Raw genomic sequence first — 230,686 nt, forward strand, 5'->3', positions numbered from 1 at the left:
CCGTGCTCCGAAGAACACGGCGACGCTCCCACGGCTTGTAGGCACACGGTTTCAGGTACTATTTCACTCCGCTCCCGCGGTACTTTTCACCATTCCCTCACGGTACTATCCGCTATCGGTCACCAGGGAATATTTAGGCTTAGCGGGTGGTCCCGCCAGATTCACACGGGATTTCTCGGGCCCCGTGCTACTTGGGAAATACACAAGAGAGCCGTACAGATTTCAGCTACGGGGGTCTTACCCTCTACGCCGGGCCTTTCGCATGCCCTTCGCCTAACCATACGGTTTCTGACTCTCCGACCGGCCGGCAGACCGATCCAGCACACTCCCACAACCCCGCATGCGCAACCCCTGCCGGGTATCACACACATACGGTTTAGCCTCATCCAGTTTCGCTCGCCACTACTCCCGGAATCACGGTTGTTTTCTCTTCCTGCGGGTACTGAGATGTTTCACTTCCCCGCGTTCCCTCCACATACCCTATGTGTTCAGGTATGGGTGACAGCCCATGACGACTGCCGGGTTTCCCCATTCGGACACCCCCGGATCAAAGCTCGGTTGACAGCTCCCCGGGGCCTATCGCGGCCTCCCACGTCCTTCATCGGTTCCTGGTGCCAAGGCATCCACCGTGCGCCCTTAAAAACTTGGCCACAGATGCTCGCGTCCACTGTGCAGTTCTCAAACAACGACCCGTACCCCGTCACCCACACCCATAGCGTGGTACACCGGGACCGGTCGAAGGGACAGGCTCAAGCCCGTGCCTTCAGACACCCAACAGCGTGCCCGACACCATCCGCCTGCTTGCTCTGTGTTCCACGCCGAAGCAGTACTAACAGAGGAAGCATCCGAAACAATGCCGAGTAGTCAACGTTCCACCCATGAGCAACCGTGCAAGACACTTGCTTGCAGTCGGCTATGTGCTCCTTAGAAAGGAGGTGATCCAGCCGCACCTTCCGGTACGGCTACCTTGTTACGACTTCGTCCCAATCGCCAGTCCCACCTTCGACGGCTCCCTCCACAAGGGTTGGGCCACCGGCTTCGGGTGTTACCGACTTTCGTGACGTGACGGGCGGTGTGTACAAGGCCCGGGAACGTATTCACCGCAGCAATGCTGATCTGCGATTACTAGCGACTCCGACTTCATGGGGTCGAGTTGCAGACCCCAATCCGAACTGAGACCGGCTTTTTGAGATTCGCTCCACCTCACGGCTTCGCAGCTCATTGTACCGGCCATTGTAGCACGTGTGCAGCCCAAGACATAAGGGGCATGATGACTTGACGTCGTCCCCACCTTCCTCCGAGTTGACCCCGGCAGTCTCCTGTGAGTCCCCATCACCCCGAAAGGCATGCTGGCAACACAGAACAAGGGTTGCGCTCGTTGCGGGACTTAACCCAACATCTCACGACACGAGCTGACGACAGCCATGCACCACCTGTACACCGACCACAAGGGGGACCCTGTCTCCAGGGTTTTCCGGTGTATGTCAAGCCTTGGTAAGGTTCTTCGCGTTGCGTCGAATTAAGCCACATGCTCCGCCGCTTGTGCGGGCCCCCGTCAATTCCTTTGAGTTTTAGCCTTGCGGCCGTACTCCCCAGGCGGGGAACTTAATGCGTTAGCTGCGGCACGGACAACGTGGAATGTCGCCCACACCTAGTTCCCAACGTTTACGGCGTGGACTACCAGGGTATCTAATCCTGTTCGCTCCCCACGCTTTCGCTCCTCAGCGTCAGTATCGGCCCAGAGATCCGCCTTCGCCACCGGTGTTCCTCCTGATATCTGCGCATTTCACCGCTACACCAGGAATTCCGATCTCCCCTACCGAACTCTAGCCTGCCCGTATCGAATGCAGACCCGGGGTTAAGCCCCGGGCTTTCACATCCGACGCGACAAGCCGCCTACGAGCTCTTTACGCCCAATAATTCCGGACAACGCTTGCGCCCTACGTATTACCGCGGCTGCTGGCACGTAGTTAGCCGGCGCTTCTTCTGCAGGTACCGTCACTTTCGCTTCTTCCCTGCTGAAAGAGGTTTACAACCCGAAGGCCGTCATCCCTCACGCGGCGTCGCTGCATCAGGCTTTCGCCCATTGTGCAATATTCCCCACTGCTGCCTCCCGTAGGAGTCTGGGCCGTGTCTCAGTCCCAGTGTGGCCGGTCGCCCTCTCAGGCCGGCTACCCGTCGTCGCCTTGGTAGGCCATCACCCCACCAACAAGCTGATAGGCCGCGGGCTCATCCTGCACCGCCGGAGCTTTCCACGCGTATCCCATGCAGGAACGCGTCGTATCCGGTATTAGACCCCGTTTCCAGGGCTTGTCCCAGAGTGCAGGGCAGATTGCCCACGTGTTACTCACCCGTTCGCCACTAATCCCCGGCCGAAACCGGTTCATCGTTCGACTTGCATGTGTTAAGCACGCCGCCAGCGTTCGTCCTGAGCCAGGATCAAACTCTCCGTGAATGCTTCCGGGCTATCCCGGCAAACACTGCACGAGAGCGGAACCACCAGAGGAATAATCCAGTGGTTCACAGCGTCCTCGCTGTGTTTTTTCTTCAAAGGAACCTCGTCCACGAGTGGACGGGGTATCAACATATCTGGCGTTGACTTTTGGCACGCTGTTGAGTTCTCAAGGAACGGACGCTTCCTTCGAAACCGTTTCACCGGTTTCTCCGGGCGCTTCCCTTCGGTGTTTCCAACCTTACCAGATCCGATTTCCGGTCGTTTCCGATCCGAATTCCGTTTCCGGTGGCCGCTTGGAGGGCCTTGCCTTTCGGCTTCGTCGACTTTATCAGAATTTCTCCGAGTCGATTTCCACCCCCGCCGGTGGGCCTCTCCGAAGACCGTTGAGTGCTCCGGGTTCCCCTCTGGCGGAGCCGTAAACGTACTGGAGCGGGGCTCCTCGATGCAAATCGAGGAGCCCCGCCGGGTGTTCAGCGCCGGTGTGGTGCTGAGGGAGTGTCAGAGGTGACGTCAGACCTCGACGACCACGGGAAGGATCATCGGCCGGCGGCGGTAGCTGTCGGAGACCCACTTACCGACCGCTCGGCGCGCCAGCTGCTGGAGCTGGTGCGGATCCACGACCCCGTCGGAGGCCGACTTGACCAGGGCATCCTCGATCTTCGGGATGACCGCGGAGAAGGCGGAGTCCTCGATACCGGAGCCCCTCGCCTGGATATGCGGACCACCCACGATCTTGCCGGTCGTGCTGTCGACGACCACGAAGATCGAGATGATGCCCTCGTCGCCGAGGATGCGGCGGTCCTTGAGCGAGGTCTCCGTGACATCGCCGACCGAGAGGCCGTCCACGTACACGTATCCCGCCTGTACCTTGCCGACGATCTTGGCGATGCCGTCGACCAGGTCCACCACGACACCGTCCTCGGCGATGACGCAACGGTTCTTCGGAACCCCGGTCAACGCTCCCAACTCGGCGTTGGCGCGCAGATGGCGCCATTCGCCGTGCACCGGCATCAGGTTCTTGGGCTTGCAGATGTTGTAGAAGTACAGCAGCTCACCGGCCGAGGCATGGCCGGAGACATGGACCTTGGCGTTGCCCTTGTGGACGACCGTGGCGCCCCATCGCGTCAGTCCGTTGATGACCCGGTAGACCGCGTTCTCATTGCCGGGGATCAGCGAGGAGGCCAGGATCACGGTGTCGCCCTCGACGATCCGGATCTGGTGGTCGCGGTTGGCCATCCGGGACAGCGCGGCCATCGGCTCGCCCTGGGAGCCCGTGCAGACCAGCACCACCTCGTCGTCCCGAAGGTCGTCGAGGGTCTTCACATCCACCACGAGACCGGTCGGCACCCGCAGATAGCCGAGGTCACGGGCGATGCCCATGTTGCGGACCATCGAGCGGCCGACGAAGGCGACCTTGCGTCCGTACTCATGCGCCGCGTCGAGGATCTGCTGGATGCGGTGCACATGGCTGGCGAAGCTGGCGACGATGATGCGCTTCTGCGCATTGCCGAAGACCTGGCGCAGCACACCGGAGATGTCGCGCTCGGGCGGTACGAACCCGGGGACCTCGGCGTTGGTGGAGTCCACCAGCAGCAGATCGATGCCCTCCTCGCCGAGCTTGGCGAACGCGGGCAGATCCGTGAGCCGGCCGTCGAGCGGCAGCTGGTCCATCTTGAAGTCGCCGGTGTGCACGGCCATGCCGGCCGGGGTGCGGATGGCGACCGCCAGGGCGTCCGGGATGGAGTGGTTGACCGCGATGAACTCGCACTCGAAGGGGCCGATCCGCTCGCGGTGCCCCTCTTCGACCTCGAGGGTGTACGGACGGATCCGGTGCTCCTGGAGCTTCGCCTCGATCAGGGCGAGGGTCAGCTTGGAGCCGATCAGCGGGATGTCGGGCTTCTCGCGGAGCAGGAAGGGGACGCCGCCGATGTGGTCCTCATGGCCGTGGGTGAGGACGATGCCGTCGATGTCGTCGAGACGGTCCCGGATGGATGTGAAGTCCGGCAGGATCAGGTCGACTCCGGGCTGCTCCTCCTCGGGGAAGAGCACCCCGCAGTCGACGATCAGCAGCCGGCCGCCGTACTCGAAGACCGTCATGTTCCGGCCGATCTCACCGAGGCCGCCGAGCGGAGTGACGCGCAGACCGCCCTCGGGGAGCTTCGGCGGAGGGCCGAGCTCAGGATGCGGATGACTCAAAAGACTCTCCTCACCACGCGCGCCACATGCCCCCTGGGCACATGGCGCGCGTGACATTCGTGCACTTGCTGATGTGTCTGTATGCAGTTGTGAAGTATGAAGGTGCGAGAAATCGCCTCTTTGCTTAGAGCTGTACCCCGCCGGCGGCGAGATCGCGCTTGAGCTGTTCGGTTTCCTCGGCGGTCAGCTCGACCAACGGCAGGCGCAGCGGCCCCGCGGGCTGGCCCTGGAGGGCGAGCGCGGCCTTGGTCGTGATCACACCCTGGGTGCGGAACATGCCGGTGAAGACCGGCAGCAGCTTCTGGTGGATCTCCGTTGCCTTCGCGACGTCACCCGCGAGATGCGCCTCGAGCATGGCCCGCAGCTCGGGGCTGACCAGGTGGCCGACCACGGAGACGAAGCCGACCGCGCCGACCGACAGCAGCGGCAGGTTCAGCATGTCGTCGCCGGAGTACCAGGCGAGGCGGGAGCGGGCGATGGCCCAGCTGGCGCGTCCGAGGTCGCCCTTGGCGTCCTTGTTGGCGACGATGCGCGGGTGCTCGGCGAGCCGGACCATGGTCTCGGTGCCGATCGGGACACCGCTGCGGCCCGGGATGTCGTAGAGCATGACCGGCAGGCCGGTGGCGTCGGCGATGGCGGTGAAGTGCCGGAGGAGGCCCTCCTGCGGCGGCTTGCTGTAGTACGGCGTGACGGCCAGCAGCCCGTGGGCACCGGCCTGCTCGGCGGCGCGGGCGAGCTCCACACTGTGCCGGGTGTCATTGGTGCCCGCTCCGGCCACGACGTGGGCGCGGTCGCCGACCGCCTCCACCACGGCGCGTACGAGCTGGGCTTTCTCCGCATCGCTGGTGGTGGGGGACTCGCCGGTGGTGCCGTTGACGATCAGTCCGTCATTGCCGGCTTCCACCAGATGAACAGCGAGTCGCTGGGCGCCGTCGAGGTCGAGCGCGCCGTCAGTGGTGAATGGCGTGACCATGGCGGTCAGCACCCGCCCGAAAGGGGTCTGCGATGTGGATGTCGGTGCCATGGGCTCCACGCTACTCGTAGCGCGCCCCACGGCGCTCGCTCGGGGCTGCGGACGGAGCGAAGAGATGGGACCCGGCACTGCCTGCTCGGGGGTTCAAGCAGTGCCGGGCCCGTTTGTTCAGCCTAGATGAACTTCTCGAAACGTCGCAATACGGACACTTCGCCCGGTGATCCGTACGGGGCCCGGGCCCCCGGCCACGGGGCCGGCTACGGAGCCACTCGGCCGTTGGCGTTGAAGGCGGCGTGGGTGAGCGGCATCAGCCCCGCCCAGTGCGCCTCCATCCGCTCCCCCACCATCTCGATCTCCCGCTGCGGGAACGACGGCACGGCGGCCTGCTCGTGCTGGGTGCGCAGCCCCAGAAAGTGCATCAGCGAGCGGGCGTTGCAGGTGGCGTACATCGAGGAGAACAGGCCGACCGGGAGCACGGCCCTGGCCACCTCCCGGGCCACTCCGGCGGCCAGCATCTCCTGGTACGCCTCGTAGGCGTGGCGGTACGCGTCCTCCATGACCCGGCCGGTCAGCTCGTGCTGCGCCGGGGTGCCCTCGACGAACTCGTACTTCCCCGGGCGGCCCTCCTGGACCAGCTTGCGGGCCTCCCCCGGGACGTAGAACACCGGCTCCAGACGGCGGTAGCGACCGGACTCCTCGTTGTACGACCAGCCCACGCGGTGCCGCATGAACTCGCGGAAGACGAAGATCGGGGCGCTGATGAAGAAGGTCATCGAGTTGTGCTCGAACGGGCTGCCGTGGCGGTCCCGCATCAGGAAGTTGATCAGCCCCTTGGAGCGCTCCGGGTCCTTGGTGATCTCCTCGAGGGACTGCTCGCCCGCGGTGGACACCCGCGCGGCCCACAACACATCGGAGTCGGCAGCGCTGTGCTTGACCAGCTCGACGGTCACATCGCTGCGGAAACTGGCCTTCTCGATCTCGGCGGGGGTCTCGGTCACCGGGCGGGTCCTTCCATGGTGCGTCGCTCAGGGCGGCGCCCAGCTTACGGGCCACCACCGACAGTCCCGCTCCGCAGAAATTTTTGACTGAAGTCGTCGGATCCGGGCACCCAATCACCCATTCACACGTCCTACACATTGAAGTACTCACGTTCGAGGTTCCAAGGAGAGCCCGCAGATGTTCCGCCGGCGAGAGCCCGTGCCGTTCGCCTTCGTCGCCGAAGCCGACCGTTTCCGCAGCAATGTCACCCCACCACCCCGCCCCCGCGCCACACCGTCCCAGATCGCCGGCCGGACCCTGATCGGGCTCACGATCGTCGCGGGGTTCATCGGCTCGTTGATGTTCGGGATGCCCGCCCTCGACAGCCAGTCGCACCCCACCCACCAGATCCAGCAGTCAGAGGCGTCCGACGGACGCTGACCGGCCCTGGGATAGCCTCACCCAGCACAGGCCCATCCGGACATGTGTGTGAGTGAGGAACTCCCGTGCCCCTGCCCTTCCTGACCGCCGACCGCGCCCGAGACGACGACGCGGCGGCCGGAGCGGATCCGCTCGGCTACGAGGACCCGGACCGCTGGCGCCGTCCCTACCGGCCGGGGCCCTGGAGGGTCGGGGGCGCCGCTCTTCTGCTGCTGCTCGCCTCGTACGTCCTGTTCTCCGCCATGATCATCGCGATGGCGGGATCGCTGCCCGCGGCAGGCGTCTGCGCCGGCGTCGCGGCGCTGATGATCGTGACAGCCGTAAGGCTGGTGCGCAGCGGTGTCGTGGTCAGCGCCCAGGGGCTGCGCCGGATCGGCCTCCTGCGCAGCATCACCGTGCGCTGGCAGGACATCGCCGCGATACGCACGGCCCAGCAGCCGGTCCGCTGGCTGGGCCTGCCGCGCACCGTCCAGGGGCAGGCGCTGCTGCTCCAGTCCGTGCGCGGCGGAGCGCCTGACACCCTGATCACCAGCCATGACGCCGACTTCCTGGGCCAGGCGGAGAGCTTCGAGAAGGCCGCCGACGCGATCGAGGGCTGGTCCGCCGCCCACCGCTGAGCCGTACGGCAGCACCGCTCAGTCTTACGGCAGCGGAGGGGCGCCGCCGAGCCCCCTTACCGATATCCGTACCACCGCGGGCGGCGCGCCGGGTCAGCCCCCGGCCGCCCGCACCGGCTTGCCGTCGTGCAGGGCGATGGCGCGCTGCATCGCCTTACGGGCACGCGCGGTGTCCCGGGCGTCGTGGTACGCCACGGCGAGCCGGAACCAGGACCGCCAGTCGTCCGGCGACTGCTCGGTCTCGGCCCTGCGCTTGGCGAAGACGGCGTCCGCCGAGTCCCGGTCGATCCGCCCGCCGGGCGTCCGCACCAGCTCGTCGACCGGGAGCCCGCCCTCCGCCTCCAGCTCCCGGGCCAGCCGGTCCGCGCTCCGCGCGAACTGCGTGGTCTGCCACAGGAACCAGCCGCCGATGAGGGGCATCACCAGCACCGCCACACCGAAGACGACGGTGACCGGGGTGCCCTCCCGGATCAGCAGCACCCCGCGGTCGCCGACCAGCACGAAGTAGACGACCAGGACGGCCGCGAGAACGAAATACGTGATCTTTGCGCGCACCGCTGTGCCCTCAGTCCAGATCGAGGAAGTGTTCCAGGCCGAAGGTCAGGCCGGGGGTGGCCACCACGCGGCGGACGCCGAGCAGGATGCCGGGCATGAAGCTGCTGTGGTGGGTGGAGTCATGGCGGATGGTGAGCGTCTCGCCCTCGCCGCCCAGCAGGACCTCCTGATGGGCCAGGAGCCCGCGCAGTCGCACCGAGTGCACCGGCACCCCGTCCACGTCCGCGCCCCGCGCCCCGTCGAGCGCCGTGGCGGTGGCGTCCGGCTGCGGGGCGCAGCCGGCCTCCCGCCGGGCCTCGGCGATCAGCTGTGCGGTGCGCGCGGCCGTGCCGGAAGGGGCGTCCACCTTGTTGGGGTGGTGCAGCTCGATGACCTCGACCGACTCGAAGAACCGGGCGGCCTGGCGGGCGAACCGCATGGTCAGCACGGCGCCGATGGAGAAGTTCGGGGCGATGAGCACGCCGGTGGTCGGCGAGGCGTCGAGCCAGCCGCGCAGCCGTGCCAGGCGCTCCTCCGTCCAGCCGGTGGTGCCGACGACGCCGTGGATGCCATGGCGGACGCAGAACTCGAGGTTGTCCATCACCGAGGCCGGTTCGGTCAGCTCGACCACCACTTCGGCGCCCGCCTCGACCAGGGCCTGGAGCTGGTCGCCCCGCCCCAGCGCGGCGACCAGCTCCAGGTCCTCGGCGGCCTCCACCGCTCGTACGGCCTCGGAGCCGATCCGTCCCCTGGCGCCGAGGACGGCCACACGCAGCTTGCTCATCGATCCTGTTTCCTTCGATCCGGGAGGCTCTGGCACGGACTAAACCGACGTACGGACTAAGCCCACTGACGGACTGAACCGACTGACGGACTAGGCGACCGCCTCGTCGAGACGCGCCGCCTGCTTGTCCTTCAGCGGGCCGATGACGGACAGCGAAGGACGCTGTCCCAGTACATCGCGCGCCACCTCGCGCACCTCGTCCGGGGTGACCTCCGCGATCCGCTCGAGCATGTCGTCCACCGACATCTGCTCGCCCCAGCACAGCTCGCTCTTGCCGATCCGGTTCATCAGCGCACCGGTGTCCTCCAGGCCCAGCACGGTGGAGCCGGAGAGCTGGCCGACGGCGCGGCGCAGTTCCTCGTCGCTCAGGCCGTTCTCCGCGACCTGGACGAGCTCGTCGCGGCAGATCTTGAGGACGTCGTGCACCTGGTTCGGGCGGCAGCCGGCGTAGACGCCGAAGAGCCCGCAGTCGGCGAAGCTGGAGGTGTAGGAGTAGACGCTGTAGGCGAGCCCGCGCTTCTCCCGGACCTCCTGGAAGAGCCGGGAGCTCATCCCGCCGCCGAGCGCCGTGTTGAGCACCCCGAGCGCCCAGCGGCGGTCGTCGGTGCGCGGGATACCGGGCATGCCGAGGACGACATGGGCCTGCTCGGTCTTGCGGTTCAGCAGCTCGACCTTGCCCGCCGTACGGATCGCACGGGTGCCGGCGCGCGGGGCGACCGGGGCCGCGTCGGTGCGGGACAGGGCGCCCGCCCTGTCGAACGCGGCGTGCACCTGGCGTACGACGTCGTCGTGGTCCACATTGCCCGCGGCGGCGACGACCAGGTGCGTGGGGTCGTAGTGCTTCCGGTAGAAGCGGGCGATCTGGTCGCGGCCCAGGGCGTTGACGGTGTCGACGGTGCCCAGGACCGGGCGGCCGAGCGGGGTGTCGCCGAGCATGGTGTGGGCGAACAGGTCGTGCACACAGTCGCCCGGGTCGTCCTCGGTCATCGCGATCTCTTCGAGGACGACACCGCGCTCCGCGTCCACGTCCGCCGCGTTGATCACCGAGCCGGTCAGCATGTCGCAGACGACGTCGATGGCCAGCGGCAGATCGGTGTCGAGCACCCGCGCGTAGTAGCAGGTGTACTCCTTGGCGGTGAACGCGTTCATCTCGCCGCCGACCGCGTCGATGGCCGCGGAGATGTCCAGCGCGGAGCGCCGCCGGGTGCCTTTGAAGAGCAGATGCTCCAGATAGTGGGTGGCTCCGCCGAGCGTACGGGTCTCGTCGCGCGAGCCGACGTGCGCCCAGATGCCGAAGGTGGCCGAGCGCACGGAGGGGAGGGTCTCGGTGACGACGCGCAGGCCCCCGGGGAGGGTCGTCCTGCGGACCGTGCCGATGCCGTTCTCGCCCTCGAGAAGCGTTTGGGTACGGGCGACGGCCCGCGCCTCCGAGGAGGTGCGGGCCGTCGTGCCGTCGTCGCGGGACGTCACTTGGCGGCTTCGTCCTTCGTCTGGGGCTTGGCCTCGGCCTGGGACTCGTCCGCGTCCGCGCCCTCCTCGTCCTCGACGACCGGGATGAGGGAGAGCTTGCCGCGCTGGTCGATCTCGGCGATCTCGACCTGGACCTTGGCGCCGACCTTCAGCACGTCCTCGACGTTCTCCACGCGCTTGCCACCGGCGAGCTTGCGGATCTGCGAGATGTGCAGCAGGCCGTCCTTGCCCGGGAGCAGGGAGACGAACGCACCGAAGGTGGTGGTCTTCACGACCGTGCCCAGGTAGCGCTCGCCGACCTCCGGCATGGTCGGGTTGGCGATGCCGTTGATGGTCGCGCGGGCGGCCTCGGCGGCCGGGCCGTCGGCGGCACCGATGTAGATGGTGCCGTCGTCCTCGATGGTGATGTCGGCGCCGGTGTCCTCCTGGATCTGGTTGATCATCTTGCCCTTGGGGCCGATGACCTCACCGATCTTGTCGACCGGGATCTTCACGGTGATGATCCGCGGCGCGTTGGGGGACATCTCGTCCGGGACGTCGATGGCCTCGTTCATCACATCGAGGATGTGCAGCCGGGCGTCACGGGCCTGCTTGAGGGCCGCGGCCAGCACGGACGCCGGAATGCCGTCCAGCTTGGTGTCCAGCTGGAGCGCGGTGACGAACTGCTTGGTGCCGGCGACCTTGAAGTCCATGTCGCCGAACGCGTCCTCCGCACCGAGGATGTCGGTGAGGGTGACGTAGTGGGTCTCGCCGTCGATCTCCTGGGAGATCAGGCCCATGGCGATGCCCGCGACCGGGGCCTTCAGCGGCACACCGGCGTTGAGCAGCGACATCGTGGAGGCGCAGACCGACCCCATGGAGGTCGAGCCGTTGGAGCCGAGCGCCTCGGAGACCTGGCGGATGGCGTACGGGAACTCCTCGCGCGTCGGCAGCACCGGCAGCAGCGCCCGCTCGGCCAGGGCGCCGTGGCCGATCTCGCGGCGCTTGGGGGAGCCGACACGGCCGGTCTCACCGGTGGAGTACGGCGGGAAGTTGTAGTTGTGCATGTAGCGCTTGCGGGTCTCGGGCGCGAGCGTGTCCAGCTGCTGCTCCATGCGGAGCATGTTCAGCGTGGTGACGCCCAGGATCTGGGTCTCGCCGCGCTCGAACAGCGCCGAGCCGTGGACCCGCGGAATCGCCTCGACCTCGGCGGCGAGCGTACGGATGTCCGTGACGCCGCGGCCGTCGATGCGCTTCTTCTCCTTGATGACGCGCTCGCGCACCAAGGCCTTGGTCAGCGCGCGGTACGCCGCGGAGATCTCCTTCTCGCGCCCCTCGAACTGCGGCAGCAGCTTCTCGGCGGCCACGCCCTTGACGCGGTCCAGCTCCGTCTCGCGCTCCTGCTTGCCCGCGATGGTCAGCGCCTGGGCCAGCTCGTCGCGGACGGCGGCGGTGAGCGCCTCCAGGACGTCGTCCTGGTAGTCGAGGAAGATCGGGAACTCGGCGGTCGGCTTGGCGGCCTTGGCGGCGAGGTCGGCCTGCGCCTTGCACAGGACCTTGATGAAGGGCTTCGACGCCTCCAGGCCGGCGGCGACGATCTCCTCGGTGGGAGCCTCGGCGCCGTCCTTGACCAGCTGGATGGTCTTGTCGGTGGCCTCCGCCTCGACCATCATGATCGCGACATCGCCGTCCTCGAGCACCCGGCCGGCGACGACCATGTCGAAGACGGCCTCCTCCAGCTCGGAGTGGGTCGGGAAGGCCACCCACTGGCCCTTGATCAGGGCGACGCGGGTGCCACCGATGGGCCCGGAGAAGGGCAGCCCGGCGAGCTGGGTGGAGCAGGAGGCGGCGTTGATCGCGACCACGTCGTAGAGGTGGTCGGGGTTGAGCGCCATGATCGTCTCGACAACCTGGATCTCGTTGCGCAGGCCCTTCTTGAAGGACGGGCGCAGCGGGCGGTCGATCAGACGGCAGGTGAGGATCGCGTCCTCGGAGGGGCGGCCCTCACGGCGGAAGAACGAGCCGGGGATGCGCCCCGCCGCGTACATCCGCTCCTCGACATCGACCGTGAGCGGGAAGAAGTCGAGCTGGTCCTTGGGGTTCTTGGAAACGGTGGTGGCCGACAGCACCATGGTGTCGTCGTCCAGGTAGGCCACGGCCGAACCGGCGGCCTGACGGGCCAGGCGGCCCGTCTCAAAACGGATGGTGCGGGTGCCGAAGGTGCCGTTGTCGATAACCGCTTCGGCGTAGTGGGTCTCGTTCTCCACCAGGAAAATCTCCTCTTCTGCGTCCCTCGTCCGTGTGACGGTGGACGGTGGTGGAGCAGCGCCCCGGGCCTTACTGGCCGGCAGCCGGGCCGGTCTTCGATCGAAGCCACCGGAATTGCCAGTTCCGGGAGCCACTACCGAGGACCGGCTCCTGTGGCGCCGGTGCGGCGGGAATGAGGCGCTCCTCCTCGTTCGTTATGGCGTTGTTGGGACCAGACTACAAAGCTTCGGCCGTCATCACGACGGCTGTGCTGTCCGGCCCCTACGGTACGTAGCGATGGCGCTACGCACCGGCGCGAAGACCGTACGGGCCGCCATTGGCTCACCTTTGGCTGAAACCGTACGGCGCCGCGTATGGCAAAGGGAGCGGCCCCCGTCGCGGGAACCGCTCCCTCCTTGGCGTCTTACTTGGCGCCCGCCGCACCCCGGCGGATACCCAGGCGCTCGACCAGCGCACGGAAGCGCGTGATGTCCTTCTTCGCCAGGTACTGGAGCAGGCGGCGGCGCTGGCCGACCAGGAGCAGCAGACCCCGGCGGGAGTGGTGGTCGTGCTTGTGGGTCTTGAGGTGCTCGGTCAGGTCGGAGATGCGGCGCGTGAGCAGCGCGACCTGGACCTCGGGAGAGCCGGTGTCGCCCTCCTTGGTGGCGAACTCGGTCATGATCTGCTTCTTGGTAGCGGCGTCGAGCGACACTCGGTACTCCTTGCTTTCGTCATCAGCCGCCGAGTGCCCCTGGTCGTTGTCTCAGGGGATCTTCCGTGACTCGGGAGGCGGGGTCCGCTGGGCGCTGTCTCCCGAGACTCAGGGCCTCCGGGGACGCGTACGCAAACGGCCAGGACACAGGGTACCAGCGTCTTGGTGGGGGGAGTGTGGGGGTGGGCCGCGGCGGGGTGTCCGGGGTTAGAGGACGGGGTCCGGGGCTAGAGGACGGGCATGGCGGTGAGGGTGCCGGACTGCAGGGCGAACACGCGGTTCCCGGCCGCCGCGAGCCGCCAGTCTCCCTCGGTCCCCGGAGCGTACGGCCACGCGACGCTTCCGCTGCGGACATCGACCGCCACCACGCCTTGGTCCCCGCGCCCATCGAGGGCCGCCCACACACTGCCACCCTCGGCGACGGGAGCGGCAAGGGGGTGGTCGTCGGACGCGAACGGCAGCGTCCACATCCCCGCTCCGTCCTCCGCCCGCCATGCCGAGAGGTCGGTGTCGTCCACGGCGTACACCACGCCCTTACGCACGGCCGGCGCGGTCCAGCCGGTCCCGCCCTGACCGGCATGGGCCCACTTCTCCTCACCGCTCGCCAGGGCCAGCGCCCTCAGACTCTTCCCCCCGAGGTAGACGACGCCGTCCGCGACGGCGGGGGCGAGGGCGGCGGAGGACCCCTGCTCACGCGGGCCCCAGGCGGTCCTGCCCGTTCGGGCGTCGAGGGCGGCCACGCCGCCGTCCGATCCGTGGATCACCAGGCGGCCGTCGGCGACCGCCGCCTGGGCCGGTGCCTTGGCGGATGTGGCCACGGGCGCCGAGACGGTCCACAGCGTGCGGTGCGAGGTGAGGTCCACGGCGCGTATCCGACCGCCGCGTGTGGCGAGGTAGGCCGCGCTCTCATCGGCGCCGAGCAGCACCGCCGCGTCGGCTCCCGGCGCCGACCACCGCTTCCTGCCGTCCTTGGTGCCCAGCCCGAGCAGTGCCCCCTTGGCGTCGGCGGTAAGGATGACGTCGTCGGATGCGGCGAGCACGCGGGCGGTGGCGGCGGCCGTGCGCTCGGAGGTCCACCTCCGCTTCCCGTTCCGCACGTCGTACGCGCGCAGCGCACCGCTGGGGGTCGCGACGACCACGAGGTCGTGGACGGGCAGCGGAGCGGGCAGATCGGCGCCGGAGCTCTCGGCGACGCGGATCGGACCCCACAGCGGCTGTGGCGCTGTTCCTTCGTCATAGCGCGACAGCGGCTCGGCCTCCCAGGGCCGCCCGCCGGCCTCCGCCTCGTCGCCGCGCAGCAGCCACCACGCGACGCCTCCGCCACCCGCCGCGAGCACGGCGCCGCCCGCGGCGAGCGTCCCGATGAGCCGCCGCCGGGAGGGGCCCGTCCGGTCGCCGGGCAGGGCGGCCATGCGCCGGGCGTCCGCCTCGCGCCGCGCGATGTCCTGCGCGAGCGGTCCGCTCCTCCAGATCCGGTCCGCGCCCCGGGGCGGCGCCAGCGCCCGGCCGATCCACTCGAGACCGGGCCGGGCCCCGGGGTCCTTGGCCAGACAGGGCTCGACCAGCGGCCGCAGCGCCCCGGGCACCGCGCCCAACTCCGGCTCACCGTGCACCACCTGGTACTGCACGGCGGCCACATGGCCGCCCTCGTAGACCGGCCGTCCGCCCGCCGCGTAGGCGAGGACCACTCCGAGGGAGAACACATCGCCCGCGGGGCCGGTCCGCTGCCCCAGGACCTGCTCGGGCGGGGCGTAGCCGGGGGTGGCGACGGTCTGTCCCGTGGTGGTCAGCGTCAGCCCGTGCTCGGGCCGGGCGATCCCGAAGTCGATGATCCTGGGGCCGCGGGAAGTGAGCACGATGTTGGACGGTTTGAGGTCGCGGTGGACCAGCCCGGCTGCGTGGATGTCGTGGAGCGTACGGACGAGCGCGGCTCCCAACGCCCTTACGGCGGGCTCCTCCAGGGCCCCGTACCGCTCCACGGCCTGGTCGAGCGTGGGCCCGGCGAGGAACTCCGTGGCGATCCACGGCCGCCCGCCCTCGGTCTGCGCCGCGAGCACCCGTGCCACCCCGTCGCCCCGCACGGCCTGGGCCGCGTGCGCCTCGCGCACGAAACGCTGGGCCATATGGGGGTCGTGGGCCACTTCGGGCCGCAGCACCTTGATCGCCGCGATCCGGCCCCCGGAATCCCGCCCCAGGTAGACCTGGCCCATGCCGCCCGCGCCGAGCACGCCGGTGAGGCGGTACGGGCCGAGGCGCAGCGGATCGCCGGTGCCGAGGGGTTTCATGGGAGAGGTCTCCTGGTCGATGAGGGGTTGATCGGATCAACTGGGCGGCCGGGCGGGCCATGTGCCGGGTCATTCCAGCGGGATGGCGCAGACGGTCTTGCCATTGGAGATGACGACCAGGCCCGCGCGGCGGTGCGCCCGCATCACGGAGGCGGACATGCCGTCCTTGTCACCGGAGGGCCCCTGGAAGGTCCATGCCGTGCGATGGGTGCGGAGGTCGACGGCCCTGGCCCAGCGGTCCTTCTCCGGCGAGGCGTAGAAGTACCTCTCGCCGACGACCGGAGTGGATTCATAGGCTTCGGAGGAGGCCGCCTGGTCGGCTGCCCCCTTCTCCTGCCACAGCAGCCGCCCGCTCTTCGCGTCCAGGGCGACGAGGCCGTTCCTCCGCTCGACGCTGTAGACCACACCGTCCTTGACGACCGGCGGACCGTAAGTCTCCATCCGCGGGTCGTAGCTCTCCCCGGATTCGCGGTCCGCGCCGAACCGCCATGCGGTCGCGCCGTCGGTGGTGCGCAGCGCGAGGAGCTCCCGGCCACCGGTGAACACATGATCGTCGGTGACGGCGAAGGCCCTGTCCAGGGAGATCACCGCGTCGGATCCGAGCGGAATCCGCTTCGACCAGCGCTGGGCCCCGCTGTGGGGGTCGATGGCGATGGCCTCCTCCCCCGAGAAGCGCAGGAGCCTGGCACCGGCGGATGCCGCGGCGATGGGGTCGCTGGTACCCGGGGCGATGGCACGGGCCCAGAGCCGCTTCCCCGTACGCAGGTTGATGGCCAGACGCTTCTCTCCGCCCTTCGCATATCCCTCGGCGAACAAGGTGCCGTCCATCACGGCGAGGAGCTTCGGTTCGAGGCCCAAGGAGCCGGTGCGAGCGATCGGGGTCTTGAGATTGCCCGTCTCGAGGTCGACGGGAGCGATCGCGGTGGCGCCGCTCTGGTCGTCCGCCTCACAGGCGAGGAGGCGGTCCCCGTCGACGACCACGGGGACGGTCCGGTCGCTCTCCCCGCGCTTCTCGCCGGTCTTCGCGTCCACGCACAGGAGCCCGTTGTCGTGGACGATGACGACATGGTCGCCGACGATCAGGGCCTCGAGGTCCGTGGTTGCCTCGGGGACGGACACCTTCCACGCCAGACGCGGGCCCGCACCGGCGGGGCGGCGGGTGGAGCGGGGCGCCGCGGCCGTACCGCCGTGGGATTCCTCCGGGCCGAGCCAGGCCCACGCCCCGGCCGCCCCACCGGCGACGAGCGCGCCCCCGCCCACTGCCGCGATCAGCTTCCGCCGGGAGAGCGCGGCTCCCACCCGCCGCGCCCCAGCGGTTTCGGTGCGGTGCTCCGCCTCCCGGGGGGCCGGGAGTCTGCTGGGCTGGGCCTCCCAAACGGCCGTGCAGCGCCGGGCGATCTCGGCGAGGACCAGGTCCGGCAACTGGTCCGCGAACCGCCGGAGGTCACCCGCGTGATGGGCGCCCCTACGGAGCCGCTCTCCCAGCTCCACGGTGCCGGGCCGCTGCCGGGGATCCTTGGCGAAGCACGGTTCCAGTACGGTGCGCAATCCCCCGGGCAGACCGGACAGGTCGGGGTCGGTGTACCGCACCCGGTAGAGCAGATCGGCGGGCTGTCCGCCGCCGAAGGGCGGGCGGCCGGTGGCCGCGAAGACGAGCACTCCGGCGAGGGCGAACACATCGCCCGCGGCGGTGTGTTCACCACCGGAGACCTGTTCCGGCGACATGTAGGCGGGCGTTCCGGCCGCCGCGCCCGTACGGGTCAGCCGGTCGTCGCCCACCGCGCGGGCGATGCCGAAGTCGATGACCTTGGGGCCGAGTGCGGTCAGCAGGATGTTGGAGGGCTTGAGGTCGCGGTGGACCACATCGGACCGGTGCAGCTGGGCGAGCGCGTCGCACAGGGCGGCCCCGAGCGCCCGTACGGCCTTCTCGGGCAGCGGCCCGGCGAGGGCGACCGCGTCGTCGAGCGGTGGGCCGAGGACGTATTCGGTGGCCAGCCAGGGTGTTGGGGCCAGCGGATCGGCGTCGATGACCTGCGCGCCGTGCTGTCCGCCGATGACGCGTGCCGCGTCGGTCTCCAGCTGGAACCGGGTGCGGAATTCGGCCTGCTCGGCGTAGTGCGGGTGCACGGTCTTCAAGGCGACCATCCGCCCCTTGGGCGAGCGGCCCAGATAGACCGTGCCCATTCCGCCGCCGCCGAGCCGGGCGAGAAGGGTGTACGAACCGAGGGCTTGCGGATCGTCGTGGGTGAGGGGAGAGACCATCGGTATCCGTATCAGTCCACTGGCAGGACGTAGAGGATGGTGCCGTTCAGGACGAGGACGATTCCGGGTGCGACGCCCACGACCTGGCCCGGCACGGCGGCTTGTTGGCCCTTCCCGGCGAGTGCCGACCGCCACCGCAGCGAGCCGTCCGCCGCGTCCAGGGCCTCGATCTCCGCGTCGGTCACCTGGAAGACCGTGGCGCCCGAGTGGCTGACCGCGGTCTCGCCCCTCGTCCACGAGGATTCCAAGGGGGCGGCGCTGTGGCGCCGCCAACGCGTGCTGCCGCTGCGCACGTCGACGGCATAGGTGGTGGCGCGGGAGTCGGTGGCGTACACCGTCTGCCCATGAGCGGCCGGAGTGCCGGACACCCTTCCCTTGGTCGCGACCCGCCAGCGCTCCTCACCGCCGGCGACGTGGTACCCCCTCAGCATGTGCTCGTCGCAGGAGACCAGGAGATCTCCCGGAGCCACCAGACGCTGCTTGGCGCTCTCGTCCTTCATCCCGGCGAATTTTCGCGTCCACAGCTTCCGGCCGCCGCGGCGGTCGAGGGCCAGATACGAGGAGGTGTCCTCGCCGTCGTCCCCTTGGCTCGGCAGCAGGAGCATGGTGCTGAGCAGGAGCGCGGTGGTGTCGCCGTCTCCCTGGTACGGAGCGGGGAGCGGCGCACGCCATATCTCCTTGCGCCGCACGGAGTCGTAGCAGACCACCGCGTGGTCCTCGGTCCCCGTGCCCCCACTCGCGTACTTCCTGGTCAGGAACCAGCAGATGTCCTTGCCGGCCCCGAGGAACTGGTAGATCGCCGGGCCCTCCACTCCGTCGTACCGCCGCTCCACCCCCTTGATCCGGCCCGTGGCGAGCGAGACCACGGAGAAGGCCGAGGTGTCCGGGGAGACGAAGGTGCCGTTGCCGAGCAGCGTGAGGGCGGACATGGGATAGAGCTTGTCGCGCGACCAGATCGTCTTGCCGGTCCGGAGATTGAGCGCGGACACGGAGTCGGTGGTCCAGACGAGGGCGGTTTTGCCACGCCAGAGCAGCGGTGTCTGCTGTGGCTCGCTCCCGAGGTCGTGGCGCCACAGCGGAGCGGGCGCGATCCCGCGCCGCGCCGAGGTCTCTCGCCGTCCCGTCCCCTCGCCGGCCGCCCGCCAGCCGGCCACTCCGCCCGCTCCGAGTGCGAGGCCGACCGCTCCGGAGAGGCCACCGACGACCACGGCACGCCGGGAGCGGCCCGGCGCTGGGGTGGCGGCCGCCTCCTCAGGGTGCGCCTGGGCGGCCATGGGAGCCTGCGCCGGATACGCCGCGGCCTGCCGGGCGAGGGCCATCGCCACAGCCTCGGGCAGACGGCCGACGGCTTCTGGGGCCGACGCCGCCCGGAGCTCCCGGGCCACCGTGCCCGGCCGGGGCCGCTGCCCGGGATCCTGCGCGAGACAGAGCGCGAGCAGCTCTCTCAGCCCTTCCGGCAGTGCCGCGCGTGCCCCCTCGGCCACGTCTCGCCGGCCCGTCGCGGCGTAGCAGAGCATGGCGCCCAGCGCGTAGACATCTCCCGCCGGGCTGGGGCGTTCACCCGCTCGCTGCTCCGGCGGCAGGGTGAAGGCATCGACCCCGAGCGACGCGCCACGGCCCAGGCCGTTCAGCGCCGCCGCTCGCGCCAGTCCGTACCCGGTCAGCCGGGGCCCGCCCGCCATGAGCAGCGTGGCCCGCGGCGAGATCCCGGCGTGGACGAGACCGCCGGCATGCCAGTTGGCGAGGGCGTGAGCGAGGACCGCGCCGAGCGCGCGCACCGTGGGTTCGGGCAGCGGGCCGTCGTACGCGGCCAGCGCTGCGGGAAGCGGCAGGGCGGGGAAGCAGGCGTAGGCGACCCAGGGCAGATCCGCGTCCGGCCCGGCGACATCGATCACAGGAGCCGCCCAACCCCCGGTCAGACGACGGGAGTTCTCGCCCTCCGACCGGAACCGCACCCGGTATCCGGGATCGTCGGCGAGGGTTTCGTGCGGCAGCATCAGCACGGCGGCGCGGCCGGTGCGGTCGTCCCTGGCGATACGGCGGCGCGCGTCGTCGGCCTGCCCACCGGCGTCCAGCGTGCCGATGATGCGGTACGGGCCCAGCCGTGTCGGTTCGGCCGGTCGCTGCGGTTCCATTCGCTCCTCCGGACAGCCGTGGCTCAGCTCAACGGCAAGGCGTAGACGCTTCTCCCGCTGGTGACGACGGCCAGGCCGTCCGTCACGGCCACCCGGCGCCGCGCCGCGACGGATCCCCTGTCCGCCGCGGTGCCGAGGTCCGTGAAGCGCCACCGCAGGGCGCCGTCCTCGGCGTCGAAAGCGTCGACTTCCACGTCGTTCGCCGTGAGGACCGTGCGCCCGGACGGATCCACGGCCGTGTCGGGCGTACGTGCTCCGGACAGCGTCTTCATCGCGAAGGCATAGGTGCGCTGCCATCGCACCTCTCCCGTGGCCGTCGACAGCGCGTGGACCGCATAACCTCCGTCGGTGGCGTACACGACGTCGCCGTGCACGACCGGAGCGCCGAAGTCGGCGGTGTGCCCGGATCCGGCCTCTCCCTTCGCCTGCACGCTCCACGCGGAGCCGCCGCCGTCCGCCAGGCCGTACCCGCGCAAGGTGTTGGTGACAGCGGCGATGAGGGTGTCGCGGCCGTCGGTGGTCACCGCCCGTCCGGCGGTCACACCCTCATAGGAGCGCCGCCACCGCCGTGTCCCCCGTTCCCGGTCGAAGGCCAGGAACATCTCGCCCCGCACGACGAGGGTGTCCTTCGTCAGATACCCCTCGTCGAAGCCGCCGGGCAGCGGGCCGCGCCAGCGCTCTTCCCGCCCGGCGAGGTCATAGGCGATCACGAGACCATCGTCGGCCGCGCCGCTCCCCCGGCGGCCCGCCGCGAGCCAGAGGGTCCCGCCCTCCGCCGCCAGCAGGGCGGCGTACGGAGTGCGTCCACCCGGCCGGAAGCTCTTCGGCCACCACTGGATGTCGCCGGTCTCGGCGGACAGCGCGGCGAGCCCGTCACCCGGGACCAGGATCGAATCCTTACCGATGGGCAGAAGCCGTCCCCTGGGGCGAACGTCGTCCTGCGTCCAGAGTCGCTTGCCCGTACGGAGGTCGATTCCGGTGACGGCCGCGTCGTTCGCGACGACGGCGACCTTGTCCGACCAGATGAGCGGGGGGTGTGTCGGTGGCCCACCGGCGATGTCATGGCACCACAGCGGTGTGGGCGGGGCGCCGGCGAGCCGGCGACGGGAGTGGTTGGCGGCCGCCAGGCGCTCGGCCGGGGTCGGCGGAGCGTCGTCCTCGGCGGTCGCCATCCACATCGCACCGCCGCCGAGCACGAGACCGGCCGAACCAGAGGCCGCCCCGACGAGCAGGGCACGCCTGGAGGGCCGTGCCGCGCCCTGCCGAGTCGGCCTCCCGGCGACGCCCGCGCCGCCCGGCAGATGGGTCGGCGCATGCGGGGCGCCGGGCGGGTCACCCCGGCCCGCGGCGTCTGGGTCGGGTGCGCCCGGTGCCTCTCCCGGGATCGACGCGCCCTCTTTGAGCGGCGCGCCCACCGCCGACTCCGCTTCCGTCGGCTCGACCTCCGGTTCGACCTCCGCCGCCAGCGTCGCCGCGGACTGCTCGGCCAGCGCGACGACCACCGGTGCCGGCAGCCAGCCGGGGCTCAGCAGCGCCGCCGCCCCGCCGACGCCCCCGTCCACCGTGGTCGAACCCGGCCCACCGACCGGCATCGCCGAAGGCGGGCCCGCGGACCCGCTGTCGAGGACCGTCGGCGTGGGTCCCGAGGGCGCCGCCGTCAGGCTCGCCGACAGCGGGAACCGCACGCCCCGGGTCAGCCCGTCCACCAGCGCCGCCGCCGTCGGCCGCTCCGCCGGGTCCGAAGCGAGACACGGGAGCACGACGCTCCTCAGCTCCTCCGGCAGACCGCCCGCCCCGGGCAGCCGCCGCCCGGTCGACGCATACGCCAGCACCGCGCCCAGCGCGTAGATGTCCCCCAGCGGCCGCGGGCGCCCGCCCGCGGCCTGCTCCGGGGGCAGGGCATCGGCGGCCAGTCCGGAAAGCCCCACTCGGCTCTGCCCGTCGGGCCCCGCCGCCCGTACCGCGCCGAAACCTCCCAGCCAGGGCCCGTCACTCGCCACGAACACGTTCTCCGGCGCGATTCCCGCATGGGTGAGGCCCGCCCGGTGGATCTCCGCCAGCGTCTCGGCCAGAGCCGCTCCCACCGCACGCAAGGTCCGGACCGGAAGCGGCCCTCCGCACATCTGCAACACACCCGGCAGCGGCAGCATCGGGCGGTACGGAAACGCGGTCCACGGGGGTTCGGGCGCACGGTCGGAGATCTCGACGGGGGCGAGCCGGGCAAGCGGCGAAGCGCCGCCGAGCCGTCGGGCGCTCTCCGCCTCCGCCAGAAAGCGGCCGCGGTACGCCGGGTCGTCGGCGAACTCGGCAGACGGCGTGCTGATGAGCACCGTACGGACCCCACCGGCACTGCGAGCGAGAAAGAGACGGGCGGCCGCCGTCGGGTCTTCCTCACCAGGAGCCAGCCTGGCGATGATGTGATACGGCCCGAGCCGCCGCGGGTCGTCCTCGCTCAGCGGTTCCACCCGCGCCTCCCGAACTCCCCGGGCAGCCGTACGGTGGACGTCCCTCCCGGAGGAAGGGACGTGCCCTCAGCCACTGGTCAGGCTCCGTGCCGAGCTGTAGACGTCCAGCACGGCGAGGCACAGGGGCACCAGGGCGAGCAGGAAGGCGCTCTCGGCCAGGTCGGACAGACGCCCCCAGAAGGGCGACAGGCCGTTCTTCGGAATGATCAGCGCGACGGCGATGATCAAGCCGGCGCCCACGGTCACGGCCGCGGCGAGCCAGATCGTACGGATGTCCAGCGGGCCACGGTCGTTCTCGGTCAGGAGCTTGATGACCGCGTCGGCCGGCGGATTCAGCGACAGCCCCAGGACGAGCAGGGCGAGGGCGAGCAGACCCGCGCCGAAGACGGCGGCGACCTGGGCGGTGTAGCGGAAGAGACGGGCGCGCAGCAGCATCGCCAGACCGGCCGCGAGCGCGAGGAGCTGCGCCCACGCGCCATCGGAGAAGCCCAGGACCGCGGCGGCACCGACGACGACGGCCGAGCAGCCGCCGACCATGCCCAGCAGCATCTCGTGGCCGCGACGGGTCTGGGCGGCGATGCGGTGGATGTCGAGGGGCTCGGCATCCGGACCGGCGTCGAGCTCATCGGCCGAGGAGTGGGGCGCGGCGTAACCGATGGGCAGACGGGCGACTCGGGCCGACAGACCCGGCAGGAAGGCGATCGCTCCGATCGCGACGACGGCGCACACCGCGGCCGTCTCGGTGGCCCCGGTATCGGTGACGATCTCGCAGAAGGTGGCGAGAGTCCCGACGCTCGCCGCGAACACGGCGGCGACGAACGGAGCGTCGCCGCTGGGCATGACGACGACCAGGACGGCCGAGCCGATGAGCACGGTGACGCAGCCGAGCAGGAACTGGAGCCGTCCGACGCCCTCGCCCGCGTCCAGGGCCAGGATCCCCGATCCAGCGATCATGAGGTGGGGAAGGGCGGACATGCCGAGGGCTATGGCGGAGGCTCGGTCCTCGTACACCCGTGCCCGCACCCCGGCGAGGGAAGTCAGCAACACGCCGACGGCGGCGGCGATGACACCCGGGAGGCCGTGCATGTCGTGCTTGACCGGGTCGGCGAACCAGAGCACGAAGCCCATGAGGATGAGCAGCAGCGCCCCTCCGAGCAGCCCGGCGGCCCGCAGGAACCGGTCGTTCCACAGCGTGCGGTCGCGGGTGACCGCGGAGGCGATCGCATCGGACACATCGTCATAGACGGCGGGGGGCAGCGACTCGGCGAAGGGGCGCAGAGCCAGCAGTTCCCCGTCCAGAACCTGCTGGGCCAGGAGGGAGCGGCCGCTGTCCAGGACGGTGCCGTCGCGTCGGACCAGGTGATAGCCGGTGGGAGCCCCGGCCGGCTGCGTCTGCCCCGTCAGACGCAGGATTTCCGGGTAAACGTCGGCGACAGGGATGTCCTCCGGGAGGGCGACATCGATCCGGCTGTCGGGCGCGACGACGGTCACCCTGCAGAAACCGGTTGTTGCGGACGTACTCACGTGTAAGGCCCCCTGGTTCGGTCTGCGACATCGCCGGTGTCATGCGCGCGGCGGCCACCCTACCGGGGCTCAGGAGCTGATACGTCGATAGGATCGCTGACTCGCGGAGGGAGGCCGTCGCCACGGGGGTGCCGGACGAGAACTGTCCCTCCGTACGGAGGGATGAGGGATCCGGTGAGCCAGGTCGTCGTCAAGCGCCAGCCACGGGCTCTGCCGCCCGAGGTGCCGACCGAGGAACTCCGCCTCGAGCCACCCCCGGAACTGCCGCGCGGGCAGCAAGAGGGCATGCTGATGCAGCTGCTGCCGACGCTTGGCATGGGCTCGTCGATGGTCTACTTCTTCATGCCGGGTGCCGCCCCGATGATGAAGATCATGGGCGTGATGATGATGTTCTCCACGCTCGCCATGACCATCGCCATGATCATGCGGCATCGGCAGGGCTCTCAGGGCCAGCGGGCGGACATGCGCCGCGACTACCTCAAGTACCTCGCGCAGACGCGCCGAACCGTACGGCGCACGGCCCGGCGGCAGCGCGACGCCCAGTTCTATCTGCACCCCGCCCCGGAGCAGCTGTGGGCGATCGTCGCCGAAGGCAGCCGGGTGTGGGAACGGCGGCTGACCGACGACGACTTCGCGCAGGTGCGGCTCGGGCTGGGCACACAGCAGCTCTCCACTCCCCTGATCGCCCCCGAGACCGCCACCGTGGACGAGCTGGAGCCGCTGACGGCAGGCGCGATGCAGCGCTTCCTCGCCACCCAGGGGTCGCTGGACAACCTGCCCATGGCGGTGTCGCTGCGCGCCTTCTACCACATGACAGTGTCCGGAGCTCCGGAGCAGGTGCACGGGATCGCCAGGGCGCTGATCGCCCAACTGGCCACCCTGCACTCGCCGGAGGACCTCGTCATCGCGACGGTCACCTCGCGCGGCGCGGCGGAGCAGTGGGAGTGGACGAAGTGGCTCCCCCACGCCCAGGTGCCGGGGTCCTTCGACGGCGCCGGCTCGCGGCGGCTGTTCGGCGACTCCCTCGCCGAGGTGGAGGAGCTGCTGCGGGGGCGGCTGGAAGGCCGTACCCGCTTCAGCAGGGAAGGGCAGCCGCTGCTCGACCAGCCGCATCTGGTGCTCGTGCTGGACGGAGCGATAGTGCCACCGGACTCGGCGTTCGCGGCGCCCGAGGGTCTCCAGGGCGTCACCGTCATCGAGGTCCTGGCGGGCGAACTCGACGAGCCGCGCGGCGGTCTGTCGATCGTCGTACGGCCCGGCAAGCTACAGCTGGAGTCGCAGGTCGCGGGGTACGACGGCATCCCCGACTCGCTGTCCGTCGAAGCGGCGGAGGCGCTCGCGCGGCAGCTCGCGCCGCTGCGCATGGGCGGGGACGACGACGATGAGCCACTGCTCGCCAACCTCGACTTCACCGAGCTGCTGGGGCTGGGCGACGCCGGTTCGGTGGACGTCTCCCGCACTTGGCGGCCCCGCTCGCTGGCCGAGCGGCTGCGGGTGCCGATCGGCGTCTCGGAGGACGGCTCCCCGGTCATGCTGGACCTCAAGGAGGCGGCGCAGGAGGGTATGGGCCCGCACGGTCTGTGCGTCGGCGCGACGGGCTCGGGCAAGTCGGAACTCCTGCGGACGCTGGTGCTGGGGCTGGCGGTCACGCATTCGTCCGAAACCCTCAACTTCGTCCTGGCGGACTTCAAGGGCGGCGCCACCTTCGCGGGCATGTCGGAGCTGCCTCATGTGGCCGCGGTCATCACCAACCTCGCCGATGACCTCACGCTGGTCGACCGCATGCGCGACTCGATCACCGGTGAGCTGCAGCGCCGTCAGGAGCTGCTGCGTTCGGCGGGCAATTACGCGAACATGCACGACTACGAGAAGGCGCGGGCGGCCGGGGCGCCACTGGAGCCCCTGGCATCACTCGTTCTGGTGATCGACGAGTTCAGCGAGCTGTTGACGGCGAAGCCGGACTTCATCGAGATGTTCATCCAGATCGGCCGCATCGGCCGATCGCTGGGTGTGCATCTGCTGCTCGCCTCGCAGCGACTGGAGGAAGGCCGCCTGCGCGGCCTTGAGACGTACCTCTCCTATCGCATCGGTCTGCGCACCTTCTCCGCCGCCGAGTCCCGTACGGCCCTGGGCGTGCCGGACGCGTACCACCTTCCCTCCGTGCCCGGCTCCGGCTATCTGAAGTTCGGTACGGACGAGATGACCCGCTTCAAGGCGGCTTACGTCTCCGGCACGTACCGCACGGGCCCCGCGCAATTCGACAGCGCGTCCCTGCCCGTCGAGCGCCGGCCGGTCCTGTTCACGGCCGTTCCGGTCCCGGTGACGTACGCCCCCCTGGACCCGGAGCGGCTGACCGCCCCGGCCCGGCCCGAGGACGACGCGCTGGCGGAGACGGTCCTGGACGTCATCGTGAGCCGTCTGGAGGGCCAGGGCCAGCCCGCCCACCAGGTCTGGCTGCCTCCCCTGGACGAGGCACCTTCCATGGACGAGCTACTGCCGCCGCTGGCCCCCACGCGGGAGCGGGGGCTCCAGTCGGCGGACTACGCCAGGCCGGGCGGACTCGTCGTGCCCCTGGGCCTCATCGACAAGCCGTTCGAGCAGCGGCGCGACATCCTCTACCGCGACTTCTCCGGCGCCGCGGGCCACATGCTGGTGGTGGGCGGCCCGCAGTCCGGCAAGTCCACCTTGATGCGCTCGCTGATCACGGCCTTCGCCCTCACCCACACCCCCGCCGAGGTGCAGTTCTACGGACTCGACTTCGGTGGCGGAGGAATGAGCGCCATCGCGGACCTTCCGCATGTGGGCGGGGTCGCGTCCCGTCTGGACCCCGAGAAGGTGCGGCGGACCATCGCCGAGGTCTCCGGGGTTCTGGCCCGGCGCGAGGAGTACTTCCGCGCCAAGAACATCGACTCCATCGGCACCTACCGACGCCAGCGAGCGGCCGGACAACACGCCGACCAGGGCTGGGGCGATGTCTTTCTCGTCATCGACGGCTGGGGCAACTTCAAGGCCGAGTACGACATGCTGGAAGGCGTCGTCACCGATATCGCCGGCCGAGGGCTCGGCTACGGCGTGCATGTCGTCATCACCGCCTCCCGCAACATGGAGGTCCGCGCATCGCTGAAGGACCAGCTGCTCAACCGGCTGGAGCTGCGCCTCGGTGACACGATGGACTCGGAGTTCGACCGCAAGGTCGCCGCGAACGTCCCGGTCGGCGTCCCCGGCCGCGGTCAACTCCCGGAAAAGCTCCACTTCATGGGCGCTCAGCCGCGTATCGACAAGGGCCACGACCCCGACACCATGACGGACGCGACGACCGAACTGGTCCGCGCGGTCAGCGCGGCCTGGTCCGGCCCGCCCGCCCCGCGCGTGCGGCTGCTCCCGCGCAAGCTCCGCGCGGACGAGCTTCCCAAGGGCTTCGAATACCCGCAGCACGGCATTGCGATCGGCATCGACGAGACAAATCTGGAACCGGTGTTCGTCGATTTCGAGACCGACCCGTTCTTCGTCATCTTCGGTGAAAGCGAGTCGGGCAAGACGTCGCTCATCCGCCTGATCGCCAAGCAGATCATCGAGCGATACGGCCCGGACGAAGCGAAGATCGTGGTCGGCGATTACCGCCGTTCCCTGCTCGGTGTCATCCCGGACAGCCATCTCCTCGAGTACGCCCCGATCGCGTCCGCCCTGGAACTCCACGCCAATGCGCTGAACGGGCTGATGGAACGGCGCGCCCCCAAGCCGGACATCACCCCGCAGCAGCTCCGCGACCGCAGTTGGTGGACCGGCCCCCAGTTCTTCGTCATCATCGACGACTACGAACTGGTTTCCACCAGCAGCGGAAACCCGCTGTCAGTCCTCACCGAGAACTTGCCTTTCGCCCGCGACGTGGGCATGCGTTTCATCATCGCCCGCAATTCCGCGGGCGCCTCCCGTTCGATGTTCGAAACCTTCATGCAGCGCGTGAAGGAACTCGGCGCCCAGGGGATGGTGCTCTCCGGCGACCCAGGCGAAGGCGATGTCTTCGGCGGAGTCCGCCCCCGCCCCATGCCGCCCGGCCGCGGTTTCTTCGTCTCCCGTAAGCGCGGGGTACCGCTGACCCAGGTGGGGTGGCTGCCGGAGCAATAGAACCGCATCTGCGGGGGCTGCGGTCCGCGCGGCCCCCTGCTAGCTTGACGTCTTAAGTCAAGCCAGCAGGCCCGCTTTGCGGCCTGAGCCACAGGGGGAAGCATGTCGTTCGAGGATGAATGGGCTGAGATCAGGGCCGAAGCCGCAAAGCAGCAGGAATCCCATATGCGGCTCAATCAGCTCGACGACGGCAATGGCGGCCGGGGTATTCCGCAGAAGAAGCTGAAGGTCACCGCCTCGGTACTGCGAAGCAAAGCGGGCAGAGTCGACCACGTGAGCACCGGCTTCGCCAAAGCGGACAATGAGACCATGACCGAGACCGGTCAGGTGAAGGCGAGCCTCAAGGGCTTCGACTCCGCGGCGGCTTTCGCCACATTCCAGGAGCGGTGGCGGGACCAGATGCGTTACGCCCAGGGCCTCCTGTCACAGGGGCTGGCGGGTCCGCTGAGGGACGCGGCCACGCACTTCGAGGTGACCGACAAGGGCGTCGGCGAGCAGATCGACCGAGGGAAGAAGAAGCAGGACGGCGGCCAGGACAAGGTCGCCAGGTAGCGCCTGCCCCTCCCCCGGAACGACGATCTCAGCTCAAGGCGGAAGTACTTATGGTCACCTATCACTCGCTCATCACCGTCGACCTCACCCCACTCTCCGAAGCGGTTGGCAAATGGCGCACCCTGCCGGGGAAGTTCCGGCAGGTCGGCACGAATCTGCGCACTGAGGTGCAGACACCCCTGACCAACTCGGATTGGGAGGGCGAAGCGGCGGATTCGGCTTTCAAGAGGATGCAGAAGGCGGCGAAAGAGATCGAATTGGCCGCCTGTGAAGCCGAGGACGTGCATGGCCTGCTGCACGACGCGTACACGGCGTTCAAGAACGCCAAGAAGAAGCTCCAGGAGTACAAGAAGGACATCGAGGAGGCGAAGCACCTCGCCATCGATGACACCGGGCACGTCTCCTACAAGCCGACGAACCTCGATGACCTCACACCGGTGCAACAGGGGCTACAGGCGAAGAACTTCAGCGAAGTGGTGGCGGACTACAACCGTTACATCAGCGAGGTCGTCGGCAACGCCACCACCACCGACGAGATCCTGGCCTGGGCCCTGACACAGGACGGGAACGGCCGGAAGGAAGGTTTCTCCGCCGACGGGTACAGCAGCACCAAGGACGCGAAGGCGGGGCGCGAGCAGGCACGCAAGGACCTCGATGAGGTCGAGAAGCTGGTCAGGTCCAAGAAGAACCTCAGCGCAACCGAGATCGCCCGGGCGAACACGCTCCTCTCCCGGCACGAGGGCGACCCCTACTTCTCCGAGAAGTTCGCCACCGACCTCGGCCCGAAAGAGACTCTGGAATTCTGGCAGCACGTCACAACCGGCCAGCAATTCGGCGACGAACGCACCAAGAACCTGGAGAAGCTCCAGAAATCGCTCGGCTACACCCTCGCCACCGCCTCTCACTCCAACAGCGATGAGATGAAGCAGTGGAAGAAGGAGATCATCAAGCTGGGACCCCGGCGCGTCATGGACACCGACTGGGAGGCCGGGACGAGCACTCCAGGGTCGTATGGCTTCCAGGTGATGAGCAGCCTGCTGCGGTGCGGCGAGTACGACAAGGACTTCCTCGTCGACTACGGCAAGGGCTATCCCGATCCGCACAGCAAGGACGGCCGCACCGGCGGCCTGATCGAGTTCGACCGCAAGCACAAGGACGACCTGAAGGACCTCTACTGGCCCGACGGGTACGAGACGTACGTCAACTTCGGTGAGGACAATGACCACGGAGTCGACCCCATGGCGGGCTACATGGAGTCGCTGGGGCATAATCCCGAAGCGGCCCAGACAATTTTCCACCGCGACCGCTTTGAACAGGATGAGAGCGTCCCGCCGAACGACGATCTCATGTATCTCCTCAAAGAGCGCAAGTGGCTGAACGGGAACTTCTACGCCGACGACGGCAAGGGATACGGGTACGACGAACTGGGGCACGCCTTCGAGGCTGCCGCGCTGGGCCATCCGTATGACCAGCCCGAGTTGGGCCTCCACCGCAACCCCGCCAGTGTCAATGTGGCGACACAGCTGATCAGCGTGGTCGGCGACAACTCCGGCATCCTCGCGGACAAGCAGGGCCTCAGTGACAGCTTGGCCCGCGTGGGCGCCGGCTACATAGACAATCTGGATTGGGCCACGGCCAACCACGGCGACGCCGAATCGGGCGCGAAGACGCGCGACGCGGCCTTCGGCGCTCTCGGCCCGTCCGACATCTCCGTCGCCAATGAGACAGCCAAGAACTTCCTGTCGGCGGTCGGCAGGGGTGACGGCGGCTACCAAATTCTCTCCGCGGCCCAGCACGACTTCACGACAAACGTTCTCAAGGCCCACCCGAATGCGGACGACTCTCTCACTCTGGCTCTGGGCACCGGCGCGGAGACCCAGGGCATCCTGGACGAGGCCCGCTCGGACGCCATCATGAGCGACGCGAATGACAGCAAAGAGGAGAAGGCGAGGAAGCTGTCGGAGGCGGGAGAGTGGCAGAAGTACCGGACCAGTACCGGAATCAGCACCGTCACCAGCCTCGTCACCGTTCCGTTCGAGGCTGCCAAGGCCACGCCTTTCGTCACACCCTTCGTCGACGCCGCCACCGGTGCCATCGACACCCAGGCCGGCATCAACATCGACCGGGAAATCGAGAAGCAGCAGAAGGAGTTCGACGCGAAGGTCGACGCGGACGCTCACAACATGCAGAAGAAGTTCGTCGAAGCGAGTCAGCGTCGTTCGGTCAACCCGCTCGATGCCTATATCGCCGCCCACCCCGAACTCGATGACAGCGCTTGGTACAACCAGGCCAGCGAGCGCGTAAAGGCTGGCTACATCCGTGGCGTGGGGGACGCACAGCTGACCGGGAGCGGCAGTTGATGGAGCCGACAGGAGAGATCGTGCTACGCAATTTTCGTCTGACTCTTGGGCGACTGGCGGCCCTCGCCTGCACGTCCGTCATCGCCGTCACGGGCTGTGGCGGTGGCGACGACGCATCCGGGTCGCCGAAGCCGACCGCGGCAAAGCCGACCGCCGGCGCCGGGCTCGTTCCGGTCGCCCAAGCCTGCGGTGGCCTGTTCGACGAGGCCATCGCGAAGGAGGCCCGGGAGCCGAACGGACCCAGCAAGGTCTATCCGGCCAAGACCAAGAGCACCGACGAAGTCGCGAAGGCGCTGGACCAGGAGTCGGCCAGGAGAAGCACGCCCGAGGACCTCTGTACCTTGACGGACAAGGCCGATGGTAAGGAGCTGCTCGCCATCACCGTGGCGTGGACTCCTCATTCACCTCCGTCGGGCCGGTCGGTGCATTACACGACCACTGTCGGCCCGGAGGACGCAGGCAGGCTTCTCGTTGCGTGTGATGTCGGCAGCGGCGGCGCAGAGGGATCGGGAGAAGACCGTTCCCTGGAGTTCGCCATGCGCGACTACTTCACCGTCAGCGACCACTCGCACGCCAAGCTGCTCATCGCCTCGGCGAAACAGATAACGTCGAAGCTGGACTGCCGGGAAGCTCCCGAATACCCGGATCCGAAGGTTGTGGCACCGCCGCCGAAACGGGGACTGCGGTAGAACGTGAACATGGGGGTGGGCAACCGCTGAAGCGGTTGCCCACCCCCATGTTCTTGCGACCGCACCTTCAGAAGGTGATGTCCTGGAACAGCTGGGCCGACTTCTTGTCGGTCGCCTGGTAGTCCATGCTGCCGGTCCTGACCTTGGTCGCCACCTCTTTGAGCGTGGTCTCGATGTGGTTGGCGCGCGTCTTGAACTGCCGTTCGGCGGCGAGCATCATCTGGTGAGCCTCGCCCTCCCAACCGTCGGTGACGGCCTTGACCGCGGCGATGATGGTCTCGATCTGCTGGCTCACCACCCTGGCGCCGCGCTCGAGGTCACCGGCGGTGTCCTCGAGCGAGTTGTATGTGACCTTGATGTCCATCCCGTCACCGGACACTTATGCTCCACCCCTCGTGGTGTCTTGATGGTTGTCGATCATTTCTGTCGCAAGGGCCGCCGTGATGGCGCCCGCAACCGACTAGAACTGGTCGACCTTGCTGTGGGCCAGGCCATCCGCACCACTGCCGAGGTGCCCGCCCGCCGCGCTGCCATTGACGTCAATGCTGCGGAGCTGCGATGCGATCTCGGTGTCGTTGGCACCGCCGGAACGGTGCGTGAGCTGCACCGCCTCGTGGATGTTGACGATCAGCTGACGCAGGGCCTCATGGTCCTCATTGAGGCTCATCTGCGCCCGCCGGAACGCGCTTCCGCCCTGACCGGTCCACGCCGCCTCCACCGTGTCGATGGCGTTGATCAGCGTGCGCAGGTTCTGCGAGAGGTCCTCGCTGACGCGACCGAGATCGCCCTCGAACTTCTTGAAATGTGCGTCGCTAATCCGCTGCGAGCCCGACATCTTTCCACCTTCCCCCATGATGTGTTGGTGAGCCGAGCTGGGGATTCTTTCGTCAGCTCACCACTCTGTGGAGTTTCCTACCCGACATGGCAGGAAGCGTATAGCTGTTGTTGGTACTGGTGCCGGTTACGGTGCCGGTTACGGCCTGGCCGTCGTTCCACCACGACGCCGTACGACAGTGAAGGCGACCGCGGCCCCGACGATCACGACAACACCCGCACCCAAGGCGACCCAGAGCGTCGTGTTACCGCCGTCGTCGTCGCTCGCTTTGGCCTCCACTGCGGGTTTCTTAGCGGCTTGCTCATCCGATGCGGGGGGCTGTGAGGCATCCCCTGCCGACTTAGACGCCGACTCGGAAGGCTTTGGTTTCGTCGCTCCCTCACGAGCAAGCAACGGATTGGTGTTGGCCGGCCCCGGGTCCCCTTCGCCATCGAGGAGCACCTTGCGAGGCCGGACCGAGCCGTACCCGAGGTAACTGCTCGGGATGTCACCGGTCTTGGGCTTCGCGGCCGTCTGCATCATGACGCGGAGGACCTGGTTGTTGGTCCACTTGGGGTGCTTGGACCAGATGAGGGCGGCGGAGGCGGAGGTGATGGCGGTGGCTTGGCTGGTGCCACGAGACGTGCAGACACTGTTCCCGCAGCGTATGGGGATTTCATCCCCGATTGCCACCATCCCTACCTGATCGCCCGAGTTCGACCACTTCGTTGCCTTGCCTTCACGGTCGATCGCGCCGATACCCACGACACCTGGAAATCCAGCAGGATAGGCCACTTCATTGGCCTTGTCACCGACATTTCCTACAGAAGCAAAAATCAGGCTGCCTTTTTTGATGGCATATTTGACTGCCGAGAGCGTCCGAGGGAGCTGACTGCTCACGGCGTCTGACCCTTGCGAGACGTTGATGACTTGTGCCCCATGGTCCGCCGCGTACCGAATGGCCCTGCCCACGTTGCCGTCCGCAGAGTCGACCCTCGCGTCCAGCACATCCTTCACAGGGAGGATCTTGGCCTCAGGAGCCAGTCCTTGAATGCCACCGCCAGCTCCCGTGCCAGCGATCAGAGCAGCGATGTTTGTTCCGTGACCGTCCGTGTCTTTATGCGCACCCGTCGGGTTATGCGACATATCTGCGCCTTCGAGCACTTGCCCTCGTAGCTCGGGCAACGATGCCTTAACGCCCGTGTCGACAACGGCTACGGTAATCCCCTTGCCCTTACTCACCTTCCACATGTCGTCGGCCTGCATGTCCTTCAGGTACCACTGCTGAGAGCTGATGTCCTGTGCGGCCGCTGCGGGCGCGATACCGCCCACTGCCATGAGCCCGGCTCCGAGTGTTGCCAGAGCCGACAAGGAGCGCCGCCGCGCTCCGTACTTCTGGAATGGCATAGGTGAGTGCTCTCCTCGGCATTGCACAGGGATCTGTCGATCTACTCGATGACCGGCGGAACCGTGTCACGCCGTCCACCCGACCAGCTCTCTTCGTCTTCCTGAAGGTAATCGGGCCTGGAGCCGGAGGGTTCCGAGCCGTTCGGGGCTGCCCTGCCAGACCGCGACGTCGGCTCAGGCTCCTCCTGGTTACCGCGCACAAGCCCGGATCCCCCTGGGGTGAAGTCGGACTGTGCTCCGCGCCCAGAACGCGAACCGCTGACGGGGCCTCCCGACTCCGATGCGAGCCGCCGGCCCTGGCCACCACTGCTCCCGGGCGCGTGCGGACCTCCATCAGCGGGCACACCGCCCATGCCCAGGGGACCACGCCTGGGAGGGATGCCGTGTTCGTCTCCGACGACCGTGCCCTTCGGCAGACGCTGCCCATTCGCGTTGTTCGGCCCTCGTGGACTGTCCACGGTCCCGCCCGGCTCCGAGGCGAGCCGTCGGCCCGGCCCGCCATTCGCAGGCGAAGGCGTGCCTTTGAAGCCATGCGTAGCGGGTCCCATCGGCCCACGCCTCATGGGCCCTTGCTCTTCTCCGACAACCCTGCCCCGGGGGATTCGCGGAGGGTTGGTTTGCCCCGGTGGGCGAGCCTGTTGCCCGCCGTGAATACCGTCAGGCAAGCCGGTCCGAGGAAGGCTCGTCGGCCGAGGCTGTTTTGCCGCGCCTTGGTAGGGAGGGAGGGGCTCTCGTACAGGATTGCCCCTACCCCGCATAGGCGGCGGGGCGCTTGGCAGGAGTGGCCTGGGTCCGTTTGGCACCACAGGGTTCACGTGCTGCTCGGGCGCATTCTGCGGTGGCGCAGTAGGAAGCCTGCTTGGGTCGATGATGTCATGCGAGGGTAGCGTGTTCGTGGAGTCAATACTGGTCCTCGCATCTGACACAGCATCCGGCAGCCCCTCCACCCCCACGTTGCCGTGTCCTGTAGAGGCTACTCCTGGGTGCTGGACAAGGCCCGTCCCATCAGCGGCATCAGAACGAGCTGCGAACGGCGCAGCGGAAGCTGTGCTTTGCCCACCTGCGTTTCTGTTCCCAGACGGCGATGCATCCGAGGGACCGGGATCGCCTTGGAAGTAGTTCCCGAACTCAGGCGGCAATGGCGGGAAGTTCGGCTCCTCAAGATCCTTGATCTCCGTATAAGCCGTCTCGTAGTACGAGTCCAGCTTGTCCATCTGCTGGAGCGCTTCCAGGTGGTGCTTGTCCGCGACCGTCTTTTCCGCATCGCTCTTGTGCGTCTTGTCATCGGCCGCCGTCGGGGCTGGCATCGCTGCCTTGACCTCGGTCAGGCCCTGGCCCGCAGCAGTCATGTGTACGCCGACGAGCAGGGTGTAGTCGGCCATCTTGTGGGTCTGCTTGGCAACCTCACGACCCCACTCGCGGAAGGCGTCGGCGCCCTCGCCCTCCCAGTGCACCCGCTCGGCGTGTGCCTTGAGTTCCTCCGCGATGGCACTGATGTCGTCGAAGGCAGCCGACAGAGCGGCCCCGACGTCGGTCAGCGCGCCCGGCTTCGCGGTCGCGATCATGTTGTAGAGCTCGTCGTGCGACCGATCCTCGAACTTCCCTCCGGCCATCTACCTTCTCCCCCTCACAGCGCGTCGCCCCCGACCTCTTTGCCGCCGTGATTCCCACTCTGACCCGCATGCTTCTCGGGCTCGCGATAGTACTTCCGCGTACGTGTCTGGATCTCCCGCATTCGACGGGCCTGTTCGGCGTCCATGCCGTCATAGCCGCGCTCGGCGAGGATCGCCATGAGGCCCATGGCCTCGATCTGGTCGCCGAAGGACTTGGACAGGGTCTCCAGTCGCGCGTGGACCTTCTCGTAGAGGTTGGCCAGGTCGTCGGCGGAGGTGAACCCGGTGCCCGAGCCGTACGCGTCCCGGGTGATGGACTGTTGCGAGATCGTCTTGCGCGATGCCGGGGACTTATCAAGGTCGGTCAGGACCTTGTCCAGGCGCTTCTTGAACTTGGCAAGCGTCTCGGCTTCCTTGACCAGCCTCTTGCCGAACGGCGTCTGTGGCTCAGACCCCGGCTCTATGGGCCTCACGCTGTCCCTCCCCGTATGACACCAACGATGTCCTAAGCCACTCTATCCATCAGAGTTGGACACCCCAACTGCCCCGTAGCTGTGGGACGTCGACGGTTCAGTAACGGTCCCCTCCCCCAAACGATGCATACGAGGCACACGTCACATCTGATGACACTAACGACTTCACCACAGGCGCACATGAGTACGCATACCTATTTCGCAGGGCGACAGCACCAGTGTGCGGCCTGAGGCCCAAGGTCAGGCGGCGGGGCTGGCATGCGGGGCGGCGGGTGAAACCTTGCCCCACAGTTCGAAGAGGTCCAGGATCTTGCTGGACTGCCGGCTGGCCAGGCCCTTCGCGTCTTCCACAGCCATGCGCTGTGGCGTGTAGTCCAGAGGCGTCGCCGTCTAAAGATCAGCGCCCTTGGGAGCACGATAACAGCGGGAGTCGACGTCCACGCTGATCAACTCATCAAGATTCCCTGACCGTTCCCTGGCCCATTCAATCTGCACCCAGTGATGCGTCCGGCGGTTGACTGCCACGAGCTCCGGGTTCCGTGCCTGCGACTTGGTTTCACCATCTTTCGTGATGTCCCAGCCATGCTTCGGCAGCCGCTCACGGAGATTCTGCATCGCCGTCTCGAAGGTTCCGTCGCTCAGCTTGTAGACCGACCACGGGTGATGAATTGTGTAATACTTCGTCAAGTCCGGATCGATCGCCTCACAGACACTGACCGCCGCTCCCGACTCAGTGACTTTGCCCTTGACTCCCATCCAGTCCAGAAGACTGCTGGAGATGGCATTGACCTCTTGTTTTGTTTCCTGAACAGCGCGGACTTCTGGCTTGTAACCGAGCTTGGCCTCTGCCCCGCCATCGGCTTCAGAGTTACCGTCCATAGATGAACATCCCACCAGAATCAACGGTGCCGCCATCACGACACAAATCGCCCATGAGAACTTTCGGGACCCTCGCAGCGGTCCACGGCTCGGCTCACTCAAGTGTTACACCCTTATAGTCGCCCACAATGACTCGTGCCTGATTTTTGAGACTGACCGATGGCTTTTGGTGTTCATCTACGTTCCAGTATCCACCGTGGTCGCTCGAATCCGATTCCATGACATGTCCACCGAACTCCCTGTCGGTGGGAATGACCCTATTACCACCAAGGCCGACGTTCCGCCCACCCTCTCGAACGAACCAGTCGTCGCTTCCCGTGCCCCCGGCTTTCATGGCCCACATATGGTCAGGGTCTATGCCGAGATCAGCGGCATGTTCAGCCTGCATGCCAGGGCTCCCCGCTGCGATCACGTCGTCGGCCGGCAACGGGTCGCTCCAGGTGTCCGCGTATTCGCTACGGTATTTAGCTGCATCCCCTATGACCGTGCTGCCGTAGCTGTGACCGATGACGGTGGTGTGGGCAGCGCCACCAGTGGTTGCCTCGTGAGCCGCCTTGTTGCCGTCAAGGAACTCACGGAGATTGGGAGCAGCCTTTTCTGCGTACTTATCACTGGTGGCGTTAGGTACCTGATCCGGAGCATCGTAGTCGAACCATGTAATAGTAGAGATCTTGTCGCCAGGCGAGAGCGCCTGACTCTCCCTCCACAGCGTCGCACCACGGTTCAGATCACCGTCAATACTACCTAGATGCGTCTTTGTGCCCGGCACATACAGCGCTGTGTGGTCTGCGGTATCCGGATTTCCATTGGCCAGGACAACCCGTCCGTCACCCTTTGGATCGAACCCAAGGAGATACGCCTCAGGTAGACCGTCTTCGCCTGTTCTGTCGAAACGCTTCTGGATGGCTTTCATACCGTCCAAAGCGGACTTCAGATGCGCCCTCTTCCCTTCATATTTTTGGTGCCATTCAAGCCACTCGTCGCTGTATCTCATGGTCCTGCCACTAGGGACGTATTTGGGCTTGGGCTCCTCGGGTATGTCCTTGTACTGGGCTTGGTACTCCGCCCGCTTTTCCTCGAATACTGCACGGTTCGCCTCGTCGCGGACGTCCGCCGGAAGACCATTCAGCTTACCCACGCTGTCGGGGTACATCGAAATGTAGTCGGCCTTCTCCTGCCCAGAGAGCCCCTTCCACCAGTCCGCGTTCGATTTCGGATCGCCGTCCTTGGGTGGAGGCTTGATCTCGTCCAAGTACTCCTTCGCACCGCTACGGACACCCCCCGTGTCTCCCTTGGCGTCGGCCCAGTCTTCTGCAGCGACGGTCAGATCGTCGTCGGCCTTCAGCGTGCGTAACTTGGGGGCCCACTTCTCGTCAGCCTGTGTCGCGTCGTAAATGGCTTGGGCGATGCGGTTGGCGATGGCCACCGCGCGGCCGTAGTTCGGATTGGGGTGGATGTTCGCCGCCTGGCGTTCCAGGGCATCGGCCGTATCATTCGCGTCGGCCGTCGGGTCGATCGGCTGGTTCGTCGGCTTGCCCTTCGCGCTGCCCGTGACCGTGCCGCCCTCCGGTACTTTGCCGTCGACCTTGTCGCCGGCCGCCGGGTAGCTCACCGAGCCATCAGAGCCCACCGTGAATTTCTCTGCCTCGGCATCCTCCACAGCGGCGTCGAGCTTGTCCTTGGCTGCCCGTAGTTCGTAGGCCAGAGAGTTGAGCGCGGTGGTGATGAGAGCGCATTCGACCTGGGTGTAGTGGAAGTTCGTCGCCAGCTTCCGGAGCTGCACCACGGCGGCCTCAGCGGCCTCACCTTCGAGAACGGCTTGGCCATCGACCGTTTTCCGCATGCCTGCGATGATCTGGCTCTCGACGTCATCCTTGGCTTCACTGGCCATGGCACCGACGGTCCTGTAGCCGCCTGCGGCGTCCTCGAACTCCGACGGCTTGAGGGACGTGAGCGTCGCGTAATCCACCGCCGCGTCACCGACCCCGGCTGTCGCCGCCGACAGGCTTCGTGTCCTCGTACAGGACGTTCAGCCCGTCGAACGCACACTTGGTGGCCTCGTCGTTCTTGTACTGGTGGTCCCCAGCCCTCTCAAGCCGGTCCTGAATCGCCCCGCACTTCCCGCTCACGTCCTTCAGGTAGCGCTTCCAGGAGTTGTAGAGCTCCCGCTGAGCCGCCGCGCTCTGGATGCCGCCGCCGGAGTCACTGCCCGCGCCCAGGCCGGTCTGCTCCTCCTCCAGCTTCGTCAGCGCGGTCTTGATGTCCCCCCGGAGCTTGCCGACGCTCCGGCCTGCCGTGGTCCAGGCGTTCTTGCTGGACTTCACCCCGCCTGATCCGCCTTGCGCCCATCCCGGCTTGTCGTCGGCGCTCGCGAGACGCATCCCGGTGTCACCGGACGCCTCGCGCTTCATTTGCGCCCATTCCGTCTCGAACGTAGACATACGCTCCCCGACCCCCTGGCTCACACGACTCACAGTTACGCCAAATAGCTCAGTGTAGGTGACACTTCACGGGCGTCTATGAGTACTCCTACTCAGCTATTCAGCCATGCCGGAGCGCCGCCGCCTCCGTTCGTTGAGAACTGCCGCCAGGCCCGCGATGCCCGCCACCGCGATGGCGGCGGCGCCCACGGAGTACGTCGCGAGACGTTCCTTGCGCTCCTGAGGGGTCTCGCCCAGGGACATGGGGGCGGGGTCGGGCGCGGCGACGTCGTGGGCTGCGCCCTTGTCCAGAGTGACGTGGTCGATGCGGGTTTCGTCGTCCGTGAGGGCGCGGACGGGGTCGACGACGCCCCAGCCGATGAAGCGGTCATGGTGGTTGACGGCGCGCTCGGCGGTCTGCTCGATCTGGGCGACCACCTCGTCCTGGTGCCACTCCGGGTGCTTGGCGCGAATCAGGGCGGCCACGCCGGCGACGTAGGGCGCGGAGAAGCTCGTGCCGTTGTCCACGCATTGGCCGCCCTTGGGGACGGTGGAGACCATCTCGACGCCAGGAGCGGCGACATCGACGAAGTCGCCGGACTGGGAGAAGGGAGCGCGTTCGTTGTTGCGGTCCGAGGCACCGACGGCGAGGACGCCGTCGTAAGCGGCCGGGTAGGTCTTCTTGACCTTGCCGTCGAGACCGTCGTTCCCGGCGGAGGCGATCACGACGACATCCGCTTGCAGCGCTTTCTCAACGGCTTGCTCAAGCGTGCTGTTCGTCTGGAGCGGCTTGACGGTGTCCTGGGAGATATTGATGACCTGGGCTCCCGCGTCCACCGCCCAGTCGATGGACGTGGCCATGGTGTCGGTGGTGCCGGAGCCCTTTTCATCGTTCTGCCGGATCGGGATGATCTTGGCCTTCGGTGCGATGCCGACGAATCCCGTGCCCGAGTGCGAGCGGGCGGCGATGATGCCGGCGACCTTGGTGCCGTGGCCGACGGAGTCATCCGTCCCGTCGCCCTTCTTCCCCTTGGACAGACTCTTCTTGCCGCCCTTACGGACCTCCTTGCCCTTGCTGGTGTCGACGGCGTCCTTGAGCTGAGGATTGCTGTTGTCGACGCCGGTGTCGATGACGGCGACCTTGACCGGACGCCCCTTCGAATCCAGCCCCTTGGTGTCCTGCCACAGCTGGTCGAGCATGACCCGCTGGAGGGACCAGGGGGTGCCCTTTATCTGTTTGGCGGGGTAGGTGCATTCGCCACTGCCCGCGAGGGAGAGGTCCGGCGCCGTGGAGGCCGATGTCGGTCCGGCCGCCGCCGTCAGTGCCGTGAGGGCGGTCGCCGCCGACAGGGCGAGGGGTTTGATGGTGCGCCGCATGTGTTCGGGCTTCCTCATGTCCTATGAACCCTGGGGCTGCTTGGCGCTGTTGGCGTCGAGGCGTGGACCGGTAGGCAGGAATTCGGACCAGTCCGCGGGCACCGGAGTCGGGTTGACGTCCTGGTATCCGAGGCTGCGCTGGGCCCTGTTGACGTCCTGCTGGGTCTCAGTGGCCTTTTCCTTGTCGGAGTCTTCGCCGCCGATTTTCGACTTGCCGGAATCGCTGTCGTTGTTGGACTGGACCGAGTAGCGAAGGCCGGTGTCGGTCACCAGGAAGACGGGACCGTTCTTGATCTGTCGGCCGCTCACCTGGCGGTAGAGCACTCCCGACCCCGGGGTCACATAGGCGCTGGTGGCGCCGTCCGGGATGGTGGCCGGGAAGTCCTTGCCAGCCCAAGTAGTCACCTTGGCACCGCCCTTGGCGGTCACCCCGTCCAAGATGCTGCAACTGGTGTCACGCGCTCCGCTGCCCAGCGCGGGATCGACGGAGTTGGCCTGGCTCGGGATTTCGCTGGGCCAGTGGTACTGGCCGTAGAAATCGTTCTCCGTGTCCGGGTTGAACGACTGGGCCGCCACTCGCTTGGCCATACTCGCCCCATTGATGGAGGTCTTGCTCCTGAGCAGGAGCTTGGCCACAAACTCCGAGACGCGCTGGACCTTTCCCCGCAGCACCACATACTTCTGGGTGCCGGCTCCGGTGGGCGCTTCGAGCACCATGCCGACCCGGTTCGCATCGCCGAGGCTCGAGATCCCGGCGTCATCGCCGACCCGGCCCGGGACCTGCGGAAAGTCGATCGGTGCCCCGTCCCTGAAGGTCGCCAGCCAGTCCCTGGTGACTCGCTGCGGCTTCGCGCCGTCGTGAAAGATCGAGCGCAGCAGAAGGTTGGTGTCCTCGGCGGACTTGGCCTTCCAGTCCGGACCGCCGATCACATACTTGACGCCCCGCGGATCGACGAGATAGCGGGCGCCGTCCTGATCCTGCACATAGAGGGCCTGGCCACCGTGGAGCGCCTGGGATCCGTGCAGCTTCTTGAGCTTCGGGTCCCGGTCGGAAAAGAGGAAGACGGCCTTCTGTGTGGTGTTCCCATTGCCGCCCGGCTGTTCACAGACCGCCCACGTCATGCGCTTCTTCGCCTCGTCCGCACTGGGGATGCGGTCCGGTGCGTACGGAATGCCGATCGTTGGGCCACGCGGGATGTGGCCGTCGTCCAGCTCCGACTCCTTCACCTTGATGATGCTGGACTTCTCGGGGTCGAGGAGGAGCTTGGCGGAGGCCAGGTTCAGCACGGGGTGGAGTTGGGGCTTGCCGCCGGTCTTCAGGATGACGTACCGAGTGGTGGAGTCACTGCCGACGATCACATGCGATTCCGGTGTGTCCCACCCCTTGGGGGCGACGGGCTTGAACATGCCCCAGGCCCCGAAACCGGCGAGGATCAGGGCCCCGACGACGACTCCGGGAAGGACCGCGCGCAGCGGACGCGGCGCACCCTCCTCCGTGCCGCTCGGCGTGGGTTGCAAAAAGGCGGCGACTGTCCGCTTCTTCGCATAGATATAGGCGTTGAGTTCATCCCGCCGTGATGCCATTTTTAGCCGCTTCTCCCCGCTTTTCGGCCTCGGTAGTCAGGTGGCCTGCCCTCGGTCCTGGCGTCGTACCGACCCTCTACTATGCCGGTAGTGAACTGGCTCATGCCGCCCGGGGACACTCACCGGGGCAACGGCGACCGGGCCGTTCGGGCCGGTTTCGGACATGAGGGGGCTGACGGGGATGGCTGCCGCAACGCGCGCACGTGCCACGAGGAGCGCGTCCGGCCGAGGAGCACCGAGCGGACCCCGTCCGCCCGCACCCGCTGACGCTCCCCCGACAGCGGCTCCCATCACCTCCGCCACCCCGCGCACGATGTCCCGGCCCGGCAGCTTCGGCCCCCTGCGGCTCCAGCAATTCGTGCTGATCGAGGTGGCCGCGGCGATCGTGCTGGCCGCCGGGGTGGTCGACAAACTCCTGCTGGTGCCCGCCGGAGTCGTGGGCGTCGTCCTGGTCCTGCTGGCCGTGGTCACGCGTCATCAGCAGCCGATACCGGAATGGCTCAGCACCGCGCTCGCGCTCCGCAGGCGCCAGCGGCAGGCGGCGAAGCCGCTCGACGCGGGCACGGACCCCGGTTTCACACCGGCTCTGGAGTGCGAACCGGCCCTGCGCACCTATACGTTCACCGATCGCGAGCGGCGCATGGTCGGCTTGGTGGGCGACGGCACCTTTCTCACCGCGATCTTGCAGGTGGACGCCACGGACTCACCGCTGCGCCCGCACCGTACGCAGCGTCCGCTGCCGCTTTCGCTGCTGCGCGATGCCATGGATGTCGATGGAATCCTGCTGGAGTCCGTGCAGGTGGTGCAGCATGCGTTGCCGGCGCCCGCCCCCCACCTGTCGGCGCAGACGGTGCCCGTGCGCAACTACGGTCCGCTTCAGGAGCAGACGGGCGCGCCCGCGGTCCGTCTGACGTGGGTGGCCTTGAAGTTCGACCCGGAGCTCTGCCCGGAGGCCGTCGCGGCCCGGGGCGGGGGCCTCGAGGGCGCGCAGCGGTGTGTGCTGCGGGCGGCGGACCAGCTGTCGAGCAGGCTACAGGGGGCAGGCTTCGGCGTGACGCTTCTGCCGGAGGAAGGCGTGACGGCGGCGATCGCCACCGCCGCGAGCGTCAATCCGAGGGCGACGGCGCAGGCCCGGCAGACCAACACGCTCAGTCGACGCACGGTCGAGAGCACACGGGCCTGGCGCTGCGACGACCGGTGGCACACCACCTACTGGATCAGCAGGTGGCCACAGTTGGGACCGGGAGCCACGCCCCTTCCCCAACTGGCCGCGCTGCTGACCTCACTGCCCGCGCTCGCGACCACGCTCAGCCTCACCCTGCGCCGGGGCGGGACGCAGAGCGGCCGGCCCGCGCCCACGGTGAGCGGGCATGTGCGGATCACGGGTCATAGCGCGGACGACCTGGTCGCGATGAGGCGAGAGCTCCAGCGCACCGCCCGTGGGGTGCGGGTGGGTCTCGCACGGCTGGACCGCGAGCAGGTACCCGGCGTACTCGCCACTCTGCCCCTGGGAGGGACCCGCTGATGGCCATGCCGACGACCGTCTCAGGCGGCCCTTCCTACGCCCCGGCCTCCACACCTGGCCATCTGCCCGGTCAGCCGGACGAGCCCGTGGCTCCCGCCCCGCGCAGGACGCGACGGGGATTCGGGCTGATCGGACCCCGGCGTCAACGGCATGAGCTCCCCCCGGAGCAGTTCGACGCACTGGCGCTGCCGGTCGGCGACGACGGGGTGGCGATCGGTGTCGGTGCGCGGGACCAACCCGCCGTGCTGGGCCTGCACCGTCCCACGCCCTTCAACGTGGTTCTGGTCGGCGGGCTGTGGACGGCGCAGGTGATCGGATTGCGAGCGGTGGCCACGGGCGCCCGGGTCACCGTGGAGACCGGCCGTCAGCAGATGTGGGCGTCATTGGCGCAGGCCGCGAACGGCGGTTACCAGAGCATGACCCTCCACGACGTGGGACGTGTGCCGCCGCAGGGGCCGTCGATCGGCAGCCCCGTTTTGGTGATCCGTGACGCGGGCATGCGACCGCCGCGCGGGCGGGTGACTTCGGCGCCGTGGCAGTCCGTGCTGACGCTTCTGCCCTACCTGAGCCCGGTCGCCCCCCGGCTCATGGAAAACGCGGACCTGGTGGGCGTCCAGCGGGTGTCGCCCGAGGAGGCCGCCCAGGTCGGACGGATCATGGGGCTGCCGTCCACGGATGTCGAATCACTGTCCACGCTTCCGGACGGGGTCACTCTTTGGTGTGATCGTCAGTCGCGGCTCTACGTGGCGACGCATCCGACTGACATCGAATCCGGCCTGCTGGGCGGGGCTCGCCGCATGGACTGACAGTGTTCGATTGCCGCCGCGCACACGGTGGATGAGACTGTCAGCCAAGCATCAGGCGGGCTTGTTTCCGCGGTACCCGAAGGGATTCTCCACCAATGGCCGATGCCAAAGAGAAGGAAGAGCTGTACGCCCTCGACATCTCCGGTGTCGAGTGGCTCAGCGCACCTGGCAGCAGCTCCGAGGACCGGGTGGAGATCGCCTACCTGCCGAACGGGGCAGTGGCCATGCGGAATTCCACCGACCCCGAGACCGTGCTGCGCTACACGGAGGCCGAATGGCGTGCCTTCGTCCTGGGCGCGAGGGACGGCGAATTCGATCTGAGCTGAGGAGCGCGGGTGCGGGGGCGGACGCCGGTCGGTGTCCGCCCCCGCGGTCGTGTCCCCACCGCTCGGCCGCCACTCAGCGGCCGAAAGCCATCAGGAGGTTTTCGGCGGTGGTGTCGGTGCCGGTGATGCGGTTGGTGGCGATGTAGAAGTTGCCGTTGCGGTAGGTGTGGGTGGCCGAGTAGAAGTCGCGCTCGGCTTTTTGGGTGGCCTGGGGGAGGCGCAGGAGGGTTTTGGGCTTGCCGCCGTTGGGGCCGATGCGGACTATTCGACCGGGGGCGGCGTATGTGGGCTTTTCGTAGGCGATGAGGTTCTTGCCGTCCATGTTCAGCGGGAGCAGGAGCCGTTCGGCCACCTTGACCGCCCATTTCCGTTTGCCGGTGGTGAGGTCGAAGGCGTGGATCTCGCTCGTGGAGCCCAGACCGTGGTCCTGGGTCATCTCGGTCGGCAGGTAGAAGGTGTCGGCGGAGACGGCGACGCCCTCGCAGTTGCCCATGTTGGTGCCGAAGATGTCCGTGCCGCACTCCGGCTGGTAGGACTGCTTGCCCAGCGCGAGGGTCGAGCGTTCCCTGCCCTTGTCGGAGAGGGCCAGGATGCCGCCGGAGCGTCGGTCCTGGTCGATGAGGGCCACCACAGCGGGGCTGCTGGAGAAGATGTTGCTGACCTTGAAGCCCTTACGGACGGTGTAGGTCCACTTGATCGAGCCGGTGGGGGCGAGCTGCTGGACCTTGGCGGTGCCATTGGTGCAGGAGTAGGCGCGCAGCAGGACCTTCCCGCCCGCGTATCCGTCAATGGAACAGCCCGCGCTCGGCTTTTCGGGTGAGACTTCCTTGCCGTCACTGACCTTGATGACGGCGGAGCCGCCGAACCAGGCCATGCCGACGAGATTGCCGCTCTGCGCCATGCCCACATTCGTGTAGCCGCCGCCCATGGCGTCGCTCTCGGGGGCGGGATGGTCCCAGAGCTTGACGCCCTTGTTGAGGTCGATCAGGGCGAGTTGGCTACAGGAGTCCTTTCCATGGCCCGCATAGGTGACCACGACCTTGCCGTCGGTCGTGGAGGTGGGAGCCGCGCAGACCGCCTTGGGGAGCGAGAGGGTCCACTTGCTGCCCCCTTCGTCCTTGTACGCGACGATCTTGTTCTCGACCGCCTTGACCACATAGCCCTTCATCGCCCAGAAGCCGGGCACTTCGAGGTTGCTCGTGCTGACCTCGGGCGCGGGCTTCTGGTAGAGGACCTTGGCCTCGCCCGCCCGGCGCTGGTCGTTGGGATCGCTTTCGCCGTTGCCGCGGCCGCCGGTTTTATCGCCGTCACCGGTCGTCGGCTCGGGCGTCGGGTCCTGTGTCCTGGGGTGGCGCGGGGTGGTCGTCGTGGGACTCGCGGTGGGGTTCTTACCGCCGTCATCACCGCCCACCGCCGCGTACACCCCGCCGCCGGCCGCGAGCAGTACCGCCACCGCCGCACCGACGATGACGGCCTTCCGCTTCGGGGCCCGGCCGCCGTTGGTGGGCGGAGGCGTGCCGTACGGCCCGCCGGGCAGTGGGGTGTACGGACCGCCGTACTCCGGCTGGCGTGTGTACGGGTTCTGGGCGTACGGGTTCTGGGCGTACGGGTTCAACGGGCCCGCGCCCGGGGGCGCGCCGGGCGGTGGTGGAGGCGGGCTCGGTGGGAGGGCGCCATCCCATATCTGCGGCGGAGTGTGGCCCCTCGACGGAGCTGACGGGGGCCTCTGGGGCGCGGTGGGCGGCGTGGGTGGTATCGGAGGTCTCCGCGGCGAGCCGAAGCCGCCCTGGCCGGGTTCCCGGGGCTCCTGGGGCTGGTCGGGCTCCTGAGGCTCTGGGGGCGGTGGGCCGAAGCCGCCGGAGGGCGGCTGGTTGGGTGGCTGGGGCGGCTGCGGCATCTGCGCCTACCTCTCACACGAGTCCACCGACCGGTCGGCCTCCTCCCCGCGATCCGGTCGGCGGCGCCGGCCGGAAAGGGGCGACATGGTCGCAGATCCCACTGTGCAACGGCATTCGAGCGGGGATTCTTTGTACCACCGGATGCTTGGACTTCTCCCCGCGGTTGCCGGGTACGTACCGCCGTAAGGCACGGTGAGGTCTCGGACGGCCTCGAGTGCGCGGACGGGCCTGCCCCCGCGGCGCTCATGGTGATTAGTCTTGGGGTACCCGGTGGAGCGCCCGTTCAGGGGTCGCCGGCGTCACAAAAGGGGAAAGCCGAACGGTCGGACGACAGTAGCGATCGGCAACAGATCGGCCTCGCCAAGAATTTCAAGGGTGTTCGACCACACCAGGAGGCATTGTGAGCAGCGATCGGGACGAGATCCGCACGGGCGGAAACACACCCGGCGATGATCGGTCCGACGCGGAGACCGAGCACACGGGCGAGTTCACCATCGACTACACCCCACCCGCCTGGTACACGCAGAACGCTTCGTCGTCGTCCTCGCCGTCCTCCACGGCCCCCTCGTCGACCGGCGGTTCCGGAGGAACCGGGACGGGCGCCGGTGCGGGGATGCCGGGGCCGCCGCCTCCGCCGCCCACCGGCAATCCGGTGCCGGTGCCGGGGGTGCCGGAGCCGAGCGGTTTTCCGGGTGCCTGGCCGCCGCCTGCCCCGGCGCCCTCCTCCGATGTCGCGTCGGACGCCTCCGAGGTGGAGGAGGTCCCCGGGCAGCGGGAGGACGAGGCACGGTCGGAACCGGAGAGCAGAGAGTCCGACTCGGGCATTCGTATGTCGTCTTTGTCTGACTCCGGGTCGGGTTCGATTGGTGCCGCGCCCCCGGATGACAGCGTCACGAGTGACGGCGTTACGGGTGGCGGGGTTTTGGACAGCGCTGAGTCCGAGCCCTCCTACGAGGCTTCCGCCCCGGCTTCCGATGTCGAGACGGAGGATTCGGCCGCGGCTTCCTCTTCCGCTTCCCCTTCCGCTCCCGTCGATGACGACTTCACATTGGCGCCCGCCACTGCTCCGCGGGACGACGACGCCTTCCGGCCGGACCCGGAGTACGCCTCCGCGACGGGCTCCGACGAGGGCGAGAACGGCGATCTGGGCAGCCCCTCCACCGTACGGTTCTCCACCTCCGCGCTGCGGCGCGAGATCGCCGAGAGGCGGAGTGAGGACTCCGGCGCCGGGGCTGCTGATTCCGGTCCCGGTTCCGGTTCCGACTCCCGTTCCGACCACGGTTCCGACTCTGGCGCTCCTTCCGGCTTCGATTCCGGTTCCGATTCTGGGTCTGGGTCTGGGTCTGGGTTTGCGTCCGGTCCCGGTCCGGACGACGACTCCGGCTCCTCGGGCTCGGGCTCGGGCTCGGGCTCGGGCGACCGTACCGACGACGACGTGCGCAGTGAGGGCACGCTGCGCTTCTCCACGGCCGCGCTGCGGCGGGAGATGGAGGAGTTGAGGCAGGCGAGCGCCGAGCCTCAGGACGCGGTCCCCGAGGACGCGGTTCCCGAGGACGCCGTGCCGCCGAGCGCGCCGTCGCCCGAGCAGTCCGCCACCACCTGGGCCCCGCCGCCCGTTCCGCAGTCGGGGCTGCCGCCCCTGCCGCCGGACTTCCAGCCCGCGGCGCCCGAGGACGCCCCGCCCGCTCCGGGTCCCGCCCCGGTTCCGGAGCAGCGGACGGATGGGCCCGCCACCCCGGGTGCCGGTGTGCCGCTCCCGCCGCAGGACACCTCCTGGGCGCCTCCCCCGCCCCAGACGCAGGGGCAGCCCGGGCAGCCCGCCGCCGGACCGGGGCCGCAGGGCGGGTACGGCTATCCGCGTCCCGGTGAGGGCGCTCCCGGTGCGATCCCCGGCCAGCCCGGTCCGGCCCCGCTGCCGGATCAGGCCCAGGGGGCGCAGCCCCCGACGGGCAACGTGCCCGGCCCGCAGGGCGGTTACCAGCAGCCCGGCCCGGGCGTTCCGGGTCCCGGTCCGCAGGGTGCCCCCGGTCCGCAGGGGCCCCACTACGGCTATCCGCACCCGGGGGGCCAGCCCGCGCCCGGTCCGGGCGCTCCGGGTCCAGTACAGGGCCAGGGGCCGACGCCCGTCCCGGGCGGTTACGGCTTCCCGCAGCCGCCCGCCCCGGACCAGCAGGGCCAGGGCCAGAGCCCGTACCAGCAGCCCCCCGCACAGCCCTACCCCACGCCCCAGCAGGGGCCGGGGCAGGCCGAACACCCCGGACACCCCGGGCACCCCGGCCAGCCGATGTACCCGGGCCAGCCCGGACAGCCTGCCCAGCCCGGACAGCCCGGACCGTACGCGCCGAACGGCCCCGTCCAGGGCCAGCCGCCGCATGACCCCCAGGGGCCGCAGTTCCCCGGGCAGCAGGGTCCGGGCGCGCAGGGTGGCTACGGCTTCCCGCGGCCCGGCGACGGCGTCCCCGGACCCGGCCCCGGGGGCGTTCCCGGACCCGGACCGCAGGCGCAGCCCCAGCCACAGCCGCATGACGGCTACGGCTATCCGCGTCCGGACGCCCAGGCCGCCCCGGCGGCACCTGCGGCCCCGGCCGACCCCCGTACCGGCGGCTGGCCGACCGTGACGCCCGACCAGCGGCGCCAGGCCGGGGGCGCGGGCGCGCCGCTCGGGTACACCGCCGCGGTCGAGCTCTCCTCGGACCGGCTGATCAAGGGCAAGCAGAAGCCGAAGAAGAACACCCCCGGCCCCTCCCGCTTCAAGCTCGGCGGCAAGAAGGAGGAGGCCGAGCGGCAGCGAAAGCTGGAGCTGATCCGTACGCCGGTGCTCTCCTGCTACCGCATCGCGGTGATCAGCCTCAAGGGCGGTGTCGGCAAGACCACGACGACCACCGCCCTCGGCGCGACCCTGGCCATCGAGCGCCAGGACAAGGTCATCGCGATCGACGCCAACCCGGACGCGGGCACTCTCGGCCGACGGGTCCGCCGGGAGACCGGTGCGACCATTCGTGACCTGGTCACCGCGATCCCGTACCTCAACAGCTACATGGACATCCGGCGGTTCACCTCACAGGCGCCGTCGGGGCTGGAGATCCTCGCCAACGACGTGGACCCGGCGGTCTCGACGACGTTCAACGACGACGACTACCGCCGCGTCATCGACGTCCTGGGCAAGCAGTACCCGATCATCCTCACCGACTCGGGCACGGGCCTGCTCTACAGCGCCATGCGCGGCGTCCTCGACCTCGCCGACCAGCTGATCATCATCTCCACACCCTCGGTGGACGGCGCGAGCAGCGCCAGCACCACCCTGGACTGGCTGTCCGCGCACGGCTACGCGGATCTGGTCTCGCGGAGCATCACGGTGATCTCCGGGGTCCGGGAGACCGGCAAGATGATCAAGGTCGAGGACATCGTGTCCCACTTCGAGACCCGCTGCCGCGGGGTGATCGTCGTGCCGTTCGACGAGCATCTGTCGGCGGGCGCCGAGGTGGACCTGGACATGATGCGGCCCAAGACCCGTGAGGCGTACTTCAACCTCTCGGCCATGGTCGCGGAGGACTTCACCCGCGCCCAGCAGGAGCAGGGTCTGTGGACGGGCGACGGTGCGGCCCAGCCGCCGCAGGTGGCCCCGCCGATGCCCGGACAGGCCCAGCAGCAGCCCTACCCGGGCGCCTACGCGCCTCAGCAGGGCCAGCAGCCGCAGTACCCCGGGTACCCGCAGCAAGGCGGCCAGCAGGGCTGGCAGCAGTCCTACGGGCAGGGGCAGCAGCCGCAGCCCGGGCAGCCGTGGCAGCAGGCCCAACCGGGGCAGCCCGGCCAGCCCGGGCAACCGGGGCAGCCCTGGCAGCAGCAGCCCCCGCAGCAGTAGCGAGCGAAGAACACGAACGCGCCCCGCGGGCCGGTGATCCGGCCCGCGGGGCGCGTTCGCATTCTCCCGTTCACCACGCGGCGCACTGCGCCCCCACGCGGCGCACTGCGCCCAGCACGCGCCCTCAGTGGCTCCGTACGCCTCAGTCAGCCGCCGCCGTACGCGTCAGCGGCTCCCGTGCTCCTCCACAAGCTCCCGCGCCCGCTTCACATCGACCGCCATGCGCTCCAGCAGCGCCTCGATCGAGTCGAACTTCTCCTGGCCCCGCAGATAGGCGAGGAAGTCGACCTCGACGTGGAGTCCGTACAGATCCAGTCCGACCCGGTCGATCGCATACGCCTCGACCGTCCGCTCGGTCCCGTCGAACTGCGGATTGGTGCCGACCGAGATCGCGGCGGGCATCGCCTCGCCCTGCGCCGTCAGCCAGCCGGCGTAGACGCCGTCGGCCGGGATCGCGGTGTGCGGCGGGGTCTCCAGGTTGGCCGTCGGGAAGCCCAGCTCACGGCCGCGCTGCGCACCGCGCACCACCACGCCCTCGACCCGGTGCGGCCGCCCCAGGACCTCCATCGCGCCCGTGACATCGCCCTCCGCGACCAGGCGGCGCACCAGCGTGGAGGAGAACGGCTCGCCGCCGCCCGCCTCGCCGCGCTCGTACAAGTCGATGACCTCGACCTCGTAGTCGTACGTGGTGCCGAGCTCACGCAGGAAGGCCACGTTCCCGGCGGCCTTGTGGCCGAAGCGGAAGTTCGGGCCCTCCACCACGACCCGGGCGTGCAACTTGTCCACCAGCACCTTCACCACGAAGTCGGCGGGGGTGAGCCGCGAGAACTCCGCCGTGAACGGCAGGATCAGCACCGCGTCCACGCCCAGCCCGGCCATCAGCTCCGCGCGCCGCTGGTGGGTGGCGAGCAGCGGTGGATGGCTGCCGGGCCGGACGACCTCGCTCGGGTGCGGGTCGAAGGTGACCACGACCGCCGGTACGCCCAGCTCACGCGCCCGTGCCACGGCACGGCCGATGATCAGCTGGTGTCCTCGGTGCACCCCGTCGTAGGAACCGATGGTGACGACGCTGCGCCCCCAGTCCTCGGGGATGTCCTCCAAGCCACGCCAGCGCTGCACTTTGCCCGCTCCTCGCCCGAACCTTTGTCTGTCGACTTCGCAGGTCTAAGACTGCCATGTCCCGGGCGCCCGCCTCGCATCGGTGGCCGCCTCGAGCGCCTGGACCGACCGGAAGGCCACGGTAGGCGGCCGGTCCCGGCGCGTGCAACGCGGCCCGGAGTCGGCAATGACACATCGGCGCCGCGCCGGCCGTCCCGATACAGATCGACCGTCCCGGTACAGGGGGCTCCGACGGCGGCAACGCCGTCAATCGCGTCATACGAAGACGGCCAGGCTCTTCGCCTTGCCCTTCGACTCCTCCACCAGGGCCAGAAAGCGCCCCTCCGGCCCGAAGACCGCGACCGGCCCCGGACCCGGCGCCCCCGGCGCCCCCGACGGCATGTCGATCCGTACCCCGTTGCCCAGCAGCCGGGCCTGGCGCTCGTCCACGTCCCAGCGCGGGAACGCGGCGGCCGCCGCCTCCGCGATGGGCAGGATCTCCAGCGACTCCTCCAGCCGCTCCAGCGTCCTGGCGGACTCCAGCCCGTACGGACCGACCCGGGTCCGGCGCAGGGCCGTGAGATGGCCGCCCACGCCGAGCCCGGCGCCCAGGTCGCGCGCCAGGGCCCGGATGTAGGTGCCGGAGGAGCACACCACCGTGACGTCCAGGTCGAGGACGGTGGTGCCGTCCTCCGCCTTGGCCTCGCGACGGTCGTGGAGGACGAAGGAGGAGACGGTCACCGGACGTGCCGGAATCGCGAACTCCTCGCCCTCCCGCGCCCGTGCGTAGGAGCGCTTGCCGTCGATCTTGATGGCGCTGACCTTCGAGGGGACCTGCTGGATGTCCCCGGTCAGCTCCTCGATCCCGGCCTGGACGGCGCCCGGGTCGACCCCGTCGGCGCCCTCCGAGGCGGTGATCTCGCCCTCCGCGTCATCGGTGACCGTGGTCTGCCCGAGCCGGATGGTGCCCCGGTACTCCTTCTCGGTCAGCGCCAGATGGCCCAGCAGCCGGGTGGCCTTCTCCACGCCGACCACGAGCACGCCCGTGGCCATCGGGTCCAGCGTCCCGGCGTGGCCGACCCGCCTGGTGCCGGCGAAGCGGCGCATCTTGGCGACGACGTCGTGCGAGGTGAAACCGGCCGGTTTGTCGACGATCACCAGGCCGTCCGGTGCCCCGGAACCGGCCCTGCTCTTACGCGTCATGCGTCCGCTGAACCCTTGCCCTCGGCGCCGGGCTCCTCGTCGTCCTCCTGGCCGGGCTTGCGGTACGGGTCGGCTTCGCCCGCGTAAGCGGCGCCCGAGGACGCCTCGCGCACCTGGGCGTCCGCCTCCCTGGCCTTGGCGAGGAGATCGTCGATGGTGCGGGCGTTCTCCGGCAGCGCGTCCGGGACGAACGTCAGGGTCGGGGTGAAGCGCACCCCCGTCTGGCGCCCGACCTCCGACCGCAGCACGCCCTTGGCGCTCTCCAGGGCCGCGGCGGAGGCCGCCCGCTCCTCGTCATCGCCGAAGACCGTGTAGAAGACGGTCGCCTCCCGCAGATCACCGGTGATCCGGGTGTCGGTGATGGTCACATAGCCGAGCCGCGGGTCCTTGATCCGCCGCTGAAGGGTCTCCGCGACCACGACCCGGATGCGGTCCGCCAGCTTGCGTGCCCGCGCGGTGTCGCTCATGCGTCTTCTTCTCTCTTCTTCGCGTCAGTCATCGATGGCCGGGGGCGCGGTCTGCGACCACCGGTCCGGCCCTCATTCATCATCGCCACCGTGGAACCGCCGTCGCACGGCCAGCAGCTCCACTTCCGGCCGCGCCGCCACCAGCCGCTCGCAGCGGTCGAGTACCTCGGTGAGGTGGCCCGCGTCCCCGGAGACCATCGCCAGGCCGACCTGGGCCCTGCGGTAGAGGTCCTGGTCACCGACCTCCGCCACGCTCACCGCGAATTTGCGGTGCAGCTCGGCGACGATCGGGCGGACGACGGAGCGCTTCTCCTTCAACGACCGTACGTCGCCGAGAAGCAGGTCAAAGGACAACGTCCCTACATACATGCGGTCCGGGTCAAGCCACCCGTGGGGCCTTTGTGATTGCGGGCTTCTCGCACCGTACACGCAAGGGCCGGGGCCGATCGACGGAAATTCCTCCGCCGATCGGCCCCGGCCGCCGCCGCTTGTCAGCCGCGCGGCTTCTCGCGCATCTCGTACGTCGCGATGACGTCGTCGACCTTGATGTCGTTGTAGCTGCCGAGGTTGATACCGCCCTCGAAGCCTTCCCGAATCTCGGTGACGTCGTCCTTGAACCGGCGCAGGCCCTCGATGTTGAGGTTCTCCGCGATGACCTTGCCGTCGCGGACGAGGCGGGCCTTGGTGTTCCGCTTGACCTCGCCGGAGCGGATGAGCACACCCGCGATGTTGCCCAGCTTGGACGAGCGGAAGACCTCGCGGATCTCCGCCGTACCGAGCTCGACCTCTTCGTACTCCGGCTTGAGCATGCCCTTCAGGGCCGCCTCGATCTCCTCGATCACCTGGTAGATGACCGAGTAGTAGCGGACGTCCACGCCCTCGCGCTCGGCCATCTGCGTGGCACGCCCGTCGGCGCGCACGTTGAAGCCGATGACGATGGCGTCCGAGCCCGTCGCCAGGTCGATGTCGGTCTCGGTGACCGCACCCACACCGCGGTGCAGCACCCGCAGGTCCACCTCTTCGCCGACGTCGAGCTGGAGCAGCGAGGACTCGAGAGCCTCCACCGAACCGGACGCGTCGCCCTTGATGATGAGGTTGAGCTGCTGGACCTGACCGGCCTTGAGCACCTTGTCCAGGTCCTCCAGGGAGACCCGGCGGGTGCGCTTGGCGAACGCCGCGTTCCGCTCGCGGGCGGCGCGCTTCTCGGCGATCTGGCGGGCGGTGCGGTCCTCGTCCACGACGAGGAAGTTGTCACCCGCACCGGGCACGTTGGTCAGACCGAGCACCAGGACCGGGGTCGCCGGGCCGGCCTCCGCCACGTTGTTCCCGTTGTCGTCGAGCATCGCCCGGACGCGGCCGTACGCGTCGCCGACGACCATCGTGTCGCCGACCCGCAGGGTGCCGCGCTGGACCAGCACGGTGGCCACGGCGCCGCGGCCGCGGTCGAGGTGGGCCTCGATCGCGATGCCCTGTGCGTCCTGCTCCGAGTTGGCCCGCAGGTCGAGCGAGGCGTCGGCGGTGAGGACGACGGCCTCCAGCAGGCTGTCGATGTGCAGACCCTGCTTGGCGGAGATGTCGACGAACATGGTGTCGCCGCCGTACTCCTCGGCCACCAGGCCGTACTCGGTCAGCTGACCGCGCACCTTGGTCGGGTCCGCGCCCTCGACGTCGATCTTGTTGACCGCGACCACGATCGGCACATCGGCCGCCTTGGCGTGGTTCAGCGCCTCGATCGTCTGGGGCATCACACCGTCGTTGGCCGCCACCACGAGGATCGCGATGTCGGTCGACTTGGCACCACGGGCACGCATGGCGGTGAACGCCTCGTGACCCGGGGTGTCGATGAAGGTGATCCTGCGCTCTTCGTCGTTGACCTCGGTCGAGACCTGGTAGGCACCGATGTGCTGGGTGATGCCGCCGGCCTCGCCCGCGACCACGTTGGTCTTGCGGATCGCGTCCAGCAGTCGGGTCTTACCGTGGTCGACGTGACCCATGACGGTCACCACCGGCGGACGCGCGGAGAGCATCTCCTCGCCGCCCTCGTCCTCGCCGAACTCGATGTCGAAGGACTCGAGAAGCTCGCGGTCCTCCTCCTCCGGGCTGACGATCTCGACGTTGTAGTTCATCTCGTCGGCGAGAAGCTGAAGCGTCTCGTCGGAGACGGACTGCGTCGCGGTGACCATCTCGCCGAGGTTGAGCATGACGGCGACCAGCGACGCCGGGTTGGCGTTGATCTTCTCCGCGAAGTCGGTGAGCGAGGCACCCCGCGACAGCCGGACCGTCTGGCCGTTGCCGCGCGGCAGCATCACACCGCCGACCGACGGGGCCTGCATGGCCTCGTACTCCTGGCGCCTCTGCCGCTTCGACTTACGGCCACGACGCGCCGGACCGCCGGGACGGCCGAAGGCGCCCTGCGTGCCACCGCGGCCACCGGGACCGCCGGGACGGCCACCGAAGCCGGGACGGCCACCGCCGCCACCGAAGCCGCCACCGCCGCCGGGACCCCCCGGACGGCCGGCGAAACCGCCGCCGCCACCGGGACGACCGCCGCCGCCACCGCCGGGACGACCGGCGAAGCCGCCGCCGCCACCGGGACGACCGCCGCCGCCCGGACGACCGCCGCCGCCGGGACCGCGACCGCCACCGCCGCCACCGGGGCCCGGACGCGGGCCCGCGGCCGGACGCTGCGGCATCATGCCCGGGTTCGGACGCGCGCCACCGGGACCCGGACGCGGGCCGCCGCCCTGGGCACCCTGCGGACGGGGCATCTGGCCCGGAGTGGGCCGGGGACCGCCGGGACCGCCCTGGCCGCGGCCCGGACCGCCCTGGCCGCCGCCCTGCGGACGCGGACCGCCGCCGGGCTGGCCGCCGGGACGCGGGGCGCCACCGGGACGGGGCGCCTGCGGGCGCGCCATACCGGTGGAGCCACCGGAGGTGAAGGGGTTGTTACCGGGACGGGGACCGGCCGGACGGGGACCACCCGGACGCGGACGCTCCTGGCCCGGACGCGGGCCGCCACGGCCGCCCTGGCCGCCTTCGCGCTGACCACCCTCGCGCTGGCCGCCCTGGCCCTGGCCCTGGCCCGGTGCGCCCGGACGGGCGCCGGGGCGCGGACCGGGAGTGGCACCCGGCTTGGCGGGCGCGCCCGGCTTGGCCGCGGCGGGCTTGGGCGCGGGGGTGGGCGGCGCGGTGAACTCGGGCTGCGCCGGAGCCGCCGGCGCGGGACCCGGCTTGGGGCCGGCGGCCGGACGGGCAGCCGGCGTGGGACGCGGGCCCGGAGTGGGCGCCGCGGAGGGGGTGCCGCGCTGGCCCTCGGGGGCACCGGCCGGCTTGGGGCCGGGCGCCGGGGGCTTGGGGGCGGCCGGACGGGCCGCCGCCGGACCCGGCGTCGGCGGCTTGGGCGTCGCCTTGCGCGGCGCCGAGGGCTTACCGGCGGCGCGGCCGGAGCCGTTGCCACCCTGGAAAGCGTCAGTCAACTTGCGCACAACCGGCGCCTCGATCGTCGAGGACGCCGAACGTACAAATTCACCGAGTTCCTGGAGCTTGGCCATGACGACCTTGCTCTCGACTCCGAACTCCTTGGCGAGTTCGTATACCCGGACCTTAGCCACTTCGCTCCTTTTAGGTCCGGGTTGTCGCCGGACCGTCGCTACTTCATGGGCGTACTCATCGCGTACTCATCGAGTGCTCATCGCAATCTCGACCTACTTCCGACTCGCGAGGTACCTGACCGCACGGTGTCCCGTGCCGTTCTTTCAACTACTCAGGGTGTCGCCTGTTCACCCTGCTCGACAAACCGGCGGAGCGCCGTGGTGTCGAGCGCTCCCGGCCCCCTGAAGGCCCGGGAAAAGGCCCGGCGGCGAACCGCCAGGTCAAGGCAGACCCGTGTGGGGTGAACATAAGCACCCCGACCGGGGAGCGTACCGCGCCGGTCGGGGACACAAACACCCTCGATCAACACGATGCGCAGCAGATCGTTCTTGGCCGCCCGATCCCGGCATCCCACACAGGTTCTCTCAGGGCAGGCACCAGCTCGCGTGCGGCCAGACACTGGTTAAGTCTACCTCCCCGTAGCGACCTCACCCCCTGGGGGGAGTGATCGAACCGCCACTCGATTTGGCCCGGATCCCGCGGGATCCGACCTGAATCAGCCTTGATCACCCGACTGCTCGGTGTCCGGCCGGATGTCGATCCGCCAGCCGGTCAGCCGCGCCGCCAGCCGGGCGTTCTGCCCCTCCTTGCCGATGGCGAGCGACAGCTGGTAGTCCGGCACGGTGACCCGGGCCGAGCGGGCCGCCAGGTCGACCACCTCGACCTTGCTCACCCGCGCGGGTGACAGCGCGTTCGCCACCAGCTCAGCGGGGTCGTCCGACCAGTCGACGATGTCGATCTTCTCGCCGTGCAGCTCGGCCATCACGCTGCGCACCCGCCCGCCCATCGGGCCGATGCACGCGCCCTTGGCGTTCAGCCCCGTACGGGTGGACCGGACCGCGATCTTGGTGCGGTGGCCCGCCTCGCGGGCGATCGCCGCGATCTCCACCGAGCCGTCCGCGATCTCCGGCACCTCGAGCGCGAAGAGCTTCTTGACCAGATTGGGATGCGTACGCGAAAGGGTCACCGACGGTCCGCGCACGCCCTTGACGACTCGTACGACGTACGTACGCAGCCGGGTGCCGTGGGCGTAGTCCTCGCCCGGGACCTGCTCCTGCACCGGCAGGATCGCCTCGAGACGGCCGATGTCCACCAGCACGTTCTTGGGGTCCTTGCCCTGCTGGACGACGCCCGCGACGACATCGCCCTCCCGCCCCGCGTACTCGCCGAAGGTGATCTCCTCCTCGGCGTCCCGCAGCCGCTGGAGGATGACCTGCTTCGCGGTCATCGCGGCGATCCGGCCGAAGCCGGAGGGGGTGTCGTCGAACTCCTGGGGCTCCTGCCCCTCCGTCAGGTCCTCGTCGTCCTCGCGGGCCCAGACGGTCACATGGCCGGTGTCGCGGTTGAGCTCCACGCGGGCCCGGCGACGGCTTCCCTCGGTGCGGTGATAGGCGATGAGGAGGGCCGATTCGATCGCCTCGACCAGCAGGTCGAAGGAGATCTCCTTCTCTCGCACCAGACCCCGCAGGGCACTCATGTCGATGTCCACGGCTACGCCTCCTCCTTGCTCTCGTCGTCCTCGCCCGCGGCCTTGTCCGCGGGCTTGCGGTTGAACTCGATCTCCACCCGGGCCTTGGAGATCTCCTCGAAGGCCAGCCGCCTGGCGGTGGGCTTGCGCCCCTTCACACCGGGAACTTCCAGATCGAGGCCCTCGTCGTCCACCGAGACGATCCGGGCCACCAGCTCGTCGCCTCCGGCGAGGCGCGCTCTCATGAGGCGGCCGGTGGCGCGGCGGTAGTGGCGCGGCTCGGTCAGAGGGCGCTCGGCGCCGGGAGAGGTGACCTCGAGGACGTACGCGGTCTGGCCCATGGCCTCCGTGTCGTCGAGGGTCTTGGAGATGTCCCGGCTCAGCTCCGCACACGTGTCCAGCTGGACGCCGTCGTCGGAGTCCACGACCACTCTCAGCACGCGCCGCCGCCCGGCCGGTGTCACCTCGACCTCTTCCAGATCCAGGTCTCGCGCGCTGACGAGCGGTTCCAGCAGTCCGCGCAGCCTCTCGCTCTGGGTGGTGCTCATCCGGGTGACTCCTCGGCCGCGTGTGCTGTTGTGGGAAGGTCGCGTGTCAGGTCAAAGCCTATCTGTTCCGGCGGCGGGCTGACGATTCGGTGGCCGCTGCCGGGCAGACGGCCTCGGCGCGGGTACGCTCGCCTGCTGTGATCACTACCGGCGGCCAGGAGCGGCCGCAGCCCGGAAAGAGGAACGTGTCGATCACCACTCCCCCACCCCGTGCCACAGCCGCGCCCGACGCGGTGTCCGCCGTCTCCCCGTCGCTCGAATCCGCTGTGTCTTCAGCGTCCGCCGCCTCCTCGACCTGCGCCGCACCGGTGGCCCGGCGGCGGAGTCTGCTGCTGGGCGGCGGGGCGCTGGGGGCCGTCGCGCTGCTGAGCGGCTGCTCCGACGACCGCGAGTCCCGGCGCGAGGCGGACGGCGGAGCGGACGTCGCGCTGCTGCGGGCGCGGGGCGCGCGGGACTCCACGGCACTCCTCGCGCGCTACGACGCTACCGTGGACGCGCATCCCGCCCTCGCGGAACGGCTGGCCCCGCTGCGGGAGGAGACGGCCCGGCATGTCGCGGTCTTCACCGCCGAGGGCAGGTCCCCCTCCCCCTCCGCGACCGTGTCGCGCTCGCCCTCGGCGGGCGGACGGCGGATGCCGAAGGTCCCCAAGGACGAGAAGCAGGCCCTCTCCGCCCTCGTCCAGGCCGAGCGCCAGACCGCCGACACCCGCACCGCCGCGCTCGCCACCGCGCCGCCCGAGCTGGCCCGGCTGCTGGCCTCCGTCGCGGCCTGCGGCGCCGCCCACGTGTATCTCCTCACGCAGCGCGACGCGGACTCGTGATCACGCTCGGGACCACCGGAAGGGGTACTGACATGGCCGCTCGAGCAGACCACTCGGCCGTCGGCGAACGCGCCGCGGCACTCAGGGCCGCGCAGGCGGCGCTCGCCGCCGAGCACGCCGCGGTGTACGGCTACGGCGTCGTCGGCGGCCGGATCGGCGACGACCGGCTCGCGGAGGCGCGCGAGGGCTACGCCGCGCACCGCGCGCGCCGGGACGACCTCGCCCGCACCGTGCGCGACTTAGACGGCCGCCCCACCAGCGCGGCGCCCGCCTACGCCCTGCCCTTCGCGGTGCCGGACGCGCCCGCCGCGGTGCGGCTCGCGGCCGAGCTGGAGAACCGGGTCGCCGCCGTCTACGCCGACCTCGTACGGGCCTCGACCGGATCCCTGCGCCGCCAGGCGGCAGGCGCGCTGCGGGAGGCGGCGGTCCGGGCGGTGCGCTGGCGGGGCGGCGGCGTAGCCTTCCCTGGGCTCACCGAACACGCCACACCGGCCACTCCGTCGGCGTCGCCGAGCGGTGGGTCGGACGGGGTGTGACGACATTGATGGTGGAGGGGACAGCTCAGGCATGGCATCGGCACCACGGCCCGACGGCCGCGATACGGACCGCGTCCCCGTGCCGAAGCGGCTTCTGGACGCGCTGAGCGACGACCCCGCGAGCGCCGTGCGGAGCTGGCTTGACGCCCTCCCCGGGACGGCCGGGCGGCAGCTGGCGGCCTGGGAGCTGACCCTGGAGCGGGTCGCGATGCCCGGGGGGCGTCATGGGCTCGTCGCGCTCGTACGGCAGGCGGACGGCGCCCCGGCGGCGCTGAAGTTCCCGGTCCCCGGCCCGGACGCGGACCGTGAGCGGGCCGCCCTCGCGCACTGGAACGGCTGGGGCGCGGCCCGGCTGCTGCGCGCCGACCCGGACACCGGTGCGCTGCTGCTCGAGCGGCTGCACGGCGCGGTGTCGCTGCGTTCGCTGCCCGAGCCGAAGGCGCTGCTGGAGGCGGCGGGCACGGTGCGGCGGCTGTGGGTGCCGCCGCCCGAGGGGCATCCGTTCGCGTCGGTCTCCGGACGTACCGAGGAGGAGCGGGAGATCCTGCGGGTGCTCGGCACCGGGGGCTGGGCGGCGGAGGCCCGTCCGCTCACCGACGAGGCGCTGGAGCTGCGGGCGGCGCTGCCCTCCGAGCCGCCCGAGGAGGTGCTGCTGCACGGCGCCTTCCGGCAGGGGAAGGTGCTGGCCGGGGAGCGCGCGCCCTGGCTCGCGGTGGGTCCGGCGCCGGTCGTGGGCGAGCGCGCGTACGACCTGGCGCGGCTGGTGCTCGACCGCTGCGAGGACCTGGCCGCCGGCCCCGGCCCCGCCGCGGCCGCGCGCCGCCGGGTCGCCAAGCTGGCGGACTCCCTGGACGTCGACCGCGACCGGCTGCGCGGCTGGTCCCTCTACCGCGCCGTCGAGACGGGCCTGCGCCACGCGGCGGCGGGCGACCACCGGCGCGCGGAGCTGCTGCTGGAGTTCGCGGGCTGGCTCTGACCGGGCCGCTCGGCCCGGCCGGGGGTACGGCCTTCGTCCCGCGCCTCCGGCGCGCTTGGGCGGCGGGCGCGGGCTTCGCCGCCCGGCGCCGCGCCCCCGGCGCCGCCGTGGTCGTCAGCCGGTGGTGGCCGTGAGGCGGGCGATGGCCTCGTCGATGGGGAGGTCCTCGCGCTCGCCCGTGCGGCGGTCCTTCAGCTCGACGACGCCGTCCTTCGCGCCACGGCCCACCACCAGGATGGTCGGGACGCCGATCAGCTCGGAGTCGGTGAACTTCACGCCCGGGGAGACACCGGCGCGGTCGTCGACCATGACGCGCAGGCCCGCCGTGCCCAGCTTCTCCGCGAGGTCCAGGGCCATCTCGGTCTGGAGGGCCTTGCCCGCCGCGACGATGTGGACGTCGGCCGGGGCGACCTCGCGGGGCCAGCAGAGTCCGGACTCGTCGTGGGTCTGCTCGGCGAGGGCGGCGACGGCGCGGGAGACGCCGATGCCGTACGAGCCCATCGTGACCCGCGCCGGCTTGCCGTTCTGGCCGAGCACATCGAGCTGGAAGGCGTCGGCGTACTTGCGGCCGAGCTGGAAGATGTGGCCGATCTCGATCGCCCGGTCCAGCTCGATGCCCGCACCGCAGCGGGGGCAGGGGTCGCCCGGCTCGACCACGACGACGTCCAGGTACTCGTCGACCTCGAAGTCACGGCCGCAGACCACGTTGCGCGCATGGGTGTCGGGCTTGTTGGCGCCGGTCACCCAGGCGGTGCCGGGGGCGATACGCGGGTCGGCGATGTAGCGGAAGGACTTGCCCGCCAGGCCCTGCGGACCGACGTAGCCACGCACCAGCTCGGGGCGGCCCTCGAAGTCCTCGGCCGTGACGAGCTCGACGACGGCCGGGGCCAGGTGCTCGCCCAGCTTGCCCAGGTCCACCTCGCGGTCGCCGGGGACGCCCACCGCGGTGATCTCGCCGTCGACCTTGACCAGGAGGTTCTTCAGGGTGGCGGAGGCCGGGACGCCGAGGTACTCGGCGAGGGACTCGATGGTCGGGGTGTCCGGGGTGTCCAGCTCCTCGAGGGGACCGTGCCCGGCGCCCTCGACCGGCGGCACGGTCACCGTGACCGCCTCGGTGTTCGCGGCGTAGTCGCAGTTCGGGCAGTCGACGAAGGTGTCCTCGCCGGCCGCCGCCGGGGCCAGGAACTCCTCGGAGGCCGAGCCGCCCATCGCGCCGGAGACCGCGGAGACGATGCGGTAGTCCAGGCCGAGGCGCTGGAAGATCCGCTGGTACGCCTGGCGGTGCAGCCGGTAGGACTCGGCGAGGCCCTCGTCGGTGGTGTCGAAGGAGTACGAGTCCTTCATCAGGAACTCGCGCCCGCGCAGCACACCGGAGCGGGGGCGGGCCTCGTCCCGGTACTTGGTCTGGATCTGGTAGAGCATGACCGGCAGGTCCTTGTAGGACGTGCACTGGTCCTTGACCGTCAGGGTGAAGATCTCCTCGTGGGTCGGGCCGAGGAGGTAGTCCGCGCCCTTACGGTCCTTGATCCGGAAGAGCAGATCGCCGTACTCGTCCCAGCGGCCGCTCGTCTCGTACGGCTCGCGCGGCAGCAGCGCGGGCAGGAGGACCTCCTGGGCGCCGATGGCGTCCATCTCCTCGCGGACGATCCGCGAGACGTTCTCCAGGACCTTCTTGCCGATCGGCAGCCAGGTCCAGACGCCCGCGGCGGCGCGGCGGACGTACCCGGCGCGGACGAGCAGCTTGTGGCTGGCGGTCTCGGCGTCCGCCGGGTCTTCGCGCAGCGTCTTCAGCATCATCGTGGACATGCGCTGGACGTTGACGGCGTGGGCCATGGGGTCTCTCCTGCGTGCGATGGGATGCTCAGGAGGTTAGCCGCACGGGCTGGTTTCCCGGAAATGCGCACGGCTCCGCGACGGGTCGGGCGAAGTCCGCTACGGCTCGGCAGCGCCCCGGAGGGGCGCGGGGCTGTGTCGATATGCGGCTCCGCCACGTGGGCGACCAGCCACGACGGCGCCGCAGACGGCCAACGACGCATCGCGGCACTTCCAGCGGAGCGCTCAGTGGCGGCGCAGCGGTAGGGGGGCTCCCATCACGGCGTACGGGCTCGGGGCGCTCGGGAAGAGCACGGGGCGGGCGAGGTCGCGGTAGCCCAGTGAGCGGTAGAGCGCGCGGGCCGGGCTCTCGGTGTCGATCGCGGACAGGATCGAGCGCGGCTCGTCGGCACCGTCCGTGATGGTCGTGATCAGCTGCCGGCCGATGCCGCGGCCCTGGTACTCGGGGTGGACGTGCAGCTCGGTGATGACGAACGAGTCGTCCAGCCAGTCCTCGTACCCGGCCGCGCGCAGATACGGCTGGACGACCGTGGACCACCAGTGGGTGCGGTTGTTGGGCATGCCGTAGACGAAGCCGACGAGCCGTCCGGAGGGCGTGGTCGCGCCGAGCGCGCGGGCGCCGGGGCTCTTGAGGTGGCGCAGCACGATGTGGCGTCGTACGCCGACCTCCTCGGCCGTCAGCCCGAAGGCGACGGCCTGGACGTCGAGCGCTTCGTCCACGCGCGCGGCGAGGTCGAGCGACCCGACGACGACGTCTTCGGGTTCCGGGGTCCGCCCCCCGGGGAGATGCAGCATGGGCGGCACCCTACTGGCCCGTCGATCAGAACAGCACACTCATGAACGCGCCGACTTCCCGGAAGCCGACCCGGCGGTACGCGGCGCGGGCCGCGGTGTTGAAATCGTTGACGTACAGGCTCACCACCGGGGCGACCTCGCTCAGCGCATAGCGCAGCACGGCCGCCATCCCGGTCTCGGACAGGCCGCGGCCGCGGTACTCGGGGGCCACCCATACGCCCTGGATCTGGCAGGCGTGCGGGGTGGCCGCGCCGATCTCGGCCTTGAACACCACCCGGCCGTTCTCGACCCGGGCGAAGGAGCGCCCGGCGGTGACGAGCTCGGCGACCCGCGCCTGGTAGAGCAGCCCGCCGTCCCCCGCGAGCGGCGAGACGCCCACCTCCTCGGTGAACATCGCCACGCACGCCGGCATGATCACGTCCATCTCGTCCTTGCGGACGCGGCGCACCATCGGATCGGGCGGGACGTCGGCGGACATCGAGCTGGTGACCATCAGCGGCTGCCGGGCGCGGACCTCACGGGCCGGGCCCCAGCTGGGCTCCAGCAGGGACCACAGCCCGGCGGTGGTCTCCGCGGGGCCGACGATCGAGGAGCAGCGGCGGCCCGCCCGGCGGGCGCGCTCGGCGAAGCCGCGTACGGCCTCGGGGGTGGCGCAGATGGGCACGAGGTTGGCCCCGGCGTAGCAGAGCGACTCCAGCCGCCCGCCGGAGTACCAGCCCCACATCTCGCCGCCGAGCCGCCACGGGTCCAGGCCGGCGGCCTGGACGCGGGCGGCCACGAAGGCGTTCGAGACGGGGTCGCGGTCGAGCACCGCAAGGGCCGCGTCGAGCTCATGGGGCTCGAGGACCCTGGTGGTGGACGTGGTCAGCACGTGTCGGTCTGCCTCACGTGGTGCGGGCCCGCGGGCCGGGGACGTCGATCCTCAGACTCTACCGCGCAGCCCAAGAGGGCCCCTCACCGCCTTTTCCCGGCCCGGGTTCGCCTCCGGGGAGGCTTTTCAGCCGCTGACGGAAACCGAGGGTTCGCCGGAGGCGATGCCGTCCTTCTCCATCTGCTCGGCGATCTTCATGGCCTCGTCGATCAGGGTCTCCACGATCTTCGACTCCGGCACGGTCTTGATGACCTCGCCCTTGACGAAGATCTGCCCCTTGCCGTTGCCGGAGGCGACGCCCAGGTCCGCCTCGCGGGCCTCGCCGGGACCGTTGACGACACAGCCCATGACCGCGACCCGCAGCGGGACCTCCATGCCCTCCAGACCGGCCGTCACCTCATCCGCGAGCTTGTACACATCCACCTGCGCCCGACCGCACGACGGACACGAGACGATCTCCAACCGCCGCTGCCGCAGATTCAACGACTCCAGAATCTGGATCCCGACCTTCACCTCCTCCGCCGGAGGCGCCGACAGCGACACCCGGATCGTGTCCCCGATCCCCTCACTCAACAGCGCACCGAACGCCACCGCCGACTTGATCGTCCCCTGAAACGCCGGACCCGCCTCCGTCACACCCAGATGCAGCGGATAGTCACACTGAGCCGCCAGCTGACGATAAGCATTGACCATCACCACCGGATCGTTGTGCTTCACCGAGATCTTGATATCCCGGAACCCGTGCTCCTCGAACAGCGAGCACTCCCACAACGCCGACTCCACCAACGCCTCCGGCGTGGCCTTGCCGTACTTCTCCAGCAACCGCTTGTCCAGCGACCCCGCGTTCACCCCGATACGAATCGGCACACCCGCGTCCGACGCCGCCTTCGCGATCTCCCTGACCTTGTCGTCGAACTGCCGGATGTTCCCCGGATTCACCCGCACCGCCGCACACCCGGCATCAATCGCCGCGAACACATACTTCGGCTGGAAGTGAATATCGGCGATCACCGGAATCTGCGACTTCTTCGCGATCACCGGCAACGCGTCCGCGTCATCCTGCGACGGACACGCCACCCGCACGATCTGGCACCCCGACGCCGTCAACTCCGCGATCTGCTGCAACGTCGCACCGATGTCCGCCGTCACCGTCGTCGTCATCGACTGCACCGAGATCGGCGCGTCGCCGCCCACGGCCACCGATCCGACCTGGATCTTCCGGCTGACCCTGCGCTCGGCGAGCTTGGCCGGTACGGACGGCATTCCTAGCGAAATCGCAGTCATCTGGTTCGTAACCCCAAGGTGTGTGCGTGGCTGGAGATCAGCGGACTCCGATCTCCGAGATTACGGCACCGGCCATGGCCTCAGCACACCGCGCTCCTGAAGTCCACCCAAAGGTGAACTTCAGGACATCTCGCGTCATCAGGAGATTTTCACGGGGTTCACGACGTCCGCCACCAGGACGAGCAGCGTGAAGCAGATGAAGACTCCGGCGATCACATAGGCCGCCGGCATCATCTTCGCCACATCGAACGGTCCGGGGTCGGGCCGCCGGACCAGCCGGGCGGTGTGGCGCCGGATGGACTCCCACACCGCACCCGCGATGTGGCCGCCGTCCAGCGGCAGCAGCGGCAGCATGTTGAACAGGAACAGCGAGAGGTTGAACCCGGCGACCAGGAAGAGCATGGTCGCGATCCGCTGGGAGGGCGGGATGTCGAGGTTGGCGACCTCGCCGCCGACCCGGGCCGCGCCCACGACGCCCATCGGGGAGTCCGCCTTGCGCTCGCCGTCCCCGAAGGCCGCGTTCCACAGGTCCGGGATCTTGGAGGGCAGGGCGATCATCGAGTCGATGCCGTCCTCGACCATGTTGCCCATACGGTCCACGGACTGCCCGAAGGACTGCTGGACCACTCCGGTGGCGGGGGTGAAGCCGAGGAAGCCGGCGGTGACGAACTCGCCCTCGACATAGCCGCCGTTCCCGTCGGACTTGGCGACCTGGTTCTTTATGAGGTTGGCGTTCAGGGTCTTGCGGACGCCGTCCCGCTCGACGGTGATCGTGGCGGGGCCGGTGGTCTCGCGGATGTCCTGCTGGAGGGTGCCCCAGTCCGGGGTGGGGTGCCCGTTGAAGGCGACGATCTTGTCCCTGGGCTGTAGACCGGCGGCCTTGGCCGGGGAGTCCTTGGCGCCCTTGGGGCACTTGTCGGTGGAGGCCGAGGCCGCGACCACGCACTGGGAGACCGTGCCCACATTGGTGGTCTGGGTGTTGACGCCGAAGCTCATCATCACCCCGAGGAAGATCGCCACCGCGAGGACCAGGTTCATAAAGGGCCCGGCGAACATGACGATCACGCGCTTCCACGGCTTGCGCGTGTAGAACAGGCGCTTGTCGTCGCCGGGCTGGAGCTCCTCGAAGGCGGCCGACCGGGCGTCCTCGATCATGCCGCGCCACGGTGAGGTGGAGCGCGCGGTGATCTTTCCGTCGTCGCCCGGCGGGAACATCCCGATCATGCGGATGTAGCCGCCGAGCGGAACCGCCTTGATGCCGTACTCGGTCTCGCCCTTCTTCCGGGAGAAGATGGTCGGCCCGAAGCCGACCATGTACTGGGGCACCCGGATGCCGAAGAGCTTGGCCGTGGAGAGGTGGCCGAGCTCATGCCAGGCAATGGAGATCAGCAGGCCGACGGCGAACACCACTATGCCGAGGACCGTCATCAGTGTCGTCATGCGCGAGCCTCCGGGGTCGCCTTCGCCGCTCTGGCGGCCAGTTCCGTTGCGCGGGCGCGGGCCCATGTCTCGGCCTCGAGGACGTCCGCGACGGTGAGCCGGGTTCCCGCGGCCGGGGTGCCGTGCTCGGCCACCACCTCGGCGACCGTATCGACGATTCCGTTGAAGGGCAGCTTTCCGTCAAGGAAGGCGTCCACGCACTCCTCGTTCGCCGCGTTGAAGACGGCCGGGGCGGTGCCGCCGAGGTCGCCGACGTGGCGGGCGAGGCCGACGGAGGGGAACGCCTCGGTGTCCAGGGGGAAGAACTCCCAGGTGTGGGCCTTGGTCCAGTCGCAGCCGGGCGCGGCGTCCGGCACCCGCTCGGGCCAGCCGAGGCCGAGCGCGATGGGCATCCGCATATCGGGCGGGCTCGCCTGGGCGAGCGTCGAGCCATCGGTGAATTCAACCATCGAGTGGATATACGACTGAGGGTGGACCACCACCTCAATCCGCTCGAAGGGAATGTCGTAGAGCAGGTGGGCCTCGATGACCTCCAGGCCCTTGTTGACGAGGGTCGCGGAGTTGATCGTGACCACCGGACCCATGTCCCAGGTGGGGTGGGCCAGCGCCTGCTCCGGGGTGACCGAGGCCAGCTCGCGCTTGGTCCGGCCGCGGAACGGGCCGCCGGAGGCGGTGACGACCAGCTTGCGGACCTCCTCGCGGGCGCCGCCGAGCAGCGCCTGGAAGAGCGCGGAGTGCTCGGAGTCGACGGGGACGATCTGCCCGGGCTTGGCCACGGCCTTGACCAGGGGGCCGCCGACGATGAGCGATTCCTTGTTGGCCAGCGCCAGCACCCGGCCCGCCTCCAGGGCGGCCAGGGTGGGCGCCAGGCCGATGGAGCCGGTGATGCCGTTGAGCACGGTGTGGCACTGGGAGCGGGCGAGCTCGGTGGCCGCGTCGGGCCCCGCCAGGATCTCGGGGAGCGGCTCACCGGCGCCGTAGCGCGCGCTCAGCGCCTGGCGCACCTCCGCCACCGCCTCGGGCCGGGCGACCGCGACCCTGTCCACCCGCAGCCGGTGGGCCTGCTCGGCGAGGAGCCCGGCCCGGCCCCCGGCGGCGGACAGGCCGGTCACGCGGAAGCGGTCGGGGTTGCGCAGCACCACGTCGATGGCCTGGGTGCCGATCGAACCGGTGGAGCCCAGGATCACGATGTCGCGCACGCTCGCCGCGGCGGTGGCCGCCGGAACGCGCAGATGCGGGTCAGCCAGGGAATCCGTCATCCCCCCATTGTGGGGGCAAGGGGTGACGGCTCGGTGACAAGCCCCGGGATCCGGTGATCGCGGATCCCGGGAGCCTGTCGGCGCGTGCTCCGGCGGCTTCCCGGCGGCTTCCTCAGGGGCTGGGGCGGCTCCTCAGGGGATGCGGCGGTGGACATTCCGCTTGGCGGTCGGGCCGGGGGTGGCGTCGGCGATCCAGGGGCCGTCGCCGCTGGGGTCGATCACACCGTGCTCGAGCCACTCGTACGTCCCGGAGAGCACGCCGGAGACCACCTTGCGGTCGAGCTCGTCGGTGTTGGTCCACAGCCGCCCGAAGAGCTCGTCGGCGCGGATCCTGGCCTGCCGGCAGAACGCGTCGGCCAACTGGTAGGCCGCGACGCCGTGGTCGCCGCGGGAGCGCAGCATCTCGGCCCGCACGCAGGCCGCGCTCATCGCGAACAGCTCCGCGCCGATGTCGACGATCCGGCTGAGGAAGCCCTGTTTGGTCTCCATCCGGCCCTGCCAGCGCGACATGGCGTAGAACGTGGAGCGGGCCAGCTTGCGCGCCGAGCGCTCCACATAGCGCAGATGCGGGGAGAGGTCGGGGTGGCCGGCCGGGTTGAACTCCGGGTAGGCGCGGGGCAGTTGACCGGGGCCGGCGAGCAGGCCGGGCAGCCAGCGGGCGTAGAAGCCACCGGCCTTGGCGGCCGCCTTGCCCTTGTCCTGGAGGGACTTTTCGGGGTCGATGAGATCGCCCGCCACCGACAGATGGGCGTCCACGGCCTCCCGGGCGATGAGGAGGTGCATGATCTCGGTCGAGCCCTCGAAGATCCGGTTGATGCGCAGATCGCGCAGCATCTGCTCGGCGGGGACGGCCCGCTCGCCGCGGGCGGCCAGCGAGGCCGCGGTCTCATAGCCCCGGCCGCCGCGGATCTGGACCAGTTCGTCGGCCATCAGCCAGGCCATCTCGCTGCCGTAGAGCTTGGCGAGCGCCGCCTCGATGCGGATGTCGTTGCGATCCTCGTCGGCCATCTGGGAGGCGAGGTCGATGACGGCCTCCAGGGCGAAGGTGGTCGCCGCGATGAAGGAGATCTTGGCGCCGACGGCCTCGTGCTTGGCGATGGGCTTGCCCCACTGCTCACGGGCGGCGGACCATTCGCGGGCGATCTTCAGACACCACTTCCCGGCGCCCGCGCACATCGCGGGCAGCGACAGCCGTCCGGTGTTGAGCGTGGTCAGCGCGATCTTGAGGCCGGCGCCCTCGGGGCCGATCCGGTTGGCGGCCGGGACGCGGACCCGGTGGAAGCGGGTGACGCCGTTCTCCAGGCCGCGCAGCCCCATGAAGGCGTTGCGGTTCTCGACGGTGACGCCCTCGGAGGCGGTCTCGACGACGAAGGCGGTGATGCCGCCCTTGTGGCCCTCGGAGCGCGGCACCCGGGCCATCACCACCAGCAGGTCGGCGACCACCCCGTTGGTGGTCCACAGCTTGACGCCGTCCAGCAGGTAGTCGTCGCCGTCGGGCACGGCGGTGGTGGCGAGGCGGGCCGGGTCGGAGCCCACGTCCGGCTCGGTGAGCAGGAAGGCCGAGATGTCGGTGCGGGCGCAGCGCGGCAGGAAGAGGTCCTTCTGCTCCTGGGTGCCGAAGAGCTTCAGCGGCTGCGGTACGCCGATCGACTGGTGGGCGGAGAGCAGGGCGCCGATCGCCGGGCTGACGGAGCCGGCCAGGGCGAGGGCCTTGTTGTAGTAGACCTGGGTGAGGCCGAGCCCCCCGTACTTGGTGTCGATCTTCATGCCGAGCGCGCCGAGTTCCTTGAGCCCCTTGAGGGTCTCGTCGGGGATCTGCGCCTCGCGCTCGATACGGGCGGCGTCGACCCGCGTTTCGCAGAACTCCTGGAGCTTGTCGAGGAAGGTCTCGCCGCGGCGGACGTCGTCCGGGGCGGGGGCGGGGTGGGGATGGATCAGATCGAGTCGGAAGCGGCCGAGGAAGAGCTCCTTGGCGAAGCTGGGCTTGTGCCATACCTGTTCGCGTGCGGCCTCGGCGACCTGGCGCGCTTCACGCTCGGACACCGGCCTGACGGAGGATGCGGTCATCGGTGCTCCCTTTGCCGCGACGATCTCGTGACATTACCGGCACGTACCGCTGCCAGTGTGCATCCGGTCCGACCGGACGGCAAAGCGGGAGGCCGCCCGGATCGGGAGGTTCGGGAAGGACCGCCGCGGCGGCGGACCCGGCAGGAGTACCGAGGGGCAGAGGCGTGACGTCGAAGCGCTTCGATACCCTCTGGACAGTCCTTGCGCTGCGGGTTTAGTGTCAACCCGCATGGTCAGACGAAGAGGCTCGGCCATGCGTCGAAGCGCTTCACTGACGATCCCCCGGATGGAGTCCCCCGCATGGTCACCCTCGCCGAGGTCGCCCGCCACGCCGGAGTCTCCGCCAGCACGGTGAGCTACGTCCTCAGCGGCAAGCGGTCGATCTCCACTCCCACCCGCGAGCGCGTCGAGCACAGCATCAAGGAGCTCGGCTACCACCCCAACGCCGGGGCCCGCGCCCTGGCCAGCAGCCGCTCCAACATCCTCGCGCTCATGGTGCCACTGCGGACGGACATATATGTGCCGGTGATGATGGAGATCGCCATCGCGGTCGCCACCACCGCCCGCTCCCACGGCTATGACGTCCTCCTGCTCACCGGGGAGGAGGGCCCGGCGGCGGTGCGCCGGGTGACCGGCAGCGGGCTCGCCGACGCCATGATCGTGATGGATGTGGAGCTCGAGGACGAACGGCTGCCGCTGCTGCACGCGGCCCGCCAGCCCACCGTGCTGATCGGGCTCCCCGCCGACACCGTCGGCCTGACCTGCGTCGATCTGGACTTCACCGCCACCGGTGCGCTGTGCGCCGAGCATCTGGCGGACCTCGGCCACCGGGAGATCGCGGTCGTGGGCGAGGCCCCGGCCGTCTATGAGCGCCACACCGGCTTCGCCGAGCGGACCCTGGAGGGGCTGCGCCGCCGCGCCGCCGAGCTGGGGGTGCGGCTGCTGCACCGCCCGTGCGAGGGCAGCTACGAGTCCATGGACGGCACCCTCTCCCGGATCTTCGACGAGCGGCCCGGCACCACCGGCTTCGTGGTGCAGAACGAGGCGGCCATCGAACCGCTGCTCAGCCTGTTGCGCCGGCAGGGCCGCGCGGTGCCCGAGGACATCTCGGTGGTCGCCATATGCCCCGAGCAGGTGGCCACCCAGGCGTCGGTGCGGCTCACCTCGGTGGCCATCCCCGCACAGGAGATGGGGCGGCGGGCCGTGGAGCTGACGGTGGCGAAGCTGGCGGGCGACGCCCCCGAGGAGCAGGTGACCCTGCTCGCCCCGGAGCTGACCGTACGGGCCAGCTCGGGCCCGGCGCCCGGCACGTCCTGACCCGGCCGCGCCGGGCCGGTGGCGTACCGCCGCCGCCTGGCTGGGCGGCGGCGGTCCGCGGATATCAGCTCGCGCTCACTCCGAAGCTGTTGGTGCGGAAGTCCAGACCACCGGCCGAGGAGGTGATCTCGTAGCCGAACTGGACATCGCCGATGGTCACATCCCCGAACCAGCCCTTGGTGTTCTTGATCCAGTTCACGATGGACTTGATGTCCACCGAGCCGGAGCTGGAGTTGGAGCCGCGGATGAAGGAGAAGACCTGGTTGGAGCCGTTGCTGCCCTTGTAGACGGTCCAGGTATGACCGCCCAGGGTGACGGTGCCCTGGGAGGTGCCGAGGGGACCGACCGGACCGGTCTTGTTGACCCAGAGCATGATCTCGTACGCGTAGTTGCTGTCCCAGATGTCGTACGAGGTGTTGTAGGCACCCGAGGACGGGACCGTCACGCTGTAGTTGCTGGTGAGGGTGTTGATGGCGCTGATCTTCTTCCCGACGACCTTCTTGGCGTTGGGGTAGGACTTGATGCCGCCGGTGTTCGGGTGGTTGGCCCACACTCCCCAGTCGCTGGAGGAGTTGGCCCAGATGGTCTGGGATCCGGCGCCGGAGCCCCAGATGTTGTTGTAGAGGGTGTAGCCCCCGTTGGACCAGGTGCCCCACTGGTCCGAGGAGGACCAGGTGGCGGCCTGGGCGGGGGCGGCGGCGCAGCCGATCAGCGCGAGTAACGCGATCAGCGGGGTGAGGAAGAGCGTTCGAGCGGCTCGTTGCACGGGACCTTCCCTTTCAGATGAGGGATTCGGGCGGAGCCAGGACCATGACCGCGAAGCGGTCCAGCCGGACGCCGGTGTGGTGCGCGCGCCCGGTGAGCAGATCCGTCCGCGCGGACGGGAGGGGGACGACCGCCGGGGTGCGGCCGTGGTTGAGCAGGAAGAGATACGGGCCCCGCCACACCGCCTCGACCCCCGCGGGGAGGCCGGGCAGCGCGGGGGCCAGCCCCGCCTCCTCGGCCGCGCGGCCGAGCAGCGCGCGCAGGGCGGCGGGTTCGGGGAGGGTGGAGACGTACCAGGCGGTGCCGGTGCCGTAGGCGTTACGGGTGACGACGGGGCGGCCGTCGAGCTCACCGCCCCTGATCCGGGCGACCGGTTCGGCGGTGGACGGCTCCAGGTCCTCGGACCAGAGGGTGCCGTGGAACGCGCCCAGCCAGGCGCCCTCGGCGGTGAGCGCCTCGCCCTCGTCCAGCGGCCACCACTCGTGGACCGTACGGATGCCGAGGAGCCCGCGGAGGCGGCGGTCCACCCCGCCGGGGCGCACCCGGTCGTCCTCGTCGGCGACGCCGGTGAAGAAGCCGCAGACGAGAGTGCCGCCGCCGCGTACGTACGCCGCGAGGTTGTCCAGCGCCTCGTCGGTGAGCAGATACAGCTGGGGGACGGCGACGAGGGCGTAGTCGGTGAGGTCGGCGTGCGGATGGGCGAAGTCGGTGGTGAGGTTCCGCTCCCACAGGGCCTGGTGCCAGGCGCGCAGCAGCCGTTCGCAGGAGACCAGGGAGGAGGGGCGGCCGTCCTGGACAGAGGCCCACCAGGAGTGCCAGTCGTGCAGGATCGCGGCCCTCGCGGGGACGTCCGTGCCCGCGACCGGGGCCAGTTCGCGCAGTTCGGCGCCGAGTTCGCACACCCGCGCGAAGGTGCGGCTGTGCTCACCGGCGTGCGGGACCATCCCGGAGTGGAACTTCTCGCTGCCCTGCCGGGACTGCCGCCACTGGAAGAAGCAGACCGCGTCGGCGCCGCGCGCGACGGCCTGGAGGGACCACAGCCGCATCAGCCCGTGCGGCTTGGGGTGGTTGACGCCGCGCCAGTTGACGGGGCCTGCGGCCTGCTCCATGAGGACCCAGGGGCCGCCCGCCTGGGAGCGGGTCAGGTCCTGGACCATCGCTCCGTAGGCGGCCGCGTGCGGGTCCTCGGGGTCGGGGTAGAGGTCGACGGAGACCACGTCCTCCTCCGCCGCCCAGGCCCAGCCGTCCTGGCCGATGAACAGCGGCATGAAGTTGGTGGTCACGGGGATGTGCGGGGTGCGGGCGGCCAGCGCGTCGCGTTCGGCGGTGAAGCACTCCAGCAGGGCGTCGCTGGTGAAGCGGCGGAAGTCCAGCGCCTGACCGGGGTTGATCAGGTATTGGGCGCGGCGCGGCGGGATGATCTCCTCCCAGGAGTCGTAGCGCTGGCTCCAGAAGGCCGTCCCCCACGCCTGGTTGAGGGCGTCCAGGCCGCCGTACCGGGCGCGCAGCCAGCGGCGGAAGTGCCGGGCGGTCCCGTCGCACCAGCAGTGGGTGGAGTACTCGTTGCCGACGTGCCACATCCGCAGGGCCGGATGGCCGCCGTAGCGGTCCGCCAGGTCCTCGGTGATGCGCAGGGCGTGCTCGCGGTAGACGGGTGATGAGGCGCAGAACTGGTTCCGTGATCCGTACCAGACAACCGCGCCGCTCTCGTCGCGCGGCAGGGTCTCGGGGTGCCGGGAGCCCATCCAGGGCGGCGGGGAGGCGGTCGGAGTGGCCAGGCACACCTCGATCCCGCCCTCGTGGAGCAGGTCCAGGACCCGGTCCAGCCAGTCGAAGTCCCGTGCGTCGGGGCGGGGTTCGAGCCGGGCCCAGGAGAAGACGCCGACGGTGACGGTGGTGACGCCCGCCCGGCGCATCAGCCGGATGTCGTCGTGCCAGACGCTCTCGGGCCACTGCTCGGGGTTGTAGTCGCCGCCGTAGAGGACGCGGCCGCGGGTGGCGTCGTTCAGGTCGGGCATACCGGCTCCCGTCTCGGGTCGGCTGGGTACGGGGGCAACCGGCGTCAGCCCTTGACGGCGCCGGTGAGCATGCCCTTGGTGAAGTGCTTCTGGACGAAGGGGTAGAGCACCGCGACCGGGATCAGCGCGAGCACCATGACGGCCATCTGCACGGCCAGTCCGGGGATCTGCTGGGTGGAGATCATCTGGGACATGCCCTGCGGCGCCTGCTGCTTGATCACCAGCTGGCGCAGGATCATCTGGAGCGGCCACATGTCCTGGTCGTTGAGGTAGAGCATGGCGTTGAACCACTGGCTCCAGTAGCCGACCGCGTAGAAGAGCGAGACCACCGCGATCACGGCCTTCGACAGCGGCAGCACGATGCGGAACAGGATGCGCCAGTCCCCCGCGCCGTCGATCCGGGCGCTGTCGATCAGCTCGGGCGCGATGTTCTGGAAGAACGCCCGCAGCACCAGGACGTTGAAGACCGAGACGGCCCCGGGCAGGATCATCGACCAGTAGCTGCCCTCCAGGCCGACGCCGGTGACCAGCAGATACGTGGGGATGAGACCGGCGTTGAAGAACATGGTGACCAGCAGCACCATCAGGATCGGCCGGTGCAGGAAGGACCCCGGACGGGACAGGCCGTAGGCGCACAGGACCGAGACGACGGTGCTGATCACGGTGCCCACGGCGGTGAGCGCGAGGCTGACGAGCGTCGCCCGGGTCACCGTGCCGCCGCTCAGCAGCTCGGTGTAGGCCCGGAAGGTGATCGTCTCGGGGACGATCACCAGTCCCCCGGCATCGGTGATGGTCCTCTGATCGGAGAGGCTGGTGACGACCACCACCCACAGCGGGCCGAGGATCGCCAGACACACCCCGACCAGGGTGGCCCCCTTGAGCCCCTGGCCGACCCTGCCGGGCTCCTCCTCCCACACCGGGCGCCGCTCGTCGCGCCGCCGCCGCGGGGGCGGGGCGGCGGGTCCGGCCTCGGCCGCGGTCCGCTCGGTCACGGTCATTTCCGGTAAACCCCCTGCTCGCCGAGCATATGGGCGACTTTGTTGGCGATCAGCACCAGCACCAGGCTGAAGGCGCCCTTGATCAGACCGCCGGCGGCGGCGATCCCGTAGTCGGTGTTGGCGATGCCGACCCACCACACATAGGTGTCGAAGACCTCCGAGGCGCCGGGCCCCACCGCGTCGCGCTGGAGCAGGATCTGCTCGAAGCCGACGGTCAGCGAGTCACCGACGCGCAACACCAGCAGCAGGGCGACCACGGGGCGCAGCGCGGGCAGCGTGACGTGCCACATCCGGCGCCGGCGGTTCGCGCCGTCCACCGCCGCGGCCTCGTAGAGGTCCTGGTTGACGGCGGAGAGCGCGGCCAGGAAGACGATCACGCCCCAGCCCGCGTCCTTCCACACCAGCTGGGCGGTGATCAGGAACTTGAAGACGCCCGGGTCGGTCATCAGGTCGAAGCCCTCGTGGCCGTGGGCGCGCAGCTGCTGGGCGAGCAGCCCGGCGCCGCCGAGCATCTGCTGGAAGATCGTGATCACCAGCACCCACGAGAAGAAGTGCGGCAAGTACAGGATCGACTGCACCAGGCCGCGGACCTTGTCGCTGAGCACGCTGTTGAGCAGCAGCGCCAGCGCGATGGGCACCGGGAAGAACAGCACCAGCTGGATGAAGGTGATGGAGAGGGTGTTGGCGAAGGCGTCCCAGAAGCGGCTGTCCTCGAAGAGGAGGCTGAAGTTGTCCAGGCCCACCCAGGGGCTGGTCCACAGCCCCTGGGTGAACGGGTCGTAATCCAGATAGGCAACCGTGGTCCAGAGCAGCGGCACATAGGTGAAGAGCAGGAGCAGACCGACGGCCGGGGCGACCATCAGGAGGAGGGTGCGGTCGCGGCGCAGCCGGTGCCACCATCCGGCGCGGGCGGTCGGGGTGCCGGGGCCCGCCGCGGTGCCATGCCTTGGCTCGGTGCCACGGGCCGCCAGGGCGCCACGGGCCGGCTTGGCCATCAGGCGCCGCTGCCGTTCTCGTCGAGGAGCCCCGCGTACCAGTCGCGGAGCCGGTCGCCGCCGCCGCTGCGCCAGTCGCTGATGGCCCGCTGGGCGTCCTTGATCGACTTACGGCCGCGGGTCACGTCCTTGGCGAGGTCCTCGAACGGTGTGTAGAGCGACGCGTACCGATTGGGCTCCTGGATCTGCATTCCGTAGAAGAGCGGCTTCCTGGCGAACTTGCCCATCCGCTGCATCCAGCCGCAGTAGTCCTCGACCATCTGGGGGAAGTCCGGATAGGCGACGCTCGCCTGCGGGGAGACGATGAAGCGATAGGTGTCCTGGACGTCCCGGACGCCTGTCGCGTTCTTGACCGGTACGCCCTTCTTCATGTCGTGGTGCACGCCTTCGACGCCGTAGTCGATGAGGCGCTGCTCCTTGGTGCCGAAGGGCGCGGCGATGAAGTTCGCGAGGGCGAGGATTTCCTCGATCTGATCCTTGGAGAGGTTCTTGTTGAGGAACGACCAGATCTGGGCGGGCGGGTCGAGATAGATGACCGGGTCGCCGCCGTCGGGGCCGAACCAGTCCATTCCCTGAATCTTGAAGTCGGGGTGGGGACCGGCCTGTTCGAAGGTGGCGCCGTACCACTTGGCGTCGCCGTCGTTGTAGAGGAGGGTCTGTCCGGAGGTGAAGCGGGTCAGCGCGTCATTGAGCTTGCCCGCGACCGCGTCCGGGTGGACATAGCCCCCGGCGAAGAGCTTGCGGCACCATTCCAGGGCCTCGAGGTAGTTCTCGGTCTCGACCTTGTGGACCAGCTTGCCGTTCTTCTCGATCCAGTAGTACGGCTTCTCCCCCGGGCAGCCGAAGAACCGCTGCGCCGACCACCACATGTCGTCACAGGCCCATACCTTGCTCTTGGGCCGGGTGATCTCCTTGGCCAGGGCGAGGAATTCCGCCGGGCTCTTGGGGACGTGATAGCCCTCCTTGGTGAAGATGTCCTCGCGGTAGTACGGAATGACGCCGGCAAGCGGACGGGAGGGCATCGGCAGCCCGCGGAGCTTGCCGCCGAAGACGGACATCTGCCAGGCGGCGGTGGGAATGGCGGCGAGGTTCGGATATTTCTTGACCTTGTCGCCGGAGAGATACGGGCCCAGATCGGCGAATTTGGCGCCGACCGCGCCATGGATCCGCCCGCCCATCTCCCAGAGCGGAATCATCACGATATCGGCGATGTCGCCGGAGGCGAGGACGGCGCCGAGCTTCTCGCCGTAGGTGTTGCCGTCCTGCGGCTGAAGCTTGACCGTGGCGCCGAGCGCGTCGTTGACCGCCTTGTAGTAGGCGTTGTTCTTGGGCGGCGGGGTGCCCCAGAGCGGTTCGAACATCGTGTAGCTGCCGCCGTGGCCGGGCTTGCCCCGTACGGAGGCGACCAGTTCGGCGGCGGGCGGGGCCTTGGTGTAGCCGGGGCTGGAGCCGTTGACGCTCGGGATGTCGGGGTCCGCCACCTTCGAGGCCACATAGGCCGGCAGCAGGTTCTTCAGCTCCTTGCCTGAGGTGGTGCCGCCCTTGCCGGAGCCCTCCTCGGTGGAGCAGCCGGTGAGCAGCGGAACCCCTCCCGCGGCGGCCGCCGCGGCAACCGCCGTGGAGGCCAGGAAGGTTCTCCGGCTGGGAGGGGAAGTGGAGGCCGAAGCCTGGGAGTTCGGCATTGCGTCAACCCTTCGTGGCGTGCCCGCCGTACGACCGATGGTCGAGTTGGCCGAGATTGGTCGAAGATTGGTCGAAGCGCTTCGATATTGCGCCGAGATTAAGGCGGGGGGTGGGGTCGCGCAAGAGTGGTGGCGCACGGTGCTGATGGGTTGGGCTTCCGTGGAGCCTTGACAGGGTGGGCATGGTGCGCCCAGCATCGAAGCGCTTCGAATCGACGTCGATTCGACATCGATGCGACATCGATGCGACGTCAGGGGCTGGGGAAGTCGGCGCACAAGCTGAGGAAGAGGGGCCGTATCCGTGAGCGATGACGGTGATCTGATCACGCGTCCGCCCTTCCGCGATCCGCCCTTCCGCGATCCACGGCTGCCGGTGCGTACGCGCGTCGAGGACCTGCTGGCCCGGCTCACGCTGGATGAGCGGATCGCGATGCTCCATCAGTACGCGCCCGGAGTGGAGCGGCTCGGCCTCGCGCCCTTCCGCACCGGGCAGGAGGCGCTGCACGGCGTCGCCTGGATGGGTCCGGCCACCGTCTTCCCCCAGGCCGTGGGGCTCGGCGCGACCTGGAACCCGGAGCTGGTGCGGCGCGTCGGCGAGGCGGTCGGCCGCGAGGCACGGGCGATGCGCGCACGCGATCCGCGGGTGGGCCTCAATGTGTGGTCGCCGACGGTGAACCTGCTGCGCGATCCGCGCTGGGGCCGCAACGAGGAGGGGTACGCCGAGGATCCGTACCTCACCTCGGCCCTGGCCACGGCCTACACCCGCGGGCTGCGCGGCGACCACCCGGAGCGCTGGCGCACCGCGCCCGTCCTGAAGCACTGGCTGGCGCACAACAACGAGACCGACCGGGACACCACCTCCTCCTCGATGCGGCCGCGGGTGCTGCACGAATACGATCTGGCCGCCTTCCGCGGGGCGGTGCGGGCGGGCGCGGTGGCGGGGGTGATGCCCGCGTACAACCTGGTCAACGGGCGGCCCAACCACGTCTCCCCGTATCTGCGCGAGCACTTGCGCACCTGGACCGACCAGGAGCTGGTGGTCTGCTCCGACGCGGGCGCGCCATCCAATCTGGTCGACTCCGAGCACTACTTCGACACCCATGAGGAGGCCGTCGCGGCGGCCCTGCGGGCGGGGGTGGACAGCTTCACCGACCACGACCAGGACGCGTCGAAGACGATCGCGCGGGTGCGGGGCGCGCTGGCGCGCGGGCTGATCGACGTGTCCACGGTGGACACGGCGGTGCGGCGGCTGCTGGGGATGCGGTACGCGCTGGGCGAGTTCGACGGGCAGCCGGAGGAATGTGATGGCGCCTTCGACACGCCCGCCCATCGCGCGCTCGCCCTGGAGGCCGCCGAACAGGCCGTCGTCCTGCTCACCAACGACGGTCTGCTGCCACTCTCCGAAGGCGCCGTCCGCACTCTGGCCGTCGTCGGTCCGCTCGCCGACGAATGCAAGCTGGACTGGTACAGCGGCACCCTGATCCGCCGAAGTTCGCCGCGCGAGGCGCTGGCCGAGCGGCTCGGCGCGGACCGGGTGGTCTTCGCGGACGGCCTGGACACCGTACGGCTGCGCGCGGCGGCCGGTTGGGTGCGGGTGCCGGACGCGGCGGCGGAGGACGAGGGTCCGGCGGAGGCGTCGGGCTCGCTCAACCCCGCGCATACGGCGGGCCGTACCGATCTGCCGCCGCTGACCGTCGGCGACACCCCCACCGATCTGTCCCTGGCCGACTGGGGCGGCGGTGTGCTCACCCTGCGCGCGCCCTCCGGCCGCTACCTGACCGTGGCCGGGGACGGCTTCGTCCGCGCGGCGGCCGAGCAGCCCGGGGGCTGGGTGGTCCAGGAGACGTTCACACTCGAAGCGCACCCCGACGGACACCTCCTCAGACACCTGGGGACGGGTGGTTACGTCTGTGTCGCCGCGGGCGCGCTGAAGGTTGCCGAACGTGACGGCGGCGATGAGGGGACCGGGACCGTCTTCCGGCTGGAGGTCGTCGAGCGCGGCGAGGACGCGGTGGCCCGCGCCGCCGCGCGGGCGGACGCCGTGGTGGTCGTGGCGGGCAACGACCCGCACATCGGCGGCCGGGAGACCGAGGACCGCACCACCCTCGCCCTGCCCGCCCAGCAGGAGCGGCTGTGGCGCGCGGCCCACGCCGCCAATCCGCGGACCGCGCTGGTGCTGACCTCGAGCTATCCGTACGCGGTCGCGGAGGCGACCGATGCGCTGCCCGCGCTGCTGTGGACGGCGCACGGCGGCCAGGCGGCGGGCACGGCGCTGGCCCGGGTGCTGTTCGGGGACGTCTCACCGGCGGGGCGGCTGCCGCAGACCTGGTACGCCTCCGACCACGATCTGCCCGATCCGCTCGACTACGACATCATCGCCTCGCGCGCCACCTATCTGTACTTCGACGGCGCCCCGCTCTTCCCCTTCGGGCACGGCCTGTCGTACACCGCCTTCACCTACGGCGAGCTGTCGGCGCGGCGGGAGACGGGGCTGACCGTGGAGTGCGAGGTCACCAACTCCGGTCCGTGCGACGGCGCGGAGGTGGTGCAGATCTACGCGAGCGCGCCGGGGTCGCGGGTCCCGCTGCCGCACCACCGGCTCATCGCCCACCGCAGGGTGTGGCTGCGCCGGGGCGAGCGGGTGCGGCTGTTCTTCACCGTGCCGGTCGAGGACGCGCTGGGCTTCTGGGACGTGGCGCACGGGCGCTGGACCGTCGACCCTGGGACGTACGAGATCCACGCGGGCGCGTCCAGCGCGGATCCGCGCGCCACCGCCACCGTGACCGTCGACGGCCCGCCGCCCGCACCGCGCCCGGTGCTGCGACACGGTCTGGAGGCCGCGGACTACGACGCGGCGGACGGGATCGTGCTGGTGGACCGCGCCAAGGTCCGCGGGGACGCGGTGGCCTGCCGTGCCGATGCGGTCGGCCGACTGCTCTTCCGCGCCTGTGACTTCGGCGCGGGGGCGATGTCGATGACGGTCGAGGCCGCGTACGACGCCGCTGAGGCGGGGGACGGCGCGACGGTTGCGGGGGCCGGCGCAATGGTTGGTGGGGACGGCGCGATGATCGCGCGGGACGACGCGATGGTCGCGGGGGACGGCGCGACGGTCGCGGCGCACCTCGCCGACGGCACCACCCTGGCCACCGCCGCCGTCCCGCCCACCGGCGGCCGCTATGTCTACACCACGGTCCGCGCCGCCCTGCCCACGCCGCCGACCGGCGTCCAGGACCTGCACATCACGCTGCGCGGCGGCGGCCTGAGACTGGCCCGTCTCGGCTTCTCCGGTTGAGGGTCCGGAGTGGCCGGGACGGGTCAACCCCATGCCTTCCTCGTACGCCGGGCCCCGACGCGAAGCGGGGCCCGGCGGTGGGTGGGTCAGAGGTCGAGGCCGGTGAGGACCATGACCCGCTCGTAGGTGTAGTCCTCCATCGCGTACCGCACGCCCTCGCGGCCGACGCCGGACCTCTTGGCACCGCCGTACGGCATCTGGTCGGCGCGGTACGACGGCACATCGCCGATGATCACGCCGCCGACCTCCAGCGCGCGGTGGGCGCGGAAGGCGGTCCGCACCTCGCGGGTGAAGACGCCGGCCTGGAGGCCGTACTTGGAGTCGTTGACGGCCGCGAACGCCTCGTCCTCGTCCGCCACCTTGTGCAGGGTGAGCACCGGTCCGAAGATCTCCTCGCAGGAGAGGGTGACATCGGCGGGGACGTCCGCGAGCACGGTGGGGGCGTAGCTCGAGCCCTCGCGCTTGCCGCCGGTCAGCAGCTTCGCACCGGCCCGGACGGCCTCGTCCACCCAGGACTCGACGCGCTTGGCGGCGTCCTCGCTGATCAGCGGGCCGACATCGGTGGCGTCCTCGGTCGGGTCACCGGTGGCCTGCGCCTCGACGGCCGCGACGATCTTCGGCACGAGCTCCTCGTAGACGGACGCGTCCGCGATCACCCGCTGTACGGAGATGCAGGACTGTCCGCCCTGGTAGTTGGAGAAGGTGCCGATGCGGGTGGCCGCCCAGTCGAGGTCGGCGTCGGCGGCGTAGTCCGACAGGACGACCGCGGCGCCGTTGCCACCGAGCTCCAGGGTGCAGTGCTTGAGCGGCACCGACTCCTTGATCGCGTAGCCGACCTTCTCCGAACCGGTGAAGGAGATGACCGGCAGCCGCTCGTCCTGGACCAACGCGGGCATCCGGTCGTTGGGCACCGTGAGGACGCTCCAGGAGCCCGCCGGGAGCTCGGTCTCGGCCAGCAGCTCGCCGAGGATCAGCGCGGACAGCGGGGTCGCGGGCGCCGGCTTGAGGATGATCGGCGTGCCGACGGCGAGCGCGGGGGCGACCTTGTGGGCGCTGAGGTTGAGCGGGAAGTTGAACGGCGCGATGCCGAGGACGGTGCCGCGCGGGAAGCGGCGGGTCAGCGCGAGCCGCCCGGTGCCACCGGCGTCGGTGTCCAGCCGCTGGGCGTCCCCGCTGTTGAAGCGGCGGGCCTCCTCGGCCGCGAACCGGAATACGGACACGGCGCGGCCCACCTCGCCGCGCGCCCACTTGATCGGCTTGCCGTTCTCGTCCGAGATCAGCCGGGCGATCTCCTCGCCGCGCTCGGCCAGGCGGCGCGACACATGGTCCAGCGCGGCGGCCCGGACGTGCGCGGGGGTCGCGGCGAACTCCTCACGCACCGCGTCGGCCGCGGCGACGGCCTCCTCGATCTGCGCATCGGTGGGAACGCTCACCACGCCGACGCGGCGGCCGTCCCAGGGCGAGGTGACCTCGAGCGTGCTCTCGCCCGACGCCTTGCGGCCGGCGAGCCAGAACGCGTGGGTGACAGCTTCGTGTGTGTCTGGCACAGCGGATCCCGACCCTTCTGAAGTGGTGTCTCACCTCCCACCGTAGGCGCGTCCCGGCCGCTCGGCGTTTGTCCGGGGCGTAGCAGTCGCGGGCGCGGGCACTACGCAATGGCGTGCCGGATGGGGGAGGGACCGGGAAGAGCGCGCCGCGGTGACTGGGGGAGGCGGTCGCCACAGGACGATCGGGACGAGGCCGCGGCCCGGGGCGGAGGTGGATGCTTCAGGTCGAGGTGCCGGGGGCCGTGGCCTTGAGGGCCAGCCACAGCTCCATGCGGACGTCCGGGTCGTCCAGGGAGCGGCCCAGGATCTCCTCGACGCGGCGCATCCGGTAGCGCAGGGTGTGCCGGTGGACGCCGAGGTCGGCGGCGGCCGCGTCCCACTGACCGTGCCGGGAGAGCCAGGCGCGCACCGAGGCCACCAGATCGCCCCGGCCGGTGGCGTCGTGCTCGTGCAGGGCGCGCAGCATGCCGTCGGCGAACGCCCTGACGGCGTCGTCGGCGAGCAGGGGCAGTACGGAACCCGCCGCCACCTGCTCGTGCTCGACCAGCATCCGGCCGCGGCGGCGCGCCACCGACAGCGCCTGCTCCGCCTGGCGGTAGGCGGCCGCGGCGGCGATGGGGCCCGCGGGGGCGGACAGCCCGATGACGAGCTCGTCGCCGCCGCGCGCGGCGGCCGCGGCGCGGTCGCGGGGGCGGGCCTTCGTACCCCGGCGGGCCTCGACGGCCTGGGCGTGCTCGGCGCATGCCGCGACCGCCGCCCCGCCGTCGGAGGCCAGCACGATGAGCCGCTCGCCGTCGGGCACGACCAGCACCGACTCGCCGATGCGGGCCGCGGCCGCCTCCATGGTGTCGATGAGCGTGCCAAGGGGGTCGGCCGCCTCGGCTTCACCCGTGGCCGTGGTGGTGGCCTCTGTGGGGAGTTCCGCGGTGGCCTCGTCCGCGGCGGCGGGCGCCGCATGGGTCTGCTGGGCCGTACCGCCGGACGGCACCTCGGCGACCAGCATCCGGAACGGCGCGTCGAGCAGCCCGCCGTACAGCCGCCCGGCGACCGCCCGCGCATGGTCGGGCTCGCCCGCGAGCAGCATCCGCAGCACGGCGGCGCCGAGCCGCTGCTCGGCCTCCTGGAGGGCGCGGGAACGCTCGGTGGTCAGAGTCAGCAGCGCGACCGCGGAGTGCACCGCGTAGCGCTCGGCGGTGCCCAGCGGGGCGCCCGTGCCGACCGCGAGGACCCCGCGCGTACGGCGCCCGGTGCCCAGCGACTGGAGTTCGACCCGGTCGGCGACGGCCGTGTCCTCGGCCGGTTCCGCGCCCGTGGCCCCGGCCGGCCCGCAGCCGCCGCCGACCACGATGCTCCCGGGGCCGGGGCGGGAGCGCAGCCGCTCGACGTCGGGGGTGAGCCGGGCGGCGCGGCGGGCGGCCCAGTCGGGGGCGGCGGCGACCACGGCGCCGGAGACGTCGTAGAGCGCGGCCCAGCCGTCGACGTGGGCGGCGAGCCGGGCGAGCAGCGCGGCGGGCCCCTCGGCGCCGATGGCGGCACGGGTCAGCTCGCGCTGCGCCTCGAACCCGGCCGTCACGGCCCGGTACTGGTCAGCGGCTATCGCCGCGGAGACGGCCTTGCTGATCGCGATGAAGGGGGTGCGGCGGGGCACGCCGAGCAGCGGCAGCCCCTCCTCCTTGGCCGCCGTGGCGAGCGCGGGCGGCACCTCGGCGTAGTTGACGCCGAGCGCGAAGCCGAGCCCGACCACGCCCGCACCCACCAGCCGCCGCACATAGCGGCTCATCTCCTCCGGGTCATCGGCCTCGATCTGCATCGCGGTGATCAGGAGCAGCTCGCCGCCCTCCATGTACGGCACGGGGTCGGCCAGCTCGCTGACATGTGCCCAGCGCACGGGCGTCTCCAGCCGGTCCTCGCCCGCGAGGACGGACAGCTTGAGACCGGGGTGGCGGACGAGTGAGGCGAGCGTGGGAGGCATGGCACCTTCGAAGCGAATGCGACGACTTGCGCTGACTTCACCGCCCCGTATGAACGGCTACTGCCGATTCTGCCTCAATGGAGGAAAACGCGGAATTGACGGCCTGATTTCGCCATGGGTATGTCCGTGACGCAGCGGTTCCGGTTGCCCCGGTCACCCTGAACGAGGCAACCGGGGCAGATGACCCAATGGCCGCGATGACCGCAATGACCGCGATGGCCGATGGCCGCAATGACGGCGATGAGGACCGCCCGGGACGGCGGCCGATCACCCGCGCAGATCCACCAGCACCGGCGGCCCGCCCTCGCCCCTTACGGAGGTCACCGACAGCACCGCATGCCCCGGGGGAACCGCATGGGCCAGCTCCGAGGCGGACCAGCGCTCGCGCTCCACCGTCCGTACGGTCACCGACTGGGTGGTCACCGCCTTGCCGGTGGCGACCTTACGGATGAAGTGCAGCACCTTGGTGAGCGGTTCCTCGGCGATGATCTGCCGGTCGGTGACGTCCCGGGTCTCGACCCACTCCGTCCCCCACACCTCCGCGAACCGCGCCCCGTCCCAGGTCGTCACGCCCGCACAGGCCATCCGGCAGCCGACCGCGCCCAGCAGCGCGCTGCGCAGCGACTCGGGGACGTCGTCGAGGGTGCGGAGGGTGAGCACGGCGCCCGCGTGCGCGGAGCGGAGCCGCTGGATACCGCGCAGGGCCTCGGGGGTGATGGTGTGCGAGGCGTCGTCGAGGACCAGGCAGGCGAACAGCGAACGGTCGGCGCGGCCCACGGCGCACTCGGTGAACTGCGCCAGGACCAGCCGCGCGAGCATCCGCGACGCCTCCGCGTGGCCCCGCTCGGGCAGGTCGATACGGACCCGGAGGGGGTGTTCGAGTGCGCGGAGGGAGAACGGGCGGCGGTCGCCTGTGGTGTCGAAGAAGTCGGCGAACGCGGGCCGGTCCAGCAGCGCGATCCGGTCCGCGAGCAGCGCGCCGACGTCCCCGGGCGCGCCCGACTGCCGGACCCGCGCCTCCAGCTCGCGGGCCTGCGCCCGCTCCCCGGCCTCGTCCAGCGCCTCGCGCAGCGCGTTGACGGCCGCCTTGGAACCGTCCAGCAGCTCCCGCAGATCGGGGACGGACGGGAAGCGGCCGTGGGCGGCGCGGTAGGGGCCGAGCAGCTGGGCCAGCGCGGTGGCGGCGCGCCGGCTGTCCCCGCCCGGGAGCGAGGCCGCCATGTCGCCGATCAGTGCCTCGGCGAGGATGCCCGCGGCCTCGTCGGGGTCGGTGGTGCCGCCGTAGAGGTCGAGGTCGTAGCCGGAGTCGGGCCGGCCGATCTTCACGACCACGTCGAACGCCTCATCCGCCCCGAGCCCGGCCCCCGCCGCCCCGACCGCCACGACGGCGACCTGCCCGGCGAGCGCCTGGAGACACAGCGACTCCACGACGGGCCGCACCACCCGCCCCGTCTTCCCCGAACCGGGCGGCCCGACGGCCAGCAGCGAGGTGCCGAGCACCTCGGGGTCGAGGGCGAGCCCGACGCCGCGGTGCTGGTAAGGATTGCGGGAATCCTCGGCCGCGGTGCCGAGCCGGACCTGTTGGGCGAGAAGATCATGCCGCGCCGTCCGTACGGGCAGATCCCGCGCCCCGGACGGATGGCCGTAGGAGGCGGCGCCGTGGCGCAGAACGGTGTCGGTGAACGAGGCGAGCGAATTGCTCCCCGCTCGCACGGACTGCCAGGCGCGCTCGATCCGGGCGTGGTCGACGTCACTCATCGCCCCCGCCCGCGCGTCCGCCGCCAGCCGATCAGCCGCACTGTGCGCCCCCGCGGCCCGCAATTGCGGCCACTCCACCGGATCCCCCTCCGGCCGCCCCGCGGCAGCCGCCTCAGGCGCGGGCTCATCCCAGGCCCGCCGGAAGAGGGGCGCGACGTAGCGGCGCCAGACTTCGGGCCAGTGGCCTACGCGGCTGAAGATGGTAGCGATGATCAGGAACCACAGGGTTTCATAGCCGTTGGCGATCCACTTGAGCATGTCCTTGTCGCCGTCGCGGTTGAACCAGTCCTCCGCATTGAGCAGCCGGAGCGGCCACAGCCAGTACGGGCCCAGGTATCCCTTCGTGATCAGCGACCACAACAGCCAAGTGCACAGGATCGCGATCAACGCCCCGCTGAGCAGCCGCCGCCCTGGAATCCGATCCGGCTCCTCCGGCGCCTTCGGCTTGTGCTCGTACGTCCACACCCCCGGCGCCGCCTCGGACCGCGGAGCGCGCAGCCAGGCGACGAAGGACGGGCGGGCCGCGGGTGCGGGGACCGGAGGCGCGCCGGGGGCCGCCAGGGGCGCGGTCGGTGGCATCGGCGGCGGGCCCGCGGGAAAGGAAGGCGGGGATTGCGGGGGCGGGGGTGGGGGCGGGTTGTGGCGTGTGCTGCGTGGGTCGAACGTGCCCTCGGTGTCCATGTGCTGCCCCTTGCCCCCTGACCGGCTGTTCCTCGGCTTTCGCGCCATCGCTCAATCTAGTGTTCCCGCGCGGGGAGTTCAGCGACCCGGGCGGGCCATCTCACTCTCGGGAGCCGTAAGGCCGTCGTCGGGCTATGGCCGCCGCGGACAAGGAAACACGCGCAGTGCTCCCGAACGGAACATGCCTCATCCCTCGCCACGCCCATAGCCTGCGACTAAAACCCCCTGTTCTTTCCCCTGGAGCCCGTCATGACCGAACTGTCCGGAGGCCCGGCCCTCCCCCAGGAGCGCCGCGTCGTCACCGCCATTCCCGGCCCGAAGTCGCAGGAGCTGCTCGCTCGTAAGAACGCGGCGGTCGCCGGTGGGGTGGGGAGTGTGCTGCCGGTCTTCACCGTGCGCGCGGGCGGCGGTGTGATCGAGGACGTGGACGGCAACTCGCTGATCGACTTCGGTTCCGGTATCGCCGTGACCTCCGTCGGCTCCTCCGCGGAGGCCGTCGTGCGCCGGGCGTCCGCGCAGCTGGCGGACTTCACGCACACCTGTTTCATGGTCACGCCGTACGAGGGCTATGTGGAGGTCTGCGAGGAGCTGGCCCGGCTCACGCCCGGCGACCACGCCAAGAAGTCGGCGCTGTTCAACTCGGGCGCCGAGGCGGTGGAGAACGCGGTGAAGATCGCCCGTTCGCACACCAAGCGCCAGGCGGTCGTCGTCTTCGACCACGGCTACCACGGCCGGACCAACCTCACCATGGCGCTCACCGCCAAGAACATGCCGTACAAGCACGGCTTCGGCCCCTTCGCGCCGGAGGTCTACCGCGTTCCGCTCGCCTACCCCTACCGCTGGCTGACCGGCCCGGAGAACTGCGCCGAGGAGGCCGCGGCCCAGGCCATCGACATGATCAGCAAGCAGATCGGGGCCGAGAACGTGGCCGCGATCATCATCGAGCCGATCCTCGGCGAGGGCGGCTTCATCGAGCCCGCCAAGGGCTTCCTGCCCAGGATCGCGGAGTTCGCCAAGTCCAACGGCATCGTCTTCGTCGCGGACGAGATCCAGTCCGGCTTCTGCCGCACCGGCCAGTGGTTCGCCTGTGAGGACGAGGGCATCGTCCCGGACCTGATCACCACCGCCAAGGGCATCGCGGGCGGACTGCCGCTGGCCGCCGTCACCGGTCGCGCGGAGATCATGGACGCGGCGCACTCCGGCGGTCTCGGCGGCACCTACGGCGGAAACCCGGTGGCGTGCGCTGCGGCGCTCGGCGCGATCGAGACGATGCGCGAGCTGGACCTCAACGCCAGGGCCAAGCGCATCGAGGAGGTCATGAAGGGCCGCCTCGCCGCGATGCGGGAGAAGTACGACATCATCGGCGACCTCCGCGGCCGCGGCGCCATGATCGCCATCGAGCTCGTGAAGTCCGGCACCAAGGACCCCAACCCCGAGGCCACGGCCGCCGTCGCCAAGGCCTGCCACTCGGCCGGGCTGCTCGTGCTGACCTGCGGAACCTACGGCAATGTGCTGCGTTTCCTGCCGCCGCTGGTGATCGGCGAGGACCTGCTGAACGAGGGTCTCGACATTCTCGAGAGCGCCTTCGCCGAGCTGTGACTGTGAGTGGCCGATGGGTGGCGTGAAGAAGATGTGCGGGGCCGATGACAGGTGGGTGATCGGTCTGTCGGGCGGGGCTTCGCTGCCGTACGGTCATTGCAGATGAGAGAAACACCCCGCTCGCAGGGGACTGCGGGCGATGCCGAGCCGGTGCTTCCCCAGCCCCGACCCGGCTGTGCCCTCGCGCACACCACTGGAGCCTCCGGCTCCGGATCTCCTCACCGATCGGACGGCCGCCCGCCCCAAACCCCCCGGGGCGCGCGGCACACCGATCGCCACGGCGGCCCCGGAACCACCCCCCCTGTTCCGGGGCCGCCGACTGTTCACTCCCCTTCCGCGCCACGGGCGCCACTGCCCGCGGTCCTCGCGCCCCTCGCACTGATCGCGCTGCTCGCGCTGTGCACCTGGCAGATCGCCGCCCACGGCCCCCTGCGCGCTGACGACGAACGGCTCGGCCGCGCGATCGCCGGCTCGGCGCTCCCCTCCCCCGTCGCCGAGTTCCTCGCCGACCTCGGCAATACGGCGGTGGCGGTCCCCGTCCTCGCCGTCGCCCTCGGCTGGGCGGCGTGGTGCGCCCGGCGCGCGGCAGCGCCGCGCTGGTGGCTGACGCCGCTGGCCGCCGCGGTGGCGATGGCGGCGGTTCCGGCGCTGGTGGTTCCGTTCAAGGCGCTGATCGACCGCCCCGGCCCGCCCGGGCCGCTGGCGGGGGAGACCGGATTCTTCCCCTCCGGCCATGCCGCGACGGCCGCCGTCGCCTACGGCGCGGCGGCGCTGCTGCTCCAGCCCCTGCTGCACCCGCGGCTCCGGCGGCCCCTCCTGGTGGCGGTCGCCGTGCTGAACCTCGCCGTGGCCGCCGGGCTGGTCCAGCGCGGCTACCACTGGCCGCTGGACACCGTCGCGAGCTGGTGTCTGTCCGGTCTACTGCTGTGGACGGTGTTCAGGGTCAGCCGGTTGAGCCACAACGGTCAGTCCACCCCCGGCCCCCACACGCCCCGGCCGCCCCGGGCCGCGCCGAGCGACCCGGGGTGACCTCGGCGCGGGGCTCCGCCCTCAGCTGTCGAACCCCAGCCCCACCTTGTCCATGGCCTTCAGCCACAGATTGCGGCGCCCGCCGTTCGCGTCGGCCCGGGTCATGGACCACTGGGTGATGCCGATCCCCGCCCAGCGCACCGGCTCCGGCGGGAAGGGCAGGGGCTTGCTGCGGACCATCTCCAGGCGGGTGCGCTCGGTGCGCTCACCGGCGAGCAGATCGAGCATCACCTCGGCGCCGAACCGGGTCGCCCCGACGCCCAGGCCCGTATAGCCGAGCGCGTAGGCCACCCTGCCCCCGTGCGCGCTGCCGAAGAACGCGGAGAAGCGCGAGCAGGTGTCGATGGCGCCGCCCCAGGCGTGGCTGAAGCGCACGCCCGCCAGCTGCGGGAAGCAGCGGAAGAAGTGCTCGGCGAGGGTGCGGTAGGTGGCGGGGTGGTGGTCGTACTCGGCGCGCACCCGACCGCCGTAGCGGTAGATGATGTCGTAGCCGCCCCACAGGATGCGCTGGTCGGCGGTGAGCCGGAAGTAGTGGAAGTGGTTGGCGGTGTCGCTGAGTCCCTGCCTGCCTCGCCAGCCGATCGCGTCGAGCTGCTCCTGGTTGAGCGGCTCGGTCATCAGCGCGTGGTCGTAGACGGGGGTGATGTACGGGCGGACGCGGCGCACCAGCGCGGGGAAGGCGTTGGTGGCGAGCGCCACCTGGCGGGCGCGCACCCGGCCGAAGGGGGTGCGGACGGCCATCGCCGCCCCCGCGCTCGCCAGCCGTGCGGCCGGGGTGTGTTCGTAGATCCGTACGCCCAGCTCGGCGCAGGCCCGCGCCAGGCCCCAGGCGAGCTTCGCGGGGTGCAGCATGGCCACGCCGCGGCGGTCCCACAGCCCGGCGAGGAAGGTGGGCGAGTCGACCTGGGCGCGCACCGCGTCGCGGTCGAGGAACTCCTGTTCCCCGACGCCGAGGCCGGCCGCCAGCTGGGCGGCCTCGCGCAACTCGGCCACCTGGTACGGCTCGGTGGCCACATCGATCTCGCCGGTGCGCTCGAAGTCGCAGTCGATGCCGTAGCGCTCCACGGCGGACTCGATGGCGGCGAGGTTGCGGTGGCCGAGCCGCTCGAGTTCGGCCAGCTCATCGGGCCAGCGGGCGGCGCCGTTGCCGAGGCCGTGGGTGAGGGAGGCGGCGCAGAAGCCGCCGTTGCGGCCCGATGCGGCCCAGCCGATCTCCTGGCCCTCGACCAGGACCACCTCACGGTCGGGGTCGCGCTCCTTGGCGATCAGGGCGGTCCACAGTCCGCTGTAGCCGCCGCCGACGACGAGCAGATCACACTTCTCCTCCCCGACGAGGGCGGGGCGGGGGCCGGGCCGGCCGGGGTCGTCCAGCCAGTACGGCCGGTACGCGGCCCCGGCCAGGGCCTTCCAAGCGGACGGGGTGGGGGCACCCTCGCCCCCGGACGAGCGGGTCATGGCGTCCGTGGCCATGGTTCTCAGCTCCTCTTGCGGCGGGCGCCGGCCAGTTGGCCGACGAGAACGCACAACACCGCGACCGCGAACATCGCCGTTCCGATCACATTGATCTGCACGGGCGTGCCGCGCTGTGCGGATCCCCAGACGAACATGGGGAAGGTCACGGTCGAACCGGCATTGAAGTTGGTGATGATGAAGTCGTCGAAGGAGAGCGCGAAGGACAGCAGCGCGCCCGCGGCGATACCGGGCGCCGCGATCGGCAGGGTGACGCGCAGGAAGGTCTGCGCCGGGGAGGCGTAGAGGTCCTGGGCGGCCTGTTCCAGCCGGGGGTCCATGGACATCACCCGCGCCTTGACGGCCGTCACCACGAAGCTCAGGCAGAACATGATGTGGGCGATGAGGATCGTCCAGAAGCCGAAGTCCACCCCCATGTTGAGGAAGAGGGTGGCCAGCGAGGCGGCCATCACGACCTCGGGCATCGCCATCGGCAGGAAGATCAGGCTGTTGACCGCGGGACGGGCCCGGAAGCGGTAGCGGGCCAGCGCGAAGGAGATCATCGTGCCGAGGACGGTCGCGCCGATCGTCGCCCATACCGCGATCTTCAGGCTGAGCGAGAGCGAGCCGCACAGGTCGGCGACGCCGCACGGATCGGTCCAGGCGTCGGTGGAGAACCGCTGCCATTCGTAGTTGAACCGGCCGTTGGGCTTGTTGAAGGAGAAGACCAGGACGACGACGTTGGGCAGGGTCAGATACGCGAGGGTGCCGAGCCCCGCGATGACCACCAGGTTCCGCCGTATCCAGCGCGTCAGGGCCGTCACACCAGGTCCTCCGTCCCGGACTTGCGGATGTAGACGGTGACCATCGTGAGGATGGCCGCCATGAGGATGAAGGACAGCGCTGCCGCCGTCGGATAGTCCAGCACCCGCAGGAACTGCGACTGGATGACATTGCCGATCATCTTCTGGTCGGTGGAGCCCAGCAGTTCGGCGTTGATGTAGTCGCCCGCGGCGGGGATGAAGGTGAGCAGCGTGCCCGCGACGACACCCGGCATGGACAGCGGGAAGGTCACCCTCCGGAAGGTGGTGATGGGGCGGGCGTAGAGGTCCCCGGCGGCCTCGTGCAGCCGGGGGTCGATGCGCTCCAGGGAGGTGTAGAGCGGAAGGATCATGAAGGGCAGGAAGTTGTACGTCAGCCCGCAGACCACCGCGAGCGGGGTGGCCAGCACCCGTTGCCCCTCGGTGATCCCCAGATAGCTGGTGACGTCCAGGAGGTGCAGCGAGTTGAGCGCGCCCACCACCGGGCCGCTGTCGGCCAGGATCGTCTTCCAGGCGAGGGTGCGGATCAGGAAGCTGGTGAAGAACGGCGCGATGACCAGGATCATCACCAGATTGCGCCAGCGGCCCGCCCGGAAGGCGATGAGGTACGCGAGCGGATAGCCGAGCAGCAGACACAGCACGGTGGCGGTGGCGGCGTAGAGCACCGAGCGCAGGAAGTGCGGGTAGTACTCGGTGAGCGCGTCCCAGTAGGTCTGGAAGTGCCAGGTGACCTTGAAGCCCTCTTCGAGGGAGCCGGTCTGGACGGAGGTCGACGCCTGGTAGATCAGCGGCGCGGCGAAGAAGATCAGCAGCCAGAGGATGCCGGGGAGCAGCAGCCAGTAGGGCACCAGCCGCTTGCGCACGGCGGGTTTGATCAGGGGCGGCTTCTGTACGGGCCCGGCGTCCGGCGCGGGCCCGTCGTCCGGCGCGGCTTCGGGAGTGGCCGTAACGCTCATGGGGCCTCCTCGTCCAGCTCCGTACCGGCGTCGATGTCCTGGGCCGCGTCGAGGCCGAAGGTGTGCGCGGGGTTCCAGTGCAGAACGACCTCGGCGCCGGGGACGAGCCGGGCGTCGCGCTCGATGTTCTGCTCGTAGACGGTGATCTCGGGGCAGTCCGGGGTGGTGATGAGGTACTGGGTGGAGACGCCGATGAAGCTGGAGTCGACGATCCGCCCGGTGATCCGGTTGCGCCCCTCGGGGACGGCCCCTGCGTCCTCGGCATGGGCCAGGGTGATCTTCTCGGGACGCACCCCCACCAGCAGTTTCCCACCCGTGCGGACGGGTGCGCTACATCGGTCGGCGGGCAGGGCGAGCTTCCCGCCGGCGGCGCTGAGGACGAGGTCGCCGCCGCTCTTGTCGGTGATCTCGGCCTCGATGAGGTTGGAGGTGCCGAGGAAGTTGGCGACGAAGGTGGTGCCGGGGTTCTCGTAGAGGTCGGCGGGGGCGCCACGCTGCTCGACCCGGCCGCCGTTCATCACCGCGACCGTGTCGGCCATGGTCATGGCCTCCTCCTGGTCGTGGGTGACGTGGATGAAGGTGATGCCGACCTCGGTCTGGATGCGCTTGAGCTCAAGCTGCATCTGGCGGCGCAGCTTGAGGTCCAGCGCGCCCAGCGGCTCGTCGAGCAGCAGCACCCTGGGGTGGTTGATGAGCGCGCGGGCGACGGCGACGCGCTGCTGCTGCCCGCCGGAGAGCTGCTGCGGTTTGCGGCGGGCGAAGTCACCGAGCTGGACCAGCTCCAGCATCTCCCCGACCTGCTTCTTCACCGATTTGACGCCGCGCCGGCGCAGTCCGAAGGCGACGTTCTCGAAGACGTCGAGGTGCGGGAAGAGGGCGTAGCTCTGGAAGACCGTGTTGACGGGCCGCTTGTGGGGCGGCAGGACGGTGATGTCGTCACCGGCCAGCCGGACGGTCCCGGTGGTGGGGTCCTCCAGCCCCGCGATCATGCGCAGGGTGGTGGTCTTGCCGCAGCCGGAGGCGCCGAGCAGGGCGAAGAAGGAGCCGGCGGGTATGTGCAGATCGAGCGGGTGGACGGCGGTGAAGGACCCGTAGGTCTTGCTGATCCGGTCGAGCCGGACGTCGCCGCCGGAGGTGGGCTGGGTCATGGCGGTGCGCTTCCTCGCTTGTCAGGCGCCGGTGAGCTTGGCGAACTTGTCCTCGAACGCCGCCTCTTCCTTGCTGGAGAGCGAGCGGAAGGAGTGGGACTTGGCGGCCATCTCCTCGTCCGGGAGGATCAGCGGATTGTCCGCCAGCGACTTGTCGATCTTCGCGAGCTCCTCGCGCACCCCGTCGACGGGGCAGACGTAGTTGATGTACGCGGCGATCTTCGCGGCGACCTTGGGCTCGTAGAAGTAGTCGATGAGCCGTTCGGCGTTCCTCTTGTGGCGTGCCTTGTTGGGGACCAGGAGGTTGTCCGTGGCCGTCATATAGCCGGCGTCGGGGATGGCGAACTCGATCTCGGGGTTGTCCGACTGGAGCTGGATCAGATCCCCGGCCCAGGCCATACAGGCGGCGAGGTCGCCCTTGGTGAGGTCGCCGGTGTAGTCGTTGCCGGTGAAGCGGCGGACCTGGCCCCGGTCGGACGCCTTCTGGAGGCGGGCGATCGCGGCGTCGTAGTCGTCGGCGGTGACCGTCTCGGGGTTCTTGCCCATGTCCAGGAGGGTCAGCCCGACGGTGTCGCGCATCTCGGTCAGCAGCCCGACCCGGCCCTTGAGCTTGGGGTCCTCCAGCAGCTGGGAGACGGAGGTGACCTTTCGGCCGCCGGTGGCCTTCTTGTTGTACGCGATGACGGCGGGGATACCGGTCCACGGGTAGGAGTGGGCGCGGCCCGGGTCCCAGTCCGGAGTGCGAAAAGGTTTCGCCAGGTTGGTGTAGGCATGGGGCAGTTGGGCGGGGTCCAGCGGTTGCATCCAGCCGAGCCGGATCATCCGGGCGGCCAGCCAGTCGGTGACGCAGATGAGATCGCGGCCGGTGTCCTGGCCCGCCGCGAGCTGCGGCTTGATCTTGCCGAAGAACTCGACGTTGTCGTTGATGTCCTCGGTGTACTTGACCTTGATGCCGGTACGGCGCTGGAACGCGTCCAGGGTCGGATGGCGGCCGCCCTTGCCGACGTCCATGTACTCGGTCCAGTTGGAGAAGGCGAGCCGCTTCTCCTCGGCGGAGTGGTCGTCGGAGGCGTTGTCCACCTCGGTGCGTCCCGCCGGCGGGATACCGCAGCCGCCGAGCGCCCCGAGCCCGCCGACGGCGATCGCCCCGGCGCCTCCCGCCCGCAGCAGGGAGCGGCGGGTGAGCGCCATACGGCCGCTGGTCATGGAGCGCCGCATCGCGGCGATCTGCGGTGGGGACAGGCTCTCGGGCTCGTGCCGTGCTTCCATAAGCTGTGCCTTTCGAGGGTGTCGGCCGGTGGCGGCCGGCCGAGGCCACGCGGAGGTGGCCGCACATTCAGGTCTGTCGGTCAGGTCTCTCGGTCCCCGAAGACCGTGCGGTGCCAGTCCTTGCGGACCACCGCGGTGTTGTCGAACATCACATGCTTGACCTGCGTGTACTCCTCGAAGGAGTACGCCGACATGTCCTTGCCGAAGCCGGATGCCCGCACCCCGCCGTGCGGCATCTCACTGATGATCGGGATGTGGTCGTTGATCCAGACGCAGCCGGCCCGGATCTCGCGGGAGGCGCGGCCCGTACGGTAGACATCGCGGCTCCAGGCGGAGGCGGCGAGACCGTAAGGGGTGTCGTTGGCGAGCGCGATGCCCTCGTCGTCGCTGTCGAAGGGGAGGACGACCAGGACCGGGCCGAAGATCTCGGACTGGACGACCTCGCTGTCCTGGCGCGCGCCGGTGATGAGCGTGGGCCGGTAGTAGGCGCCCTTGGCGAGGTCGCCGCCCGGGGCCTCGCCGCCGGTGACGACGGTGGCGTAACCGCGGGCCCGCTCCACGAAGCCCGCCACGCGGTCGCGCTGGGCGTGGGAGATCAGCGGGCCGAGGTCGGTGTGCGGATCGAAGGGATCGCCCATCCTTACGGTCGCCATGAGATCGGCGACGGCGGCGACGAACGCGTCGTACACCGGGCGCTGCACATACGCCCTGGTGGCCGCAGTGCAGTCCTGTCCGGTGTTGATCAGCGCGCCCGCGACGGCGCCGTGCGCGGCGGCCTCCAGGTCCGCGTCGTCGAAGACGACGAAGGGCGCCTTGCCGCCGAGTTCGAGATGGATCCGCTTGACGGTGGCGGTGGCGAGTTCCGCGACCCGCTTGCCGACCGCCGTGGAGCCGGTGAAGGAGGTCATCGCCACCCCGGGGTGGGAGACCAGGCGCTCCCCCGCCTCGCGGCCGGTGCCGCTCACCACGTTGACGACGCCGTCCGGGAGGCCCGCCTCCGTGGCCGCCTGGGCGAACATCAGCGAGGTCAGGGGCGTCAGCTCGGCGGGCTTCAGCACGATGGTGTTGCCCGCGGCGATGGCCGGGAGGACCTTCCACGCGGCCATCTGGAGGGGGTAGTTCCAGGGGGCGATGGAGCCGATGACACCAATGGGCTCGCGGCGGATGTACGAGGTGTGGTCGCCGCTGTACTCACCGGCGGCCTTGCCCTCCAGGTGCCGGGCGGCGCCCGCGAAGAAGGCGGTGTTGTCGATGGAGCCGGGCACATCGAACTCGGTGCTGAGCTTGATGGGCTTGCCGCACTGGAGCGACTCGGCGTGGGCGAGGTCGTCCGCCCGCTCGGTGAGCGCCGCGGCGAAGCGGTGCATCGCGTCGGACCGCTCACCGGGGGTGGCGCCCGCCCATTCGGGGAAGGCGGCCTCGGCGGCGGCCACGGCGGCGTCGACATCGGCTGTACCGGCGAGCCGGTAGCTGAACACCTGCTCGCCGGTGGCCGGGTCGACGACCGCGTGCGTGCCCTCGGAACCGCCCTCGCCCAGACGGCCCGCGATGTACTGGGCACCGTCGGCGAATCGCTCCGTCACGTCGAACCGCTGATCCATCGCGCTCTCCTCCGCCGATCCGCCCATAGGGGCACGGCGTAGCTACAACCGGAATTGATGGCCGATCCTGACAGAGGAGCAGCGCTTCAACAAGGGATTCCGTTGTTGCTTTTTGGTTTCGCGACGGATTCAGTGATCAGAGTGGCTTCGGCATCACCGTTTCCGAGCCGGACCCCGGTCCGGACCGACGGATTGAGCAGCCGGTCCGGAGTCCGGTGCGGGCGCCGGTGGAGACGCCGCTCCGGGGTCCGGTAGGGACGCCGTCTAGAAGACGGAGTCGACGGCGGCGTCCAGCGCGGCGAGGTAGATCGCCGGGAGCACCATGCCGATGATGCCGCAGACCAGACCCGCGGTGGCCGATCCCCCGTTGTTCGCCTCGCCGCGGCTGACCTTCCCCTTGCCGATGGCGCCGAAGATGATCGCCAGGATGCCGAGGATGACCGCGAAGACCCACAGGAAGTAGGTGATCCCGCAGACCAGACCGACGATGCCGCAGACCAGCGCGGCCGTGCCCATGCCATTGCTCAGCTGCATCGGCATCCCCGCCGCCCCCGGGTAGACGGGCGGCGCGGCGGGGTAGCCGGCCCCGGGGTACTGGGGCTGCTGGGCCGGGGGCCGCGCCGGCGGCGGGGGCGCGGCGTAGGGATTGGCCTGTGGCTCGTACGGTCCCTGCTGTGGACCGGGTGTGTTGCTGGACATCGTTGGTCTCCCCTCCTGGTTAACGTCCGGCAATGTTATGGGCAGGACTCATGCCTGGACAGCTCAATTGCCCAGGTCGGCGGGGCTGTCGGTGGCGGGTGCGAGAATCCTGGGCATGAAGACGAACGGGGTGGGGGATTCGGTTTCGGCGGAGGGAAGTCCCCCGGTTCCGGTGGACGGGGGCCCTCGGTCGGTCGAGGAGCTGGTCGACCGGGTGGCGCGCGGTGAGCGCCTGAAGTACGTGTGGTTCTGGGGGCATCGCCCCAGGCCGGACGGAAGCGCGGGTTCGGGGTGCTTCAGCCAGTGGTGGCCGTCACCGTTCTCCGTGGACGGGGTCACCTATGCGACGGCCGAGCACTGGATGATGGCGGGCAAGGCGCGGCTGTTCGGCGACGCGGAGGCCGAGCGCCGGGCGCTCGGCGCCTCCCACCCCAAGCAGGCCAAGGACGCGGGCCGCGCGGTGCGCGGCTTCGACGAGGAGACCTGGCGGCGCCATCGCTTCGGGCTGGTGGTGGAGGGCAGTGTGCACAAGTTCGGCCACCACCCCGAGCTGCGCGCCTATCTGCTGGGCACCGGGGCACGGGTGCTGGTGGAGGCCAGCCCGGTGGACCGGGTGTGGGGCATCGGGCTGGCGGCCGACGACGAGCGGGCGGCGGACCCGGCTCGCTGGCGAGGGCTCAATCTGCTGGGGTTCGCGCTGATGGAGGCGCGTCAGCGGCTGATATCGGCGAGCGGTGGCGGGAGCACCGCCGGGGCCGAGACGCCGGCATAGTCCGGGTCGTCACCGCCGCCCGAGTCGTCGTCCTCGGCGGCTATGTAGACGAAGATCATGACGATGCTCGCCACCACGGCGATCACCCCGAGGATCACCCCGGCCAGCGCCGAGCCGCCATTGGTCGCCTCGCCGCCGGCCGCCCTGGAGCGGCCGAGCACCCCGAAGATGATCGCGAGCACACCGAGGATGATGCCGAGCACGATGCTCGCGAAGAGCACGAGGCCGATGATGCCGAGCACCAGGGCGGCCGTGCCATGGCCGTTGTTCGGCACGTACGTCCCGCCGGGCCAGCCCTGGCCGTACGCCCCTCCGGGGTAGCCGGAGCCGGGGTAGCCCGTTCCCGGGTAGCCCGTTCCCGGCTGGGCGGTGCCGGGGTAACCCGTGCCGGGGTGGGCGGTGCCCGGGTAGCCGTAGCCGGGATGGCCCTGGCCCGGCGCCGCGCCGTACGGGGATTGCTCGTACGGGGACTGCTGGCCGTACCCGGGCTGGGCGTACCCGCCTTGGCCGTATCCGTTCGGCTGCGCGTACTCGCCCTGGCCGTATCCGTTCGGCTGGGCGTATCCGTTCGGCGCGTAGCCCGCGGGGCCGTACGGTCCGGCCGCTGCCGGGTAGGCGCTGGGCGTGCCCGGGCCGGTCGGCGCGGGCGGCGGTGGGGGCACCGCGCCCGGCGGGGTCACCGGGCCCCGGGGCCGCGCGGCGCTCGGCGGGGGCGGCGGAGGGAGCGGGGGCGTCGGGCCCGGCATGGCGGGATGGGAGGTGAGGGTCGGCTGCTCGGCCACCCTGGGCCGGGGAGCGGGGGGCACCGGGGGCCGGGGCGCGGATATGTCCTGCTGACCCACGCCCACCGCGTTGTCCGCCACGCCCGCGTCGGCCGCGCGGCTGTCCGCCGCGTCGCTGTCCGGCGCGCCTATCTCCTCAGCGGCCTTGTCCATCGCGACCCGCTGCGCCGGTGGAGCCCAGGGGGCGCGGTCGAGCGGCTCGGGCTGCCTCGGCAGACCGGGTCGCCGCTGCTCATCCTGCGGCTCGGACGGGTCGTGCTGGTCGGCCATGAAGCTCCCCACAAAGACGTCCGCCCATGCTACGGCCTGTGGCGAGCCCGTCGGCGCCACACAATACGATGACCGGATCCCGCCGTCGGCGGGCGTCTCCCGGAGGTTTTGTTGACCGATCTGACCACCTTCATCGCCGGGCTGCCCAAGGCGGAGCTCCATGTGCACCACGTGGGATCCGCCTCGCCGCGCATCGTGGCCGAACTGGCCGCCCGCCACCCCGACTCCAAGGTGCCCACCGATCCCGAGGCCCTCGCCGAGTACTTCGTCTTCCGGGACTTCGCGCACTTCATCGAGATCTACCTCTCCGTGGTGGACCTGATCCGCGACGCCGAGGACGTCCGGCTGCTGACCTACGAGATCGCCCGCGACATGGCCCGGCAGAACATCCGCTACGCCGAGCTGACCGTCACGCCCTACAGCTCGACCCGTCGCGGCATCCCGGACACCGCCTTCGTCGAGGCGATCGAGGACGCCCGTAAGGCCGCCGAGTCGGATTTCGGCACGGTGCTGCGCTGGTGCTTCGACATCCCCGGTGAGGCCGGTCTCGAGGCCGCCGAGGAGACCACCCGGATCGCCTGTGAGCTGAACCCCGAAGGGCTGGTCGGCTTCGGTCTCGGCGGTCCGGAGATAGGGGTGCCGCGCCCCCAGTTCAAGCCGTACTTCGACCGGGCCATCGCCGCCGGGCTGCGCAGCGTGCCGCACGCGGGCGAGACCACCGGGCCGCAGACGATCTGGGACGCCCTCATCGAGCTGCGGGCGGAGCGCATCGGCCATGGCACCAGCGCCGTCCAGGACCCGAAGCTGCTCGCCCATCTCGCGGAGCACCGCATTCCGCTGGAGGTCTGCCCGACCTCCAACATCGCCACCCGCGCCGTCGCCACGCTCGGTGAGCACCCCCTGAAGCGGATGGTCGAGGCGGGGGTGTTCGTCACGATCAACAGCGACGACCCGCCGATGTTCGGCACCGACCTCAACACCGAGTACCAGGTCGCGGCCCAGCTGCTGGATCTGGACGCGGCGGGCGTCGCGGCCCTCGCCAAGAACGCGGTCGAGGCGTCCTTCCTGGACGCCGAGGGCAAGGCGCGGCTCTCGGCGGAGATCGACGCCTACACGGTGGTCGCGGGCCGATGAGACCGGCGGGGGCGGGATGCGTCCCGGTCGGCCACCGCGGCGACCCGTATGTGTGCCGTGAGAACACCCTGCCCTCGATCCGCTCCGCGGTGCGCGCGGGCGCGGGCGCGGTCGAGATCGACGTACGGCTGACCCGGGACGGTGTGCCGGTGCTGCTCCACGACGCCACGCTGAAGCGGCTGTGGGGCGAGGACCGGCCGCTGTCCGGGCTGACCGCCGAGGAGGTGCGGCAGCTGACCGGCGGAGGCGTGCCGACCCTGCGCGAGGCCCTCGCCTGCGCCGGCTCCACCCGGCTGCTGATCGACCTGCCGGACGCGTCGGCCGCGCCCGCCGCCGTCGCCCAGGTGCGGGAGAGCGGGGCGGCCGGCCGGGTGTACTACTGCGGCGCCCTGGCGGCCCTGCACGCCGTGCGCCGTGCGGACCCGGATGCCGAGATCGCGCTGACCTGGACCACGCTGGCCCCGCCGCGCCCGGCGCTGCTGGCCGCGCTGCGCCCCCGGTGGCTCAACTACCGCTTCGGGCTGGTCTCCCGGGAGCTGGTCGCCCGCCATCACGCCGACGGGCTGCTGGTCTCCGCCTGGACCGCCGACACCCGCCGGTCGATGTCCCGGCTGCTGCGGGCGGGCGTCGACGCGATCACCACCAACCGCGTCGCCGCCCTGGCGTCCCTGGTCCGGATCTCCCCCCTTGGTCATGACAGATGACCCTTTGGTCATGACAGGTGACCCTGCCATGACCAAGTGAAAGCCGGCCCGGGAATCGGCCCCGCGTCAGCCCAGCGACGTCATCACGTGCTTGATGCGGGTGTAGTCCTCGAAGCCGTACGCGGACAGGTCCTTGCCGTAGCCGGACTTCTTGAAGCCGCCGTGCGGCATCTCGGCGACCAGCGGGATGTGGGTGTTGATCCAGACGCAGCCGAAGTCCAGGGCCTTGGACATCCGCATCGCGCGGGCGTGGTCCTTGGTCCACACCGACGAGGCCAGCGCGTACTCCACACCGTTGGCGTAGGAGATGGCCTGCTGTTCGTCCGAGAAGGTCTGCACGGTGATGACCGGGCCGAAGACCTCGTTCTGGATGATCTCGTCGTCCTGCTTGAGCCCGGAGACCACGGTGGGCGCGTAGAAGAAGCCCTTGTCGCCGACCCGGTGGCCGCCCGCCTCGACCTTGGCGTGCGCGGGGAGCCGGTCGATGAAGCCGGTGACCTGGGCCAGCTGGTTGGCGTTGTTCAACGGGCCGTACAGCACGTCCTCGTCGTCCGGCGCGCCGGTCTTGGTCTCGGCCGCGGCCTTGGCGAGCGCGCTCACGAACTCGTCGTGGATCGACTCGTGGACCAGCACCCGGGTGGCGGCCGTACAGTCCTGGCCCGCGTTGAAGAAGCCCGCGACCGAGATGTCCTCGACCGCCTTGGGGATGTCGGTGTCCTCGAAGACCACGACGGGGGCCTTGCCGCCGAGCTCCAGGTGCACCCGCTTGAGGTCCTTCGAGGCGCTCCCGGCGACCTGCTTGCCGGCCCGCACCGAGCCGGTGATGGACGCCATGGCGGGCACGGAGTGCTCGACCATCAGCCGGCCGGTCTCGCGGTCGCCGCAGATCACGTTGAAGACGCCCTGCGGATGGCCCAGTTCTGCCAGCACCCCGCCGATGATCTCGGCGAACAGCACGGTGGAGGCGGGCGTGGTGTCCGAGGGCTTGATGACGACCGTGTTGCCCGCCGCCAGCGCCGGGGCGAACTTCCATACGGCCATCATCATCGGGTAGTTCCACGGTGCGACCTGGGCGCACACCCCGACCGGCTCCCGCCGGATGATCGAGGTGAGCCCCTCCATGTACTCACCGGCCGAGCGGCCCTCCAGCATCCGGGCCGCGCCCGCGAAGAAGCGGATCTGGTCGATCATCGGCGGGATCTCCTCGTCCCGCGTGAGACCGATCGGCTTGCCGGTGTTCTCGGACTCGGTGGCGATCAGCTCCTCCGCCCGCGCCTCGAAGGCGTCGGCGATCTTGAGCAGGGCCTTCTGCCGCTCGCCGGGCACCAGGTCGCGCCAGGCCGGGAAGGCGGCCTCGGCGGCGGCCATCGCCGCGTCCACGTCCGCGGCGCCCGACAGCGGCGCGGTGGCGTAGGGCTCGCCCGTGGCCGGGTTGACCACCTCCGTGGTCCGCCCGTCCGCGGCGTCCCGGAACTCTCCGTCGATGTAGTTGCGCAGACGACGCAGTTCGGTGGTCACGTGCCACCCCTCCTGTCAGCTGTCCGATGGGTGAGACACCCACAGTAGTCGCCAGGCCTGCGTTTTCAACATACCCGCCACACCAGAACGACGGAATCAGTGTTTTCAAGGCCCCTTCACGACGAAATTCATCGCAGAAGGGTTGCGACACGGGCGAGGCTCGTGCACAGTGAGGGTCGTGGCCACACCTGACAAGAACGGCACGCCGACCCTCGACTCCGTGTCCCTGGCGATCATCGAGCAGCTCCAGGAGGACGGTCGCCGGCCGTACGCCGCCATCGGAAAGGCCGTCGGGCTCTCCGAGGCCGCCGTACGGCAGCGTGTGCAGAAGCTGCTCGACCAGGGCGTGATGCAGATCGTCGCCGTCACCGATCCTCTCACCGTGGGGTTCCGGAGGCAGGCGATGGTCGGCATCAACGTCGAGGGCGATCTCGACCCGGTCGCGGACGCGCTGACCGCCATGGACGAGGTCGAGTACGTGGTCGTCACCGCGGGCTCCTTCGATCTCCTGATCGAGATCGTCTGCGAGGACGACGACCATCTCCTCGAAATGATCAACAAGCGGATCCGCACGCTGCCCGGTGTGCGCTCCACCGAGAGCTTCGTCTACCTCAAGCTCCGGAAGCAGACCTATACCTGGGGAACGAGATAGCAATGAGCGCCGACCTCTCCAAGACGGCGTACGACCACCTGTGGATGCACTTCACCCGCATGTCGTCGTACGAGAACTCCCCCGTGCCGACGATCGTGCGCGGTGAGGGCACGTACATCTACGACGACAAGGGCAAGCGGTACATCGACGGCCTGGCCGGCCTGTTCGTGGTCAACGCGGGCCACGGCCGGGTCGAACTGGCGGAGACGGCCTACAAGCAGGCCCAGGAGCTCGCCTTCTTCCCGGTGTGGAGCTACGCCCACCCCAAGGCCGTCGAACTCGCCGAGCGGCTCGCGGGCTACGCGCCCGGCGACCTGAACAAGGTCTTCTTCACCACGGGCGGCGGCGAGGCCGTCGAGACCGCGTGGAAGCTGGCCAAGCAGTACTTCAAGCTGATCGGCAAGCCCACCAAGCACAAGGTCATATCCCGGGCGGTGGCCTACCACGGCACCCCGCAGGGCGCCCTGTCGATCACCGGCCTGCCGGGGCTCAAGGCTCCCTTCGAACCGCTGGTCCCCGGCGCCCACAAGGTCCCCAACACCAACATCTACCGTGCCCCGATCTTCGGTGACGACCCCGAGGCGTTCGGCCGCTGGGCCGCCGACCAGATCGAGCAGCAGATCCTCTTCGAGGGCGCGGACACCGTGGCCGCGGTCTTCCTGGAGCCGGTGCAGAACGCGGGCGGCTGCTTCCCGCCGCCGCCCGGGTACTTCCAGCGGGTCCGCGAGATCTGCGACCGCCATGACGTGCTGCTCGTCTCGGACGAGGTCATCTGCGCCTTCGGGCGGGTGGGCACGATGTTCGCCTGCGACAAGTTCGGCTACGTCCCGGACATGATCACCTGTGCCAAGGGGATGACCTCCGGCTACTCCCCGATCGGCGCGTGCATCGTCTCCGACCGGCTCGCCGAGCCCTTCTACGAGGGCGACAACACCTTCCTGCACGGCTACACCTTCGGCGGCCATCCGGTCTCGGCCGCGGTGGCCCTGGGCAACCTCGACATCTTCGAGCGCGAGGGACTCAACCAGCATGTGCTGGACAACGAGACCGCGTTCCGCTCCACGCTGGAGCGGCTGCACGATCTGCCGATCGTCGGCGATGTCCGGGGGAATGGTTTCTTCTACGGCATCGAGCTGGTGAAGGACAAGGCCACCAAGGAGTCCTTCGACGAGGAGGAGACCGAGCGGATCCTCTACGGCTTCCTCTCCAAGGCGCTGTTCGAGAACGGGCTGTACTGCCGCGCCGACGACCGCGGTGACCCGGTCGTCCAGCTGGCCCCGCCGCTGATCGCCGACCAGGCGGTGTTCGACGAGATCGAGCAGGTGCTGCGGACGGTGCTGACGGAGGCGTGGACGAAGCTCTGAGGCCACCTCGGCAGCTCAAGGCCACGTGGCTCAGGCCCACTTGAGGCCACGTGGCTCAGGCCCGCTTAAGGCCACGTGGCTCAGGCCCACTTGAGGGCGAACCACAGCTCCATGCGGACGTCCGCGTCGCCCAGGTCCAGATCCAGCAGGGCCCCGGCGCGGGCGATCCGCTGACGGACCGTATTGCGGTGGACCTCCAGCGCCACCGCCGTACGGTCCCAGCTGCCGTGCAGCGACAGCCACACCCGCAGCGTCTCCAGCAGCGCGGGTGCGCCCTCGAGCGGCGCCAGCAGGGCCCGGCCGTGCGCCCCCGCCTCGGCCGGGTCCACCAGCGAGCCGACCCCGCCGGTGCGGGCCGGGCCGTCCCGCACCAGCGGCACCCGCTCGGCGACGGCCCGCCGCAGCGCACGGGCGGCGTCGGCGCCGCCGCGCGTCAGGTCCGCGGCCGGTACGGGCGCCCCGACGCCGAGGGTCCAGCCGGGCTGGGCCCGTACCTCCCCCTCGCCCGGGACCAGGGCGCTCAGCGCGTCCCCGTCGAGGTCGACCAGCGGTGTCCCGAGCCCGGCCGCGAGCGCCGCCGTGGCCAGCAGCCCGTCGTCCCGGCCGCGGCCGCGCCTCCGCCCGTGCACCACGGTCCACAGCCCGCCGTCCTCCGGGGGCTCGGGGGACGTCCCCGGCTGTCCGGGCTGCCCGAGTGTCCCGGGCTGCCCTGGCTGGCCCGACTGCCCTGGCTGCCCCGGCTGGCCCGACTGGCCCGGCTGCCCCGGCTGCCCCGGCGAGGGACTCAGCAGCGCCGCCACCCGCGCCGGTTCGGCGCCGAGCATCAGCCGCACCAGCGCCGATGTGCGCCCGGCCTCGGCCCCGACCACCCGCCGCGCCGTCAGCAGCGACAGCAGCACCACGGCCACCCCCACGATCGCTCCGTCCGCCCCGTCCCGCCGGGGTGCGCAGACGCCGAGCGCGAGCCGGTCCTCCGGCCCCGCCGGGCCGCCCAGCCCGTACGCGGTCAGCAGCAGCTCCTCACCGGCCGCGCCGGTCGCCCTGCCCGCCGCCGAGGACGGGCCCGAGCGCAGCCGCGCCGCGAGCGCGCCGAGCGCCTTACGGGCCTCGCGCGGCGGGCGCGGCCCGGCGGCCACCAGCTCCGCGCCGTCCGGCGCGTCCGGACCGGCCGGGCCGTAGAGCACCGTCCACGCCCCGAGGTGCTGGCTGAGCTGGCGCAGCACGGCCGGTACGGGGTGCGGGCGCGCCGCGGCCGTCGCCAGTGACTGCTGCGCCTCGGTGAGGCTCCGCAGCTCATGGTGGCGGCGCTCGGCCATCGCGTCCCATACGGCGCTCGCCACGGCCGTGAAGGTCGTCTGCCGGGGCACCTCCACGAGCGGCAGCCCGTGCCGGTCGCACGCCTCGGCCAGCGCGCGGGGCACCGTGTCGTGCACCGGTGCGATGCCGAAGCCGAGCGCCGCCGCCCCCGCCTGGACCGTACGGGCCACATAGCGGTCCCAATAGGTGCCCGCGCCCGCCGCCTCCGGGCAGTGCACCCCCGCACTGAGCAGCAGCTCTCCGCCCAGCAGATACGGGACGGGATCCTCCATCTCGCTGGTGTGGACGAAGTACACGGGTGTGTCCGCCTCGCGCCCGCCCGCGACCTGCCGCAAGCCCAGGGCGGGGTGGCGCAGAAGGGTGGAGAGCGGGACGGGGGCCGTCGGGGGGACGCGGTCGTTCATCACGGCGAGCCTCGCGAGGGGATGGTTCGTACATCCCGGGGATCGGGAGTGGAGGAAACGTACACTTCCCGGACGCTTCGGCGACACCTAGGGTCTCCGTCACTCCCCACATTCCGCACACTCCCCCGGGGCTCGATCCCCGCGGATCGCCGGGACCTCCCCGAACCCGTGCGTCCCCGCCCGACGTCCCGACCTCCCGACCGCCAGCCGACCCCCGCCGGACCGAGGAGCACCACCATGACCGCTGTCGACTACACCGTGATCGTCGTCTATCTCGCGGGCATGCTCGCGCTCGGCTGGTGGGGGATGCGCCGCACCAGCTCCACCAGCGACTTCCTGGTCGCGGGGCGGCGGCTGGGGCCGCTGATGTACTCCGGGACGATGGCCGCGATCGTGCTCGGCGGCGCATCCACCATCGGCGGTGTCGGGCTCGGCTATCAGTACGGGCTCTCCGGCGCCTGGATGGTCATCGCCATCGGCCTCGGGCTGCTGGCGCTGTCCGTCTTCTTCTCGGCGCGCATCGCCCGGCTCAAGGTCTACACGGTCAGCCAGATGCTGGATCTGCGCTACGGCGGCTCCTCCGGGCTGATCTCGGGCATCGTGATGTGGGCCTACACCCTGATGCTGGCGGTCACCTCGACCATCGCCTACGCCACCATCTTCGACGTGATCTTCGGTCTTGACCGGGTCGTCGCCATCGTGCTCGGCGGGGCGATCGTGGTCTGTTACTCGACGCTCGGCGGCATGTGGTCCATCACCCTCACCGACATGGTGCAGTTCGTGGTCAAGACGGTGGGCGTGCTGCTCCTGCTGCTGCCGATCGCGGTGGTGAAGGCGGGCGGCTTCGACGCGATGAAGTCCGAACTCCCGCACGGCTACTTCTCCCCCATGGGCATCGGTGGCCAGACCGTCTTCACCTATGTGCTGATCTACTCCTTCGGCATGCTGATCGGCCAGGACATCTGGCAGCGGGTCTTCACCGCCCGCGATGACCGGGTCGCCCGCCTCGGCGGCACCGCGGCCGGGACGTACTGCCTGGCCTACGCGGTCGCGGGCGCGGTCATCGGCACGGCGGCCAGGGTGCTGTACCCCAAGCTGGACGCCCCGGACGACGCGTTCGCGACCATCGTCAAGGACGCCCTCCCGGTGGGCGTGAAGGGGCTGGTGCTGGCCGCCGCGCTGTCCGCGGTGATGTCCACCTCCTCGGGCGCGCTGATCGCCTGCGCGACGGTGGCCAACAACGACATCTGGGCCCGGCTGCGCGGACGTACGCTCCGTACGGTCGGCGCCTCCCATGACGAGATCGGCGGCAACCGCGTCTTCATCCTCATCATGGGCGTCGCCGTGATCGGCATCTCCGTGGCGCTCAACAATGTCGTCGAGGCGCTGACCGTCGCCTACAACATGCTGGTCGGCGGGTTGCTGATGCCGATCCTGGGCGGGCTGCTGTGGAAGCGCGGCACGGGCGCGGGCGCCCTGGCCTCGGTCGGTGTCGGCGGCCTTACCGTCATCGCGCTGATGGGGTGGAAGGGCATCCTCGCCAACGAACCCATCTACTTCGGGCTGCTGGCCTCGCTGGTGGCGTATGTCGCGGTCAGCCTCGCCACCAAGCCGACGGACGCGGCGATCCTGGACGTCTGGCGGCGACGGCTGGCCGGTGAGCCCACCGCACCCGCCTCGGAGACCACCAGTCCGGCCACCGCGGGCGCCTGACACCGGCTCACGCTCGCTCTCCTCGGTACACATCGTCAGAAAGGCAACCACCCCATGCCCACCGCACAGCGCGCGCGTCACGGCGGCGATCTCGTCGTGGAGTCCCTCACCGCGCTCGGGGCGAGCACCGTGTTCGGGCTTCCCGGACAGCACGCTCTCGGGGCGTTCGACGCGCTGCGGCGGTCCGGGCTCACCTATGTGGGACTGCGGGTGGAGAACAACGCCGGGTTCGCCGCCGACGCCTTCGCGCGTGTCACCGGCACGGTCGCACCACTGCTGGTGTCCACCGGGCCGGGGGCGCTCATGACGCTCGCCGCGCTCCAGGAGTCGGCGGCGGCCTCCGCGCCGGTCCTCGCCATCGGCAGCCAGGTGCCCACGGCGGGGCTCGGCGGCGGGCGCAAGGGCTATCTCCATGAACTCGTCGACCAGAAGGCGTCGTTCCGCGACGTCGTGAAGTCCGTCCACACGGTCCGTACCGCCTCCCAGATCCCCTCCGCGGTCGCCGCCGCCTGGGCGTCCGCGCTGGAGGCCCCCGCCGGGCCGGTGTGGCTGGAGATCCCGCAGGACGTGCTGCTCGCACCGGTCTCCGTGCCGCCGGTGACCTCCCTGCGGGCCGAGCCCCGGCCGCTGCCGCCCCGGCCCGAGCTGACGGCGGAGTCCGCGAGGCTGCTGAACGCCGCCGAGCGTCCGGTGATCCTGGCCGGGGGCGGAGTGGTGCGCGCCGGGGCGCGGGAGGAGCTGCGGGCGCTGGCCGAGGCACTGGACGCGCCCGTGGCGACGACCTTCGGCGGCAAGGGCGCGTTTCCGTGGGATCATCCGCTCTCGCTCCAGTCCTGGCTGGAGGACGCGCACACCACCGAGTTCCTGGAGGACGCCGACGTCCTGCTGGTCGTCGGCTCCGGACTCGGTGAGCTCTCCTCCAACTACCACACGTTCCGCCCGCGCGGCCGTCTCGTCCAGATCGAGGCCGACCTCGGCAAGCTGGAGTCCAACCACCCGGCACTCGGCATCCACGCCGACGCCCGCGAGGCACTGGCCGCGCTCGCCGAGGCCGTCACGCCCCGCCCGCCGGGCACGGCGGCCAAGGCCGCGGCCGGTCTGCTCACCCGGGTGCGGGAGCGGATCGACGCACAGGGCCTGGAGCTGGAGCGGCGGGTGCTGGGCGCGGTGCGGGACGCGCTGCCCGATGGCTCCCCCAGCTTCTGGGACATGACGATCCTCGCCTACTGGGCCTGGTCCGCCTTCGATCCCCGTGCGGGCGCCCTGCACACGGCCCAGGGCGCGGGCGGCCTCGGCTACGGCTTCCCGGCCGCCCTCGGAGCCGCCGCCGCGGACCGCGACCGGCCGGTGCTGGCCGTGTCGGGCGACGGCGGCGCCATGTACTCGATCGCCGAACTCGCGACCGCCCATCAGTACCAACTCCCCATCACCTGGCTGATCGTGGACGACGGCGGCTACGGCATCCTGCGCGAGTACATGACGGACACGTTCGGCGAGGCGACCGCCACCGAGCTGTCCCGCCCGGACTTCGTCGCACTGGCCGAGTCCTTCGGCGTCCCGGCGGTCCGTACCACACCCGAGCGGCTGCGTGCGGACCTCGCCGGCGCCATCGCGGCCCCGGGGCCCTCGGTCGTGGTACTGCCCGCGCTGCTGCGGATGTTCGCGCCCACCCACCTCGACCGGCTCGCCGACGGCGGCCCCGGCCCCGACGGCGGCCCCGGTCCCGGTCAGCCCTGATCGGAGCCCGACCCCGATCAGGGCTGATCGGAGGAAATGGGGGGCCATCCGCGCCGAGCCTGGGCGCGGGCCCCCACCCGAGTCCTTACCGTGCCAGTGACCCATTGGCTCCGCACTCGTTCACCCAACCGGGGGAATGAGACGGTCGCAGGTAAGGCGAGGTGCTCGGGATGGTGGCTCCGCCGGACGACGACATGCTCGCGGCACGCACCGTGTCGTACGCCTACGGCGGCTCGCCCGCCGTCACCGGGGTCTCCCTCGGCGCCCGGAAGGGTGAGATCGTCGCCGTCACCGGTCCGCGCGGCTGTGGCAAGACCACCCTCCTCGCCTGCCTGGCGGGCCAACTCGTACCGGACAGCGGGGAGGTGTGGTTCAAGGGCGTCCCCGTGCACTCCCTCCCTCCACTCGGCCTCGAACGACTGCGGCGCGAGCATTTCGGCTGGATCGGCACCGAACCCCAGCTCGTCCCCGAGCTCACCGCCTGGGAGAACGCCGCGCTCGCCCTGATGCTGCGCGGCACCGGGCGGCGCGCCGCGAAGAGCGCCGCATGCGAATGGCTGGACCGACTCGACGTCGGCGAGTGCGCCCGGGCGCGGCCCGCCGCACTGTTGCAGTCGCAGCGCCAGCGGGTCGCGCTCGCCCGCGCGCTGGTCGCCGGGCCCAGTGTGCTCTTCGCCGACGAGCCCACCGCCCCGCTGCACCAGGCCGACCGCGGCCAGGTGCTGCGCGCCCTCACCTCGGCGGCCCGCTCCCACGGCATCACCGTGGTCCTCGCGACGCACGACCAGGAGGTGGCCACCCTCGCCGACCACACCGTCGCCCTGCTCGACGGGCGCCGGGTGGGCTCGGACCCCTCCGAGGCGGAAGGCAGGGCCGCGTGCTCAGCCTCCGCCTAGCGCGCGGCGCCCGCCCGTCGGTGCTGCTGCGGCGGTCGCTGGTCACCGTCGCGGCGGCGGGCGCGAGCTTTCTGCTGCTGAGCGCCCTCGGGTTCGCCTCCGGCCATCCGGACGACTCGCAGGGCGCGGTGGTGCGGCTGCTGTGGTGCCTCGTACCGCTGGCCGCGACCGTCCAGCTGGCCATCGCCGTGGGCCGCGCCGACCCCAGCACCGGCCCCGGCCCCGGTTTCGCGGCGGCCGGAGCCGGCCCGGCCCGGGCGGCGCTGCTCGCGGCGGTCTCGATGGCGGCCTCCTGCGCGCTCGGCGGGGTGCTGGCGCTGCTGGTCTTCCTGCATCTGCGCGGTGACCTCGGGGCATCCTGGCTGGACTGGGCCGGAAGCGGGGCAGCCGATCGGCTGCTCGGCGCCGGTCGTCCGCTGCCCCTGGCCGGTACGGTCACGCTGCTCGCCGTCGTCCCCGTGGTGGTGGGTGGGGCGTGTGCGGCCGGGCTGTGGCCCCGGCGGCCGAGGGCGGTCCACCAGCCGGTCCGCGGACCACGGGGCGCCCGCCGCCCGGCGGCCCCGGCCCGGCCCACCGTCGTGACGGGGCCGGTCGCGCCCCGGCCCCACCAGGCCACCTCCGGACTTCCCTGGGGCATCGCCCTGACCGCGGCCGGACTCGCCCTACAGGCGTACGCGAGCGGTAAAGCGCCCCCGCTCCCCGACGCCCTGCTCGCCGTGCCGGGCCGGCTCGGCGGCAGCCCACCCGGTGTGGTGGGCGGCTGGGCCCTGGCCGCGCTCGGGCTGGTGCTGGCCGGACCCGGCCTCACCCATCTGTGCGGCAGGCTGCTGGCCGTCGGGCGGCCTGGCGTGCTGCGGCTGCTGGCCGGGCGGATGCTCCAGCAGGAGGCCGGGCTGATCGGACGCCCGATCGGCGCGCTGTGCGCCCTGGCCGCCGCCGGATTCACCGTCCTCGAACTGTACGGAAGGGCCTCCGGGCCGTCCGGCACCCATGCCTTCGGCCCGCTCACGGGTCTGGGCGCGGCCCTGGTCACGCTGTGCGCCGCGGCCACGACCCTGACCGCGGTCGTGGAAGCGAGGAACGCGCGTGAGCGCACGACGGCCGCCCTCTTCCGCCTCGGCGCCCCGGCCCGGCTGCTCCGCGGGGCGGCCGCGCTGCGCGCGACGGCTCTGCTGGCGCTTCTGGTGCCGCTGGTGTGGGTGGTGGCGCATCTCACGGCGATGCCGTTCCACCGCTGAAAATCCCGGGTGTCGGTGTTCATGCCTGGATTGTGCGGCCAGGCGGCCCGGTCACGATGGCCACAATCCACAGCCCCCTACCTCCAGTGTGATTAGCATGTCGGCGTGCAGGAACCAGACCGGGAAATAGAGTCCATCGAGGAGTTCGACCAGGTCGTCGCCCGCGGCACCCTGGCCGGGTTCCGGGTCCAGTCCGTGGACCTGACAGGCCGTACGGCCGCGCTCCTCTCCACCGACACCAGCGAATCCGTCTTCCTCGGCTGCCCGATGGAGACCGAGGCGGCGGCGAAGGTCAGGGCCGGGGGCGCGCTGGTGTTCCCACCGGTGCCTGATCTGCCGTTCGATCCGTACCGCGGCACCCTCTACTCCCCCGCGGAGCTCTTCGAGGGCCTCACCGAACAGGGTTACGCGCGGACGCCGGACGCGCTCGCCTACGCCTGGTTCCAGCGGACCAAGACCGACGGCGACATCTTCGCCTCGATGCTGCGCTCCATCCACGACGACGCGGTCTCCGACGCGCTCGACGAATTCCTCGTCGGGACGCGGGTGGTGGGCGTCATGGGCGGCCACGCGCTCGAGCGCGGCTCCGACGGATTCGCGGGCGCCGCACGGCTCGGCCGGGCCCTGGCACGGACCGGTCTCACGGTCGCTACGGGCGGCGGGCCGGGCGCGATGGAGGCCGCGAACCTCGGCGCCTACGCGGCCCCGCACGACGACGCGGTGCTGGACGAGGCGCTCGAACTGCTCGGCAAGACGCCCTCCTTCCGGCCGTCCATCGGGGCCTGGGCCGAGGCCGCCTTCGCGGTGCGCGAGCGCTGGCCGGACGGCGGGGCGTCGGTCGGCATCCCCACCTGGTTCTACGGGCATGAGCCGCCGAACGCGTTCGCCTCGCACATCGCCAAGTACTTCGCCAACGCCACCCGTGAGGACGGGTTGCTGGCGCGCTCGACCGCGGGCGTGGTCTTCCTGCCGGGCGCCGCCGGGACCGTCCAGGAGATCTTCGACAACGCGACGCCGAACTACTACGAGTCGCGCGGTGAGCCGACCCCGATGGTGCTGGTGGACCGCGACCACTGGACCCGGCGGCTGCCGACCTGGCCGCTGCTCGAAGCGCTCGCGGAGGGACGGTCCATGAAGGCCCGTATCGCCCTGGTGGACTCGGTGGACGAAGCGCCCGAGGCGCTGCTGTCGATGCTGGGCTGAGCCGGCGTCGAGGAAGCGCCGAGTACCAGGGGAGGCGAGGGGCCCAGGCGTCAGGGCTCGGGGTCCAGGAGCACCACGTCGGCCGGGTCGATGACCGCCCCGACCCTGGCCCCCGCCTCCGGGGCGTCCCGCAGGGCGCAGGACGCCTCCAGACGCGGCGCGGCCCGGTCCGACAGCCGCAGGATGAGCGACACATGGTCGCCGCGGAAGGTGCGCGCCGCCACGGTGCACGCCAGCCCCTCCCCGGGGTCCGTCAGCCGCACACCGGCCGGGCGTACCAGCAGCCTGCCGGGGCCGGGCCGGGAGCCGGGCGGCACGGGCAGCTTGCCCCATACGGTGTCGGCGGCCTCACCGTGCACGATCGCCTCGACCACATTGTCGAAGCCGAGGAAGCGGGCGACGAACTCGTTGGCGGGCCGCTGCCACACCTCCAGCGGGGTGCCGGTCTGGGCGATCCGGCCGTTCTCCATCACCACCACCCGGTCCGCGAGGGCGAACGCCTCCCCCTGGTCGTGGGTGACCGCGAGGACGGTGGTGCCCAGCCGTTCGAAGAGCTCGCGGAGCTCCACCACCAGCCGCTCCCGCAGTCCGCGGTCGAGCTGTCCCAGCGGCTCGTCCAGCATCAGCAGCTTGGGCCGCGGGGCCAGCGCGCGGGCGAGCGCCACCCGCTGCTGCTCACCGCCGGAGAGCGAGTCGACGGGGCGGCGCTGGGCGCCCGGCAGCCCCACCAGTTCCAGCAGTTCGGCGACCCGGCGGTCCGCCTCCGCGCGGCCCACCCCACGCATCCGCAGCCCGAAGGCGACGTTGCCGCCCACGTCCCGCTGCGGGAACAGCTGGTGGTCCTGGAACATCAGCCCCACGCCGCGCCGGTGCGTGGGCACCCCGCTCTGGTCGCGTCCGGCGAGCGACACCCGGCCGGTGTCGGGGCGCTCCAGCCCGGCCACCACGCGCAGCATGGTGGACTTACCGCTTCCGCTCGGGCCCAGCACACAGACCGTCTCGTGCTCGGCGACCTCCAGGTCCACGGCGTCCAGCGCGTCGCGCCGGCCGAACCTTACGGTCACCTCGTCCAGTCGCAGCAGCGTCATTCAGAACTCTCCGGAACGGTCGGTGCGGATGCGCTCGAGCGCCAGCAGCGATCCGGCGCAGACCAGCATCAGGATCGTGCTCAGGGCCATCGCCTGCCCGTAGGTGAGCTGTCCGGCCCGGCCCAGGAAGCGGGCGATGGCCACCGGCAGGGTCGGATGGTCGGGACGCGCGATGAAGACCGTGGCCCCGAACTCGCCCAGGGACACGGCGAACGCGAAGCCCGCCGCGACCGCCACGGCCCGTCCGACCAGCGGCAGGTCCACCTCCCGCCAGACCTTCCACGGTGACGCCCCGAGCACGGCCGCCGCCTCCCGGAGCCGGTGGTCCACCGCGCGCAGCACCGGCAGCATGGTCCGTACGACGAAGGGGACGCCCACCAGGGCCTGGGCGAGCGGCACCAGGACCCAGGAGGCGCGCAGATCCAGCGGGGGCTCGTCCAGGGCGATCAGGAAGCCGAATCCCACGGTGACGGCCGAGGTGCCCAGCGGCAGCATCAGCAGCGCGTCGAAGCCCCGTACCAGCCTGCCCGCCTTACGGGTGAGCGCGGCGGCGGCGAGACCGCCCACGACGAGGGCGAAGACGGTGGCGACCGCCGCGTACCACAGGGAGTTCCCGACGGCCTCCATGGGCGCCACGAAGAAGGTGCCCCCGCTGTCGGCGGAGGACCGCAGCGCCTCGTAGTAGGTGAAGCCGTAGCCGTCCGGTCCGTTCAGCGAACGCTCCGCCAGCACCGCGAGCGGGGTCACGATCAGCAGCGCGACCACCGCCAGCACGCCCCACAGCAGCGCCCACTGGGCCGGGCCCGTCGGGCGGCGCGCGGTGCGGCCCGGGTCGACGAGCCGCAGGGCGCTCTCGCGGCGCCTTACGGTCCACGCGTGCAGAGCCAACACGGCCGCGACCGCGGCGAACTGGACGAGGGTCAGCACCGCGGCCGTGGGGAGGTCGAGCAGTTGCGCGGTCTCCCGGTAGATCGCCACCTCAAGGGTGGCGTAGCGGGGGCCGCCCAGGATCTGGATCACGCCGAAGGAGGTGAAGGTGAACAGGAACACCATCAGCGCGGCGGCGGCCACGGCGGGCGCCAGCGCGGGCAGCGTCACCCGGCGCCAGGCCGAGAGCCGACTCGCGCCGAGCACCCGCGCGGCCTCCTCCTGGCGCGGGTCGAGCTGAGCCCACAGCCCGCCCACGGTCCGGACGACGACCGCGTAGTTGAAGAAGACATGGGCCAGGAGGATCGCCCAAACGGAGGTGTCGAGCCGCACCCCCCACAGCTCGTCCAGCAGCCCGCCCCGGCCGAGCAGGGCCAGGAAGGCCGATCCGGCGACGACGGTCGGCAGGACGAACGGCACGGTCACCACGGCCCGCAGCAGCCCCTTGCCGGGGAAGTCGAAGCGGGCGAAGACATAGGCGCCGGGCAGCGCCACCGCGAGCGTGAGGGCGGTCGACGCGACCGCCTGCCAGCAGGTGAACCACAGGACGTCCAGCGTCGCCGGATCGCTCACCACCTCGGAGATCCGGCCGAACCGCCACCGCCCGTCGACGCGCAGCCCCCGGGTGACGATGGCGGCCACGGGATAGGCGAAGAAGACCGCGAAGAAGGCGAGCGGCACCGCCATCAGAGCGAGCCGGAGGGCGGTCGCGCGACGGCCGCCGCGGTCCGCCCTGTCGGCCTTACGGCGGCCGTCGGCCGCCTTACGGTTCTCGCGGGGCTCTACAGGACCAGCGAGGACCATGTCTTGACCCACGACTCACGGTTCTTGGCGATCTTCTGCGGCGCCAGGGTGGCCGAGTCGGCGATCCTGACCCCGTATCGGGTGAACAGCTCCGGCAGCTCGGCGTCCTCGCGCGCCGGGTTGACGTACATGTTCAGCGGGACATCCTCCTGGAACCGCTTGCTCAGCAGGAAGTCCAGCAGCGCCTTGCCGCCCTTGGTGTTGCCCGCGCCGTTCAGCAGCCCGGCGAACTCCACCTGCCGGAAGCAGGTGCCCGTCGCCACCCCGGTGGGGGCCTTCGCGGGCTTGCTCTTGGCGTCGGCCACCTCGGCGGGCGGGCTGGAGGCGTAGGAGACGACGAGCGGCCGGTCGCCCTTGCCACCGCCGGCCGAGCCGGAGAACCGATCGTAATACGCCTGCTCCCAGCCGTCGACGACCTCGACGCCGTTGGTCCGCAGCTTCTTCCAGTAGCCCTTCCAGCCGTCGTCGCCGTACTTCGCGGCCGTGGCGAGGAGGAAGCCCAGACCGGGGGACGAGGTGGCCGCGTTCTCGGTGACCAGGAGGTTCTTGTAGGCGGGCCTGGTCAGATCGTCCAGCGTCCGGGGCGGCGTCAGCTTCTTGTCGGCGAAGTACTTCCGGTCGTAGTTGACGCAGATGTCGCCGAAGTCGACGGGGGTGACGCGATGCTCGGCCCGGTCGAGCCGAAGGGCCGCCGGGACCTTGTCGAGGCCCTTCGCCGTGTAGGGGGCGAACAGGTCGTTGTCGAGCGCGCGGGAGAGGAGCGTGTTGTCGACGCCGAAGAACACATCGCCCTGGGGGTGGCCCTTGGACAGGATCGCCTGGTTGACGGCGGCTCCGGCGTCGCCCCCGGCCTGCACGCGCACCTTGTAGCCGGTCTCCTTGGTGAACTCCTTGAGCACCGCCTTGGAGGCCGCGAACGAGTCATGCGTGACCAGGGTGACCGTCTTGGAGTCCGAACCGCTCTTGGTGTCCTCGCCGCAGCCGGCGAGCGCACTCAGGGCCAGGGAGCCGAGGAGAGCGGCGGAGATGGCACGCCGAAGCTGGCTGTTCATGGTGATGCTGACTCCCTACGCCGGTATGACCCGGATCAGGTCCGAGGGTCTGCGGCCGTGCCGCACTCTCAGCGCTCTGAGCGCTCCCCTGTCGGAATGTTCACTTGTACGGATGTTCGCTTCTATGACGATCGCATGATGCGACGATGCCCAGGCACCGTATCAGCCGGTGCTCAGCGCTCCGAAGCCGCCAGCTGCCCGCAGGCTCCGTCGATCTCCTGGCCCCGGGTGTCCCGCACGGTCACCGGCACCCCATGGGCCTCCAGGGCCGCCACGAACGCCTTCTCGTCCTCGGGCCGGGATGCCGTCCACTTGGAGCCGGGCGTCGGGTTGAGCGGGATGAGGTTCACATGCACCCGGTGGCTCTTGAGCAGCCGGCCGAGCAGATCGGCGCGCCACGCCTGGTCGTTGATGTCCTTGATCAGCGCGTACTCGATGGAGATCCGGCGGCCGGACTTCTCCGCGTACTCCCACGCGGCGTCCAGGACCTCGCGCACCTTCCAGCGGGTGTTGACCGGCACGAGGGTGTCGCGCAGCTCGTCGTCGGGCGCGTGCAGCGACACCGCGAGCCGGCACTTGAAGCCCTCGTCGGCGAACCGCAGCATCGCCGGGACGAGGCCGACGGTGGAGACGGTGATACCGCGCTGCGACAGGCCGATGCCGTCGGGCTCGGGGTCGGTGAGCCGACGGATGGCCCCGACGACGCGGTTGTAGTTGGCCAGCGGCTCGCCCATGCCCATGAAGACGATGTTGGACAGCCGGGCCGGACCACCGGGGATCTCCCCGTCCCGCAGGGCCCGCATCCCGTCGACGATCTGGTGCACGATCTCGGCGGTGGACAGATTGCGGTCCAGCCCCGCCTGCCCGGTGGCGCAGAACGGGCAGTTCATCCCGCAGCCCGCCTGTGAGCTGATGCACATGGTGACCCGGTCCGGGTAGCGCATCAGAACGGACTCCACGAGCGTGCCGTCGAACAGCCGCCACAGCGTCTTGCGCGTGGTGTCGTCGTCACAGCTGATGTGCCGCACCACGCTCATCAGATCCGGCAGCAGCCCGGCGGCCAGCTTCTCGCGCGCTGCGGCGGGGATGTCGGTCCACTGAGCGGGGTCGTCGGCATAGCGCGCGAAGTAGTGACGCGACACCTGACCTGCCCGGAAGGGCTTCTCCCCGAGGGCGGCGACGGCCTCCCGGCGCTCGGTGGGCGTGAGGTCGGCAAGATGCCGCGGGGGCTTCTTGGCCCCACGCGGCGCGACGAAGGTGAGTTCTCCGGGCTTAGGCATGGTTCACCCAGTGTCGCAGACGTACGAAGGGCCCCGCGCCGGGAGTGGCGCGGGGCCCGTGGGCGGGCGTGGTCAGCCGCCGCCCACGAAGATCACCAGCAGCAGCCACACCACCGGGGCGGTGGGCAGCAGCGAGTCGAGCCGGTCCATGATCCCGCCATGGCCGGGCAGCAGCTTGCCCATGTCCTTGATGCCGAGGTCGCGCTTGATCATGGACTCGCCGAGGTCGCCGAGGGTCGCGCTGACCGCGGCGGCGAGGCCGAGCAGCAGGCCCTGCCACCAGACGCCGTCGTCGATGAGGTACTGCATGCACAGGGCGCCCGCGACCATCGCGAAGGTCACCGCGCCCAGCAGTCCCTCGCGGGTCTTGCCGGGGCTGATGCGCGGAGCCAGCGGATGCTTGCCGAAGCGCCAGCCCACCGCGTACGCACCGGTATCGCTGACCACGGTCAGCAGCAGGAAGGTCAGGACCCGCCACGGACCGTCGTCGGTGTCGAGCATCAGCGCCACGAAAGTGGCCAGAAACGGCACGTAAAAGGCGGCGAAGACGCCCGCCGTGACATCCCTGAGGTAGTTGTCGGGCGGCTCGGTCATCCGCCAGACCAGCACCGCGAGCGCCGTAAGGGCGACCGCCACCACCGCGCCCTGGGCACCGCGCACATAGCCGGCGACGACCATGGCGACCCCGCCGACGGCGAGCGGCACCAGGGGGACCCGGATGTCCTTGCGCTCGGTCAGCCGCGAGGTCAGCTCCCAGAGCCCGACCACCACCGCGACCGCCACCACGCCGACGAACACAGGCTTGTAGATGAAGAGCGAGGCCAGGATGATCACACCGAGGCCGATGCCCACCCCTATCGCGGCCCGCAGATTCCGGCCCGCGCTCTTCTTGCCCTGCCCGGCGCCGCCCGCGCCGTCGGCAGGGGCCGGGTCGGGCGCGGGGTCGGGGGGCGTCGGCCGGCGCCCGGCGGGCTGCCGGGGGCCGGGCTGCGGCTCCCGCTCGTCGCGGAAGAGGGGGCCGCTCTGCCGAGCGGCCCCCCGGTCACGGTCGGCGGCCTCGCCGGAGTCGCCGCCTGCGTGGGGCACGGTGGGCATGGGGCGAGTTTGCGCCGCCTCACCCACCTCATGCGCGGGACCCGCCGAAGAAGTGGGCACCTCCCAGCCATAGCCGGGGGAGGTGCCCTGACCGCCCGGTCCCCGGAGTCCGGCGCTTGGTGGGGCCCCCCAGGAAGAGTCGTTCATCAGACCTCGAGCAGCTCGGCTTCCTTGTGCTTGAGCAGCTCATCCACCTGCGCGACATACTTCGCCGTGGTGTCGTCGAGCTCCTTCTCCGCGCGGCGCCCCTCGTCCTCGCCGACCTCGCCGTCCTTGATCAGCTTGTCGATGGACTCCTTGGCCTTGCGGCGGACGCTGCGGATCGAGATCTTCGCGTCCTCGCCCTTGCCCTTGGCGACCTTGATGAACTCCTTGCGGCGCTGCTCGGTGAGCTCGGGGAACACCACACGGATGATGTTGCCGTCATTGCTCGGGTTGACGCCCAGATCGGAGTCCCGGATCGCCTGCTCGATATTGCGGAGCGCGGTCTTGTCGAACGGCGTGACCACGGCCATCCGCGGCTCCGGCACCGAGAACGACGCCAGCTGATTGATCGGCGTCAGCGCACCGTAGTAGTCCGCCACGATCTTGTTGAACATCGCCGGGTGCGCACGCCCGGTGCGGATCGCGGCGAAGTCCTCCTTGGCGACCACAACGGCCTTCTCCATCTTCTCCTCGGCCTCGAGGAGGATCTCTTCGATCACCACTTGCTCCTGGTGTTATCAGTAAGCAGAGCCTCGCCCCTGCGTGCGTCTTCTCCTGCACGGTGTCCGACCGGCAGGCCGTTGTCCATCCCCCGTTCGAGCCGTCAGGCCCGGGAGCCCTGGTCGCTCACCAGCGTGCCGATCTTCTCACCCTTCACCGCACGCGCGATATTTCCTTCGGCCAGGAGCTCGAAGACGAGGATGGGCAGCTTGTTGTCCCGGCACAGGGTGATCGCGGTGGCGTCGGCGACCTTGAGGTCCCGGGTGATCACCTCGCCGTACTCCAGGGCGTCGAACTTCACCGCGTCGGGGTTGCGGGCGGGGTCGGAGTCATAGACCCCGTCCACGCCGTTCTTGCCCATGAGCAGGGCCTGCGCGTCGATCTCCAGCGCTCGCTGGGCCGCGGTGGTGTCCGTGGAGAAGTACGGCATACCCATACCCGCGCCGAAGATGACCACACGCCCCTTCTCCAGATGGCGCACCGCACGCAGCGGAATGTACGGCTCCGCGACCTGGCCCATGGTGATGGCGGTCTGGACGCGGGAGTCGATGCCCTCCTTTTCCAGGAAGTCCTGGAGGGCGAGACAGTTCATGACGGTTCCGAGCATGCCCATGTAGTCCGAGCGGGCCCGGTCCATACCGCGCTGCTGCAACTCCGCACCGCGGAAGAAGTTACCGCCGCCGATGACGATGGCGATTTCGGCACCGTCCCTGACCACGGCGGCGACCTCGCGGGCGATGGCGTGCACGACATCGGGGTCGACACCGAGTCCCCCGCCACCGGCGAACGCCTCGCCGGACAGCTTCAGCAGGAAGCGACCGTGTGGGACCGCGCCGTGCGCCTTCTTGTCATCGGCGGCCTGTTTGGCGTCCGCGCCGTGATTCATTGGAGATCTCCTCGTGCACATACGAAGAAGGCCACTGCCGGACGGGTCCTGTTACGACCTCTGCGGCAATGGCCTCCTCGTCACATCTGCGGCCGACCGGTCGACGGTTGGCTGCCTACGACCCTATCGGGGTCGCCGGTCATTCGCTGCTCGGCTCAGACGCCGACGCGGAAACGGGCGAAGCGCTTGAGCGAGACACCGGCCTCGTCCAGGATCTTCTGGACGGACTTCTTGTTGTCCTTGGCGAACGGCTGGTCCACCAGCACGTTCTCCTTGAAGAAGCCGGTAACGCGACCCTCGACGATCTTCGGCAGGGCGCCCTCGGGCTTGCCCTCCTCGCGGGCGGTGGCCTCGGCGACCCGGCGCTCGTTCTCGACCGTCTCGGCCGGGATCTCGTCGCGGGTGAGGAACTTCGGGGCGAAGGCGGCGATGTGCTGCGCGACGTCCTTGGCGACCGTGGCGTCTTCCTTGTCCAGCTCGACCAGGACGCCGACCTGCGGCGGCAGGTCCGGGCTGGTGCGGTGCATGTACGCCGCGACGAAGCCGCCGGAGAACTGCGCGAAGCGGTCCAGGACGATCTTCTCGCCGAGGGTCGCGTTGGCCTCGTCGACGAACGCCTGAACGGTCTTGCCCGCCTCGATCTCGGAGGCCAGCAGGGCCTCCAGGTCGGCCGGGGAGGTCTTGGCGACGTGGGCGGCGATGGCGTCGGCGACGGCCACGAACTTGTCGCCCTTGGCCACGAAGTCGGTCTCGCACTTCAGCTCGACCAGCACGCCGGAGGACTTGTCGTCCGCGATGAGGGAGACGACGGCACCGTTCTCGGCGCTGCGGCCCTCACGCTTGGCCACGCCCTTCTGGCCCTTGACGCGCAGGATCTCGACGGCCTTGTCGACGGTGCCCTCGGCCTCGTCCAGGGCCTTCTTGCAGTCCATCATGCCGGCGCCGGTCAGCTCACGGAGCTTCTTGACGTCAGCGGCGGTGAAGTTCGCCATGATCTGTGAATCTCTTCTCGAAAGTCGAAAGCTCTACGGGTGAACGACGGGGGCGGTGCCACTGGCACCGTCCCCCGCCGTCATACACCGTCTGAGTGACGTCTGAGTGGTCAGCCCTGCTCGGTGCCCGCGGCGGGGGCCTCGGCGGGCTTGGCGTCCTCGGCAGGCTTGTCCGCAGCGGCCTCGGCGGCCTCGGCGGGCTTGGCGGCGTCCTCGGCGGGCTTGTCCGCGGCGGCCTCGGCCGGCTTGGCCTCGGCCTCGGCCTCGGCCTCGTCGGCCTTCTTCTCGCCCTCGAGCAGGTCGCGCTCCCACTCGGCGAGCGGCTCGCCCGCGGCCTTGTCGGCCTTCTCGTCACCGGTGGCGACACCGGAACGGGCGATGAGGCCCTCGGCGACGGCGTCGGCGATCACCCGGGTGAGCAGGGTGACGGAGCGGATCGCGTCGTCGTTGCCCGGGATCTTGTAGTCGACCTCGTCCGGGTCGCAGTTGGTGTCGAGGATCGCGACAACCGGGATCCGGAGCTTGCGCGCCTCACCGACGGCGATGTGCTCCTTCTTGGTGTCCACGATCCAGACGGCGCTCGGCACCTTCTGCATCTCGCGGATACCGCCGAGGGTCTTCTCCAGCTTGGCCTTCTCGCGGGAGAGGACCAGGAGCTCCTTCTTGGTGAGGCCGGAGGCGGCCACATCCTCGAAGTCGATCTGCTCGAGCTCCTTCAGGCGCTGAAGGCGCTTGTAGACGGTCGAGAAGTTGGTGAGCATGCCGCCCAGCCAGCGCTGGTTGACGTACGGCATGCCGACGCGGGTCGCCTGCTCGGCGATGGCCTCCTGCGCCTGCTTCTTGGTGCCGACGAACATGATGGAGCCGCCGTGGGCGACGGTCTCCTTGACGAACTCGTAGGCGCGGTCGATGTACGACAGCGACTGGAGCAGGTCGATGATGTAGATGCCGTTGCGCTCGGTGAAGATGAAGCGCTTCATCTTCGGGTTCCAGCGGCGGGTCTGGTGCCCGAAGTGGACGCCGCTCTCCAGCAGCTCCCGCATCGTGACGACGGCCATGGCCGTACTCCTTGAGGTACTCGGTTCCACGGCGGCCGGGCGGCCGCCGCTCCTGACGTCCCGGCGCGCCTGCCACGGACGGGGCCCTTTCGGGGGTCGTCCGAGGACCGAGGGGCGCGGCCACCGAGCTGACCGATGCGCGATCGGAGCACCGGTGGCGGGGCGTGCGAAGTCGATCCGGTGACCCGGATCGCCATAAGAAGTGTACGGGACCGGTACGGTGCCGGGTGACGGCGTTATCCACAACCAGTGAGTAGTCCCCCGATTCCGTCCATGATCCACTCGTTTCGGGCCGCCCGGCCATCGTGGGGGCATGCGAAGGCTTGTGGTGGGTTGGGCTCGTGTCCTGGTGATTCTTGTGCTGTCGGTGCTGTCGGTGCTGTCGGTGCTGTCGGCCTTCCTTCTGGTGTCGCCTCTTCCGGCGGCACGGGCAGCGGCGGCGGATCCACGCGCGGCGGCGGATCCACGCGCGGCCCCTGCTCCGCGGGCGGCGCCGGATCCGGGGCCGGGGACGAGGCCCGGCGAGGGACGGTCGAGGCCGGGCGGAGAGCGGTCATGGCCGGTCGATGGTGCGCCGGGCGCGGTGCGGCCTGCCGTGCTGAGGGGCTGGCGGCCGCCTCCGGCGCCCTGGGCTTCGGGGCACCGCGGGGTCGACCTCGCGGCGCGCCCGGGCGAGCGGGTCCGGGCGGCGGGCCCGGGGCGGGTGAGCTTCGTGGGTCCGGTCGCGGGCCGTGGTGTGTTGGTGATCGAGGTGTCCGGGACCGGCTCCCCTCCCCTGCGGACCACCTACGAACCGGTGCGCGCCACGGTGGCCAAGGGGGAACGGGTGGCCGCCGGGCAGGTGGTCGGCGTGGTGGCGCCGGGCCCCTTCCACTGCCAGTCGGGCTGTCTGCACTGGGGGCTGCGGCGCGCGGACCGCTATCTCGATCCGCTGTCTCTGCTGCCGCCGTCGATGCTGCGGGGCGGGCCGTCCCGGCTGCTCCCGGTCTTCGGGGTGCGCGGCGTGCCCACGCTCTCCGCGCTCGCCTCCCCCGCCGGGGACACCCGGCTGCCGACGGCCGCGGTGCTGGTGGCGGCATCCCTCTGGGCCCGGCTCCAGCTGGGTCGCCCGGGCCGGCCGGTCGTCCGGGTCGCGACCCGCGCGCGCCCGCTGGGGCAGGTCGCCCGGCCGTCCGCCGCGCCCCGCGCGCCCGCTGTGGCGGTAGAAGGGCCGGGCGGTCAGCCCCGGACGCCGCGCAGGGCCATGGCGACGGCCGCCTCGGTGATCCGCTCGGGATCCTCGGCCGCGCCGAGTTCGATGCGGCGGACCGCGGCGTCCACGACGCCCTGGAGCAGCACGGCCGAGAGCCGGGGCTGCTCATGCCCGAGGGTCGCGAGGGCCTCGACCACCATGGCGATCAGCCCGCCGTGGGCCGCCCGGATCTTCTCGCGCGCGCCCACTTCCAGCTCACTGGCGGAGATCGCCACCACCGCGCGGTGCCGGCGGTCGCCGACGAGCGCGAGCTGTCGGCGGACATACGCCTCGATCTTCGCCTCGGGCCCGTCGGCCCGCTCCATGGCGGCCTCGACCTCGGCGGCCCAGACCGGGAAGTCCACGGCGCACAGCTCCTCGACCACGGCGGCGCGGGAGCGGAAGTACTCATAGACGGAGGACCGTGCGAGTCCCGTGCGCTCGGCGAGGGCGGGGAAGGTCAGCGCCTCCGTGCCGCCCTCGGACAGCAGGGTGCGGGCGGCCTCCAGCAGGGCCGCGCGCTGCATCGTCCGGTGCTCGGCCACTGAGGCCGCTCGAATCCTGGGCACCCGACCACTCTACGGAAGAGGCCGCCCCGAGGGCGATGCCGGAGGGACGATTCAGCGCCCGACGTCGGCGAGTTTCGCCCGCAGCTGGAGCACCGATTTGGTGTGGATCTGGCTGACCCGGCTCTCGGTGACGCCGAGCACCTGGCCGATCTCGGCGAGCGTGAGCCCCTCGTAGTAGTAGAGCGTGACCACGGTCTTCTCCCGCTCCGGGAGGGTGTTGATCGCCCGGGCGAGCAGCCGCCGCAGCTCCCGGTCCTCGGCCACCTCGACCGGGTTGTCGGCCGCGGTGTCCTCGAGGGTGTCCATGAGGCTGAGCCGGTCGCCGCCCTCGCCGCCGACGTGCAGCAGCTCCTCCAGGGCGACCACATTGGCGAGCGACAACTGGCTGAAGACGCCGTGCAGTTCCTCGAGGCTGATGCTCATCTCGGTGGCCACCTCGGCCTCCGAAGGGGTACGGCGCAGCTGGGCCTCGAGCGTGGCGTACGCCCGCTCCACGGCCCGGGCCTTCTGGCGGACCGACCGCGGAATCCAGTCCAGGGCCCGCAACTCGTCGATCATCGCGCCGCGGATCCGGGTGATCGCGTAGGTCTCGAACTTGATGGCGCGCTCGGGGTCGAACTTCTCGATGGCGTCGATGAGTCCGAAGACCCCGGACGAGACGAAGTCCGCCTGCTCGACATTGGAGGGCAGCCCGACGCTGACCCGGCCGGCCACATATTTCACCAGCGGTGAGTAGTGCAGGATCAGCTGCTCCCGCAGCCGGCCGTCGCCCGTGGTCTTGTACGACCGCCACAGCTCGTCGAGCGATGAGGGCGCGGCAGGGTGCACCGCGCCGCGGGCCGCGGGCGGCGCCGCGCTGTCAGACCCGGAGATGTGCTGGGGCATTCGTCGCCTTGAGCCGTTCTGCCATGACATGGGTGAGGACGTACGCTTCCGCCGGAAACCTTGTGAGCGTAGCGTGACTAAGGCGTCGCGGTATGCGAAGGGCGTCGGCTCGGCGGTGTGCGGATACGGTCATCGCCTCAACCCTTTCACCCGATTGCCCCGATTCGGGGGATCGCCTCGCCGTGCGCCGTCGCTCCGGCGCACGGGCGGGACCAACTCCCATCGATCGCCATGACGTTCGACAAAGCCCAGGGCGAGCAGTTCATGGAGCCGGCCCAGGGCCTCGTCACAGCCGGTCCCGGATTCCCGGGCCACATCCCGCAGGTGGTTGCCGCCCCGTGCCGACAACGCTTCCAGCACCCGTGCCGTCACGGGATCGAGCAGGTCCCGCTCGACCAGCGGCCCCCGCCGCTCCGGGGCGAGGTCCCCGATGCCGCCGATGAGCTCGGCCACTTCGGCGGCGTCGGTGACCAGGACGGCCTCGCCACGCAGGAGTTCATGCACCCCGGCCGAGAGCCCGCTGGTCACCGGTCCGGGCACCCCCATGGTGGACCGCCCGAGCTGTTGTGCCCGGCGCGCGGTGACCAGCGATCCGCTGCGGTACTGGGCCTCGACCACGACCGTGCCGCGGGTGAGGGCGGCGATGACCCGGTTGCGGAGCACGAATCTGGGGCGCGTCGGATGCGCTCCGGGTGGCAACTCGGCCAGCACCAGGCCCTGTTCCGCCATGCGCGCGATCAACTCGGCGTGTGCTCGCGGATAGGGGACGTCCACACCGGAGGCGAGTACCGCGATGGTGGCCCCGCCCGCGGCGAGCGCCCCTCGGTGAACCGCGCCGTCCACGCCGTGGGCCGCCCCGGAGACGACCACCCAGCCGCGCTCGGCGAGCCCGGCGCCGAGGGACGCCGCGACATGCGCGCCGTAGTCGCTGCAAGCCCGCGCGCCGACCACGGCGACCGAGCGCAGCGCCCACATCCGCAGGTCCGCCGCGCCGCGCACCCATAACCCGACCGGGCGAGTGTCACCGAGATCGTCGAGCTGACCGGGCCAGTCCAGGTCCCCGGGACAGATGAACCGTCCGCCGCACCGGGCGATCAGCGCGAGGTCGGTGACCGGGTCCACCCCGGGCGCCCGGAGGGCGCATCCGGCAAGCCGCTCCCCGGTGGCCCCGGGCGGGGGCTTGCCCTTCCCGGTGAGCGCCCGCCACAGCGCGACCGGCCCCATGCGGCGCAGCCAGCGCCCCACGGTCTCGTCCCCGGGCTCCACGAGCCGGGTGAGCGCCGCCCGCGCCAGCCGCTCCTCGTCCGGAACGCCCCGCCGCTTGAGCAGCCCCTGCTCCTCGTCCGGAGCGACCCGCCGCTCGGGCGGCCCCTGCCCCTCGTCCGGGGTGCCTCTCTCGTCCGGGGTGCCCCGCCTCTCCGGGAGCGCCTGCCCCTCATCCGGGACGCCCCGCCCCTCCGGGAGCGCCTGCCCCTCGTCCCAGCCGCCCTGCCCCTGCCGGGGCTCGGAGAACAGGGCGGGGACGGCGCCGCGGCCGCCAGCCGAGGGCGACGGCATCAGCACTCCCCCGCCGGGACCGGCACCCCACGGCTGACCCCGGTGCGCAGTTGCAGCGCCTGGGCGATGTCCGGCGCCATGGGCCGGTCGTGCCCGGCCAGGTCGGCGACGGTCCAGGCGACCCGCAGCACCCGGTCGAGCCCCCGGGCGGTGAGCAGCCCGCGCTCCATGTCGCGCTCGGCCTCGCGCAGCGCACCGGAGGACGGCTGCCAGCGGGTGCGCAGCTCATGGCCCGGCACCTCGCTGTTCAGCCGCCAGGGGGTGCCGTGGAGGCGGGCAGCGGACCGCTCCCGGGCTTCCCGGACCCGGGCCGCGACGGACGCGCTGCTCTCCGCCCCGGCACGCGCCCCGGTGAGCTCGGTCCGGCTCACCGCCTCGACACGGACCCGCAGGTCCACCCGGTCCAGCAGCGGTCCGGACAGCCGTGCCTGATAGCGGCGGACCGTGGCGGGCGAGCACTCGCAGACGTCGCCCATCAGACCGTGGCGCCCGCAAGGGCAGGGGTTGGCCGCGAGCATCAGCAGGAAGCGCGCCGGCATCCGCATCATCCCGGCGGACCGGGCGACCACCACATGCCCCGATTCCAGGGGCTGCCGGAGAGCGTCCAGCGCCTTCCCGCTGAACTCGGGAGCCTCGTCCAGGAAGAGCACGCCACGGTGGGCAAGCGAGACCGCGCCGGGTCGGGGCAGGCCATTGCCCCCGCCGACGAGCGCGGCCATGGTCGCCGAGTGGTGCGGGGCGCAGTACGGCGGGGTCTCCACCAGGGGCTGTCCCGGCGGGAGGACACCGGCGACCGAATGGACCGCGGTGACTTCCAGGGCCTCCTGCTGGGTGAGCGGCGGCAGCAGCCCGGGCAGCCGCTCGGCCAGCATGGTCTTCCCGGCGCCCGGAGGCCCGTTCAGGAAGAGGTGGTGCCCGCCCGCGGCCGCGACCTCCAGGGCGGTGCGCGCGGCCCGCTGCCCGGCGACCTCGGCCAGATCGGGCCGCCCCGCCCCGGCCCCGGGCACTGCGGCCACACCGGTGCCCATTCCGGCGCCGGGCACGGTGAGCCCCGCGAGCATCGGATCGGGGCGGCCCAGTTCCTGGGGCTCCTCCTCCTCGGGCACCGGCTCGTCCGTCAGCACCGCGATCAGCTGGCGCAGGCTCCGTACACCCAGCACCGAGACGCCCGGTACCAGGGCCGCCTCCGCCGCCGTCTGCTCGGGGACCACGACCTGGCGGTAGCCCGCCTCGGAGGCGGCGAGCACGGCGGGCAGCACCCCGCGGACCGGTCGCACCCGGCCGTCGAGCCCCAGCTCCCCGATCATCATCAGATCGGCGATCTCCCGCGGATCCACGCGCTCGGCCGCGCCGAGCACCGCACAGGCCACGGCCAGGTCGAAGCCGCTGCCGCCCTTGGGGACGGATGCCGGGCTGAGCCCGACCGTGAGCTTCTTCTGCGGCCATTCACCGCCGGAATTGACCACGGCCGCGCGGACCCGGTCCCGGCTCTCCACCAGGCTCTTGTCGGGCAGCCCGACCAGGGTGAAGGCGGCCACTCCCGGCTCCAGATCGGCCTGGACCTCCACCACCACGCCCTCGACCCCGACCAGCGCCACCGAGCAGGTGCGGGCGAACCCCATCAGGCCACCCCTCGCGCATGCTCGACCACGGGCGCGCCCCGGCGGGGCAGCACCACCCCCACCACATCGATCCGCACCCCGCCCGGCGGCGGCCCGCCGTGCCGCTCCAGCCAGCGCTCCGCCAGCCACCGCAGCCGCGCGGTCTTGTCCGGTCCGACGGCCGCCATCGGATGCTCGTAGCCACCCTCGCGGCGCGTCTTGACCTCGCACACCACCAGCGCCCCGGCGTCGAGCGCGACGATGTCGATCTCGCCGTCCCGGCATCGCCAATTGCGCTCCAGGACCGTCATCCCGGCTTCCGCCAATGTGCGGACCGCCACATCCTCGCCGTAGCGGCCCAGCGCTCCTCGGGCGTTCATTCGGCACCACCTCCGGCACCGAATGTGACGCCCCCGCGCCCCGCTCAGGGATCTTGGAGCATTCCTGTGGACGGCCGCCCGGCTGTGGAAAACTCAGCCACCCGAAAGGTGGAGTCAGCCGCCCGAGAGTTCGGGTCAGCCGCCAGAAAGGCCGGGTCAGCCGCCCGAAAGATGGGGTCAGCCAGAAAAATCGGGCCAGCCGCCCGGAAGGCGGGGTCAGCCGCTCGGAAGATCGAGGTCGCTCTTGTTCAGCTCCTCGATGTTCACGTCCTTGAACGTGAGAACCCGTACCTGCTTCACGAAACGGGCCGGGCGGTACATGTCCCAGACCCAGGCATCGGCCATCGACACCTCGAAGAAGACCTCACCCTGGACCGAGTGCACCTGCATCTCGTAGTCGTTGGTGAGATAAAAGCGACGCTCGGTCTCGATCACATATTTGAACAGACCGACGACATCGCGGTACTCCCGGTAGAGCTTCAGCTCCATCTCGGTCTCGTACTTCTCGAGGTCCTCGGCGCTCATGGCATGTTCCCCTTCAGCCGTGCGTCCCCCCATTGTGCGTCAGACGCGCTCAGTCTCCAGGATCACCGGTGCACTCGGGGGTCCCTCGACGAGCAGCGTACGCAACAGCTCCGCCAGCCGTGTCGGATACACCGGTTCGGTGGCCGTGGCCAGCTCATCCGCCGTCCACCAGCGCAGACCGGCCACGCTCCGCCGCTCCAGCTCCGTCAGCCCGCCGCCGGCCCGCGCCGCGGTCTGTTGGGTACGACACAGGTAGTACCACTCGTCCTGGTCCCAACGCCGCCCTGCGAACGGGAAGGAGCAGATCCGCCGCCACAGCAGCGGGCCGAGCCGCACATCGGTGATCCCGGTCTCCTCCGCGAGCTCGCGGAGCGCAGCCTCCTCGCGGCTCTCCTCGCCCTCCAGGCCGCCTCCCGGGGTGAACCACCAGGTGGACGAGGGATCGTCCGGTTCGAAGCCGTGCAGCAGCAGGATGCGGTCCTGCGGGTCCAGCAGCACCACCCGGGCGACCTTCCGCAGCCGCCGCTCGTCCGTGCCGGTCGTCCGCTCGGCTCCGTCCGGCCCGTCAGCCACTCGCGGCCACCTTCCCCTTCGCCGCCTGGTCCCGCCGTGCGTCGCCGCCTGACCTGCGCCGGGCGATCGGCCCATGGGCCGCGCCCGCCAGGATCAGCACCGCGCCCACGATGACCGCGATCAAGATGGGCCCCAGCGGCCCCGGCTGCGAGATCCCGCCCGGCAGCCCCTTGAAGGCTTCGGGCCGCCCCACGGTCCCCCAGGAGCCCAGCGGCCAAGCGGTGGCGTCCACCCGGGCGTCCACCGCGCCGCGCTCCACGGCGCCGCCCGCCTCGTCGGTGAGGTGCACCCGCGAGTCCAGGGAGTCGCTGCGATGGTCACCCATCAGGAACAGCCGGTTCTTGGGCACGGTGGTGGAGAAGACCGAGGAGGAGGCCTGCTCCCCCGAGCGCAGATACGGTTCCTCGAGGACCTTGCCGTTCACCCGCAGCCGGCCCTGCTTGTCACAGCACTCGACCCGGTCGCCGCCGACCCCGATGACCCGCTTCACCATCGGCAGGTCGCCCCACACCTGGTCGCGGAAGACCACCACATCGCCGCGGCGCACATCGCCGCCGTCGACCCGCTCCGCCAGCACCCGGGCGCCCTTGCCGATCGTGGGCGCCATGGAGTCGGTGGGGACCGTGTACGGCTTGTAGAGCACCGCGCCCCAGACGAAGCCGCCGAGGAACAGCACACAGCCGACGGCCACCGCCAGCCCGGACAGCACACTGCCGGGCGTGCGCCGCGGCTTGCCGCCCCCCACCCCTTGGGCTCCGCTCATTCCAGTGCTCCCGCCGTACGCAACAGATGTAGAAGATCAGGTTCCGTGTGCCCCAGGGCACACGGAACCGCACCTTACCCGGCGGTACGGGCCCCGTCAGCAGTCGGCGGTCAACCGCTCCGGCCGGCTCTCGGCCTCCGTACGGACCTTGGCGATCAGCCGGCGGCGGCGCCACAGCACGATCGGCAGCGCACCCGCGACCCCCAGGGCCGAGGGGGCCATCGCGGCGGCCGCGCCCAGACCCGGCTGGTCGAAGGTGCTCGGCACCGGCAGGGTGGTCCAGCGGTTGATCGGCCAGGCGATGACGATCGCGCGCCCGACGACATCGTCCACCGAGACCGTGCCGTTGTTCAGGTTCTGGTGGTAGCGGGAGTCCAGCGAGTCCTGCCGGTGGTCGCCCATCACCCAGATCCGGCCCTCGGGCACCTTGATCGGGCCGAACGGCTTCTCGTCACAGGGGGTGTTCCCGGGGAAGATGTACGGCTCGTCCAGCGGCTTGCCGTTGACCATGACCTTGCCGCCGCGCTTGCAGGAGACGGTGTCCCCGCCGACCGCGATGACCCGCTTGATCAGGTCCTTCTCCTCCGCCGACGGCATCAGCCCGATGAAGCTGAGCGCCTTCTGGATACCCTCGGCGACCGGGCCGGAGCTCTTGGTCTGCGACTCGCCGAGCCAGCCGCCCGGGTCGTGGAAGACGACCACCTCGCCGCGCTCCGGCTCGGAGCCGAACCACGGGGTGAGCTTGTCCACCAGCACCCGGTCGCCCCGCTGGAGGGTGTCCTGCATCGAGTCGGACGGGATCGAGAACGCCTGCACCAGGAAGGTCTTGATCAGCAGCGCCAGGGCCAGCGCGATGACGACCAGGATCGGCAGCTCCTTCCAGAAGGAGCGCACCTTCTTGGGCTTGCCGAGCTTCCCGGGCCCGCCGGGCTTCCCGGGGCCCGGCTTCGACGCCCCGTCGTCCCCGGGCCCGGGCGGATCAGCCGCGCCGGGACCGTCCTGGGGATCGGAGGGCTCCGGCCCGCCATCGGCTCCGTGTGGGTCCGACGCCCTCGGCGCGGCAGCCGCCCCGTTCGTGGGTGCACCGGCTTCGGGCGCCTCGTCCGCCCCGTCCGTGGGGTGTTCCGCCCCCGTCCCGGGCTGCCTCTCGGGCTCTTCGTGACCGGATCGTGCGCCGACCGCCAAATCCCCCACATCCACTCCTCACGCCTGACTGCCGCCTGCCCCACGAACGGCGCAGGATCACCACTCCCATAACGAGCGGGAGTTCCGCAGGGGTCGGGAGCTGGACCATTCCTTGCTGATCCATGGGGGACAGCCTATGTGCCGAGCCCTCGGCCTGTGTCGCCCCACTCGGCGCGTCCTTCACCGAGGCGTAGGTGCCCGGTTCCTCGAGGCGCCGCATGTGCCCGAACGGCCACGCGATCACCACGGCGCGGCCGACCACCATGTTGTCCGGCACCGTGCCCTGGTACGGCTCGTCCAGATGGACCCGGGAGTCCGCCGAGTTGGACCGGTGATCACCCATCACGAACATCCGCCCCTGAGGGACCGTCACCTTGAACTGCTTCTGCGACGGCGGGTTGCCCGGGTGCAGATACGGTTCGTTCAGCGGCGTCCCGTTGACGGTGACCTTACCGTTCGTATCGCAGCACTCCACCGTGTCGCCGCCCACGGCGACCACCCGCTTGATCAGGTCCTGCTCGTCGGAGGACGGCAGCAGCCCGATGAAGGTCAGGAACTCCTTGCCCTGCTTGATGACCGGCGGGTCGTCCTTGGGTGGCTTCCGCTCGTCGTCCAGCCACCCCCCGGGGTCCTTGAACACCACCACATCGCCGCGCTCCGGCTTCGAGCCGAACCACGGGGTGAACTTGTCCACCAGCACCCGGTCGCCGATCCGGATGGTCTGCTCCATCGAGCCGGACGGAATGACGAACGCCTGCACCAGGAAGGTCTTCAGGACGAGCGCGATCACCAGCGCCACGCCCACCAGGATCGGTATCTCCTTGACGGCCGAACGGCGCCGCCTGCGCTTGATACGCCGCTGGATCTTGCGCCGCTCCGCGCGCCCGCCCACCCGGCGCTCGCCCGGCGGACGGGGAGTGCCCAGGTCGACACCTGGGGGCGGAGCGGCCTGGCGCGCCCCGGCACGAGGACGCCCACGCTTACCCATGGGCACCGCCGGGAGCGGCGGACGGTATGCGGCCGGGCGCCGCGGGCACACTCGTGAAGGCGTCCGTCCGGGGTACGCCGGACCAGCGGCCGAACGGCCAGCCGATCCATTCGGCGCGGCCGATCACCTTGTCGACGGGGACCGTGCCCCCGCCCGGGGCGCCCAGGTAGTCGCGCGAGTCCCGGGAGGCGTCGCGGTGGTCGCCCATCACCCACAGCCGTCCTTCGGGCACCACGATGTCGAAGCGCACCCGCGAGGGGCTGTCCCCGGGGTGCAGATAGTGCTCGTCCACCGGCTGACCGTTCACCTCGATCCTCCCCCGCTCGTCGCAGCAGGTGACCCGGTCACCACCGATGCCCACCACGCGCTTGACGTAGTCGGACTCGGCCGGTTCGGCCAGCCCGACCGCCGCGGCCGCCTTGCGCAGCAGACCCGTCACCGGATTCCCGGACGGCTCCTCCTCTCCGAAGGAACCGGCTCCGTCGAACACGACAACGTCGCCGCGGCTCGGATCGTCCCCGAAACGGTAGGCGAGCTTGTTCACAAGCACTCTGTCCCCGGGGCGCAGGGTGCTCTCCATCGAACCGCTCGGGATCAGGAACGGCTGGAGCACAAAGCCGCTCACCAGCAGCACGAACGCGGCACAAGCGGTCGCGAGCAGCGCCGCCCGCCGCCAGCGCCCGCCGCCGGTCGGCCGGCCCCCGCGCAGCCATTGCGGCAGCCGCCCGGCGGACCGGGGCTCCCCGGCCCGCGCGGAGGCATACGAAGAGCGCGACCGCCCCTCGTGCTCCTTCTCGGAGCCCGGGGAGCGGTCGCGCTCCGCGAGCTGTCCTTCGGTGTTCATCGGGCCAGAGCCTATCCGGCCCGGCCGGATGATCCGGCGGTAGCTCAGTAGTCGCGCAAAATCGCCGCGATCCAGCCGCGAGCTCAGCTCTCGCGCTTCTCCTTGATCTTGGCGGCCTTGCCGCGGAGGTCGCGCAGGTAGTACAGCTTCGCGCGGCGCACATCACCGCGGGTGACGACCTCGATCTTCTCGACGATCGGGGTGTGCACCGGGAAGGTGCGCTCCACGCCGACGCTGAAGCTCACCTTGCGGACGGTGAAGGTCTCGCGGACACCGGAGCCCTGGCGGCGGATGACGACGCCCTTGAACTGCTGCACACGGGAGCGGTTGCCCTCGATGACGCGGACGTGGACGTTGACCGTGTCGCCGGGGCGGAAGGTCGGGATGTCGGTGCGCAGCGACGCGGAGTCGACGGTGTCGAGCAGGTGAGACATGATCGTCTGCTTTCCTCGCCGATGCCACAGGTCATCAGCGGAATATCGGATGATGATTCGGAGTGCCGCCCTCATCGGGTGGGCGTCGGTCCCCCTGTGGCAGGGGCGCACACCCGGACGTACGGCAGCGGTCTATTCTTCCACGGCCCGGTCCGGCCGCCCAAATCGGGCCCCACCGGTCGCCCCGCTGGTCGTACCGCCGGTCGCCCCGCCCGTCCCGGGCAGCTCCTCCCAGCCCAGCTCGGCCAGGAGCGCGCGGTCATGCTTGTCGAGCGTCGCCGGGTCGCAGCGCTCGATCAGATCGGGGCGGTTCTCGCTGGTACGGCGGAACGCCTCGTCCCGGCGCCAGCGGGCGACCCTGCCGTGGTGGCCGCTGATCAGCACCTCCGGGATGGAGCGGCCGCGCCACTCCGGGGGCTTGGTGTAGACGGGCCCCTCCAGGAGGTCGGCCATCGTGCCGGGGGCGAAGGAGTCGTCACGGTGCGACTCGGCGTTCCCCAGCACGCCCGGCAGCAGCCGGGCCACCGCCTCGGTGATCACCAGCACCGCGGCCTCGCCGCCAGCCAGGACGTAGTCGCCGATCGAGACCTCGTGGACCTCCAGCCGCTCGCCGTACTCATCGATCACCCGCCGGTCGATGCCCTCGTAGCGGGCGGGCGCGAAGACCAGCCAGGGGCGCTCGGCGAGCTCGACGGCGAGGGCCTGGGTGAACGGACGGCCGCTCGGGGTCGGCACGATCAGCGTGGGCTTGACCAGCCCCTCGGCCTCGCCCGACGCCATGATCGAGTCAAGCGCCTCGCCCCAGGGCTCGGGCTTCATCACCATGCCGGGGCCGCCGCCGTACGGGGTGTCGTCGACCGTGTTGTGCCGGTCGTGCGTCCAGGCGCGCAGATCGTGGACGCGCACGTCGAGTTGGCCGCGGGCGCGGGCCTTGCCGACCAGCGAGACGTTCAGCGGCTCCAGGTACTCGGGGAAGATCGTGACGACGTCGAGCCTCATGACGGCTCATCCTCACGGCCGCCCCCGGTGTCGCCCTTACGGTCGTCACCCGCGGTGTCCCCGCCGGCCACGGCCGCGCTCTTGCGGTCGGTCTCTATGCCGCCCTTACGGTCGTCGCCCCCGGTCTCGTCCTTACGGCTGCCCGCGATCTCCGCCTCCGCCTCGTCGAGCAGGCCCGGCGGCGGGTCGATCACGGCGCGCTGCTCCTCCAGATCGATCTCCGGCACGACCTCGGAGACGAACGGGATCATCACCTCACCCCCGTCGGGGCGCTTCACGACCAGCAGGTCCTGGTACGGCAGATGGGAGATCTCGGAGATCCGCCCGACCTCCGTGCCGTCCACGGTGACCACATCGAGGTCGATCAGCTGATGGTCGTAGAACTCCTCGGGATCCTCGGGGAGTACCTCCGGGTCGACCTCAGCGATCAGCAGGATGTTGCGCAGCGCCTCCGCGGCGTTGCGGTCGCGTACGCCTTCGAAGCGCAGCAGCAGCCGGCCGCTGTGCACCCGGCCGGACTCGATGGTCAGCGGCCCGGCCGAGGCGGGCTCGGTGGCCAGCACGGCGCCCGGACCGAGCCGCAACTCCGGCTCGTCCGTCCGCACCTCGACGGTGACCTCGCCCTTGATGCCATGGGCACGGCCGATCCGCGCGACAACCAACTGCACGATGCGATGTCCCTTCACACACACGGGCCGGGGACGGCCCAAAGCCCTCCCCGGCCCGTGCCGGTGCTCTTCTTGATCGCCTCAGCGGACCTGATCGACGTCGACGAGGTCGACGCGGATCCCACGGCCGCCGATGGCGCCCACGACGGTGCGCAGGGCGCGTGCGGTGCGGCCATTGCGGCCGATCACCTTGCCGAGGTCATCGGGGTGCACCCGGACCTCCAGCACCCGTCCACGCCGCAGGTCGCGCGAGGCCACCTGCACGTCGTCGGGGTTGTCGACGATGCCCTTCACCAGGTGCTCGAGGGCCTCCTCGAGCATCCTCAGGCCTCAGTCGACGCGGTGGACTCAGCGGACTCGGCCGCCTCGTCCGACTTCTTGTCGGCCTTCTTCGCCTTCGGGGTGATCGCCTCACCCTTCGGCTCGTCTCCGGCGTCCTTGGCGGCCGCCTCGAACAGCGCGCGCTTGTCGGCCTTGGGCTCGGCGACCTTCATCGGAGCCGGGGCGGGCAGACCCTTGAACTTCTGCCAGTCGCCGGTGACCTTCAGAATGGCCAGCACCGGCTCGGTCGGCTGCGCGCCGACCTTCAGCCAGTGCTGCACGCGCTCCGAGTCCACCTCGATGCGCGACGGGTTCTGCACCGGGTGGTACAGACCGATCTCCTCGATCGCCCGGCCGTCACGGCGGGTACGGGAGTCGGCAACGACGATGCGGTAGTGAGGCGACCGGATCTTGCCCAGACGCTTCAGCTTGATCTTGACTGCCACGGGAGTGGTGTCTCCTGGTCTTGACGTGGTTGAGCACTGCGACGTGCCGCGTGGGGTTGCGGTACCCGAGTGCCCGATGGACGCGTCAGTCGTAGGAGAGAGGGGTCCTGGTCGACTGTCGAGTACAGCAGACCATTCTGCCACACCGTGACAGGTCAGCCGACCGCGGCCACCGGCTCCGGAATGCGGAACGGCTTCCCGCATCCGCCGCACATGATCGGCGCCTGGGCCAGCACCGACGGGACGACGCGGACATTGCGCCCGCAGTCGCACACCGCCTTGACCCGGACCCCGCCACCGGACGAGCCGTGGCGCGCGGCGGGCCCGCGGAAGGTGCGGGAGGTCTCGGCGGTGGTCGCCACGGTGTGCGCCTTGAGCGCGCGCTGGAGGCGGTCGATCGTCGTCCGGTACCGCTTTCTCGCCTCGGGACTGAGGGTGACCAGCGAGAAGCCGCTGCTGGGATGCGGCTCCTCGGGGTGGTCGAGCCCCAGCTCCTCGGCGATCGCCAGGAACCGGCGGTTGTGGTAGCGGCCGGCGCGTGAGGTGTCACGGACACCGCGGGCAGCGGCGATCCCATGCACTGCCTCATGCAGCAGCCGTTCGAAGGAGAGCTCGGCGCCACATGCGGACGACGATTCTCCGATCAGCGATTCGGGCGCGGCGAGATCCGGCAGCTCGGGGTGGTGCCGTTGAATATCGGCCCACGCCTGCGCCAGCTCTGCGGCGAGAACAGGTGGTGTCGTGCTCACGTCGTGCTAACGAGCGGGACCGGTCCGGTGTTCCGATTCCGGGGCATCCCAAATAATTTGCACGTACCAGTCAGTTCACGGTGATGTACGACGACGAGGGGCGGGTGCGTAAATGTATGGATGAGCCACGCATCGCGCACCAAGCCGGTACGTACCGGTTCAGTAGGCCCTTGCGACGTCAGTAGGCCCTCGCGACGAACGCGACGTTACCGGGAGCGTCGTCGGCGTCCGGCACCGCCCCGTCCTCGGTGACCAGACAGCGCACGGACACGGACCGCTCGGCGAGCGCCGCCTCGCCCTCCGGCCCCAGGTCCGCCCACCGGATGCGGGCCCAGCCGCCCGCGGCCGCGGCCTCGGCGGCCTCCTCCATGGTCGTCACGTCCGTGGTGCGCGCCTTACGGCGCTCACGGGCCTGCCGCAGCAGCAGCGCCTGGTCCTCCTCCAGGACCTTGGGCAGCAGCTCCGGCAGCAGCTCGGCGCGCACCGGCTCCTTGCCGCCGGGGATCCGCCTGGCCACCATCGCGGTGCCACCCTCCAGGTCGCGCGGGCCGACCTCGACCCGGACCGGCACGCCCTTGAGCTCCCAGTCGACCGCGCGTCGGCCGAAGGGGGTGTCCGTACGGTCGTCGACGTGGACCCGCACGCCCGCCGCGGTGAGCAGCTCGCCGATCTCGCGGACCTTGGCGAGCACCGCGTCATCGCCCTTGATCGCCAGCACCACGACCTGGATCGGGGCCAGCCGCGGCGGGATCCGCAGCCCGTTGTCGTCGCCGTGCATCATCACCAGCGCGCCGACCATCCGGGTCGTGCTGCCCCAGGAGGTCTGCCAGACCAGCTCCTGCTCACCGTCCTTGGACAGATAGCTGGTGTGGAAGGCCCGGGCGAAGTTCTGGCCCAGCTCATGGCTGGTGCCCAGCTGGAGCGCCTTGCCGTCGCCCATCATCCCTTCGAGGGTGAGGGTGTTGAGGGCGCCGGCGAACCGCTCCCGGGCGGTCTTGCGGCCCAGGACCAGGTCCATCGCCAGGACGTCCTCCATGAACCGGGCGTAGACCTCGCGGTGGATGCGGGCGGCGAAGTCCCGGGCGTCCTCGTACGAGGTGTGCGCGGTGTGGCCCTCCTGCCACAGGAACTCGGTCGTCCGCAGGAACAGCCGCGGCCGCAGCTCCCAACGCACCACATTGGCCCACTGGTTGATCAGCAGCGGCAGATCGCGGTAGCTCTGCACCCACTTGGAGAAGTACTCGTTGACGATCGTCTCGGAGGTGGGCCGGACGACGACCGGCTCCTCGAGCTCCTTACCGCCGCCATGGGTGACGACCGCGAGCTCCGGCGCGAACCCCTCGACGTGATCGGCCTCCTTGGCCAGATACGACTGCGGGATGAAGAGCGGGAAGTACGCGTTCTGGACGCCGACCGCCTTGATGCGGGCGTCCATGTCCTGCTGCATCCGCTCCCACAGCCCGTACCCGTACGGTCGGATCACCATGGTGCCGCGCACCGGGCCGTTGTCGGCCAGTTCGGCCTTGTTGATCACGTCCTGGTACCAGCGGGGGAAGTCCTCCGTCTGGGGGGTGAGCACGGGAGCCTTAGCCATGGCGCCGATCGTACGGCCCGGGGGTACCGAACCGGGAATCGGACCAAAACGAGCCGATCAGTGCCGGCCACCGCCCGCGGCCGTCCGGCGGCCCGGCGGAGGTCAGGGGGCGGTTCGGGGAGCGAGGCGTACGCACAGGTGTGCGGGGGCGCACAAAGGGGGCACGCAAGCACGGCCGTGAAACCTCTGGACGCGGGGACGGATGCGGAGTTCCCTGGCATTTGGGGGTGGGACGTCACAACGCACCACGGGGGAAGCGCACCACGGGGGATGTGACACCGAATCTGACGACGGCACAGCTCTTCGCTGATTGGGGCCCTTTCGATGACATCTACGCTCGTACGGCGGCACCGCCCGCGCCCCTCCTCGTCGTGGACGACGGACGCGCACGCTCGCACCCGCGACTGGGCGGAGATCCAGGAGCGGATGCTGGTCCCGCTGTACGAGGCCGTGTACGAACGGCTGGACGTCGGCGCCGGAACGCGTCTGCTGGGCCTGGGCTGCGGCTCCGGGCTCGCCCTCCTCATCGCGGCCGCGCGCGGCGCCGCGGTCTGCGGAGTGGACACGGACGAGCGGCGCCTGGACCTCGCGCGGGAGCGGCTGACCGCCGCGGACACGCCGGACGACCGGGCGCGGCCCGCCCGGCTGGGCCTCGGCGGCCCGGAGAGCCCCTGTGTGCGGGAGGCCGCGGCGGACGCGGCCTTCACGGTGGTGACCGCCTTCGAGCCGCTGTCGGCCCTGGGCGCGGGGAGCCCAGGTGCGACGGTGTCCGACGCGGCGTCCACGCTCGCGGCCGCCGCGGCCGGAACCGAGCGCGGCGGGGTCGTGGTGCTCGCCGGATGGGGCCCGCCGGAGCGCTGCGCCACCTCCGGGGTGCTGCGGGTGGGCGCCCGGCTCGCCGACCCCATGTGCGCCCCCGGCCGGGAGGTGCCCCCTCCCGCGCGCTGGCGGCTGTGCGGCCGGGACGACCTGGAGGAGCTGGCCGCGCGGGCGGGCCTGCGGCCCGACGGCTCGGGCCGGGTGGCCTGCCCGTTCGGGTACGCCGATATGGACAGCGCGGTGCGCGGGCTGCTGTCGACGGGGCTGTTCGACGCGGCGGAGCGGGCCACGGATCCGATCCAGGTCCGTAAGGAGATCACCGAGGCGCTGCATCCGCATCAGCGGGCGGACGGCACGGTGTGGATGCCGAACGTCTTCCGCTATCTGATCTGCCGGGTCTGAACGGGCCCGTTGCGTAAGGCCCCTGGCGGTGTGCGCAGGGGCCTTACGGTTCGCTCGTACGGACGCGGCCCGGGAGCCGGGGCGGCTCAGCCCATGAACTTCTTGAACTCGTCGGGGAGTTCGAAGTCCTGGCCGCCCTGGTCGCCGTTGGGCAGCCCGAACGCGCCGCCCTGCTCGCGGCGCGCCGCGGCGGCCTGCTCCTCGGCCTTGCGCTTCATGGGGTTGCCCGAGCGCTGCTTGCCCTTGGCCTTCTTCTGCTGCTTGCCCTTGCGCTTGTTGGCGCCGCCCATGCCCGGCATGCCCGGCATCCCGGGCATCCCCGGCATGCCGCCCTGGGCCATCTTCGACATCATCTTGCGCGCGTCGAAGAACCGCTCCACCAGGTTCTTGACCGCGCTCACCTCGACGCCGGAACCGCGGGCGATACGGGCGCGGCGCGAGCCGTTGATGATCGTGGGGTCCTGGCGCTCGCCGGGGGTCATCGACTTGATGATGGCCGCGGTGCGGTCCACATCCCGCTCGTCCAGGTTGTTGATCTGGTCCTTCATCTGGCCCATGCCCGGCAGCATGCCGAGCAGCTTGGAGATGGAGCCCATCTTGCGGACCTGCTCCATCTGCGCCAGGAAGTCGTCGAGCGTGAACTCCTTGGGGCCCTTCGCCAGCTTGGCCGCCATCTTCTCGGCCTCTTGCTGGCTGAAGGTCTGCTCGGCCTTCTCGATCAGGCTGAGCATGTCGCCCATGCCGAGGATGCGGGACGCCATGCGGTCCGGGTGGAACGCGTCGAAGTCGTCCAGCTTCTCGCCGTTGGAGGCGAACATGATCTGGCGGCCGGTGACATGCGCGATGGACAGCGCGGCACCGCCGCGCGCGTCGCCGTCCAGCTTGGAGAGCACCACACCGTCGAAGCCGACGCCGTCGCGGAACGCCTCCGCGGTGTTCACCGCGTCCTGGCCGATCATCGCGTCGACGACGAAGAGGACCTCGTCCGGGCGGACCGCGTCGCGGATGTCGGCGGCCTGCCGCATCAGCTCCTCGTCGATGCCGAGGCGGCCCGCGGTGTCGACGATCACGACGTCGTGCTGCTTGGTGCGGGCGAACTCGATCGAGTCCTGCGCCACCTTCACCGGGTCGCCGACGCCGTTGCCCGGCTCGGGGGCGAAGACGGCGACACCGGCCCGCTCCGCGACCACCGAGAGCTGGTTGACGGCGTTGGGGCGCTGGAGGTCACAGGCGACGAGCAGCGGGGTGTGGCCCTGGCCCTTCAGCCAGCGGCCGAGCTTTCCGGCGAGCGTGGTCTTACCGGCGCCCTGGAGACCCGCGAGCATGATCACGGTCGGCGGCTGCTTGGCGAAGCGGAGGCGCCGGGCGTCGCCACCGAGGATGCCGACGAGCTCCTCGTTGACAATCTTGATGACCTGCTGGGCGGGGTTGAGCGCCTGGGAGACCTCCGCGCCGAGGCTGCGCTCCTTGACCTGCTTGATGAACGCCCGGACGACGGGCAGCGCCACGTCGGCTTCGAGCAGGGCGATCCGGATCTCGCGTGCCGTGGCGTCGATGTCCGCCTCGCTGAGGCGTCCCTTGCCCCGGAGGTTCTTGAAAGTCGCTGCGAGGCGATCGGAGAGGGTATCGAACACGGTGGTCGCGAATCCTTCGGTCGGATGTCGGGTCGGTGGTCGGCCTCCAAGGGTATCCGCCCGTCGTGCGAACGGTCTGCCCCCGGGTTTGCGACGCGACTGTTGTTCCGGGGGCTCCGCCCCCGTGCCCCCGCCGGGGCTCCGCCCCGGACCCCGCTCCTCAAGCGCCGGAGGGGCTGGGAGGCGGGCCGATCCGCCCCCCTCAGACGATGCTGGCCCGAGGGGGCTCAGTCCCCGCTCTCAAACGCCGGAGGGGCTGGGAAGTGGGGCGACCCGCCCCCTCGGGCCACGGTGGCCCTGAGCGCGGCTCAGCCCCTCCCGGCCCCGCTCCCCAAGTGCCGGAGAGGCTGGGAGGCGGGCCGATCCGCCCCCCTCAGACGACGGTGACCCGAGCGAGGCTCAGGCCCCGCTCCCCAGGCTCCGGGCGGGTCGACTCGTGCCCTACGTGCCCGGCGTGCTGGTCAGCGCGGCTTCGACCTGCTGGGCCACCTCGGCCGCGTGCATGGGCTTCAGGGGGGCGCCGGCGTCATCTGTGACATAGAACGCGTCCACCGCGTTGGCGCCGAGGGTGGAGACGTGGGCGCTGCGGACCGCGACGCCGGCGTGTTCCAGGGCGCGGCCGATGCGGTGCAGCAGGCCGGGGGCGTCCTGGGCGCGGACCTCGATCACGGTGGCGAGCTGGGAGCTGCCGGGGGCGACCGTGACCCGGGGTGGTGGGGCGTGCACCCCGCGGCGGCGGGGGTACTTGCGGTAGGCGGCCTCGCGCTCGGCGAGGCGGGCGACGATGTCGAGGGAGCCGTCCAGGGCGCGCAGCAGGTCGTTCCGAAGCCGGGCGGCCTGGGGCAGCGAGCCGTACTCGGCCGCCACCCGCCAGCTCAGCAGCAGTACCCCGCCGGCTGCGCCTACCTCCTCCGCCGCGTCCAGCTCCGACGGCAGCTCGACGGCGCGCAGGTCCGCCGCGCGCACCGTAAGGCGGTGCAGGGCGAGGACACCGGCCGCCGTGGCGAGGACGCCGGGCTGGTCGGGGACGGCGATGAGGAGTTCCACGCCGATCGGTTCGGGGCCGATGGGCCCCTCCTCCGACGGCCCTTCGGTGACGTCCGTAAGGAGGCCCGTTTCGCCGGGCGGCAGTGATTCGGAGCGGGCGTGCAGGGCCAGCACCGGGCCGCCGGTGCGCCATGCCTCGACCGCGAGGCGCTCCTGCTCGGCCGTGGTCTGCTGCGGGGTGGACCAGTCGTCCGCGGGTTCGCCCGCGAGCACCGCCGAGACCCGCTTGACCAGGTCGGTGACGAGGGAGCCGCGCCAGGCGCTCCAGGCCGCGGGGCCGGTGGCGAGGGCGTCGGCCTCGGTGAGGGCGTGCAGCAGTTCCAGGGTGGTGACGCTGCCGACGGCCTCGGCGACCGAGCGCACCGTGGCCGGGTCGTCCAGATCGCGGCGGGTGGCGGTCTCGATGAGCAGCAGATGGTGGCGTACGAGGGTGGCGAGGACCGCGACGTCCGCGCGGTCGAAACCGATACGGGCGGCGACATCGCGGGCGATGATCTCCCCGGCCACCGAGTGGTCGCCGGGCCAGCCCTTGCCGATGTCGTGCAGCAGCGCGGCGACCAGCAGCAGATCGGGGCGGCCGACCCGGCGGCTGAGGGCGCTGGCCCGGACCGCGGTCTCGACCAGGTGCCGGTCCACGGTCCAGCGGTGGACGGGGTTGCGCTGCGGACGGCAGCGCACCCGCTCCCAGTCCGGCAGCAGCCGGGTGATCAGCCCCTCGACCTCCAGCGCCTCCCACACTCCGACGGTGGACTCGCCCGCGCCCAGCAGTGTGATCAGCTGCTCCCTGGCCTCGAGCGGCCACGGCACGGGCAGCGGCCGGGCGGCGGCGGTCAGCCGCCGTACGGCGTGCAGGGACAGCGGCAGTCCGGCCTGGGCGGCGGCCGCGGCGGCCCGCAGGGGGAGCACGGGGTCGCGGTCGGGGCGCGCGGCGCGGGCCAGCACCACCTCGCCGTCCTGCTCCACCACGCCCTCGGCGAGCGGGCTGCGCTCCCCCGCGTCCGCCCCGCTTCCGGCACCCCCGCGCCCGCCGCGGCCGCCGAGGAGGGCGCGCAGCCGGGGCCGGGCGGCCGAGCGGGCGCGCAGCACCCGTTCGACCTCGCGCCAGGTGACATCGGAGGCGTAGGAGATGATCCGGGCGGATTCGTAGATCTGGCGCAGCAGGGCGTCGGCGTCCAGCAGTCCGAGGGCGCCCGCGACCTGGTCCTGCTCCTGGAGGGCGAGGCGGTCGGTGGCGCGCCCGGTGGACAGGTGGAGCGCGTCGCGGGCGTCCAGCAGCCGCCGCCGCGCGTCGTCGAGTCCCTCGCGGGGGGCGTCGGCGAGCCAGGAGGCGGCGATGGCGCGCAGCGCGGTGGCGTCGCGGAGCCCGCCGCGGGCCTCCTTCAGATCGGGTTCGAGCAGGAACTGGAGCTCTCCGTGGCGCTCGGCGCGCTCCTGGCACAGCGCGTGGAGCTCGGGCAGCCGCCGCGGGGCCTGGGCGCGCCAGTCGGCGAGGACGGTGGTGCGCAGATCGGCGGTGAGCGCGGCGTCGCCCGCGATGTGGCGGGCGTCGAGCAGGCCGAGCTGGACCTTCAGATCCTCGGCGGCGGTCCCGCGGGCCTCGTCGGGGGTGCGCACGGAGTGGTCGAGGGCGAGGCCCATGTCCCAGACGGGGTACCAGATGTGGTCGGCGAGCGCGGCGAGGGCCGAACGGTCGGCGGAGCCGTCGTGCAGCAGCAGCACATCGAGGTCGCTGCGCGGGGAGAGTTCGCCGCGTCCATAGCCGCCGACGGCCACCAGGGCGGCGCCCTGGGCGATCCCCGTGGTCTCCGCGCCGCCGGTGAGCAGGGCGGCCAGCCACCGGTCGGTGAGGTCGGCCAGGGCGGCGCGGCGCGGCGGCCCGGACCGCGACTCCTCCTGGAGGAGTCGCAGCCGGGCCGCCGCGTAGCCGCCGGGCCCCGAGTCGGTGGTGTGGGTCGTGGTCTCGAGGCTTTCCGTCAACTCGGCTCCCTGTCCGCGTGCCACTGGTGGTCCAGAGGGGTCAGAGGGCGTCCGGGCCGCGCTCCCCGGTGCGGACGCGGACCGCGGTCTCGACGGGGACGCTCCAGACCTTGCCGTCCCCGATCTTTCCGGTACGCGCGGCCTTGACCACGACGTCGACGAGGTCGTCGGCGTCCTCGTCCTCGACCAGCACCTCTATGCGCACCTTGGGCACCAGGTCGACGGTGTACTCCGCGCCCCGGTAGACCTCGGTGTGGCCGCGCTGACGGCCGTAGCCGCTGGCCTCGGTGACGGTCAGCCCCTGCACGCCGAACGCTTGCAGCGCTTCCTTGATCTCGTCGAGCCGGTGCGGCTTCACTACTGCGGTGATGAGCTTCACGCGTCCACCTTCTTGTTGTGCGGCTTCTGCGGCGCGGACGCGCCGGCCTGGCCCGCGGCGGGCACCGTACTACGCGGGGACCCGCCGACCGCGCTGAAGTCGTAGGCGGTCTCGGCGTGGAACGCCTGGTCGAGGCCGCCGAGCTCATCGTCCTCACTGGCGCGGAAGCCGATGGTGACGTGGATGAGCTTGGCCAGGATCCAGGAGACGGCGAAGGAGTAGAGCAGCACTGTGAAGGCACCGAGGGCCTGCTTGCCCAGCTGGGTCATGCCGCCGACGCCGTCGGTGGCGAGGACGCCGACCAGGAGGGTGCCGATGAGGCCGCCGACCAGGTGCACCCCGACCACGTCGAGCGAGTCGTCGTAGCCCAGCTTGTACTTGAGGCTGACGGCCCAGGAGCAGACGACTCCGGCCACCAGGCCGATCACGATGGCGCCCCAGGCGTTGACCGCCGCGCCGGAGGGGGTGATGGCGACCAGGCCCGCGACCGCGCCGGAGGCGGCGCCCAGGGTGGTGAACGCGCCGTGCCGGATGCGCTCGTAGGCGAGCCAGCCCAGCATGGCGACGCCGGTGGCGACCTGGGTGTTGAAGGCCATGTTGGCGGCGGTCCCGTTGGCGGCGAGGGCGGAGCCGGCGTTGAAGCCGAACCAGCCGAACCACAGCAGACCGGAGCCGAGCATCACCAGCGGCAGGTTGTGCGGGCGCATCGGGTCCTTCTTGAAGCCGATGCGCTTGCCGAGCACCAGGGCCACGGCGAGGCCCGCGGCGCCCGCGTTGATGTGGACCGCCGTACCGCCCGCGAAGTCGATGACCTCCTGCTTGAACAGCCAGCCGTCGGCCTGCCAGACCCAGTGCGCGACCGGGAAGTAGACGACCGTGGACCACAGGGTGATGAAGAGCGTCCAGGCGCCGAACTTCACGCGGTCGGCGACGGCTCCGCTGATCAGCGCGGGGGTGATCACCGCGAACATCAGCTGGAAGAGCGCGAAGGCCAGGACCGGGATCGCGTCCGGCTTGTCGCCCCACAGCGAGGTCGGGTCGATGCCCTTGAATCCGATGTGGTCGAGATTGCCCAGCAGCCCGCCGCCGACGTCATCTCCGAAGGTGAGCGAGTAGCCGAACAGCACCCACAGCAGCGAGACGACGCCGAGCGAGATGAAGGACATCATCAGCATGTTCAGGGCGCTCTTCACCCGCACCATGCCGCCGTAGAAGAAGGCCAGGCCAGGGGTCATCAGCATCACGAGCGCAGCGCTGATCAAGACGAACGCTGTATTTGCGCCATTCAATGTGGACGTCTCCTCGAAGCGACGGCCCGTGCGGGCAGGACATCGGTGGGCCGGTATGCGCCTCGAGGTTGGCGCAGCGCCGTTTCAGCCGATGCCGCCCGATGTTTCACCGCAGTGACGAAGGACGCGGGAGTGTTACGCGGCGGTGAACCGCGGTGGTCGGGCCGGAGCCTTCCGTTACGGTGTCGCGATCATCGCCGGGGCCGCTCAGACGGCCTGGCCGGGCCCCGTCGTCTCGGGGTTGTCGGGCATCAGGGTGGCCAGCCGCTCACTGAGATCGGTGATCTCCGGCACGTCGCCGAACTGGCGCACCGCCGTGTCCACGGTCTTGCGCAGCCGGTTGTTGACCCGCTCCGAGCGCACCCGCTTGGCGAGCGGCAGCGCCTCGCGGGCGACCGCGGCGGCCTGCTCGGGCTCCTTCTGGAGGAGGTGGACGGTGGCCATGCCGATCAGGTTGAGCGCATACGAACGCTGGGGGCCGGACTCGTTCTCGGTCTCCTGGCCGAAGAGCCGCACGGCCTTGCGCATCACCGGGTCGGCCATCTTGGCGTACGTGGGGCTGCGGCCGGCCACATAGGCGAGATCGCGGTAGGAGTGGGCGTTCTCCGCGTTGAGCTCGGCCTCGGAGAAGAAGCGGATCCAGTCCGGGTCGCCGTCGCCCCCGGCGCAATCGGCGAAGGTGTCCTCGGCCATCTTCACCGCGCGGTGGCACTTGCTGGGCTGGCCCATATTGGCGTAGGCGCGGGCCTCCATCGCATACAGCATGGCCTGGGTGCGCGGCGTGGCGTTCTCCCGGCTGCCGTACTGCGCGAGGTGGATCAGCTCCAGCGCGTCGTCGGGCCGCCCGACGTGGATCATCTGGCGGCTCATGCTGGAGAGCACGTACGAGCCGAGGGGGCGGTCGCCGGACTCCTTGGCGGCGTGGAGGGCGAGCACGAAGTACTTCTGCGCGGTGGGCTGGAGTCCGATGTCATAGCTCATCCACCCGGCCAGCTGGGCGAGCTCGCCCGCGACCTTGAACAGCCGCCTGGAGACTGCGTCCGGATGCGGCTCCTGGAGCAGGTCGGTGACCTCGTGCAGCTGGCCGACCACCGCCTTGCGGCGCAGCCCGCCCCCGCACTGGGCGTCCCAGGCGCGGAACATCACGATGGTGGACTCCAGCAGCTCCAGCTCCGGCTCGGAGAGCCGGGAGACCCGGCGCGCGCGCCCGCCGTCGGCCGCCCGGGCGCCGCCGGGCTGTCCGCTCGTGGAGGGCACCAGCCAGCGCTGCATGGGCTCGATGAGGGCGGGGCCCGCGGCCAGCGAGAGCGAGGTGCCGAGGAAGCCGCGGCGGGCCAGCATCAGATCGCTGCGGGAGAACTCACCGATCAGCGCCACCGTTTCGGGCCCGGCCCAGGGAAGGTCCACCCCGGACACGGACGGTGACCGGTGGACGACGCGCAGCCCGAGGTCCTCGATGCCGACCACACAGCCGAAGCGCTCGGAGAAAAGCTCGGAGAGGATCTGCGGAATCGGCTCGCGGGGCTGCTCGCCGTCCAGCCAGCGGCGCACCCGCGAGGTGTCCGTGCTGATGTGGTGGGCACCTAACTGCCGCGCTCTGCGGTTGACTTGGCGCGCCAGCTCCCCCTTCGACCAGCCGCTGCGCACGAACCACGACCCCAATTGCGCATTGGGGCGCTTCCCAGCACCGCCGCCGCTGTCGCCCACCCGGAACGCCCCCATCCCACGAATCTTCCCGGACCGCCACCAGAATGCCCTCTGTCACGGTCAGTTGTCCCCGCGATGCGGCGTATCAACCGTCCGGACGGGGAACCGCCTCATGCCAGTGGCATGTACCGATCCGTACTCCGCCCGTCGTCAGCTCGCATTCGAGCGAGCGCCACTTCCAGGGACTGCGCACTGAAAGTAATCCTACGATCACGCCTCCGGCGAGGCGGTTCCCGAAAACGCCACCATTCGCCACCCCTTCGAATGAACCCGGTTGCGGTTTCCCACGATTCACTTGACACCGAGGCGACGGGAACAGGTGAAGGGGTGCATGTGGGGGCGCGCGAGTCGCGTCTCACCACCTCCGTCACATCGGAGCGCACACCTCCGCACCTCATCGGCGACGGAGCGTCATCGCGGCGCTTCGGCTCGTAACCATCGAGAGCGGGACCCGTTGGAGGGGGCATGGGCTTCACGATCGGCGGCATCCGGGACATGCGGTCCGGCTCGCGGCGCCGCGGCCGTACGTCCGAGTCCACGACGGTGGCGGAGTACACCGGGCTGTGGGGCTGGGACGTGGTGCCGGGCGCGCGGGCGGCACGGGGCTCGGGGGGTGGCAGAAACGAATGTTCATGCGGTGACCGGGACTGTCCCTCCCCGGGGGCGCATCCGCTCGGCTTCACCCCCGGCGTCCCGGCGGGCGCCACGCTGGACGCCGCCGCGGCCGCGTGGGAGCGGGTCCCTGGAGCGGCCGTACTGCTGCCCGTGGGCCGCTCGTTCGACATCCTGGAGGTCTCGGAGTACGCGGGCGGACACGCGCTGGTCCGGCTGGAGCGGATGGGGCTGCCCCTCGGCCCGGTGGCCGCCACCCCGCACGGGCGCGCCCAGTTCTTCGTCGCCCCCGGCGCCGCCGCCGAACTCCCCGAGCTGCTGTACCGCATGGGGTGGGACGACGCCGATCTCGATCTGCGCTGCCTGGGCCCGGGCGACCACATCACCGCCCCGCCCTCGGACCTCGGCGGCCTCGGACCGGTCCGCTGGCTGCGCCCGCCGACCCTCGACACCGCGGGCCGCCCGCCGCACGCCCGGCTGGTGCTGGGGACCCTGGCCTATCTGAGTCATCGGGCCGGGGGCTGAAGGCGGCCCGCCCCTCGCGTGCGAACGCCGGACGGGCCGGGAGTTCGACCCCGGCCCGTCCGGCGCGATACGGGTGATCCCCCCTCCACCGGCCTCAGCCGCCGATCAGCGCGTCGACGAACGCCTCCGGCTCGAACGGCGCGAGGTCGTCCGCGCCCTCGCCCAGGCCCACCAGCTTGACCGGGACGTTCAGCTCGCGCTGGACCGCCACCACGATGCCGCCCTTGGCGGTGCCGTCCAGCTTGGTCAGCACGATGCCGGTGATGTCCACCACCTCGGCGAACACCCGCGCCTGCACCAGGCCGTTCTGCCCGGTCGTGGCGTCCAGGACCAGCAGCACCTCGTCCACCGCACCGTGCTTCTCCACGACCCGCTTGACCTTGCCCAGCTCGTCCATCAGACCGGTCTTGGTGTGCAGCCGCCCGGCGGTGTCGATAAGGACGACATCCGCGCTCTCGGCGATGCCCTCCTTCACCGCGTCGAAGGCGACCGACGCCGGATCGCCGGCCTCCGGGCCCCGGACCGTACGGGCACCGACCCGCTCGCCCCAGGTCTGGAGCTGATCGGCGGCGGCGGCACGGAAGGTGTCGGCCGCGCCGAGCACCACCGACTTGCCGTCGGCGACGAGCACCCGGGCCAGCTTGCCGGTCGTGGTCGTCTTACCGGTGCCATTGACGCCGACAACCATGACGACGCCCGGCTTCTCCTCACCGTTCGCGCCCACACCGCTCTCGGTGTGCACCGAACGGTCGGCCTCGGTGCCGATCAGGTGCAGCAGCTCCTCGCGCAGCAGACCGCGCAGCTCGTCGGGCGTACGGGTGCCGAGCACCTTCACACGCTCCCGCAGCCGCTCGACCAGCTCCTGGGTCGGCGCCACACCGACGTCCGCGGTCAGCAGCGTGTCCTCGACCTCCTCCCAGGTCTCGTCGTCGAGGTGCTCCCGGGACAGCAGCGTCAGCAGCCCCTTGCCCAGAGTGTTCTGGGAGCGGGACAGCCGGGCGCGCAGCCGGACCAGCCGGCCGGCGGTCGGCTCCGGGACCTCGAGCGGCGGGGCCTCGGGCGCGGGTGCCTCCGCGGTCGCGGCCCCGGCGCCCGGAAGATCCACCTCCTCGATGGTTCTGCGTGGTTCCTCACGCGGGGTTTCGGCCTCCTCACCGACGTGCGGTTCGGCGGGCGGCGCGGTGACGGTGGGGCTGCTCGGCGGGGGCGGGGGCAGCCGCTTCTTCTTGCGGCCGCTGATCACGAGCCCGCTGATCGCGGCGACCGCGACCACAGCGATGACTACGGCAAGGATGAGGTATTCCATAACGCCACCCAGTATCAGCCACGAGCGGGAGCGAGTCATTCGCCTCCCAGCCCGGCCTGCCGGGCGCGCACGATCGCCTGGGCGCGGTCGCGCACCTGGAGCTTGGCGAAGATCGATCCGACGTGATTGCGCACCGTCTTGTCCGTCACCACCAGCCGCTGGGCGATCTGGCGATAGCCGAGCCCGGCCGCGAGGAGATCCAGCACCTCCAGCTCCCGGGCGGTCAACGTCGGGAACGCCTCCTTCGCGGACGCCGAGCCCGACGCGCCGACCAGCGCCCCGAGCCGCTCGGCCATCCGCGGGCTGAAGACCGCGCCACCGCGCGCCACGGTGTGCAGGGCCCGCAGGATCTCGTCCCGGCCCGCGCCCTTGAGGAGATAGCCGCGGGCTCCGGCGCGCAGGGCGGCCAGCAGACTGTCGTCGTCCTCGGACATCGTCATGACCAGCACCCGGATCTCAGGGTGATCGCACAGGATCCGCCGGGTCGCCTCCAGCCCGGACCGGCCCGGCAGTGCGAGATCCATCATCACCAGGTCCGGACCGGTGCGCACGGCCTCGGCCATCGCCCCGTCCGCGCAGGCCGCCTGGCCGACGACGGTGAACGCGTCATCGAGATTGACGGCGGCGGCCAGGCCCTCCCGGAAGAGGGGATGATCGTCCACCAGCAGCACTCTCCATTGCGACACGCTTCGCTTGCGCCTTTCTTTTTGAGGCTCGGTTCTCCCCCGGCTACCGCTGGGAGGTGCCCCCGCGGGGGCGCAAAAGCCTTACGGTGCCCGGCTCATCGATCTGCTGGTCTTGAGGAGGGCCCGGCACGCCTCGTGCCCAGTCGGCTTCCGGTGCTCCTCCGGGTTGCCGTGTTCGCCCGGGCCGGCGAGGGGCAGCACCGCGTGGACCACCGTGCCGGTCGCCGATCCGGTCACCGAGCAGGAGCCGCCGATCTCCTCGGCCCGTTCGGTGACCGAGGCGAGGCCGACGCCGGGCACCGCGGTCTCGCGCAGGCCGCTGCCGTCGTCGGTGACCTTGACCTCGAGGGTGTCCGGGCCCGTGGTCAGCTCGACGCTCACCTGGCGTGCCCGGGCGTGCCGTACGGCGTTGGTCAGCGACTCCGCCGCGATCCGGTACGCGGCCGTCTCCACGCCGGGCGACAGCGGGGGCAGGGCGGCGGGGCGGCTGGCCACGCTGACGCGCAGGCCGTCGACGCCCAGCCGGTGCGCGAGGTCGCGGACCGCGCCGGCCAGTCCGCGCTCGGCCAGCGCGGCCGGGGCCAGGCCCGCGGTGATCCGCCGGACCTCGACCAGGGCCTCGGCGAGCGTCTCGGCGGCCTCGCACAGCTGCGGGGTGGCGGGGTGGCCGGGCGGGCAGGAGGTCTGCGCGATGTCCAGACGCAGCCTTACGGCGGCCAGTTGGGGGCCGAGTCCGTCGTGGATCTCCCGGCGCAGCCGGCGGCGCTCCTGTTCGCGGGCGAGCACCAGGCGCTCGCGGGCGGCCTGGGCCTCCTCGGCCAGGCGCAGCGCGGCGAGCGCGGGTGCGGCCTGGTCGGCGAGGAGGGAGAGCAGTCCGCTGTCGCGTTCGGCCGGGGTGCCGGAGCCGTCGCGGGAGACCTCCAACCGGCCGACGGTACGGCCGTGGTGGCGCAGCAGAAACGTCTGGACCGGGCCGGTCAGCGGGGCCCCCGCGGCGGCCAGCCGCCGGGGCCCGGCGCGGGTGTCGACGCTGACGGCGGCGCCCGAGACGCCGAGGTCCTCCACGGCGCTGCGGCAGATCTGCTGGGGCACCTCGCCCGGGTGCGGGGCCTGTTGCAGCCGTACGGCGAGGGCGCTCACGGCCTCGTGCGGGCGGGCCCGGGGGCCGTAGAAGGCGCGCTCGACGCAGAGGGTGAGCTTGCGGGCGCTCGGGCGCAGCCCCCAGCCCAGCACCAGGGCGGATCCGGCGGTGATGGTCGTCGCCCCGCAGCGCACGGAGGGAAGCCCGGCCTGGACGGCGACGACCGCGCAGACCACCACGGCGGCCAGCGAGGTGAGCACGAAGGCGCGGGCGAGGCGGTGGCTGGTGGAGCGGTCCAGCCGCCATATGCCGGTGCGGGCGACGCCGAGGCAGATCGCGGCGGCCCATACGGCGCTGCCGACCGTACGGGCCACGATCGTGGGCACGCCCTCGCCCCACTGGGACAGCAGGAGCGAGACGCAGGCGGGGTAGGCGGCGGCCAGCAGCGCCCAGTCGCGCCGCTCGGCGCCGCGCGAGAGGGCGGCGCGGCAGCACAGGGCGGCGGTCACGGCCGCGGCGACGCTGCGCAGCACCCAGGGTTCGGCCTCGGCGTAGGCGTCGAGGTGGTCGAAGGCCCACTGACCGCTCGCGGTGGCGAACGCCGGGTTGGCCACGGAGCCCACCCGGGGCTCGCTGATCAGCCACAGCCCCGCGTACCCCAGCCAGTAGCCGGACGCGCCCAGGCTGATCACCCACCACTGCCACCGCCGGCGCCCGCCCCGGGGGAACAGCCACAGCGGCAGCAGCAGTACGGTCAGCGGGCGGCAGGCCATCTTGGCGGCGGCGAGCAGCAGGGACAGCACGGCGCCCGTGGTGCCCAGGTCGGCCAGGCCCAGCAGCCCGGCGGCGGCCGAGGGCAGCAGCCACAGGCCGCCGGCCACCAGCAGGACGCCGCCGTAGCGCCGGGCCGAGCGCTCGGCGAGCAGCAGCACGCCGACGCCCAGCACCGGGACGCCCACGGCGACCCTGGTCAGCACGGTGGCGCCCCGGGGGTCGGGGTAGGCGAGCGCGAGCCACTCGTCGTTGACCCGCAGCAGCCCGGCCACCCATCCGGCCAGGACCACCACGATCAGCGCCGATACCCCGCCCGCGGCGCGCACGGCGCGGTCCTTCGGCAGTGCGGCCTGTCGCATCTCAACCGGCGGCGGGCCAGGCGGTCAGGGCGCGCGCCGCGCCGGAGCCGCCGCCTCTGACCCACAGCGTGACGTAGTTGTCGTTACGGCCGGGGCGGCACTTGTACTCGGCCCACTTGTGCCGTTCGACTCCGGCCTTGCCCGCGCGCTTGCAGGCCGCGGTGGTGTCGTAGTGCCCCGCCTCCCGCCAGTCGGTGTCGGCTGACGTGACGGGGTGGGAGGAGGCGGTGGCGGGGGAGGCGGCCGCGGTCCACACGACGGCCCCGGCGCTCAGGCCGAGGGCGATCGCCGTGCGGATTCGGGTAGGGCGCATGGTCGTTCTCCTTGTGTCTCGCCCCGAGCACTACCCGCCACCGCGGCCGTGAAGTGCGCGGATGCCCCGGCCCACCCGAACCGGTGACCCCCTAGCACCCCCGTTTCCATCGGCAGCGGGACCGGGTGCTCATCCCACGAGCAGCAGTACGGCGACGGCGATCGTCTCCGCCTCGCCGTAAGGCAGTCCGAAGCGCATCAGGGCGAGCATGACGGGCTGCGCCGCCCAGACCTCCAGCGTGTCGAGGAAGTTCGCGAGCCGGTGGGCGTAGCGGCGCACCATGGCGGTCTCACGGGGGCTGAGCCGGCTGAGCAGCTTGGCCAGCAGCGCGCCCCCGTGGCGGAGGGCGGTCACCAGCAGCCGCTGCCGGATGAGCCGCGCCGTCTCGGGGTCGGGGCCGGTACCGGCGCCGGGGCCGTCGCCGTCGCCGGAGAAGCCGGAGAAGCCGGAGAAGAGCGCGGCCTTGGCGGATTCCAGGGGCCCGGGGTCGCCGGCGGTCTGCCGGACCCGGGTGATGAGGTCGTCGATGTCGGCCGCGGTGATGAGCGATTCCCCCGTGCTGATCGTCACGCGCCCCTCCTGAGTTGGCGTATGCGGGCTGCGGCCCATGGGGCGGGCCGGCCCTCACCATCGGCCGCCCCGCGTCCCAGGCACATGAGTCATCCGCCCCGGCCGTGCCCGTGCGGTGGGCCGAACGGGCCATGGAGGTGGCTATTTGACGGCCCGTCAGCTACGGTCCGGCTGCCGCGTTCCATGACGAAGGAGGACATCCACCATGCCCGTCACGGTCGTACGCCTCAACCTCGTCGATCCCGACGCGACCCCGCGCGGACTGTCCGAGCGGTATCGCGCCGCGCTGGAGATGGCGGCCTTCGCCGATGAGCGGGGTATCTCCACCCTCCAGACCGAGGAGCACCACGGGTCCACCGACAACTGGCTGCCCGCTCCGCTGGCCTTCGCGGGCACGCTGCTGGGCGCCACCCGCCGGATCACCGTCACCGTCTCGGCGCTGATCGCGCCGCTGTACGACCCGCTGCGGCTCGCCGAGGACCTCGCCGTGCTGGATCTGGCCAGTGGCGGGCGGCTGATCACGGTGGCCGGGATCGGCTACCGGCCGGAGGAGTACGCGACCCTGGGCACGGACTGGAAGCGGCGCGGCGCGCTCCAGGACGAGGCGCTGGAGACGCTGCTCGCGGCCTGGACGGGCGAGCCCTTCGAGCACCGGGGCCGCACCGTCCGGATCACCCCGCGCCCGTACACCCGGCCGCATCCGCCGCTGCTGATCGGCGGCAGCTCCCAGGCGGCGGCCCGCCGCGCGGCCCGCCTGGGCCTGCCGTTCTTCCCGAGCGCGCATCTGCCGGAGCTGGAGGCGTACTACCACGCGCGGCTGGAGGAGTACGGCACCGAGGGCTGGTGTCTGATGCCCCCGGCGGCCACCCCGCTGCTGCATCTGTCCGAGGACCCGGACCGGACCTGGGAGGAGTACGGCACCCATCTGCTGTACGAGGCGCGCAGGTACGCCTCCTGGCAGCAGGGCACGGTGCGCTCGGCGGTGCGTTCACGGGCCGAGGACGTGGCGGCGCTGCGCCGGGAGGGCGTCTACCGCATCGTCACTCCGGAGGAGTGCGTGGCGCTGGCGGAGGAGGGCGGCGAGATGGCGAGCCTGGTGCTCCATCCGCTGTGCGGCGGGATGCCGGTCGAGGAGGGCTGGCGGTCCCTGCGGCTGTTCGCGGAACGAGTGCTGCCCCGCCTCAAGGACTGAGGCGGGGCAGTTCTCCTGTGCGAGGAGTGGGCGGCGGGGGGATTTAGCCCATCTCCTCCAACGCCTTGCCCTTGGTCTCCGGCACCCACTTGAGGATGAACGGGATCGAGAGCAGGGCGAAGGCCGTGTACATGATGTACGTACCCGACAGGTTCCAGTCCGACAGGCTCGGGAAGCTCGCGGTGATGGCCCAGTTGGCGATCCACTGCGCGGAGGCGGCGACGCCGAGGGCGGCGGCGCGGATCTTGTTCGGGAACATCTCGCCGAGCAGGACCCAGACCACCACGCCCCACGAGAGGGCGAAGAAGAGCACGAAGGCATGGGCCGCGATCAGCGCCAGGACACCCTCCGCGTGCGGCAGCTTGCCGTCCACCAGGTGCGCCGAGAAGGCCCAGGCCACCAGGGCGAGGGAGATGGCCATGCCCACGGAGCCGATGAGCGCGAGCGGCTTGCGGCCGATCCGGTCGACGAAGATCATCGCGATCACGGTGCCGAGGATGTTGATGATCGACGTGGTGAAGGAGTAGAAGAACGAGCTGCTCGGGTCGACGCCGACGGACTGCCACAGCGTCGAGGAGTAGTAGAACGCCACGTTGATGCCGACGAGCTGCTGGAAGACCGAGAGCCCGATGCCGATCCAGACGATGGGCAGCAGACCGAACCGGCCGCCGAGGAGGTCCTTGAAGGTCGACTTCTCCTCACTGCGCATGGCCCGGTCGATCTCGGCGACCCGCACATCGAGGTCCACGGTCTTGCCCTCGACCTCCCCCAGGACCTGCTTGGCCTGGGCGGTGCGGCCGACGGAGATCAGGAAGCGGGGCGACTCGGGGATGGCGAAGGACAGCAGCCCGTAGAGGACGGCGGGCACGACCATGACGCCGAGCATCCACTGCCAGGCCTCCAGGCCGGCGATCTGCCCGCGCTGGTCGCCGTCGGCGAGGTTGAGGATGCCCCAGTTGACGAGCTGGGAGATGGCGATGCCGACGACGATCGCGGCCTGCTGGAACGAGGCGAGCCGGCCGCGGTAGGCGGGCGGGGCGACCTCGGCGATGTAGGCCGGGCCGATCACCGAGGCCATGCCGATGCCGACGCCGCCGAGCACCCGCCAGAAGGCCAGGTCCCACAGCGAGAAGGGCAGCGCCGAGCCGACCGCGCTGATCGTGAAGAGGGCGGCGGCGATCTGCATGACGCGGATCCGGCCGATCCGGTCGGCTATCCGGCCCGCGGTGGCGGCGCCGATGGCCGAGCCGATCAGGGCGATGGCCACGACCTGGGCGAGGGCCGCGGAGCCGATGTCGTACTTGCCGCGGATGGCTTCGACCGCTCCGTTGATCACCGAGCTGTCGTAGCCGAAGAGAAAGCCGCCCATCGCGGCGGCTGCGGTGATGAAGATGACGTGGCCGAGGTGGTCCGGCTGGGCCTTGCGGCCCTCGGCTCCCTGTGCCTGCACGGTGGTGGACAACGTGAACTCCTGACGCCCGCCCGGCAACGGCGCCGGACGTGGGGGACGGCTGACCCTTCCAGCGGTCGCGGCTGAGGCGTCGACCACCACTTGAAGGTAAAAGCAATGTTGCAGAGACTATTCCTTCAAGTTTCGAAGTCAATAGGGTGTGGCAAAGAAATCACTCCAGCATGCCGACACGCGGGAGTAGGTCTTGACTTCAAGTATTGAAACGGTCACCGCAAGCGCTGGCTGATGACCTTCGAGACGCCGTCACCCTGCATGGAGACGCCGTACAGCGCGTCGGCGACCTCCATCGTCCGCTTCTGGTGGGTGATCACGATCAGCTGGGAAGCCTCCTGGAGCTCCTGCATGATCCGGATCAGCCGCTGGAGATTGGTGTCGTCGAGCGCCGCCTCGACCTCGTCCATCACATAGAACGGGCTCGGCCGCGCCTTGAAGATCGACACCAGCAGGGCCACGGCGGTCAGCGAGCGCTCACCGCCCGAGAGCAGCGACAGCCGCTTGACCTTCTTGCCCGGCGGCCGGGCCTCCACGTCCACGCCCGTGGTCAGCATGTTCTCGGGGTCGGTCAGCACCAGCCGCCCCTCCCCGCCCGGGAACAGCCGCGAGAAGACGCCCTCGAACTCGCGGGCGGTGTCCCGGTACGCCTCCGTGAAGACCTGCTCGACCCGCTCGTCGACCTCCTTGACCACCTGGAGGAGATCGGCCCGGGTCTTCTTGAGGTCCTCCAGCTGCTCGCTCAGGAACTGATGCCGCTCCTCCAGCGCCGCGAACTCCTCGAGCGCCAGCGGATTGACCTTGCCGAGCTGCTGGTACGCGCGCTCCGCGGCCTTCAGCCGCTTCTCCTGCTGCGCTCTGACGTACCGCACCGGCTGGTTGCGCGGGTGCTCCGGATCCTCCGGCAGGACCTCGCCCTCGGCGGGCGGGGACGGCGGGACGAGCTGGTCGGGGCCGTATTCGGCGATCAGCCCGGCCGGTTCGACGCCCAGCTCCTCCAGCGCCTTGGTCTCCAGCTGCTCGATCCGCATCCGCTTCTCGGCGCCCAGCACCTCGCCCCGGTGCACCGAGTCGGTCAGCTTGTCCAGCTCGCCCTTGAGGTCACGCCCCTGGCCGCGGGCGGCGTCCAGCTCCCGCTCGCGCTCGGCCTTGGCGCGCTCCGCGGCGTCCCGCTCCTGCTCGGCCCGTACCAGCGACACCTCGACATGCGCCAGCAACTGGCGGGCGCCGGAGGCCACGGCCGAGGCCACCTCGGCCTCATGGCGCAGCCGGGCGCGCCGCTGCTCGGCGCGCGTCCGGGCCTCGCGCTCGGCGCGCGCGCCCCGGTCGAGCGCGTCGGCCCGCCCCGCGAGCCCCTTGACGCGCTCCTCATGCGTACGGACCTGGAGCCGCGCCTCCATCTCGGTCTGCCGGGCGTTCGCGCCGTCGGCCGCCAGCCGGTCGCGTACGGAGGTGTCGGGCTCCTCCTCGCCCGGCTCCTCCTCCGCCACGGCCAGCCGCTCGGCGAGCTCCTCGGCCTCCTCGGTCGCCCGCTCCAGCGCCTCCTCGGCCCTGGCGACGGCCGCGGTACTCCGCTCGGCCTCCCCGGCGGCCCCGCGCGCCTGCCCGGCCAGCCGGCCCAGCGACTGCGCGACCCGCGACTTCTCCCGGTCCGCCGCGCTCCGGCGGCCCGCGAGCTCCTCCACGAGCGTCAGGCACTCGGCCCGCCGCTCCTGAGCCGCGCGCTGCGCCCCGGCCAGCTCCTCGCACCGTACGGCGAGCCGCTCGAGCTCCGCCGCTGCCTCGTCGACGGACGCCTGCACCTCCAGCAGCGTGGGCGCCCCGGCGGAGCCGCCCTGCGCGAAATGCGCCCCGAGCAGATCGCCCTCGGCGGTCACGGCCGTCAACTCCGGCCGCTGTGCGAGGAGTTCCTCGGCCTCCTCCAGGGTCCCGACCACCACCATGCCGTCGAGCAACCGCCTTACGGCGGGCAGCAGCGCGGCGGGCCCAGCCACCAAGTCCGCCACCCGCGGCAACGCTTCGACGACCGCGGCCTTCCCGCCCCGCTCGTCCCCGGGCACTGCCCCTGCTACGGCCGCCTCTCCCCCGGCGGGCCGCGGCACCCGCGCGGAGACGGCCGACGTGGACGGCCCGGCGACGGCGGCGACCGTGGCACCGGGCTCCGTGCCACCGGGCGCCGAAGCGGCTGGGGCGCGGTCAGACGCCGTACGGGGATCGCGGCCCTCGTCCCCGGACGCCTCCGGCCGCGTACCGGGCACCACGGGCCGGTCGGCGCCGGGCCCTGCGGACGCGCTCGCGGCACCCGTATCGCCCCGGCTCACGGCGTCGGCGCCCGGCGCGCGCGTGCCCGGGGCAGCACTGCCCTCCGCCTCGGACGACGCCCCCGCGGTATCGGTGACGGCCTGCGCGGACCCCGGCGCGGTACCCCAGGAGTCCACCCCGCCCGGCCGAGAGCCCTCGTCGGAGCCGGAGGACTCGTTCACCGGACCGTCCGGGGACCGCGTGCCCGGCACGGCGGCAGCGCCATCAGCCGTCTCGGGGGAGCCCTCCGGCGCGCCAGCGGGTGAACCGGCCCCGGCCGTGGGGGCATCCCGGCCCACGGAACCGGCACCCGGCACCCGCGTGCCCGGCACGGCGGCAGCGCCGTCAGCCGCCTCGCCGGGGCCCTGCGGCGCGCCAGCGGGTGAACCGGCCCCGGCCATGGGCGTTTCGGCGTCCGCACCCGGCACTCCGCCCGGCTCGGCCGGGCGACCGAGAGGGCCGGGCGCCGCCGGGGTGACCGCCGATCGTGGCGCGGGCCCCTGGTCCGGCTCGCTCCGCGCGGCCCCCTCGGCGCGCGTGCCCGGCACGAGGGCGCCACCCGGCGCGGGCGCGCCGGAACCGCCCGGTTCCGGCGCGGCAGACGGGGATTCCGCCAGGGCGGCGGACGGCGACTCCGCCAAGGCGGCGGACGGGGGCTCCGCGAGGTGGGCGGACGGGGATTCCGCCAGGGCGGCCGACGAGGGCTCCGCGAGGTGGGCCGGCGGGGGCTCCTCCCCCTCCGCGGCCGGCGTCGTCAGCAGCAGGGCGGCGCGGCCGGCGTCGTCGGCGCGGAGGAGGCGGATCGCGTCGGCGGCCGCGCGGGGGCCGCTGACGGCGATCGCGTCGGCGGCGGCGCCCAGGGCCGTGGCGACCGGGACCTCGAAGCCCGGGGTCACGGTGAGGAGTTCGGCGGCGGGGCCCAGGAGTCCGCCGAGGCGGTCGGCGGCGGCCATAAGGGCGCCCGTGCCGTCCTTCCGGCGCAGACCGAGGGCGAGGGCGTCATGCCGGGCGGAGGTCGCGGCGCGCTCGCGTTCGGCGGCCGTCGCCGCCTCGCGGGCCGCGCTCAGCGCGGCCTCCGCCTCGGCCAGCTCGCGCTTCGCGGCCTCGTGGCGCTCCCGCAATTCCGCGTCGTCCGCGTCGAGTCCGTCGACCTCCGCCTTGAGCTGCTCGTACTCCTCCTGCGCGGCGACCGCCCGGGTCTGTGCCTCGTCGCGGGACGCGGCCAGCCGTTCGATCTCGGCGCGGGCCGAACCGGCCCGGCCGCGGGCGGCGTTCACCTGGCCCTGGAGCCGGGCGAGCCCTTCGCGGCGGTCGGCGATGGCGCGGGCCACGTCCTTGAGCCGGCGCTCCTCCTCGGCCAGGTTCCGCTCGAGCTCGGCCCGGTGCGCCACGGTGTCGTCCAGCGCCCGGCTCGCCGCCTCCAAGGCGGCCTCCAGCTCGGCCTCCTGCTCCCGAATGCGGGCCGCCTCGCGCTCCATGTCCTCGGGGTCGCGGCCGCGCCGCTCCTCCCCGGGGGCGGAGGTGGCGCTCTTGACCCGGGCGTCCGCCAGGCTGATCGTGCCGCGCACCCGCTCGGCGAGCTGCGAGAGCTCGTACCAGGTCTGCTGGGCGTCCCGGAGCCGGGGCGCGAGCCGCCGCACCTGCTCCTCCAGCGCCGCCTCGCGCTGCTGCGCGGTCCGCAGCTCGGCCTCGGCGGCCTCCTTGCGCCGCTTGAGCTCGGCCTCGTCGGCGACCTCGGCGCGCAGCGCCTCGCGCAGGGTCACCAGGTCGTCGGCGAGCAGCCGCAGCCGGGCGTCGCGCAGATCGGCCTGGATGACGGCGGCCCGCCGGGCCACCGCGGCCTGCCGGCCGAGCGGTTTGAGCTGGCGCCGCAGCTCGTCGGTGAGGTCCTGGACGCGGGCGAGGTTGGCCTGCATCGCGTCCAGCTTCCGCAGCGCCTTCTCCTTGCGCTTACGGTGCTTGAGGACGCCCGCGGCCTCCTCGATGAAGGCGCGGCGGCCGGTCGGATCGGCGTGCAGCACCCCGTCGAGCTGGCCCTGCCCGACGATGACGTGCATCTCCCGGCCGATACCGGAGTCGGAGAGCAGCTCCTGGATGTCCAGCAGCCGGCAGGTGTCCCCGTTGAGCTGGTACTCGCTGCCGCCGTTGCGGAACATGATCCGCGTGATGGTGACTTCGGCGTAGTCGATGGGCAGCGCGCCATCGGCGTTGTCGATGGTGAGCGAGACCTCGGCGCGGCCGAGCGGGGGACGGCCGGTGGTCCCGGCGAAGATGACGTCCTCCATCTTGCCGCCGCGCAGGGACTTGGCACCCTGTTCGCCCATGACCCAGGAAAGGGCGTCCACGACATTGGACTTGCCCGAGCCATTGGGGCCGACGACGCAGGTGATGCCCGGCTCGAACCGGAGCGTCGTGGCGGAGGCGAAGGATTTGAACCCTCGCAGGGTCAGGCTCTTGAGATGCACGCCTTTGGACTCTACCCGCCGCGCTTCCTCCGGCACCGTCCCATGAAGGTGGCGCGGCGCACCCGTCCCGGCTTTTTCTCCGTTTCAGCAATGATCGGTTTCACCGCTGGGAGAGAGGGGCACATCAGTCGGTAAGGGTGGCTCGGAGGCACACTTGGGGAAACGACGAAGGGACGCCGAAGCGTCCCTTGAGGATTCTCAAGCGGCTGACGATGCAGCCCGACCGGCCCTGGGGCTGGGTCAGGCGAGCGCAGGCTCCGCCTGGGATACGTCGATGCTTTCGAGCAGCGAGTCGCCGTGTCGAGCGGCGGCGGACAGCGCGTCGTTCTCGGCCTGAATCCGGACGATCTCGGATTCAAGGTCCTGGACGCGCTGCTGAAGCCGTCGCATCTCGGCGAGGACTCGGGGGTCGGAACCGCCGACGTAACCGAGAAGCGCCTTTGCCATGATGGATGGTCCTCCACACTGAGTGACCGACCGAAGCGGTGTGGGTCGTGAGGGATTTGCACCCGCGATGCCTGCCAAATTACTACCGTGCTGCGCGGCAAACAGTTAAGGTGCGCGGGGCTTCCAGCGTCTCACCAATTGGTTTGAGGGTCAACACGATCACACGCCGACGGGCCCGCAGGGGCCGAGAGCACACTGGCGGCGGACGCTCCCGCCCCTCTCCAGATGACCCATCGCGGTCGGGGATCTTTCGTGACTCCGCAGCCTTCCATGGAGCGGCCCGGTTGGCAACCATCAGCCGATTTCTGCTCACCGTGCGCAGGGAAGGCGTGGTCAGAGGGGGGCCACGGAGGGTACCTCCGGTGAGTTGATCAACGGATCTCGAAGGCGTCGTAGCCGCCCCGCGGTGTGTCCCAGATCTCGGTGATTCCCTCGACTTTCCCGGGCGTGTCGCCGTCCCGGAGCCATTCGAGCAACTGCTCGCACTCCGCACGCGGGCCCTCCGCGACCACCTGCACCCGCCCGTCGGCGAGGTTGGAGGCAAAGCCGACGAGGTCCCCGATGCGCAACGCGTTGGCCCGGGTGTACCAGCGGAAGCCGACGCCCTGGACGCGGCCACGAACCCACACGGTGAGGCGGACTCTTTCGTTCATATGCGCACGCTAACCCCCCGTCCGAGCAGCCGCTAAACCATCGAATTGCCCAGTGGGCAGGCGCGTTGGGGCCCGAATGGCGTACAGTCCCGGCTCAACAGGACTCACCCACACGAGTGATACATGGCTCGCGCACACGAGTGACACATTTCGAGCGACTTTTGACGCCGAGCACACAAGGAAGGCAGGAGATGGGCCGCCATCGACGATCTGCCCCCGGTACCCCGGCGGAGGTGGCCGCCGCAGGCCGCCACCGGGGACCGCACCGGAGCCCCCTCGCTCCGGTCCGGACCGGACTGTTGGGCGTATCCGCCGCTGTCGCGGTCGGCGCCGTGGCGATGGCCTCCGGACTCGGTCCGAACGGCTACGAACTCGGCGGGGGCAACGACTCCGCCGGACAGGTCCAGGCGGGCGGTCCCTCGGACTCCGGCCTGGAGACACAGGGCTCGCAGTCCGCGGCCCCCACCGATCGCGGCACGGTACCGCCCAGCCGTGGTGACGACCGCCCTCACGCACCCTCCACAACTCCCTCCAAGACCCCGCCCAAGCCCTCCGAGACGCCCTCCACCACCTCGCCGGAGCAGCCGAGGCCCTCCCAGCCCTCCGGGAACGACCGGCCCGGCGGAAACGGCAAGGGCAAGGGAAGCGACAACAGCAACGGCAAGGGCGGCGCGAACGGCGGCGGGCACGGCAAGCCGTCACAGACGCCCTCGACGGAGCCGACCGCACCCGAACCCCCGGCGGAGTCGACCGGCCCCGAGACCGCCTCGGAGGCCGAAGTCCTCGCCCTGGTCAACAAAGAGCGCGAGAAGGTCGGCTGCGACCCCGTGATAGCCGACTCCAAACTCGCGCAGCTGGCCGAGGACTTCAGTGAGGACATGTCCCTGCGCCAGTTCTTCGACCACATCAACCCCGACGGCGACAGCCCCTGGGAGCGCGCCGAGGGTGCGGGCATCCTGGACCTGGGCGGGGAGAACATCGCCCGCGGCCAGTCGGACGCACAGTCCGTGATGGACTCCTGGATGAACAGCTCCGGCCATCGCGCCAACATCCTCAACTGCTCGTTCAAGCGACTGGGCGTCGGCGCGCACTTCGGCGACGGCGGTCCCTGGTGGACCCAGGACTTCGGCTACTGAGCCGCTGAGCGGGAGCCGCTGAACGGGAGCCCCGAGCGGGCCTCCGCATCCGGCCGTATGTGAGAGCCCGGGGCGTACGAAAGCGCCCTGGGCTCTCACATGCCCGTACGAGCAGCACACTCACCAGCCGAAAGCGCGACCCTGGAGTCAGCGCTGAGTGCGCGTATGGTGTGGGTATGGACAGTGAACGCAGTGGCGGGGCGTCCACCACGGTGGACGTGGAGAACCTGGCCTTCGACGTGTTCGCCCGCGCCTGCCCCTCACGCGGCACGCTGGAGCACGTCACCGGCAAATGGGGCGGCCTCATCCTGAGCGCGCTCCACGACAGCACCTTCCGCTTCAACGAGCTGCGGCGGCGGGTCGACGGCGTCAGCGAGAAGATGCTGTCCCAGACGCTGCACGCGCTGGAGCGCGACGGTCTGGTGCACCGCGAGGCCCAGCCGACCAACCCGCCCCGGGTGGACTACCGGCTGACCCCGCTGGGCAGCGCGGTCGCCGAGCGGCTGCTGGCCCTCATCCATCTGGTCGAGGACCGGATGCCCGAGGTGCTGGCGGCCCAGGAGCGCTACGACACCGCGCGCGCCGGGAGCGGCGAGGCGTCGGCCGCGCGGGACGCCGGACGGGCCGTGGTGGCCGGGCGCGGCGGGCGCTGACAGCGCGGGCAGAAGTAGCTGGAGCGGTTCATCCAGGGGCGGCGACGCATCGGGGTGCCACAGCGGCGGCAGGGCTCGTCCTCCCGGCCGTAGGCGTCCAGGGAGCGCTCGAAGTACCCCGACTCGCCGTTCACGTTCACATAGAGGCTGTCGAAGCTGGTGCCGCCGACGGCCAGCGCGGCGGTCATCACCTCGCGCACATGGTCGAGGAGTTCGGCGGCGCGCGGCCGGGTGAGGGTCGCTGTCGGCCGGTCGTAGTGCAGCCGGGCGCGCCACAGCGCCTCGTCGGCGTAGATGTTGCCGACCCCGCTGATCAGCGACTGGTCCAGCAGCGCGCGCTTGATCGTGGTGCGGCGGCGGCGCAGCGCGAGGTGGAAGGCGGCCTCGTCGAAGGCGGGGTCCAGCGGGTCGCGGGCGATGTGCGCGATGACGTCCGGCAGCCCCTCCAGGTCGCCGGGGACGGTGTCGTGCAGCGAGAGCCCGCCGAAGGTTCGCTGGTCGACGAAGCGCAGCTCGGTGCCCGCGTCGTCGGCGAAGCGGACCCGGACGCGCAGATGCTTCTCGTCGGGCGCCTCGGCCGGCTGGACCAGCAGCTGCCCGCTCATCCCGAGATGGGCCAGGACGGACTCGGCGGACGCGTCGTCGTCGAACGGCAGCCACAGGTACTTGCCGCGGCGCCGGACGGTCCCGGCGCGGCGGCCCCGGAGGCGGGCCGCGAAGTCCTCCGCGCCGCCGAGGTGGCGGCGGACCGCGCGGGGGTGCAGCACCTGGACCTCGGCGACCGTACGGCCGCTGACCCAGCGCTCCAGTCCGCGGCGGACCACCTCGACCTCGGGCAGCTCGGGCAACGGGGGCCTCCTTGAGCCTTCGAGCCCTCACCGCCCCCGGGCGGAACGGCCCCGGCGGGCCGTCCGCCCGGGGGCGGTGAAAGGCGTTACGGACGTGATGGAAGGTGCGGGTCGGGGAAGGCCGATCAGCGTGCCGGGGAGGCCGCGTCGGCGGCGGCTCCGCCGTCCGCCGCCGTGCCCGCGGTTCCGGCGCCGGCCGCCTTGGCCTTCGCCTGGGCCTCGTCGGCAGCCGCGCGGATGGCGCGCCAGGCGGCCTCGGCCGCCTGCTGCTCGGCTTCCTTCTTGCTGCGGCCGGTGCCGGTGCCGTACGCGACACCACCGACGCGGGCGGCAGCCGTGAAGGTCTTCTCGTGGTCGGGACCGGTCTCGGAGACCAGGTACTCGGGGACCCCGAGGCCCTCGGTGGCGGTCAGCTCCTGGAGGCTGGTCTTCCAGTCCAGGCCGGCGCCGAGGTTCGAGGACTTCTCGATCAGCGGGTCGAAGAGCCGGTGGACCAGCTCCGCGGCGGCGTCGAGTCCCCGGTCGAGATAGACCGCGCCGATCACCGCTTCAAGGGTGTCGGCCAGGATGGAAGCCTTGTCCCTGCCGCCGGTGCCCTCTTCGCCCCGGCCGAGCCGGATGAAGGCGCCGAGGTCGAGGCCGCGACCCACCTCCGCGAGCGCGCGCGAGTTGACCACCGCGGCCCGCAGCTTGGCCAGCTGGCCCTCGGGCAGGTCGGGGTGGATGCGGTACAGCGTGTCGGTGACCACCAGGCCGAGCACCGAATCCCCGAGGAATTCCAGCCGCTCGTTGGTGGGCAGCCCGCCGTTCTCGTACGCGAAGGAGCGATGGGTCAGCGCACGCACCAGAAGGGCGGACTCGAGCTGGTACCCGAGCCGCCCTTCCAGGATCGTGTGAGACGAGGCCGTGTCCGCCTGGGCCGCTTCACCGCGCTTACGCGGGGGCGTGGTGGCGTCTGACATAGAGCCTGTCACCCGCCGATCAGACCTCGAGGACCTGGCGGCGGTTGTAGGTGCCGCAGCTCGGGCACGCGATGTGCTGCTGCTTCGGCTCGTGGCAGCGCTCGCACGCCACCAGGTTGGGGACCGCAGCCTTCCACTGCGACCGGCGGTGGCGCGTGTTGCTGCGCGACATCTTCCGCTTCGGAACAGCCACGGCTACTTCTCCTGTGAGTCATCCCCGCGCTCGCGGGGTGCGTTGTCCTTCTCGCCGTCCCTCATGGTCTCGGCGAGTCCCTTCAGTGCCGCCCAACGGATGTCGGCGGACTCGTGGTGGTGGTCGGGGTCGTCCGCGAGCCGGGCGCCGCAATCGGCGCACAGACCCGGGCAGTCCTCCCGGCACACCGGCTGCAACGGCAGTGCGAGCACCACCGCGTCGCGCAGCACGGGCTCGAGGTCGAACAGGTCGGCCTCGAGGAAGAGCATGTCCTCCTCCTCGGCGTCGTCGCCGGTATCCGCTTCGCGGCTCCGGTCGTCGGCGTCGGGGTAGGAGTACATCTCCTGGAAGTCCACTTCGAGCTCTCGCTCCAGCGGCTCCAGACACCTTACGCACTCCCCCGTGAGCGGCGCACGGGCGGTGCCTGTGACAAGCACCCCTTCCATGACCGACTCCAGGCGGAGGTCCAGCTCGATCGTCGCGCCCTCCCGCACCCCGATGACCTCGATGCCGAGGCCCTTGGGCGCCACCACGGAGCGGGAGACCCTTTTGAGCGCACCGGGACGACGGCCCAGCTCGCGCGTGTCGAACACGAGAGGGGCACGGTGGTCGAGGCGGGCGTTCAGGGCTTCCTGCTTTCTACGCTGCGGCGGGCCACCCGAACATCCACTACGAATCGGGCAGCCGAGATCGCGGACGTACGCGCGACCGAAGAGCCAGGATACTGGACAGGCCGCCGTAGACCCAATCCGCCCGGTGGAGAAGGACCTCTCGCGCCCCGAAGGGGCGCGGGGCAGTGTCTCCGCCGCGCCGGCGCGACCAGCCACGACGGCGCCGCAGTCGGCCGACGACGCATCGCGGCACTTCCCGCGGAGCGCTCAGCGGCCCTGCTCGTACTGACGGAGCTGATCGAGGTCGATCATGCTCGTGTCGAACAGGCTGGTCTCGTCGAGCGCGGCGCCCTGCTGCTGCTGGTGGTGCTGGGGCTGCTGCTGAGGCTGCTGGGGCACGTAGGCCGCGTTCGGATCGTAGCCCTGGGCCTGGGCCTGCTGCTGTTGCTGTTGCTGTTGCTGTTGCTGTTGCTGCCAGGCGGCGTAGGCGTCCTGCTGATAGCCGCCCTGCGCGGCGTACGGGTCCTGCTGTACGTACGCCTGCTGATAGCCGTACGCGTCCTGCTGCTGGTAGCCCGCGGTGGCGGCGTAGTACGCGGCGTCGGCGGCCGCCTGGTCGGGCGGGGCGGCGGGCTGGGCGAGGCCCGCCTGGGACTGGGCCAGGTCCGCCAGATAGTCGTCGTCGGTGGTCCGCAGGGCCATGCCGGCCTCGTCCTGGGCCGCCATATGGGCGCCGAGCTCATCGGCGGGCCGGGCCCCGAGCAGCTTCTGGCGGCCCCGGCCGACCGCCTCCAGGGTCTTGGCGAGGACCGCCGAGACGGCCCCCAGCTTGGTGTCCACGTACTCGTCCGCGCGGTGCCGCAGGGTGGCAGGGTCGGCGCTGCGCTCCGGGCCCTCGTCGGGCTGCCCGAGGCCGTCCTCGGCGCCGGGGGCGCGGCCGAGCAGCTTCTCCCGGCCGCGGTCGACCGAGCCGATGGTCTTGGTGAGCACGACCTCGAAGTTGGCCAGCTTGCTGTCCACGTAGTCGTCGGCCTCGACGCGGATCTCCTCGGCCTCCCGGCGGGCCTCGGCGAGGATCCGGTCGGCCTCCTCCTGGGACTTCCGCACCAGCTCGGTGTCCGAGATCAGCGAGGCGCGCTGGGCGTGCGCGGACTCGATGATCCGCCCGGCCTCCCGGTGGGCCTCCTCGACCATCTGGTCCCGGCCGCCGATCAGCTCCTGGGCGTGGGCCAGGGAGTCCGGCAGTGCCGCGCGCACCTCTTCGAGCATGGCGAGCAGCTCGGCGCGGTTGACCACGCACGAGGCCGACATGGGCATGGACCGGGCGCCACCGACGGTATCGACGATCTCGTCGAGCTTCTTCTGCACGTCCACTGTGGGTGCTCGCAGACTGTCTGGATGCGGATGGATACGGAGACGAACGGGACGACTGTACGACCAGCGGCCGCCTCCCGGACAGCCGCTGACGTCCCGTCAGCCGCTACTTCCGGCCGAGCCGCTCGGCAAGCGCCTCCAGGACCAACGGGGGCACCAGGTGGGAGACGTCGCCGCCCCAGGCCGCGACCTCCTTGACCAGGCTGGAGGAGAGGAAACTGTAGGTGGGGTTGGTGGGCACGAACAGCGTTTCCACGCCGGAGAGGCCGTTGTTCATCTGGGCCATCTGCAACTCGTAGTCGAAGTCGCTGACGGCCCGCAGCCCCTTGACGATCGCGGGGATGTCCCGCTGCTTGCAGAAGTCCACCAGGAGGCCGTGGAACGCCTCCACCTGGACGTTTCCGTACTCCTCCGTGGTCTGGCGGAGAAGGTCGATCCGCTCGTCCACCGTGAACAGGCCCTGCTTCGACTTGTTGATCATCACGGCGACGTGCACGACGTCATAGAGCTTGGAGGCACGGGCGATGATGTCGAGGTGTCCATTGGTGACGGGGTCGAACGACCCCGGACAGACTGCGCGGCGCAACGGAAGTTCCTCGCTCTCGGGTCCGGTCATGACGCGTCCTCGCACGTCGAGGCGGCGTGACCGTACCAAAGCGTGCCCTCCCCGTAGCGACGGGCCCTGAGCCCCTCGAATCCGGCAGGCCACACGAACTCCCCACCTCGTGTGCTCCGCTCAACGGTGGCCAGCCCACCGGGCGCGAGCCAGCCCTTCCCCAGGAGTGTGAGGAGTATCTCCCGGATTTGGTCGTCGGTGACCGCGTAGGGCGGATCCAGGAAAACGACGTCGTACGGGCCGGTGTCGGGGGCCTGTCCGGCGATGGTCTGTTCGGCCTTGCCGGTGCGCAGCTCCGCGCCGGGCAGACCGAGGGTGCGGACGTTCTGCCGGATCGTGCGGGCCGCCCGCGGGTCGGACTCGACCAGCAGCGTGTGGGCGGCGCCGCGGGACAGCGCCTCCAGGCCGACCGCACCCGAGCCGCCGTACAGATCCAGGACACGGGCCCCGTCCAGCGAGCCGAGCAGCGACTCCCAGGTGGAGAACAGGCCCTCACGCGCCCGGTCCGAGGTGGGTCGGGTGCCGTTTCCCGGCGGCACGGCCAGGCGGCGGCCGCCGGCCGCTCCGGCGATCACGCGGGTCATGGGTGGGAGCCGTCCTTCACGGTGGTCGGGGCAGCGGCGCCCGGTGCCCGTCCGGGCGGGGCCGCCGCATCTCCACGATATGGCGTACGGGGGCAGACGGTGGCCGGGCGCGCTCCTCAGGCGGGCCCGGCGGTGGCCGGGCGCGCTCCTTTCGCGGGGCTCAGCCCTTGTCGAGGAACTCCGCGCGCTCCTTGTCCAGCAGGGCGTCCAGCGCGGTGCGCAGCTGCGGGTATCCGGCCAGCTCCGGGTCGGCGGCCACGATCGCGGCCGCTTCCTCCCGGGCGGCCGCGATGACCTCCTCGTCGTCGATGACGGCGAGCACCCGCAGCGAGGAGCGGACCCCGGACTGGGCCTGGCCGAGCACATCGCCCTCCCGGCGCTGCTCCAGGTCGATCCGGGACAGCTCGAAGCCGTCGAGCGTGGCCGCGACCGCGCCCAGCCGGGCCCGGGCTGGGCTGCCCTCGGGCATGTCGGTCACCAGCAGACACAGCCCGGCGGCGGAGCCCCGGCCGACGCGGCCGCGCAGCTGGTGCAGCTGGGAGACGCCGAACCGGTCGGCGTCCATGATCACCATGGCGGTGGCGTTGGGCACGTTCACACCGACCTCGATGACGGTCGTGGCGACCAGGACGTCCACCTCGCCCGCGGCGAAGCGGCGCATCACCTCGTCCTTGGCCTCGGGCTGCATCCGCCCGTGCAGCACCTCCACCCGCAGATCACTCAGCGGGCCCTTGACGAGCTGCTCGGCGACGTCGACGACGGCCAGCGGCGGGCGCTTCTCGGCCTCGTCCTCGGGGCTCTTCCCCTTCGCCGCCTTGGACTCGTCCTCCTCGTCCCCGATCCGCGGGCACACCACATAGCCCTGGTGGCCGGCGGCCACCTCCTCGCGCACCCGCTCCCAGGCGCGGGTCAGGAAGTGCGGCTTGTCCTTGGCGGGCACCACATGGGAGGCGATCGGGGAACGGCCCGAGGGCAACTGGTCCAGGACGGAGGTCTCCAGGTCGCCGAAGACGGTCATGGCCACGGTGCGCGGGATCGGGGTGGCCGTCATCACCAGCAGATGCGGGGGCTGTTTGCCTTTGGAGCGCAGGGCGTCGCGCTGCTCGACCCCGAAGCGGTGCTGCTCGTCCACGACCACCAGGCCCAGATCGTGGAACTGGACCTTGTCCTCGATCAGGGCATGGGTGCCGATCACGATCCCGGCCTCGCCGGTGACCAGGTCCAGCAGCGCCTGACGGCGGGCCGCGGCGCCCATGGAGCCGGTGAGCAGCACCACCTTGGTGCCCTGCTCCGCGCCGCCCAGCATCCCTCCCTCGGCCAGCTCCCCCATCATCTCGGTGATCGAGCGGTGGTGCTGCTGGGCGAGCACCTCGGTGGGCGCGAGCATCGCCGCCTGTCCCCCGGCGTCCACGACACCGAGCATCGCGCGCAGCGCGACCATGGTCTTGCCCGAGCCGACCTCGCCCTGGAGCAGCCGGTGCATGGGGTGGTCGGTGGCGAGGTCGGCGAAGATCTCCTCGCTGACCCGGCGCTGGCCCTCGGTGAGGGTGAACGGCAGCCGGGCGTCGAAGGCGGTCAGCAGCCCGTCCGGGGCGGGCTTGCGGGGCGCCGCGGGCAGCTGGGCGTCGGCCTGCCGCCGCCGGGCCAGCGCCACCTGGAGGACGAACGCCTCGTCCCACTTCAGCCGGTCCCGGGCCGTCGCGATATCGGCCTTGGTGCCCGGCCGGTGGATCTTGCGCAGCGCCTCGGGGAACGTGGCCAGCCCCCGGCCCTCGCGCAGGCTCTCGGGCAGCGGGTCGATCAGCCCGGCCAGCGCGGACTCCTCGTGGCCGGCCGGGCCGAGCACGGTGTCGACGGCCTGCTGGATCTGCCAGGACTCCATCTGCTTGCACGCCGGGTACAGCGGCAGCAGCTGATTGGCGAACGCCTCCACGGCCTCCGCGCCGCTCCCCGCGACCAGCGTCTTGAACTCGGGGTGGGCCAGCTGCCGCTTGCGGTTGAAGACCGAGACCTTCCCGGCGAACATCGCGCGGGTGCCGGGCTGGAGCTCCGTACGCGGCTTGTGGACGCCCTTGCCGAAGAAGACCAGCTGGAGACGGCCGCTGCCGTCGGTGATGGTGACCTCCAGCCGCCGGCCCCGGCCGCCGTTGAACGTGTGCACCCGGGCGTCGGCGACCTGGGCCACCACGGTCACATGCTCGTCCAGGGGCAGGTCGGACAGCCGGGTCAGCTCACCGCGCTCCGCGTACCGCCGCGGGTAGTGGTGCAGCAGGTCGCCGACGGTGTGCAGGTCGAGATGGTCGGCCATCACCTTCGCGGTGTTGCCGCCCAGGACCTTCTTCAGGGGTTCATCCAGCACGGGCACCCGTCCATTGCACACCACGGGAGTGACAATCGGGGATGACGAGCGGGGTGGTTCGGCGGGTGGCCGCTCCGGGCGGCCGGGCTCATTCGATGCCTATGATCAGCGGCGCGGTGGGCTGACCGCCGTGATAGACGACCGTGTCGACGGCGAAGTGGCCCTCCCGCACATGCCGCTCCAGCCGTTCGGCGACCTCCTCCGGAAGGTCCGCGCCGAGCACCAGCGTGACCATCTCGCCGCCCGACGCCAGCATCCGGTCCAGCACCGTCTCGGCGGTCGCGGCCAGCTCCGAGCCGATCACCGCCACATCGCCGTCGATCATGCCCAGGACGTCCCCGGCCTGGCACACCCCGGCCATGGTCCAGGACTGGCGCTCGGCGACGGCCAGTTCCGCGTAGCGGGTGGCGCCCGCGGCCGAGGTCATGGCGACCACGTCCTCGTCGAAGCTGCGGCCGGGCTCGTGGACGGCGAGCGCGGCGATGCCCTGGACGGCGGAGCGGGTGGGGATCACCGCGACCCGCACGCCCTCGGCGCGGGCCTGGGCCGCGGCCGCGGCCGCCGTGTGGTGCAGCTCGGTGTCGTTGGGCAGCAGCACGACCTCCCGGGCGTTGGCCCGGCGGACCGCGTCCACCAGCTCACCGCCGGCGGGCGGCTCCCCGGGGCGGGTGGCGACCGCGGTCGCGCCCGCCTCGGCGCACAGCGCGGCCAGTCCGTCGCCGGGGACGACGGCGACCACGGCACGGGGCGCGTGCTCGGCGCGCGGGCCGTCCGTGGGGCCCTGGGCACCGGACTGATCCGGCAGGACGACGGCCGGGCCCGGCCGGTCCGGACCGCCCGGGCCCGCCTTACGGACGGCGGCACCGCCGAAGTGGGTGATCCGGATGCGGTACGGGCGCCCGGCCTGGACGCCCGCCTCCACGGCCGCCCCCGCGTCGTCCACATGGACGTGGACGTTCCACAGGCCGTCGCCGCCGACGACCACCAGGGAGTCGCCGAGGGCGTCCAGCCGCTCCCTCAGGGCGGTCACGGCCGTGTCGGCGGCCTCCAGGAGGTAGATCACCTCGAAGGCGGGCCCGGCGTCCGGGGCGCCGTCGGCGGAGCAGCCCGCCAGGTCCTGCCCGCCCGCTCCCGTGGGCGCCGGGGCGTCACGGCCGGGGCGGGCCGGGGCGGGCGCCGCGGGGGCCTCGCCCGACAGCGCCTGGGCGAGCCCGCCCAGGACCGTCACCAGGCCGTAGCCGCCCGCGTCGACCACCCCCGCGCGGGCGAGGACGTCGAGCTGGCCCGGAGTGGCCTGGAGCGCCGTACGGGCGCCCTCGTACGCGGCGCGGGCCACCGTGGCGGCGTCGCCCGTGGCGCGCTCCGCGCTCTCCGCGGCGGCCACGGCGACCGTGAGGACGGTGCCTTCGACGGGGTGCGCGACGGCCAGGTAGGCGAGGTCGACCGCGCGCCGCAGCGCCCGCCGCAGCCCGTCCGCCTCGTCCGTGCCCGGGGCCGCTCCCGCGCCCGGGGTCCCGTCCGGCCCGCCGTCGGCCAGGACGTCCGCCATACCGCGCAGCAGCTGCGCCAGGATCGTGCCGGAGTTGCCCCGGGCGCCGATCAGCGCGCCATGGGCCATGGCGCGCACCACATCGGCGAGGGTGGGGCGGGACGCGGCGGCCGAGGTCGCGTGGCCGTCGAAGGCCGAGTCGACGGCCCGGGCGGCGGACTCGACGGTCAGATACAGATTGGTGCCGGTGTCCCCGTCCGCGACCGGATAGACGTTGATCGCGTCGATGTCCGCCCGGGCCCGGCCCAGCGCGTCGAGGGCGAGCCCGCACCAGGTCCGTACCGCATCGGCATCGAGCGTGTGCGGCACGAAAGGTCCTCCTCGGAGGCTGCTGGGGGCGGGGGTGGGCATCGCGTCATCGCAGGGTAGTCGCCGCCCTCGGCGGGTGCCGGGGCAGCCATGATAGTTTCGTTGTACGGGAGTGGCCGTTGTATGCTGCTCCGGTTGCCCGATGCGAATCGGGCCATTTCCCCAGGCGCCGCCGATTCTCCACGATTCAGGCAACGTCCGGGGCATCCGTTCAGTGTCCTGTCTCCTCGCGGGAAGCGAGGGTGACCCGTCTTTGGAGTAACCCGTGGCTGCCAACTGCGACGTCTGCGGCAAGGGGCCGGGCTTCGGCAACAACATCTCGCACTCGCACCGCCGCACCCGCCGTCGTTGGAACCCCAACATCCAGACGGTGCGCGCTGTGGTCGGTCGTACCCCGAAGCGGCTCAACGTCTGCACCTCGTGCATCAAGGCCGGCAAGGTTTCGCGCTAGTCGTCTAGTCGCACGGCCTCCCCGCGCAAGCGGGATACCGGTACGCCAGGCCGGTCCACCACTGGAGTGGACCGGCCTTTCGCGTGCCCTCAGCCGGTCCGTTCCGACAACCACCCGTGGTCGACCGGGCCGATGCCCGCACCCAGGGGGAAGCCCGCCGCGATGGCGCCCGTGACGTAGTCCTTGGCCGCCGTGACGGCCTCGGGGACCTCGTAGCCGCCCGCCAGATACGTGGCGACGGCCGCGGCGAGGGTGCACCCCGTGCCGTGCGTATGGCGGTTGTCCTGGCGCGGCGCCCGGAGCCAGTGCTCCTCGGTGCCGTCGGTGAGCAGATCCACCGCGTCGCCGCCGGGCAGATGGCCGCCCTTGATCAGCGCCCACCGCGGGCCGTGGCCCAGCACCGCCCCGGCCGCCCGCCGCTGGTCGTCCTCCGACTCCACCCGGACGCCGGTGAGCTGGGCCACCTCGTCCAGGTTGGGCGTGGCCACGGTCGCGGTCGGCAGCAGCTTCGTACGGACCGCGTCGAGCGCCTCGGCGGCCAGCAGCGGGTCACCGTGCTTGGAGACGCCGACCGGATCGACGACCACGGGCGCGGTGACGTCCTCGAGCAGCGCGGCGACGGTCTCGACCAGTTCGGCCGTCGCCAGCATGCCGGTCTTGACCGCCTGGACGCCGATGTCGTCGGCCACGCTGCGGAACTGGGCCCGTACGGCCTCGGCCGGCAGCTCCCAGGCGCCCTGGACGCCCAGGGAGTTCTGCGCCGTCACGGCCGTGATCACGCTCATGCCGTGGGCGCCCAGGGCCAGCATGGTCTTCAGGTCGGCCTGGATGCCCGCACCGCCGCCGGAGTCCGATCCGGCGACGGTGAGGACGCGCACGGGCGCCGAGCCGTCATGGGCGGGGCGGGGGACGCGGGGAGGTAGAGCCATGGCACCGAATCTACTCGGCGCCCCCGGCACCCCCGGACGTCCCCCAGGGGCCCTTACGGTCGCTCGGTGCCCTTACCGCCACCCGGCGACGTCACTCGGCGCCCTCACGTTCACACATCACCATCACTCGGCGCCCTTACCGTCGCCGAAGTGGTCCCAGCCCCCATGTGCCCACGGGGCTCCGTCCACCGTCACCTGGGGCAGCGCCGAGGGGTTGAGCACCTCGCCGATCACCTTCCAGCGGGCCGGCAGCTTGGCGTCGGGCGGGAAGGTGGCCACGATCGCGTGGTCCTCTCCCCCGCTGAGCACCCACTGGAGCGGATCGACGCCCACCGCCTGCCCGATGTCCGACATCTGCGAGGGGACGTCGATGTCCGCCGAGCGCAGATCGATGCGGACCTTACTGGCCTCCGCGATATGCCCGAGGTCGGCCACCAGCCCGTCGCTCACATCGGTCATCGCGGTCGCGCCGAGCCCGGCGGCGGCGGGACCGGCGTGGTAGGGGGGCTCCGGCCGCCGGTGCGCCTCGACAAAGGCCCGCGGTGAGCGGAAGCCGCGCGAGAGCACCGCGTGTCCGGCCGCCGACCAGCCGAGCCACCCGGTGACGGCGACGACGTCGCCGGGCTGGGCACCGGATCGGGTGACCGGCTCGTGGTTGCGCAGATCGCCCAGGGCGGTGATGGCCACGGTGATGGTGTCCCCGCGCACGACGTCACCGCCCACCACGGCCGCGCCCGCGACCTGGCATTCGTCGCGGATGCCGTCCATCAGCTCGGCCGGCCAGGTCACCGGCAGATCGGCGGGGACCACCAGGCCGAGCAGCAGGGCGGTCGGCACGGCACCCATGGCCGCGATATCGGCCAGGTTCTGGGCCGCGGCCTTACGGCCGACGTCATAGGCGGTGGACCAGTCCCGGCGGAAGTGCCTGCCCTCCAGCAGGACGTCCGTACTGGCCACGACCCTCCGGTCGGGCGCGGCCACGACCGCCGCATCGTCACCGGGCCCCAACCTCACCGCCGGGGTGGTGGTGAGCCGGGAGGTGAGCTCTCTGATGAGCCCGAACTCCCCCAACTCGCCCACGGTGCCCTTCATCCCATCGCCCCTTCGTGCTCGTGACCGCTTTCCGCCGCGCCGCGCTCCCCGCGCGGGTCTCCCCGCGCCGCATGGCGACGCGGTACCGTGGCGTCCCTTCTTTCCACATGATCCTCGTAGCCGCCCTGGAGGTTCCGTGGTACAGGCGTACATCCTGATCCAGACCGAGGTCGGCAGGGCCTCGACCGTGGCCGACGTCATCGCCAAGCTCCCCGGGGTGATACAGGCGGAGGACGTGACGGGCCCCTATGACGTGATCGTGCGGGCCCAGGCCGACACGGTCGATGAGCTCGGCCGCATGGTGGTCGCGAAAGTCCAGCAAGTGGAAGGGATCACCCGTACCCTGACCTGCCCGGTCGTCCATCTCTAGCTCCCCCGTATGATCGGCCGGTGAATTCCGCACACCGTAGTCCCACCCGGCGGCTCGTTCCGCTGTCCGCCGCGGTGGCCCTGGCCCTGGTGCCGGTAGCCGGTTGCTCCTTCACCGGGGATTCCGACGACACCAAGGCGCCCGCGGTTCCCACACCGGCCCCACAGGCGGCCGCGATCTGCCGGGCGCTGCACAAGGAACTGCCCGATGCCGTGAACGGGCTGAAGCGGGGCACCGCCGAGCCCGCCTCGGACTACACAGCCGTGTGGGGGGACCCCGCCGTGCAGCTGCGCTGCGGGGTCCCCCGGCCGGAGGCGATGGGCTCCAAGACCGATTCGGCCGAGGTGAACGGTGTCGAGTGGCTCCCGGAGAAGCGAAAGGACGGCTACCGCTTCACCACCGTACTGCGCCGGGCCTATGTCGAGGTGACCGTGCCCGGGAAGTACTCCCCCGAGATCAACCCCCTGCTCGACCTCGCCCGCGCCGTCAAGAAGACGGTCCCGAAGGGCGTGGCCTAGCGCGATCCGGCGCGCCTGGCGCGGCCGCGGCCGTCCGGCTACGGGGTGTCCGGCGGATCTTTCCCCTCCCCGCCCCTTCCCGCGGCGTCGATGTGCGGCTCCGCCGCGTGGCAGGGGCTTCGCCCCTGGACCCCGGGGTCTGGGGCGGAGCCCCCCACGCGGCGGAGCCGCATATCGTCAGGTGTCGGGAAGGGGCGGGGAGGGGAGCAGCCCGCCGCAGGCGCCAAGATCCGCCGGAAACCCCCTAGCGCAGCCCCGTCGAGCGGCGCAGCGCGGCCTCCAGCAGCCGGTCCACCAGCTCGGGGTAGCTCACGCCGCTCTCCTGCCACATGCGCGGGTACATCGAGATCGGGGTGAAACCGGGCATGGTGTTGATCTCGTTGATCACGAACTCGCCGCTGTCCAGCAGGAAGAAGTCGGCCCGCACCAGCCCCTCGCAGGACGCCGCCTCGAAGGCGGCCACCGCGAGCTCCTGGACCCGCCGGGTCTGCTCCTCGGTCAGCGGCGCGGGCACGATGCCGTCCGCCGCGTCGATGTACTTCGCCTCGAAGTCGTAGAAGGCGTGGGAGGAGACCGGCGGGATCTCGGCGGGCACGCTGGCGCGCGGCCCGTCCTCGTACTCCAGCACCCCGCACTCGATCTCGCGACCGCGCAGCAGCGCCTCCACGATGACCTTCGGGTCGTGGCGCCTGGCCTCCTCGATGGCCGCGTCCAGGTCCGCCGGGCCCTCGACCTTGCTGATGCCGAAGGACGAGCCGGCGCGCGCGGGCTTCACGAAGAGCGGCCAGCCGTGCTCCTCGGCGAACTCCACGATCCTCTGTCGGGCGGCGGAAGGTTCCTGCTCCCAGGCCCGGGGGCGGATCACCTCGTACGGGCCGACGGGCAGCCCGAAGGAGACGAACACCCGCTTCATGTACTCCTTGTCCATGCCCACGGCGGAGGCGAGCACTCCGGCGCCCACGTACGGCACCCCGGAGAGCTCCAGCAGCCCCTGGAGGGTGCCGTCCTCGCCGTACGGGCCGTGCAGCATGGGGAAGACGACGTCGACGTCGCCCAGCGCCTTGGGCACCGCCCCCGGCTCGCTGTAGACGACCTCGCGGTTCCCCGGGTCGACCGGGAGGACGACCGAGCCCTCGCTGGACTCGGCGAGCCGTTCGACGCTGGGCAGCTCGCGGTTGGCGATGGCCATCCGCTCGGGCTCGTCGGCGGTCAGCGCCCAACGGCCGTCCGTGGTGATGCCGATCGGCAGCACGTCGTACTTCTCACGGTCGATGGCGCGCAGCACGGCGCCCGCGGTGACCACCGAGATGGCGTGCTCGGAGCTGCGGCCGCCGAAGACGACGGCCACGCGCGGCTTGCGCCGCTCGCCTCCGGAGGGAGCCGGGACAGGGCCTGGGGAAGGGGTCTGGCTGCTCATATCGCGTTGAGATTACCTTGCGGTCCGCGTGGCGTCAGTGCCGCTCGGCCTTGGCGCTGCGGGACATCAGCTCTTTGAGTGCGACAAGGGGCTGTTTGCCGTCGTGCACGATCTCGACGACGGTCTCGGTGATGGGCATGTCGACATCGTGGCGGCGGGCGAGATCCAGCACCGACTCGCACGACTTGACGCCCTCCGCGGTCTGCTTGGTGACCGCGATGGTCTCCTCCAGTGTCATCCCGCGCCCCAGGTTGGTGCCGAAGGTGTGGTTGCGGGAGAGCGGCGAGGAGCAGGTGGCGACGAGGTCGCCCATGCCCGCCAGGCCCGCGAAGGTGTGCGCGTCGGCGCCCATCGCCAGGCCCAGCCGGGTCGTTTCGGCGAGGCCGCGGGTGATCAGCGACGCCTTGGTGTTGTCGCCGAGGCCCATGCCGTCGGCGATGCCCACGGCCAGCGCGATGACGTTCTTCACCGCGCCGCCCAGCTCGCAGCCGACCACGTCGGTGTTGGTGTACGGGCGGAAGTACGCGGTGTGGCAGGCGGTCTGGAGGCGGCGGGCCACGCTCTCGTCGGGACAGGCCACCACGGAGGCTGCGGGCTGCCGGGCGGCGATCTCCTTGGCGAGGTTGGGCCCGGTGAGCACCGCGACGCGCTCCGCGGGCGCCTTGGCGACCTCCTGGACGACCTCGCTCATGCGCTTGGCCGTGCCGAGTTCGACCCCCTTCATCAGGGAGACCAGCACGGTGTCGGCGGCCAGCAGCGGGGCCCAGTCGGAGAGGTTGCCGCGCAGCGTCTGGGAGGGCACGGAGAAGACGGTGAACTCCGCGCCGTCCGCGGCCTCGGCCGGGTCGGTGGTGGCCCGCACGCCGTCGGGGAGCCGCACCCCGGGGAAGTAGTCGGGATTGCCGCGGCCGGTGTTGATGGCCTCGACGACACCGGGCCGGCGCCCCCACAGCGTCACCTCGCACTCCGCGTCGGCGAGCACCATCGCGAAGGCGGTGCCCCAGGAGCCGGTGCCGAAGACGGCGCAGCGCGTCACTTGCTCTCCTCATCGGCCAGCGGGAGCGGCGGGCCGTCGGTGCTGGACCGGGTGGGCCGGTCGTACCTCTGAACGGGCGCCGGTTCGCCGCGCACCTCGGAGAGGAGCTCGGTGATGGCGTCCATGATGGTGTCGGTGGCCGCCCTGAGGACCTCGGCGGTGGGCTCCTGGCCGTAGAACTCGGACAGGTCCACCGGCGGGCCGGCGTGCACCTTGAGCGTCTTGCGGGGGAAGAGGCGGACCCGCTTCTCCTTGGCGTACGGCGGCACGGCCTCGTTGGCGCCCCACTGGGCGACGGGGATGACCGGGGCCTTGGTGAGCAGCGCGACCCGCGCCGCGCCGGTCTTTCCGCGCATGGGCCACATGTCGGGGTCGCGGGTGAGGGTGCCCTCGGGGTAGAAGGCCACGCACTCCCCCTTGTTGATGGCGTCCACGGCGGACCGGAAGGCGTTGGCGGCGTCGGTGGACTCGCGGTAGACGGGGATCTGGCCGGTGCCGCGGAGCATGGTGCCCACGAAGCCGCCTCTGAAGAGGGCGGCCTTGGCGAGGAAGCGCGGCACCCTTCCGGTGTTGTACTGGAAGTGCGCGTAGGAGAGCGGGTCGAGATACGAGTTGTGATTGATCGCGGTGATAAATCCACCGTCGGCGGGAATGTGCTCCATTCCGTGCCAGTCCCGCTTGAACAGAACCACCAGCGGCGGTTTGCACAAGACCGCTGCCATGCGGTACCAGAAGCCGATTCTGCGGCCGGACACTCGGAACATCCTCTCTTGGACCCTGCTGACCTGCTGGCTTGCTGTCGTCTCCCGTAGCCGCACAAGTGTCGCTCCAGGCACCCCGTCTGTCGAGGACACCGTAACCCCGCACGTCTTCGGCGAGCCGGGCAGCAGGTCAGAATGAGGCCCGTGGGAAGAAACGGAGCCCCTGTGACCTGGACCCTCGTGGTGCCGCTGAAGCCCTTGGCACGGGCCAAGACCAGGCTCTCCGACGCCGCGGGGGACGGCCCACGGGCCTCGCTCGCCCTCGCGTTCGCCCAGGACACGGTGGGCGCGGCGCTGGCGAGCCGGTGGGTTCGGGAGGTGACCGTCGTCACCGACGACCCGCTCGCCGGACGTGAGCTGTCGGCCCTCGGCGCCCGGATCCTGCCCGACTCCCCGGGGCTCGGGCTGAACGCGGCGCTGGCGCACGGCGCCGACGCGGTCCGCGGGGAGCGCCCGGAGGCCGCCGTGGCGGCGCTGAACGCCGATCTCCCGGCGCTGCGGACGGCGGAGCTCGACCTGGTGCTCGAGGCCGCCGCCGGCTTCTCACGCGCCTTCCTGGCGGACGCCGCGGGGGTGGGCACCACGCTGCTCTCCGCGGCGCCGGGCGCCGAGCTGGCGCCCGCCTTCGGGGGCCCGTCGCGGGACCGGCACCGGGCGTCGGGGGCGCGGGAGATCGAGCTGGCGGGAGTGGACTCGGTGCGGCGCGACGTGGACACGGCCGGGGATCTGCGCGCGGCGGTGGCCCTGGGCGTGGGCGCCCACACCAGGGCTAGGCTGGCGGACATGCAGGGAACCGCCTATACGTACGACCCCGAGACCCGCGCCGGCAGCGTGCTGCTGGACGACGGCACCCCGCTGCCGTTCGACACCGCGGCCTTCGACGCCGGGGGGCTGCGGATGCTGCGCCCGGGGCAGCGGGTGCGGATCGAGGTCGAGGGCGAGGGCGAGCAGCGCCGGATCGTCTTCGTCACGCTCCAGACGTTCTGAGCGCCGTCCAGACGTTCTGAGCCCTCCGGACGTTCCGAGCGCCGTAAGGCTCCGGGCCCGGCGGACGGATCCGGGCGCCACGGAGGTTCCGAGCACGAACCCCAGGGACACCGGGCGCCGACAGCACCGCGGGCCGGGCTCCCTCGGGGAGCCCGGCCCGGCGCGGATGCGGTGGGGCGCCTGAGCGCCGCCGGCTAGCGCTTCCTGGCGGTGGTCTTCTTCGCGGTGGTCTTACGGGCGCTCGTCTTGCGCGCCGGAGCCTTCTTGGCCGTGGCCTTGGCGGGAGCCTTCTTGGCCGTCGTCTTCTTCGCGGGGGCCTTCTTGGCCGTGGTCTTGGCGGGGGCCTTCTTGGCCGCGGCCTTCTTGGCGGGAGCCTTCTTCGCGGGAGCCTTCTTGGCGGTCGCCTTCTTGGCCGCGGCCTTCTTCGCCGCCGCCTGGAGGCTGCCCTTGGGCGCCTTCTTCACGGCGACCTCGCCGCCGCGCGGGAGCTTCTTGGAGCCGCTCACCAGATCCTTGAAACCCTGACCGGGACGGAAGCGGGGCACCGAGGTCTTCTTGACCCGCACGCGCTCCCCGGTCTGGGGGTTACGGGCGTACCGGGCGGGCCGCTCCACCTTCTCGAACGAACCAAATCCAGTGACCGAAACTCGCTCCCCGGAGACGACCGCCCGGACGATGGCGTCCAGGACGGCGTCTACGGCTTCGGCGGCCTGCTGACGGCCGCCGACCTTGTCGGCAATCGCTTCTACGAGCTGCGCCTTGTTCACGTCTTCCCCTTCGGAGACATGGCCGGAATCAATGTGTTCAAGCCTTTTCGCACGTTAGGCAGATATATACCGCAAATCAAACACGAAACGGGCTAATCACCCTTGTGCCGCAACGCACTCGATCGTCACGGACTTCCGTCGGTGTCGGGATCTTCGGGGAAACGCCCCTCGTCGAGGTCGTTCATGAACCGCTCCAGACGCGTTGCCGCATCTGCGAGATCGTGTTTCGCCGCTGAGGTCATGACCAGCAGCTTCCGGGACAGCGCCATCCGTACGCCCTCCGGGACTTGCAGTGCGCGCACCTTTGCGTGCGCTTCCTTGAGCCGGTCGGCGACGATGCCGTAGAGCTCGAGTTGGCCGTCGCGTTCCATGCACTGATTGTGCCATCTGAGGCGAGTTGTCGCTTCATGGGGCCTCAACATGCCGATGCGCCGCCGATCCGAGGACCGGCGGCGCATCTTGCCAAACCCGCTCTGTACAGGGAGAACCGGGGGGTCAGACCTCCACCGTGCTGGGCTTGAAGGAGGGGCGACGCGCCTCGTACGAGGCGATCGAGTCCTCCTCCCTGAGGGTGAGGCTGATGTCGTCCAGCCCCTCCAGGAGTCGCCACCGGGCATTCTCGTCAAGCTCAAAATCAGCCGTGATGCCCTCGGCCCGGACCTGGCGCTCGACGAGGTCCACGGTGACCTCCGCGGCGGGGTCCGCCTCGACCAGCTTCCACAGCCGGTCCACGGTCTCCTGCGGCAGGACGACGGTCAGCAGCCCGTTCTTGAGGGAGTTGCCCCGGAAGATGTCGGCGAAGCGGGGGGAGATGACGGCCTTGAAGCCGTAGTTCTGGAGCGCCCACACCGCGTGCTCGCGCGAGGAGCCGGTGCCGAAGTCGGGACCGGCCACCAGAACCGTTCCGCCCTTGTACTCGGCCTTGTTGAGCACGAACTCCGGGTCCTTGCGCCACGCCTCGAAGAGGCCGTCCTCGAAGCCGTCGCGGGTGACCTTCTTGAGCCAGTGCGCCGGGATGATCTGGTCCGTGTCCACATTGCTGCGGCGCAGCGGGACGGCCCGGCCGGTGTGCGTGGTGAATGCTTCCATGACTGCTCAGGCCCCCACGGGAGTCGATACGGCGGCGTCGGACAGGTCGGCGGGCGAGGCCAGATGGCCCAGTACCGCGGTGGCGGCGGCGACCTGCGGCGAGACCAGGTGGGTCCGGCCGCCCTTGCCCTGCCGGCCCTCGAAGTTGCGGTTGGACGTGGACGCCGACCGCTCACCGGGGGCGAGCTGGTCGGGGTTCATGCCCAGGCACATCGAGCAACCCGCGTGCCGCCATTCGGCCCCCGCGGCGGTGAACACCTTGTCCAGCCCCTCCTCGACGGCCTGGAGGGCGACCCGCACCGAGCCGGGGACCACCAACATCCGTACGCCGTCGGCCACCGCACGGCCGGACAGCACCGAGGCGGCGGAGCGCAGGTCCTCGATCCGCCCGTTGGTGCAGGAGCCGACGAAGACCGTGTCCACCTTGATGTCGCGCAGCGGCTGACCGGCCGTCAGACCCATGTACTCCAGGGCCTTCTCGGCGGCGTAGCTCTCGCTGGCGTCCTCGAAGGAGGCCGGGTCCGGGACCGACTCCGACAGCGGCGCGCCCTGGCCGGGGTTGGTGCCCCAGGTGACGAACGGGGCGAGCGTGGAGGCGTCGATGACGACCTCACGGTCGAAGACCGCGTCGTCGTCGCCGCGCAGGGTGCGCCAGTACGCGACGGCGGCATCCCAGTCGGCGCCCTGGGGGGCGTGCGGGCGGCCCTCCAGATAGGCGAAGGTGGTCTCGTCCGGGGCGATCATGCCCGCGCGGGCGCCCGCCTCGATGGACATGTTGCACACGGTCATCCGGGCCTCCATCGAGAGCTTCTCGATGGCCGGGCCGCGGTACTCGATCACATAACCCTGGCCGCCGCCGGTGCCGATCTTCGCGATGATCGCCAGGATCAGGTCCTTGGCGGTGACGCTCTCGGGCAGCTCGCCCTCGACGGTGATCGCCATGGTCTTGAACGGCGCCAGCGGCAGCGTCTGGGTGGCCAGCACATGCTCGACCTGGCTGGTGCCGATGCCGAACGCGAGCGCGCCGAAGGCGCCGTGGGTCGAGGTGTGGCTGTCACCGCAGACCACGGTCGTGCCCGGCTGGGTCAGCCCCAGCTGCGGTCCCACCACGTGGACGACGCCCTGCTCGACATCGCCGAGCGGGTGCAGCCGGACACCGAACTCCGCGCAGTTCTTGCGCAGCGTCTCCAACTGGGCGCGCGAGACGGGGTCCGCGATCGGCTTGTCGATGTCGAGGGTGGGGGTGTTGTGGTCCTCGGTAGCGAGGGTGAGATCGGTACGACGGACCGTGCGGCCGGCCTTGCGCAGGCCGTCGAACGCCTGCGGGCTGGTCACCTCGTGCAGCAGATGCAAATCGATGAAGAGCAGGTCAGGCTCGCCTTCGGCGCGCCGGACGACATGGTCGTCCCAGACCTTCTCCGCGAGTGTCCGTCCCATCGGTTTCCCTCCGGCCGGCGCCAGTGCCGGCCCAAACTCGAGTCGAGTGCGTGCCCTGGTCCGCGGGCCCGCCATTTACAGGGTGGCGGGTATCCCCGGAAATTGAACTTGCGTTTCACAGTGTGAGACGTGAGTATCGTCCCATGGACAACACTAGCGGTGTCGGCGTTCTCGACAAGGCTGCTCTGGTTCTGGGCGCCCTGGAGTCCGGTCCGGCCACCCTCGCCGGGCTGGTCGGGGCGACCGGCCTCGCCCGCCCCACGGCGCACCGGCTGGCGGTGGCACTCGAGCACCACCGGATGGTGGCACGTGACATGCAGGGACGCTTCATTCTGGGCCCGCGCCTGGCCGAGCTGGCGGCCGCCGCGGGCGAGGACCGGCTGCTCGCCACGGCCGGGCCCGTGCTCACCCATCTCCGGGACGTGACCGGCGAGAGCGCACAGCTCTACCGCCGCCAGGGAGACATGCGCATCTGTGTCGCCGCGGCCGAGCGGCTGTCCGGACTGCGGGACACCGTGCCGGTCGGCTCCACGCTCCCCATGAAGGCCGGCTCGGCCGCCCAGGTGCTGATGGCCTGGGAGGAGCCCGAGCGGCTGCACCGCGGACTCCAGGGGGCCCGCTTCACCGCCACGGCCCTGTCCGGCGTACGGCGGCGGGGCTGGGCCCAGTCGATCGGCGAGCGCGAGCCCGGCGTGGCGTCCGTCTCCGCGCCCGTCCGCGGCCCGTCCAACCGCGTGGTCGCTGCCGTCTCGGTCTCCGGACCGATCGAGCGGCTGACCCGCCACCCGGGCCGCATGCACGCCCAGGCGGTCATCGACGCGGCGGCACGCCTGACGGACGCCCTCCGCCGGGGAAATTGATCAGCACCCCTCAGGCCCTCTTCAGCGACAGCCGGTCGGCCGCACGGTCTCCGCGGCGGCCGACCGGGACGACTCCGGTGGCCTTGCCCAGGCCGAACGCCGGCATGTTGATGTGGACCGCCTCGTGCGACCCGGCCGGTACGACATAGGTCTCGTGCCAGAAGCCGACTTTGCCCCTACCCTCCCGCAGCCGGCGGTTGAACGCCGCCCAGGCGGGACGGTGCTCCTTGTCCTGGGCCACCGAGTACTCCAGCAGCCGCTCGTGCGAGTCCCAGTACTGGACCACGTAGAACACCCGCGGCGGGCCGAACAGCACCTGATAGCCCAGCATCCCGCTCTCCCCGTCCCGCGACAGCTCGCGGAGCATCCGCGGCATCGCCCGGAAGACCGGCAGCCAGCTCCGCAGCGCGCGGAAGCGGTTGATGCGCATGCCGATCAGGAAGACGGTGACCTCCCCCTCGGCCTCGGCGGTCATACGGCCGGCGAGCAGCTCGGCACCCATGGTGATCCCCTCGTTCTCCACGTCCGGGATAGACTTGGATAGTGGCGCTATCCAACTCTTAGATAGTGCCACTCTCCAAGGGAGGGCGCAAACAGGGATGCGACTGGCGGAGCTCAGCGAGCGCAGCGGAGTGCCCACCGCGACGATCAAGTACTACCTGCGCGAGCGGCTGCTGCCGCCGGGAGAGCGGATCACCGCCACCCAGGCCGAGTACGGCGAGGAGCATCTGCGCAGACTGCGGCTGGTGCGCTCGCTGATCCAGGTCGGCCGGATGCCGGTGGCCACGGCGCGCGAGGCGCTGGCGGCCGCCGAGGACGAGTCGCTCAGCCAGAACGCCCGGATGGGAGCCGCGGTCTGGGCGCTGCCGCAGGGCCCCGGGTCCGACGAGGACGATCCGCACGCCGCGCGCGCCCGCGAGCAGGTGGACGCCGTACTGGGGCGGATGGGCTGGTCCTACGGCCAGGAGCTGGGCGACACCTCCCCCGCCTACCGGATGCTGGTGGCGGCCATCGCCTCCCTGGACCGCCTGGACTACCCCCATGACACCGAACATCTGCTGGTGCACGCCCGGCTGGCGGGCGAACTGGCCGTCGCCGACCTGGACCTGGTGGAGACCTACGACACCCCGCCCGAGCGGGTCGAGGCGGTGGTGGCGCTGACGGTGCTCTACGAACCGGTGCTGCTCAGCCTGCGGCGGCTCGCCCAAACCGAGGAATCCAGCCGTCGCTTCAAGGAGTGACCAGGAGCCAAGGGCACGAGCCCAAAGGCACGAGCGGACACGAAAAAGCCCTCCGCCGTCGCGGAGGGCATTTCGCTGGTACCCCCGACCGGATTCGAACCGGCGCTACCGCCTTGAGAGGGCGGCGTGCTAGGCCGCTACACAACGGGGGCCTGAATCAGCACAGGTGCTGCGCTGGGCTACCAGGACTCGAACCTAGACTAAATGAACCAGAATCACTCGTGCTGCCAATTACACCATAGCCCATGGTATAGACCAGTACCCCCGACCGGATTCGAACCGGCGCTACCGCCTTGAGAGGGCGGCGTGCTAGGCCGCTACACAACGGGGGCTCTAGCGATCTCCGTCTTACGAAGAGATCCGTACCCCCGACCGGATTCGAACCGGCGCTACTGCCTTGAGAGGGCAGCGTGCTAGGCCGCTACACAACGGGGGCTTGGTCCTGCTTTGAGCAAGAGATCCACCAGACATCCGGGAGATCTCTTGCTGGGGTACCAGGACTCGAACCTAGACTAAGTGAACCAGAATCACTCGTGCTGCCAATTACACCATACCCCACCAAAACGCCACCCCCGTAAGGGGTTTTGTTTGGTTTGCGCCTCCGGTCCGACCTCTCGGCGGCCCGTCCGGCGCAGGAAGAACATTACCCGATGGTGGACGGGCCACCAAAACGAGTATCACCGCGAGTGGCGCCGCCTCACGGGCGCGGGCAGCGCCTCACGCGCCTATCCGCCTCACGGGCGCGGGCGGCGCCTCACGCGCCTATCCGGCCAGCTTCGCCAGCGCCGCGTCGACCCGGGCCAGCGTGCGCTCGCGGCCCAGGACCTCCAGGGACTCGAACAGCGGCAGCCCGACCGTGCGCCCGGTGACCGCGACGCGCAGCGGCGCCTGGGCCTTGCCCAGCTTCAGGCCGTGCTCCTCACCGGCCGCGAGGACCGCGGCCTTCAGGGTCTCGGCGTCCCAGTCCGCCTCGGCGAGCCGGGTGCGGACCGAGGCCAGGAGCGCGTCCGCGCCCGGCTTCATCGCCTTGGTCCAGGACGCCTCGTCGGCCACCGGCTCGTCGAGGAAGAGGAAGTCCACGTTCGCGGTGATGTCGGACAGGACCGTCAGCCGGGTCTGGGCCAGCGGGGCCAGCGCCTCGAAGGCGGCCGCGTCGAAGGCGTCCGGGGCCCACGGCGCGTGCGGGGCCTCCAGCCAGGGCTCGCAGGCGCCGATGAACGCCTTCACATCCAGCAGCCGGATGTGGTCCGCGTTGATCGCCTCGGCCTTCTTGAGGTCGAAGCGCGCCGGGTTGGCGTTCACCGCCGCGATGTCGAACGCCTCGACCATCTCCTCCAGCGAGAAGACGTCCCGGTCGGCGGAGAGCGACCAGCCCAGCAGGGAGAGGTAGTTGAGCAGCCCCTCGGGGAGGAAGCCGCGCTCCCGGTAGAGGTTCAGCGAGGCCTGCGGATCGCGCTTGGAGAGCTTCTTGTTGCCCTCGCCCATGACGTACGGGAGGTGCCCGAAGGCGGGCACCGTGCCGCCGCCCACACCGATCTCGGCGAGCGCGCGGTAGAGCGCGACCTGCCGCGGGGTGGAGGAGAGCAGGTCCTCGCCGCGCAGGACGTGCGTGATCTCCATCACAGCGTCGTCGACGGGGTTGACGAGCGTGTAGAGGGGCGTGCCGTTGGCCCGCACGATCCCGTAGTCCGTGACGTTCTCGGGGGCGAAGGTCAGCTCACCGCGGACCAGGTCGGTGAAGGTGATCGGCTCGTCCGGCATCCGGAAGCGCACGATCGAGGCGCGCCCCTCGGCCTCGTACGCCGCGATCTGCTCGGCGGTCAGGGTGCGGCACTTCCCGTCGTAGCCGGAGGGCCGGCCGGCCTTGCGGGCCGCCTCGCGGCGCTCCTCCAGCTCCTCGGCCGTGCAGTAGCAGCGGTACGCGTGGCCCGCCTCCAGCAGCTTCTCCGCGACCTCGCGGTAGAGGTCCATCCGCTGCGACTGGCGGTAGGGCGCGTGCGGACCGCCGACCTCGGGGCCCTCGTCCCAGTCGAAGCCCAGCCAGCGCATGGCGTCCAGCAGCTGGGTGTAGGACTCCTCGGAGTCGCGCGCGGCGTCGGTGTCCTCGATGCGGAACACCAGGGTGCCGCCGTGGTGACGGGCGAAGGCCCAGTTGAACAGGGCCGTGCGGACCAGGCCGACATGGGGGTTGCCGGTCGGCGAGGGACAGAAACGAACCCGCACGGGGGCGGAGGAGGGTGCGCTAGCCACGCTTGATCACCTTGTTGGTGAGAGTGCCGATGCCTTCGATGGTGACGGCGACCTCGTCGCCGACGGAGAGCGGGCCGACGCCCGCCGGAGTGCCGGTGAGCACGACGTCGCCGGGGAGCAGCGTCATCGCCTCGGTGATGTGCACGATCAGGTCCTCGATCGGGCGCACCATCTCGCTCGTACGGCCGAGCTGACGCTGCTCACCGTTGACGGTGCACATGATGCCGAGGTCGCCGGCGCGCGTCAGGTCGATATCGGTCTCCACCCAGGGGCCCAGCGGGCAGGAGGTGTCGAAGCCCTTGGCCCGCGCCCACTGCTTCTCGCGCCGCTGGGCGTCACGGGCCGTGATGTCGTTGCCGCAGGTGTAGCCGAGGATGACGTCCTGGACGCGGTCACGCGGAACCTCGCGGCACATCCGTCCGATGACCACGGCCAGCTCGGCCTCGTAGTGCACCTCGGAGGAGAAGGAGGGGTACGCGACCGGGTCGCCGGGGCCGATCACCGAGGTGGACGGCTTGAAGAAGACGACCGGGACGTCGGGGACCTCGTTGCCCAGCTCCGCCGCGTGCTCGGCGTAGTTGCGCCCGATTCCGACGACCTTGTTCGGCAGGACGGGCGGCAGCAGCCGGACCTTGCTCAGCGGGACCTTCTGGCCCGAGCGCTCGAATTCGGCGAAGGGGTGGCCCTTGATGATGTCGATGACGGGGCCGTCCGGATCGGACGGTTCGCCCTCCACCACGCCGAAGGCGACGTTGCCGTCGATGGAGAATCTGGCGATGCGCACGGGAAGCCTTGGCTCCTGACTGAACTCGCTGGAGACTGACACCCCAGGCTATCGCTCCGCGTCCCGCGCGCCGCCGCCCCGCCTGCCGCCGGTGGTGGTGCCCACCACGGGCCCGGGGGTCAGTTGCCCGGGGTCTCGGTCAGCACGGTGCGCTTGGGGTTCGCGGTCCGGTTGGGCAGATCGACGCGGTGCTCCGGCTGCTCCTCGGGCGCGCCGGTGTTCTCGACCTCCTCGGCGATGTCCCTGGCGTCCTTGAGCTCTTGGACGTCCTTGACATGGGCCAGGGTGGTGCGCCGCGGGTTGGCTATGGAGCGGAACATCATCGTCGTCTTCACTGGGGTGTACGCCTCGCTCTTGTCGTTCGTTCCGGCTGTGTAAAGCGTCAGGCTAGAGGCGGCCTTGCCCATCGATTCGCAGGAAAAGTCGCCGCCAGCATGTGATATTGCTCACGAACGATCAGGCAAATGCGACATAGAAGACAGTTGCCTAATTGCGCTAAACGGACATCGCATACCTGAACCGAACGTTCCGCTCTTGATCATCGCTAGCCGGACACTCGATGGCGCCATTCGATTCGTTCACGAACGTCCGTTATCGCCGACATGACTTTCTACGTCCCGTAATAAAGTCCGTACTGAGCGTCACGCGCATCACAGCCTTATCCATTGCCCTTGTTGCAGCATCCGGCACTGTGCTGGAATTCCCGGGACCGCCGCGGGAATCACCGGCGCGCACGGGGGCGCAACGTGAGAGGCGCCGAGCGGCGGGGGGCTCCTCTTGACGAACACGAAAGGATGCGCGCCGGTCACTCACGACCGACAGAGGGGATCGCGGTCCCCCACGACTCGACACCGCTCCGCCGCTCAATCCGGTGGGGCGCCTGGTCCAGAGGTTGCGACGCTAGTGCAGGGACGTTTCAAGAGGGATGGTATGGGGGCTCCCCAGGCCCGCCAGGGCCGAGGGGAAGCTTCGGCGGACCCGGAGCCGCGCGGCGCGGCCGACCGCGGCTCCTCGCCCCAGCGCGCCCAGGGAAGCAACGGCAGGACGCTGAGCGATCAGGGCCCCGAGGCCGGTACGCAGAGCGCCACCCGGGTCAGTGCGCCCAGCGGCGGCGGTGGCGGCGGAGATGCCACGGAGCCGCCGGTCAAGGCGAAGCCCTCCGGCCCCACCGGGCCCGGCAATCGCATGGCCCTGCGCAACTGGCGCATCAGCACCCGACTGGTCTCCCTGCTCGCACTCCCGGTGGTCGCCGCGACCACGCTGGGGGCGCTGCGCATCGAGGGCTCGCTGGACAACATCCAGCAGCTGGACCAGATGAAGCTGCTCACCGAGATGACGCAGCAGGCCACCCAGCTGGCCAGCGCGCTCCAGGAGGAGCGCGACAAGTCGGCGGGTCCGCTGGCGGGCAAGGGCAACGACAAGGACGACCGGGTCGTCTCCACGCGTGAGGACACCAACCGCGCGATCACGGCGTTCCGCGAGGCCACCCACCAGATCGACCCCGGTGACCAGTCGCTGGCCGGTGTGCAGTCCACGCTCGTCAACATCGACCGTCAGCTCGGCAAGATCAACGAGGTCCGGGACACGGCCTACGACAACAGCCAGTACTACTCGCTGACGGTCCAGAACTACAACGAGCTGATCAACTCGTTGCTGTCGCTCTCCCAGGACATGGCGCAGGCGACCAGCAACCGCGCGATGATCAACAACACCCGCGCGCTCGCCACCTTCTCCTCCGCGAAGGAGTACGCCTCCATCCAGCGCGCGCTCATCAGCGCCGCTCTCGCCGACCCCAAGGGCGCCGACTTCTCCGCCAACGACCGCCGCTTCGCCAGGACCGCGGTGGACAAGGAGAACGAGGCGCTCGGCCGCTTCAAGCAGATCCGCCAGGGCAACTCCGAGGACCTGCTCGAACCGCTGGACAGCCGCCCCGACATCAAGGCGGCGACCATGTACGCCGACCGCGCGGTGCGTGACCCCGAGGGGCTCAAGGCGGAGAAGCGGACCGATCTTGACTGGTACGACCAGGACAGTATCAAGATCGAAGAGATGGGCAAGATCGAGGAAACGCTGCTCAGCGAGATGCAGCAGAAGGCTCGTGAGCTCCGTGACTCCGCCCAGCAGGACGCGATCCTCAACGGTGCGCTGATCCTGCTGGTCCTCGGCGTCTCCCTGGTCGGCGCCTTCGTCGTCGCCCGCTCCATGGTCCGCTCGCTGCGCCGTCTCCAGGACACCGCGCAGGAGGTCTCCCAGAAGCGGCTGCCCGAACTGGTCAAGCAGCTCTCGGAGTCCGACCCGCAGGATGTGGACACCTCCGTCGAGTCCGTCGGTGTGCACAGCCGGGACGAGATCGGAAAGGTGGCCGCGGCCTTCGACGACGTGCACCGCGAGGCGGTCCGGCTCGCCGCCGAGCAGGCGCTGCTGCGGGGCAACGTCAACGCGATGTTCACCAACCTCTCGCGCCGCAGCCAGGGCCTCATCCAGCGCCAGCTCTCGCTCATCTCCGAGCTGGAGAGCCGCGAGGCCGACCCGGACCAGCTCTCCTCGCTGTTCAAGCTGGACCACCTCGCCACCCGTATGCGCCGTAACGGCGAGAACCTCCTGGTCCTCGCGGGCGAGGAGCCCGGCCGCCGGTGGACCCGTCCGGTGCCGCTGGTGGACGTGCTCCGCGCGGCCGCCTCCGAGGTGGAGCAGTACGAGCGCATCGAGCTCAGCTCGGTCCCGGCGACCGAGGTCGCCGGCCGGGTCGTCAACGACCTCGTCCACCTGCTCGCCGAGCTGCTGGAGAACGCCACCTCCTTCTCCTCGCCGCAGACCAAGGTCAAGGTCACCGGTCACGCGCTGCCCGACGGGCGGGTGCTGGTCGAGATCCACGACACCGGTATCGGGCTCTCGCCCGAGGACCTGGCGGCGATCAACGAGCGGCTGGCCTCCCCGCCCACCGTCGATGTGTCGGTCTCCCGGCGCATGGGTCTGTTCGTGGTCGGCCGCCTCTCGCTGCGCCACGGCATCCGCATCCAGCTCCGGCCGTCCGACTCGGGCGGTACGACGGCGCTGGTCATGCTGCCGGTCGATGTCGCCCAGGGCGGCCGGAAGCCGGCCCCGCAGGCCGCCGGCGGCCAGGGCGGAACGGGCGCCGGCAACGGCGGCGGCCAGGGCGGCGGCGCGGGACTGCTCGGCTCGGCGCCCTCGCGGCGCCAGGTCCCGGGCTCCGGTTCGCGCACCGCGCTGCCGGGCAACGGCGGCGGCAGCGGACTGCCGACCCGGCCGGTCGGCGCGGGTGCGGGCCCCTCGGGCGGCGCCCCGTCCAGCGGCACCAACTTCTTCGAGGGCGGTCGGCCTCCCGGCCCCCGGACCAACGCCCCCTCGGGCCCCGGTGGCCAGGGCGGTCAGGGTGCTCCCGGCGCCCCTTCCGGCCGTCCCCCGCTTCCGACCCGCAGCGAGAGCCCGACCGTCGCCCCGCCGACCGGCGCCCCGGCCCGGGCCGACGGGGGCGACCAGGGCGACCGCCCGCAGCTGCCCACCCGCGGCCCCGCGCCCGAGCTTCCGGCCCCCACGCAGCCCGGCACCAGCTGGGGCGCGCGCCGCGCGTCCGGCGAGGACGACTGGCCGGGCACTCCGCGCGACGCGGGGGACACCCCGCGCGGGCACGAGGAGTACGAGTCCACCGGCGAGTTCGCCCGTCCGGAGCTCGGCGGCCCGTCGGAGCGGCGTGATCCGTTCGGCAACCGCGGCCCCGGTGACACCGGCGAGCTGCCGCAGCTGACCGACGGCCCCAGCATGTTCGAGCCGCGCCGCGCGCCCAGCGGGCCGCAGGCCGGGCAGGGGCTGTCCGACACCGGCCAGTTCAACCGCCCCGACTACGGCCGCGGCCCGGGCGACACCGGCGAGTTCGCCCGTCCGGAGCTCGGCCAGGGCCCGGGCGACACCGGTGAGTACGCCCAGCCCCGGTTCGAGGACGCCGCCCCGCGCGGCGGCCGCGGCCCCGGCGACACGGGCGAGTTCCCGCGGCCGAACATGGGCGGTCCCGGCGACACGGGCGAGTTCCCGCGCCCGAACGTGGGCGGCCCCGGCGACACCGGCGAGTTCCCGCGCCCGGACATGAGCGGCACCGGCGAGTACGGACTGCCCCAGGACTCCCAGGGCCAGCCCGAGCGGCGCACGAACGACCCGCTGCCGCCCGCCGCCGGTCCCGGCGACGGCCGTACGCCCATCTTCGACACCATCGAGTCGACCTGGCATCACCCCCAGGTCGTCGACCCCGGCACCTCGGGTCCGCGGGACGGGGGCCGGTCGTTCCCGTCCGCGCCCTCCGCGCCCGAGCCCACCCCCGGCCGGCCCGCCTCGGCCGTGCCGCCCCCCTCGCCCCGCGAGCCGCAGCCGGCATCCCAGGGCACGGGGGACTTCGCCGGATCGGGCGCCTCGGCGGGCCCGGGCGGCGCCGGTCGGGGCGGCCGGAGCACGGGTTCCCACTGGCGTACGTCGCCCCACAACGACGAGCGCTGGCGCCGCGCCGAGCAGATCCGCGAACCGGCGGCCGGCGGTATCACGTCGTCCGGGTTGCCACGGCGGGTGCCGCGCGCAAACCTCGTGGAGGGCGCCGCACACCAGCAGCCGCAGCAGCCCGAACGGACTGGGCCGCAGGTGTCTCGCGCGCCCGATGATGTACGCGGAAGGCTGACCAACCTCCGCCGTGGGATCCAGCAGGGTCGCCGGGCCGGTACCGGACTCGACGACAACCATGATCGCGGCATTGGCCCGACTTACCAGCAGGAGCGTTAGTTGAGCCCGATGAGCCAGGCGGCGCAGAATCTGAACTGGTTGATCACGAACTTCGTGGACAACACCCCCGGGGTGTCCCACACGGTGGTGGTCTCCGCCGACGGACTCCTTCTGGCGATGTCCGAAGGCTTCCCCCGTGACCGAGCCGATCAACTGGCGGCGGTGGCCTCCGGCCTGACCTCGCTCACCTCCGGAGCCTCCCGCATCTTCGAAGGCGGCGTGGTCAACCAGACCGTCGTCGAAATGGAACGAGGCTTCCTCTTCATCATGTCGATCTCCGACGGGTCCTCCCTCGCCGTGCTCGCCCACCCCGACTGCGACATCGGCCTCGTCGGCTACGAGATGGCCCTGCTGGTCGATCGCGCGGGCAACGTCCTCACCCCGGACCTGCGCGCCGAACTCCAGGGCAGCCTGTTGAACTGATCCAACGACCATCCGAAGCCCGCCCGCCCGGCCACCTGGCCGGGCGGCCCCCCACCGGCACCGACCGACGGCACCACCGTCACCTTGTTGTCCGACCGGAGGATCCATGACCCCGCCCCCCGCCTCGCCCGGCCCGTACGGCGGCCATCACCAATCGCCGTACGGGGGTGAAGGCGACCAGCCATTGGTGCGCCCCTATGCCATGACCGGTGGCCGGACCCGGCCGCGCTACCAGCTCGCCATCGAGGCGCTGGTCAGCACGACGGCCGACCCCGTGCATCTACAGGGGCTCCTTCCCGAGCACCAGCGGATCTGCCACCTGTGCCAGGAGGTCAAGTCGGTCGCCGAGGTCTCGGCGCTGCTGAACATCCCCCTGGGCGTGGCACGCATCCTGGTGGCGGACCTGGCGGAGGCCGGCATGGTGGCGATCCACCAGCCCGGGGGCGGTTCGGAAGCGGGCGGAACTCCGGATGTGACACTGCTCGAAAGGGTGCTCAGTGGACTTCGCAAGCTCTAGCGGCGCTCCCCCCGCCCGCGCGACCACCTCGGCGAAGATCGTGGTGGCGGGCGGCTTCGGCGTGGGCAAGACCACGTTCGTCGGCGCGGTCTCGGAGATCAACCCGCTGCGCACCGAAGCCGTGATGACCTCCGCCTCGGCGGGCATCGACGATCTGAGCCACGTCCAGGACAAGACCACGACGACCGTGGCGATGGACTTCGGCCGCATCACGCTCGATGACGACCTGATCCTGTACCTGTTCGGCACGCCCGGCCAGGACCGCTTCTGGTTCATGTGGGACGACCTGGTCCGCGGCGCCATCGGCGCGGTCGTCCTGGTGGACACCCGCCGCCTCGCCGACTGCTTCCCCGCCGTCGACTACTTCGAGAACTCCGGCCTGCCCTTCGTCATCGCCCTCAACGGCTTCGACGGCCAGCAGCCCTACAACCCCGAAGAGGTCCGCGAGGCCCTCCAGATCGGCCCGGACACTCCCATCATCACCACCGACGCCCGCCACCGCAGCGAGGCCAAGAGCGCGCTCATCACGCTGGTCGAGCATGCGCTGATGGCCCGGCTCAAGTAGGGGCCGCTGTCCGGAAGTTGTCGGAAATCCGACGTAGGGCGGGCTGTGTCGAACGACACGGCCCGCTCGTCATTCATAACGTTTCGACAGAGATATGCACCGGCTGTCGATACGGAGCGCGATCGCGTAGCTCCGGTGCGCACTCAAATAGTTCGTTATTCGACAGATCTCAGCCGTAACGCCCGTTTTTTCTCTGGTCCAGACAACACACTGAGCGCTTTGCGCACTGTTTGGAAAGCACCCGCGCGGCGTGCTGGAATTCGCTGAACTGGGCAGTCAGGGCTCAGCTGGGAACGGCACGAATCAGGTGCCGATGCCGAGAGGTTGTTGGTCGAGTGAGGCGAAGCAAGCCGGACCCCGCGCAAGAGGCGCGAGGGAACTTCACCCCGCCGCCGCGTACAGGCACAGCGGCGTCGCCCGCCGAGGCAGCGGGGCCACCCGCACCCAGTGGTGGCCGGATCTCCCCTCGGAACTGGCGGGTGCGCGGCCGGCTGTACGCAATCCTGCTCATCCCCGTGCTCGTGGCCCTGGTCTTCGGTGGCTTCCAGGTCGCCTCATCGGTCTCCACCTGGAACGAGGCGCGGGACGCCGAGCGCACCGCCCAGGTCGTCCGGGCCGCCACCACCTACGCCCACGCCCTGGTCAACGAGCGCGACCTGACCGCGGGCCCGCTGCTCAGCGGCACCAACGAGGCCACGGTCTCCAAGGCCCGGGCCGCCAGCGACGCGGCGAAGAAGGATTTCGACAAGGCCGTCGCCGACATGCCGCAGACGCCGACCCTGAAACGCCGCCTCAAAGCGTTCAGAGCCGCCGAACCGCAGCTGGTCGCCCTGCGCCGGAACGCCTACACCGACCGCCTCGACGGGGTGAAGACCGAAGAGGGCTATGTGGCCGTCGAGCACGGGCTGATCGAGTTCGCCAATGAACTCGGCCTGGGCACCGGCAATATCACGTCATACGGCCGTACCGTCTACGCGGTATCCCTGGCCAAGGGCGCGGAGTCGCTCCAGCGCTCCATCGGCACCCATCTGCTGGTGAAGCCCGGCCCGTCCACGACCGACCGCAAGACCCAGCTCACCGCCTTCACCTCGTACGTCTACCTCGAGGGCATCGCGCTCGGGGAGTTCGAGGCCGCCGGCACCCCGCAGGACGTGACCCGGCTCGAGGACACCCTCACGACGGCCGAGAAGCGTGCGCAGACGCAAATCGCCGAGGCGAAGCGGAAGGCGGAGGCGGACGGAAAGAAGTTCGTGGCGCCGCCCGGCATGGACAAGATGCTCAAGGCCGTGGGCAGCGGTGCGAGCCCCTCCGCGCTGGCCGCCCAGGGGGTCACCCCGGACTCCTGGTTCAACGCCTCCACGATCAAGTTCAACGCCTACCGGGACGTCGAGCAGACCCTGGTGAACAAGGCCGTGGACGAGGCGGCGCAGATCTCGTCGGACGCCCGGCGCGATGCGATCGTCAACGGCGCGATCGTGGTGCTGGCGCTCCTCGCCGCCTTCTTCGTGGCCGCCCGGATGGCCCGGTCGATGAGCCATTCGATGCGGCAACTGCGCAACGCCGCCTTCGACGTCGCCGAGAAGCGGCTGCCTGCGGTGGTCGACCAGCTCTCCCGCACCGACCCCGGACGGGTGGACACCCGGGTCAGGTCGATACCGATCAACACCCGGGACGAGATCGGCGAGGTGGCCCGCGCCTTCGACCAGGTGCACCGCGAGGCGATCCGGCTCGCGGCCGAGCAGGCGATGCTGCGCGGCGGCGTCAACGCGATCTTCACCAACCTTTCCAGTCGCAACCAGGGACTGATCGAGCGGCAGCTGACCCTGATCTCCGAACTGGAGAGCCGGGAGGCCGATCCGGACCAGCTGGAGCACCTCTTCCGGCTGGACCACCTGGCCACCCGTATGCGGCGCAACGGCGAGAACCTCCTGATCCTCGCGGGCGAGGAGCCCGGCCGGCGCTGGAACCAGCCGGTGCCGCTGATCGACGTGTTGCGGGCCGCCTCCTCCGAGGTGGAGTCCTACGAGCGGATCGAGCTGGCCGGGATCTCCGAGAGCGAGATCCACGGCACCGCGGTGACCGACCTGGTGCACCTCCTGGCCGAGCTGCTGGAGAACGCCACCACCTTCTCCTCCCCGCACACCAAGGTGCGGGTCACCTCGACCCGGCTGCCCGACGGCCGGGTGGTGGTGGAGATCCACGACAAGGGCATCGGCCTGACCGCCGAGGACTTCGCCGACATCAACCACAAGCTGGCCAATCCGCCGACGGTGGACGCCTCGGTGTCCCAGCGCATGGGCCTGTTCGTGGTCGGCCGCCTCGCCGACCGGCACGGCATCCGGGTCCAGCTGCGCCCCTCCGGGGAGCTGGCGGGCACCACCTCGCTGGTGATGCTGCCCGAGGCGATCACCCACGGCGGTGGCGGCGAGGAGCTGCCCCAGGACGACTTCACGGTCTCCCGGATCGTTCCCGAGCCGCAGCCCGCTCCCTCCTACGAGGACGCGAGCGAGCTGTCCTCGCGCACCGCCGCCGAGCTGGGCTTCGACGACTCCGCCTACGACCGGGACCAGGGGCAGAACCAGTTCCTGGGCCAGTACAGCGGAATGGGAGCCACCCCGCCCGAGCAGGATCCGCGCCATGACCAGGCCGCTTCCGGCCCGTTGGCGCAGTCCGGGTACCAGAATTCCGCCTTTACGCAACCGGAAGCGAATTACACAACTCAAACGGAATCCGAACAGCAGCCGTACATCGGCTATAACTCACCCTCTCAGCAGGGAGAGTGGGGCGATTCCGGATCTTTCGAGATGCCCTTCGCGTCGCAGTTCGGGACCGAAGCGGAATCGGGACCCAGCGCTCCCGAAGTTTCCCGGGACCGCGTAGAGTTCCACCGTCCGGGCCCTTCCCCGAGCGGAATCCACTCGATGACCGACGCCGGGCTTCCGCGTCGTGACAAGCAGTGGCAGCCGTCCGAGGAGACAGGGGCACAGGGGATGGTCGGGGATCCGGCGGCGCCCGCGGCGCCGCAGCGGCCCCACCAGGCTCCCCAGCAGCAGGAGGACGGTGCCCCGTGGCAGTCGGAGAACGACCAGCGCTGGCACCGTGCCGAGCGGCTGCGCGAGCCGAAGGCCGGCGGGGTCACATCGTCCGGCCTGCCCCGCCGGGTGCCCAAGGCCAATCTGGTCGAGGGCGCCGCGGAGCCGACCGGACAGGGCGGCCCCCAGGTCTCCCGCGCCCCGGAGGACGTCCGCGGCAGGCTGAGCAACCTGCGCCGCGGCGTCCAGCGGGGACGCGACGCGAGGTCCGGGACCCCCGGGCGTGACCAGCATGACCAACAGGGCTTCGGCCCCGGCAGCACCTACGATCAGGAGCGTTAGTGTGAGCCCGATGAGCCAGGCGGCGCAGAACCTGAACTGGTTGATCACCAACTTCGTGGACAACACCCCCGGGGTGTCCCACACGGTGGTGGTCTCCGCCGACGGACTCCTTCTGGCGATGTCCGAAGGCTTCCCCCGTGACCGAGCCGATCAACTGGCGGCGGTGGCCTCCGGCCTGACCTCGCTCACCTCCGGAGCCTCCCGCATCTTCGAAGGCGGCGTGGTCAACCAGACCGTCGTCGAAATGGAACGAGGCTTCCTCTTCATCATGTCGATCTCCGACGGATCCTCCCTCGCCGTGCTCGCCCACCCCGAGTGCGACATCGGCCTCGTCGGCTACGAGATGGCCCTGCTGGTCGATCGCGCGGGCAACGTCCTCACCCCGGATCTGCGCGCGGAATTGCAGGGCAGTCTTCTCAACTAGCAAACATGGAGTGCGTTTCGCGCCACCGCGCCATAGGGTGCGGTGGCGCGACCGGCAAGACAGGCGAGTTGGAGGAGGACACGTGGCAACGCCCCCTAGCGGATATCCGTACGCCCACGGGCAGCCGTCCGAGCCGCGCGGAGAGGGCCCAGTGAAGCGCTACAACTTCCCCTCCGCACCCAGCCGCCAGGCCCGCTCCCCACAGCAGCCGGAGCCCCAGCGGGAGCAGCAGCCCCCGCGGCGGCAGCCGCAGCGGCCCCAGCAACAGCCGTACACGCCCTCCTACGCGCCTCCCGGGCCGTCGGAGGGGTCTTGGTACGACGCGCCGCCCGCGCCCCGTATCGAGCCCGTACAGCCGCCTGAGCGCCCCGCCCCGGAACCTTCCTCCCCCGCGGGCGGCACCCATAACCCTCTGGTGCGCCCGTACGCCATGACAGGGGGCCGGACCCGGCCCCGGTACCAGCTCGCCATCGAGGCGCTGGTGCACACCACGGCCGACCCCGCTCAGCTCCAGGGCCAACTGCCCGAGCACCAGCGGATCTGCCACCTGTGCCGCGAGATCAAGTCGGTCGCCGAGATCTCCGCACTGCTCACCATTCCTCTCGGCGTAGCCCGCATCCTCGTAGCCGACCTGGCCGAGGCGGGGCTCGTCGCGATCCATCAGCCCGGCGGCGACGAGTCCGCCGGCGGTCAGCCTGACGTGACACTGCTCGAAAGGGTGCTCAGTGGACTTCGCAAGCTCTAGCGGTGCAGCCCGCTCCACCACCTCCGCGAAAATCGTGGTGGCGGGCGGCTTCGGCGTGGGCAAGACCACGTTCGTCGGCGCGGTCTCGGAGATCAACCCGCTGCGCACCGAAGCCGTGATGACCTCCGCCTCGGCGGGCATCGACGATCTCACCCACGCGCCGGACAAGACCACCACCACGGTGGCCATGGACTTCGGCCGCATCACGCTGGACCAGGACCTGATCCTGTACCTGTTCGGCACGCCCGGCCAGGACCGCTTCTGGTTCATGTGGGACGACCTGGTCCGCGGCGCCATCGGCGCGGTCGTCCTGGTGGACACCCGCCGCCTCGCCGACTGCTTCCCGGCGGTCGACTACTTCGAGAACTCCGGGCTGCCCTTCGTCATCGCCCTCAACGGCTTCGACGGGCACCAGCCCTACAACCCCGAAGAGGTCCGCGAGGCCCTCCAGATCGGCCCGGACGCGCCGATCATCACCACCGACGCCCGCCACCGCAGCGAGGCCAAGAGCGCGCTGATCACCCTGGTCGAGCACGCGCTGATGGCCCGGCTGCGCTAGCCGAGGCCGACGGCGGAAGCCAAAATCCCCTGCTCTCCGAAGGAGAACAGGGGATTTGTGCGTTTCGCCGGGCCTGCTCGGGCGTCCGGGCGGTGTGCGGCCGTCCGGACCCGGCGGCGCCGGTGGGCGCTCAGCCCTGCCAGCTGTGCGGTGCGCTGAACGCCGGGCGGCGCTCCAGACGGCGCCAGCGGGCGGCGCTGCGGCTCGGGCGGGTGGAGCCGGCGGTCCGGTGGGTGCCGGCGGCCGCGCGGGCGAGCAGCACCGCGGTGACCGCGGCGAGCTCCTCGGCGTCGGCGTGGCCCTTCTCGACCCGGACCAGGGTGGCCGCCGCCGCGGCGGCGGGATCGGCGATATCGCTGGGTGTGCTCACGGTTTTCTCTTCTCCCTTGTCGCGCGGGTCCCGCGCGAGGTCGTGAACGTGAGGGGTTACTGCGGCGGGTTGCCGTGCTTGCGGGACGGCAGGTCGGCGTGCTTGTCGCGCAGCATCGCCAGGGACCGGATGAGGACCTCACGGGTTTCGGTCGGGTCGATCACATCGTCGACCAGCCCCCGCTCGGCCGCGTAGTACGGGTGCATCAGCTCGGACTTGTACTCCTTGACCATGCGGGCGCGCATGGCCTCGGGGTCGTCGGCTCCGGCGATCTGACGGCGGAAGATCACGTTGGCGGCGCCCTCGGCACCCATCACCGCGATCTCGTTGGTCGGCCAGGCGTAGGTCAGGTCGGCCCCGATGGACTGGGAGTCCATCACGATGTAGGCGCCGCCGTACGCCTTGCGCAGGATGACGGAGATCCGCGGCACGGTGGCGTTGCAGTACGCGTACAGCATCTTGGCGCCGTGCCGGATGATCCCGCCGTGCTCCTGGTCCACACCGGGCAGGAAGCCGGGCACGTCGAGGAAGGTGACCAGCGGGATGTTGAAGGCGTCGCACATCTGGATGAAGCGCGCGGACTTCTCCGACGCCTCGATGTCCAGCACCCCGGCCAGCGACTGCGGCTGGTTGGCGATGATGCCGACCACCTGGCCGTCGAGCCGGGTCAGCGCGCAGATGATGTTGGTCGCCCAGCGCTCGTGGACCTCGAGGTACTCACCGTCGTCGACGATCTCCTCGATGACCTTGCGCATGTCGTACGGCCGGTTGCCGTCGGCCGGGACGAGGTCCAGCAGCGAGTCGCCGCGCCGGGAGGCCGGGTCGTCGGACTCGACGGTCGGCGGGTTCTCACGGTTGTTCTGCGGCAGCAGCGACAGGAGGTAGCGGACCTCCTCGAGGCAGGTCTCCTCGTCGTCGTAGGCGAAGTGGCACACACCCGAGGTCTCGGCGTGCACATCGGCGCCGCCCAGTCCGTTCTGGCTGACCTTCTCGCCCGTCACCGCCTGGACCACATCGGGTCCGGTGATGAACATCTGCGAGGTCTCCCGGACCATGAAGACGAAGTCCGTCAGCGCCGGGGAGTACGCCGCGCCGCCCGCGCACGGGCCGAGCATCACACTGATCTGGGGGATGACACCGGACGCCTTGGTGTTCCGCTGGAAGATGCCGCCGTAACCGGCGAGCGCCGAGACGCCCTCCTGGATACGGGCACCGGCGCCGTCGTTGAGGGACACCAGCGGCGCCCCGGCCGAGATGGCCATGTCCATAATCTTGTGGATCTTGGTCGCGTGGGCTTCCCCCAGCGCCCCGCCGAAGATCCTGAAGTCGTGTGCGTAGACGAACACCGTCCGTCCGTGGACGGTCCCCCAGCCGGTGACGACACCGTCGGTGTAAGGCTTCTTGGCCTCAAGCCCGAACCCGGTCGCACGATGCCGCCGCAGCGGCTCCACCTCGTTGAAGGACCCCTCGTCAAGCAGCAGATCGATCCGCTCGCGAGCAGTCAGCTTCCCCTTGGCCTTCTGAGCCTCGGTCGCCCGCTCGCTCGGGCCGCGCCGAGCCTGCTCGCGAATCGCGTGCAGCTCGGCGACGCGCCCGCGAACGTCACTCGCCTCAGCAGGCGCACCTTCGAGATTGGTCATGCAATGACGGTACGTTCCCGGACCCCCGGAAACGCATGTCAATTCCCTACAACGTCAGGGGCGTTTTGGTGGGCAGGCGGAACAGAACTGGACAGCGGCTTTCCCACTACCTGGTGTCCTAAAGGACTATCGGCCCTGTCGGCACCCCACAAACCTCCAGGCCGTGACGGTGCGGGGGGCGGGCGCGACCACCCGGATGGGCGCCGTCCGCCGGAGCGGCCGTGCGGCCGGATCGGGCAACGGAGCACGTCGGCCGCGCTCCGCTCCCCGCACCCTACTCCGGCGGCCGCCGGAGCCGCACCATCCGCATGTCCCGCCGCCCGGCCGGCGTCACTCCTGCGGGTCCACTCCGGCCCGCAGCAGCCCGTAGGCGTAGGCGTCGTCCAGGGCCTGCCAGGACGCGGCGATCACGTTCTCCCCGACGCCCACGGTCGACCACTCCCCCTGGCCGTCCGCGGTGGAGACCAGCACCCGGGTCGTGGACTCGGTGCCGTGCTTGCCTTCCAGGATGCGGACCTTGTAGTCCACCAGCTCCATCGTGGCCAGCTGCGGGTAGATCCGCTCCAGCCCCACCCGCAGCGCCCGGTCCAGCGCGTTGACCGGGCCGTTGCCCTCCGCCGTGGCGACGATGCGCTCGCCCTTGGCCCACAGCTTCACGGTGGCCTCGTTGGCGTGGGTGCCGTCCGGGCGGTCCTCGACGATCGCCCGCCAGGACTCGACGCGGAAGAAGCGGCGGGGACGGCCCTCGACCTCCTGGCGCAGCAGCAGCTCGAAGGAGGCGTCGGCGGCCTCGTAGGTGTAGCCCTCGAGCTCCCGCTCCTTGACCCGCGCCACGATCCGGCCCACCAGCGCCCGGTCGTCGCCGAGGTCGATGCCCAGCTCCTTGCCCTTGAGCTCGATCGACGCCCGACCGGCCATGTCGGAGACGAGCATCCGCATGGTGTTGCCGACCCGCTCGGGGTCGATGTGCTGGTACAGATCCGGATCGACCTTGATCGCGGAGGCGTGGAGTCCGGCCTTGTGGGCGAAGGCGGAAACACCCACATAGGGCTGGTGAGTGGACGGCGTCAGATTGACGACCTCGGCGATCGCGTGCGAGATCCGGGTCATCTCCTCCAGTGCGCCCTCCGGCAGCACCCGGCGGCCGTACTTGAGCTCCAGGGCCGCGACGACGGGGAAGAGGTTGGCATTGCCCACGCGCTCGCCGTAGCCGTTGGCCGTGCACTGGACGTGGGTGGCGCCCGCGTCCACGGCGGCGAGGGTGTTGGCGACCGCGCAGCCGGTGTCGTCCTGGGCGTGGATGCCCAGCCGCGCCCCGGTGTCGGCCAGCACGGTGCGGACCACCGCGTCGATCTGGCCGGGGAGCATGCCGCCGTTGGTGTCGCAGAGGATCACCACCTCGGCGCCCGCCTCGTGGGCGGCGGAGACGACCTGCTTGGCGTAGCCGGCGTTGGCCCGGTAGCCGTCGAAGAAGTGCTCGCAGTCGAGGAAGACCCGGCGGCCCTGGGACCGCAGATAGGCGACGGTCTCCCGGACCATCGCGAGGTTCTCCTCGAGCGTGGTGCGCAGGGCCAGCTCCACATGGCGGTCGTGGGACTTCGCCACCAGGGTGATCACCGGCGCCCCGGACTCCAGCAGCGCCTTGACCTGGGCGTCGTCCTCGGCACGCACCCCCGCCTTGCGGGTGGCGCCGAACGCCACCAGCTGGGCGTGTTTGAAGTCGATCTCGGCGCGGGCCCGGGCGAAGAACTCCGTGTCGCGCGGGTTGGCGCCGGGCCAGCCGCCCTCGATGAAGCCCACGCCGAAGTCGTCCAGGTGACGGGCGATGGTCAGCTTGTCCGCGACCGTGAGGTTGATGCCCTCGCGCTGCGCTCCGTCGCGCAGGGTGGTGTCGAAGACATGGAAGCCGTCGTCGGGCAGATCCTTCATGGTTGGTCTGGCTCCTGTCGGATGGATCTCGGTCTACCGGAATATCCGGTTCCGCGCCCTCCTATGATCCCTCACGCTTCGCATCCGGCGGGATGGTCCGGAAAACGAAAAGACCCCTCGCGGGTGCGAGAGGTCTGCGCGCGGGTCTGGGGCACGATGGCCGCCCTGTACCGGGTCGTACGGGCGGTCACTGCGGACCGGCGCGCCTGCTGCCAATAATCATGACGAACGAGGGCACGGAGGCAGTCTGGCACATTCCGCCCCCGCGCTCTCATCCGTCTCAGGATGCGAACCCCCGGCGTCAACGAGGTGACGCCCCAAGGTCAGCCCAGGGGGTGCATCCAGCCATGCGGGTCCGGGGCGGCACCGGTCTGGATGTCCAGCAGCGACTTGCGCAGCCGCATGGTCACCTCGCCCGGCTCACCGTCGGCCACCGTCCAGCTCGCCCGGGCGGACTTGACCGAGCCGACCGGGGTGATCACGGCCGCCGTACCGCAGGCGAAGACCTCGGTGAGGGTCCCGTCGGCGTTGCCCTCGCGCCAGTCGTCGACGGAGATCCGGCCCTCGGTGACCTCGTAGCCGAGGTCGGCGGCGATCTCCAGCAGCGAGGCGCGGGTGATCCCCGGCAGCAGCGAACCGGACAGCTCGGGCGTCACGATGCGGTTCCCGTACACGAAGTACAGGTTCATCCCGCCCATCTCCTCGATCCAGCGGCGCTCGATCGCGTCCAGCCAGACCACCTGGTCACAGCCCTGCTCGGCGGCCTGCGCCTGGGCGACCAGGGAGGCCGCGTAGTTGCCGCCCGTCTTGGCCGCGCCGGTGCCGCCGGGCGCCGCGCGGACGTACTCCTCCGAGAGCCAGACCGAGACCGGCTGCACACCGCCGGGGAAGTAGGCCCCGGCCGGGGAGGCGATCACCACGAAGAGGAACTCGTTCGCGGGCCGGACACCGAGCCCGACCTCGGTGGCGAACATGAAGGGCCGCAGGTACAGGGACTGCTCCCCGTGGCCCGGCACCCACGCCTTGTCCTGGGTGACCAGCGCGTCACACGCCGCGATGAAGGTCTCGACGGGGAGCTCCGGCATGCCCATGCGGCGCGCGGACGTCTGGAACCGCTCGGCGTTCTGGTCGGGGCGGAACGTGGCCACGGTGCCGTCGGGCCGGCGGTACGCCTTGAGCCCCTCGAAGATCGTCTGGGCGTAGTGCAGCGTCATGTTCGCCGGGTCGAGCGACAGCGGGGCGTACGGCACGAGCTGGGCCTCGTGCCAGCCACGGCCCTCCGTCCACTTGACCGTCACCATGTGATCGGTGAAGTGGCGGCCGAATCCGGGGTTGGCCAGGATCTTCTCCCGCTCGGCGGCGGGCATGGGGTGGGAGGAGGGCTTGAGCTCGATCGTGGGCGTCGTCATGGCAGGTAGTCCTTCACCTTTGGTTGTGGCGGACCGCGCTCTCACCATCCTGCCCGCAAGCGGTACTAGGACGTCCAAGCTCTTCTTCACACAGCGGCCCCACCGGGGATTATCTCCTAGGTGGGGCCGAGGAAGGAACGTGGTGGAACGCGCGGCCCGAGGTCGATCGTCGCACCCAGCCGCGCGTCGGCACAGGCTGGGGTCAGCCGGATACTCGGGCGGCGAGCGCGTCGCCGATCTCGTCGGTGGTGCGCGGCGCGGCCGCGTCCCGCTCGGCGAGGTCCGAAGCGACGGCGGTCTCGATACGGGCCGCCTCGTCCCCGTAGCCGAGGTGCGACAGCAGCAGGGCCACCGACAGCACGGTCGCCGTCGGGTCGGCCTTGCCGGTACCCGCGATGTCCGGCGCGGAGCCGTGGACCGGCTCGAACATCGACGGGAAGGCGCCGGAGGGGTTGATGTTGCCGCTCGCGGCGAGCCCGATGCCGCCGGTGACGGCGGCGGCGAGGTCGGTAAGGATGTCACCGAAGAGGTTGTCGGTGACGATCACGTCGAACCGCTCCGGCTGGGTGACGAAGAAGATCGTAGCGGCGTCGACGTGCAGATAGTCGGTGGTGACCTCGGGGTACTCCTGGCCGACCCGGTCGAAGATGTTCTTCCACAGGTGGCCGGCGTGCACCAGGACGTTGTTCTTGTGCACGAGGGTCAGCTTCTTGCGCGGCCGGGCCTTGGCGCGCTCGTAGGCGTCCCGGACCACACGCTCGACACCGTGGGCGGTGTTCAGGCTGACCTCGGTGGCGACCTCGTCCGGGGTACCGGTGCGCATCGAGCCGCCATTGCCCACGTACGGGCCCTCGGTGCCCTCGCGGACGACCACGAAGTCGATGTCGGGGCGGCCGGCCAGCGGGGTCGGGGTGTTCGGGAAGAGCTTCGACGGACGCAGGTTGACGTAGTGGTCGAAGGCGAAGCGCAGCTTGAGCAGCAGCCCGCGCTCGAGCACACCCGAGGGCACCGAGGGGTCGCCGATGGCGCCGAGCAGGATCGCGTCATGGTCCTTCAGCGACTCCAGCTCCGCGTCCGGCAGGGTGTCGCCGGTGGCGTGCCAGCGCTGGGCGCCGAGGTCGTAACTCCGCGTCTCCAGCTTCACGTCCTGCGGAAGGGCGGCGGAGAGGACCTTCAGGCCCTGGGCCACGACTTCCTGGCCGATACCGTCACCGGGGATCACTGCGAGGCGAATGCTGCGAGACATACCGGGACCCTACCGCTCGTCCCATGGATTGACATAGGCGTTCCACCATTCGGACGGCCGCCCAGCGGCAATCCCTCGTTCACCCTCTGTATGGCGCGCTGTTGACCGCTCGGGGGACATTCCGGTCCATGGACACACCACGGTTCGGCGTACCGGAACGGCTCGCCCAGCGGATGACCATGGCGGAGCAGCACGAGTATCTGCGGGCCCGGCTCTCCCGCCGCCGGGTGCTGCGCCGGGGCGCCGCCACGGCGGGCACGGTCGCGGGCGCGGGGCTGCTGGGCGGGGCGGCGTGCGCCGCCGACACCAAGCCGGCGCCGGCCGCGGGCCCGAGGGCGGGGGCCGCCACGGTGGACGGCGCGCTGGTCGCCCCGTTCGGCCGCCATCTGGCCTTCGGCGCCGATCCGCGGACGCAGATGCGGATCTCCTGGCAGGTGCCGTTCGCGGTGCGCAAGCCGTATGTGCGGATCGGCACCAGCCCGCTGGAGCTCACCCGCAAGGTCGAGGCCGAGGTCCGTCATCTGCACACCCCGTCGCTGAGCGACAAGCTGCCCGCGGTCGACCAGTTCTATCTGCACGCCGCCGTGGACGACCTGCGCCCCGGGGTCACCTACTACTACGGCGTCGGGCACGCGGACCGCGATCCGGCCGAGCCGCGTCACTTCGCGTCCGTGGGCACCTTCCGCACCGCGCCGGACCGGCCCGGGAAGTTCGTCTTCACCGCCTTCGGCGACCAGGGGGTGAGCTATGACGCGCTCGCCAACGACCAGTTGATCCTTGGCCAGAATCCGTCGTTCCATCTGCACGCCGGGGATCTGTGCTACGCGGACACCACCGGCCACGGGAAGAAGTCCGACCTCTATGACGCCCGGGTCTGGGACTCCTTCCTCGCCCAGACCGACTCGGTCGCGGCGAGCGTGCCGTGGATGGTGACGACCGGGAACCACGACATGGAGGCGTGGTACTCCCCCGACGGCTACGGCGGCCAGCTGGCCCGCTGGTCGCTGCCCGGGAACGGGCCGGACCCGCGCAAGGCGCCCGGCGTCTATGCGTTCGTCTACGGGAACGTGGGCGTGGTCGCCCTGGACGCCAATGACGTGTCGTACGAGATGCCGGCCAACAAGGGGTACACGGGCGGGGCGCAGACCCGCTGGCTGGACCGGGAGCTGGAGCAGCTGCGCAAACGGCCCGGCATCGACTTCCTGGTGGTCTTCTTCCACCACTGCGCCTACTCCACCACCAGCGCCCACGCCTCGGACGGCGGGGTGCGCGACGCGTGGGTGCCGCTGTTCGACAAGCACCAGGTGGACCTGGTCATCAACGGCCACAACCACGTCTACGAGCGGACCGACGCCCTCCGGGGCGGCAAGGTCGCCCGCCGGGTCCCGGTGGAGGGGAGCGCCGACGCGGTGCGCGACGGGATCGTCTATGTGACCGCGGGCGGGGCGGGCGCCAAGCTCTACGAGTTCCCGGTGCCCGACAGCTACGAGGGGCACGTCAAGGACCTCGACGAGGTGAAGACCTACCACTGGACCAAGGACGGCGAGAAGAACCGGGACAGCGCGGACTGGTCCCGGGTCCGCTACACCGGCTTCTCGTTCCTCGCGGTGGAGGTGGAGCCGGGCCCCCGCCCCAGGCTCACGGTCACGGCCCTGGCGGAGTCGGGCGAGCGGGTGGACCGCTTCGAGGTCACCCGGCCCCGGCGTCAGTGACCGGTGGCGCCGCCGTTGTCCCGGCGGTCGAGGGCGCGCTGAAGTGCGGCGGCGGCCTTCTTGCGGTCGGTGTTGTCGGTCTTGCGGCGGATCCTGCGGACAGTCGTCTCGGCCATGATCACATCTCCTCTGCTGAACCCGGTGACGCCCGGGAGGAAGGAAAGCTCCCCGAGAAGGTGGCTGCCGGAAGGGGCGGGGGCCTGGGTGCGGCAGGGGTCACCTGCGCGATGTGCACCGGCCACGGCCGCCATCGCTGGATGCAGCGAGACGTTCGGCTTCCACAAAAGTAAGGCAGCGGAGCGTCAGTGTCTGCACAATTAGTCGGACGTCCTATTATCTGAGACGCGAACAGGGTGACATCGGCCACTGACCCAGGGTGATCATCCATCGGCGTCACGCCGGTGATCGAGGCCGACCCCCGTCCGACCTCGACCAACGGCGGCCGATCGCAAGTCCGTGGGCGTTCCCGCGCCTGGTTACCCACGTAAACTGCGGTAAATAGTGCCTACTTGACTGCTTGACGCTAGCACCGCCGCGTATCGGGCGTCCACAGATTTCCCCCGACGCGCCCCCTGACAGCACCGCACCCCGGACCACTTCAGTGCGGTCCGGGGCGCGGGTCGCCGGGGCTCGAGGGTCAGCCCATGTGCGGGTAGCGGTAGTCGGTCGGCGGGACCAGGGTCTCCTTGATGGAGCGGGTGGAGGTCCAGCGCATCAGGTTCTGCTTGGCGCCCGCCTTGTCGTTGGTGCCGGACGCGCGGCCGCCGCCGAAGGGCTGCTGGCCGACGACGGCACCGGTCGGCTTGTCGTTGATGTAGAAGTTGCCGGCCGCGAAGCGCAGCGCCTCACAGGCGGCGGCCGCCGCCGCGCGGTCCTGGGCGATGATGGCGCCGGTCAGCCCGTACGGGGCGGCCGACTCCATCTGCCGCAGCATCGCGTCGTACTCCTCGTCCTCGTAGACGTGCACCCCGAGGATCGGCCCGAAGTACTCGTCCTTGAAGATCTCGTTCTCCGGGTCGGTGGAGACCAGCACGGTCGGGCGGACGAACCAGCCCTCGCTGTCGTCGTAGGAGCCGCCCGCGACGACCTCGACCGTGGGGTCGGACTTCGCCCGGTCGATCGCCGCCTTGTTCTTGGCGAAGGCGCGCTCGTCGATGACCGCGCCCATGAAGTTGCCGAGGTCGGCCACATCGCCCATGGTCAGCCCGTTGACCTCGGTGGCGAACTCCTCCTTGAGGCCGTTCTCCCACAGGGAGCGCGGCACATAGGCGCGGGAGGCCGCGGAGCACTTCTGGCCCTGGAACTCGAAGGCGCCGCGGGTCATCGCCGTCTTCAGCACCGCCGGGTCGGCGGAGGGGTGGGCGACGATGAAGTCCTTGCCGCCGGTCTCGCCGACCAGCCGCGGATAGGTCTTGTAGTTCTCGATGTTGTTGCCGACCGTCTTCCACAGGTACTGGAAGGTCCGGGTCGAACCGGTGAAGTGGATGCCCGCGAGGTCCGGGTGGGCAAGCGCCACCTCGGAGACCTCCTTGCCGTCGCCCGTGACCAGGTTGATCACGCCCTTGGGCAGCCCGGCCTCCTCCAGCAGCTCCATCAGCAGCACGGCGGCGTGCGTCTGGGTCGGGGACGGCTTCCAGACCACCACATTGCCCATCAGGGCGGGGGCGGTCGGGAGGTTGCCCGCGATGGCGGAGAAGTTGAAGGGGGTGATCGCGTAGACGAACCCCTCCAGCGGCCGGTGGTCGGTGCGGTTCCAGACCCCGGGCGAGTTGGTCACCGGCTGCTCGGCCAGGATCTGGCGGGCGAAGTGGACGTTGAAGCGCCAGAAGTCGATCAGCTCACAGGGGGTGTCGATCTCCGCCTGCTGCGCGGTCTTCGACTGGCCCAGCATGGTGGACGCGGCGAGCGTCTCCCGCCAGGGGCCGGAGAGCAGATCGGCGGCCTTGAGGATGACCGCGGCGCGGTCGTCGAAGCTGAGCGCGCGCCACGCCGGGGCCGCGGCCAGGGCGGCGTCGATCGCGTCCTGCGCGTCCCCCTGGGTGGCGTTGCCGTAGGTGCCCAGGCGGGCGGAGTGCTTGTGCGGCTGGACGACGTCGAAGCGCTCCCCCGCTCCCATCCGCTTCTGGCCGCCGATGGTCATCGGCAGATCGATGGGGTTCTCGCCGAGCTCCTTGAGCTTGGTCTCGAGGCGGGCGCGCTCCGGGGTGCCGGGTGCGTAGGTGTGCACCGGCTCGTTCACCGGCACGGGGACCTGGGTGACGGCGTCCATGATGGCCGTTGTCTCCTTCGATCGTCGGGGGCGTCGGGGGTTTACGAGGTCTGCGATCCCGGGAGCGGTCAGCGGCGGCCGACCAGCGAGCGCAGGAAGAATGTGAGGTTGGCGGGACGCTCCGCGAGGCGGCGCATGAAGTACCCATACCAGTCTGTGCCATACGGGACGTAAACCCGCATACGGTGACCTTCCGCCACCAGCCGGTCCTGCTCGGCCACGCGGATCCCGTACAGCATCTGGAACTCGTACTCGTCCAGTTTGCGCCCGAGGCGGTGCGCCAGGTCCTGGGCGATGGCGACCATGCGCGGATCGTGCGAGCCGATCATGGGGTAGCCGTCACCGGCCATCAGGATCTTCAGACAGCGCACATACGCGCGGTCCACCTCGCGCTTGTCCTGGTGGGCGACGCTCGCCGGCTCCTTGTACGCGCCCTTCACCAGCCGCACCCGGGAGCCTTCCCCGGCCAGCGCCCGGCAGTCGTCCTCGGTCCGGAAGAGATAGGACTGGAGGACCGCGCCGGTCTGCGGGAAGCGGCCGCGCAGCTCGCCGAGGATGGCGAGGGTGGAGTCCACCGTGGTGTGGTCCTCCATGTCGAGGGTGACCGTCGTGCCCGCCGCGGCGGCGGCCTCCACGACCGGGGTCACATTGGCCAGCGCCAGATCGTGGCCCCCGGGCAGCGCCTGGCCGAAGGCGGAGAGCTTCACGGACATCTCCGCGCGCCCGGCGAGCCCCTCGGCGGCCAGCGCCTCGGTCAGCGCCAGATAGGCGTCACGGCTGCGCAGCGCCTCGGACCGGTCGGTCACGTCCTCGCCCAGATGGTCCAGGGTGACGTCCAGGCCGCGGGCGGTCAGCGACCGCACCGCCCCCAGGGACTCGGCCAGCCGTTCCCCGGCGACGAAGCGGTCCACCATGGGGCGGGTGACCGGCGCGGCCGAGACGATACGGCGGATGGCGGCACTGCGCGAAGCGGCGAGCAGCACGGGTCCCAGCACGGGGCACCTCCACGATGACGGCCGATGAACGGCAACGGCAACTCACCGTGAAATTTAAGGATGGCGCGGATTCCGGACCATCGACAGCTGTCACGCATCCGTGGCCGGGATCTCAGACATCTGTATGAGAATGTGAGGGGCGAAAGCGGGAAGAGGCGGGACTCATGCGCGACGACTACCAGCAGCTGGTGGACGAGATCACGGCGGTGCTCCGGGCACCCGCGACCCTGGAGAACCGCGACTTCGCGCTGATCGCCTTCGGCGCCCAGGACAGCGAGGACAGCGATGACACGGCGGAGCCCGCGCTGGACCCGGTGCGCACCCGCTCGATCCTCCAGCGCCGCTCGACGGCGGCGGTGCGGGCCTGGTTCGAGGCGTTCGGGATCGCCCGGGCGCAGGCGCCGCTGCGGATCCCGCCCGACCCGGCGGCCGGGGTGTTCATGGGCCGCATCTGTCTGCCCGTCCGGCACCGCGGGGTGGTGCACGGCTATGTCTGGCTGCTGGACGACGGCCATCTCGCCGATCTGGAGCTGGGCGGCCCGGCGGGCGCGCGGGATCCCCGGCTGGCCCGCGCCATGGAGACCGCGGACCGCATCGGGGCGCTGCTGGCGGCCGAGGCGCGGGCCGGGGAGGAGCTCGGCGAGCTGCTGCGCGACGCGCTGACCGGACCGCCGGCCGGGCGGGACGCCGCCCGCGCCGGGCTGCGGGCCGCGCTGCGCGGAGCGGCCGACGGGCCGCTGGCGCTGGTGGCGGTGGTGCCGTGGACGCCGGGGACCGGCGAGGACGCGGACCACCCGGGTCTTCCGCATCTGCCGGGCATCGTGGCCGCGTGCGCGCTGCCGGGGGACGCGGCGGCAGGGGTGTCCGGGTCGCCCGGGGCGGCAGGCGCGGGGCTGGCGGCGCTGGTCCGGCTGCGCGCGGCCTCCGCCCTGGACCCGGCCCGCGCGACGGCCGAGCAGCTGCTGCGCTCGCCCAGGGCCACGGCGGGTGGCGGGAGACCTGGGAGACCGGCGCCCAGGGCCGCCGCCGGGGTCAGCGCGCCCCGGCGCGGGCTGGAGGATCTGCCCGCCGCCTGGCAGGAGGCGCTGGCCGCCGCGCGGGCGGCGCACGCCGACACCCACCTGGGCCCGGTCGCGGAGTGGTCCGCCATCGGCCCGTACCGGCTGCTGGCCGCGCTGCCCGCGCTGCCGCCCGACGCCGCCGTACGGCCCCTGCTGGAGCCCGCGCACGCCGAACTCGCCCGCACCGCGGAGACCTTCCTCGACTGCGCGGGCCAGGCCGGGCGCACCGCCCAGCGGCTGGGCATCCACCGGCAGACGCTGTACTACCGGCTCTCGCGGGTGCGGCAGCTGACCGGTCTCGACCTGGACGCGGGCGAGGACCGGCTGCTGCTCCACATGACGCTGAAGGCCGCGCGTCTCGGACCGCCGGGGCGCTGAGCCCGGGTCTCAGCCGGTCGGGGCCGCGGGGGTGTCCGGGGCGTCTGGGGCGTCCGGGGCGTCGCCGACGATCCGGCGCATCGCCTCGACGAGGTCATGGGCGCTGGGCATGAGGCCGGGGTCGATGGCCATCTGGACGACCATCCCGCTCACCAGCGTCATATAGAACGAGCCCATGACCCGGGCGGTCTCCTCGTCCACATCGCGCTCGTCGATGCCGTGGATCAACCCCACCAGCCCCTGGCGCCCCTCCGGTTGGGCCCGGCCGAAGGCGGCGCGCAGCTCCGGGTCGTGCTGAACCTGGAGGATGGCCTCCAACTGGGAGCGCCACACCGCCTGGTGTTTGTCGAACAGCTCGAGCACCCGGGTCCACCGGGACTCGAACCGCTCCCGCAGCCCGGCGTCCGGGCCCTCACCGGCCGGGGCGTCCGCCTCGAGGGAGCGCTGGACGTCATCGGCCCAGTCGCCCATGGAGGCGAAGAGCGCCTCCCGCATCAGGGCGTCCTTGGAGCCGTAGTGGTAGCCGATGGAGGCCAGATTGGCGCCCGAGGCGGCCACGATGTCCCGCGCCGTCGTACGGGACCAGCCCTTCTCCTCAAGGCAGCGCTTGGCCCCGGCCAGCAGATCCTCTCGATGTCCCATGGCGCCAGGGTATCCCGATCCCATACGACCGTCCTAGACGAGCGTCTCACACAGACGTTTTACACAGCCGTACTAGACGCTTGTTTAAGACGCCCGTATAGTCGCCGTCATGACCTCGACTTCCACCGGCCCGCGCGCCGGACGCAGGGAATGGACCGCCTTCGTGGTCCTGATGCTTCCGCTCCTCCTGGTCTCCATGGATGTGTCGGTGCTGTACTTCGCGGTGCCGGCCATCAGCCGGGAGCTGCACCCCAGTTCCACCCAGCAGCTGTGGATCTTCGACATCTACGCCTTCGCCCTCGCCGGGCTGCTCATCACCATGGGAGCGCTGGGCGACCGCTTCGGACGGCGGAAGCTGCTGCTGTTCGGAGCCGCGGCCTTCGGCGCCGCGTCCGTCGCGGCGGCGTACGCGCAGAGCGCCGAGATGCTCATCGCCGCACGGGCGGTGCTCGGGATCGGCGGTGCCACGCTGATGCCCTCGACGATGGCGCTGATCCGCAACCTCTTCCTCGACGAGAAGCAGCGGGCCAAGGCGATCGCGATCTGGTCGTCGGCCATGGCGGGCGGAGTCGCGCTGGGCTCGGTGCTGAGCGGAGTGATGATCGAGCACTTCTGGTGGGGCTCGGTCTTCCTGATCAACGTTCCGGCGATGGTGCTGCTGCTGGCGCTGGTGCCGCTCCTGGTGCCGGAGTTCAAGGACCCCGCGCCCGGGGCGTTCGATCTGCCGAGCGTGCCGCTGTCGATGGCCGCGGTGCTGCCGGTGATCTACGGCCTGAAGAGGATCGCCGCCGACAACGCCGTCGGCCTGATCCCGGTGCTGTCCATCGTGGCCGGTCTCGCCATCGGCGCCGTCTTCGTACGGCGCCAGCGCACCCGGCGCGACGCGATGATCAGCCCGGAGCTGTTCCACCACCGCGGTTTCGGCCCGTCGATCGCGCTCAACGCGCTGGCCACCTTCGCCATGATGGGCTCGGCCTACTTCACCACCCAGTATCTCCAGTCGGTGCTCGGCAAGGGCGCGTTGGAGGCGGCGCTGTGGAGCCTGGCCCCGTCCGTCTGCGTCGGCATCGCCGGTCCCGCCGCGGCCGCGGCGGTCCAGCGCGGCGCCAACCGGGCGTATGTGATCGGCGCGGGCTTCGCGTCCGCGGCCATCGGCTACGGGATCCTGGCCCTGGCCGGTACGGACGCGCTGTGGACCGTGCTGATCGGCGCCGCCGTCCTGGCCAGCGGGATCGTCGCGGTGATGTCGCTGGTCACCGACATGGCGATCGGCACCGTCCCGCCGAAGCGGGCGGGTTCGGCGGCCGCGCTGCTGGAGACGGGCCAGGAGTTCGGCGGGGCGATGGGCATGGCGGTGCTCGGCAGCGTCGGCACCGCCGTCTACCGGAGCGACGTCAAGGACTCGCTGGGCGCCGGACTGCCCGCCGACGCGCTCGACCAGGTGCGCGAGACGCTGGGCGCGGCCGCCGGGGTGGCGGGTTCGCTGAAGGGGCGGGCCGGGGAGCACCTGCTGGACGCGGCGCGGGAGGCGTTCACCCACGGGATGCGGATCGCGTCCGGGGCCGGGGCGGTGGTCCTGGTGGCAGGCGCCGTCCTGGCCCTGGTGACGCTGCGCCGGGTCGGCGCGGAGAACGCCGGGTCCACGGCCGAGGACGCGCCCTCGCCCGGCGCGGACGAGGCGGTGCCGGGTCGCTGAGCCTTGTACGTAACGCCTGTTGGGGACCTCACCGCGATGGGGTCCCCAACAGGCGTTTCGTACCGGGCGAGTTGACCGCGGCCGTACGCGTCTCCTCGAACTCCACGGCAACCATTCCCCGCCCGGCGGCAACCAGAGGACGGCGGCCGGACACGGCGGCCAGAGGGCTGAGCAGCCACCCCACGCGAGAGGAGTGACGCACCGTGCGCATCACCAGAGCGTTAGCGGCAGCCGGGCTCGCCGCCGCCTTCCTGATCGGCGCGGCCTACACACCGCAGGCCGTCGCGGGCGAACTGCCGGGCGACACCCGGTTCTTCAACAACCCCGACTCGCTCGTCAACAAGTGGGTCGCCGCCAATCCGGGCGACTCCCGGCAACCGCGCATCGCCTCGCGGATCGCCAGTCAGCCCCAGGCCGCGTGGTTCTCCCGGTACTCCCCCGCCACCGTCACCGAGGACGTCCGGAAGGTGACCTCCGCCGCCTCCGCCAAGGGCCAGACCCCCGTCCTGGTGACGTACCAGATCCCCAACCGCGACTGCGGCGGGGCCTCCGCGGGCGGCGCGCCCGACCTCGCGAGCTATGACACATGGGTGCGCGGCTTCGCCGCCGGGCTGGGCAGCGGGCCCGCCGTCATCATCCTCGAACCCGACTCGATCGCGCTCATCAGCTGTCTCTCGCCCACCGAGCTGAGCGGCCGCTACGCCTCACTGGCCCGCGCCGCCACCGCCATCCACAGCGCGAACCCCCACGCCCGGGTGTACTTCGACGCCGGTCACTCGGCCTGGAACAGCGCCGCCGTCCAGGCCTCGCGGCTCCGCTCGGCCGGGGTGCTGACCAGCGGCGACGGCATCTACAGCAATGTCTCCAACTTCCGCCGCACCGCCGACGAGGTGGCCTTCGCCAAGAGCGTGCTCGCCCAGCTCGGCACCTCCTCGGGGCTCACCGCCGTCATCGACACCAGCCGCAACGGCAACGGCCCCGCCCCCGACAACGCCTGGTGCGACCCCCACGGCCGCAAGGTCGGCGAAAACCCCACGGCGAACACCGGCGACCCGGCCATCGACGCCTACCTCTGGGTCAAGCCCCCGGGCGAAGTCGACGGCTGCGCGGGCCCGGCGGGCACCTTCTCACCGGACTACGCGTACGAGCTGGCGGGCTAGCCACCGGCCGGCCCCTCGGCCTCCGAGGGGCCTACAGCCGATCGATCTCGGTGAGGTCGATGTCGATGTCGAAGGGGACCGTGAGCTTCAGGCGGTCGTGGTGGATACCGGAGGGGACGTAGCAGCCGGTCACTGAATCCAACTCGTACACGTGCACAACGGGGCGGCTGCCCGCGTCCTTCTCGATCAGCCAGAAGTGCTGGATCCCCGCCTCGGCATAGAGCTGCGGCTTCCGCTTGCGGTCGCGAAGTTGTGATTCCGGCGACACCACCTCTACCGCGAGGACGGTGTCAACAGCCTTGTAGCCCGTCTCATGGGCGTCAGCGGTGGTCGCCTCGGCCCGCACGACGGAGATATCCGGCTCGGGACGGTTGCCGCTGTCGAGAGTGATCGTCATCTCGCGGCGCACCCGCAGCGTCTCCGGCACCGACGCCCGGAGCCCCTTCTCCAGCAAATACATCGCCAGCGAGTGAAAACTCTTCTGCGGACTCACGAAGACCAGGCTCCCGTCGATCAGCTCAGTGTGCGGCGGGAGATCCGGAATGCGGTCAAGGTCGTCTGCGGTGAATCCGCCCGGGGGCGGAAAGGCCCAGGCCGGAAGCGGTTCAGCAGTCATGGTTCCTCCCATGGACGGGATTCTGGCCGCGTGCCCAAGGGTAGCGGGCAGGAACACCGGGGACGCCACCCACACGAGTGGGGGCGACTTTCGCCGTTGACCCACAGCTAGGCGCCCAGCCCACGCAGGAAGACCTCCAGCCCGCCGAAGAACTCCCGCTCCACCCCCACGCTCCGCGCCTGTCGTGCCGTGTCGGCCAGGTACGGGAACTCGTCGGACGGCAGCTCGGAGATCGTGACCGTGCCCGCGCCGGACAGCGGTCCGAGGTGTTCGAGCTGGATCGCGCCGATCACATAGCCGAGGAGGGCGCGCAGGGCGAGGACCCGGCGTTCGCCGTCCAGGCCCGCCTCGGTGAGGATCGCGAGCGCCGTCTCCGCCCACCGCAGCGAGCTGGGGGAACGGTGCCGGTGGGTGAGGGTCAGCGGGAGGACCGCGGGGTGGGCGCTGACGGTGTCGCGCAGTCGGCCGACCATGATCCGGAGTCGTTCGCCCCATGGGGCTCCGGGATCGGGCGGCGTGGTGTCGACGGCACCGAGGACACGCTCGACGACCAGCCCTTCGAGCTCCTCGCGATCGTCCACATAGCGGTAGAGCCCCATCGTGCTCATTCCGAGTTCCTTGGCGACGGCGCGCATCGAGAGCCCGGCGAGCCCCTCACGATCGAGGACGGCGAGGGCGGCCGAGGCCAGCTGATCGGGGGTGAGGGAGCGGGGTCGTGGCATGGCGATTGACAGCGTACGGCATACGCCTACGCTGGTAGGCGTATGCCGTACGCTTACGAAAGGGGGCTCCCATGGAGCCCGGCTCCGTCGTCTCCGCCCGCACCCTCGCCCCCGTGACCGGTCCGGCCGTCGCCGTGCCCGACCCTGACCGGCTGATCCACCTTCAATTCCGGCGCTTCGCCGGATGCCCCGTCTGCAATCTCCATCTGCGCTCGATCGTGCGGCGCCACCAGGAGATCGAGGCGGCCGGAATCCGGGAGGTGGTGGTCTTCCACTCCCCCGCCGAGGAGTTGCGCGAGCACACGGACGGGCTGCCGTTCGCCGTCGTCGCCGACCCCGGGAAGCGGTTGTACCGGGAGTTCGGGGTGGAGCAGGCGCGCAGGGCCCTGCTCAGCCCGCGCGCCTGGGGGCCGATCGCGTGGGCGCTGGTCACCGGCGTGTGGGCGGTCCTCCGCGGCCGGGAGAAGCTCCCCGAGCCCAGCCAGCCCGGGGGCCGGCTCGGGCTGCCCGCGGACTTCCTGATCCGCGGGGAGGGCGTCGGCGGGGACGGCCGCGTCATCGCCGCCAAGCACGGTGAGCACGCCTACGCCCAGTGGTCGGTGGATGAGCTGCTGGAGCTGGCCGCCCGCGCGCCACGCCCCGACCCCACTCCCTGACCCACCACCGCCGGAGGCCCTCCGCTCCGGCGATGGGGCGAAGGACCTCCGCGGCGCGGGGCGCCGTCAGCCCATGTGGGCGGGGAGCGGGGTGGCGCCTTCGGTGCCGGGTTCGCGTACCGGGCGCGGGGTGTTCATCAGCAGGGCCACGACCACCGCGGCTCCCACGAGGATCGAGGACGAGACGACGAAGGCGTGCGAGAAGCCCTCGACCAGACCGGCCTTGGCGGTCGCCTTGGCGGTCTGCGGTGTCATCTGCCGGGCGTGCGAGGCCATGTAGTCGGAGGTCGCACTGGTGGCGATGGTGTTGAGCATCGCCGTGCCGATCGAACCGCCGATCTGCTGGGCGGTGTTGACGGTGGCGGAGGCGACGCCCGCGTCCCCCGCCCCCACGCCATGGGTCGCGTAGTTCATCGAGGGCGCCATCACCAGGCCCATGCCGAAGCCGACCAGGAGCTCGGCGGGCAGCACCCCCGCCGCGTACGAGCTGTCGACGTCCAGGGGCACCAGCAGGACGACACCGGTGGCCGCGATCAGCAGGCCGGGCGCCACCAGCAGCCGCGGCGGCACCTTGGGGATGAGGCGGGAGGCGACGCCGCCCGCGCCGATCAGCACCGCCCCGGTCATCGGCAGGAACGCCACACCGGTGAGCAGCGCCGAGTACCCCTTGACGATCTGCATGTAGTACGTGAGGAAGAGGAACATCGCGAACATGCCGACCACCGAGAGGCCGACCGCCAGATAGGCGCTGCCACGGGTGCGGTCCCCCACGACCCTCGGCGGCAGCAGCGGCCGTGCCACGTTCCGCTCCACCATGACGAAGGCGAAGAGCAGCACCGCGCCCAGGACGAGCAGCCCGGTCACCAGCCGGGAGCCCCAGCCCTCGGACTCGGCCTCGCTGCACGCGTAGACCACGGCCACCAGCCCGCACACCGCCAGCACCACACCGGGGATGTCGAAGCGGGCCCGGCCCTCGGCGCGGGTGTCGGTGGGCAGCACGGACCAGCTGATGGCCGCGACGACCGCGATCGGCACATTGACGTACAGGCACCAGCGCCAGTCGAGGTACTCGGTCAGCAGCCCGCCGACGACCAGCCCGATCGCACCGCCGCCCGCCGCGATCGCACCGAAGATGCCGAACGCCTTGGCGCGCTCACGGGGCTCGGTGAAGTTCACCGCGAGCAGCGACAGCGCCGAGGGGGCGAGCAGCGCGGCGAAGGCGCCCTGGAGGGCGCGGGCCGCGAGCAGCATCTCGAAACCGGAGGCGGCGCCGCCGAGCGCGGAGGCCCCGGCGAACCCCAGCAGCCCGATGAGGAAGGTGCGCTTACGGCCGGTGTAGTCCGCGATCCGGCCGCCGAGCAGCAGCAGACTGCCGAACGCCAGGGTGTAGGCGGTGATGACCCACTGCCGGTCGCCGTCGGAGATGCCGAGGTCCTTCTGGGCCGACGGCAGGGCGATGTTCACGATGGTGATGTCGAGGACGATCATCAGCTGGGCCAGGCCGATGAAGACGAGGGCGAGCCAGCGCCGCGGGTTGGCCTGCGGCGGCGCCTGTGAGGGCTGGGACATGACGATGCCTTTCTGGTCTTGCGGAAGGCGAGCGGAGAGGGGGGTCAGGCGGGGTCCGGGTCGAGGTGCGATTCGGCGTCACGGGCGTCGTAGGCGTCGCGGGCGTACCGGGCGTCGTGGGCGTCACGGGCCTCGTGGGCGTCGTCGATCACTCGCTCCCGGATGCGCTTGAACGCCTCCGCATCGACGGCCGGACCGCCGAGCGGGGTGGTGAGGCGCGGGGAGCCGGTGGGGCGCAACCCGTCGATGTAGACGTCCAGCTGACGATGGGCGAGGCCGTCATCGGGGGCGAACCGGCCGCCACCGGGCAGCGGCCGCGTCAGCCGGATGATCATCAGCGTGATGTCACCGAAGACGACATCACGCCGGACCAGCCCCTGCGCCTGGGCGCGCAGGAGCATCGCGTCGATCGGGTCGACGGCGTCGCCGGGGACGCTGTCGAGGATCTCGTCCACGGTGAACCGGCCCAGCAGCGCGGGCAGCACCGAGCCGATCTTGAGATCGAGGGCGGCGTGCATGAAGCGGCGCAGCGCGAGACAGGGGTCGCCCTCCTCGGCGGCGGCCCGGCGCGCGGCCTCGGCCAGCGCGGTCAGCACCTCGATGGCGACCCCTCGATGCAGCTCGGCACGGTGCGGAAACCGCCGGTAGAGGGTCGCGATGCCGACCCCGGCGCACCGGGCTATCTCATCCAGCGGGGCATCCGGCCCCTGATCGGCGAAGACCTCGCGGGCGGCGCGCAGGATCTGCTCCCGGTTGCGCCGGGCGTCGGCGCGCATGGGGGGCGACGGGACGCCGGCGAGGGCGTCGGTGTCGGTGTCGGTCTCGGCGTCTGCGGACACGGGGCTCTCCTGACAGCACGGACATACCTACAGTTATGTGGAGAAATTTTCTCCACATAGCTGCGAGCGTAGCGAGCCCAACGCCATTATTCAACACTCGATGAAAAAGATCCGGAACCCCTCCGGCACGCCTTCCCGCCCTGGATGCACAAAGACCTGGGCCCGGCCCCCGCCGAAGCGGGGACCGGGCCCAGGTGGGTGATGCCTTGAGCGGCTCAGACCAGATTGACCGAGCGGGCCGAGGTGGCGCCGATCTCCTCGGCGATCTCGGTGAGCACGGGCTGCGGAATGGTGTCGTCCACCGTGAGCGCCACCAGCGCGGCACCGCCCGCCGTGGCCCGCGAGACCTGCATCCCCGCGATGTTGATCCCCGCCTCGCCCAGGATGCGGCCGAGCGTGCCGACCACGCCCGGGCGGTCGGTGTAGCGGAGGAAGGCCATGTGGTCGGCGAGCGCCAGATCCACGTCGTACTCCCCCACCGCGACGATCTTCTGCTGGTGCTTGGGGCCGGCCAGCGTGCCGGAGATCGAGACCTCCTCGCCGTCCGACAGGGTGCCGTGCACGGTCACCACATTGCGGTGCTCGCTCGACTCCGAGCTGGTGGTCAGCCGCACCTCCACCCCGCGCTCCTGCGCGAACAGGGGCGCGTTCACATACGAGACGGTCTCGTCGACGATGTCCTCGAAGACGCCCTTGAGCGCCGACAGCTCCAGCACCTTGACGTCGTGCTGGGTGATCTCGCCGTAGACCTCGACATCGAGGCGGACCGCGACCTCGCTCGCCAGCGCGGTGAAGATCCGCCCCAGCTTCTCGGCCAGCGGCAGTCCGGGCCGTACGTCCTCGGCGATGACGCCGCCCTGGACGTTCACCGCGTCCGGGACCAGCTCGCCGGCCAGCGCCAGCCGCACCGAGCGGGCGACCGCGATGCCCGCCTTCTCCTGAGCCTCACCGGTGGAGGCGCCCAGATGCGGGGTGACCACCACATTGTCGAACTCGAACAGCGGGGAATCGGTGCACGGCTCCTGGGAGAAGACGTCCAGCCCGGCCCCGGCCACCCGGCCCTCCTTGAGGGCGGCGGCCAGCGCCACCTCGTCCACGATCCCGCCGCGCGCGGCGTTCACGATCCGGACCTCCGGCTTGACCTTGCGCAGCGCCTCGTCGCCGATCAGCCCGACGGTCTCGGGCGTCTTGGGGAGGTGGACCGTGATGAAGTCGGAGACCTCGAGCAGCTCGTCCAGGGAGAGCAGCTTCACACCCATCTGCGCGGCCCGCGCGGGCTGCACATACGGGTCGTACGCGACGACCTTCATACCGAAGGCGGACATCCGCTGGGCCACCAGGACGCCGATGCGGCCGAGGCCGACCACGCCGAGGGTCTTCTCGCTCAGCTCCACACCGGTGTACTTGCTGCGCTTCCACTCGCCGTTCTTCAGCGCGGCATTGGCCTGCGGGATGTTCCGGGCCGTGGCCACCAGCAGACCGCAGGCGAGCTCGGCGGCGGTGACGATGTTGGACGTCGGCGCGTTCACGACCATGACGCCCGCCTTGGTGGCGGACGAGACGTCCACATTGTCCAGGCCGACGCCCGCGCGGGCGACCACCTTCAGCTTCTTCGCGGCGGCGATGGCCTCGGCGTCGACCTTGGTGGCGCTGCGGACGAGGATCGCGTCCACATCGGCGATGGCGGGAAGGAGCTCGGCTCGGTCCGCCCCGTTGCAGCTCCGGATCTCGAAGTCCGGGCCCAGGGCCTCGACCGTCGCCGGAGAGAGCTCTTCGGCGATGAGTACGACGGGCTTACCAGTGGAAGCAGTGCTCACGTGGTCTTCAGTCCTCACTAGTCCTCAGCGGACGGCCGTCCCGACGGCCGCTGGCGGTGAAGGGGTCAGCCGCGTGGGAGACGCACGACGCTGTGAGCCTGACGCGCTTGCTGTTGATGAGTGTAGTGGCGGTCGGGTCTTCGTCATGTGCCGTTGCGGCAGGATCACCCGCACGTGGTGCTGCGCGGTGGACAAAGCGCGAACCGGGTGTGACGGGGGTCCGGCGGACCCCCGTCACACCCGGGGCACGGCCTCCGCGCCGCCAGGCGCGGTTACGCCTCTTCGTCGACCCAGCTCATGAGCTTGCGCAGCTCCTTGCCGGTGGTCTCCAGCAGGTGGTTCTCGTCGGCCTTCTTCAGCTCGTTGTACTTCGGCAGGCCGGCGTTGTACTCCGCCATCCAGTTCTTGGCGAAGGTGCCGTCCTGGATCTCGCCGAGGAGCTTCTTCATCTCGGCCTTGGTGGAGTCGTTGATGATCCGCGGACCGGAGACGTAGTCGCCCCACTCGGCGGTCTCGGAGATCGACCAGCGCATCTTCTCCAGGCCGCCCTCGTACATCAGGTCCACGATCAGCTTGAGCTCGTGGAGGCACTCGAAGTACGCGATCTCCGGCTGGTAACCGGCCTCGACCAGGGTCTCGAACCCGGCCTTGACCAGCGCCGAGGTGCCGCCGCACAGCACCGCCTGCTCACCGAAGAGGTCGGTCTCGGTCTCCTCGGTGAAGGTGGTCTTGATGACGCCGGCGCGGGTGCCGCCGATGCCCTTGGCGTAGGACAGGGCCAGCTCGAAGGCGCTCCCGGTGGCGTCCTGCTCGACGGCCGCGATGCACGGCACGCCGCGCCCCTCCTCGTACTGGCGGCGGACCAGGTGGCCCGGGCCCTTGGGGGCGACCATGCAGACGTCCACGTTGGCCGGGGGCTTGATGAAGTCGAACCGGATGTTGAGACCGTGCCCGAAGAACAGCGCGTCGCCGTCCTTCAGGTTGTCCTTCACGGACTCCTCGTAGACCTTGGCCTGGATCGGGTCCGGGACCAGGATCATGATCACGTCGGCCTCGGCGGACGCCTCGGCCGGGGTGACCACGCGCAGGCCCTGCTCCTCGGCCTTGGCCTTGGACTTGGAGCCCTCGTGCAGGCCGACCCGGACGTCGACGCCCGAGTCGCGCAGCGACAGCGCGTGGGCGTGGCCCTGGCTGCCGTAGCCGAGGATTGCGACCTTGCGGCCCTGGATGATGGACAGGTCGGCGTCGTCGTCGTAGAACAGCTCGGCCACTTCGGGAATCTCCTAGCGTGTGGGTTGTGCTTCCCACCGTATGACGGGCGGGCGGGTGAAGGTTCGGGGGTCTCGCCATACGGTCCTGCGCACGGGTGGCGCCGGACCGTGGCCCCGCTGGTCAGGGCGGGGCCGGGGGTCAGGCGGACCGGTCGAGCGCGCGCAGGCTCCGGTCGGTGATGGAGCGGGCGCCGCGCCCTATGGCGATGGTGCCGGACTGGACCAGCTCCTTGATGCCGTACGGTTCCAGCATCCTGAGCATGGCCTCGAGCTTGTCACTGCTGCCGGTGGCCTCGATGGTCACGGCCTCCGGGGAGACGTCCACGGTCTTGGCGCGGAACAGCTGGACGATCTCGACGATCTGGGAGCGGGTCTCGTTGTCGGCGCGGACCTTGACCAGGACGAGCTCCCGCTGGATCGCCTGGCCGTCCTCCAGCTCGACGATCTTCAACACGTTGACCAGCTTGTTGAGCTGCTTGGTGACCTGCTCCAGCGGCAGCTCCTCGACATTGACCACGATGGTGATCCGGGAGATGTCGGGGTGCTCGGTGACGCCGACGGCCAGCGAGTCGATGTTGAAGCCGCGGCGGGAGAACAGGGCGGCGATCCGGGCCAGGATGCCGGGGGTGTTCTCCACCAGGACGGAGAGCGTGTGCTTGGACATGGGCTCGGTCTCTTCTCTCTCTCGGTCCTGGCCTCAGTCGTCTTCGCCGTCGCCGAAGTCCGGGCGGGTGTCGCGCGCCGCCAGGATCTCGTCGTTGGAGGTGCCGGCCGCGACCATCGGCCAGACCATGGCGTCCTCATGGACGATGAAGTCCACGACCACCGGGCGGTCGTTGATCGCGTTGGCCTTCTCGATCACGGCGTCGAGGTCGGCCGGGTCCTCGCAGCGCAGCCCGACGCAGCCCATGGCCTCGGAGAGCTTCACGAAGTCGGGGACGCGGGTGCCCAGGTTCGCTTGCCCGGGGGTGTCCGGGCCGGAGTGCAGGACCGTGTTGGAGTAGCGCTGGTTGTAGAAGAGGGTCTGCCACTGGCGGACCATGCCCAGCGCGCCGTTGTTGATGATCGCGACCTTGATCGGGATGTTGTTCAGCGCGCAGGTGACCAGCTCCTGGTTGGTCATCTGGAAGCAGCCGTCACCGTCGATCGCCCAGACCGTACGGCCCTCGTCGGCGCCGGCCTTGGCGCCCATGGCGGCCGGGACGGCGTAGCCCATGGTCCCGGCGCCGCCCGAGTTCAGCCAGGTGGCGGGGGTGTCGTAGTCGATGAAGTGGGCGGCCCACATCTGGTGCTGGCCGACGCCCGCGGCGAAGATCGTGCCCTCCGGGGCCAGCTGCCCGATCCGCTGGATGACCTGCTGCGGGGAGAGGCTGCCGTCGGCGGGCTGGTCGTAGCCGAGCGGGTAGGTCTCCCGCCACCGGTTCAGGTCCTCCCACCAGCCGGTGTAGTCACCGGCGTGGCCGGCGTCGTGCTCGGCCTGGACGGCGACGACCAGGTCCGCGATGACCTCGCGGGCGTCCCCGACGATCGGCACGTCGGCGACGCGGTTCTTACCGATCTCGGCCGGGTCGATGTCCGCGTGGACGATCTTGGCGTGGGGGGCGAAGGAGTCCAGCTTGCCGGTGACGCGGTCGTCGAAGCGGGCGCCGAGCGCCACGATCAGATCGGCCTTCTGGAGGGCGGTCACGGCGGCGACGGTGCCGTGCATGCCCGGCATGCCCAGGTGGAGATGGTGGCTGTCGGGGAAGGCGCCCAGCGCCATCAGGGTGGTGGTGACCGGCGCGCCGGTCTGCTCGGCCAGCACCTTCAGCTCGGCGGTGGCCCGCGCCTTGATCACACCGCCGCCGACGTACAGCACCGGGCGCTCGGCCTGGGTGATCAGGCGGGCGGCCTCGCGGATCTGCTTGGCGTGCGGCTTGGTGACCGGGCGGTAGCCGGGCAGATCGGGCTGCGGCGGCCAGGAGAAGGTGGTCTGCGCCTGGAGCGCGTCCTTGGCGATGTCGACCAGGACCGGGCCGGGGCGGCCGGTGGAGGCGATGTGGAACGCCTCGGCGATCGTGCGCGGGATGTCCTCGGCCTTGGTGACCAGGAAGTTGTGCTTGGTGATCGGCATGGTGATGCCGCAGATGTCCGCCTCCTGGAAGGCGTCCGTACCGATGGCCTTGGAGGCCACCTGGCCGGTGATCGCGACGATCGGGACCGAGTCCATATGGGCGTCGGCGATGGGGGTGACCAGGTTGGTGGCGCCGGGACCCGAGGTGGCCATGCAGACGCCGACCTTGCCGGTGGCCTGCGCGTAGCCGGTGGCGGCGTGGCCCGCGCCCTGCTCATGGCGGACGAGCACATGCCGGACCTTCGAGGAGTCCATCATCGGGTCGTAGGCGGGGAGGATCGCGCCACCGGGAATGCCGAAGACGGTGTCGGCACCCACTTCCTCGAGGGAACGGATGAGGGACTGCGCGCCCGTGACGTGCTCTACGGGGGCGGACTGCGGTCCGCCGCTACGGGGCCGAGGCTGGGGGTGATGGGACCCGGGGGCCTGCTCGGTCATCGGCATTCTCTTCTCGAAGATGAGGTTCGGTGCGGGAGGGAGGGGGCGGGGCGATGCACCGGGCCCTGCCGGTGCAACAAAAAACCCCTCGTGCCGTAAGGCAAGCGAGGGGAGCGCGCCGGTGAGGGTCCGCAGGGCTTCGATGAGCCCTGCTCAGCCGACGCGCTGTCCAAGTACGAGAATTCGGGTGCGCATGGCTCCGACCCTCCCCCCGGCGCATATCGGGTGTCAAGTGGGTGGGACGGGCGTCTCAGTATTTGAGCGGGTCGGCGGGTGGGTGTGCGGCTCCGTACGGCGCGGGCCGTGGGAGCCGCCGTGCCCGCCATGACCGCCGTGCCGGATCGGCAGGGCGCCGCCGACCAGCAGCGGGGGCTCCGGGCGCGGCACCGGATAGCCGCCGCGCAGCAGCGCCCGGCGCAGCCGGTGCTCGTCCAGCGGCCCGCTGAAGGCCGCCCCTTGGGCGTGAGTGCATCCCATACCGCGCAGGGTGACAATCTGCTCGGGCAACTCCACCCCCTCTGCGATGGACTGCATTCCGAGGTCGCCGGCGATCCTCAGCAGCCCTGCGGTGATCTTGTGCAGCCGTGAGGACTCGACCACTCCCTCGACCAGTCCGGGGTCCAGTTTCAGCACATCGATGGGAAGCCTGCGGAGCGCCCTGATCGCGGCATAGCCGCTGCCGAAGCCGTCGAGGGCGATCCGCACCCCCAGGCGGCGCAGCGCGCCGAGGCGGTGCTCCAGCTCGTCCAGCGGCACCCGTGGATCGCTGTCGGTCAGCTCCAGGATCAGCGCGCCGGACGGCAGCCCGTGGCGGGTCAGCAGCGTCTCCACGGCCTTGGGCGGCATCGACTTGTCCACCAGCCGGCTCGCTGGGAGCCGTACGCAGACCGGGACCGGATGGCCGTCGCGGCGCCGCTGGGCGGCCTGCTCGACGGCGGCCTCCAGCATCCAGCGGGACAGCTCGGCGGTACGGGCGGTGTCCT

Annotated in this window: 187 protein-coding genes, 5 tRNA genes, 2 rRNA genes, 4 pseudogenes and 1 riboswitch (2 of these 199 cut by a window edge); of the genes and pseudogenes, 53 read left to right on the forward strand and 145 right to left on the reverse strand. The window is 70.9% G+C overall.

Features of this window, described 5'->3' with window-relative positions; translation table 11 throughout:
* From KHP12_RS17285 to thyX, 5 genes are all read right to left on the reverse strand, one after another.
* A 23S ribosomal RNA gene (locus KHP12_RS17285) occupies positions 1-650 on the reverse strand (it extends 2,474 nt beyond the left edge of the window).
* A gap of 278 nt (positions 651-928) precedes the next feature.
* Positions 929-2,455: ribosomal RNA gene (locus KHP12_RS17290) — 16S ribosomal RNA — on the reverse strand.
* Together the 16S and 23S rRNA genes form the textbook arrangement of a ribosomal RNA operon.
* Before the next feature lie 510 nt (positions 2,456-2,965).
* A complete protein-coding gene (locus KHP12_RS17295) occupies positions 2,966-4,651 on the reverse strand; it encodes a ribonuclease J (RefSeq protein ID WP_037960721.1) in 1,686 nt (561 codons plus the stop codon).
* Positions 4,652-4,775: 124 nt separating this feature from the next.
* Positions 4,776-5,675, reverse strand: a complete 900-nt coding sequence (gene dapA, locus KHP12_RS17300; RefSeq protein WP_037960719.1) for a 4-hydroxy-tetrahydrodipicolinate synthase — start codon at positions 5,673-5,675, stop codon at positions 4,776-4,778.
* A 206-nt stretch (positions 5,676-5,881) separates the two neighbouring features.
* Positions 5,882-6,622 (reverse strand): FAD-dependent thymidylate synthase, encoded by a 741-nt coding sequence (gene thyX / locus KHP12_RS17305; protein ID WP_037960716.1) that lies wholly within the window; start codon positions 6,620-6,622, stop codon positions 5,882-5,884.
* 178 nt (positions 6,623-6,800) lie between these two features.
* On the opposite strand from thyX, the gene KHP12_RS17310 reads away from it, so the two are divergent.
* Together KHP12_RS17310 and KHP12_RS17315 are read left to right on the forward strand one after the other, a co-directional pair.
* Positions 6,801-7,043, forward strand: coding sequence for a hypothetical protein (locus tag KHP12_RS17310; protein ID WP_037960714.1), 243 nt, complete (start codon positions 6,801-6,803; stop codon positions 7,041-7,043).
* A 65-nt stretch (positions 7,044-7,108) separates the two neighbouring features.
* Complete coding sequence (locus KHP12_RS17315) at positions 7,109-7,660, forward strand: SCO5741 family PH domain-containing membrane protein (protein ID WP_086879281.1); 552 nt, start codon at positions 7,109-7,111, stop codon at positions 7,658-7,660.
* A gap of 93 nt (positions 7,661-7,753) precedes the next feature.
* On the opposite strand, the gene KHP12_RS17320 is transcribed toward KHP12_RS17315, so the two are convergent.
* The 10 genes from KHP12_RS17320 to eccD all read right to left on the reverse strand — a co-directional run bounded on the left by KHP12_RS17320 (position 7,754) and on the right by eccD (position 24,057).
* A complete protein-coding gene (locus KHP12_RS17320) occupies positions 7,754-8,215 on the reverse strand; it encodes a tetratricopeptide repeat protein (protein ID WP_037960709.1) in 462 nt (153 codons plus the stop codon).
* A gap of 10 nt (positions 8,216-8,225) precedes the next feature.
* Positions 8,226-8,978, reverse strand: a complete 753-nt coding sequence (gene dapB / locus KHP12_RS17325; protein ID WP_086879282.1) for a 4-hydroxy-tetrahydrodipicolinate reductase — start codon at positions 8,976-8,978, stop codon at positions 8,226-8,228.
* A gap of 90 nt (positions 8,979-9,068) precedes the next feature.
* Positions 9,069-10,448: a M16 family metallopeptidase gene (locus KHP12_RS17330; RefSeq protein ID WP_086879283.1), complete on the reverse strand. Its 1,380-nt coding sequence runs from the start codon at positions 10,446-10,448 to the stop codon at positions 9,069-9,071.
* Positions 10,445-12,694 carry a polyribonucleotide nucleotidyltransferase gene (locus KHP12_RS17335; RefSeq protein ID WP_086879284.1) on the reverse strand — a complete coding sequence of 750 codons (2,250 nt, stop codon included), beginning with the start codon at positions 12,692-12,694 and terminating at the stop codon, positions 10,445-10,447. The genes KHP12_RS17330 and KHP12_RS17335 overlap by 4 nt, the downstream gene beginning before the upstream one ends.
* A 404-nt stretch (positions 12,695-13,098) precedes the next feature.
* A complete protein-coding gene (gene rpsO, locus KHP12_RS17340; RefSeq protein WP_020868053.1) occupies positions 13,099-13,386 on the reverse strand; it encodes a 30S ribosomal protein S15 in 288 nt (95 codons plus the stop codon).
* 227 nt (positions 13,387-13,613) lie between these two features.
* Entirely contained in the window at positions 13,614-15,671 is a 2,058-nt protein-coding gene (locus tag KHP12_RS17345; protein WP_211833142.1) for a serine/threonine-protein kinase, read from the reverse strand.
* A 69-nt stretch (positions 15,672-15,740) separates the two neighbouring features.
* Entirely contained in the window at positions 15,741-17,933 is a 2,193-nt protein-coding gene (locus tag KHP12_RS17350; RefSeq protein ID WP_211833143.1) for a serine/threonine-protein kinase, read from the reverse strand.
* A gap of 11 nt (positions 17,934-17,944) precedes the next feature.
* On the reverse strand, positions 17,945-20,068 hold the full coding sequence (locus KHP12_RS17355; RefSeq protein WP_211833144.1) for an outer membrane protein assembly factor BamB family protein: 2,124 nt from the start codon (positions 20,066-20,068) through the stop codon (positions 17,945-17,947).
* A 23-nt stretch (positions 20,069-20,091) separates the two neighbouring features.
* Positions 20,092-22,533: an outer membrane protein assembly factor BamB family protein gene (locus tag KHP12_RS17360; RefSeq protein WP_211833145.1), complete on the reverse strand. Its 2,442-nt coding sequence runs from the start codon at positions 22,531-22,533 to the stop codon at positions 20,092-20,094.
* Positions 22,534-22,599: 66 nt separating this feature from the next.
* Positions 22,600-24,057 (reverse strand): type VII secretion integral membrane protein EccD, encoded by a 1,458-nt coding sequence (gene eccD, locus KHP12_RS17365; protein ID WP_211833146.1) that lies wholly within the window; start codon positions 24,055-24,057, stop codon positions 22,600-22,602.
* A gap of 174 nt (positions 24,058-24,231) precedes the next feature.
* Here eccD and eccCa point away from each other — a divergent pair, with 174 nt between their 5' ends.
* The 4 genes from eccCa to KHP12_RS17385 all read left to right on the forward strand — a co-directional run bounded on the left by eccCa (position 24,232) and on the right by KHP12_RS17385 (position 31,783).
* On the forward strand, positions 24,232-28,182 hold the full coding sequence (gene eccCa, locus KHP12_RS17370) for a type VII secretion protein EccCa (protein WP_211833147.1): 3,951 nt from the start codon (positions 24,232-24,234) through the stop codon (positions 28,180-28,182).
* Positions 28,183-28,284: 102 nt separating this feature from the next.
* A complete protein-coding gene (locus tag KHP12_RS17375) occupies positions 28,285-28,734 on the forward strand; it encodes a type VII secretion target (RefSeq protein ID WP_037960690.1) in 450 nt (149 codons plus the stop codon).
* A 50-nt stretch (positions 28,735-28,784) separates the two neighbouring features.
* Complete coding sequence (locus KHP12_RS17380; RefSeq protein WP_211833148.1) at positions 28,785-31,094, forward strand: hypothetical protein; 2,310 nt, start codon at positions 28,785-28,787, stop codon at positions 31,092-31,094.
* On the forward strand, positions 31,094-31,783 hold the full coding sequence (locus tag KHP12_RS17385; protein ID WP_211833149.1) for a hypothetical protein: 690 nt from the start codon (positions 31,094-31,096) through the stop codon (positions 31,781-31,783). Before KHP12_RS17380 ends, KHP12_RS17385 begins: the two co-directional genes overlap by 1 nt.
* A gap of 67 nt (positions 31,784-31,850) precedes the next feature.
* On the opposite strand, the gene KHP12_RS17390 is transcribed toward KHP12_RS17385, so the two are convergent.
* From KHP12_RS17390 to eccB, 9 genes are all read right to left on the reverse strand, one after another.
* The gene (locus tag KHP12_RS17390; protein ID WP_037960684.1) at positions 31,851-32,162 is read right to left on the reverse strand and encodes a WXG100 family type VII secretion target; all 312 of its coding nucleotides are present in this window, start codon (positions 32,160-32,162) and stop codon (positions 31,851-31,853) included.
* Positions 32,163-32,243: 81 nt separating this feature from the next.
* Positions 32,244-32,618, reverse strand: a complete 375-nt coding sequence (locus KHP12_RS17395) for a WXG100 family type VII secretion target (protein WP_037960682.1) — start codon at positions 32,616-32,618, stop codon at positions 32,244-32,246.
* A gap of 138 nt (positions 32,619-32,756) precedes the next feature.
* Positions 32,757-34,004, reverse strand: coding sequence for a S8 family serine peptidase (locus KHP12_RS17400; protein WP_211833150.1), 1,248 nt, complete (start codon positions 34,002-34,004; stop codon positions 32,757-32,759).
* A gap of 1,627 nt (positions 34,005-35,631) precedes the next feature.
* A complete protein-coding gene (locus tag KHP12_RS17405) occupies positions 35,632-36,090 on the reverse strand; it encodes a DUF2563 family protein (protein ID WP_211833151.1) in 459 nt (152 codons plus the stop codon).
* Between the two features lie 390 nt (positions 36,091-36,480).
* Positions 36,481-36,969: a hypothetical protein gene (locus tag KHP12_RS17410; protein ID WP_246643129.1), complete on the reverse strand. Its 489-nt coding sequence runs from the start codon at positions 36,967-36,969 to the stop codon at positions 36,481-36,483.
* A 94-nt stretch (positions 36,970-37,063) separates the two neighbouring features.
* Positions 37,064-38,938, reverse strand: coding sequence for an alpha/beta hydrolase (locus KHP12_RS17415; protein WP_211833152.1), 1,875 nt, complete (start codon positions 38,936-38,938; stop codon positions 37,064-37,066).
* 7 nt (positions 38,939-38,945) lie between these two features.
* Positions 38,946-39,410 (reverse strand): hypothetical protein, encoded by a 465-nt coding sequence (locus tag KHP12_RS17420; protein ID WP_211833153.1) that lies wholly within the window; start codon positions 39,408-39,410, stop codon positions 38,946-38,948.
* 96 nt (positions 39,411-39,506) lie between these two features.
* A complete protein-coding gene (gene mycP, locus KHP12_RS17425; protein WP_372455203.1) occupies positions 39,507-40,784 on the reverse strand; it encodes a type VII secretion-associated serine protease mycosin in 1,278 nt (425 codons plus the stop codon).
* A gap of 3 nt (positions 40,785-40,787) precedes the next feature.
* A complete protein-coding gene (gene eccB / locus KHP12_RS17430; protein WP_211833154.1) occupies positions 40,788-42,350 on the reverse strand; it encodes a type VII secretion protein EccB in 1,563 nt (520 codons plus the stop codon).
* A gap of 181 nt (positions 42,351-42,531) precedes the next feature.
* Between eccB and eccE the strand changes: the two genes are divergently transcribed.
* The 3 genes from eccE to KHP12_RS17445 all read left to right on the forward strand — a co-directional run bounded on the left by eccE (position 42,532) and on the right by KHP12_RS17445 (position 45,007).
* Complete coding sequence (gene eccE / locus KHP12_RS17435; RefSeq protein ID WP_211833155.1) at positions 42,532-43,875, forward strand: type VII secretion protein EccE; 1,344 nt, start codon at positions 42,532-42,534, stop codon at positions 43,873-43,875.
* The gene (locus KHP12_RS17440) at positions 43,875-44,681 is read left to right on the forward strand and encodes a hypothetical protein (RefSeq protein ID WP_211833156.1); all 807 of its coding nucleotides are present in this window, start codon (positions 43,875-43,877) and stop codon (positions 44,679-44,681) included. The genes eccE and KHP12_RS17440 overlap by 1 nt, the downstream gene beginning before the upstream one ends.
* Before the next feature lie 95 nt (positions 44,682-44,776).
* Positions 44,777-45,007 (forward strand): DUF397 domain-containing protein, encoded by a 231-nt coding sequence (locus tag KHP12_RS17445; protein WP_037960661.1) that lies wholly within the window; start codon positions 44,777-44,779, stop codon positions 45,005-45,007.
* A gap of 73 nt (positions 45,008-45,080) precedes the next feature.
* Here the strand turns inward: KHP12_RS17445 and KHP12_RS17450 are convergent, their stop codons facing one another.
* Positions 45,081-46,622 (reverse strand): outer membrane protein assembly factor BamB family protein, encoded by a 1,542-nt coding sequence (locus KHP12_RS17450; RefSeq protein WP_246648607.1) that lies wholly within the window; start codon positions 46,620-46,622, stop codon positions 45,081-45,083.
* A 683-nt stretch (positions 46,623-47,305) separates the two neighbouring features.
* On the opposite strand from KHP12_RS17450, the pseudogene KHP12_RS53410 reads away from it, so the two are divergent.
* Positions 47,306-47,383: pseudogene (locus KHP12_RS53410) on the forward strand (SCO5717 family growth-regulating ATPase); the annotation flags it as partial.
* Positions 47,384-47,403: 20 nt separating this feature from the next.
* On the opposite strand, the gene KHP12_RS53415 reads toward KHP12_RS53410, so the two are convergent.
* Positions 47,404-47,730, reverse strand: a complete 327-nt coding sequence (locus KHP12_RS53415; protein ID WP_086885943.1) for a hypothetical protein — start codon at positions 47,728-47,730, stop codon at positions 47,404-47,406.
* A 223-nt stretch (positions 47,731-47,953) separates the two neighbouring features.
* Here KHP12_RS53415 and KHP12_RS17455 point away from each other — a divergent pair, with 223 nt between their 5' ends.
* Positions 47,954-50,767, forward strand: a complete 2,814-nt coding sequence (locus KHP12_RS17455) for a MinD/ParA family ATP-binding protein (protein WP_246648611.1) — start codon at positions 47,954-47,956, stop codon at positions 50,765-50,767.
* Between the two features lie 165 nt (positions 50,768-50,932).
* Here KHP12_RS17455 and KHP12_RS17460 read toward each other — a convergent pair whose 3' ends face one another.
* The 8 genes from KHP12_RS17460 to rimP form a co-directional block, all read right to left on the reverse strand.
* Positions 50,933-51,886 (reverse strand): bifunctional riboflavin kinase/FAD synthetase, encoded by a 954-nt coding sequence (locus KHP12_RS17460; RefSeq protein ID WP_086882919.1) that lies wholly within the window; start codon positions 51,884-51,886, stop codon positions 50,933-50,935.
* A 255-nt stretch (positions 51,887-52,141) separates the two neighbouring features.
* On the reverse strand, positions 52,142-53,068 hold the full coding sequence (truB, locus tag KHP12_RS17465) for a tRNA pseudouridine(55) synthase TruB (protein ID WP_086882920.1): 927 nt from the start codon (positions 53,066-53,068) through the stop codon (positions 52,142-52,144).
* Positions 53,065-53,535 (reverse strand): 30S ribosome-binding factor RbfA, encoded by a 471-nt coding sequence (gene rbfA / locus KHP12_RS17470; RefSeq protein ID WP_037960648.1) that lies wholly within the window; start codon positions 53,533-53,535, stop codon positions 53,065-53,067. The genes truB and rbfA overlap by 4 nt, the downstream gene beginning before the upstream one ends.
* A gap of 72 nt (positions 53,536-53,607) precedes the next feature.
* Positions 53,608-53,904 carry a DUF503 domain-containing protein gene (locus KHP12_RS17475; protein ID WP_037960645.1) on the reverse strand — a complete coding sequence of 99 codons (297 nt, stop codon included), beginning with the start codon at positions 53,902-53,904 and terminating at the stop codon, positions 53,608-53,610.
* A 122-nt stretch (positions 53,905-54,026) separates the two neighbouring features.
* The gene (gene infB / locus KHP12_RS17480; RefSeq protein WP_210609971.1) at positions 54,027-57,146 is read right to left on the reverse strand and encodes a translation initiation factor IF-2; all 3,120 of its coding nucleotides are present in this window, start codon (positions 57,144-57,146) and stop codon (positions 54,027-54,029) included.
* A 152-nt stretch (positions 57,147-57,298) separates the two neighbouring features.
* Positions 57,299-57,586, reverse strand: a complete 288-nt coding sequence (locus tag KHP12_RS17485) for a YlxR family protein (protein WP_078559543.1) — start codon at positions 57,584-57,586, stop codon at positions 57,299-57,301.
* A gap of 96 nt (positions 57,587-57,682) precedes the next feature.
* Complete coding sequence (nusA, locus tag KHP12_RS17490) at positions 57,683-58,675, reverse strand: transcription termination factor NusA (RefSeq protein ID WP_037960643.1); 993 nt, start codon at positions 58,673-58,675, stop codon at positions 57,683-57,685.
* 2 nt (positions 58,676-58,677) lie between these two features.
* Positions 58,678-59,202, reverse strand: a complete 525-nt coding sequence (rimP, locus tag KHP12_RS17495) for a ribosome maturation factor RimP (protein WP_086884761.1) — start codon at positions 59,200-59,202, stop codon at positions 58,678-58,680.
* A gap of 137 nt (positions 59,203-59,339) precedes the next feature.
* On the opposite strand from rimP, the gene KHP12_RS17500 reads away from it, so the two are divergent.
* Genes KHP12_RS17500 through KHP12_RS17510 form a run of 3 tightly spaced genes read left to right on the forward strand, consistent with a single transcriptional unit; the run spans position 59,340 to position 61,535 of the window.
* Positions 59,340-60,023, forward strand: a complete 684-nt coding sequence (locus tag KHP12_RS17500; RefSeq protein WP_308016817.1) for a hypothetical protein — start codon at positions 59,340-59,342, stop codon at positions 60,021-60,023.
* A 32-nt stretch (positions 60,024-60,055) separates the two neighbouring features.
* Positions 60,056-60,559 carry a ferritin-like domain-containing protein gene (locus KHP12_RS17505; protein WP_037960637.1) on the forward strand — a complete coding sequence of 168 codons (504 nt, stop codon included), beginning with the start codon at positions 60,056-60,058 and terminating at the stop codon, positions 60,557-60,559.
* Positions 60,560-60,590: 31 nt separating this feature from the next.
* A complete protein-coding gene (locus KHP12_RS17510) occupies positions 60,591-61,535 on the forward strand; it encodes an aminoglycoside phosphotransferase family protein (protein ID WP_086884762.1) in 945 nt (314 codons plus the stop codon).
* Positions 61,536-61,649: 114 nt separating this feature from the next.
* On the opposite strand, the gene KHP12_RS17515 is transcribed toward KHP12_RS17510, so the two are convergent.
* The 7 genes from KHP12_RS17515 to KHP12_RS17545 form a co-directional block, all read right to left on the reverse strand.
* Entirely contained in the window at positions 61,650-63,368 is a 1,719-nt protein-coding gene (locus KHP12_RS17515; protein WP_086884763.1) for a proline--tRNA ligase, read from the reverse strand.
* Between the two features lie 225 nt (positions 63,369-63,593).
* Positions 63,594-64,163 (reverse strand): GNAT family N-acetyltransferase, encoded by a 570-nt coding sequence (locus KHP12_RS17520; RefSeq protein ID WP_086884764.1) that lies wholly within the window; start codon positions 64,161-64,163, stop codon positions 63,594-63,596.
* A 25-nt stretch (positions 64,164-64,188) separates the two neighbouring features.
* Positions 64,189-65,034 (reverse strand): GNAT family N-acetyltransferase, encoded by an 846-nt coding sequence (locus tag KHP12_RS17525; protein ID WP_086884765.1) that lies wholly within the window; start codon positions 65,032-65,034, stop codon positions 64,189-64,191.
* Between the two features lie 126 nt (positions 65,035-65,160).
* Positions 65,161-66,318 carry a flavodoxin-dependent (E)-4-hydroxy-3-methylbut-2-enyl-diphosphate synthase gene (ispG, locus tag KHP12_RS17530; RefSeq protein WP_210609969.1) on the reverse strand — a complete coding sequence of 386 codons (1,158 nt, stop codon included), beginning with the start codon at positions 66,316-66,318 and terminating at the stop codon, positions 65,161-65,163.
* A gap of 138 nt (positions 66,319-66,456) precedes the next feature.
* Positions 66,457-67,758 (reverse strand): M50 family metallopeptidase, encoded by a 1,302-nt coding sequence (locus tag KHP12_RS17535; RefSeq protein ID WP_037948716.1) that lies wholly within the window; start codon positions 67,756-67,758, stop codon positions 66,457-66,459.
* Entirely contained in the window at positions 67,755-69,017 is a 1,263-nt protein-coding gene (gene dxr, locus KHP12_RS17540) for a 1-deoxy-D-xylulose-5-phosphate reductoisomerase (RefSeq protein WP_086885501.1), read from the reverse strand. The genes KHP12_RS17535 and dxr overlap by 4 nt, the downstream gene beginning before the upstream one ends.
* A 132-nt stretch (positions 69,018-69,149) precedes the next feature.
* Complete coding sequence (locus tag KHP12_RS17545; protein WP_210609967.1) at positions 69,150-71,084, reverse strand: acyl-CoA dehydrogenase family protein; 1,935 nt, start codon at positions 71,082-71,084, stop codon at positions 69,150-69,152.
* Between the two features lie 300 nt (positions 71,085-71,384).
* Here KHP12_RS17545 and KHP12_RS17550 point away from each other — a divergent pair, with 300 nt between their 5' ends.
* The gene (locus KHP12_RS17550; protein ID WP_210609965.1) at positions 71,385-72,401 is read left to right on the forward strand and encodes a LacI family DNA-binding transcriptional regulator; all 1,017 of its coding nucleotides are present in this window, start codon (positions 71,385-71,387) and stop codon (positions 72,399-72,401) included.
* A 64-nt stretch (positions 72,402-72,465) separates the two neighbouring features.
* Here KHP12_RS17550 and KHP12_RS17555 read toward each other — a convergent pair whose 3' ends face one another.
* From KHP12_RS17555 to KHP12_RS17575, 5 genes are read right to left on the reverse strand one after another with little or no spacing between them, the layout of a single operon-like run.
* Entirely contained in the window at positions 72,466-73,167 is a 702-nt protein-coding gene (locus KHP12_RS17555; protein WP_210609963.1) for a glycoside hydrolase family 12 protein, read from the reverse strand.
* A gap of 13 nt (positions 73,168-73,180) precedes the next feature.
* A complete protein-coding gene (locus KHP12_RS17560) occupies positions 73,181-75,184 on the reverse strand; it encodes a beta-galactosidase (protein WP_210609961.1) in 2,004 nt (667 codons plus the stop codon).
* 44 nt (positions 75,185-75,228) lie between these two features.
* Positions 75,229-76,182 carry a carbohydrate ABC transporter permease gene (locus KHP12_RS17565; protein WP_086880329.1) on the reverse strand — a complete coding sequence of 318 codons (954 nt, stop codon included), beginning with the start codon at positions 76,180-76,182 and terminating at the stop codon, positions 75,229-75,231.
* Positions 76,179-77,177, reverse strand: coding sequence for an ABC transporter permease (locus KHP12_RS17570; protein ID WP_107471676.1), 999 nt, complete (start codon positions 77,175-77,177; stop codon positions 76,179-76,181). The genes KHP12_RS17565 and KHP12_RS17570 overlap by 4 nt, the downstream gene beginning before the upstream one ends.
* The gene (locus KHP12_RS17575) at positions 77,177-78,859 is read right to left on the reverse strand and encodes an extracellular solute-binding protein (RefSeq protein WP_086880330.1); all 1,683 of its coding nucleotides are present in this window, start codon (positions 78,857-78,859) and stop codon (positions 77,177-77,179) included. The genes KHP12_RS17570 and KHP12_RS17575 overlap by 1 nt, the downstream gene beginning before the upstream one ends.
* 301 nt (positions 78,860-79,160) lie before the next feature.
* Here KHP12_RS17575 and KHP12_RS17580 point away from each other — a divergent pair, with 301 nt between their 5' ends.
* Complete coding sequence (locus KHP12_RS17580) at positions 79,161-82,151, forward strand: glycoside hydrolase family 3 C-terminal domain-containing protein (RefSeq protein ID WP_086880331.1); 2,991 nt, start codon at positions 79,161-79,163, stop codon at positions 82,149-82,151.
* 86 nt (positions 82,152-82,237) lie between these two features.
* Here the strand turns inward: KHP12_RS17580 and KHP12_RS17585 are convergent, their stop codons facing one another.
* From KHP12_RS17585 to KHP12_RS17595, 3 genes are all read right to left on the reverse strand, one after another.
* Positions 82,238-83,698, reverse strand: a complete 1,461-nt coding sequence (locus tag KHP12_RS17585) for an aldehyde dehydrogenase family protein (RefSeq protein ID WP_086880332.1) — start codon at positions 83,696-83,698, stop codon at positions 82,238-82,240.
* 220 nt (positions 83,699-83,918) lie between these two features.
* A complete protein-coding gene (locus KHP12_RS17590; RefSeq protein ID WP_086880333.1) occupies positions 83,919-85,670 on the reverse strand; it encodes a PucR family transcriptional regulator in 1,752 nt (583 codons plus the stop codon).
* Positions 85,671-85,937: 267 nt separating this feature from the next.
* A complete protein-coding gene (locus tag KHP12_RS17595; protein WP_211833159.1) occupies positions 85,938-88,109 on the reverse strand; it encodes a type IV secretory system conjugative DNA transfer family protein in 2,172 nt (723 codons plus the stop codon).
* Between the two features lie 249 nt (positions 88,110-88,358).
* Here KHP12_RS17595 and gabT point away from each other — a divergent pair, with 249 nt between their 5' ends.
* On the forward strand, positions 88,359-89,708 hold the full coding sequence (gene gabT / locus KHP12_RS17600; RefSeq protein ID WP_211833160.1) for a 4-aminobutyrate--2-oxoglutarate transaminase: 1,350 nt from the start codon (positions 88,359-88,361) through the stop codon (positions 89,706-89,708).
* Between the two features lie 102 nt (positions 89,709-89,810).
* A complete protein-coding gene (locus KHP12_RS17605) occupies positions 89,811-90,737 on the forward strand; it encodes a phosphatase PAP2 family protein (protein ID WP_246643130.1) in 927 nt (308 codons plus the stop codon).
* Positions 90,738-90,758: 21 nt separating this feature from the next.
* Here KHP12_RS17605 and KHP12_RS17610 read toward each other — a convergent pair whose 3' ends face one another.
* From KHP12_RS17610 to KHP12_RS17640, 7 genes are all read right to left on the reverse strand, one after another.
* The gene (locus KHP12_RS17610) at positions 90,759-92,207 is read right to left on the reverse strand and encodes an NAD(P)/FAD-dependent oxidoreductase (protein ID WP_245010178.1); all 1,449 of its coding nucleotides are present in this window, start codon (positions 92,205-92,207) and stop codon (positions 90,759-90,761) included.
* Between the two features lie 5 nt (positions 92,208-92,212).
* Positions 92,213-93,010: an ABC transporter permease gene (locus KHP12_RS17615; RefSeq protein ID WP_210609955.1), complete on the reverse strand. Its 798-nt coding sequence runs from the start codon at positions 93,008-93,010 to the stop codon at positions 92,213-92,215.
* Positions 93,007-93,963, reverse strand: a complete 957-nt coding sequence (locus tag KHP12_RS17620) for an ABC transporter permease (protein ID WP_208653179.1) — start codon at positions 93,961-93,963, stop codon at positions 93,007-93,009. Before KHP12_RS17620 ends, KHP12_RS17615 begins: the two co-directional genes overlap by 4 nt.
* Complete coding sequence (locus tag KHP12_RS17625; RefSeq protein ID WP_086884640.1) at positions 93,960-95,111, reverse strand: ABC transporter ATP-binding protein; 1,152 nt, start codon at positions 95,109-95,111, stop codon at positions 93,960-93,962. The genes KHP12_RS17620 and KHP12_RS17625 overlap by 4 nt, the downstream gene beginning before the upstream one ends.
* Positions 95,112-95,132: 21 nt before the next feature.
* Positions 95,133-96,380 (reverse strand): polyamine ABC transporter substrate-binding protein, encoded by a 1,248-nt coding sequence (locus tag KHP12_RS17630; protein ID WP_211833161.1) that lies wholly within the window; start codon positions 96,378-96,380, stop codon positions 95,133-95,135.
* 80 nt (positions 96,381-96,460) lie between these two features.
* Complete coding sequence (locus tag KHP12_RS17635) at positions 96,461-97,981, reverse strand: gamma-aminobutyraldehyde dehydrogenase (RefSeq protein WP_086884642.1); 1,521 nt, start codon at positions 97,979-97,981, stop codon at positions 96,461-96,463.
* 264 nt (positions 97,982-98,245) lie between these two features.
* Positions 98,246-98,680, reverse strand: coding sequence for a DUF4190 domain-containing protein (locus KHP12_RS17640; protein WP_086884643.1), 435 nt, complete (start codon positions 98,678-98,680; stop codon positions 98,246-98,248).
* 115 nt (positions 98,681-98,795) lie between these two features.
* Between KHP12_RS17640 and ybiA the strand changes: the two genes are divergently transcribed.
* Positions 98,796-99,452 carry a riboflavin biosynthesis intermediates N-glycosidase gene (gene ybiA / locus KHP12_RS17645; RefSeq protein WP_086884644.1) on the forward strand — a complete coding sequence of 219 codons (657 nt, stop codon included), beginning with the start codon at positions 98,796-98,798 and terminating at the stop codon, positions 99,450-99,452.
* On the opposite strand, the gene KHP12_RS17650 is transcribed toward ybiA, so the two are convergent.
* The gene (locus KHP12_RS17650) at positions 99,392-100,504 is read right to left on the reverse strand and encodes a DUF4190 domain-containing protein (RefSeq protein ID WP_211833162.1); all 1,113 of its coding nucleotides are present in this window, start codon (positions 100,502-100,504) and stop codon (positions 99,392-99,394) included. The two genes, ybiA and KHP12_RS17650, sit on opposite strands and share 61 nt — an antisense overlap.
* A gap of 111 nt (positions 100,505-100,615) precedes the next feature.
* Here KHP12_RS17650 and KHP12_RS17655 point away from each other — a divergent pair, with 111 nt between their 5' ends.
* Positions 100,616-101,638 carry an adenosine deaminase gene (locus tag KHP12_RS17655; protein ID WP_182470708.1) on the forward strand — a complete coding sequence of 341 codons (1,023 nt, stop codon included), beginning with the start codon at positions 100,616-100,618 and terminating at the stop codon, positions 101,636-101,638.
* Positions 101,635-102,342 (forward strand): glycerophosphodiester phosphodiesterase, encoded by a 708-nt coding sequence (locus tag KHP12_RS17660; RefSeq protein ID WP_211833163.1) that lies wholly within the window; start codon positions 101,635-101,637, stop codon positions 102,340-102,342. The genes KHP12_RS17655 and KHP12_RS17660 overlap by 4 nt, the downstream gene beginning before the upstream one ends.
* 66 nt (positions 102,343-102,408) lie before the next feature.
* Here the strand turns inward: KHP12_RS17660 and KHP12_RS17665 are convergent, their stop codons facing one another.
* A complete protein-coding gene (locus KHP12_RS17665) occupies positions 102,409-103,860 on the reverse strand; it encodes a gamma-aminobutyraldehyde dehydrogenase (RefSeq protein ID WP_086882362.1) in 1,452 nt (483 codons plus the stop codon).
* 178 nt (positions 103,861-104,038) lie between these two features.
* Between KHP12_RS17665 and KHP12_RS17670 the strand changes: the two genes are divergently transcribed.
* Together KHP12_RS17670 and KHP12_RS17675 are read left to right on the forward strand one after the other, a co-directional pair.
* Positions 104,039-104,512, forward strand: a complete 474-nt coding sequence (locus tag KHP12_RS17670) for an Lrp/AsnC family transcriptional regulator (RefSeq protein ID WP_020868121.1) — start codon at positions 104,039-104,041, stop codon at positions 104,510-104,512.
* Positions 104,513-104,514: 2 nt separating this feature from the next.
* Complete coding sequence (locus KHP12_RS17675; RefSeq protein WP_086882363.1) at positions 104,515-105,876, forward strand: aspartate aminotransferase family protein; 1,362 nt, start codon at positions 104,515-104,517, stop codon at positions 105,874-105,876.
* Positions 105,877-105,956: 80 nt separating this feature from the next.
* Here the strand turns inward: KHP12_RS17675 and KHP12_RS17680 are convergent, their stop codons facing one another.
* Positions 105,957-107,597, reverse strand: coding sequence for a PucR family transcriptional regulator ligand-binding domain-containing protein (locus tag KHP12_RS17680; RefSeq protein ID WP_086882364.1), 1,641 nt, complete (start codon positions 107,595-107,597; stop codon positions 105,957-105,959).
* 237 nt (positions 107,598-107,834) lie between these two features.
* Between KHP12_RS17680 and KHP12_RS17685 the strand changes: the two genes are divergently transcribed.
* The 5 genes from KHP12_RS17685 to KHP12_RS17705 all read left to right on the forward strand — a co-directional run bounded on the left by KHP12_RS17685 (position 107,835) and on the right by KHP12_RS17705 (position 114,384).
* Complete coding sequence (locus KHP12_RS17685) at positions 107,835-109,310, forward strand: sodium:solute symporter family protein (protein ID WP_086882365.1); 1,476 nt, start codon at positions 107,835-107,837, stop codon at positions 109,308-109,310.
* A gap of 54 nt (positions 109,311-109,364) precedes the next feature.
* Positions 109,365-111,047 carry a thiamine pyrophosphate-binding protein gene (locus KHP12_RS17690; protein ID WP_086882366.1) on the forward strand — a complete coding sequence of 561 codons (1,683 nt, stop codon included), beginning with the start codon at positions 109,365-109,367 and terminating at the stop codon, positions 111,045-111,047.
* A 170-nt stretch (positions 111,048-111,217) separates the two neighbouring features.
* Complete coding sequence (locus tag KHP12_RS17695; protein WP_037948647.1) at positions 111,218-111,943, forward strand: ABC transporter ATP-binding protein; 726 nt, start codon at positions 111,218-111,220, stop codon at positions 111,941-111,943.
* Positions 111,925-113,181: a hypothetical protein gene (locus KHP12_RS17700; protein WP_086882367.1), complete on the forward strand. Its 1,257-nt coding sequence runs from the start codon at positions 111,925-111,927 to the stop codon at positions 113,179-113,181. Before KHP12_RS17695 ends, KHP12_RS17700 begins: the two co-directional genes overlap by 19 nt.
* Before the next feature lie 105 nt (positions 113,182-113,286).
* Positions 113,287-114,384, forward strand: a complete 1,098-nt coding sequence (locus tag KHP12_RS17705; protein WP_086882368.1) for an LOG family protein — start codon at positions 113,287-113,289, stop codon at positions 114,382-114,384.
* Positions 114,385-114,434: 50 nt separating this feature from the next.
* On the opposite strand, the gene KHP12_RS17710 is transcribed toward KHP12_RS17705, so the two are convergent.
* From KHP12_RS17710 to rpsB, 9 genes are all read right to left on the reverse strand, one after another.
* Entirely contained in the window at positions 114,435-115,472 is a 1,038-nt protein-coding gene (locus tag KHP12_RS17710) for an ABC transporter ATP-binding protein (RefSeq protein ID WP_086882369.1), read from the reverse strand.
* Positions 115,473-117,086 (reverse strand): ABC transporter permease, encoded by a 1,614-nt coding sequence (locus tag KHP12_RS17715; protein ID WP_211834870.1) that lies wholly within the window; start codon positions 117,084-117,086, stop codon positions 115,473-115,475. It abuts the gene before it with no gap.
* 95 nt (positions 117,087-117,181) lie between these two features.
* The gene (locus KHP12_RS17720) at positions 117,182-118,255 is read right to left on the reverse strand and encodes a thiamine ABC transporter substrate-binding protein (protein WP_086882370.1); all 1,074 of its coding nucleotides are present in this window, start codon (positions 118,253-118,255) and stop codon (positions 117,182-117,184) included.
* Positions 118,251-118,355: riboswitch (TPP riboswitch) on the reverse strand. It overlaps the preceding gene by 5 nt.
* A 73-nt stretch (positions 118,356-118,428) precedes the next feature.
* Positions 118,429-119,535: a dual-specificity RNA methyltransferase RlmN gene (gene rlmN, locus KHP12_RS17725; protein ID WP_037948637.1), complete on the reverse strand. Its 1,107-nt coding sequence runs from the start codon at positions 119,533-119,535 to the stop codon at positions 118,429-118,431.
* A gap of 72 nt (positions 119,536-119,607) precedes the next feature.
* Entirely contained in the window at positions 119,608-120,777 is a 1,170-nt protein-coding gene (locus KHP12_RS17730; protein WP_210609951.1) for a phosphatidate cytidylyltransferase, read from the reverse strand.
* A complete protein-coding gene (frr, locus tag KHP12_RS17735) occupies positions 120,777-121,334 on the reverse strand; it encodes a ribosome recycling factor (RefSeq protein ID WP_030834259.1) in 558 nt (185 codons plus the stop codon). The genes KHP12_RS17730 and frr overlap by 1 nt, the downstream gene beginning before the upstream one ends.
* 104 nt (positions 121,335-121,438) lie before the next feature.
* Positions 121,439-122,221, reverse strand: coding sequence for a UMP kinase (gene pyrH / locus KHP12_RS17740; RefSeq protein WP_037948633.1), 783 nt, complete (start codon positions 122,219-122,221; stop codon positions 121,439-121,441).
* Positions 122,222-122,376: 155 nt separating this feature from the next.
* The gene (tsf, locus tag KHP12_RS17745; protein ID WP_086880650.1) at positions 122,377-123,213 is read right to left on the reverse strand and encodes a translation elongation factor Ts; all 837 of its coding nucleotides are present in this window, start codon (positions 123,211-123,213) and stop codon (positions 122,377-122,379) included.
* 110 nt (positions 123,214-123,323) lie between these two features.
* Positions 123,324-124,271 (reverse strand): 30S ribosomal protein S2, encoded by a 948-nt coding sequence (gene rpsB, locus KHP12_RS17750; RefSeq protein WP_086880649.1) that lies wholly within the window; start codon positions 124,269-124,271, stop codon positions 123,324-123,326.
* Positions 124,272-124,584: 313 nt separating this feature from the next.
* On the opposite strand from rpsB, the pseudogene KHP12_RS17755 reads away from it, so the two are divergent.
* Positions 124,585-125,142: pseudogene (locus KHP12_RS17755) on the forward strand (peptidoglycan DD-metalloendopeptidase family protein); the annotation flags it as partial.
* A gap of 347 nt (positions 125,143-125,489) precedes the next feature.
* On the opposite strand, the gene KHP12_RS17760 reads toward KHP12_RS17755, so the two are convergent.
* The 18 genes and pseudogenes from KHP12_RS17760 to proS all read right to left on the reverse strand — a co-directional run bounded on the left by KHP12_RS17760 (position 125,490) and on the right by proS (position 140,583).
* The gene (locus KHP12_RS17760) at positions 125,490-126,029 is read right to left on the reverse strand and encodes a TetR/AcrR family transcriptional regulator (RefSeq protein ID WP_167442416.1); all 540 of its coding nucleotides are present in this window, start codon (positions 126,027-126,029) and stop codon (positions 125,490-125,492) included.
* A gap of 93 nt (positions 126,030-126,122) precedes the next feature.
* Positions 126,123-126,956, reverse strand: coding sequence for an RNA polymerase sigma factor WhiG (whiG, locus tag KHP12_RS17765; protein WP_020868137.1), 834 nt, complete (start codon positions 126,954-126,956; stop codon positions 126,123-126,125).
* 129 nt (positions 126,957-127,085) lie between these two features.
* The gene (gene dprA, locus KHP12_RS17770; protein WP_244202631.1) at positions 127,086-128,513 is read right to left on the reverse strand and encodes a DNA-processing protein DprA; all 1,428 of its coding nucleotides are present in this window, start codon (positions 128,511-128,513) and stop codon (positions 127,086-127,088) included.
* Positions 128,513-130,135, reverse strand: a complete 1,623-nt coding sequence (locus KHP12_RS17775; RefSeq protein ID WP_086880646.1) for a YifB family Mg chelatase-like AAA ATPase — start codon at positions 130,133-130,135, stop codon at positions 128,513-128,515. Before KHP12_RS17775 ends, dprA begins: the two co-directional genes overlap by 1 nt.
* Positions 130,135-130,494, reverse strand: a complete 360-nt coding sequence (locus KHP12_RS17780; RefSeq protein WP_037948626.1) for a YraN family protein — start codon at positions 130,492-130,494, stop codon at positions 130,135-130,137. Before KHP12_RS17780 ends, KHP12_RS17775 begins: the two co-directional genes overlap by 1 nt.
* A 216-nt stretch (positions 130,495-130,710) precedes the next feature.
* Complete coding sequence (locus tag KHP12_RS17785; protein WP_004944840.1) at positions 130,711-131,019, reverse strand: DUF2469 domain-containing protein; 309 nt, start codon at positions 131,017-131,019, stop codon at positions 130,711-130,713.
* Positions 131,020-131,058: 39 nt separating this feature from the next.
* Entirely contained in the window at positions 131,059-131,592 is a 534-nt protein-coding gene (locus KHP12_RS17790) for an NUDIX hydrolase (RefSeq protein ID WP_086880645.1), read from the reverse strand.
* Entirely contained in the window at positions 131,585-132,355 is a 771-nt protein-coding gene (lepB, locus tag KHP12_RS17795) for a signal peptidase I (RefSeq protein ID WP_037948621.1), read from the reverse strand. Before lepB (KHP12_RS17795) ends, KHP12_RS17790 begins: the two co-directional genes overlap by 8 nt.
* 96 nt (positions 132,356-132,451) lie before the next feature.
* Positions 132,452-133,540 carry a signal peptidase I gene (gene lepB / locus KHP12_RS17800; protein ID WP_372455306.1) on the reverse strand — a complete coding sequence of 363 codons (1,089 nt, stop codon included), beginning with the start codon at positions 133,538-133,540 and terminating at the stop codon, positions 132,452-132,454.
* Positions 133,488-134,528: pseudogene (gene lepB, locus KHP12_RS17805) on the reverse strand (signal peptidase I); the annotation flags it as partial. The pseudogene lepB (KHP12_RS17805) and the gene lepB (KHP12_RS17800), both read right to left, overlap by 53 nt.
* Positions 134,521-135,372: a signal peptidase I gene (lepB, locus tag KHP12_RS17810; RefSeq protein ID WP_086880643.1), complete on the reverse strand. Its 852-nt coding sequence runs from the start codon at positions 135,370-135,372 to the stop codon at positions 134,521-134,523. The gene lepB (KHP12_RS17810) and the pseudogene lepB (KHP12_RS17805), both read right to left, overlap by 8 nt.
* Positions 135,373-135,455: 83 nt before the next feature.
* Positions 135,456-135,806: a 50S ribosomal protein L19 gene (gene rplS, locus KHP12_RS17815; RefSeq protein WP_086880642.1), complete on the reverse strand. Its 351-nt coding sequence runs from the start codon at positions 135,804-135,806 to the stop codon at positions 135,456-135,458.
* A 132-nt stretch (positions 135,807-135,938) separates the two neighbouring features.
* Positions 135,939-136,805, reverse strand: a complete 867-nt coding sequence (gene trmD / locus KHP12_RS17820; RefSeq protein WP_211833164.1) for a tRNA (guanosine(37)-N1)-methyltransferase TrmD — start codon at positions 136,803-136,805, stop codon at positions 135,939-135,941.
* Positions 136,802-137,473, reverse strand: coding sequence for a ribosome maturation factor RimM (gene rimM / locus KHP12_RS17825; protein ID WP_086880651.1), 672 nt, complete (start codon positions 137,471-137,473; stop codon positions 136,802-136,804). The genes trmD and rimM overlap by 4 nt, the downstream gene beginning before the upstream one ends.
* Positions 137,474-137,554: 81 nt before the next feature.
* Positions 137,555-137,794: an RNA-binding protein gene (locus KHP12_RS17830; RefSeq protein ID WP_014153811.1), complete on the reverse strand. Its 240-nt coding sequence runs from the start codon at positions 137,792-137,794 to the stop codon at positions 137,555-137,557.
* 2 nt (positions 137,795-137,796) lie between these two features.
* The gene (gene rpsP, locus KHP12_RS17835; protein WP_037948612.1) at positions 137,797-138,240 is read right to left on the reverse strand and encodes a 30S ribosomal protein S16; all 444 of its coding nucleotides are present in this window, start codon (positions 138,238-138,240) and stop codon (positions 137,797-137,799) included.
* 155 nt (positions 138,241-138,395) lie between these two features.
* Complete coding sequence (locus tag KHP12_RS17840; protein WP_030834213.1) at positions 138,396-138,989, reverse strand: hypothetical protein; 594 nt, start codon at positions 138,987-138,989, stop codon at positions 138,396-138,398.
* A 178-nt stretch (positions 138,990-139,167) separates the two neighbouring features.
* A complete protein-coding gene (gene proS, locus KHP12_RS17845; protein ID WP_086880640.1) occupies positions 139,168-140,583 on the reverse strand; it encodes a proline--tRNA ligase in 1,416 nt (471 codons plus the stop codon).
* A 324-nt stretch (positions 140,584-140,907) separates the two neighbouring features.
* Here proS and KHP12_RS17850 point away from each other — a divergent pair, with 324 nt between their 5' ends.
* Positions 140,908-141,804, forward strand: a complete 897-nt coding sequence (locus KHP12_RS17850) for a methyltransferase domain-containing protein (protein ID WP_086880639.1) — start codon at positions 140,908-140,910, stop codon at positions 141,802-141,804.
* Positions 141,805-141,890: 86 nt separating this feature from the next.
* On the opposite strand, the gene ffh is transcribed toward KHP12_RS17850, so the two are convergent.
* From ffh to nsdA, 5 genes are all read right to left on the reverse strand, one after another.
* Positions 141,891-143,438 carry a signal recognition particle protein gene (ffh, locus tag KHP12_RS17855; RefSeq protein ID WP_086880638.1) on the reverse strand — a complete coding sequence of 516 codons (1,548 nt, stop codon included), beginning with the start codon at positions 143,436-143,438 and terminating at the stop codon, positions 141,891-141,893.
* Positions 143,439-143,879: 441 nt separating this feature from the next.
* Positions 143,880-146,462 (reverse strand): [protein-PII] uridylyltransferase, encoded by a 2,583-nt coding sequence (locus KHP12_RS17860; RefSeq protein ID WP_210609949.1) that lies wholly within the window; start codon positions 146,460-146,462, stop codon positions 143,880-143,882.
* 40 nt (positions 146,463-146,502) lie between these two features.
* A complete protein-coding gene (locus tag KHP12_RS17865) occupies positions 146,503-146,841 on the reverse strand; it encodes a P-II family nitrogen regulator (protein WP_014055184.1) in 339 nt (112 codons plus the stop codon).
* Positions 146,838-148,130 carry an ammonium transporter gene (locus KHP12_RS17870; RefSeq protein ID WP_086880664.1) on the reverse strand — a complete coding sequence of 431 codons (1,293 nt, stop codon included), beginning with the start codon at positions 148,128-148,130 and terminating at the stop codon, positions 146,838-146,840. Before KHP12_RS17870 ends, KHP12_RS17865 begins: the two co-directional genes overlap by 4 nt.
* 207 nt (positions 148,131-148,337) lie before the next feature.
* On the reverse strand, positions 148,338-149,852 hold the full coding sequence (gene nsdA, locus KHP12_RS17875; RefSeq protein WP_086880663.1) for a transcriptional repressor NsdA: 1,515 nt from the start codon (positions 149,850-149,852) through the stop codon (positions 148,338-148,340).
* A 450-nt stretch (positions 149,853-150,302) separates the two neighbouring features.
* On the opposite strand from nsdA, the gene KHP12_RS17880 reads away from it, so the two are divergent.
* Entirely contained in the window at positions 150,303-150,974 is a 672-nt protein-coding gene (locus KHP12_RS17880) for a bifunctional DNA primase/polymerase (RefSeq protein ID WP_086880662.1), read from the forward strand.
* A 94-nt stretch (positions 150,975-151,068) separates the two neighbouring features.
* Here the strand turns inward: KHP12_RS17880 and ftsY are convergent, their stop codons facing one another.
* The 5 genes from ftsY to KHP12_RS17905 form a co-directional block, all read right to left on the reverse strand.
* Complete coding sequence (ftsY, locus tag KHP12_RS17885) at positions 151,069-152,280, reverse strand: signal recognition particle-docking protein FtsY (RefSeq protein WP_086880661.1); 1,212 nt, start codon at positions 152,278-152,280, stop codon at positions 151,069-151,071.
* A 35-nt stretch (positions 152,281-152,315) separates the two neighbouring features.
* On the reverse strand, positions 152,316-152,942 hold the full coding sequence (locus tag KHP12_RS17890) for a response regulator (protein WP_202979606.1): 627 nt from the start codon (positions 152,940-152,942) through the stop codon (positions 152,316-152,318).
* Positions 152,943-153,047: 105 nt separating this feature from the next.
* Positions 153,048-155,180 carry a sensor histidine kinase gene (locus tag KHP12_RS17895; RefSeq protein ID WP_244202632.1) on the reverse strand — a complete coding sequence of 711 codons (2,133 nt, stop codon included), beginning with the start codon at positions 155,178-155,180 and terminating at the stop codon, positions 153,048-153,050.
* A 1-nt stretch (position 155,181) separates the two neighbouring features.
* On the reverse strand, positions 155,182-155,493 hold the full coding sequence (locus tag KHP12_RS17900) for a hypothetical protein (protein ID WP_086880660.1): 312 nt from the start codon (positions 155,491-155,493) through the stop codon (positions 155,182-155,184).
* Between the two features lie 129 nt (positions 155,494-155,622).
* Positions 155,623-156,063, reverse strand: a complete 441-nt coding sequence (locus tag KHP12_RS17905; protein WP_211833165.1) for a YqxI family protein — start codon at positions 156,061-156,063, stop codon at positions 155,623-155,625.
* Positions 156,064-156,268: 205 nt separating this feature from the next.
* Between KHP12_RS17905 and KHP12_RS17910 the strand changes: the two genes are divergently transcribed.
* Positions 156,269-157,255, forward strand: a complete 987-nt coding sequence (locus tag KHP12_RS17910) for an LLM class flavin-dependent oxidoreductase (RefSeq protein WP_086880658.1) — start codon at positions 156,269-156,271, stop codon at positions 157,253-157,255.
* Positions 157,256-157,298: 43 nt separating this feature from the next.
* On the opposite strand, the gene KHP12_RS17915 is transcribed toward KHP12_RS17910, so the two are convergent.
* From KHP12_RS17915 to KHP12_RS17930, 4 genes are all read right to left on the reverse strand, one after another.
* Positions 157,299-158,717 (reverse strand): sugar porter family MFS transporter, encoded by a 1,419-nt coding sequence (locus KHP12_RS17915; RefSeq protein ID WP_086880657.1) that lies wholly within the window; start codon positions 158,715-158,717, stop codon positions 157,299-157,301.
* Positions 158,718-158,932: 215 nt separating this feature from the next.
* Positions 158,933-163,483 (reverse strand): AAA family ATPase, encoded by a 4,551-nt coding sequence (locus tag KHP12_RS17920; RefSeq protein WP_208652902.1) that lies wholly within the window; start codon positions 163,481-163,483, stop codon positions 158,933-158,935.
* A gap of 240 nt (positions 163,484-163,723) precedes the next feature.
* Positions 163,724-163,930: a hypothetical protein gene (locus KHP12_RS17925; protein WP_037948583.1), complete on the reverse strand. Its 207-nt coding sequence runs from the start codon at positions 163,928-163,930 to the stop codon at positions 163,724-163,726.
* 371 nt (positions 163,931-164,301) lie between these two features.
* Positions 164,302-164,583, reverse strand: coding sequence for an acylphosphatase (locus tag KHP12_RS17930; RefSeq protein WP_037948581.1), 282 nt, complete (start codon positions 164,581-164,583; stop codon positions 164,302-164,304).
* Between the two features lie 191 nt (positions 164,584-164,774).
* Here KHP12_RS17930 and KHP12_RS17935 point away from each other — a divergent pair, with 191 nt between their 5' ends.
* Together KHP12_RS17935 and KHP12_RS17940 are read left to right on the forward strand one after the other, a co-directional pair.
* Positions 164,775-165,719: a CAP domain-containing protein gene (locus KHP12_RS17935; protein ID WP_211833166.1), complete on the forward strand. Its 945-nt coding sequence runs from the start codon at positions 164,775-164,777 to the stop codon at positions 165,717-165,719.
* A gap of 176 nt (positions 165,720-165,895) precedes the next feature.
* Positions 165,896-166,372 (forward strand): winged helix-turn-helix transcriptional regulator, encoded by a 477-nt coding sequence (locus KHP12_RS17940; protein WP_086885390.1) that lies wholly within the window; start codon positions 165,896-165,898, stop codon positions 166,370-166,372.
* Here the strand turns inward: KHP12_RS17940 and mutM are convergent.
* The 9 genes from mutM to KHP12_RS17985 form a co-directional block, all read right to left on the reverse strand.
* On the reverse strand, positions 166,285-167,220 hold the full coding sequence (gene mutM, locus KHP12_RS17945; RefSeq protein WP_086885391.1) for a bifunctional DNA-formamidopyrimidine glycosylase/DNA-(apurinic or apyrimidinic site) lyase: 936 nt from the start codon (positions 167,218-167,220) through the stop codon (positions 166,285-166,287). The genes KHP12_RS17940 and mutM overlap by 88 nt on opposite strands.
* Before the next feature lie 125 nt (positions 167,221-167,345).
* On the reverse strand, positions 167,346-168,182 hold the full coding sequence (rnc, locus tag KHP12_RS17950) for a ribonuclease III (RefSeq protein WP_037948575.1): 837 nt from the start codon (positions 168,180-168,182) through the stop codon (positions 167,346-167,348).
* Positions 168,183-168,201: 19 nt separating this feature from the next.
* On the reverse strand, positions 168,202-168,375 hold the full coding sequence (rpmF, locus tag KHP12_RS17955; protein WP_037948573.1) for a 50S ribosomal protein L32: 174 nt from the start codon (positions 168,373-168,375) through the stop codon (positions 168,202-168,204).
* A gap of 2 nt (positions 168,376-168,377) precedes the next feature.
* A complete protein-coding gene (locus KHP12_RS17960) occupies positions 168,378-168,968 on the reverse strand; it encodes a YceD family protein (RefSeq protein WP_037948570.1) in 591 nt (196 codons plus the stop codon).
* Positions 168,969-169,253: 285 nt separating this feature from the next.
* Complete coding sequence (locus KHP12_RS17965) at positions 169,254-170,360, reverse strand: cell division initiation protein (RefSeq protein WP_211833167.1); 1,107 nt, start codon at positions 170,358-170,360, stop codon at positions 169,254-169,256.
* Between the two features lie 106 nt (positions 170,361-170,466).
* Positions 170,467-170,976: a pantetheine-phosphate adenylyltransferase gene (gene coaD, locus KHP12_RS17970; protein ID WP_086885393.1), complete on the reverse strand. Its 510-nt coding sequence runs from the start codon at positions 170,974-170,976 to the stop codon at positions 170,467-170,469.
* On the reverse strand, positions 170,973-171,560 hold the full coding sequence (gene rsmD, locus KHP12_RS17975) for a 16S rRNA (guanine(966)-N(2))-methyltransferase RsmD (RefSeq protein WP_086885394.1): 588 nt from the start codon (positions 171,558-171,560) through the stop codon (positions 170,973-170,975). Before rsmD ends, coaD begins: the two co-directional genes overlap by 4 nt.
* 160 nt (positions 171,561-171,720) lie before the next feature.
* Positions 171,721-173,868: an ATP-dependent DNA helicase RecG gene (recG, locus tag KHP12_RS17980; RefSeq protein WP_246649090.1), complete on the reverse strand. Its 2,148-nt coding sequence runs from the start codon at positions 173,866-173,868 to the stop codon at positions 171,721-171,723.
* Between the two features lie 139 nt (positions 173,869-174,007).
* Positions 174,008-175,777: a DAK2 domain-containing protein gene (locus KHP12_RS17985; protein ID WP_211833169.1), complete on the reverse strand. Its 1,770-nt coding sequence runs from the start codon at positions 175,775-175,777 to the stop codon at positions 174,008-174,010.
* 265 nt (positions 175,778-176,042) lie between these two features.
* Between KHP12_RS17985 and rpmB the strand changes: the two genes are divergently transcribed.
* Positions 176,043-176,228 carry a 50S ribosomal protein L28 gene (gene rpmB / locus KHP12_RS17990; RefSeq protein WP_009714771.1) on the forward strand — a complete coding sequence of 62 codons (186 nt, stop codon included), beginning with the start codon at positions 176,043-176,045 and terminating at the stop codon, positions 176,226-176,228.
* An 89-nt stretch (positions 176,229-176,317) separates the two neighbouring features.
* Here rpmB and thiD read toward each other — a convergent pair whose 3' ends face one another.
* Both thiD and KHP12_RS18000 read right to left on the reverse strand, forming a co-directional pair.
* A complete protein-coding gene (gene thiD, locus KHP12_RS17995; protein WP_086886132.1) occupies positions 176,318-177,157 on the reverse strand; it encodes a bifunctional hydroxymethylpyrimidine kinase/phosphomethylpyrimidine kinase in 840 nt (279 codons plus the stop codon).
* 123 nt (positions 177,158-177,280) lie between these two features.
* A complete protein-coding gene (locus KHP12_RS18000; protein WP_037948556.1) occupies positions 177,281-178,249 on the reverse strand; it encodes a thiamine-phosphate kinase in 969 nt (322 codons plus the stop codon).
* Positions 178,250-178,385: 136 nt separating this feature from the next.
* On the opposite strand from KHP12_RS18000, the gene KHP12_RS18005 reads away from it, so the two are divergent.
* Together KHP12_RS18005 and KHP12_RS18010 are read left to right on the forward strand one after the other, a co-directional pair.
* Positions 178,386-178,619 carry an Lrp/AsnC family transcriptional regulator gene (locus tag KHP12_RS18005; protein WP_037948554.1) on the forward strand — a complete coding sequence of 78 codons (234 nt, stop codon included), beginning with the start codon at positions 178,386-178,388 and terminating at the stop codon, positions 178,617-178,619.
* A gap of 20 nt (positions 178,620-178,639) precedes the next feature.
* Positions 178,640-179,137 (forward strand): DUF3515 domain-containing protein, encoded by a 498-nt coding sequence (locus KHP12_RS18010; RefSeq protein ID WP_037948551.1) that lies wholly within the window; start codon positions 178,640-178,642, stop codon positions 179,135-179,137.
* 244 nt (positions 179,138-179,381) lie between these two features.
* Here KHP12_RS18010 and KHP12_RS18015 read toward each other — a convergent pair whose 3' ends face one another.
* Genes KHP12_RS18015 through KHP12_RS18025 form a run of 3 tightly spaced genes read right to left on the reverse strand, consistent with a single transcriptional unit; the run spans position 179,382 to position 182,345 of the window.
* A complete protein-coding gene (locus KHP12_RS18015; RefSeq protein ID WP_037948549.1) occupies positions 179,382-180,554 on the reverse strand; it encodes a D-alanine--D-alanine ligase family protein in 1,173 nt (390 codons plus the stop codon).
* A 34-nt stretch (positions 180,555-180,588) separates the two neighbouring features.
* A complete protein-coding gene (locus tag KHP12_RS18020) occupies positions 180,589-181,590 on the reverse strand; it encodes an NAD(P)H-dependent glycerol-3-phosphate dehydrogenase (RefSeq protein WP_211833170.1) in 1,002 nt (333 codons plus the stop codon).
* Entirely contained in the window at positions 181,587-182,345 is a 759-nt protein-coding gene (locus tag KHP12_RS18025; RefSeq protein ID WP_037948545.1) for a lysophospholipid acyltransferase family protein, read from the reverse strand. The genes KHP12_RS18020 and KHP12_RS18025 overlap by 4 nt, the downstream gene beginning before the upstream one ends.
* A gap of 171 nt (positions 182,346-182,516) precedes the next feature.
* Between KHP12_RS18025 and cofC the strand changes: the two are divergent.
* Positions 182,517-183,131: pseudogene (gene cofC / locus KHP12_RS18030) on the forward strand (2-phospho-L-lactate guanylyltransferase); the annotation flags it as partial.
* A gap of 401 nt (positions 183,132-183,532) precedes the next feature.
* Here cofC and KHP12_RS18035 read toward each other — a convergent pair.
* The 4 genes from KHP12_RS18035 to leuC form a co-directional block, all read right to left on the reverse strand.
* On the reverse strand, positions 183,533-184,105 hold the full coding sequence (locus KHP12_RS18035) for an HU family DNA-binding protein (RefSeq protein ID WP_086881461.1): 573 nt from the start codon (positions 184,103-184,105) through the stop codon (positions 183,533-183,535).
* 125 nt (positions 184,106-184,230) lie between these two features.
* Positions 184,231-184,476: an SCO5555 family protein gene (locus KHP12_RS18040; RefSeq protein ID WP_037948543.1), complete on the reverse strand. Its 246-nt coding sequence runs from the start codon at positions 184,474-184,476 to the stop codon at positions 184,231-184,233.
* Between the two features lie 124 nt (positions 184,477-184,600).
* Positions 184,601-185,194 (reverse strand): 3-isopropylmalate dehydratase small subunit, encoded by a 594-nt coding sequence (gene leuD / locus KHP12_RS18045; protein WP_037948541.1) that lies wholly within the window; start codon positions 185,192-185,194, stop codon positions 184,601-184,603.
* Positions 185,195-185,200: 6 nt separating this feature from the next.
* Entirely contained in the window at positions 185,201-186,631 is a 1,431-nt protein-coding gene (leuC, locus tag KHP12_RS18050; RefSeq protein ID WP_086881462.1) for a 3-isopropylmalate dehydratase large subunit, read from the reverse strand.
* Between the two features lie 143 nt (positions 186,632-186,774).
* On the opposite strand from leuC, the gene ndgR reads away from it, so the two are divergent.
* The gene (gene ndgR / locus KHP12_RS18055) at positions 186,775-187,491 is read left to right on the forward strand and encodes an IclR family transcriptional regulator NdgR (RefSeq protein ID WP_086881463.1); all 717 of its coding nucleotides are present in this window, start codon (positions 186,775-186,777) and stop codon (positions 187,489-187,491) included.
* A 10-nt stretch (positions 187,492-187,501) separates the two neighbouring features.
* On the opposite strand, the gene KHP12_RS18060 is transcribed toward ndgR, so the two are convergent.
* Entirely contained in the window at positions 187,502-187,993 is a 492-nt protein-coding gene (locus tag KHP12_RS18060; protein ID WP_208652971.1) for a DUF4188 domain-containing protein, read from the reverse strand.
* A 97-nt stretch (positions 187,994-188,090) separates the two neighbouring features.
* Between KHP12_RS18060 and KHP12_RS18065 the strand changes: the two genes are divergently transcribed.
* Positions 188,091-188,732: a MerR family transcriptional regulator gene (locus tag KHP12_RS18065; RefSeq protein ID WP_211833172.1), complete on the forward strand. Its 642-nt coding sequence runs from the start codon at positions 188,091-188,093 to the stop codon at positions 188,730-188,732.
* A 76-nt stretch (positions 188,733-188,808) separates the two neighbouring features.
* Here the strand turns inward: KHP12_RS18065 and KHP12_RS18070 are convergent.
* The 8 genes from KHP12_RS18070 to KHP12_RS18105 form a co-directional block, all read right to left on the reverse strand.
* Positions 188,809-188,884 (reverse strand) — tRNA-Glu (locus KHP12_RS18070).
* Between the two features lie 22 nt (positions 188,885-188,906).
* Positions 188,907-188,978: transfer RNA gene (locus KHP12_RS18075), tRNA-Gln, on the reverse strand.
* 13 nt (positions 188,979-188,991) lie between these two features.
* Positions 188,992-189,064, reverse strand: a tRNA-Glu gene (locus KHP12_RS18080).
* A 31-nt stretch (positions 189,065-189,095) separates the two neighbouring features.
* A tRNA-Glu gene (locus KHP12_RS18085) sits at positions 189,096-189,168 on the reverse strand.
* 50 nt (positions 189,169-189,218) lie between these two features.
* Positions 189,219-189,290: transfer RNA gene (locus KHP12_RS18090), tRNA-Gln, on the reverse strand.
* Positions 189,291-189,494: 204 nt separating this feature from the next.
* On the reverse strand, positions 189,495-190,982 hold the full coding sequence (gene gltX, locus KHP12_RS18095; protein WP_086881465.1) for a glutamate--tRNA ligase: 1,488 nt from the start codon (positions 190,980-190,982) through the stop codon (positions 189,495-189,497).
* Positions 190,975-191,766, reverse strand: coding sequence for a fumarylacetoacetate hydrolase family protein (locus KHP12_RS18100; RefSeq protein WP_037948532.1), 792 nt, complete (start codon positions 191,764-191,766; stop codon positions 190,975-190,977). The genes gltX and KHP12_RS18100 overlap by 8 nt, the downstream gene beginning before the upstream one ends.
* A 119-nt stretch (positions 191,767-191,885) precedes the next feature.
* Entirely contained in the window at positions 191,886-192,101 is a 216-nt protein-coding gene (locus tag KHP12_RS18105; protein WP_086881466.1) for a hypothetical protein, read from the reverse strand.
* 595 nt (positions 192,102-192,696) lie between these two features.
* Here KHP12_RS18105 and KHP12_RS18110 point away from each other — a divergent pair.
* The 8 genes from KHP12_RS18110 to KHP12_RS18145 all read left to right on the forward strand — a co-directional run bounded on the left by KHP12_RS18110 (position 192,697) and on the right by KHP12_RS18145 (position 203,155).
* Positions 192,697-196,548 (forward strand): sensor histidine kinase, encoded by a 3,852-nt coding sequence (locus KHP12_RS18110; RefSeq protein WP_210609943.1) that lies wholly within the window; start codon positions 192,697-192,699, stop codon positions 196,546-196,548.
* 9 nt (positions 196,549-196,557) lie between these two features.
* On the forward strand, positions 196,558-196,971 hold the full coding sequence (locus KHP12_RS18115) for a roadblock/LC7 domain-containing protein (RefSeq protein WP_167442334.1): 414 nt from the start codon (positions 196,558-196,560) through the stop codon (positions 196,969-196,971).
* 106 nt (positions 196,972-197,077) lie between these two features.
* The gene (locus KHP12_RS18120; protein WP_014055140.1) at positions 197,078-197,488 is read left to right on the forward strand and encodes a DUF742 domain-containing protein; all 411 of its coding nucleotides are present in this window, start codon (positions 197,078-197,080) and stop codon (positions 197,486-197,488) included.
* Positions 197,469-198,053 (forward strand): GTP-binding protein, encoded by a 585-nt coding sequence (locus KHP12_RS18125; protein ID WP_078559056.1) that lies wholly within the window; start codon positions 197,469-197,471, stop codon positions 198,051-198,053. The genes KHP12_RS18120 and KHP12_RS18125 overlap by 20 nt, the downstream gene beginning before the upstream one ends.
* 335 nt (positions 198,054-198,388) lie before the next feature.
* Complete coding sequence (locus tag KHP12_RS18130) at positions 198,389-201,427, forward strand: sensor histidine kinase (RefSeq protein ID WP_086879638.1); 3,039 nt, start codon at positions 198,389-198,391, stop codon at positions 201,425-201,427.
* A 10-nt stretch (positions 201,428-201,437) separates the two neighbouring features.
* Complete coding sequence (locus KHP12_RS18135; protein WP_020868201.1) at positions 201,438-201,851, forward strand: roadblock/LC7 domain-containing protein; 414 nt, start codon at positions 201,438-201,440, stop codon at positions 201,849-201,851.
* Between the two features lie 82 nt (positions 201,852-201,933).
* A complete protein-coding gene (locus tag KHP12_RS18140; RefSeq protein ID WP_086879637.1) occupies positions 201,934-202,596 on the forward strand; it encodes a DUF742 domain-containing protein in 663 nt (220 codons plus the stop codon).
* A complete protein-coding gene (locus KHP12_RS18145; RefSeq protein ID WP_075200410.1) occupies positions 202,577-203,155 on the forward strand; it encodes a GTP-binding protein in 579 nt (192 codons plus the stop codon). Before KHP12_RS18140 ends, KHP12_RS18145 begins: the two co-directional genes overlap by 20 nt.
* 130 nt (positions 203,156-203,285) lie before the next feature.
* On the opposite strand, the gene KHP12_RS18150 is transcribed toward KHP12_RS18145, so the two are convergent.
* From KHP12_RS18150 to KHP12_RS18170, 5 genes are all read right to left on the reverse strand, one after another.
* Positions 203,286-203,525 carry an acyl-CoA carboxylase subunit epsilon gene (locus KHP12_RS18150; RefSeq protein ID WP_078559055.1) on the reverse strand — a complete coding sequence of 80 codons (240 nt, stop codon included), beginning with the start codon at positions 203,523-203,525 and terminating at the stop codon, positions 203,286-203,288.
* 56 nt (positions 203,526-203,581) lie between these two features.
* Positions 203,582-205,165, reverse strand: a complete 1,584-nt coding sequence (locus KHP12_RS18155; RefSeq protein ID WP_037948515.1) for an acyl-CoA carboxylase subunit beta — start codon at positions 205,163-205,165, stop codon at positions 203,582-203,584.
* A gap of 330 nt (positions 205,166-205,495) precedes the next feature.
* Positions 205,496-207,094: a citramalate synthase gene (gene cimA, locus KHP12_RS18160; RefSeq protein WP_037948512.1), complete on the reverse strand. Its 1,599-nt coding sequence runs from the start codon at positions 207,092-207,094 to the stop codon at positions 205,496-205,498.
* A 323-nt stretch (positions 207,095-207,417) separates the two neighbouring features.
* Positions 207,418-208,503, reverse strand: coding sequence for a branched-chain amino acid aminotransferase (locus tag KHP12_RS18165; protein ID WP_086879636.1), 1,086 nt, complete (start codon positions 208,501-208,503; stop codon positions 207,418-207,420).
* A gap of 202 nt (positions 208,504-208,705) precedes the next feature.
* Entirely contained in the window at positions 208,706-209,749 is a 1,044-nt protein-coding gene (locus tag KHP12_RS18170; RefSeq protein ID WP_037948505.1) for a 3-isopropylmalate dehydrogenase, read from the reverse strand.
* A 128-nt stretch (positions 209,750-209,877) separates the two neighbouring features.
* Here KHP12_RS18170 and KHP12_RS18175 point away from each other — a divergent pair, with 128 nt between their 5' ends.
* Positions 209,878-211,461 carry a purple acid phosphatase family protein gene (locus KHP12_RS18175; RefSeq protein ID WP_086879635.1) on the forward strand — a complete coding sequence of 528 codons (1,584 nt, stop codon included), beginning with the start codon at positions 209,878-209,880 and terminating at the stop codon, positions 211,459-211,461.
* On the opposite strand, the gene KHP12_RS52425 is transcribed toward KHP12_RS18175, so the two are convergent.
* From KHP12_RS52425 to KHP12_RS18185, 3 genes are all read right to left on the reverse strand, one after another.
* Positions 211,455-211,577: a hypothetical protein gene (locus KHP12_RS52425; protein ID WP_020868213.1), complete on the reverse strand. Its 123-nt coding sequence runs from the start codon at positions 211,575-211,577 to the stop codon at positions 211,455-211,457. The two genes, KHP12_RS18175 and KHP12_RS52425, sit on opposite strands and share 7 nt — an antisense overlap.
* 521 nt (positions 211,578-212,098) lie before the next feature.
* Positions 212,099-213,730: an L-glutamate gamma-semialdehyde dehydrogenase gene (gene pruA / locus KHP12_RS18180; RefSeq protein ID WP_086879634.1), complete on the reverse strand. Its 1,632-nt coding sequence runs from the start codon at positions 213,728-213,730 to the stop codon at positions 212,099-212,101.
* A gap of 68 nt (positions 213,731-213,798) precedes the next feature.
* Positions 213,799-214,725 carry a proline dehydrogenase family protein gene (locus KHP12_RS18185; RefSeq protein ID WP_086879633.1) on the reverse strand — a complete coding sequence of 309 codons (927 nt, stop codon included), beginning with the start codon at positions 214,723-214,725 and terminating at the stop codon, positions 213,799-213,801.
* Positions 214,726-214,889: 164 nt separating this feature from the next.
* On the opposite strand from KHP12_RS18185, the gene KHP12_RS18190 reads away from it, so the two are divergent.
* On the forward strand, positions 214,890-216,164 hold the full coding sequence (locus KHP12_RS18190; protein ID WP_086879632.1) for a PucR family transcriptional regulator: 1,275 nt from the start codon (positions 214,890-214,892) through the stop codon (positions 216,162-216,164).
* A gap of 9 nt (positions 216,165-216,173) precedes the next feature.
* On the opposite strand, the gene KHP12_RS18195 is transcribed toward KHP12_RS18190, so the two are convergent.
* Positions 216,174-216,806, reverse strand: a complete 633-nt coding sequence (locus tag KHP12_RS18195; RefSeq protein WP_167442333.1) for a TetR/AcrR family transcriptional regulator — start codon at positions 216,804-216,806, stop codon at positions 216,174-216,176.
* Between the two features lie 109 nt (positions 216,807-216,915).
* Here KHP12_RS18195 and KHP12_RS18200 point away from each other — a divergent pair, with 109 nt between their 5' ends.
* On the forward strand, positions 216,916-218,502 hold the full coding sequence (locus KHP12_RS18200; protein ID WP_086879630.1) for an MFS transporter: 1,587 nt from the start codon (positions 216,916-216,918) through the stop codon (positions 218,500-218,502).
* A gap of 203 nt (positions 218,503-218,705) precedes the next feature.
* On the forward strand, positions 218,706-219,662 hold the full coding sequence (locus tag KHP12_RS18205) for a glycoside hydrolase family 6 protein (protein WP_086879629.1): 957 nt from the start codon (positions 218,706-218,708) through the stop codon (positions 219,660-219,662).
* Positions 219,663-219,693: 31 nt separating this feature from the next.
* On the opposite strand, the gene KHP12_RS18210 is transcribed toward KHP12_RS18205, so the two are convergent.
* Together KHP12_RS18210 and KHP12_RS18215 are read right to left on the reverse strand one after the other, a co-directional pair.
* Positions 219,694-220,278, reverse strand: a complete 585-nt coding sequence (locus tag KHP12_RS18210; protein WP_037948486.1) for a Uma2 family endonuclease — start codon at positions 220,276-220,278, stop codon at positions 219,694-219,696.
* Positions 220,279-220,385: 107 nt separating this feature from the next.
* Complete coding sequence (locus KHP12_RS18215) at positions 220,386-221,000, reverse strand: TetR/AcrR family transcriptional regulator (RefSeq protein WP_086879628.1); 615 nt, start codon at positions 220,998-221,000, stop codon at positions 220,386-220,388.
* Positions 221,001-221,071: 71 nt separating this feature from the next.
* Between KHP12_RS18215 and KHP12_RS18220 the strand changes: the two genes are divergently transcribed.
* Positions 221,072-221,656: a peroxiredoxin-like family protein gene (locus KHP12_RS18220; protein ID WP_211833173.1), complete on the forward strand. Its 585-nt coding sequence runs from the start codon at positions 221,072-221,074 to the stop codon at positions 221,654-221,656.
* A gap of 66 nt (positions 221,657-221,722) precedes the next feature.
* On the opposite strand, the gene KHP12_RS18225 is transcribed toward KHP12_RS18220, so the two are convergent.
* From KHP12_RS18225 to KHP12_RS18255, 7 genes are all read right to left on the reverse strand, one after another.
* Positions 221,723-223,225 carry an MFS transporter gene (locus KHP12_RS18225; RefSeq protein ID WP_086879627.1) on the reverse strand — a complete coding sequence of 501 codons (1,503 nt, stop codon included), beginning with the start codon at positions 223,223-223,225 and terminating at the stop codon, positions 221,723-221,725.
* Between the two features lie 44 nt (positions 223,226-223,269).
* The gene (locus tag KHP12_RS18230; protein ID WP_244202506.1) at positions 223,270-224,064 is read right to left on the reverse strand and encodes a TetR/AcrR family transcriptional regulator; all 795 of its coding nucleotides are present in this window, start codon (positions 224,062-224,064) and stop codon (positions 223,270-223,272) included.
* A 215-nt stretch (positions 224,065-224,279) separates the two neighbouring features.
* Positions 224,280-225,881, reverse strand: coding sequence for a phosphoglycerate dehydrogenase (gene serA, locus KHP12_RS18235; RefSeq protein ID WP_086879626.1), 1,602 nt, complete (start codon positions 225,879-225,881; stop codon positions 224,280-224,282).
* A 272-nt stretch (positions 225,882-226,153) separates the two neighbouring features.
* Complete coding sequence (ilvC, locus tag KHP12_RS18240) at positions 226,154-227,152, reverse strand: ketol-acid reductoisomerase (RefSeq protein WP_086879625.1); 999 nt, start codon at positions 227,150-227,152, stop codon at positions 226,154-226,156.
* 139 nt (positions 227,153-227,291) lie between these two features.
* Entirely contained in the window at positions 227,292-227,816 is a 525-nt protein-coding gene (gene ilvN, locus KHP12_RS18245; RefSeq protein WP_037948468.1) for an acetolactate synthase small subunit, read from the reverse strand.
* 33 nt (positions 227,817-227,849) lie between these two features.
* On the reverse strand, positions 227,850-229,703 hold the full coding sequence (locus KHP12_RS18250) for an acetolactate synthase large subunit (RefSeq protein WP_078559054.1): 1,854 nt from the start codon (positions 229,701-229,703) through the stop codon (positions 227,850-227,852).
* 228 nt (positions 229,704-229,931) lie between these two features.
* Positions 229,932-230,686, reverse strand: partial view of a putative bifunctional diguanylate cyclase/phosphodiesterase gene (locus tag KHP12_RS18255; protein WP_210609931.1) — the 3' end only. It continues 2,161 nt past the right edge of the window; only the last 755 of its 2,916 coding nucleotides appear in the window; its start codon lies off the right edge, out of view; it ends in the stop codon at positions 229,932-229,934.

Origin of the sequence: Streptomyces asiaticus (assembly GCF_018138715.1) — a bacterium.
Classification (GTDB): domain Bacteria; phylum Actinomycetota; class Actinomycetes; order Streptomycetales; family Streptomycetaceae; genus Streptomyces; species Streptomyces asiaticus.

Bases quoted from the DNA above. Each gene is read 5' to 3' on its own strand.
- KHP12_RS18040 (WP_037948543.1), bottom strand. From the start codon at position 184,476: ATGGAACGCGACGGCCAACTCGAGCTCTACGGCATCGTCGCCGACCGG.
- KHP12_RS17630 (WP_211833161.1), bottom strand. From the start codon at position 96,380: ATGGAAGCACGGCACGAGCCCGAGAGCCTGTCCCCACCGCAGATCGCC.
- KHP12_RS17900 (WP_086880660.1), bottom strand. From the start codon at position 155,493: ATGCGCCCTACCCGAATCCGCACGGCGATCGCCCTCGGCCTGAGCGCC.
- KHP12_RS18060 (WP_208652971.1), bottom strand. From the start codon at position 187,993: ATGGGTGCCGAGCTGCTCGCCGGCCGTATGACCGCCGAGGCCGAGGGG.
- KHP12_RS17930 (WP_037948581.1), bottom strand. From the start codon at position 164,583: ATGAACGAAAGAGTCCGCCTCACCGTGTGGGTTCGTGGCCGCGTCCAG.
- KHP12_RS17940 (WP_086885390.1), top strand. From the start codon at position 165,896: ATGGACAGTGAACGCAGTGGCGGGGCGTCCACCACGGTGGACGTGGAG.
- KHP12_RS17830 (WP_014153811.1), bottom strand. From the start codon at position 137,794: ATGCTCGAGGAGGCCCTCGAGCACCTGGTGAAGGGCATCGTCGACAAC.
- ndgR (WP_086881463.1), top strand. From the start codon at position 186,775: ATGGACAACACTAGCGGTGTCGGCGTTCTCGACAAGGCTGCTCTGGTT.
- truB (WP_086882920.1), bottom strand. From the start codon at position 53,068: ATGACGCGTAAGAGCAGGGCCGGTTCCGGGGCACCGGACGGCCTGGTG.
- KHP12_RS17345 (WP_211833142.1), bottom strand. From the start codon at position 15,671: ATGAAACCCCTCGGCACCGGCGATCCGCTGCGCCTCGGCCCGTACCGC.
- tsf (WP_086880650.1), bottom strand. From the start codon at position 123,213: ATGGCGAACTTCACCGCCGCTGACGTCAAGAAGCTCCGTGAGCTGACC.
- rsmD (WP_086885394.1), bottom strand. From the start codon at position 171,560: ATGACCCGCGTGATCGCCGGAGCGGCCGGCGGCCGCCGCCTGGCCGTG.
- KHP12_RS18195 (WP_167442333.1), bottom strand. From the start codon at position 216,806: ATGGGACATCGAGAGGATCTGCTGGCCGGGGCCAAGCGCTGCCTTGAG.
- KHP12_RS17590 (WP_086880333.1), bottom strand. From the start codon at position 85,670: ATGCCTCCCACGCTCGCCTCACTCGTCCGCCACCCCGGTCTCAAGCTG.
- lepB (WP_086880643.1), bottom strand. From the start codon at position 135,372: ATGAACACCGAAGGACAGCTCGCGGAGCGCGACCGCTCCCCGGGCTCC.
- eccE (WP_211833155.1), top strand. From the start codon at position 42,532: ATGGCTGCCGCAACGCGCGCACGTGCCACGAGGAGCGCGTCCGGCCGA.
- cimA (WP_037948512.1), bottom strand. From the start codon at position 207,094: ATGAAGGATCTGCCCGACGACGGCTTCCATGTCTTCGACACCACCCTG.
- dapA (WP_037960719.1), bottom strand. From the start codon at position 5,675: ATGGCACCGACATCCACATCGCAGACCCCTTTCGGGCGGGTGCTGACC.
- ispG (WP_210609969.1), bottom strand. From the start codon at position 66,318: ATGACTGCGATTTCGCTAGGAATGCCGTCCGTACCGGCCAAGCTCGCC.
- KHP12_RS17895 (WP_244202632.1), bottom strand. From the start codon at position 155,180: ATGCGACAGGCCGCACTGCCGAAGGACCGCGCCGTGCGCGCCGCGGGC.
- eccB (WP_211833154.1), bottom strand. From the start codon at position 42,350: ATGGCATCACGGCGGGATGAACTCAACGCCTATATCTATGCGAAGAAG.
- proS (WP_086880640.1), bottom strand. From the start codon at position 140,583: ATGGCTAAGGCTCCCGTGCTCACCCCCCAGACGGAGGACTTCCCCCGC.
- KHP12_RS17880 (WP_086880662.1), top strand. From the start codon at position 150,303: ATGGGCTTCACGATCGGCGGCATCCGGGACATGCGGTCCGGCTCGCGG.
- KHP12_RS17410 (WP_246643129.1), bottom strand. From the start codon at position 36,969: ATGGACGGTAACTCTGAAGCCGATGGCGGGGCAGAGGCCAAGCTCGGT.
- rpsB (WP_086880649.1), bottom strand. From the start codon at position 124,271: ATGGCCGTCGTCACGATGCGGGAGCTGCTGGAGAGCGGCGTCCACTTC.
- KHP12_RS17690 (WP_086882366.1), top strand. From the start codon at position 109,365: ATGCCCACCGCACAGCGCGCGCGTCACGGCGGCGATCTCGTCGTGGAG.
- coaD (WP_086885393.1), bottom strand. From the start codon at position 170,976: ATGACCGGACCCGAGAGCGAGGAACTTCCGTTGCGCCGCGCAGTCTGT.
- pruA (WP_086879634.1), bottom strand. From the start codon at position 213,730: ATGGACGCCGTCACCCAGGTCCCCGTGCCGGTGAACGAGCCGGTGCAC.
- KHP12_RS52425 (WP_020868213.1), bottom strand. From the start codon at position 211,577: ATGGCCGAGACGACTGTCCGCAGGATCCGCCGCAAGACCGACAACACC.
- trmD (WP_211833164.1), bottom strand. From the start codon at position 136,805: ATGAGGCTCGACGTCGTCACGATCTTCCCCGAGTACCTGGAGCCGCTG.
- KHP12_RS17420 (WP_211833153.1), bottom strand. From the start codon at position 39,410: ATGTCTACGTTCGAGACGGAATGGGCGCAAATGAAGCGCGAGGCGTCC.
- KHP12_RS17730 (WP_210609951.1), bottom strand. From the start codon at position 120,777: ATGAACGACTCTTCCTGGGGGGCCCCACCAAGCGCCGGACTCCGGGGA.
- KHP12_RS17560 (WP_210609961.1), bottom strand. From the start codon at position 75,184: ATGCCCGACCTGAACGACGCCACCCGCGGCCGCGTCCTCTACGGCGGC.
- KHP12_RS18110 (WP_210609943.1), top strand. From the start codon at position 192,697: ATGGGGGCTCCCCAGGCCCGCCAGGGCCGAGGGGAAGCTTCGGCGGAC.
- KHP12_RS18170 (WP_037948505.1), bottom strand. From the start codon at position 209,749: ATGTCTCGCAGCATTCGCCTCGCAGTGATCCCCGGTGACGGTATCGGC.
- nsdA (WP_086880663.1), bottom strand. From the start codon at position 149,852: ATGGGGGCGTTCCGGGTGGGCGACAGCGGCGGCGGTGCTGGGAAGCGC.
- KHP12_RS17935 (WP_211833166.1), top strand. From the start codon at position 164,775: ATGGGCCGCCATCGACGATCTGCCCCCGGTACCCCGGCGGAGGTGGCC.
- ybiA (WP_086884644.1), top strand. From the start codon at position 98,796: ATGAAGACGAACGGGGTGGGGGATTCGGTTTCGGCGGAGGGAAGTCCC.
- lepB (WP_037948621.1), bottom strand. From the start codon at position 132,355: ATGAGCGGAGCCCAAGGGGTGGGGGGCGGCAAGCCGCGGCGCACGCCC.
- KHP12_RS17570 (WP_107471676.1), bottom strand. From the start codon at position 77,177: ATGGCCAAGCCGGCCCGTGGCGCCCTGGCGGCCCGTGGCACCGAGCCA.
- KHP12_RS17775 (WP_086880646.1), bottom strand. From the start codon at position 130,135: ATGGGGTTCGCCCGCACCTGCTCGGTGGCGCTGGTCGGGGTCGAGGGC.
- dprA (WP_244202631.1), bottom strand. From the start codon at position 128,513: ATGCCGTCGCCCTCGGCTGGCGGCCGCGGCGCCGTCCCCGCCCTGTTC.
- KHP12_RS17350 (WP_211833143.1), bottom strand. From the start codon at position 17,933: ATGGTCTCTCCCCTCACCCACGACGATCCGCAAGCCCTCGGTTCGTAC.
- KHP12_RS17605 (WP_246643130.1), top strand. From the start codon at position 89,811: ATGAGAGAAACACCCCGCTCGCAGGGGACTGCGGGCGATGCCGAGCCG.
- KHP12_RS18210 (WP_037948486.1), bottom strand. From the start codon at position 220,278: ATGACTGCTGAACCGCTTCCGGCCTGGGCCTTTCCGCCCCCGGGCGGA.
- KHP12_RS17550 (WP_210609965.1), top strand. From the start codon at position 71,385: ATGGTCACCCTCGCCGAGGTCGCCCGCCACGCCGGAGTCTCCGCCAGC.
- dxr (WP_086885501.1), bottom strand. From the start codon at position 69,017: ATGACGGATTCCCTGGCTGACCCGCATCTGCGCGTTCCGGCGGCCACC.
- KHP12_RS18175 (WP_086879635.1), top strand. From the start codon at position 209,878: ATGGACACACCACGGTTCGGCGTACCGGAACGGCTCGCCCAGCGGATG.
- KHP12_RS17660 (WP_211833163.1), top strand. From the start codon at position 101,635: ATGAGACCGGCGGGGGCGGGATGCGTCCCGGTCGGCCACCGCGGCGAC.
- KHP12_RS17520 (WP_086884764.1), bottom strand. From the start codon at position 64,163: ATGCTGCATCTCCCCGGGGGGCGGACCCCGGAACCCGAAGACGTCGTC.
- KHP12_RS17445 (WP_037960661.1), top strand. From the start codon at position 44,777: ATGGCCGATGCCAAAGAGAAGGAAGAGCTGTACGCCCTCGACATCTCC.
- KHP12_RS17310 (WP_037960714.1), top strand. From the start codon at position 6,801: ATGTTCCGCCGGCGAGAGCCCGTGCCGTTCGCCTTCGTCGCCGAAGCC.
- KHP12_RS17575 (WP_086880330.1), bottom strand. From the start codon at position 78,859: ATGCCGAACTCCCAGGCTTCGGCCTCCACTTCCCCTCCCAGCCGGAGA.
- ftsY (WP_086880661.1), bottom strand. From the start codon at position 152,280: ATGGAATACCTCATCCTTGCCGTAGTCATCGCTGTGGTCGCGGTCGCC.
- KHP12_RS18225 (WP_086879627.1), bottom strand. From the start codon at position 223,225: ATGTCCCAGCCCTCACAGGCGCCGCCGCAGGCCAACCCGCGGCGCTGG.
- KHP12_RS17595 (WP_211833159.1), bottom strand. From the start codon at position 88,109: ATGGACACCGAGGGCACGTTCGACCCACGCAGCACACGCCACAACCCG.
- KHP12_RS53415 (WP_086885943.1), bottom strand. From the start codon at position 47,730: ATGCCCGAGTCGGACTCTCTGCTCTCCGGTTCCGACCGTGCCTCGTCC.
- KHP12_RS18015 (WP_037948549.1), bottom strand. From the start codon at position 180,554: ATGAGCAGCCAGACCCCTTCCCCAGGCCCTGTCCCGGCTCCCTCCGGA.
- KHP12_RS17680 (WP_086882364.1), bottom strand. From the start codon at position 107,597: ATGAACGACCGCGTCCCCCCGACGGCCCCCGTCCCGCTCTCCACCCTT.
- KHP12_RS18200 (WP_086879630.1), top strand. From the start codon at position 216,916: ATGACCTCGACTTCCACCGGCCCGCGCGCCGGACGCAGGGAATGGACC.
- KHP12_RS17380 (WP_211833148.1), top strand. From the start codon at position 28,785: ATGGTCACCTATCACTCGCTCATCACCGTCGACCTCACCCCACTCTCC.
- KHP12_RS18220 (WP_211833173.1), top strand. From the start codon at position 221,072: ATGGAGCCCGGCTCCGTCGTCTCCGCCCGCACCCTCGCCCCCGTGACC.
- KHP12_RS17685 (WP_086882365.1), top strand. From the start codon at position 107,835: ATGACCGCTGTCGACTACACCGTGATCGTCGTCTATCTCGCGGGCATG.
- rbfA (WP_037960648.1), bottom strand. From the start codon at position 53,535: ATGAGCGACACCGCGCGGGCACGCAAGCTGGCGGACCGCATCCGGGTC.
- KHP12_RS18120 (WP_014055140.1), top strand. From the start codon at position 197,078: ATGACCCCGCCCCCCGCCTCGCCCGGCCCGTACGGCGGCCATCACCAA.
- KHP12_RS17625 (WP_086884640.1), bottom strand. From the start codon at position 95,111: ATGACCCAGCCCACCTCCGGCGGCGACGTCCGGCTCGACCGGATCAGC.
- whiG (WP_020868137.1), bottom strand. From the start codon at position 126,956: ATGCCCCAGCACATCTCCGGGTCTGACAGCGCGGCGCCGCCCGCGGCC.
- KHP12_RS18190 (WP_086879632.1), top strand. From the start codon at position 214,890: ATGCGCGACGACTACCAGCAGCTGGTGGACGAGATCACGGCGGTGCTC.
- KHP12_RS17505 (WP_037960637.1), top strand. From the start codon at position 60,056: ATGGCCGCTCGAGCAGACCACTCGGCCGTCGGCGAACGCGCCGCGGCA.
- leuD (WP_037948541.1), bottom strand. From the start codon at position 185,194: ATGGAAGCATTCACCACGCACACCGGCCGGGCCGTCCCGCTGCGCCGC.
- KHP12_RS17760 (WP_167442416.1), bottom strand. From the start codon at position 126,029: ATGCAGCGCGCGGCCCTGCTGGAGGCCGCCCGCACCCTGCTGTCCGAG.
- KHP12_RS17695 (WP_037948647.1), top strand. From the start codon at position 111,218: ATGGTGGCTCCGCCGGACGACGACATGCTCGCGGCACGCACCGTGTCG.
- KHP12_RS18065 (WP_211833172.1), top strand. From the start codon at position 188,091: ATGCGACTGGCGGAGCTCAGCGAGCGCAGCGGAGTGCCCACCGCGACG.
- KHP12_RS18215 (WP_086879628.1), bottom strand. From the start codon at position 221,000: ATGCCACGACCCCGCTCCCTCACCCCCGATCAGCTGGCCTCGGCCGCC.
- KHP12_RS18165 (WP_086879636.1), bottom strand. From the start codon at position 208,503: ATGACGACGCCCACGATCGAGCTCAAGCCCTCCTCCCACCCCATGCCC.
- KHP12_RS17720 (WP_086882370.1), bottom strand. From the start codon at position 118,255: ATGAACAGCCAGCTTCGGCGTGCCATCTCCGCCGCTCTCCTCGGCTCC.
- KHP12_RS17475 (WP_037960645.1), bottom strand. From the start codon at position 53,904: ATGTATGTAGGGACGTTGTCCTTTGACCTGCTTCTCGGCGACGTACGG.
- KHP12_RS17675 (WP_086882363.1), top strand. From the start codon at position 104,515: ATGAGCGCCGACCTCTCCAAGACGGCGTACGACCACCTGTGGATGCAC.
- KHP12_RS17715 (WP_211834870.1), bottom strand. From the start codon at position 117,086: ATGGCGGTGCCGCTCGCCTTCTTCGCGGTCTTCTTCGCCTATCCCGTG.
- mycP (WP_372455203.1), bottom strand. From the start codon at position 40,784: ATGAGGAAGCCCGAACACATGCGGCGCACCATCAAACCCCTCGCCCTG.
- KHP12_RS18115 (WP_167442334.1), top strand. From the start codon at position 196,558: ATGAGCCAGGCGGCGCAGAATCTGAACTGGTTGATCACGAACTTCGTG.
- KHP12_RS17545 (WP_210609967.1), bottom strand. From the start codon at position 71,084: ATGACCGCATCCTCCGTCAGGCCGGTGTCCGAGCGTGAAGCGCGCCAG.
- KHP12_RS17925 (WP_037948583.1), bottom strand. From the start codon at position 163,930: ATGGCAAAGGCGCTTCTCGGTTACGTCGGCGGTTCCGACCCCCGAGTC.
- rplS (WP_086880642.1), bottom strand. From the start codon at position 135,806: ATGTCTCACCTGCTCGACACCGTCGACTCCGCGTCGCTGCGCACCGAC.
- leuC (WP_086881462.1), bottom strand. From the start codon at position 186,631: ATGGGACGGACACTCGCGGAGAAGGTCTGGGACGACCATGTCGTCCGG.
- rimP (WP_086884761.1), bottom strand. From the start codon at position 59,202: ATGAGCACCACCCAGAGCGAGAGGCTGCGCGGACTGCTGGAACCGCTC.
- KHP12_RS17400 (WP_211833150.1), bottom strand. From the start codon at position 34,004: ATGCCATTCCAGAAGTACGGAGCGCGGCGGCGCTCCTTGTCGGCTCTG.
- KHP12_RS18135 (WP_020868201.1), top strand. From the start codon at position 201,438: ATGAGCCAGGCGGCGCAGAACCTGAACTGGTTGATCACCAACTTCGTG.
- KHP12_RS17710 (WP_086882369.1), bottom strand. From the start codon at position 115,472: ATGACGCTGCTGCGACTGGACGAGGTGACCGTAAGGTTCGGCCGGCGC.
- KHP12_RS17640 (WP_086884643.1), bottom strand. From the start codon at position 98,680: ATGTCCAGCAACACACCCGGTCCACAGCAGGGACCGTACGAGCCACAG.
- KHP12_RS17515 (WP_086884763.1), bottom strand. From the start codon at position 63,368: ATGGCCCACGCCGTCAACGTCCAGCGCATGTCCACGATGATGCTGAAG.
- KHP12_RS17650 (WP_211833162.1), bottom strand. From the start codon at position 100,504: ATGGCCGACCAGCACGACCCGTCCGAGCCGCAGGATGAGCAGCGGCGA.
- KHP12_RS17610 (WP_245010178.1), bottom strand. From the start codon at position 92,207: ATGGCCACGGACGCCATGACCCGCTCGTCCGGGGGCGAGGGTGCCCCC.
- KHP12_RS17785 (WP_004944840.1), bottom strand. From the start codon at position 131,019: ATGAGCGCCGAGGACCTCGAGAAGTACGAGACCGAGATGGAGCTGAAG.
- KHP12_RS17510 (WP_086884762.1), top strand. From the start codon at position 60,591: ATGGCATCGGCACCACGGCCCGACGGCCGCGATACGGACCGCGTCCCC.
- KHP12_RS18000 (WP_037948556.1), bottom strand. From the start codon at position 178,249: ATGAAGGGCACCGTGGGCGAGTTGGGGGAGTTCGGGCTCATCAGAGAG.
- KHP12_RS17565 (WP_086880329.1), bottom strand. From the start codon at position 76,182: ATGACCGTGACCGAGCGGACCGCGGCCGAGGCCGGACCCGCCGCCCCG.
- gabT (WP_211833160.1), top strand. From the start codon at position 88,359: ATGACCGAACTGTCCGGAGGCCCGGCCCTCCCCCAGGAGCGCCGCGTC.
- KHP12_RS17635 (WP_086884642.1), bottom strand. From the start codon at position 97,981: ATGGATCAGCGGTTCGACGTGACGGAGCGATTCGCCGACGGTGCCCAG.
- rnc (WP_037948575.1), bottom strand. From the start codon at position 168,182: ATGTCAGACGCCACCACGCCCCCGCGTAAGCGCGGTGAAGCGGCCCAG.
- KHP12_RS17620 (WP_208653179.1), bottom strand. From the start codon at position 93,963: ATGAGCGTTACGGCCACTCCCGAAGCCGCGCCGGACGACGGGCCCGCG.
- KHP12_RS17355 (WP_211833144.1), bottom strand. From the start codon at position 20,068: ATGGAACCGCAGCGACCGGCCGAACCGACACGGCTGGGCCCGTACCGC.
- KHP12_RS17395 (WP_037960682.1), bottom strand. From the start codon at position 32,618: ATGTCGGGCTCGCAGCGGATTAGCGACGCACATTTCAAGAAGTTCGAG.
- KHP12_RS17535 (WP_037948716.1), bottom strand. From the start codon at position 67,758: ATGACGACACTGATGACGGTCCTCGGCATAGTGGTGTTCGCCGTCGGC.
- pyrH (WP_037948633.1), bottom strand. From the start codon at position 122,221: ATGAATCACGGCGCGGACGCCAAACAGGCCGCCGATGACAAGAAGGCG.
- KHP12_RS17850 (WP_086880639.1), top strand. From the start codon at position 140,908: ATGACATCTACGCTCGTACGGCGGCACCGCCCGCGCCCCTCCTCGTCG.
- KHP12_RS17780 (WP_037948626.1), bottom strand. From the start codon at position 130,494: ATGAACGCCCGAGGAGCGCTGGGCCGCTACGGCGAGGATGTGGCGGTC.
- ilvN (WP_037948468.1), bottom strand. From the start codon at position 227,816: ATGTCCAAGCACACGCTCTCCGTCCTGGTGGAGAACACCCCCGGCATC.
- KHP12_RS18155 (WP_037948515.1), bottom strand. From the start codon at position 205,165: ATGACCAATCTCGAAGGTGCGCCTGCTGAGGCGAGTGACGTTCGCGGG.
- KHP12_RS17910 (WP_086880658.1), top strand. From the start codon at position 156,269: ATGCCCGTCACGGTCGTACGCCTCAACCTCGTCGATCCCGACGCGACC.
- KHP12_RS17385 (WP_211833149.1), top strand. From the start codon at position 31,094: ATGGAGCCGACAGGAGAGATCGTGCTACGCAATTTTCGTCTGACTCTT.
- thiD (WP_086886132.1), bottom strand. From the start codon at position 177,157: ATGGCTCTACCTCCCCGCGTCCCCCGCCCCGCCCATGACGGCTCGGCG.
- KHP12_RS17375 (WP_037960690.1), top strand. From the start codon at position 28,285: ATGTCGTTCGAGGATGAATGGGCTGAGATCAGGGCCGAAGCCGCAAAG.
- dapB (WP_086879282.1), bottom strand. From the start codon at position 8,978: ATGAGCAAGCTGCGTGTGGCCGTCCTCGGCGCCAGGGGACGGATCGGC.
- rlmN (WP_037948637.1), bottom strand. From the start codon at position 119,535: ATGCCTAAGCCCGGAGAACTCACCTTCGTCGCGCCGCGTGGGGCCAAG.
- KHP12_RS18250 (WP_078559054.1), bottom strand. From the start codon at position 229,703: ATGACCGAGCAGGCCCCCGGGTCCCATCACCCCCAGCCTCGGCCCCGT.
- recG (WP_246649090.1), bottom strand. From the start codon at position 173,868: ATGGCCGACCATCTCGACCTGCACACCGTCGGCGACCTGCTGCACCAC.
- KHP12_RS17440 (WP_211833156.1), top strand. From the start codon at position 43,875: ATGGCCATGCCGACGACCGTCTCAGGCGGCCCTTCCTACGCCCCGGCC.